Source organism: Rhodococcus sp. MEB064 (assembly GCF_000834565.1).
Taxonomy (GTDB): Bacteria; Actinomycetota; Actinomycetes; order Mycobacteriales; family Mycobacteriaceae; genus Rhodococcoides.
In genome coordinates, this window is the sequence record NZ_JXQS01000008.1 from 173,015 (window position 1) to 368,339 (window position 195,325).

The window sequence follows — 195,325 nt, forward strand, 5'->3', positions numbered from 1 at the left end:
GGATTCCCGGCACGGCCAGAACGGCTCCGATGCTGACCACAGGGTTGGACGGCGCGAGAATCACGACGTCGGCCGTCTCGATGGCCTCGAGCACGCCCTCTGCCGGAGTCGCCTTGTCGGCGCCGACGTACGCGAAACTGTGAGTGGTCACAGCGGCTCGGTGACGGACCCACCATTCCTGGAAATGGACTGCCTTGTCGGTGCCGTCCTCCGGATCGGTGATGACGACGTGTGTCTCACTGCGATCGTCGGTGACCGGGATGAGGCGGACACCCGGCGACCACCGGTCACAGAGTGCTTCGACCACGGCCGACAACGGATACCCGGTGCGGAGCATGCGAGTACGGATGAGGTGGGTCGCGATGTCGCGGTCGCCCAGTCCGAACCAGTCGGGCTGAGCTCCGTACGCGGCGAGTTCCTCCTTGACACTCCAGGTCTCGTTGCGACGACCCCACCCGCGGTCGGTATCGATGCCGTCGCCGAGGGTGTACATGCAGGTGTCGAGATCCGGTGTGATGCGAAGGCCGTGCATCCACACGTCGTCTCCGACGTTGACCACCGCCGTCACGTCGCCGTCGTCGCCGAGAAATGCCCGTACGCCCTGGAGGAATCGTGCGCCGCCGACGCCGCCCACCACCACAGTCACCTTCATGGTTCTCGAGCCTAGGCTGTGGCGACCGCCGGGGATTTCGCCGGGCGTGGCCTCGCCGGGCCCGGCACGGTGCATCCGACGCGAAACACCGTACGCACGTCGCCTTCCGGGAGAACGGGGAATCGGATGGTATTGCAGAAAGTCCCGTCCGCTTGACCGCGACACACCGCGGCGTGTCTAATCACAGTCATGTCATTACCGGTTCGGACGGCGGAATCGCTTGCAGCGAACCATCGTTCGAACACGTGTTCCCATGGCGACGGCGGGGTCCTCGATCCTCGTTCCGTCCGGGTGTCACGGCGACTCGCTCTTCGATCCGGCTTCACGGTCGATCATCGACACAAATGACCGACAACAACTGCGCTCGAACAGGTGAGGAGGCGGAAGTGATGCCTGAACAACACCAGGACTTCGGTCGTGGGGATTCCGTCGTCGACCGTCTCGAGGTCCAGGACCCCGAGAATGCCGACGCCGACTACGAGACCATCGAGCCGATCGAGGGTCCCGACCGCGAGGTCGACCCTCCGCTCACCAGCCTCGGGATGCCCGCTCCCGCACAGCATCTCAGCCTGGTGCTCGACGATGCGGACTCCCTCGAGGAGCAGTGGCAGGAACGCGCACTGTGCGCTCAGACGGATCCGGAGGCGTTCTTCCCCGAGAAGGGCGGCTCCACCCGCGAGGCCAAGCGGATCTGCCTCGGCTGCGAGGTCAAGGACGACTGCCTCGACTACGCACTGGCCCACGACGAGCGCTTCGGCATCTGGGGCGGCCTGTCCGAGCGTGAGCGTCGACGCCTCAAGCGCGGCATCGTCTGAGCCGCTCGCTCAGCTCTCCTCGGGGTCGGGATCCACGACCTCGGGGGTGACGCCGAGGTACGTCGCGACCTGCTCCACGAGAACGTCGTGAACCAAGTCCGTCAGCTCAAGCGACGTGTGTGCTCGTCGCTCCAACGGGCGTCGGAACAGCACGATTCTCGCCCGTGTCGTCGCCCCCCGCGTGTCCACTCCCGCGGGGACGAGTCGCGACAGCGGCACCGGTCCTTCGGCCACGACCTCCGGCGGCCAGTTCACCGATTCCGGGTCGACGGCTCGGATCTTCGGCACATCGTCGACAGCGATGTCGAGTTTGACCAGGCGGTCGTGCCACTTCCGATCGATCTCGGCGAACGCATCGAGTACAGCGGCGTCGAACTTCTCCGCACGCGACTTGCGGGCAGGGACAGACTCGGGGAGAAGGGTTCCGCGCATGCCGCGTCCGCGTCGTGCCGCGGACCGCGACGTCGACGGGCGGCTGGGCCTACCGTTGCGGGACGAGGCTGATCCGGTGGACGTCACGGCGATCATGGTACGGCCGGGCGCGACGGAAGCATCAGTGGCGTGTCGGCGCAACCGACCGATCACCGGGCGCTAAGGTTCGGTGTGTGAGAGCTGTGCGGGGATGCTGCCGACCGGGATGTAACAGACCGGCCGTTGCGACGTTGACGTACGTCTACTCCGATTCCACGGCCGTCGTCGGCCCCCTCGCCACAGTGGAGGAACCCCACTCGTGGGACCTGTGCGAGGTACACGGAGTGTCCACCACTGCCCCCAAGGGGTGGGAGATGGTGCGCTACGAAGGTGGATTCTCTCCCTCGAGTCCCGACGACGACGATCTGACGGCTCTCGCCGAAGCTGTTCGCGAAGCCGGTTCACGACGGCGTCCGGCCACGCTGCCGACGCGACGCGGAGCGGTTGCCGACTCCGCGCCCGGTTCCGACCTCCCCTCTGCACCGACTGCACGTACCGGTCGCCGAGGGCACCTGCGCGTTCTGCCCGATCCGCAGAACTGACTCTCGCGACGGGTACGGACGACACCTCGCGAGAGAGCCTGTGGCACTAGGCTCCAACGAGGCGACGACAGTTCTGCCGTCGTCGAATCCGTCCGGTACGTCCGAAGTTGCAGGAGTGTGTAGTGGCCAGACCAGCTGACCTGGTTCACAGCGTCATCAAGGCGTACGACGTCCGTGGTGTCGTCGGTGAACAGATCGACGAGGCGTTCGTCTCCGATGTCGGCGCTGCATTCGCGCGACTGATCCGTGAGGAAGGAGTGTCCGGACGCGTCGTCGTCGGACACGACATGCGTGACTCGTCGCCGACGCTGTCGGCCGCCTTCGCTCAGGGTGTCTGCGCACAGGGTCTCGACGTCGTCCTCATCGGTCTGGCCTCCACGGACCAGCTGTACTACGCATCGGGAATCATGGACTGCCCCGGCGCCATGTTCACGGCGAGCCACAACCCCGCGAAGTACAACGGGATCAAGCTCTGCCGCGCCGGCGCGAAGCCGGTCGGACAGGATTCCGGTCTGGCGACCATCTCCGAGGGCGTGGTGCACGGTGTGCCGTCCTACGACGGTGACATCGGATCGGTCACCGAGCAGGACGTCCTCGAGGATTACGCGACCTTCGTGCGCGAACTCGTCGACATCTCCGGAATCCGCTCACTGTCGGTGGCCGTCGATGCGGGCAACGGCATGGGCGGGCACACCGTTCCGGCGGTGTTGACACCGACGCCCGTCACGGTGCATCCCCTCTTCTTCGAGCTGGACGGCACGTTCCCCAACCACGAGGCCAATCCGCTCGAGCCGGCCAACCTCGTCGATCTACAGAAGTTCGTGCGGGAGACCGGCGCCGACATCGGACTCGCCTTCGACGGCGACGCCGACCGATGCTTCGTGGTGGACGAGCGCGGCGAGCCCGTGTCGCCGTCGGCGATCACGGCACTGGTGGCCGAGCGGGAACTCGCGAAGCACCCGGAATCGACGATCATCCACAACCTGATCACCTCACGCTCGGTCCCCGAGCTCGTCGAGCGACTCGGCGGCACCGCGGTGCGGACACGCGTCGGACATTCGTTCATCAAGGCGCTCATGGCCGAGACGGGTGCGGTCTTCGGTGGAGAGCACTCCGCTCACTACTACTTCCGCGACTTCTGGGGTGCCGACTCGGGCATGCTGGCCGCCCTCCACGTCCTCGCCGCGTTGGGTACGCAGGATCGGCCGCTGTCGGAACTGATGAGCAAGTACGAGGTGTATTCGGCGTCGGGAGAGATCAATTCGACCGTCGCGGACGCAGCGGGGCGGACTGCGGCCGTCGTCGAGGCGTTCGCCGATCGCACGGTCGCGGTGGACGAGCTCGACGGTGTGACGATCGATCTGGGAGACGCAGCGTGGTTCAGCCTGCGTTCGTCGAACACGGAACCCCTTCTGCGCCTCAATGTGGAAGCGCGCACGGACGAGGATGTCGACCGCCTGACCACGGAGATCCTGAGCATCGTCCGCGCGTGATGCGGATCGACTGTCATAGTGGTGGGACGGTTCTCGAGAGGCAGGTGAGGTGTCCATGACTGCACCGTCGGTACACGTCGATCTCGACGACGCTGATGCGGTACTGGCCGCCGATTCGCTCGGCGCGCTCCATTCGGCCGCGCTGGCCGGCGCTCAGATCCGCGCCACCGCGGCAGCGGTCGCCGAGGGCGCGCTCGTCCGTCTCGACGGATTGAGGCCACGCAGTGTGGTTCTCGTGGCGGCGTCCGGTCCGGCTCGCCGCGCGGCGGCATTGATCATGACGGTCGTCGCCCCCACGGCGGGAGTGCCGGTCGTGCGGGTTCCGGTGACGCCCCCGTGGGTCGGGCCTCTCGACGTGGTCGTCGTCGCGGGTGACGACGCCGGTGACCCGTCCCTGGCAGTCTCCATCGGCGCCGGTGTCCGTCGGCGCGCCGAGGTCGTCGTCGCGGCGCCCGACGAGGGACCGGTCGCCGATGCCGGCGCCGGCCGCGTGGTCTCCCTGCCGCCACGGGTGCGGGTTCTCGACCGGAACACGTTTCCCCGCTACGTCGCCGTCATGGCGGCGGTCCTGGCAGCGGTCGATCCGGCGTCGTCGATCGGTGACCTCGACGCCGTCGCCGACGCGGTCGACGCCGAGACGATGCGTCATCACGCATCGGTCGAGGTGTTCCAGAACCCGGCCAAGGGCCTGGCGTCGCGAATGGCGGGGCGACGTGTACTGCTGACCGGCGACGACGTCGTCGCAGCCGACGTCGCGCGGCACGGGGCAGCTGTTCTGCTCCGGGTGGCGGGTGTGGTGGCCGCAGCGTCCGAGCTCTCGGACGCCGTCGGGGTGGTTCACGATCTCGGGCGAGTGGGCGGTGACGCGCCGACGGAACGCTCCGCGGAGTACGACCCGCTCTTCCACGACGACCAGCTGGACGGGCCACGCCCGGCCGACCCGGTCCGAATCTTCGCCGTGTCCACCGACGCCGACGACAGCTCCGTCAGACGCCGCGTCGCGGTGCTCGGCGAAGTCGACGTGGTGCGGGCCGACGACGTGGGCGCGCGCGTCGACGACGAGATGTCCGGCGATCGGCGACCGGCGGCGACCGAACCGTCGACGCCGGTAGGAACCGTACTGCGGCGCGCACTGGTCCTCGCGGTACGTATCGAGGCGGCTGCGGCGTATCTGCAGCTCTCCGGCGGTAACTGATGGGTGGACGATCGAACGTCCCACGGATGACAGGCGGTGGTCGGTGAACCTTCTCGACGGAGCAGCACGGTCCTACGCATGGGGGTCGCGCACGGCACTCGCCGAACTCCGCGGGGTTCCGGCGCCCACACGTCATCCCGAAGCGGAGATGTGGTTCGGCGCGCACCCGGGCGATCCCGCCCAGCTGCGCACCCCGGGCGGAGCGGTGTCGCTGCTCGACGCCATCGATTCGGATCCCGGTTCGCTGCTCGGCCCGACAGTGGTGGACCGATTCGGTGACCGGCTGCCGTTCCTGGTGAAGTTTCTGGCAGCCGAGGAGCCGTTGTCCCTGCAGGCCCACCCGTCGCTCGATCAGGCACGCGAGGGTTTCCGCCGAGAGAACGCGGCCGGAGTGCCGGTGGACGCGCCGACGCGCAATTACCGCGACGCCAGCCACAAGCCCGAACTGGTGGTCGCGCTCACCGAATTCGATGCGCTCGCGGGCTTCAGGACTCCGTCGAAGACCGTGGAATTGTTCCGTCTGATCGGCGCGGACGAACTGCGGCCGTACACCGACATGCTGGACGGGCAGCCCGATGCGAGCGGGCTCCGAACGCTGTTCACCTCGTGGATCACGTTGCCGCAGCGCGCCTTGGACACGCTGTTGCCCGCTGTCATCGACGCCTGCGTGCGGGCGCTGGAGCGAGCGGACGACACCGGTGACCGGACGTTCGTTCCCGAATTGCGGACGGTGCTGGAACTCGGTGAGTACTACCCCGGGGACGCGGGTGTGTTGGCAGCCCTGCTCCTCAACCGGGTGACGCTGCAGCCGGGTGAGGCCCTGTACCTCGATGCCGGGAACCTGCACGCGTACCTCCGCGGAACGGCCGTCGAGATCATGGCCAACTCGGACAACGTCCTGCGCGGGGGATTGACCCCCAAGCACGTCGACGTGCCGGAACTGCTGCGGGTGCTCGACTTCGAACCGCTAACATCACCGATTCTCGAGTCCGAGACCGGGGACGACGGCACAGTTCTCTACCCCACTCCTGCACCGGAATTCGCGCTGATCGCCATCGGATTCACCGCGACGACGGACGGCGGACGACCGCGGGTACTGGGGCACGCGGGCGACCCGGCTCCGCGGATCGTGCTCTGCGTCGACGGCCGTGTCCAGATCTCCTCCGGCGACACCGTTCTGATCATGGAACGGGGGAGCGCCGTGTGGATCGCGGCCTCGGATCCCGATCCGTCGCTATGTGCGATCAGCGATTCCGCGCGAGTGTTCGTCGCCGGCGTCGGTCGCTGATACGGGCGAACCTCGCACGACACGCGTCGATAGCGCGCATCCGGGTAGTCCTCGCGTGTCACGATGGCGCGACGAGCGTCGTCGATCGACGCGGGCGTGACGTGAGGAGATCCGACGGTGAGTATCGACGGCAAGGATGCGCAGAGTGCGCGTCGCACGGGCCTTCGCAGGACCAAATCCATCGAGCAGTCGATGCGCGACACGGACGAGCCGGACACCAAACTCCGGAAGAGCCTGTCGTCGTGGGATCTGACGGTCTTCGGAGTCGCGGTCGCCGTCGGCGCCGGCATCTTCACGCTGACCGCGCGGACCGCCGGCAACGTCGCGGGACCGTCGGTCTCGCTCGCCTTCGTGTTCGCCGCGGTGGCCTGCGGTCTGGCCGCCCTCTGCTACGCGGAGTTCGCGTCGACGGTCCCCGTCGCCGGCAGCGCGTACACGTTCTCGTACGCGACCTTCGGGGAGTTCGTCGCCTGGATCATCGGGTGGGACCTCATCCTCGAGTTCGCCCTCGCATCGGCCGTCGTCGCCAAGGGATGGTCCCTCTACCTCGGTGAGGTACTGGGCACCTCGTCGCCCGTGGTCTCGGTCGGCGGGATCGACGTCGACTGGGGTGCACTGCTCATCGTCATCGTGCTCACCGTCCTGTTGGCGACGGGTGTGAAGCTGTCCTCGCGGGTGTCGCTGGTCATCACCGCCGTCAAGGTCGGGGTGGTGCTGCTGATCGTCGTGGTCGGTGCCTTCTACATCAAGGCTGCGAACTACTCGCCGTACATTCCCCCGGCCGTGCCCGCGGAGAAGGAGTCGGGCCTGACCCAGTCGCTCTTCTCCGCTCTGACCGGCGCCGGCGGCAGCAACTTCGGGTGGTACGGACTGCTGGCAGCGGCAAGTCTGGTGTTCTTCGCCTTCATCGGCTTCGACGTGGTGGCCACGACGGCCGAGGAGGCCGAGAACCCGCAGAAGGCGCTGCCCCGCGGAATCCTGGGTTCACTGCTGATCGTGACCGTCCTGTACGTCGCGGTCACCCTGGTGCTCACCGGAATGGTGAACTACACCGAGTTGGCAGGTGAGAGCGCCACATTGGCCACCGCCTTCGAACTCAACGGCATCACCTGGGCGCAGAAGATCATCTCGTTCGGCGCGTTGGCCGGCCTGACAACGGTCGTCATGGTGCTCATGCTCGGCCAGTCCCGAGTGCTGTTCGCCATGTCCCGCGACGGCCTGATGCCGCGCCGCCTGGCGAAGACGGGCAAGCGCGGAACGCCGGTACGCATCACCGTCGTCGTCGGTGTCGTCGTGGGAATCCTCGCGGCCTTCTTCCCCATCGGGACGTTGGAGGAGATGGTCAACATCGGAACGTTGTTCGCGTTCGTCCTGGTGTCGATCGGCGTGGTCGTGCTCCGTCGCACTCGCCCTGATCTCGAGCGCGGTTTCCGCGTCCCGCTGGTACCCCTGGTTCCCGTTCTGGCGGTTCTCGCGTGCCTGTGGCTGATGCTCAACCTCTCGGTCGAGACGTGGCTGCGGTTCGTCGTGTGGATGGTGCTCGGAATCGCGGTGTATTTCGCCTACAGCCGTCGTCACTCCGTGCTCGGAGCCCGGCAGCGCGCGGATGACAGTCGATGATCACCAAATAATTCGCCGATCACGAACCGATATCACGAACGGAGACTGCACTCCCGACCTCGAACTTGATCTACACTCGGATTCAGGTCGAGAGGTTTGTTTCGTCGGCACCGATGTTCGTGTCGGTGACTGCGCAGAGCCTCCGGCCCCGAAGCGTTCCGAATCCGGGTGTCGAGGAGTGTGAAGCATGTCGCGGCGGTGGCACGATCCCAAGAAGTTGCTCTGGCTACTGGGAATGCTTGCCCCTGCTTCCGCACTGCTTCCGTCCCAACTGGTGCTGCACACAGGTATCTCCGCGTTCTGGTGGAGCGGGGCGATGCTGTTCTTCGTCGCCATCCCGGTGATGGACATCATCGGCGGTGAGGACGGTGCGAACCCGCCGGAGTCGGACGTCCACGACATGCAGGGCGACCGCTTCTACCGTTGGTGCACGTTCATGTTCCTCCCGGTGCAGTACGCGGGGCTCGTCGTCGCCTGCTACCTCGTCGCCTTCGGGTCGTTGTCGGCTGTGGACAAGATCGGGTACGCCGTGAGCGTCGGGCTGGTGGCCGGCATCGGCATCAACGCAGCCCACGAACTGGGGCATCGGGTGGAGACGGGGGAGCGTCGCCTGGCCAAGATCGCGCTCGCGCAGAGTTTCTACGGACACTTCTACGTCGAGCACAACCGCGGCCACCACGCCCGTGTCGCCACCCCGGAGGATCCGGCCAGCGCGCGCCTCGGCGAGTCGCTGTACCGCTTTTTCCCTCGCAGCATCAGCGGCGCGGTGTCGTCCGCCTGGGAACTCGAACGCTCGCGACTCGCGCGTAAAGGCGTCGGGCCGTGGTCGATCCGCAACAACGTCCTCAACGCCTGGGCGTTGTCGGTCGTCCTCGTCGCCGCACTGGTCGCCGTCTTCGGCCCGACGGTGGTGCCGTTCCTCCTGTTGCAGGGACTCGTCGGCATCCTGACGCTGGAGTCGGTCAACTACGTCGAGCACTACGGTCTGCTGCGCGAGCGCACGGCGCGGGGCCGGTACGAGCGATGCGCTCCCCGGCACAGCTGGAACAGCGATCGCATCGTCACCAACATCTTCCTCTACCACCTGCAGCGACACAGCGACCATCACGCCAATCCGGGACGCCGTTTCCAGACGCTCCGGACGTTCGACGAGTCGCCTCAGCTCCCCGCCGGCTACGCGACGATGGTGGTGCTGGCGATGGTGCCCCCGCTGTGGAGGCGGGTCATGGATCCCCGTGTCCTCGCGCACTACGACGGTGACATCACCCGTGCGAACCTCCGTCCGCACGACCGAGCGGGTCTGGAGAGACTGCTGGCATCCATCCCCTCCAGGGCCGACGCGGCCTGATCGCCAACCCCCGACACACGCACCGGGGACGGTGAGCCGATAGCCTGGACGGTGATCACCAGCCGACAGGAGTGGCATTACATAATGACGACATCCACAACCACCGAGGCGCCGCAGGCAGATATCCGCGGCGGCATCGAGTTCAAGGTCGCAGATCTTTCACTGGCCGAGTACGGGCGCAAGGAGATCGGGCTCGCCGAGCACGAGATGCCCGGCCTGATGTCCCTGCGTCGTGAGTACGCCGACGTCCAACCGCTCAAGGGCGCCCGCGTCTCGGGTTCCTTGCACATGACGGTCCAGACCGCCGTGCTCATCGAGACGCTCGTCTCGCTCGGAGCGGAGGTCCGCTGGGCGTCGTGCAACATCTTCTCGACCCAGGATCACGCAGCCGCCGCGATCGTCGTCGGTCCGCACGGCACGCCCGAGGATCCGCAGGGAATCCCGGTCTTCGCCTGGAAGGGCGAGTCGCTGGCCGAGTACTGGTGGGCCGCGGAGAAGATGTTGACCTGGCCGGTGGCCGAGGACGGCACCCCCCGCCACGCCAACATGATCCTGGATGACGGTGGAGACGCCACGATGCTCGTGCTGCGCGGTGCGCAGTTCGAGAAGGCCGGCGTCGTGCCTCCCGTCGACGAGGACCACGACTCCGACGAGTACAAGGTGTTCCTCGGCCTGCTGCGTGAGTCGCTCGCGCAGGACGCCACCAAGTGGACGAGCATCGCCGACTCCGTCAAGGGTGTCACCGAGGAGACCACCACGGGCGTTCTGCGCCTGTACCAGTTCGCTGCCGCCGGAGAGCTCACGTTCCCCGCGATCAACGTCAACGACTCGGTCACCAAGAGCAAGTTCGACAACACCTACGGCACCCGCCACTCGCTGATCGACGGCATCAACCGCGGCACCGACGTCCTGATCGGTGGCAAGAAGGTTCTCATCTGCGGTTACGGCGACGTGGGCAAGGGCAGCGCCGAGTCGCTGGCCGGCCAGGGCGCCCGCGTCCAGGTCACCGAGGTCGATCCGATCAACGCGCTCCAGGCGCTGATGGACGGCTACGACGTCGTCACGGTCGACGAGGCCATCGGCAACGCCGACATCGTCATCACCGCGACGGGCAACAAGGACATCATCACGCTCGAGCACATGCGGTCGATGAAGGACAAGGCCATTCTCGGCAACATCGGCCACTTCGACAACGAGATCGACATGGCCGGCCTCGAGCGGTCCGGATCGACGCGCATCAACATCAAGCCGCAGGTCGACCAGTGGATCTTCTCCAGTGGCAAGTCGATCGTCGTGCTGTCGGAGGGTCGTCTGCTGAACCTGGGTAACGCCACCGGCCACCCGTCCTTCGTCATGAGCAACAGCTTCTCCAACCAGGTCATCGCTCAGATCGAGCTGTGGACCAAGCCGGACGAGTACGACAACGAGGTCTACCGCCTTCCCAAGCACCTCGACGAGAAGGTCGCCAAGATCCACGTCGAGGCGCTCGGTGGACAGCTGACCAAGCTGTCGAAGGAGCAGGCCGAGTACATCGGTGTGGACGTGGAAGGGCCGTACAAGCCCGAGCACTACCGCTACTGAGTCGTCTCACCGAGCAGGACAGGCGGTAACCGGGTCGATGGGTGTACTCATCGCGATCGAAGGTGTCGACGGCGCAGGCAAATTCACGCTGTCGTCGGCGCTGACGCGTGCCTGGGAGGCCGCCGGGATCGACGCCGTCCGTGTCGCGTTTCCGCGGTACGGCGAGTCCATCCACGCCGATCTGGCAGCGGAAGCCCTCGCCGGCGAGCACGGTGATCTCGCCGCCGGTGTGAACTCGATGGCTGTCCTCTTCGCGTTGGACCGTGCCGGTGCAGCATCCGACCTCCGTCGGATGCTGCACCGTCACGACGTCGTTCTGCTCGATCGCTACGTCGCCTCGAACGCCGCCTACTCGGCAGCTCGCGTACATCAGGACGCCGACGGGGACATGGTCGAGTGGGTACGCGCGCTGGAGTTCGATCGACTCCTCCTGCCGACGCCGACCGCCCAGATACTTCTCGACGTACCTGTCGACGTGGCGGAGGAACGCGCGAAGGGTAGGGAGCAGCAGGACCCGTCCCGCGCGCGAGACGTGTACGAGCGCGACAGCGGTCTGCAGTCGCGGACCGCGGCCGTATACGCCGGACTGGCGGCCGCGTCGTGGGTGTCACCGTGGTTCGTCGTGAACGGCGCGCAGGCCGACGGCGACACGCTCGACACCCCGAGACTCGCCGCCGACCTTCTCAATCAGACTGCCGAGTACGACGGGATGTCACGATAGTCGCCATGAAGCCACGAATTCTGGTTGTCGACGACGACACGGCTCTGGCCGAGATGCTCACCATCGTCCTTCGGGGCGAGGGATTCGAGCCGTTCGTGGTGGGAGACGGCACGCAAGCACTCGCCGCTGTCCGCGAGAACCGCCCCGATCTCGTCCTGCTCGACCTCATGCTTCCCGGCATGAACGGCATCGACGTGTGCCGGGTTCTGCGCGCGGACTCCGGCGTTCCCATCGTGATGCTGACGGCGAAGACCGACACGGTCGACGTGGTGCTCGGGCTCGAATCGGGTGCGGACGACTACATCATGAAGCCCTTCAAGCCGAAGGAGCTGGTGGCACGGGTGCGAGCCCGGCTCCGACGGACCGAGGAAGAACCGGCCGAGCTGCTGTCGATCGGCGACGTCGTGATCGACGTGCCGGCGCACAAGGTGACGCGCGACGGTGTCCTCATATCGCTGACCCCTCTCGAGTTCGACCTGCTGGTCGCCCTCGCACGCAAGCCCCGTCAGGTGTTCACCCGCGAGGTGCTGCTCGAACAGGTGTGGGGTTACCGCCATGCTGCCGATACCCGGCTGGTCAACGTCCACGTCCAGCGCCTGCGCGCCAAGGTGGAGACCGACCCCGAGAATCCCGAGGTCGTCCTGACGGTCCGCGGCGTCGGCTACAAGGCCGGCCCACCGTGATCACCGCACGTTCGGGGGCGTGAGCGTCGGTGATCTTCACCTCTCGCTCCCGCCGCCGCATCAACGGAACCTTCTCACCCCTGGTGAGATGGTCCCGGTCCATGTGGGCGGCTGCCGGGCACGCATGGCGTCGCTCGCTCCAGCTGCGCGTCGTCGTCTCGACGCTGACGCTGTCTCTGATCGTCATCACTGTCCTCGGTGTCGTCCTGACGAGTCAGATCACCGACCGACTGCTGGACACCAAGATCGAGGCCGCCACCAAGGAACTCGACCGTGCGCGTGGGTCCGTGGAGAGTCAGCTCGCGGGTGACGACTCCACGTCGCTGTCGAACCGGCTCGAACTGGCGCGATCCGGCCTGACCAGCCGCGACACGGAGAGCGGCGCGGACAGCAGTTCCGCCGGCACGTTCGATCCGGTTCTGATCGTGCCCGGTGACGGGGCCCGCGGGGAGTCGTCGACCGGACCCGCGGATCAGATCCCGCTGACCCTGCGCTCCTTCGTGCAGGCCGGGCAGGTGAGCTACCAGTACGCGACGGTGTCCGAGCCGGACGGCTACTCCGGACCCGCGCTGATCGTGGGCAGCCCGACCGCATCGGACCTGTCCACCCTGGAGCTGTATCTGGTGTTCCCGCTCGCCGGCGAGGACCGCAGTCTCGCGTTGGTCCGCGGCACACTGCTGCTCGGCGGCGCCGCGTTGATGGTGTTGCTCGCCGCGATCTCGATGCTGGTGGCACGCCAGGTGGTGGTGCCCATCAGATCGGCGTCCCGCATCGCCGTCCGGTTCGCGGACGGGCGGCTGAAGGAACGGATGCCCGTGCGCGGCGAGGACGACATCGCTCGCCTCGCCATGTCCTTCAACGAGATGGCCGAGAGCCTGTCCAAACAGATCACGCAGCTCGAGGAGTTCGGAAACCTACAGCGACAGTTCACCTCCGACGTCTCGCACGAACTCCGCACTCCGTTGACGACGGTCCGGATGGCGGCCGAGCTGATCCACGACGCGAGCGAGAGTCTGGACCCGTTGCTCAAGCGATCGTCCGAACTCTTGGTGGCCGAGCTCGACCGATTCGAGACGCTCCTCAACGACCTGCTCGAGATCTCCCGTCACGACGCCGGCGTCGCGGAACTCGCGTCGGAACTGTTGGACGTGCGCATGTGTGCGCGTGCCGCGGTGTCGACCGTCCGCCACCTGGCCAAGGACACCGGCACGGAAGTCATCATCGACATGCCGGACACCGCCGTCATGGCCGAGGTCGACCCACGCCGCGTCGAGCGCGTCCTCCGTAACCTGCTGGCCAACGCGCTGGACCACGGCGAGGGCAAGCCGGTGCTGCTGCGGCTGCGGGCCGACGACGACGCGGTGGCGTTCGTCGTCCGCGACCAGGGCGTCGGATTACGGCCGGGCGAGGAGAAGCTGGTCTTCAACCGTTTCTGGCGGTCCGACCCCTCCCGCGTGCGGCGGTCCGGCGGTACCGGTCTGGGACTGGCGATCAGCCTGGAGGACGCCCGATTGCACGACGGCAAGCTCGAAGCGTGGGGAGAACCGGGCCGGGGCGCGTACTTCCGCTTCACCATTCCGCGCGTCCGCGGACGCAAGGTGGTGTCCAGCCCACTTCCGCTGCGACCGACGACCAAGCGCTACGCCCAGGGCCAGCCCATTCCTGCCGCGCGTCCCACGGGTGTGGGAGCCTCCGCCGGGGAGCGGACGACATGAGGCCGTCTCGCGCGCCCGCCGCGGCGGTGGTCCTGGCAGCCGTGCTGGCACTCCTGGTGTCGGGTTGCGCCTCGCTCCCGGCGTCGTCGGCGCCGCAGGCCATCGGCACCGTGGCACGGGGTCCCGTCGCCGACGAGCTGCCGGTTCCCGCGACCGGTCGCGAACCCAATCTGCTGGTCCGGGACTTCGTCAAGGCCAGCACCGATCCGGCGGACGACCATGCGGGAGCGCGACAGTTCCTCACCACCGATGCTGCGTCGGAGTGGAACGACGGCGCGAGCGCGATCGTCGTCGACAAGGTCGACGTGCTGGAGGATTCCCGGTCGAGCGACGCGGCCCAGTACACGATCCGGGCCAACCGGGTGGGTCAGCTGGATCAGGGCGGTCAGTACCGCGCGGAACAGGGATCCTTCGAGACGCAGGTGACGCTGGCCCGTGTCGACGGGGAGTGGAGGATCGACGACCTGCCGTCCGGCGTGGTCATGGACCGCACCCAGTTCCTCAACTCCTATCAGCGCAAGTCCCTGTACTTCGTCGACCCCACGGGAACGTCGCTGGTGCCGGACCAGCGGTGGGTCAACACCACGCAGGACCGCATGACGGAGACTCTGACCGCACTGCTGCAGGCAGGACCGCGACTCTCGCTCGAACCGGCCGTGCGCAACGTGCTGAACGGCGTCACCACCGCCGGCGCGATCACCAAGGCGGACGGCCGTACCAGTGCCGTCGGTATCGGCCTCGGCGGTGTGCGGATCGACTTCCGCGGGGCCGGTGCGCTGGACCGCGCCACCCGCGAACTCCTGGCGGCGCAGATGATCTGGACCCTCGCCGAAGCCGAAGTGTCCGGGCCCTACGTCCTTCTCGTCGACGGGGCGCCACTCGACCCTGCCTACCCCGACGGGTGGACCACGGCGGAGGTGTCCGACTTCGATCCGCTCGCGGTGGCGGGAGCCGACGTGGGACTGCACGCCTTGCGCAACGGAGGGCTGGTCCGCATCGGAACCGACGGCGTGACACCGGTTCCCGGATACTTCGGCACCGTCAACAACATGCGGTCCATCGCTCTGTCCAGCGACGGGACCTTGGTTGCCGCGGTGTCCGACACGGGTCGCGCGGCACCCCAACCCCCCGACGCGCTGCTGATCGGCTCCTACGGCGGAAACGCGTTCCCGGTGGCCGAGGGCGGATCCATCACCCGACCCACCTGGGGTCCGGACAAGGACGCCGTATGGGCGGTCGTGGACGGAGCCGTCGTCAAGCGAGCGGTACGCGATCCGGCCACGGGACAGGTGTCGGTGGTGGACGTCGATTCCACCGAGATCGCCGAGTTGGGCGGTCAGATCACCGAACTGCGTCTCTCTCGGGACGGTGTCCGGGCGGCGATGATCGTCGACGGTGCGGTGTACGTCGCAGTGGTCGTCCGCCGTGCGGACGGCACGTTCTCGCTGCGCGAACCCGAGGCCGTGGCCAGCGGACTCGCCAGTGCCGCACTGTCGCTCGACTGGAGCACGGGTGACACCGTCGTGGTGGCGCGTGCCGCGACGGACATTCCCATCGTCCAGGTCGCGGTCGACGGGTCGCGCCTCGACGGGCTCCCCAGCCGCAATCTCACGGCACCGGTGGTCGCGGTCGACGCGTCGGCATCGAGCACGTTCGTGGCCGACTCCCGCGCGGTGTTCCAGATCGACGACAGCGACCCCGCGAGCGATCGGTACTGGCGTGAGGTCCCCGGTCTGACCGGGACGAAATCGGTGCCCGTCCTGCCCGGCTGAACGGTCGGCACGGCCGTGGTGTCGTACCCCCGGAGCACTGTGAGCCCGTGCTGACGTCGCTGCTCGATCTGGTCCTGCCCCGCGAATGCGGGGGATGCGGCCGCCCCGACACCTGGTGGTGCGCCGCCTGTCGTGCGGCGACGGCGCATCCGCCCGTGCGCGTGCACCCTCGCGTCGACCCGGGCGTGCCGTGCTGGGCTCTCGGTCCGTATTCCGGTGTCCGTCGGCACGCCGTCGTCGCGGTCAAGGAGAAGGGCGCTCGGGCGCTGGTGGAGCCGCTCGGTACTGCTCTCGCCGGGGCGACGCGGTGGCTCCGCTCGGAGGGTGAGATCGACCCGCACGAACTGAGCCCGCTGACGTTGGTGCCGGCGCCGTCACGACGCCGTGCCGCGCGTCTGCGCGGAGGTGACCCCGTGACACGGTTCTGCCGTGCCGCTGCCGCGGTGTTGGTTCCTGAGGTGGTGACGGTGGCACCGATCCTGCGTGTCGACGGGCGGGTCCGGGATTCCGTCGGTCTGTCCGCACGGGAGCGCGCCGAGAACCTGGGTGGCCGCATCGGCGCGTGGAGGTCACTGCCGGGCGACCCGGCGCGAACCGGGGTCGTTCTCGTCGACGACGTGCTGACTACCGGGACCACCGCCGCGGAATCGGTCGCCGCGCTGAGGCGGGTCGGCGCCCGGGTCGACGCGGTGCTCGTCGTCGCCGCCGTCGGGTGATCGACCGCCGCGGACGACGAGTCTGAAAAGGTGCCGTGAATATCGTATGAACGGTGGCAGAGCAATGGGGGAGCGACTACGGTCAGGGCCACGTTCGAAGCAGCGATCCGAGAGCGCGAGATGCGGGTTGGGAGGTGATGCCTCACCACTCGGCGCCGGGCGGTCCACGCTCCGGTGTCACCGTTCTTCCGCTGCGCGCGAAGACAATTCGGCGCAGCCTCTTATCGGGAGGTACGTATGACGACCACGTCACCAGCGACGACTGCACACACCAGCACGCATCGGGTGCACGCCCACCCACGAGAAGCGCACGGCAACGTCCCGGACCAGAATGCCGCCGACCGCACCGACACCACCGACACCTCTTCGGATTTCGTCTACTTCGACGATGCGCCGACGATCGACACGACCGACAGCAGCGCCGGCGACGAGCCCACGGCCGAAGTCGTCGTCAAGGGCCGCAACGTCGAGATCCCCGAACACTTCCGCCTCTACGTCTCCCAGAAGCTGGCTCGTCTCGAGCGCTTCGATCCCACCATCCACCTGTTCGACGTCGAGCTGTTCCACGAACGCAACCGTCGACAGTCCAAGAGTTGCCAGCGAGTCGAGATCACCGCGCGCGGTAAGGGTCCCGTCGTCCGCGCCGAGGCCTGCGCGGACAGCTTCTACGCGGCGCTCGAGTCCGCCACGACCAAGCTCGAGAGTCGCCTCCGACGTACCAAGGACCGCCGCAAGGTGCACTACGGCGAGAAGCGTCCGGTATCCGTCGCCGAGGCCACCGCAGCGTTGATCGAGGAAGCCGACACGGCGCCCGTCGACTCCGCACCCGTCGCCGACGAGCCCGCAGTGGAGGGTCCCGGCACGGTCGTGCGCATCAAGGAGCACTCGGCGGTACCGATGACCGTCGACGACGCGCTCTACGAGATGGAACTGGTCGGTCACGACTTCTTCCTCTTCCACGACAAGGAATCGGATCTGCCGTCGGTGGTCTACCGCCGCCATGCATTCGATTACGGGCTGCTCCGTCTGACCTGACGCCGCGCAGGTTCGTCCGCGCTCGCATCGGGCGCTCGCTTCGTGCGGGCGCCCGATGTGCTGCGCGCGAGGACTCGTACCCATACCTCACAGCACATTGTCAGGAGCGCCGCCTACGATGGTTGCGCTGGGGACTGCGAGGCCCCCCGCGTCGAGACGCATCGTCCGAGTTCGGGCGATGCGGATCCACTGCCCCACGTACCCGATATTGAGGACGAATAGCCCGTGCCGACGTTGTCGTTGTCCAAGTTGCTCCGTGTCGGTGAAGGTCGCATGGTCAAGCGGCTGAAGCACATCGCCGACCACGTCTCGTCCCTGTCGCCGGACGTGGAGAGCCTGTCCGATGCCGAGCTCCGCGCCAAGACCGACGAATTCAAGAAGCGCCACGCAGACGGGGAGACCCTCGACGAGTTGCTGCCCGAGGCATTCGCGGTAGCCCGCGAGGCGTCGAAGCGCGTGCTGTCGCAGCGTCACTTCGACGTCCAGGTCATGGGCGGCGCCGCCCTCCACTTCGGCAACGTGGCGGAGATGAAGACCGGTGAGGGCAAGACCCTGACCTGCGTCCTTCCCGCCTACCTCAATGCACTGTCCGGCGACGGCGTGCACGTGGTCACGGTCAACGACTACCTGGCCAAGCGTGACTCCGAATGGATGGGTCGTGTCCACCGCTTCCTCGGTCTGAGCGTCGACGTCATCCTGTCCGGCATGTCGCCCGCCGAGCGCCGGGCCGCCTACGCCGCCGACATCACCTACGGCACCAACAACGAGTTCGGGTTCGACTACCTGCGCGACAACATGACGCACTCGTTGGACGACCTGGTCCAGCGTGGACACAACTTCGCCGTCGTCGACGAGGTCGACTCGATCCTCATCGACGAGGCCAGGACGCCGCTGATCATCTCCGGCCCCTCCGACGCATCGTCGAAGTGGTACCCGGAATTCGCGCGCATCGCCCCGATGATGAAGAAGGACCTCCACTACGAGGTCGACATCAAGAAGCGCACCGTGGGTGTGCACGAGGCGGGCGTCGAGTTCGTCGAGGACCAGCTGGGCATCGACAACCTGTACGAGGCCGCCAACTCGCCGCTGGTGAGCTACCTGAACAACGCCATCAAGGCCAAGGAGCTCTACCAGCGCGACAAGGACTACATCGTCCGCGACGGCGACGTCATCATCGTCGACGAGTTCACCGGTCGCATCCTGGTGGGACGCCGCTACAACGAGGGCATGCACCAGGCGATCGAGGCCAAGGAGAAGGTGGAGATCAAGGCCGAGAACCAGACCCTCGCCACGATCACCCTGCAGAACTACTTCCGCCTCTACGACAAGCTCTCGGGTATGACCGGCACCGCCGAGACCGAGGCAGCGGAGCTCCACCAGACCTACTCGCTCGGCGTCATCCCCATCCCCACCAACCGTCCGATGGTGCGAGTGGACAACGGCGACCTCATCTACAAGAGCGAGGAAGCCAAGTTCAGCGCCGTCGTCGACGACGTCGTGGAGCGGCACGAGAAGGGCCAGCCGGTTCTGATCGGTACCACCAGCGTCGAGCGCTCGGAGTACCTCTCCAAGCAGTTCACCAAGCGCGGCGTCGCCCACAACGTGTTGAACGCCAAGTTCCACGAGCAGGAAGCGACGATCATCGCCGAGGCCGGCCGCTCCGGTGCCGTCACGGTGGCGACCAACATGGCAGGCCGTGGTACCGACGTCGTGCTCGGCGGTAACCCGGACATCATCGCCGACCTCGCTCTCCGCGGGCAGGGTCTGGATCCGGTCGAGACGGCCGAGCAGTACGAGGCCGCGTGGGAGCCGACGCTCGAGCAGGTCAAGTCGCAGGTCAAGGAAGACGCCGACAAGGTCCGCGACGCCGGCGGTCTCTACGTGCTCGGAACCGAGCGCCACGACTCCCGCCGCATCGACAATCAGCTTCGCGGCCGCTCGGGACGCCAGGGCGACCCCGGTGAGAGCCGGTTCTACCTCTCGCTCGGTGACGAGTTGATGCGCCGCTTCAACGGCGCTGCCCTCGAATCGATCATGACCCGTCTCAACCTTCCGGACGACGTGCCGATCGAGGCGAAGATGGTCTCGAAGGCCATCAAGAGCGCCCAGACCCAGGTCGAGCAGCAGAACTTCGAGATCCGCAAGAACGTCCTCAAGTACGACGAGGTGATGAACCAGCAGCGCACCGTCATCTACGAGGAGCGTCGTCGGATCCTGCGCGGTGAGGACATGGAGGGCCAGGTCGAACAGATGATCACCGACGTGGTCACCGCCTATGTCGACGGTGCGACATCCGAGGGCTACGTCGAGGACTGGGATCTGGACCAACTGTGGACCGCCTTGAAGACTCTCTACCCGGTCGGCATCGAGCACACCGACCTGACGACGGAGAACGAGTACGGCGAGAAGGGCGACCTCTCCCGCGACGATCTGCGCGAGGCCGTCCTCGAGGATGCTCGCGCGTCGTACGCCCGGCGTGAGACCGAGATCGAGAAGATCGCCGGTGAGGGCGGCATGCGTGAACTCGAGCGTCGGGTGCTGCTGTCCGTCCTCGACCGCAAGTGGCGCGAGCACCTATACGAGATGGACTACCTGAAAGAGGGCATCGGCCTGCGTGCCATGGCGCAGCGTGACCCGCTGGTGGAGTACCAGCGTGAGGGCTACGACATGTTCACCGGGATGCTCGAGGGCCTGAAAGAGGAATCCGTCGGGTTCCTGTTCAACCTCCAGGTCGAAGCCGCTGCGCCGAGTCCCGCCGCCGCTGCCGGTCTCCAGGTCGGTGCAGGGCTGCAGTCACCGGTCTCCGCAGGTGCTTCTCGTCCCGCCGCTGCTCCTGCGGCGCAGACGGCGGCGCCCGCGGCTCCCCGAGAGACCCCGGCGCCCGAACTGCGGAAGGCAGCACCCGCAGCGCTGCGCGCGAAGGGACTCGACGACGACGAGACCGGCAGGCTGACGTTCTCCGGTCCCGACGAGAGCGGCGGCACCTCGGTGCGCCGAGCAGGGTCGGCCTCCGGGTCCGATCGGTCGAACGATGCCGGGTCCGCCACGCGCCGCGAGCGTCGTGAGGCGGCACGGACCAGCGCCAAGCCGGTCAAGCGGGCAGCGAAGCCCAAGCGCCGCAAGTGATGTCAGGACAGCCGTAAGGCTGTCAACGTCCAGGCGGGTGTCGACGCGGACCGCCGAGCAGTGAGGCGTCCCGCGACGGCGAACACTCGGTTGCCGCGGGTGTAGGTGCCGAACATCTCGACGTCGTCGGTGTCGTCGCCCACCGGTCGTACATGCACTGTTCGCACCACGGCGGCACCCAGTGATCGCCCGGGTACGGCCGCGGTGGACAGGGCTCCCACCAGCCCGACGACCGAGGGAGCCAGGACGGCACGAAGCGATGTCGCCTGGCGCCGGCCGTCGATCACCTCGAGGGCCAGGCGCAACGTCCGGTCCGCGACGTGGCGTGCGGCAGCGCCCGTGCGCGTCGCACCGGGTGCTGTCGTGCGAGTCGCGTTCGAGCGCCCGGAGTGGGGGCCGGTCCGCGGCGCCGACACGGTGGACCCGGACCGTCGAACGGCTCCGTCTCCGCCTGTCGGTGCGGTGGCACGCGTCCCCGCGCACCTGTGGTCGTGCCCACCGACGGCGGGCGGTTCGGACCGGGGAAGTCGTCGAACGTGGACGGAATCGGTGGGCATGGGTGGTCCTTCCCGGTATGTGCGGAGTGAGCGTCCTGCCGGGGAGTTTCACACGCGGAGAACACGAGTCGGTCTTGCGCGGACAACGCGGTGACGGGTCACAGCGAGCGTTCCTGCACGGAGGGGAATGTCCGGCTGTCGGCCGGAACCGACACACCGGGACGAACGTCGGCGATCGTGGTCGGTGTCGACGGTCGACGCCGTGCGAGACTGATGACGTCGCAGTCGAACAGAGGGGATTCGTGCGTTGGCCACCAGACTCACCACTCAGGACGCGTCGTTCTACTTCCTCGAGGCCAGCACGACTCCGATGCACGTGGGGTCGCTCGCCATCTTCCGGCTCCCGCGAGGGGGATTCAGTTACGACGAGTTGCTGAGCCTGGTCGAGAGCCGGCTCGCCCTGGTCCCGCGGTACCGACAGAAGGTGCGCGAGGTGGCACTCGGCCTGGCGCGTCCCGTCTGGGTCGACGACCGCGACTTCGACATCACGTACCACATCCGCCGGTCCGCGCTTCCGAAGCCGGGATCGACGGAACAGCTGCACGATCTGGTCGCGCGACTGACGTCGCGACCGCTCGATCGCACACGCCCGCTGTGGGAGATGTACCTCGTCGAGGGCCTCGCCCGTAATCGATTCGCCATCTTCACCAAGTCGCACTCGTCGATCGTCGACGGGGACAAGGCCCTCGAGATCAGCCAGGTCATTCTCGACGCCACCAAGGCGCCGACACCGATGGCCGAGGAACTGTGGATGCCCGCGCGGGAGCCGTCCGAGAAGGCTCTGGTCGCGCAGGCTCTCGCCGAGATGGTGTCGCGGCCGGGAGAAGGCGTCGAGGCTGTACGAGGAGCGGTAGGCGACGTCACGCGAGCTGCGGGCGATGCCGTGCGCGCGGCGGGCAAGTTCGCCGCTGTCGTGCGAAGCGCGGCCCAGACCGCTCCCACCAGTCCGCTCAACACGACGATCTCTCGCAACCGTCGCTACTCCGTCGCCAAGACGGACCTCGACGACTATCGGCTGGTGCGCTCCAGGTTCGGCGGGACGGTCAACGACGTGGTGCTGACCGTGGTGTCCGGGGCGCTGCGCAACTGGTTGCTCTCCCGCGGTGAGCCGATCGGTCCGTACACGACGGTGCGCGCGATGGTTCCGCTGTCCGTGCACTCCGCGGCGTCGGAACAGGCGGGGGACGTTCCGCCGAACGAGGTGGAGTCGTTCCTGATCGACCTTCCCGTCGGGGAGCCCAACGCGGTGGTGCGCCTCTCGCACGTCTCGCACGCGACCGAGGCCCATCTTGGACCGAGCCGTGGGGTGACGGCGTCGACGTTGATCACTCTCTCGGGCTTCGCGCCCGCCACGCTGCATGCCATGGGTGCACGAGTGGGGTCGTCGCTCTCCCAGCGCATGTTCAACATCATCGTCACCAACGCGCCGGGTCCGCAGTTCCCGCTGTACGCGGGCGGAGCGCGGATGCTGGAGATGTATCCGGTGCCCCCGCTGGTACGCAACCAGGCCCTGAGTATCGGCTTGACCTCGTACGACGGCAACGTCTATTACGGTGTGAACGCGGACCGGGCGGCGATGCCCGACATCGACGTGGTCACCACGTTGCTGCACGAAGCGCTCGAGGAACTGCTCGACGCGGCGCGGGACGGCAAGAGCGTCAGGTAGGCACGGTCGACCGGCGACGACGAGGAAAGAGGCGCACGTGAGGGTGTTCGTTCCGGCGACGATGCGGATGTTGCAGACGTTGATCGACGAGGGGGAGTTCTCGCCCGTCAGTCGCACCGCGTTCGCGGTCACCCCGGCGCTGCGCGAGGCGTACTCGGCCGGTGACGACGACGAACTCGCCGACGTCGCGCTGCGGGAAGCGGCCCGCGCATCGCTCCGTCTGATCGGTAGTGAGCCCGGAAGCGACGACGTCGACGTCGAGGACAGTGAGGTGTCCGATGCCACTCCGATGTCCCGCCGAGTCGTCATCACCGCGGACATCGATCCGGTGACCCTGCGCCCCGACCTCGACGACGCGGTGGTGAGACTCCCGGAGCCGTTGTCGTTGACGCAGGTCGCCTCCGTGCACGTCGACCTCGCCGGGGCGGAGAGTGCCGTCGATGCGGCGGTGGCGGCAGTCGATGCTGCCGACCTCGGTGACCCCGACGCGGAATTCGTTCTCGGCGACATCGAGGACCACGAACTCGCCTGGTACGCGCCTCAGGAGATACCGTTCCTCCTGGAACTGCTCTGAAAATACCGCCCGTCTGCGCGTACACGTCTGTACGCCGGTGAAAGCGGTTGCTGTGCAGCGAGATCGGCTCGAGAATGGGATGTGGGTCATGGCTTTCGATGCGAAGAAGTTCAGTGCGAAGAACTTCAAGGGCAGAAGCGTCAAGGAATGGCTGGAGGCGCCGGCCGCCTCCGTGTCGTCGCCGCGGCGCCCGTCGCTCAACGTCGTGCGCGGTGCGGTCGCTCGCATCACGACGCCCCTCATTCCCGACGACTACCTGCATCTGGCGAACCCACTGTGGTCGGCGCGCGAGCTGCGCGGACGCATCGTGCGGATCGAGAAGGTCACGGGCGACTCCGCCACCATCGTCATCAAGCCCGGGTGGGGCTTCGACTTCGACTACAAGCCCGGCCAGTACATCGGCATCGGCCTGCACGTGGACGGTCGCTGGCACTGGAGGTCGTACTCGTTGACGTCCGCTCCGGACTGGAACGACAAGCAGATCTCCATCGCGGTGAAGGCGATGCCCGAGGGCTTCCTGTCCTCGCACCTCGTCGGCGGCGTGCCGTCGGGCACCATCGTCAGACTGGCGGCGCCGAAGGGCAACTTCGCGCTCCCGGAGCCCCCGCCTCGCAAGCTCCTGTTCGTCACCGCGGGTAGTGGGATCACGCCGATCATCGGCATGCTGCGAAGCCTCGACTCGCGCGGGACCATGCCGGACGTCGTTCACGTGCACTCTGCGCCGACTGCGGACGACGTCATGTTCGCATCGGAGCTGGCGGCTCTGGATGCGAAGTACGACTCGGTGACGTCCCACATCCAGCTGACCCGCTCGGACGGGAAGTTCGATCTCACCTCTCTCGACGAGCACTACCCGGACTGGCGTGAGCGCCAGACGTGGGCGTGCGGCCCGGCCGCGATGCTCGACGACGTCGAGAACGTGTGGAAGAACGCCGGCATCGCGGACAATCTGCATACCGAGCGGTTCGAGATCGTGCGTACCGGTGCGTCCACCGAGGGAGGAACCGTCACGTTCTCGGTGTCCGACCGTTCGGTAGCGGTCGACGGGGCGACCACATTGCTCGAAGCCGGTGAGAAGGCCGGGGTGCGAATGCCTTTCGGCTGCCGCATGGGCATCTGCCAGACGTGCGTCGTCTCGCTCACCGACGGACACGTCCGCGATCTGAGGTCGGGTAAGGAACATTCGCACGGCGAGCGGATCCAGACATGCATCTCCGCGGCGGCGGGGGATTGCACGCTGGAAATGTGATCGGGGCCGCTCGGCGTACTCACCGGCTTCACAGGCGGTTCCGCTATTGTCGAAATGCCTGCCCCGCCGGAACTGCTCGGCGTGCGGCACGGGCACACGCCTATTTGGGGAGTAGACCAGTATGGCCATCACGGACATCTTGGAATTCGCACACCTGACCGACGAGGACATCGAGTCCCTCGGCCGAGAGCTCGACTCCATCCGTCGGGACGTCGAGGAGAGCCGCGGCCGCAAGGACGCGGAGTACATCCGGCGGACCATCGCGCTGCAGCGTGCCCTCGAGGTCGGCGGACGTCTGGCGATCATGGGCTCGAAGTGGCGCTCCGCCTCCCTCGTCGGAGCCGGCCTGTTGGCTGCCAGCAAGATCATCGAGAACATGGAACTGGGCCACAACGTGTCCCACGGCCAGTGGGACTGGATGAACGACCCGGAGATCCATTCCACGTCGTGGGAGTGGGACCAGACAGGTCCGTCCGCGCACTGGAAGCGCGCCCACAACTACTCGCACCACACGTACACCAACATCGTCGGCATGGACCACGATGTGGGCTTCGGGATCCTGCGGATGACGCGCGACGAGAAGTGGAAGCCGCGCAATCTGTTCCAGCCGCTGGGCAACCTGGTGCTGGCACTCACGTTCGAGTGGGGGATCGCGCTGCACGATCTCGATGCCGCGAAGCTCGAGGCCGGCGTGCCCGCGACGCAGCTGCTCTCGGAGCCCAACAAGGAGTTCGCGCGCAAGGTCGCGTCGCAGGTCGGCAAGGATTTCGTGTTCTTCCCGCTGCTCGCCGGACCGGCGTGGCGACGCGCGCTCGGCGCGAATCTGACCGCCAACGTCGTCCGCAACCTCTGGGCCTACGCGGTGATCTTCTGCGGTCACTTCCCGGACGGCGCGGAGAAGTTCACGATGGGCCAGTTCGAGACGGAGACTCACGAGGAGTGGTACCTGCGCCAGATGCTGGGCAGCGCCAACTTCACGGCGGGCCCGACCATGGCGTTCATGAGCGGCAACCTCTGCTACCAGATCGAACATCACCTGTTCCCCGACCTGCCCAGCAACCGATATGCCGAGGTCTCGGTACGGGTACGGGCGTTGTGCGACAAGTACGACCTGCCGTACACCACGGGACATTTGGCCACCCAGTACTGGAAGGCGCTGCGCACCATCTTCAAGCTGTCGCTTCCGGACCAGCTGCTCCGACGCACGTCGGACGATGCGCCGGAGACCAGCTCGGAGCGCCGATTCCAGGGTGACGGCTCGTCGGTCGTCGACCGGGTCCGGTTCGATTCCGTGACCGGACGCAAGCGTGGATTGCGCTCCGCACTGCACGAAGCGCGGCTCGAAGCACGTCAGGCAGTGAAGCGGGTCACAGATACGAGTGCGTAACCTACGGATGCGTAACTTCCGGTAAGGTAACAACGGTCAGGCCCGCACGGGCATCGACCACCTGCCGAGGAGTCATCTGCATGGCCATTTCCGATGTCAAGGAATATGCCCACCTCACAGAGGCCGACGTCGAGGCGCTGGGTCATGAACTCGACGCGCTGCGGCGCGAGATCGAGGAGTCGCGCGGCGAGAAGGATGCGCGGTACATCCGCAACACAATCCGCTTCCAGCGCACCCTCGAAGCCGTCGGCCGCACGACCATGCTCGCGAGCAACAACCGCGTGGCCTGGTGGGCCGGCAGCGCGATGCTCGGAGTCTCCAAGATCGTCGAGAACATGGAGCTCGGCCACAACGTCATGCACGGTCAGTGGGACTGGATGAACGATCCGGAGATCCACTCGACCTCGTGGGAGTGGGACAACACCGGTCCGTCCGAGCACTGGAAGCAGACCCACAACTACATCCATCACAAGTACACCAACGTGCTGGGCATGGATGACGACGTGGGCTACGGCCTCATCCGCGTGACGCGTGACCGCAAGTGGGTCCCGTTCAACGCCGGCAACCTCGTCTACAACACGCTGCTGATGCTCCTGTTCGAGTACGGCGTCGCCGTGCAGCACCTCGAACTGGGCAAGGCCGTGAAAGGCCGTGTGCCCAAGGAAGAGACGCAGCGCAAGCTGCGTGAGGTCGGCGAGAAGGTCGGCCGGCAGATGCTCAAGGACTACGCGATCACACCGGCGATCACCTCGCTGTCACCGGCCGCGTCCTACCGGAAGACGTTGACCGCCAACATCATGGCGAACGTCATCCGCAACATCTGGACCAATGCCGTCATCTTCTGCGGACACTTCCCGGACGGTGCGGAGAAGTTCACCCGCCACGATCTGCAGGACGAGACGCAGGGGCAGTGGTACCTCCGTCAGATGTTGGGCAGCGCCAACTTCCACGCCGGACCGACCATGGCCTTCATGTCGGGCAACCTCTGCTACCAGATCGAGCACCACGTGTTCCCCGATCTGCCCAGCAACCGTCTCGCTGCCATCAGCGTGCGGGTGCGGGAACTCTGCGAGAAGTACGACTTGCCGTACACCACAGGGCCTTTCCTGGCGCAGTACGGCAAGTCCTGGCGCACCATCGCGAAGCTGTCGCTTCCGGACAAGTACCTCAAGGCGACGGCCGACGACGCGCCGGAGACGGCGTCGGAACGTAAGTTCGGCGGCAACGTCACCTCGACGGTCGACCCGGTGACCGGTCGCCGCTCGGGTCTGCTGAGCGCGATCAAGCAGGGTAAGGGCGGCAAGGGCCTCCGAAAGATGTTCGCCCGCTGATAGTTCGAGAGGGGCTCCGTCAGTAGGAGTCGTTCGACATCACGGCAACCAACAGCAGGCGGACCGCGGCGACGCGGTTCGCCTGCTGTCCTGTCAGGGCATCGAGTGCGCACTCCGGGTCTGCGGGCGGGCCGAGATGAGTGCAGCCGCGTGGGCAGTCCTCGATGGATTCGGCCAGGTCCGAGAAGGCCGCGACCACGTCCTCCGGGGAGATGTGGGCGAGCCCGAAGGACCGGATGCCGGGGGTGTCGATCACCCAGCCGCCGCCCGGAAGATGAAGCGAGACGGACTGAGTCGACGTGTGTCGACCTTTTCCGACTCCCGAGACGATGCCCACCGCACGATGTGCCTCCGGCACCAGTCGGTTGACCAACGTCGACTTGCCGACGCCGGAATGGCCGATCAGCGCGGACATGTTCCCGCCGATCATCGCGAGCAGGTCGTCCAGGGGACGATCACGACCGACCAGCACCACCGGCACGTCCAGATCCGCGAAGACCGCGGAGAACTCTTCCGACGGCGCGAGATCGTCCTTCGTCAGGCACAGGACGGGGCGTAGTCCGCCGACGAACGCCGCCACCATCGCCCGTTCGACGAAACCCGAGCGCGGCGGGGGGTCCGCGAGCGCGACGACGATGAGAAGCTGATCGGCGTTGGCGACGACCACTCTCTCGTACGGGTCCGTGTCGTCGGCGGTGCGCCGCAACACCGTCCGGCGTTCGTCGACACGGACGATGCGCGCCAGAGCGTCGACGCGGCCGGACACGTCGCCGACGACACCGACGGCGTCCCCGACCACGATCGGCGTCCTGCCCAGCTCGCGGGCTCGCATCGCGACGACGAGCCGGTCGGGATCGTTGTCGATGACGCAGCCCCATCGACCGCGGTCCACGGAGACCACCATGGCGTCGGACGCGTCGGCGTGCGTGGGGCGGGTCTTGGTGCGTGGACGAGTGCCCTTACCGGGCCGGACGCGGACGTCGGACTCGTCGTACACCCGGCGGATCAGCGGGCATCACCCGTCAGCATGGCGTCCCACAGACCGGCGAAGTCGGGGAGCGTCTTGGCGGTGGAGTCGATGTCGTCCACCGTGATTCCCTCCACGGCGAGACCCACCACCGCTCCGGCCGTCGCCATGCGGTGATCGGCGTATGCACGCCACGGGCCGCCTCGCATCGGCGCCGGTTCGATCCGGAGCCCGTCGTCGGTTTCGGAGATGCCGCATCCGAATGACCCCAGTTCCGCGGTGAGTGCGGCCAGACGGTCCGTCTCGTGACCACGCAGGTGCGCGATGCCGCGCAGACGCGACGGCGAGTCGGCGAGCGCAGCCATCGCGGCGACGGTCGGGGTGAGCTCGCCGATGTCGTGAAGGTCGACGTCGATGCCGCGCAGGGACGCCGGTCCCCGCGCGGTCAGAGCGGTGTCCGTCAAGGTCACCTCGGCTCCCATCTCGGACAGGATGTGGCGGAACGCGTCCCCGGGTTGCGTGGTGCGCGCCGGCCACCGCGGGATGCGGACCTCTCCACCGGTCACCGCGGCGGCGGCCAGGAACGGCGTCGCGTTCGACAGATCGGGCTCGATCGCGCGGTCGACCGGTGCGACGACTCCCGGATACACACGCCAGGTGTTCGCGACACCGCTGTCTGCCGGAGTGTCGACACGGATGCCGCTCTCGCGCAGCATCTCGACGGTCATGTCGATGTGCGGCATGGACGGCACCGGGGCGCCGATGTGCTCGATGGTGAGCCCCTCCTCGAACTGTGCGGCCGAGAGCAGGAGACCCGAGACGAACTGGGAGGAACCCGACGCGTCGAGCTGGACGGTTCCTCCGCGGACCGACCCGGTCCCGTCGACGACGAACGGCAGCCGATCGCCGTCGACGGCGACTCCGACAGCGCGCAGGGCATCGAGAATGGTCTGTTGCGGGCGGGTGCGCGCGTGCGCATCACCGTCGAAGCGCGAGCGGCCCGGGGACAGCGCCGCGAGCGGGGGGACGAACCGCATGACGGTGCCGGCCAGACCGCAGTCGACGTCGCCGCCGCGGCGTGGACCAGGGGAGACCAGCACGGTCGTGCCGTCGTCGCCGGTGGGTTCGACGGTGGTGCCGAGAGTGCGGAGTGCCTCGATCATGAGGTCGGTGTCCCGGCTGCGCAGTGCACCGGTGACGGTGGACGGACCGCTCGCCAGCGCCGCGAGGACGAACGCGCGGTTGGTGATCGACTTCGAGCCCGGCAGCGCCACGGTCGCTCGAACGGGGTGGGGCGAGGTCGGGGCAGTCCAGGGCGTCACGTGCTCAGTCTCTCATCACCCGTGTCGGCGGATGTCCGCGACAGTGGCCCCGGTCGCCCTGATCAGATCCTCGGGAGAGAGTTCGATCTCCAGGCCGCGTCGGCCACCACTGCAGAACACCCGCGGATGGGCCAGTGCGGAGGCGTCCACGACGGTCGGAAGAGTCGACTTCTGGCCCAGTGGTGACACACCGCCTATGACGTACCCGGTCGATCGCCGCACCGCGGCGGGATCGGCCATGGCCACCTTGCTCCATCCCAGCGCGGCGGCGACGGCCTTGGGCGCGAGCATGCTCGGCACCGGCACCACTGCGACGGCCAACGACGGTCCGGCAGCGACCACCAACGTCTTGAAGACCTGTTCGGCGGTGAGGTCGAACCGGGCCGACAGGGCGTCCACGGCCTCGTCGCCGTAGGCGGTGGACCCGCGGTCGTGGGTGTACGTGTGCACGACGAACTCGATCCCGAGTGTCGTGAGTGCTGTCGTTGCCGGTGTCGCCGTACCTGCCACGTCGCCGATTCCTTTCCTGCCCTGCCGCCCGGCCATCCCCCGCGAGTACGTCCGAAGTGTCGTCCGCACGCGGCGTGTCCACAGCATTCTGGACGTACTCGCGGGGGGAATGCGCGAGGGGAGAGCAGGGGGACGACGCGGGGCCGGGAACAGGACGGAGCGGACCGTGGTTGCAGCGGAGACGAGGACGGCAGGACGAGAACGCCGTCGGTCGAGCGAGGAGGACGTGTGAACGTCGTTGCACCCGTGCGCCCGGGGGTCGAGAGTCACTCGACGGTGCTGACGAATGTGGTGATCATCCCACCGGTAAAGTGGACGTCCGACGACGGTTCACCTGCCGCTGTCGCCACCGTCCGTGGACGGGACACGAGAGGGGCCAGCGTGACCGATCAGCCACACTCCGAACACCCCACGACCGGCACCACGACAGGCGCGGTGGATCCGGCCATCCTCGAGACCGAGGACGGGATCCGCTCGCGCGAGAACGCCGCGGACCTGACGGCACGGTTCGAGCGCGACGCGCTCCCGATGCTGGATCAGCTCTACGGCGCAGCGCTGCGTATGACACGCAACCCGTCCGACGCCGAGGACCTGGTGCAGGAGACGTACGTCAAGGCGTACACGGCGTTCAAGAGCTTCCGCGAGGGCACCAACCTCAAGGCGTGGCTCTACCGCATCCTCACCAACACCTACATCAACTCGTACCGCAAGAAGCAGCGGCAGCCGGCGCAGTACCCGACCGACGAGATCACCGACTGGCAGCTCGCCGCCACGGCGGAGCACACGTCGACCGGTCTGCGCTCGGCCGAGGTCGAGGCGTTGGACGCTCTGCCGGACGACGACATCAAGGCTGCTCTGCAAGCACTCCCGGAGGAATTCCGGATGGCCGTGTACTACGCGGACGTCGAGGGGTTCCCGTACAAGGAGATCGCCGAGATCATGGGCACTCCCATCGGCACTGTCATGTCGCGGTTGCACCGCGGACGCAAGCAACTGCGCGGTGAGCTGGCGGAGGTCGCGCGTGATCGCGGCTTCAACCGGTCGGCCGTCGCCACCGAGGAGGTCGTGCGATGAGTGGGGATCAGTTCGAGGATCTGGACTGCTCGGCGGTCATCGCCGACGTGTGGACTCTGCTGGACAACGAGTGCGACGAGGCCAGCCGTCTGCGTGTCCAGCACCACCTGGACAGCTGCGGATCATGCCTCGCCCAGTACGGCATCGAGGAGAAGATCAAGTCGATGATCAACCGGAAGTGCGGCGGGGAGCGCGCACCGGACGGTCTTCGAGAGCGTCTGACGCTCGAGATCCGACGATCCGTCACCATCTCCACGGAGGACTGACGCACCGTCCGACCACAGACACGACGAGGGCCGAATCGCACTGCGATTCGGCCCTCGTCGTGTTCGGTCACTCGCCGTCAGGCGTTGGGACGCTTGCCGTGGTTGGCCTTGTTTCCCTTGCGACTGCGCTTCTTACGTCCTCGCTTGCCCATGGTTGATCTCCTTCCTGTTCCACCCAGTTTCTCACGTGTGGTTGGCTGTATGTCCAGCGGCCGTGCACGAGCGCGGGTCGGCGTCGGTTGCGGCCGACGCGTGCGAGCGCAGAGGGGGATCGTGATGGCCGAGGACGTGCGGGCAGAGATGGTGTCGACGGTGTTCCAGGTCGTGGTGGCCGAGGGCGACCACGTGAACGAGGGCGATGCCGTCGTCGTGCTCGAGTCGATGAAGATGGAGATCCCCGTCCTGGCCGAATCGGCCGGGGTGATCACGTCGATCGACGTGTCCGTCGGCGACGTGATCCAGCAGGGCGATCTGATCGCCGTCATCTCCTGAGCCGTACCGGGCTACCGCCGTGTCCACCCTGTCGGAGATGCTCGCCGACCACACCGAACTTCCCGGCGAGGCCGTCGATCACCTGCAGCGGGTAGTGGGGGAATGGCAACTTCTCGCGGACACCTCGTTCGCCGACCTGTTGCTGTGGGTGCCGTCGGATCGATCCGACGGTCGCGCACCGGCGATCCTGTGTGTCGCCCAGTGCCGGCCCACCACCGCCCCGACGTACATTCCGGTGGACAAGGTCGGCGCGGTGGTCGGTGAGACGGAACATCCCGAGGTGGCCGAGTGCCTGCGCACCGACTCCATCGTGCGTGGGGGCGGCCGTCGGCAGGATCAGCACAGCCCTCCCCACGACGCGGTCCCGGTGCGGGTGGCCGGGTGTGTCGTCGCCGTCCTGACCCGCGATTCCGCCCCGGTGTCACGAAGGCCTCCCAGCCTGCTGGAGGCGGCGTACCGCGACTGCGCTCACCATCTGTGCGACATGATCGCCGAGGGGTCGTTCCCCACCCCGTCGGAGAAGACCGACGTCAACTCGAGTCCGCGTGTCGGCGACGGGTTCATCCGACTCGACACGGCCGGCATCGTCACCTACGCGAGCCCCAACGCGGTGTCGGCGTATCACCGGATGGGATTGACGGCCGACCTCCCGGGGCACGATCTCGCCGCGTCCACTCGCGCACTGGTGACGGACCCGTTCGACGCCGAGGAGATCGCGTCCACCATCGCGGACGCGGTCACGGCGTCCGGCGGTCGGCGCATGGAGGTCGATGCCCGCGGTGCGACCGTGCTGATGCGGACGTTGGCGTTGCAACCTGCCGGGAGGTCCGTCGGTGCCCTGGTGTTGGTGCGTGACGTGACGGAAGTGAAGCGACGGGACCGCGCGCTGCTGAGCAAGGATGCGACCATTCGCGAGATCCACCACCGGGTGAAGAACAATCTGCAGACTGTCGCCGCTCTGCTGCGGTTACAGGCTCGCCGAACGGAGAACGACGAGGCCAAGGTCGCGTTGACCGAATCGGTGCGCCGAGTCACCTCGATCGCGCTGGTGCACGACGTGCTGTCGAACGCGGTGGACGAGGTCGTCGATCTCGACGAGGTGGTGGATCGTCTGGTGCCGGTCATGGTCGATGTCGGGTCTCTGTCCGCCGATGTGACCGTGCGGAGAGAGGGAAGCCTGGGCGTCTTCCCTGCCGAGCGTGCGACTCCGTTGGTCATGGTGTTGACCGAGTTGGTCCAGAACTCACTGGAGCACGGATTCGATCCGGGATCGACAGGGCGCGTGACCATCCGCTCAACCAGGTCGTCGCGAACCCTCGATGTCGTTGTGCGGGACGACGGGAAGGGTGTGCCGGACGGTTTCGACCCGTCGTCGTCCGGTCGACTCGGCCTGCAGATCGTCTCGACCTTGGTGGCGGTCGAACTGAAGGGCACGATCACCGTGGTGCCGGCACCCGGTGGTGGCACCGATGCGATGTTGCAGGTGCCTCTCGGTCGACGCGAACGCCGTTCCTGACGTACCCCGGACACACAAAAGGCCCGGCACCTCGTAGGTGCCGGGCCTGCGTGCGTCTGTCGAACTATGAATCAGACAGCGGAGCGAGCGCGCGTCCGTGCGTTACGACGCTTCAGAGCACGACGCTCGTCCTCGCTCATCCCGCCCCAGACTCCTGCGTCCTGGCCTGATTCGAGAGCCCAGGTGAGGCAGTCCGCGGTGACGGGGCACCGGTTGCACACCACCTTGGCATCGGCGATCTGTGCAAGGGCCGGGCCGCTGTTTCCCACCGGGAAGAACAGTTCCGGATCCTCGTCGCGACAGATAGCCTTATGGCGCCAATCCATCCTCTTACTCCTTACTGAGCGCACGTGTGCGCTGTCGAATCGTTCACGCCGGATGTGGTCCCGGTCCGTGAGCTTGTTGTGTGCAGTTCGTGTGCGCGGCAATCATTGTTTCCGCACTGTTACTTGTGAATGCTTTCACGAACCAACGGAAAGTCAAGAGATAACACGGGCGGGGTGGTCAAGCTCACTGGAACCGATTTGGATCCCGTACCACTTTCTGGTACCCGCCGCCAGAGACGTGAAACACACTTTCGCGGACGGGTGTCACACGGATCGTGCGGGAGCCACCACGTCGAGTGCATCCGGTGCCGAGGCGAAGAGGACGTCGGTGCGTTCCCCCAGGTAGTCCCCGTCCACTTGCAGACCGGTGGGTTCGGAGCACCGTACGCGGACCCACGCCACGTCGTCCTCCCGGAGGAGGGCCGGTGATCGCGGGTCGGAGGACGCCGACAGCATCTTCGCGACCACTCGCAGCGATGTGACCACTTTTGTCGACCGCATCGCGAATACGCCGAGACCGCCGTCGAACGTGGTGTCCGGATTGGTATGAACGGGCCGATCCTCGAGGAATGTCCACGGGTCCGAGTTGGAGACGAAGGCGTAATGCACACCGTCCGAGACGACTCCTGTATCCGTTTCCACGGTCAAGACCGGGTCGCGTCTCTTGCGACGGAAGAATGTCCGAAGTGCGGTCCGCACGTAGCGCGCCGGCGTCACGACGTCGCCGCTCGTGCGCCCGTCGTCGATCGCCTCGCACACGTCGGCGTCGAGCCCGAGCCCCGCGTTGAAGGTGAACCAGCGCTTGTCGCAGTGGCCCAGTCCGATCCGGCGATGGGTGCCCGACTCGATCAGGTCGATCAGTTGATTCGTGGCCTCGACCGGGTCCTTGGAGATGCCCAGCGACCGGGCGAAGACGTTCGCCGACCCGCCGGGAACCACGGCGAGCAGCGGCACCGGACCCACGGTCACCGATTGCATGGAGGTGGGCGCCGGGGTACCGAGCAGGCCGTTGACGACTTCGTTGACCGTCCCGTCGCCGCCGTGGACGATCACCAGATCGATCCCGGAACGACGTGCCTCGGTGGCGACCTCGCTGGCGTGACCGCGATGGGTCGTGTGCAGCACGCTGAGCGAGACCCTGCTCGACAGGGCGTGCGCGACCAGGTCGCGGCCTGCTGCGGTGGTGGAGGTGGCGTTGGGGTTGACGATCAGGATGGCTCGCACGATCGTCCAGACTAGACGCGGGAACGGACGGCTCGACGCTGTCGACGTCGAACGGGTGTGCTCTAGGGTGGCCTGGTGCGTCTTTCGCTACCCGAATCCGGAGTACCGGCACCGATCCGCGTCGCCGGTCTGTTGGTGTCCGTCCAGGGCGCCATCGCCGTGGTCGTGGCCGTCGTGCTGCTCGTTCGTGGTGTCGCGGGCGCCGACGAGAGCGTCGTCAACGGCTTCGGTAGTGCCATCTGGTTCGCCGCGCTCGGAGCCGCGGTGACCACCGGGGGAGTCGCGCTGGTGCTCGGTCACCGGTGGGGCCGCGCGATCGCCATCGTCTCGCAGCTCCTGCTGCTGCCGGTCGTCTGGTCGCTGTTGACGGATTCGGACAGGCCCGTTCTGGGGACGCTCCTCGGAATCGTCGTGTTGACCGTTCTCGGGTGTCTGTTCAGCGGACCGGCCACGCGGTGGTTGGCCGACGAGTACGTCGACACCGACGACTGAGCGAGAACGAGTGCGCCGTGTCAGCTGCCGGCGTCGACGTTGTGCGTGTGTACCTGCCGGAACTCGTGTTCGTAGCCGAGGACGCTGAATCCCGCCGGCGCCATGGCGAAACGCTTCCCCTCGGTCACCGGCTGTTCTATCCACCGGGCGATCACCGCGCGGGAGAAATGGCCGTGTCCGACGAGGACGACGTCCCGGTCGGCGAGCGTGGGAACCACGACGGACAGCACCAGATCGGCTCGCGCCGACACCGCGTCGATCGTCTCGCCGCCGGGACACGGATGGGTCCACACCGTCCAGTGCGGCGTGGTCTCCCTGATCTGGGGTGTGGTCAGCCCCTCGTAGTCGCCGTAGTCCCATTCCACCAGCGCGTCCCATTCACGGTCGACCGAGAGCCCGGCGAGTTCCGCCGTCCGCTGCGCGCGCGAGCGAGGGCTGCTGACCACCAACGGTCGGTGCAGGCCGAGCGCGGCGATGCGTGATCCGGCCGATCGAGCCTGATCCTCGCCCAGAGCCGTGAGCGGGATGTCCGTCGACCCCGTGTGACGCCCGCTCGCTGCCCATTCCGTCTGTCCGTGGCGCAGGAGAACGAGTCGCGCCTGCGTCCGCTGCCGCGTGCCGGAGGCCTCCGGCACGGAACCTTCGGTGGGTGTGGTCCTGGGTGACGGTGAGTCCGGTCCCGCTGTGGCAGCCATGGACGAATCATGCTCTGCCCGGTGCGCCGGCCGGTGACCGAGGTCTCCCGGAAACGACTGGTGGTCGGGTTCGCCCGGGGTGTTTACTTCTCTGGTCCGTTTCGTCACGCGCGCGGCGAGTCCTGCGTGCACCGGACCGAGCGGACCGGCCGAACCGGCGCCGCGACCGCGTTCGACGAAGCACTACCGGGAGACATCGCATGAGTAGCCAGAGCACAGAACCGTCACCGACGCCGGACGGTCCCGCGGTAGCGGAGAACGGTCTGGACGCCGCCGTCCTGAAGATCGCCGCCGTCATCGTCATCGGCGCGATCATGTCCATCCTCGACGTCACCGTCGTGAGCGTCGCTCTGCCCACGTTCGCCTTCGAGTTCCAGACGTCCTACGCCAACGTTGCGTGGACGATGACCGGCTACACGCTGGCGCTGGCCACGGTCATTCCTCTGACCGGGTGGGCGGCCGATCGCTTCGGCACCAAGCGGCTCTACATCCTCGCGCTGGTGCTGTTCGTCGCCGGGTCGATGCTGTGCAGCATCGCGTGGGACATCACCTCGCTGATCGTGTTCCGCGTGCTCCAGGGCTTCGGTGGCGGCATGCTGATGCCCCTGGGTATGACGATCCTGACCCGCGCGGCAGGGCCCGAGCGGATCGGCCGCGTCATGGCCGTGCTCGGCGTTCCCATGCTTCTGGGTCCCATCGCCGGACCGATCCTCGGCGGATGGCTCATCGACGCCGCGAGCTGGCACTGGATCTTCCTGATCAACGTCCCGATCGGCGCGATCGCCCTGGTGGCAGCGTGGAAGATCCTGCCCAAGGATGCTCCCGAGCCGTCCCAGTCCTTCGACTTCACCGGAATGCTGCTGCTCTCGCCGGGTCTCGCGCTGTTCCTGTTCGGGGTGTCGTCAATTCCCGAGTCCGGAACCGTGATGTCGGCGCGCGTGTTGGTCTCGGCGGCCGTGGGCCTGCTCCTGGTGGCTCTCTTCGTGCGGCACGCCCTGCGCACCGAGCACCCGCTGATCGATCTGAGGCTCTTCGCCAACCGGCATCTGAGCGTCGCCGTCATCGCCATGAGCCTGTTCGCGATCGCATTCTTCGGCGCCGGACTGATCTTCCCCAGCTACTTCCTGCAGGTTCGCGGCGAGACCACGCTGATGGCCGGGCTTCTCCTCGCCCCGCAGGGCTTGGGCGCCATGGTCTCCATGCCGATCGCCGGTCAGCTCGCCGACAAGATCGGACCCGGCAAGATCGTCGTCGCCGGCATGGTGTTCGTGACCGCGGGCATGGCCGTCTTCACGCAGGTGGGCGCCTCGACGTCCTACGTGGTGCTGCTCGGCGCACTGTTCGTCATGGGCCTCGGTCTCGGCGCGACGATGATGCCGATCATGACCGCTGCGCTGCAGACGCTCGACGACGCGTCCGTCGCTCGTGGGTCGTCGCTGATGAACATCATCCAGCAGTCGGCCGGGTCGATCGGTACCGCTGTCATCTCCGTCGTCCTGACCAATCAGCTCCTCGATCGCGCAGCGGCCGGTCCGGCCATTGCCGCGCAGAGCGATCCGGCCATCGCGGCCCAGCTTCCGCCGGGCGCGGTCGACACCGGACTGGCGCAGGCAGCCGACGCGTTCGGTGGGACGTTCCTGGTGGCCACCATCATCGTGGCGTTCACGTTCATCCCGGCTCTGATGTTGCCGCGCAAGAAGTTCCAGGCCGTAGCCAGCGGAGACAAGGCCGCTCGCGGAGCGATGCTGCACTGATTCGGCACCCTCGTGCACGAGGTTCGGCCCGGTGCGGCATCACGCCACGCCGGGCCGAACGTCGCTCGAACCACCCGGTGATGCCAAGATCGTGGGGTGACGACGATCCTGGCAGTGGCCAATCAGAAGGGTGGCGTCGCCAAGACGACCACCGTGGCATCGCTGGGAGCGGCACTCGTCGCTCTGGGCCGACGAGTACTCGTGGTCGATCTCGACCCGCAGGGCAGCCTCACGTTCTCGTTGGGCCACAACCCGGACAAGCTCGAATCCTCGGTCCACGAGGTGCTGACCGCCGGTAGCTCGGTGACCGAGGCGATTCTGAGCACCGACGAGGGCGTCGACCTACTGCCGGCGACGATCGACCTGGCCGGCGCCGAGGCTCTGCTGCTGATGCGGCCCGGTCGGGAGTACACGCTGAAGCGGGCACTGGCTCCGGTGCTCGAGAACTACGACGTCGTCGTGCTCGACTGCCCGCCGTCGCTGGGAGTGTTGACTCTCAACGGGTTGACTGCCGCGTCGAGCGTACTGATCCCGTTGCAATGCGAGACGTTGGCACACCGCGGTGTGGGCCAGTTGCTGCGTACGGTCAGCGAGGTGCAGCAGATCACCAACCCCGATCTGACCCTGCTGGGAGCGCTCGCGACGCTCTACGACGCTCGGACGACACACAGCAGGGACGTCCTCGCCGATGTCTCCGGGCGGTACGACATCCCGGTCCTGGCCCCGCCCATCCCACGGACCGTGCGCTTCGCCGAGGCGTCCGCATCCGGCACGTCCGTCATCGCAGGACGCAAGAACAAAGGCGCACAGGCGTACCGGGAGCTCGCGGACAATCTTGCTGCCCACTGGTCCGACGGTGCGGCGCTGCGGACGTACGTCGCCGACGAGTGACAGGTCAGCCGAGCGCGACCGTCTCGGAGCCGCGATGCTCGAACACCCGCGTGCCGACGACGGAGATCGCCACCGGACCGGTGTAGTCGGCTCGGTCCACCGCGAGAGTGCGTGACGCTACGCCGGTGGCGGGATCGACCACGGCGAGCCCACCCGGCACCGGGACGAGAAGCTGCCCGGCCATGACGGCGCCCGCACCGAGGGTTCCCGCGATGCTCCATCGTTGCGTGAGATCCGTCTGGGTGAAACCGACGGTCGAATCGCCGGTCCACCACGAGATCACCGAGCCGGTGCGGACGACGTCGGACGAGACGGTGGCGTCCGACGGTGTGGTGACCGGGACGGAGACCGCCTGCGCGGACGTGAAGTTGGCCGATCCGTCGAACAGGGCGACGCGTGCGACCTCCGCACCGGACGCCGGCAGGTACACGGCCAGCCGGTCACCCACCACCGCGAGGACGCGGGCGGTCGAGGCGTCGTCGGGAACGTCGGCGAGAATCGTGGACCCGTACACGTCGGGGACGGTGCTGTCCTTCGGCGCAGGATTCATCGACGTCAGACGCAGCCCCTTCTCACCGGGGCACCGTTCGAGGACGGCCATCCGGGTGCTCGCGGACGCGCTGGAGACCAGCGTGCACCCGACGCGCGGCTGGTCGCGAGGATTGACGGGAGCGTCGACCCGGCCGTACTCGAGGGTGCGCACCAGATCCGACCGCCACACCTCGAGCCGAGTGGAGCCCAGCTCGGTCACGTAGGTGCCGTCGAAGGACAGCCGCACGGGATCGTCGGCGTCGTTGGTGCGCTGGTCCTCGCGGGCCCCGGTCGACCCGTCGAGTTCGGTCACCTGGCCGCACCCGCGGTCGTCCCGGAACACCGACACCGCGGCGTCCCAGGCGCTGACGACCGAGCACAGCTCGACGTCACGCGTGTACGCCCACGACTGCGTGCCCGTCGCAGGGTCCAGTCCGCGCACCGAGTGGTCGTCGGTGACGACGACGGCGCCACCCGCGGTGACGGGCGCACCCGAACCTGCGTCGGACGACCGCCAGAGTTCGGACAGCGAGTCCGGGACCGACAGCGCCGACGCCGGTGGGGCGAGCGGGCTGTCGGCCACATCGGACGTGGTTCCCCGTGCATCACTGCGAGCCCAGATCACCGTGGCGACGAGCACCACGACGACCAGGATGACCGCAGCGGCGATCACGTCGGCGCGGGAACGCCGTTCAGGAGCGAGCACGTGGGGCGGAGATTCAGTCGGTGGCCGACGCGGACGACGACGCCTGTGCCGACGAGCCTGCATCCGACGCGTGCGCAGCGGAACCGGCGGACGAGCGGCGACGGCGGCGACGACGAGGCCGGTCCGACGGGGCGGATCCGTCCGAGGCATCGGGACCGGTCTTGGGCGCTGCCGACGTGCTGTCCGACGTTGTCGACGCCGAGGTGGAGGCGTCCGCGGTGCCGCCGCGGGTGCGACGACGCGAACGGTCGCGGCGAGACGACGAGGTCGACTCGGCAGCGTCCGAGGTGCCACCGGACTCGACGCTCGTCGACGCACCGTTGTCGGACGACGTGGCGGGGGCCTTCTTCGGCTTCGCGATGCTGCCCGTGGTGCCGCGGGGGATGCTCAGCTCCGAGTACAGGTGATCCGAACTCGAGTACGTCTCGACCGGATCGGGCATGTCGAGGCCGAGGGCCTTGTCGATCAGCTGCCAACGAGGAATGTCGTCCCAGTCGACCAGCGTGACGGCGATACCCGTGCGACCGGCGCGGCCCGTACGACCGATGCGGTGGACGTAGGTCTTCTCGTCCTCCGGGCACTGGTAGTTGATGACGTGTGTGACGTCGTCGATGTCGATGCCGCGGGCCGCGACGTCGGTGGCGACGAGGACGTCGATCTTGCCGTTGCGGAACGAGTTCAGCGACTTCTCGCGCGCCACCTGTCCCAGGTCACCGTGAACGGCTCCCACCGCGAAACCACGCTCGGCGAGATCGTCGGCGACCTTCTGGGCCGTGCGCTTGGTCCGGGTGAAGATCATCGTCGCGCCGCGGCCGTCGGCCTGCAGGACACGGGCGACCATCTCGGCCTTGTCCAACGCATGCGCGCGGTAGACGTGCTGAGCGGTGCGCTCGTGGATCGCGGAGGACTCCGCTTCCTCGGCGCGGATGTGGGTGGGCTGCGTCAGGAAGGTGCGAGCGAGGGTGATGATCGGGCCCGGCATCGTCGCGGAGAACAACATCGTCTGACGCTTGTCCGGCACCATGCTCATCAGACGCTCGATGTCCGGCAGGAAGCCCAGGTCGAGCATCTCGTCGGCTTCGTCGAGGACGAGGACGCCGACCTTGCCGAGGACGAGGTGGCCCTGCTTGGCCAGGTCGAGCAGGCGGCCGGGCGTGCCGACGACGACGTCGACGCCGGACTGCAGCGTGGCGATCTGTGCTTCGTACGGACGTCCGCCGTAGATCGACATGACCTTCACGCGCCCGTTGGCGGAGTGCAGATGCTTGGAGGCGTTCTCGAGGTCGGAGGTGACCTGGACGCAGAGTTCGCGCGTGGGGACGATGACCAGCGCGCGCGGCGTGCCGTCGAGGGTCGTGGTGCCCGAACCGTCGGCCGGACCCGTCGCCAGGCGGTGCAGCAGCGGCACGCCGAAGCCGAAGGTCTTGCCCATGCCGGTGCGCGCCTGACCGATGAGGTCGTCGCCGGCCAGGGCCAGGGGAAGAGTCAGCTCCTGGATGGCGAAGGTGCGCTCGATGCCGATGTCGTTCAGACCCCGCACGATCTCGGGGTGGACGCCCAGCTCGGCGAAGGTCGGGGGAGTGTGGGTCGTGTCCAGGATCGCCGACACGGTGGTCTCTGCCACGGCGTCGTCTTCATGGTCGACAGTGATCTTGCTCAGTGTTTCGGCCTTTCTCGTATCCGTTGCCTCGCACGCACGACGAGGGCCAGGCCGATCGACGGCCGATGCCCTCGAATTCGCCGTCAGGCTGCCGCCTGCGTCGGCCGGCGATGCGGCGACACGATCGGCGGCAGACACGAATCAGGTGCGCGCACAATGTCATGAGCACGCTGCCGCGAATCGAAGGCGGCTGTGGCGACGAACGACCGTCGCCACGAGTCGGGCCGGAATCGGCCTCGACAAGCGAGCTCTCGGGCGATTCTACCTGGTCGGGCACCGAGCGCTCGGATCGTCTCCGCGCAGGCCCGTCGCGGACGCCCGTGGATGCGTCGACGACGGTAGTCTCGGCAGTCATGTCAGTGAACTCGGATCGTCCGTCCCCCACCCCCGAGGCGGCCCCGGCGCTGTCCGGCGATCCGTCGACCACGGTGCCCCCCGACCACCCCGGAATCGTGAGTCTTCTCGGCGTCCTCGCCTACGGTGAGATCTCCGCCTTCTACCGTCTCGTCGACGACGCCCGGATGGCGCCGACACTGGGTGACCGCATCGCGATGGCGAGCATGGCGGCCGCGGAGATGAACCACTTCGAGGTGCTCGAGGCCGCGCTGCGCGAGCGGGGACGCGACGTCCTGTCCGTCACCGAACCGTTCTCCGCCGCGCTCGACGCCTATCACGCGTCGACCCTGCCCTCGACGTGGATGGAGGTCCTGGTCAAGACCTACGTCGCCGACGGTCTGGCAGCGGACTTCTATCGCGAGATCGCGCACAGCCTGCCGTCCGACGTCGCCTCGACGGTCCGTGACGTGCTCGCCGAGACGGGCCACTCCGAATTCGTCGTCACCGAGGTGTTGGCGCGGGTGGCAGCCAGCTCGGCCGACAAGGATCGGTTGATGTTGTGGGGCAGAAGGCTTCTGGGGGAGGCCATCACGCAGGCGCAGTTCGTGCTGGCGCAGCGCGAGGAACTGACCGAGCTGGTCATGACGGCGTCCGGCGACTTCAACGGCATCGTCGCGCTCTTCGATCGGATGCAGATCCGTCACTCCGAGAGGATGGCCACGCTCGGACTCGTCTGACGCGTGCCTGTTCGCTGTGGGCGTGTGTGCCGCGGCCTCCCCGGCCGCCGGTGCTGCACTAGCCTGGAACGGACAGCAGGTTCGTGACAACGTTTTCGGAGGTCGACCGTGGAGGTCAAGATCGGAATTTCGGACAGCCCACGGGAACTGGTGGTCAACAGCGCGCAGACTCCCGAGGAAGTCGAGTCGCTCGTGTCCGCAGCGTTCGGCGGTGAGGGTGTTCTGTCCCTGGTGGACGAGAAGGGACGCAAGTTCCTGGTTCCCGCCGGGAAGCTGGCGTACGTCGAGATCGGCCCGTCCGACAGTCGACGCGTCGGATTCGCGTCGTCCGGTCGCGCCTGACGCCACTCGTTCACGCACGGACGGCCCCGCACTCGCGAGTGCGGGGCCGTCGGCGTATCCGGCTACGGGTTACTGGGACTGCAGGGGGACGTGCGACAAGCCGCCCCAGGCGAGGGTCACGGTGGTGTCCACCGCTTCCTCCTTGGTGATGGGGCGGTCGGCTTCGAGCCAGTAGCGCGCGGTGAACTGGCTGGTGCCCACCAGGCCGACGGCAAGGATGCGGGCCCGGTGCGGGTCCAGGCCCGAGTCGTGGCTGACCAGGTCGAAGACGGCGTCGACGCAGGCTTCCGTCGCCTGGTCGACGCGGCTCTGCACCTGCGGGTCACCCATCAGGTCGGACTCGAAGACGAGCCGGAATCCTTGGCTGTCGTTGTCGACGAAGTCGTAGAACGCCAGGACGGCCGCTCGCACACGCTTGTGGTTGTCCGTCGTCGATCGCAGGGCCTGGCGCAGGCCGGAGATGAGGCTGTCGACGTAGTTCTGGAGAACCGCGACGTACAGATCCAGCTTTCCGGGGAAGTGCTGGTACAGAACGGGTTTGCTCACCCCGGCGCACTCGGCGATCTCGTCCATACCGGCGGAGTGGTACCCGCGGGCGACGAAGATCTCGCTCGCCGCGGCGAGCAGCTGGGCGCGACGGGCATCACGGGGGAGCCGAGCACTGCGTCGACCACCGTTCGTCGGCGGCGTGCCGCTCGCGGATCTACTGCCCCCCGAAGTGCCACCTGTCGAGTTGCCCACGGAGGAGCTGCGGTCGGTGACGTCAGTCATGTGGTTCTTCTGTCCCATCCGCCGCTGTACCGGTGGACGAGGATCACTCAGGCATCGGAATTAACGCGGCATGTCGTACTGCAGATCGTGACGACGATACCCCGGCGCGCCGAGCCAGGGCCGCAGACGCGTGTGAGAACCTGGATCCGTGAACGACCGACGGCAGCCGCAGCGAGAGTCCGAGGCGCGTGACGACCGCGCCCGACGGTCGCATCAGCCGTTGCGGGCGCAGTGGGATCCCACCGCTGTGGACCCGTCCCGGCAGCGCCCCGCGCGGCCGGAGCGCAGTGCGCGCAAGCGCAGTCGCCTCGGCCGCTTCACCGCCACGTACGGATGGCGCGCGTACGCGATTCCCGTCCTGGCGGTGGTCACGATCCTGGTCGTCGTCGATGCGATCCGCGATCCCGGCACCGCGATCTCCACCGATTCCGCTCCCGGGTTCCCCGCTCTGAGCAACACCTCGGACGGCACCGGCGTCATCGGCGTACCGCCCGCCGCGGACGGCAACTTCGCCGAGACCGTGCCGTCCGGCCAGCTCCCGGACGGTGGTCAGTTCGCGGTGCAGGGAGCGGGAACGTGGCGTGTGGTGCCGGGAACCACCGATCAGGTGGGTCAGGGCACGGAGCGGACGTTCACGTACTCCGTGGAGATCGAGGACGGCGTAGACACGACAGGCTTCGGCGGGGACGAGTCGTTCGGCCGCCTGGTCGATCAGACCCTGGGTAACCCCAAGAGCTGGACCAACGACCAGCGGTTCGCGTTCCGACGCGTCGACACCGGTGATCCCGACTTCCGCGTGTCCCTGACCTCGCAGCTGACCATCCGCGACGCGTGCGGGTACGACATCCAGCTCGAGGTGTCCTGCTACAACCCCGGCATCGGACGCGTGGTGCTCAACGAGCCGCGCTGGGTGCGCGGCGCGGTGGCGTTCCAGGGCGACATCGGGTCCTACCGGCAGTACCAGATCAACCACGAGGTCGGCCACGCCATCGGCTACCAGGCCCACCAACCGTGCGAGACGGACGGCGGTCTGGCGCCGATCATGATGCAGCAGACGTTCGGAACGGCGAACGACGACATCGCCGTTCTCGACCCCGAAGGTGTGGTTCCGATGGACGGCAAGACCTGTCGCTTCAACCCGTGGCCCTATCCGAGGGCGTGACCGTGCCGTCACGTCCCCGCGAGCTCGCACCGCTGGTCCATCCGGGACCGGAGCTCTCCCGTGAGCAGGTGGCCCGCTACAGCCGTCACCTCCTGCTGCCCGACGTGGGTGTCCTCGGACAGCGCCGCCTGAGGAACGCTCGGATCCTCGTGGTCGGCGCCGGCGGGCTCGGCTCCCCGGTCCTGCTCTACCTCGCGTCCGCGGGTGTCGGCACGCTGGGGATCGTCGAATTCGACGAGGTGGATGCGTCCAACCTGCAGCGCCAGATCATCCACGGCGAAGCGGACATCGGGCGGTCCAAGGCCCAGAGCGCCCGCGAGTCCATCGCCGCGGTGGATTCGACGATCGAGGTGCGGATGCATCAGGTCAGACTCGAACCGCGCAACGCGGTCAACATCTTCCGGCAGTACGACCTCGTGGTCGACGGCACCGACAACTTCGCGACGCGGTACCTGGTGAACGATGCCGCCGCCGTGGCCGGCGTGCCGTACGTGTGGGGGTCGATCTACCGCTTCGACGGGCAGATCTCCGTCTTCTGGGACGCCGCTCCCGGCGGGAGGGGGGTGGACTACCGGGATCTGTATCCGGATCCCCCCGAGCCGGGGACGGTGCCGTCGTGTTCGGAAGCGGGTGTGCTGGGAGTCCTGTGCGGCGTGGTCGGATCGATCATGGCGACGGAGGCCGTCAAACTGGTCACGGGCATGGGGGACACGCTGCTCGGCCGTCTCCTGATCTACGACGCCCGCACGATGACCTTCCGCACCGTGACGCTGCGGCGTGATCCGTCCCGCGTGCCCGTCACCGCGGTGGAGTCCGACTACGAGGTCTCCTGCGGCGTGATCAGCCCCGCCCCGGCGGTGGTCTCCGTCGACGGCGATCTCGATCCTGTGCAGGTCCGTGCGCTGCTCGACGGCTCCGGCCCCGTCTCCTTGATCGATGTCCGCGACCCGGTCGAGTGGGACATCGTCCATCTCGACGGCGCGTCGCTGATCCCGCTCGCCGATATCCTGCGCGGCGATGCGATGACGTCGCTCCCACAGGATCGACCGGTCGTCCTCTACTGCAAGACCGGCATACGGTCCGCGGAGGCATTGGTCGCACTGCGCGCGGCGGGCATGACCGATGTGCACCATCTGCGCGGTGGCATCGAGGCATGGACACGCGACGTGGATCCGTCGCTCCCGACGTACTGAACGCTCGGACGCGCCGAACACCGGGCGGACACGCTCGGCGGGGAGAGAAACCGACCCGCCGACGGCGGTACGGTGGCCGTCATGACTTCGGCGGAACCTCCCCAGCACGTCATCGGAACGTTCGGCCTGCGCGATGTGTCGCCGGTGGCACTCGGTGCGGACTGGGACGGAGGATGGCGCCTCGGTGACGTGGTGCTCTCGCCGGTGGCCGACCACGCCCGCGGTGCGTGGTCGGCGAAGGTCCGCGAAACCCTTGCGGTGGAAGGTGTTCGGCTGGCGCACCCGGTCCGCTCGACCGACGGCAGGTACGTCGTGTCGGGGTGGCGCGCGGACACCTACATCGAGGGGGTCCCCGAACCACGCCACGACGAGGTGGTGTCCCTGGCGACCCGGTTGCACGTCGCGACGTCTCAGCTCGAGAAGCCTCGGTTCCTGACCCAGGCTCCGGTTGCGCCCTGGACGGACGTCGACGTGTTCGCCGCCGCCGACCGCGCGGCGTGGGAGACGGTCCCGTTCCGCTCGGCGCGTGCCGGGGGAGCGATCGAACCGACCTCGACCGACGGACTCCGCAGCATCGAGATCATCGGCCAATTGGCGACGCTGCGTCGCCCCGTCGAGTCCCCGGACCAGCTCGTGCACGGAGATCTGTTCGGCACGGTCCTGTTCGACGGCGTCCAGGCGCCGGGGATCACCGACATCACCCCGTACTGGCGTCCCGCGTCCTGGGCTGCCGCGGTCGTCGTCGTCGACGCGTTGTCGTGGGGCGGTGCGGACGACGGACTGATCGGCCGGTGGGACGATATGCCGGAATGGCCACAGATGTTGTTGCGCGCCGTCATGTTCCGGCTCGCCGTGCACGCTCTGCACCCACGATCCACCGCGGAGGCGTTCCCCGGCCTGGCGCGGACGGCGGACCTGATCCGACTCATCCTGTAGCGGCGGGGCGGCTCCGATCAGTCGGCGCCGTCGGCGGCCAGCACCGTGAAGAAGCATCGCGCGGCGGTGGCCGCTGCATCGGCGTCGCCGGCCACGACCGCGTGGACCAGTGCCGCGTGCTCGTCGTGGAAGGCGCGATCGGAGCCGGCGCTGTGGTCGACGATGGTCTCCTCGATGCTCGGCAACAGGAAGTCGTAGACCTCGAGGTAGATGCTGTTGTGGCTCGCGGCGACGATGGCGCGGTGAAGTGCGACGTCGAGATGCAGTGCCTGCGTACGGTCGACGTCCCACAACTGCGTGCGGCGGGCCAGCGTGTCCTGGAGAATTCGGACGTCGTCGTCCGTGCGCCGCTCGGCCGCCAGCGTCGCGGCGGTGGTGTCCAGAGCCCGGCGCAGTTCGAACACGTCGCGTCGCCGCGCCGAGGAGAAGTACTTCCCCATGGCGGACGGGACGTCGGAGGATGCGGTGACGTAGGTTCCGGAGCCCTGTCGCCTCTCCAGCATCCCGGCGTGAACCAAGGCCTGGACGGCCTCGCGGACAGTGTTGCGCCCGGTTCCGGTGAGTTCGGTGAGTTCGGGTTCGGTGGGAATCCTGGCGCCGACGGGCCAGTTCCCGGACTCGATCTCGCCGCGGAGCTGGTCGGTGACCTGGCCGATCAGGCTCTGTCGTCGAACAGGTTGCACGTCGGTTCTTCCTGTGGGGGACGGTCGTGACCGGTCCCATGGTAGAGCCTTTGCCACGGGTAGTCGGATCATCCTATGATTTCCCGCATGACAACTGCCGCGCCGACCACCGCCGTGTCCCGGACGCGGTCCACCCTGCAGGGGCGGCTCCTGGTGTTCGCCGCGATCATCCTGTCCGCGTTCACCCTCCGCGCCGCGGTCACGTCCGTCTCGCCGCTGTTCCCGCGCATCGGCGACGATCTCGGCTTCGGTGCCGGCGCGATCGGCGTCCTGGGCATGCTGCCGACCCTGATGTTCGCCGTCTTCGGCGTGGCGACCCCTGTCGTCACCTCGCGCCTGGGGCTCGAGCGGACTGCGCTCGCCGCGGCGGCCCTGACAGCGATCGGCATCTTCGCGCGCTCCTTCGCGCCGGGGTACGGGTCGCTCCTTCTGCTCTCCGCGGTCGCCCTCGCCGGCATGGGTGTCGGCAATGTGGTGATTCCTCCGCTGGTCAAGCGATACTTCTCGGATCGCCTGGCCATGATGAGCACGGTCTACATCTGCCTCCTGCAGTTGGGCACGATCGTTCCGACCCTCACCGCCGTTCCGGTGGCCGATGCTCTGGGGTGGCGCTGGTCGCTCGCGATGTGGGGTCTGGCGGCCGTGGCGGCGGTCGTGCCGTGGACGGCGGTCGTGCTGACGCGGCGGACGAGCACCGCGCGGGCGGCAGCGGCAGCTCCGACCGAGACGTCGGCCGGCCCGGAGCCGGCCACACCCGAACCTGCCCTGCCCGTGGCGGCATCGATCCCCGTCTGGAAGACATCGCTGGGCTGGGGGATGGCGGGAATGTTCGCCATGACCTCGATGGTCACGTACTCGATGCTGACCTGGCTGCCGTCGCTGCTCGTCGAGGCGGGAATCGGGGAGGGTGCCGCAGGTGCGTCGCTCGGCGTCTTCGCGGCCGTCGGGCTGACGGGGTCGCTGATCGCACCGTCGCTGACGAGCAGGATGATCGATCCGTACCCCATCGTCATCGGGTGCGCGGTGCTCTACATCGCCGGTTTCGCCGGCCTGCTGTGGTCGCCGTCGAGCGGAACGGTGCTGTGGGTCATCCTGCTCGGCGCAGGACCCATCACCTTCCCGATGTCGCTGACCCTCATCAATCTGAGGACACGTACGGCTGCCGGATCCGCGTCGTTGTCGGGCTTCACGCAGGGCGCCGGCTACATCATCGCGTGCGCCGGTCCCATTCTCTTCGGTGTGCTGCACGAGCTTTCGGGCGGTTGGGAGTGGTCCTTCGCCTTCCTCAGCGGTGGTGTCGTCGTGCTCCTCGTCGCGGCCAGGGCGGCGTGCCGACCGCGCATGCTCGAGGACGTCGTCGCCGCGTGACCCCGGCCGGGTAGCTCCCGCGGCCCTCACCACCGGCGAAACACTGCCGTGAGGTCAAGTTCACGCACGGGTCACGCCGTGCAGCGCCGCCGCAACATGGTTTTCCTATCTTTGGGCTTCCCCACAGATCAGGAGGCCACTCGTGACCAGCTTGTCGGACACCGGCGCTGCCGCGGCGCCCACCGGTACCGCCCCAGAGGTTCGTCGGCACCACATCTCGAACTGGGACGCCGAGGACGTCGAGGCCTGGGAGGCCGGCGGCAAGCAGATCGCCAAGCGCAATCTCCTCTGGTCCGTCGTCGCCGAGCATGTCGGCTTCTCGATCTGGTCCATCTGGTCGGTCATGGTCCTCTTCATGCCGATGGCCCAGTACGGGATCGACCCTGCGGGCAAGTTCTTCCTCGTGGCCGTCCCCACCCTGGTGGGCGCGATCCTGCGCATCCCGTACACCTTCGCCACGGCCAAGTTCGGCGGACGCAACTGGACCATCTTCAGCGCCCTGGTGCTGCTGATCCCGACGGTGCTGACCCTGTACTTCATGATGAACCCGGCCTCGTACACGACGTACCTGATCGTGGCGGCGTTCGCGGGACTGGGCGGAGGCAACTTCGCGTCGTCGATGACGAACATCAATGCGTTCTACCCGCAGCGTGAGAAGGGCTGGGCCCTCGGCCTGAACGCGGGCGGCGGCAACATCGGCGTCCCTGTCATCCAGTTGATCGGCCTGCTCGTCATCGCCACGGTCGGCAACACCGCACCCGAGATCGTCTGCGCCGTCTACCTCGTCTTCATCGCACTGGCAGCGGTGGGTGCCGCGCTGTACATGGACAACCTCGACAACCAGAAAACCAACGGGCGCTCCATGATCGACGTCCTCCGCTTCTCGGACTCGTGGTGGATCGCCTTCCTCTACATCGGTACGTTCGGGTCGTTCATCGGTTACAGCTTCGCGTTCGGACAGATCCTGCAGATCAACTTCCTGGCCGGCCTCGCCGACGGGGGAGCGGTAACCCCGGCGATGCAGGCGCAGGCGTCGCTGCACGCCGCGCAGATCGCCTTCATCGGACCGTTGCTCGGATCCCTCTCGCGGCCCATCGGCGGCAAGTTCGCCGACCGTGTCGGCGGTGGGCGGATCACGATGTACACCTTCGTCGCCATGATCTTCTCCGCCGGAATCCTGGTGGCCACGTCGATGTCCGACGACTCGACGGCGGGAGCCGCGACCGGCTCGATGATGATCTTCTACGTCATCGGCTTCATCCTGCTGTTCGTCCTGTCGGGCCTGGGCAACGGATCCGTCTACAAGATGATCCCGGCGATCTTCGCGGCGAAGTCCACCGAACTGGTCGGCATGTCGAGCGACGAGCAGGCTGCCTGGTCGCGCCGTATGTCCGGCGCGCTCATCGGCATCGCCGGCGCCATCGGCGCACTCGGCGGCGTAGCCATCAACCTGGTTCTCCGCGCGTCGTACTCCGGCACGGCCAAGTCCGCCACGTCCGCGTTCTGGGTCTTCCTGATCTTCTACGTCCTCTGCGCAGCGGCCACCTGGGCCGTCTACCTCCGCAAGAGCTCGACGTCCGAGGCAGCGAGCGTGATCACCGTATGACCGTCGCTGCATCCGTTCCGTCGTCCGTCACGGGCACGACCGCTCACGCAGGAACGGCGACCCACTGCCCGTACTGCGGACTGCAGTGCGCGATGACCGTCACCGGCTCGGATGCAGCGGAGGCGGGCATCGAAGCCCGACAGTTTCCCACCAACAAGGGCGGTCTGTGCCAGAAGGGGTGGACCGCCGCCGAGGTACTCCGTGTTCCCGGACGCCTCACCACACCGCTCGTGCGGCAGGACGGTGAGTTGGTCCCGACGACCTGGGACCGCGCGCTCGACCTGATCGCCGACACGGTGCGGCGCATCCGACGCGACCACGGCGCCGATGCCGTCGGCATCTTCGGCGCCGGGGGACTGACCAACGAGAAGTCCTACATGCTCGGCAAATTCGCCCGTGTCGCTCTCGGAACGTCGAACATCGACTACAACGGCCGGTTCTGCATGTCCTCGGCAGCGGCGGCCGGCAACAAGTCCTTCGGACTCGACCGAGGCCTTCCGTTCCCGCTCGCCGACATCGGATCCGCGCGTGCCGTCCTGGTACTGGGTGGCAACGTCGCCGAGACGATGCCGCCGTTCGTGCAACACCTGCGGACAGCCGCCGACGCCGGTGGGCTGATCGTCGCCGATCCCCGGCGCACCGCCACCGTGGACCGGGCACTGTCCGCAGGGGGCGTGCATCTTCAGCTCGCTCCCGGAACGGATCTCGCGCTGGCGCTGGGTCTGATCCATCTCGCAGTGGTCGAAGGGTATGCCGACCGGGACTACATCGACTCTCGCACCGAGGGTTTCGACGAGTTCTGGACCGCGGCGGCCGCATGGTGGCCGGAGCGTACCGAGCGCGTCACGGGCGTGCCGGTCGGCCGACTTCGCGAGACCGTCCGGCTGCTGGCCGCCTCGCGCGACAACGGCACCGGCGCGTACATCCTCACTGCGCGAGGCGCCGAGCAGCACGCATCGGGAACGGACACCGTCTCCGCGGTCATCGGTCTCGCACTCACGCTCGGCCTGTGCGGTCGGCGCGGCACCGGGTACGGATGCATCACCGGTCAGGGCAACGGGCAGGGCGGCCGCGAGCACGGACAGAAGGCCGACCAACTTCCCGGATACCGCAAGATCTCCGATCCCGCTGCACGGCACCACATCGCGTCGGTGTGGGGAATCGACGAGTCCGAGCTCCCCGGCGCCGGGCTGAGCGCCTACGAGCTGCTCGACGCGCTCGGACGACCGGGTGGACCACGGGCGCTGATGGTCCACGGCTCGAACATCGCCGTGTCCGCGCCGCGCGCCGGCCACATCGTGGACCGACTCGCATCGCTCGAGATGCTCGTCGTCACCGACTTCGTCCTGTCCGAGACCGCGAGGATGGCCGACGTCGTTCTTCCCACGCTGCAGTGGGCGGAGGAAGAAGGCACCATGACGTCGCTCGAGGGGCGGATCCTGCGGCGTCGCAAAGCCATGGACGCGCCCGAGGGAGCTCGCGGTGAACTCGACATCCTCGCCGATCTGGCGGAACGGCTGGGCCAGCCGCCGGAACGCTTCCCCCGCGACCCGCGCGTCGTGTTCGACGAGTTGCGGCTGGCGTCGGAGGGCGGTCTCGCCGACTACTCCGGAGTGACCTACGACCGCCTCGACGCAGGGGAGGCCTTGCACTGGCCCGTGACGTCGGTCTCGCACCGGGGCACCCCGAGGCTGTTCCTCGACCGCTTCGAGACACCCTCCGGCCGAGCACGATTCGTCACGGTCGACCACATCGGACCGGCAGAACCCACCGATGCCGAGTATCCCTTGCTGGCCACCACCGGACGGGTGCTGACTCACTACCAATCGGGGGCTCAGACGCGCCGGGTGCCGTCCTTGTCCGACGCGGCCGGACCGATGTTCGTCCAGGTCCATCCCGACACCGCGATGCGAGCGGGCCTCGGCGCGGGCGACGACGCCGACGTGGTCTCCCGACGCGGAACGGTGATCGCGCGCGTCGTCTGTGACGCGTCGATGCGTCTGGACACGGTGTTCCTGCCGTTCCACTTCGCCGACGAGGCCCGCGCCAACCTCGTCACCAACCCGGCTCTCGATCCGACCAGCCGGATGCCCGAGTTCAAGGTCTGCGCCGTACGACTCGCACCGGTCTCGACGCGGACGGGGACACCCGCATGAGCGAGATCCACCGCGTGGTCGTCGTCGGGAACGGACTGGCCGGTGCTCGGCTGCAGGAGGAGATCCACCGACGTGACCCGACGGCGGAGCGGGTACGCGTAGTGGTCTACGGCGACGAGAAACATGCTGCCTACAACCGGATCCTGCTCTCCAACGTCGTCGCCGGCCATCTGACCCCGGGGGATACCCGGATCAAACCGGAGAACTGGTGCGAGCGGAACGGTCTGGAGACGCACATCGGTGTCGCGGTCACGTCCGTGGACCCTGCGACGCGGACGCTCACCCGTTCCGACGGGGGCGCCGACACGTACGACACCTTGGTGCTCGCCACCGGCTCGCGGTCGTTTCTGCCTCCGGCACCGGGCATGACGGACGAGAACGGCGCCCCCTCCGACGGCATCGTCGCCTTCCGCACACTCGCCGACTGCGACACCATCACCGCCGGTACGGGGCCGGGGTCGCGCGTCGTCGTGATCGGCGCCGGATTGCTCGGCATCGAAGCGGCTCGCGGAGCGCTGATGCGCGGTTCCCACGTCACCATCGTCCATCCGCGCAGCTACCCGATGGAGAAGCAGATGGACGCCGGAGGCGGAGCCGTCCTGACTCGCGTGCTCCGCGAACTCGGCATGGACGTCGCACTGAATGCGCGCGCGGAGTCCGTTCGGACCGCACCCGACGGGACTCGTGAACTGGTGCTGTCGGACGGCAGCGCGCTCCCCGCCGATCTCGTGGTCGTCGCCGCCGGTATCCGTCCGAACGTCGAGTTGGCCCGGACCGCAGGACTTCTCGTCGACCGAGCCGTCGTCGTCGACGACGACCTGCGCACCTCGGACCCGCATATCCGCGCCATCGGAGAATGCGCCCAGCATCGCGGCGAGGTGTACGGACTCGTCCAGCCCGCATGGGAGATGGCCGGTGTCGTCGCCGACCAGCTGTGCGGCACGGGCGCGAACACCACGTACGACGGCACAGCTCAGATCACGCGGCTCAAAGCCCACGACGTCGACCTGGCGTCGATGGGCGAGATCGACATCGACCCGAACGACCTCGAGTCCGAGGTGCTCGTGATGAGCGACCCGACGCGAGGCCGATACGCCAAGGTCGTCGTCCGCAAGGACAGGCTGGTCGGAGCCGTGATGCTCGGCAACCCCGAGGTGGTCGGCACCCTCAGCCAGTACTTCGACGGTGGCTCGCTCGTGCCGGTCGACCGGATGACGCTCCTGCTGGGGCATCTCGTCGGCGGCCCGACCGAGAGCGCGAACCCGTCGACGATGCCGGACAGCGCGGTGATCTGTCGCTGCAACACCGTCACCAAGAAGCAGCTGGTCGGCGCCTGGCGGGGCGGCGCGCACACCCCCGAGGCGATGGCCGACAAGACCAGGGCCACCACGGGCTGCGGCAGCTGCGTCGGCGTCGTCGACGGGCTGTGCGAGTGGCTCCACCGTGCTGATCCGCCCGACACCCCAGCCCCGCAGGACATCCACCGCGACACCGTTACCGCTACCTCGAGGAGATCGTCATGACCGACCCCACCCGCACAGCAGTCGTCGTGGGACACGGCATGGTCGGCCACCGGTTCGTCGAAGCGCTGCGCGCCCGCGACAGCGCCGGCGAGTGGTCGATCACGGTGCTGTGCGAAGAAGCGCTTCCCGCGTACGACCGAGTCGGACTGTCGTCCTATGTCGGAGCCTGGGACCACAAGGAACTGGCGCTGGCGGGCAACGACTACGTCGGCGACCCTGCGGTCACCCTCCGCACGGGAGTGCGGGCCGCCGAGATCGACCGCGCGTCGAAGACCGTCACCACCGCCGACGGTGAGGCCGTCCCGTACGACGCCCTGATCATGGCCACCGGGTCCTACCCTTTCGTGCCGCCGATTCCCGGCCACGACCTGGACAGATGCTTCGTCTACCGGACCATCGAGGACCTCGATCGCATTCGCGCCTGCGCGGATGTCGCAGGTCCCGGCGCGGTCGGCGTGGTCGTCGGCGGTGGGCTCCTCGGTCTGGAAGCCGCCAACGCGCTGAAGCAGATGGGCATGACACCACACGTCGTCGAGTTCGCCCCCCGACTCATGCCGTTGCAGGTCGACGAGGGCGGCGGCGCGTTGCTGAAGCGTCTCGTGACCGAGCTCGGGGTCACGGTGCACGCCGGTGTCGGCACCTCTGCCATCGCCGACAACGGCCGCGGAATCGATGTGACGCTCGCCGACGGAACCGTCATCGACGCGTCGCTGCTGGTGTTCTCCGCCGGCGTCCGGCCGCAGGACGCGCTGGCCCGCACCAGCGGCCTGCCTGTCGGTGAACGCGGCGGCATCCTGACCGATATCGGCTGCCGCACCGAAGACCCGGACATCTACGCCATCGGCGAGTGCGCCGCCGTCGAAGGCCGGTGCTACGGACTGGTGGCCCCCGGCTACTCGACGGCCGAGGTGGTCGCCGACCGCCTCGTCGGCGGGACCGCCGAATTCCCCGGCGCCGACCTGTCGACCAAGCTCAAGCTGCTCGGTGTCGACGTCGCCAGCTTCGGCGACGCGCTCGGCGCCACCGAGGGCGCGCTCGAGGTCGTGCTGAACGATGCCGCGAAAGGCACCTACGCCAAGCTGGTGCTGTCCGACGACGCGAGGACCCTCCTCGGCGGCATCCTGATCGGAGACGCCTCCGCGTACGCCACCCTCCGCCCGCTCGTGGGCCGCGAACTGCCCGGCGATCCGGCTGCCCTGATCTCCCCGACAGGCGAGAAGCTCGGCGCCGGAGCACTTCCCGACGATGCCGAGGTGTGCTCGTGCAACGCGGTCGACAAGGGCACGATCTGCTCGGCCATCGCTGCCGGTGCCTGCGACATCGCGTCGGTGAAATCCTGCACCAATGCCGGAACCACCTGTGGCGGGTGCCTTCCCACCATCAAGCAGTTGCTGGCGGCGTCCGGCGTCGTCATGTCGAAAGCGCTGTGTGAGCACTTCTCCCAGTCGCGGAGCGAGCTGTTCGAGATCGTGGCCGCCACCGGGATCCGGACCTTCTCCGGTCTCGTCGCAGCCCACGGACGCGGGGCCGGCTGCGATATCTGCAAGCCCGTCGTCGCCTCGATCCTGGCATCCACGTCCTCCGACCACATCCTCGACGGCGAGCAGGTCGCGCTCCAGGACACCAACGATCACTTCCTCGCGAACATCCAGAAGAACGGCACCTACTCCGTCGTCCCCCGCATGCCGGGTGGTGAGTGCACACCGGAGCAACTCATCGTCATCGGTGAGGTGGCTCGCGACTTCGGGCTGTACACCAAGGTGACGGGCGGCCAGCGTATCGACATGTTCGGCGCCCGCGTCGAGCAGCTCCCCGCCATCTGGAAGCGACTCGTCGATGCCGGCATGGAGTCGGGCCAGGCATACGGGAAGTCGCTGCGCACGGTGAAGAGCTGCGTCGGCTCCACCTGGTGCCGTTACGGCGTCCAGGACTCGGTGGGCATGGCCGTCGATCTGGAGAAGCGGTACCGCGGTCTGCGGTCGCCGCACAAGATCAAGTTCGGGGTGTCGGGCTGTGCGCGCGAATGTGCGGAGGCGCGTGGCAAGGACGTCGGCATCATCGCCACCGAGAGTGGATGGAACCTCTACGTCGGAGGCAACGGCGGGCAGTCACCGAAGCACGCGCAGCTTCTCGCGTCCGGTCTCGACGACACGACGCTGGTGCAGTACATCGACCGCTATCTGATGTTCTACGTGCGCACTGCCGACCGTCTGCAGCGCACCGCGCCGTGGGTCGAGAGCCTCGACGGCGGTCTCGATCACCTGCGCGCCGTGGTGTGCGAGGACAGCCTGGGGATCGCGGCCGATCTCGAGGCGGCGATGGCTGCTCACGTCGAGGGTTACCAGGACGAATGGAAGGGCGTGCTCGAGGACGAGGCGAAGCTGGCGCGCTTCGTGTCCTTCGTCAACGCGCCCGACGAGGCGGATCCGACCGTGGCGTTCGACGAGTCCGGCCAGCGCAAGGTCCCCGTTCTGATGGGAATGCCGTCGATCCCGGTGGGGTGACAGCGCCGGACCGGCCGGAAATACGCACGTAACGGACGAGTAACACCAGACCCGTACAACTGTCCGCAGGGAGGACACCATGACTGTCATCGACTCGGCACCACGGCACACGCACGATGTACGACACGACCTCGCCGACGGCGAGTGGGTCACCGCCACCCGTCTGTCCGCGTTGACTCCGGGCCGCGGTGTGGCGGTCCTGTTGCCCGGCGGAGAGCAGGTGGCGTTGTTCCGTACGAGCGACGATGCACTGTTCGCAGTGAGCAACATCGACCCCTTCGCGCACGCTGCCGTCATCTCTCGCGGGCTCGTCGGGGACCGTGCGGGCGAGCCGACGGTGGCATCGCCGTTGCTCAAGCAGGTATTCTCGCTGGTGACCGGCACATGCCTGGACGACGAGACCACGTCGCTCGCGACGTACGACGTCATGGTGGCCGATGATCTGATCGCCGTGTCGGCGAATCCGCGTTCCACCTCGCGCGGACCCGGTGCACTGGACAGTGGAACGGAGACGACATCGCCGTGATCGAACAGCCGACCTCGTCGGATGTCCCACTGGCAGGTTTCACGGTGGGCATCACGGCTGCGCGCCGTGCCGACGAACTGGCCACGTTGCTGACCCGCCGCGGGGCCACCGTCGTGCACGCGCCCGCCATCAGGATCATCCCGCTGTCCGACGACGCGGAACTCGGTCGCAGGACGCGGGAGATCGTCGACTCTCCGCCGGACATCACGGTCGCCACGACGGGGATCGGCTTCCGGGGGTGGATGGAAGCCGCCGACGGCTGGGGCAACGCCGAGGCGTTGTCGTCGGCGCTCGAGCGCACGCGCATCCTTGCCCGCGGTCCCAAGGCGAAGGGTGCCATCCGCGCTGCCGGTCTCCGCGAAGAGTGGTCTCCGGAGTCGGAATCGTCGGCAGAGGTACTCGACCATCTTCTCGCCGAGGGTGTGGACGGGGTTCGTATCGCCGTCCAGCTGCACGGCGCGACGACCGAGTGGGAACCGGTTCCGGATTTCTGCGAGGTGCTCCGCGACGCGGGCGCCACGGTGATTCCCGTCCCCGTCTACCGGTGGGTCCAGCCGGACGATCCGGCGCCGATGGACCGCATGATCGAGGCCGTTCTGTGCGGTGATCTGGACGCGGTCACGTTCACCAGTGCACCCGCGGTGGCCTCGATGCTGATGCGCGCCAAGGAGAACGGTGTCCTCGAGCCGATGCTGCAGTCGTTCCGCGACCGCGTCCTGGCCGTGTGCGTCGGACCGGTGACCTCGGCTCCACTCGACGTCCTGAACGTCCCCACGACGGCTCCGGCGCGCTCGCGGGTCGGAGCGCTCGCACGGCATGTCGCCGACGAACTTCCTCGCCGCGCCGGCATCGTCCATGCCGGCGGGCACCAGTTGCGTGTCCTCGGTGCCTGCGTCGTGGTCGACGGTGTTCCGAAGGCCCTGTCGCCGGCGGGCATGGCGTTGCTGAAGACGCTCGCACGTCGTCCCGGCAATGTCGTCTCACGGGAAGACCTGCTGGCCGCGCTGCCCGGGGGCGGTGGGGACACTCATGCCGTCGAAACCGCGATGGCCAGGCTCCGATCGTCGCTCGGCGCGCCCAAGGCGATCCAGACGGTCGTCAAGCGGGGATACCGGTTGGCCGTCGAAGCCGGTGCCGACGAACTGGTGACTGCCGGGTCGGGAGCGATGTCGTGACCGATCCCCGCCTTCTGCTGGTGGCGCACGGCACGCGCAACCCCGCCGGTGTCGAGGTGATCGCTGCACTGGCCGACGCCGTCGCGCCGTTCGTCGGTCCGGTCCGCGTGGCCTTCGTCGACGTCCTCGGCCCGACACCCTCCGAGGTGTTGCGCGATCTCGACGATCCTGTCGTCGTGGTTCCCGCATTCCTGGCGTCGGGCTACCACGTGCACTCCGATGTCCCGCGTGAGATCAGCGAGAGCGGGCACGGCGACGTCCACGTGACGCGCGCGCTCGGCCCCGACACGGGTCTGGCACATGTGCTGCGCGCTCGACTCGTCGACGTCGGCTGGCAGCCCGGAGACCGCGTGGTCTTCGCGGCAGCGGGATCGTCCGACGTTCGCGCGTTGGACGATGTCCATACCGCCGCAGCTCAACTCGCCGATGTCACGTCGTCCGAGGTCACGGTCGCGTACGTGGCCACCGGGGAACCCCGAGCGGCCGATGTCGTTGCCTCGCTGCGGGAATCGGGTGAGGGCAAGGTCTTCGTCGCGTCGTACCTCCTGGCGCCGGGGCTCTTCCACACGCGATTGCTGGCTGTCGGTGCGGACGGCGTGACCGACCCCTTGGGAATTGCCGACGGCGTGGTCGATCTGATCGTGCAGCGGTACCGAGCAGGTGTCGACGCTATCTCTGCGGGAGCGACACGATCTCGACCCGGTCGCCCGGACTCCACTCCGGAGTGATCACGGCCAGACCGTCCCTGCCGATCAGCGCGGCCAGGTGCGCGGTGCGCACCGAGTCCTGGCACGCCCAGGTGCCGCGCCCGAGGTAGGTGGCCGGGAGGACGCGGGTCACGGTTGCCGGTGTCACGTCCGCAGCGAGCTCCGCCGTCACCGGCTGCGGTGCAGGCCGTCCGGTCAGCGCGCAGGCCAGCGCCGGTCCGAGAAGGCAGACGGTGCTCACAGCGGCGTAGGGATTGCCGGGCACGCCGACGACGATCCGATCGTCGGGCAGCACACTGACCGATGCCGACCCTCCCGGACGGCACGCCAATCCGTCGACGATTCTGCGCCCGCGTGCTCGAACGAGGGCGCCGGACAGGCGATCTGCGGCGCCCCCACCCGTCGCTCCGATGACGACCACTACGTCGGGCGGGGGTGATCCCGTTCCCGCGACCGCGTCGTCGAAGGCGGCCGCGGTGTCCTCGCAGTGCACGACCTCGGTCACCGAGAACCCGCACCAGCGGAGATAGATCGGCATGACGGGGCCGATGGTGTCGCGGATGCGCCCGACGACGGGATGCGGATCGTCGCCGATCTCGTCGCCGGTGAGCACCAGGCGCACCGTCGGCGCCGGCCGCACCGACACATGAGCTACTCCCGCGGACAGAGCTGCCGACAGTACGGCGGGAGACACCGTGGTGCCCACGGATGCCAGTGCGGTGCCGACATCCCAGTCCTCCGCGATCCGGCGGGCGTCGTCGCGCACCGGTGCGTCGTCACGGCGATGGAGAAAGCCGGCGGTGTCGGTCCGCGCGAACTCGTCCCGAAGGACCGACGCGCCGACGGGAACTGCTGCGCCGGTGGCTATCCGGACCGCATGTCCCGCTGCGAGGGCGACGGTCGCGGTGTCTCCCGCCACGACGACGGCGTCGTCGAGGCGCCACGGCCCGTCTCCGGTCACCGCGTAGCCGTCCATCGCCGATGTCACGAACGCGGGGAATGGTTCGGCCGCGATCATCGGTGCGGCGAGCGTTCCGCCGAGGCTGTCGGCCGGCGGGACCGTACGCGGAGGCAGCGGGCGAACCCGCCGATCCAGCAGGAAGCGAGCTCGTGCAACGGTGGGCCGCACCGACGCTCCGCGTGCGTCCGCCAACTCGTCCGGCGTATCCACGTCGTCGATGCCGGCGAGGTGCATCGTCGTCACCGCGTCGGGGAGTACGCGGCGAAGTGACGGACCGCGGCCGTCTCCGGGAGGGCTCGACCTCAGGGCGGTTGCGACGCCACGTTCGAGAGCGCCGCGTCGCCAGGCGCCGACCAGGTACTGCACGCGGTCCGACGAGTCCACACCGAACACGGCGTCGAGGGAGAAGTCCTGCTCGAGCGCGTGAACGAGTTCCCGGAGTTCTCTTCCGCTCACGTAGGGGAGATCCGCCGACAGAACCAGGACGATATCGGTGCTGTCGCTCGTATCGGCCTGTGCGGCAGTGAGTCCCGCACCGATCGCGGACACCGGCCCACCGAACGGCGGGTCCTCACGCGCATGCAGCACGGATGGTCGTCCACGGGGAGAGGCCGCGTCCGACGGGCCGACGACGACCACGGTGTCGCAGAACGAGGCTGCCTCGACGACACGATCGACCAACGACATGCCGTCCACCACTGCCGACGGTTTGTCCGTCCCCTGCATGCGAGAACTGCGTCCCCCGGCCAGGATCAGCGCCTCCATTCGCACAGCGCGCCCCGACATTCTTTCACTCTAGCGACTGCGAGGGGGACCGGACGACGCGCAGCGGCCACCGCCGACGACGGCTGCCGCGCCGAAGCCGAGGCTGAGAAGGGACACGGTCGCGAGCACTCCAATGATGATCATGGACGTAGTGTGGCCGCCGTTTCGGGCCGATGGAGCAGTCCACTCGATGCCAGTGGACTGTGCAATAGTGGATGGATGACGACTCCCTCCCGTCTCCGCGACAGCGTTTCCGCGCGAGCGCTCGCATCGGCCATCGACATGAGCGCCGTGGTCGCCGTCTCCACGTCGATGTACCTCGGCCTGGCGCAGGAACTGCACCGACTCGTCGAGGAGGGGATGGTGCCGTCCGATGCACGTCTGCCGTCGGAGCGGGTGCTCGCCTCCGTGCTCGGCATATCCCGTGTCACGGTCGCGTCGGCCTACCGCGAACTGCGCGAGCACGGGGTGGCCGTGTCGGTCCACGGCGCCGGAACCTTCGTCGTCCCCCGCAGTGACTCCCAGCCGTGGGGCGGAATCCTGCGAGGAACGCAGCCGGGAGTCCTCGAATTCGTCAACGCGGCGCCGCCGGCCTCGGATCTGCTGGCACCGGCCTACGAGGCTGCCGCCCGCGCGCTGGGAACGTTCGCGGTGCACGTGGGATACGTACCCGCAGGGGTGGGCCGTCTGCGAGAGGCCGTCGCGCGACGATATACCCGGCGCGGACTGCCGACGACCGCCGAGCAGATCCTGATCACCGCCGGCGCCAGCGACGCGCTGCACGTCGTGCTCGAGACGTTCGTCGAGCCGGGCAACCGGGTGCTGACGGAACATCCCACCTATCCGGGGGTGATCGAAATGGTGCGGTCACGGGGTGGCAAGTGTGTTCCCGTGCCGATCGACCCGGCCGATCCCGACAGTTTCGTCGAGGCGGCCGACAAGCTTGCCCGACAACATGATCCCGTTCTCGCGTATCTCATGCCGGATTACTCGAACCCGTCCGGATCGGTGATGCCGCAGGACGCTCGACGCCGACTCGCCGCGACGCTGCACCGCCACGGCGTCGTGACGCTGGTCGACGAGGTCTCGGTCGATCTGAACCTCGACGGCGACGACGACATCGAGCCGTTCGGAACACCGCTGCCGGACCGCGCGTGCATCACGGTCGGCTCCATGTCCAAGACCGTGTGGGGAGGGCTGCGGGTCGGATGGCTCCGAGCCGATCCCGCACACCTGTCCCGGTTGGCGGCCACCTACGCCAGACGTCAACTGTCGGTGTCGATGATGGACCAGTACACGGCGATCGAGCTGATGGGGGAGCACGATGCCGTCGTGGCGCATCGTCGCGAGCAACTACGACGCAGCCGGGACGCGGCGATGGCGGCCGTGACTCGATCGCTTCCCGGATGGACCTTCCATCGACCTCGCGGCGGGTTGTCGCTGTGGTGCACGTTGCCGGAGGGGCTGCGGTCGACAGATCTGGTCGAGTCCGCACGCGGACGAGGATTGTTGCTGGCACCCGGATCCCGCTTCGGGACCGGTTACGCCTTCGACGAGAACCAACGAATCCCGTTCTCCCGCAGTCCCGGTGAGATAGACGACGCTGTCGCCGTCCTCGCGGAACTGGTCGGCCACGGCCGCGATACCGGACCGCGTGAGAGCGTGCCGTCGCACGCCCTACCCGAGGCCGTCGTCTAGCAGGTCGGCCTGCGCCGGCGGGTCCGGTCTGTGACGCACGGATGCCAACGGCACACGTCCGTCCACAGCGGACACACCGTCGTCGGCCAATGCCGCGAGCTGTCGAGTAGCCAGGTGTGGCGCCGGTCGACCGTCGGCCCGGATGACCCGGTACCACGGGAGGTCCGACGAGTCGGTCCGCATGATCCACGCGACGATGCGAGGGCTCGGCAGGCCGACGGCCTGCGCGATGTCGCCGTAGGTGCTCACACGACCGACGGGGATGGCGGCGACGACACCGCGCACCGCTTCGACCTGTTCGTCCGTGATGCGGCTCATGGACGCGAGGAATCGGCGATCGTGCGGAGCATCTTCTCGACCAGCGCGGCCGATTCCGGCCCCTTCGCCTGCGGAACCATGTGGTCGCAGTCGAAGTCCAGGAGCTCGGCGGACGTCGACGACGCGGTGAGGGCGTCGCGGAACTCCTGCGACGCATACGGCGGATCGACCCTCGATGCCCGCACCACGACCACCGGGATGTCGGGAGGCGGCAGGACGAACGGCCTGGCCAACTCGCCCCAGGACGCCACGATCGCCGCCGTCGACGTCCGCCACCGCACCCGCCCGTTCCCGGCGTCGACGAGATGCACTGCCAGTTCCTCCTCCACCAGGGCCGGGTCCACGTCGGACCAGGCGCCGTGGATCTTCTCCGACCGGGCTTCGTCCTCGTCCGTGTAGTCGTCGTACATCACCGTCGACTCCGCCACCTCGAGCATCGTGCGGGCGGGCAGACCGATTGCCGGATCGAGCAGGACCAGTCCGGCGACCAGCGTCGGCTCCGCGCGCGCCAGGTGGATCGCCAAGGCCGCGCCGTAGGAATGGCCCACGACGACGGCGGGGCCGTCGGTGTTCCGTCGCACCACGGACGCGAGCCGCTCGACCTGTCGTTCGATCGACCACGGGGGAGTCCAGTCGGCGTGGCCGTGTCCGATCAGGTCGGGGGCGACGATGCGGGCATGCGGGAGGTGTTCGCTCCACGGTCTCCATCGCCGTCCGTGTCCGGTCATGCCGTGGACGGCCAGCACGACCGGACCGTCGGACGGCCCGAACACGTGGACGTCGGTGGTCGGATCGTCGGGCTCGGTGGTGGTCATCAGGCCTCCGGTCGGTGGTCGTGGCGGGGTCGGGCCGGGTGTCGTAGGTCCATGATGCAATGCGCTCATGGACAAGGTCGGGACGGACAGGGCGGTGACGTCCGCTACGGCCGGTGGCGGTATACGGCTGGTGCGGCGGTCGTCGCACCGTGAGGCGCCCCGCCGGTGGCCCGAGGACTGTGCGCCGTTGTTCGGGGCGGGAGACGGTAGGCCGTGGCAGGTTCTCGGTGGTCCCGGAACCGGCAAGACTTCTCTGATCGCCGATGTCGCGGTGGCGCGTATGACGGCGGCGGGTAGTGATCCCGAGTCCGTGCTGGTGCTGACGCATTCGCGGCAGGCCGCGGTGGACATGCGGGAGCAGATCACCGCAGGTCTCCTGGGGGCGGACTCCGCACCGCGCGCGACCCGCGAGCCGTTGGTCCGGACCGTGCATTCCTACGCGTTCGCGGTGCTCCGGTTGCAGGCGTCCGGATACGGCAATCCGCCGCCTCGGCTGCTCACCAACGCCGATCAGGACTCGGTCATCCGCGAGATGCTGCGCGGCGAGGTCGAGGACGGCGCGTCTCGGTGGCCCGAACGTGTGCGGCCGGCCCTGGGTCTGGTCGGGTTCGCGTCCGAGTTGCGCGACCTGATCCTGCGCGCCGCCGAGCGGGGGCTCGGCCCCGAGGACCTGGTGGCCTGGGGACGCAAGCATGCACGCCCGGAGTGGGTCGCGGCCGGCAAGTTCGCCGCCCAGTACGAGCAGGCGATGCTCCTGCGCGGCTCCGTCGGCGTGGAGACGCCGGAGGCCACGTCGCCGGGCCTCGACGCTGCGGAACTGGTCGGCGCGGCGCTCACCGCGTTCGCGACCGATCCGGATCTGTTGGTGCGTGAACGCACTCGCATCCGGCACGTGTTGGTCGACGATGCCCAGCACCTCGATCCCCAGGCGGCACAGCTGATCCGGCTGTTGGCCGCGGGCGCGTCGTCGACCGTCGTCGCGGGTGACCCCGATCAGGCGGTGTTCTCGTTCCGCGGTGCGGACGCGCGGTTTCTGGCAGACCTGGACGACCGGATGGGAGCTCGGCGGATCATTCTGTCGCACAACCATCGCGCGTCGGCTGCCGTCGGCTCGGTCGCCGGTGCTGTCGCCTCGATGCTTCCGGGACGCGTCGGTCATCGAGTCGCGGGGGCGTATCGGGACGAACCGCAGGGGGACGGCACGGACAGCGACGTCGTGACACGAGCGGTGCCACCTGTTCGAGTCGTGGTGGCGTCGTCGACGGCGAAGGAAGCCGTCGCTATCGCGGACACGTTCCGCCGCGCCCATCTCGCGGACGGCGTGGCCTGGTCGGACATGGCCGTGGTCGTCCGATCGGTTCCCCGCTCGCTGCCACCGCTCCGCCGAGCCCTGCACGCGGCGGGCGTCCCCGTCGTGTCGTCCGCGACGGCGCTGCCTCTTCATCGCCAGCGCGGCGCCGCAGCGTTGCTGCTGGTGATGCGCGCTGTCGCCGCGTCGCGCTGTGCTCCGGAGAGGTCACAGACCGTGTTCTCCGAGGATGCGGCGCTCGCATTGGTGGAAGGTCCCATCGGCGCTGCGGATCCGCTGGCGGTCCGTCGGCTGCGCCGCGGTCTCCGACGAGGCGACGTCGGCGAGGGTGGCGATCGGGATTCGTCGACACTGCTGCGCGCCGCCGTGATCGGTGACTCCGTCGACGAGATCGTCGGTCGGCTCTCCGATGTCGAGAGTGCCCCGCTCCGACGGGTGCGGGCGGTCGTCTCCGCCACCGCGGCGGCCGTCGGCGCGTCGGGTCGGCGCGTCGAGGAGGCTCTGTGGGCGGGATGGCGCGCAACGACATTGGAACGTCGGTGGGTTGCCTCGTCGGCGCGTGGTGGACCGCTGGGAGTCCAGGCGGACCGCGACCTGGACAGCGTCGTCGCGCTGTTCGACGCGGCGGCGTCGTACGTGGATTCGCTTCCGCGCGGAACCCTGGAGGGGTTCGTCGACCATGTGACGGACCAGGAGATACCTGTCGGAGACGGGCGTCGGGAGGCGGTGACCCCGGACGCCGTGCGGGTGATCAGCGCACACGCGGCCGTCGGTCGTCAATGGGATGTCGTGGCAGTGGCCGGTGTCCAGGAAGGGCTCTGGCCCGCCCTGCGGCCACGTGGATCGCTCCTCGGAGTCGAGGCTCTGGTCGATCTCGCGGCAGGGATCTCGGACGGTGGGCGTGACCTGGAGGACCGGGTCTCCCGAACCGCGCCGCTGCTCGCGGAGGAGCGGCGTCTGTTCCTCGTGGCGTGCAGTCGGGCCCGGTCGTCCCTCCTGGTCACCGCGGTGGATTCGGTGACGGGCGGTTCCGACGCCGTGCGCTCTCGCTTCGTGGACGACATGCTGGCATCGGGTCTCGCGCGTCACTCCGTGGGTGACCCGTCGTCGGACGAGGTGCCTGCGGAGACACCGCAAGGCCGTGTCCTCGCGCTGCCCGCACTGGTGGCCGAGCTGCGATCCGTGGTGTGTGATCGGGGTGTCGCCGAGGCGGATCCGGCCAGGCACGCCAGGGCGGCGAGCCACCTCGCGCGACTGGCACGGGAAGGAGTGCGGGGAGCACACCCGGACGAGTGGTACGGGGTGTCCGGTATCAGCACCGACGAGGCGTTGTGGGATCCGGAGGACGGGCCCGTGTCGCTGTCACCGTCGACGGTCGAAGTGCTGACGGCATGCCCCCTGCGGTGGGCGCTCGAACGCAGTGGCGGTACCGACGGTGACACCGTGCATGCCGTCACCGGAACCTTGGTGCACACGTTGGTGCAGGCCGTTGCCGGTCGCGTGCCTCCCGACGAGGTGCGACGCGAGCTCGAGAAGGCTTGGGTGGCAGTCGATCTGGGGTCGTCCTGGTTCTCCCGCAAGGAATTGGCGCGTACGGCCACGATGATCGACACGTTCCAGGAATGGATGAGTCGATCTCGCGGGGAGCTGACCGCCGTCGGAGTCGAGGTGCCGGTCGACGGCATCCTCCCGCCCCGGACGCCGGACGAGCCGCCAGTCCATCTGCGCGGCCGCATCGATCGGCTCGAACGCGATCCCGACGGCCGAGCTGTCGTGATCGACGTGAAGACGGGGAAGAATCCCGCCTCCGCCGCGGCGACCGCGGACCACGCGCAGCTGGCCACATATCAGATCGCGCTGGCCGCGGGTGCGGTCGAGGGCGAACCGGCGGGCGATCCCGGTGGTGGCCGTCTGGTGTACGTCGCGAAGGGGCATCGCAGCACCGGAGCCACGCAGCGGACGCAGCCGCCGTTGTCGGGCGAGACGCTCGAGCAGTGGCGTGACGTGGTGGTCGACGCTGCTCGCGCGACCCGTGGGCCGGTCTTCGAGGCTCGCGTGAACGACGGATGTCGGCACTGCCCGATAGCGTCGTCGTGTCCGGCTCAGGACAAGGGACGGCAGGTCACGGAGGGGTGAGTACGACGACGATCGACGATGCCGACGGGGCTCGTGTCAGCCCGGCGGAGCTGGCGTTCGCGCTGGGTCAGAATCGGCCGACGGACGAGCAGTCGAGCATCATCGCCGCTCCTCGCGGTCCACTGCTCGTGGTGGCCGGCGCGGGTGCCGGCAAGACGGAGACGATGGCTGCGCGGGTGGTCTGGATGGTCGCCAACGGCCTGGTCCGTCCGGAGGAGGTGCTGGGGCTGACCTTCACGCGCAAGGCTGCGCAGCAACTGACGTCCCGGATCAGGCAGCGGCTCGCGAGACTCGCGGGATCGGATCTGATCCGTCGGCTGGATCCCTCGGGAGAGCTTCGCCGCACCGTCGCCTCGGGCGAGCCCGAGGTGAGCACCTACCACTCGTACGCGGGCAGACTTCTCGACCGCCACGGGATGGTTCTGCCGCTGGAACCGTCCACCACTCTGGTCTCCGAGACGGAACTGTGGCAGTTGGCGCATCGCGTCGTCGCCGGCTGGGACGGTGACATCCCGCTCGACCGGACTCCGGCGTCGATCACCGAATCCGTCCTGGCTCTGTCCGGGCAACTGGCGGAGCATCTGGTCGAGCCGTCCGACCTCCTCGAAGCACACACCGAGTTCGAGAAGCTCGTCCACCATCTTCCGCCCGGTCCCGGGCAGAAACAGGGGGGACCGAAGAAGGAACTGCTCAACGTCCTGGCCGTCCAGGAGGACCGGATAGCCCTGCTGCCGTTGGTCGTTCGCCTCCACGAGGTCATGACGCGAGACGGTCTCCTCGACTTCGGCCGCCAGATGTCGCTCGCTGCGCGGGTGGCGGCGGACCATCCCGACGTCGGGCGCGACGAACGCTCTCGCTGCCGCCTCGTTCTGCTGGACGAGTACCAGGACACCGGCCACGCTCAGCGCGTCCTGCTGTCTTCGCTGTTCGGCGGCGCGAAGGATCCGTCGCTGACGGTGACGGCGGTGGGTGATCCGATGCAGTCCATCTACGGCTGGCGTGGTGCGTCCGCCGCCAATCTGCCGAGGTTCGCACACGACTTTCCTCGCACCGCACGGCGTCCGGCGGAGATCGCGCAGCTGTCCACGAGTTGGCGCAACCCGCCGGAGGCGCTGGCACTCGCCAACGCCGTCGCCGCCCCGCTGCGTATGCGAGGTGTCGCGGTGGACGAACTACGCGCGCGGCCGGGCGCCGGCGCGGGCGATGTCCGCCTGGCGCTCACGGAGACGATCGACGACGAGCGGCACTGGATCACCGAGACGATCGTCGAGCAGTATCGCCTCGCACGAGACTCCGGCGTCACACCGCCGACCACCGCGGTGTTGGTGCGGCGCAACGCAGACTCCGGACCGATGGCGGAGATGTTGCGGCGAGCGGGACTGCCCGTCGAGGTCGTCGGACTCGGGGGGTTGCTGCGCACTCCGGAGGTCTCCGACCTCGTCGCGATGTTGCGGCTGGTCAGTGACCCGCTGGCCGGCAGCGCGGCCATGCGCATCCTCACCGGTTCGAGGTGGCAGTTGGGTGCAGCGGATCTGCGCGCGTTGTGGCGACGGGCCCGTGAGATCGCCGCGCATACCGGACGCGGCCGCACCGGTGCCGTCACGGACGCCGACGAACTCGGGCGCGCTCTCGAGGACGGAATGCCCGGTGAGCGTTCCGAGCAGTCGGGCCTCGTGGACGCCATCGCGGATCCGGGCGACGCGTCGCGGTACTCGACGGCCGGCTTCTCTCGCATCTCGGCACTCGGAGGCGAGCTCCATGCGCTGAGAGCCCGCCTGGGCCAACCACTCCCGGACCTCGTGGCCGACGTCGAGCGCGTACTGGGCATCGGAGTCGAAGCGGGGGCGCGGCGGCGGTCCGGTGATGCGGGTGGTCGTGAACACCTCGATGCGTTCGCCGACGTGGTGGCCGAGTACAGCGATCAGCAGACGGCCACTCTCACCGGCCTCCTGACTTTCCTGTCGGCCGCGGACACCGTCGAGGACGGGCTCGCTCCCGGCGAGGTGGACGTCGACCCTCATCGCGTGCAGGTGCTCACGGTCCATGCCGCGAAGGGGCTCGAGTGGGAGATCGTCGCGGTCCCGCACGTCGCGGAGACCGTGTTCCCCTCGACCCGAGCATCCGCGTCGTGGTTGGGATCGGTCGCCGAGCTGCCGCCGTCGCTGCGCGGGGATCGGGCGATCCCGGGCGACGACACCGGGGGAGTCCCCGTGCTCGACCTCGGTGACGTGACCCATCGAGGCGACATCGACACCGCGATCACCGACCACAAGGCGGCTCTCGCACGCCGACGTCTCGAGGAGGACCGCAGGCTCTTCTACGTCGCTCTCACCCGGACCGAGCGCGTGCTCCTGGTGTCGGCGCATCACTGGACACCCGGCGCGTCCTCGCCCAAGGGGCCGTCGGACTTCTTCATGGAGTTGCACGCGACCGTTGCCGGGGACGCCGTCGGTCGGATCGACGAGTGGCAGCCCGCGCCGGAGGACAGCGCCGAGAACCCCTATGCAGCAGTGCGATCGGTGTCACTGTGGCCGGCCGATCCACTCGGCGCACGCCGAGCCGATGTGGATGCCGGGGTCCGCGCCGTCCGCGACGCGTTGGCGGACGATGCCGCCGGGCGGACGCGTGTCAAGGCGCAGGACGAGTCGGCGACTTCCGACGATCCGGACGGATGGGCGCACGATCTGGAATTGTTGCTCGCGGAGCGGTCGGCGGTGACCCGTCCGGGTACGGACGTGGTCGTTCCGAGCACGATGTCGGTCAGCCAGGTGGTGAACTTGGTGGCGGACCCCGATGCCCTCGCGTCCACGCTCCGTCGTCCCGTCCCGTACCCGCCCAATCCGTTGGCCCGGCGCGGTACGGCTTTCCACGCGTGGGTCGAGCGCCGTTTCGGCGCCACCCGCCTGCTGGACCTGGACGAGCTACCCGGTGCCGCAGACGGGGCATCGACCGCCGACGCCGATCTCGAGGAACTCCAGCGGGCGTTCGACGCGTCGCCCTGGGCGCTGCGGAGCCCGATCGAGGTGGAGGTGCCCTTCGAGACGTCCGTGGGTGGAGTGGTGCTTCGCGGGCGCATGGACGCCGTGTTCGCCGATTCCGACGGCGGATGGACGGTGGTGGACTGGAAGACGGGCGCTCAACCCACCCCGGCCGAGGAGGCTGCGGTGTCGATCCAGCTCGCGGCGTACCGCCTGGCCTGGGCGGAACTGATGTCCGCGACACGCGGGGATCCGGTTCCGCTCGAGCAGGTTCGCGCCGCGTTCCACTACGTCCGTTCCGGCGTCACGGTCGCACCGTCAGACCTCGCCGATGCGGAACAGCTCTCGCTGCTGATCTCGAGTGCCGGCCACGATGCCTCGGCGCCGTGACAGCAGCGCGTCACCGTGCGTCCCGGTACACCTTCCACGCCTGCATGATCAGCGGGATCTGTAGCGGAAGTCGTGCGACGACACCCGCTTTCATCGCAGTGGAGGTCTTGTCACTCGACAACCAGGACATGGCCATCTGCACGTTCGCCGGGAACACCGCGACGAAGAACGCGGCGGCGACGGCGCCCGAGACGCGGCGAGTACGCGGGACGGCGAGTCCCGCAGCCAAACCGAGCTCGGCGACACCGGAGACGTAGGTGTAGGTCCGGGGGGACCCGGGGAGAACGTGCGGCACCTGCGAATCGAAGGGCGCCGGTGTGACGAAGTGCAGAACCCCGGCACCACCGAGGAGCACGGCGAGGCGGGCCGCCGCAGCATCCGCTGCCTTCGTGCGAGGAGAACGCAGAACGGAATCGAGCAGCGGCAGGTTCGGGAGCGTCATGGACGCAGCCTGCACGACGACGGCGTCCGTGCCAAGCGGACCATGCCGTCCGCGCGTCCACGTCGTGCGCTCCGTTACAGTCACGTCAGTCGATGTGGACCGGGTCGACGGACGACGAACGACGAACGAGGACGACTCATGGCGGGACGGTTGCGCAGGCGGCTGCAGAACACCGACGCCGGACTCACCGACCGTCCGGACTTCGCGCTGGTGGGTGTCCTGCGCATACCGGAATTCGAGCAGAGTCCGTGGCGCGCGATCTACCGGCGCATCCTGATCGCGCTGGCCACTCTGTTCCTGGCCGCCATGGTCGTCTACGTCGACAGGGACGGTTACGCCGACAACCAGGACAATCAGCTCTCGTTCCTGGACGCGTTCTATTACACGACAGTGTCGTTGTCCACCACCGGGTACGGAGACATCGCACCCATCACGCCGTCGGCGCGCCTGGTCAACATTCTGGTCATCACACCGCTGCGCATCTTCTTCCTGATCCTGCTCGTCGGAACCACCCTGTCAGTCCTCACCGAACGTTCACGTCAGGCGTTCAAGATTCAGCGATGGAGGCGCAGCGTGCGCAATCACACCGTGGTCGTCGGGTACGGCACGAAGGGTCGCACCGCGATCGCCGCCATGTTGGGCGACGGGGTGTCCGCATCCGACATCGTCGTCGTCGACACCGATCAGTCGTCGCTCGAAGCGGCCGCCAATCTCGGACTCGTCACCGTGTTCGGTTCGGCAACCCGCTCGGACGTCCTGCGACTGACCGGCGCTCAGTACGCCGCGTCGATCATCGTCGCCACCAATCGTGACGACACCGCCGTGCTGGTGACACTCACAGCGCGCGAACTCGCGCCGAAGGCGAAGATCGTGGCGGCGGTACGCGAAGCGGAGAACGTGCATCTCCTGCGACAGTCCGGCGCCGACTCCGTCGTGGTCTCCTCGGAGACTGCGGGACGACTGCTCGGAATCGCCACGACGACGCCGAGCGTGGTCGAGATGATGGAGGACCTGCTCACCCCTGAGGCCGGTTTCGCCATCGCCGAGCGAGAGGTCGAGAGGGACGAGGTCGGCGGGTCGCCGCGTCACCTGTCCGACATCGTCCTGGGCGTGGTGCGCGACGGACGGCTCGTCCGTGTCGGCACGCCCGAGGTCGACGCCATCGAGGCAGAGGACAGACTGCTCTACATCCGCCGCGTCTCGAACTGAGCTCGTACCCGGTCCGGCGAGGCCGTCGCCGATCAGTAGGGTCGTGAGGTGTCCTTCAGACTTCGCTCCGAACCCATGCTGTCGCGCTCACCCATCGATCGTGCCGAGGAACTTCGCCGCGACGATGCAGCACTCGCCGCGGGGTGGCCGACTGCCTCTGTTCTGCGCGTCGACGCCCACGGCCGCGTTCCCGTCGAGAACGGCCGCGTAGCACTGGTGCCCGCAGCCGAGGTGGGAGAGTCGTCGCCGGCGGACGCGGTTTTCCTCGGAATCGTCGACGATCGCCACGTCTGGGCGGTGCCGGTGTCCGAACTGTCCGGCGAGGTCACCGATCTCCGGTCGTTCGGCGATGTGCTGACGGAATCGTCCGCGGGACTCGTCGTCACCGCGGTGGCGCTGCTGAATTGGCATCGTGCAGCCGCGTTCAGTGCGCGTGACGGCTCACCGACAGTTCCGGCCGCGGCGGGATGGTCACGCGTCAGCACATCGACGGGACACGAGGAGTGGCCCCGGTCGGATCCGGCGATCATCGTGCTCGTGCACGACGGTGCGGACCGCGTCCTGTTGGCTCGACAGCCCGTGTGGCCGGAGCGTCGCATGTCCGTGCTTGCCGGCTTCGTGGAGGCGGGCGAATCCTTGGAGACCTGCGTGGCGCGAGAGGTGCACGAAGAAGTCGGTCTCACCGTGTCCGACATCACGTACCTCGGTAGTCAGCCGTGGCCTTTTCCTCGATCGGTGATGATCGGATTCGCCGCTCGCGCCGACATCGACGAACCGCTGTCGTTCAACGACGGAGAGATCGCCGAGGCCCGATGGTTCAGCCGCGACGAAGTACGTACCGCGCTGGCTGCGGGGGACTGGAGCGCGTCCGAGGACGCGCCGCTCCTGCTGCCCGGATCCATCTCGATCGCTCGCGCGATGCTCGAATCCTGGGTCGCCGCGACGTGATCGCGGCGGTCCCGGGACCGAGCGACTGGCGGATCGTCAGAGGCCGATAGCCTTCTTGACCTGCGCCAAGCTCGGGTTGGTGGCGGTGGATCCGTCGGCGAACTTCAGGGTGGGAACCACGTGGTTGCCCCCGTTGACGCTTCCGACGAACTCGGCCGACGCCGGATCCTTCTCGATGTCGATCTCGGTGTAGGCGATGCCGTTCTCGTCCAGCTGCGTCTTGAGTCGACGGCAGTATCCGCACCAGGTAGTGGAGTACATGGTCACGGCGGGTGCGTGTGTGTCGTTCTGCTGTCCTGTAGTCACAGCGAGGTCAACGTGCAGTCGTGCCCGGTTTGTTCCGGGGTGCCGGTGTTCGGCGTGACTCGGCGGGTGCAGCGGGAGTGTCGGTGCGGGCTGACATGATGGACTCGTGAAGGACAGTGACGCGGTGGTGGGACTCGACCCGGAACAAGCGGCCGCTGTTCTCGCTCCCCGTGGTCCCGTCTGCGTGCTGGCCGGCGCGGGTACGGGCAAGACCCGGACGATCACTCGACGCATCGCTCATCTGATCGCCGACGGGCACGTCAAGCCCGGCCAGGTCCTCGCCGTGACGTTCACGGCCCGCGCTGCGGGCGAGATGCGTGAGCGTCTCCGGAGCCTGGGCATCCACGGTTCCGAGGGGCAGGTCCAGGCTCGAACGTTCCACGCTGCATCCATGCGCCAGCTCAAGTACTTCTGGCCGCAGGTCGTCGGCAACACCGACTGGCGATTGCTCGACCGTAAGTTCGGCATCGTCGGGCAGGCCGCGTCGGCGGCGGGTGCATCGACGTCGACGGACAGTGTGCGGGACCTCGCGGGAGAGATCGAGTGGGCGAAGGCGTCCCTCGTCGCGCCGGAGGACTACGCCGCCACGGCAGCGCGCCTGCACCGCGACACTCCGACCGACGCGGACCGGGTGGCCGCGGTGTACGAGGGGTACGAGCAACTCAAGAACCGTGATCCCGATGCGGTCCTCCTCGACTTCGACGACCTCCTGCTGCACACGGCCGCTGCGCTCGAGAACAGTCCGGCTGTGGCGCAGGAGTTCCGTGAGCGCTACCGCTGCTTCGTGGTGGACGAATACCAGGACGTGACGCCGCTCCAGCAACGAGTGCTCGATGCGTGGCTGGGGGACCGGGACGACCTCACGGTGGTCGGTGACGCCAACCAGACGATCTACTCCTTCACCGGTGCGTCGCCCCGCTTCCTGCTCGACTTCTCGCGCCGGTTCCCCGATGCCACCGTCGTCAGGCTCGAGCGTGACTATCGGTCGACGCCCCAGGTGGTCGGTTTGGCCAACAAGGTCATCGGTGCGGCGAAGGGTCGTATCGCGGGTACCCGGCTGCAGCTGATCGGCCAGCGACCGGCGGGTCCCGAGCCGACGTTCGTCGAGTACGACGACGAGGTGTCCGAGGCTGCCGGCGTCGCCAGGACGGTGCAGCGCCTGATCCGGACCGGGACGCGCCCGTCGGAGATCGCGGTGCTGTACCGCATCAATGCCCACTCCGAGGCGCACGAGAAAGCGCTGACGGATCTGGCTGTGCCGTACCAGGTTCGAGGTGGTGAGAGCTTCTTCCAGCGGCAGGACGTGCGGTCGGCCATCGCCGCCGTGCGCACCAGTGCGGCCAGGGACGACCTCCCCGACGACGCTCGATCGGGCGCCGGACTGCCGCGCTTGATGGAAGCGGTTCTGGCACCGCTGGGTCTCGGCGCGACCGAACCGAACGGTGCGCAGGCGCGGGAGAAGTGGGCCGCCTTGCGGGCGTTGGTCACGCTCACCGAAGACCTGGTCGTTCAGGTACCGGACCTGGATCTCGACGGCCTGCTGCGGGAATTCGCCGCGCGCGCCGAGGCGCGTCACCCTCCGGTGGTCGAAGGAGTCACTCTCGCGTCGCTGCACGCGGCGAAGGGTCTCGAGTGGGACGCCGTCTTCCTGGTGGGTCTCACCGACGGCACGTTGCCGATCAGTCATGCTCTCGGAGACAGCAATTCGGCTCCCGACGAGGCAGCGGTCGAGGAGGAGCGGCGCCTGCTGTACGTGGGCGTCACCCGTGCGCGCGAACATCTCGAGTTGTCGTGGGCCCTCGCGCGCAACGAGGGCGGACGTAAATCACGACGGCGGTCTCGCTTCCTCGTGGATCTGGTCCCGGATTCGTCCCCGGCATCGCGCATCGCGGCCCCCACCGTGAACAAGAAACGTCCTGTCTGCCGGGTGTGCGGCAAACAGGTCATCGGGACCGTCGCCACGATGCTCGGTCGATGCGAGAACTGCCCGTCGGACGTGGACATCCCGTTGCTCGAATCGCTGCGGACATGGAGATCGGAAACCTCGAAGGCCCTGAAGGTCCCGGCGTACGTGGTGTTCAGTGACAACACGCTGACCGCGATCGCGGAGCAGCGTCCGCGCGACGACAGAGGCCTGGTCGCCATCCCGGGTATCGGTGCGAAGAAGCTGGAACGGTTCGGAGCCGACGTCCTGGCTCTTGTCGATGCTCGACTCTCTGCGAGCGACTGACTGCATCACCGCAGGTAGAAAAAAGGTTGTGCCGAATTCGGTCGCCGCTTACTGTGTGTTTCGTACCCGATCGAATTCGACTGTCCGGCGAAGGAGGTGTCACCCGTGAAGATCTTCCAGAAATCAGCACTGGCCCCGAACGCTGCATTGTGCATGCCGCAGAATGCGTCGCCGTTCGCCGCCCGGACGTCGGAATACAGCCCCGTTCTGTCCGCTGTGGGTGGGGCACTGGTTGCCCGCCGTCATCGCGGACGCCGGACGCAGAGTGAATTCGTGAGTATCGGTGCTCGTCGGGAGAGATCTCGATAGGCACCACACAGCTTTCCTGACCGGAGGCCACGGATTCGCATACGCGATCCGTGGCCTTCGTCGTAGGAGAACCCTTCGACTTTCGTTCACGGACTTCGCAGTCACCGCACACATCATCACCGTGAAACGACGTAGAAGAGGAGAACGACGTGTCACCCGCAGCTACTCGGACGACATGCCGCACAGACAGTGTCGCGCTCGATCAGCCGACCATCGACCGTACCGACATCACCGAGCTCGCCACGCAATTGCCCTGCCGCCGTGCGGATCCCGACCTGTGGTTCGCCGAGTCACCGGACAGGCTCGAACGCGCCAAGCAGCTCTGCGCGCACTGCCCCATCCGATCGGGGTGTCTCGACTCGGCACTCGACCGGGCGGAGCCCTGGGGTGTGTGGGGCGGCGAGATCTTCGATCAGGGAGTTGTCATCGCTCGCAAGCGTTCTCGCGGACGCCCGCGCAAGAACGCGGTAGCTCCCACCCCGGCCGTCGTCTGCGCATGACGGCGGCAGGGGTGGGGCTCCACTACTCGACGAAACCGGGCATCCATTCGGTGAGGATGGCCATGTACGGAGCATTCGCGTCCAGTTGGGCGCAGATTCCGACGGACCCGAGCAGGACTCGGAAGATGACCGCGTACCGGGGAGGGAGGTTCAACGATCGCGCGGTGCGGAACTGGGGGCCGCTGAAGTCGGCAGCCTTACCGGCGGTGCCCTGCAACCACTTCCGCGTGAAGTGGAACGACTCGGTCTTGATGGGATCGGTGAACGGACGCAGGTAGTCGGCGATCTCCTGCTCGGTCACCTCGCGCCCGGGAATGACGAATCCGTTCTCCTTGAGCAGTTCGGTGAGCTCGTCGAACTTCTCGTCGCGTGACAGTCTGACCATCCGACCCAGCTCGGGCGGGAGTCCGTTGGGCAGAGTCAGGCACGCACCGTAATCGATGACACCGAGTCGACCGTCGTCGAGAAGCTTGAAGTTTCCGGGGTGCGGGTCCCCGTGGATACGTCCGACCCTGGCAGCGGATTCGAAGTGGAACCGGGCCAGATTCTCGCCCGCCGCATTGCGCTGGTCGACGGTTCCGCTCGCGATGATGGACGACATCGACGTCCCGTGCATCCACTCGGAGATGACGACCTTCGGGGAACTGGCGACCACGCGCGGCACCGCGAAGCGCTCGTCACCGTCGTAGACCTTCGCGAAGGCACGCTGATTCTCGCCCTCGATGCGGTAATCCAGCTCTTCCTCGGTCCGCGCCGACATCTCGTCCAGAACTGCCTTGACGTCGGTGCCCGGGACGATCGTGCCCAGGATGCCGACGAAGCGGGACAGTGTCTTCAGATCCGCGCGCAGGGCTTCGTCGGCCCCCGGGTACTGGATCTTCACGGCCACGTCGCGACCGTCCGACCATGTCGCTCGGTGCACCTGTCCGATGCTGGCCGATGCGGTGGCCGTGTCGTCGAACTCGGTGATACGCGAACGCCACCCGGTTCCCAGCTGCTGATCCATGACGCGGTGCACTGTCGAGACGGGCATCGGCGGAGCCTCGGCCTGCAGTTTGGTCAGAGCTTCGCGGTAGGGCTCGGCCATCTCGTCCGGAACGGCGGCCTCCATGACGCTGAGGGCCTGCCCCAACTTCATGGCCCCGCCCTTCAGCTCACCGAGAACCGCGAACATCTGCTGCGCAGCCTTCGCGCTGAGCTCGGCATCGATCTCGGCGCGATTTCCGCCTGCGAGCTTGCGCCCGAATCCCATGGCTGCGCGGCCGGCCATCCCGATGGGGATGCTTGCCATCTTGGCGGTCCGTGCGGAACTCCTGCGGGGGATGTCGGGCATGCCTCCATCATGTCTGACGTTTCGCCGATGCGCCGCGACCGGTCCTGCGGGCGACACGGTCGGTGACACCTCACATCGGATTCGGCCTCTCACCGTCGTCCGCAACTGCACAGTGGGTGCCTCGTCCACCGGCGTCGACGGGTCGTCGCCGCCCGGGTGTCCACCTCGATGCTGTGGCCGATCGTCGCGGGCGCGGGGGATTCCGCATGAGCTTCCGTGAATTGCATCACCTGTGCTGCGGCGAAGGCTGCCGTCGCCGTGACGGTCGGGCCCGATGCCGACCCGATGCTGCCGAGCAGTTGCGCTGCCAGGTGAGGCCACTCGCGGTCGTAGTCGCAGCGGGTCAACTCGACGCATTCCAGGCACGGCGTGTGGCCCGGAAGGACGAGCGGTCCGACGACGCCGGTTCCGTCGCGTGATCGGACAGGTAGGTGAGCGATCTCGTACGTCATCAATGCCCGGGCGACTTCCGGGGCGCACACCACCGAATCGGCGACGACGACGCAGTCGAACTCGGCATGGTCGCGGGGGAGTGTCACGTGCCGTCGAGCAACCCTGCAACCAGATGACAGGCCTATCGCGACGGCGTCGGCAAGTGGACCGCGGCCCAGGACCAGGACGGCCGCGATGCGGGTCGGCGACGGACGCCGACGTTCCACGATGCCGAACCTCTCGAGCTCCGCCAGGATCTCGGTCAACACGGACGCATCCACGCCGAGTTCGGACGCAGACCAGTAGATCTCCGGAATCGACCGGCGTCCGTCCATGGATCGCAGCACGGACGCCATGACCGACGCGCTCACTCCGGCGGGTGGCTCCAGCACGAAACGTGCATCGGGATGCCATCCGACCTGCAGCGTCCCGTCCCGTCTAGGGAGCAATGTCAGGGAGTCGTTCACGAACGGCACACCGTCCCGGCGCGCTCGTGCTGTCACCGTCTCGGGCGCGGGTGACGAGTCTGGTTCGGCCACAGCATCGGTCATGGACCTGATGATGACAGGCAGGCTCGGTCGGTGCGTCCCGGACGGACGACGTTATCCACAGGCTGCAACCCTGTGACCTGGCCTTCCCGGGTCCGTGAACTCGGAAAGGCCAGGTCGGGACATCAGGCCGGCGCGGGCCCGTTCTCGTCGCCGCCCTCGGCCTCCTCGGCAGCACGCTTGCGCTCGAACTCCTCGAGCTGGGCGATGGGATCGTCGAACGTTCCGGTGTCGCCGCCGACCATCCGGTCGACGAACGACGAGGGCTCGTCGAGGTCCGAGGCGTCGGGAAGCAGGTCGGGGTGTGCCCACACGCCGTCGCGGCCCTCGATGCCCGCGGTTTCGGTCAGCGTGCGCCACAAATTCGACGCCTCGCGTACCTTGCGGGGACGCAGCTCGAGTCCGACGAGGGTGGCGAACGTCTGCTCGGCGGGACCGCCGGATGCACGGCGGCGCCGCATCGTCTCCGACAGCGCGGATGCGCCGGGAAGACGCTCCCCGAGGGCAGAGGTGACGACTGTGTCGACCCATCCCTCGACGAGCGCCAGCAACGTCTCGAGACGTTCCAGTGCGGCTTTCTGTTCGGGCGTGGTCTGCGGCTCGAATGCACCTTGCTGAAGGATCTTCTCCAGCTGGCTGGGATCGGTGAGTGCCGACGGATCGATACCGCGGGCAGCGTCCTCGATGGCACCGAAGTCCATGCGGATGCCGCGCGCGTATTCCTCGACGGTGGCGAGGACGCGCTGGCGCAGCCACGGCACGTGGGAGTACAGACGGTGGTGAGCCACCTCGCGGGCGGCGAGGAAGACCACGACCTCGCGTTCGGGGAGCTCGGTGCCCTCGCTGAACGCGGCCACGGCCGACGGGAGAAGCGCGGCGGTGTCGGACGGTCCGAGCGGGAGCCCGATGTCGGTCGAGGTCAACACCTCTTTCGCCAGCTGGCCCAGCGCCTGCCCCAGCTGCGAACCGAAGGCCATCCCGCCCATCTGACCGAGCATGCCGATCATCGGGCCGACCATCTGCTGAGCTTCCGGCGGCAGCGCGGACGTCCACATGCCGGAGATCTGCTCGGCGACCGGGTCGCACAACCGCTTCCAAGTGTCCAGAGTGTTGGTCAGCCACTCCTCGGGCGTCCATGCCTCGGTGCGCTTCGCGCCGGCCGGGAGGATGGTCGCCTCGTTCAGCCACTGCTCGGCCAGGTGAGCAGCGTCGACGATGGCGGTCCGGGACCCCTCACGAACGGGCGTGCTGGATCCGATCTGCTGCAGTGCCAGCTTGCGGGCGACGTCGTAGTTCACGGGGCCGCTCGCGCCACCGGTCCCCATGCCGCTGAACATCTGCCCCATCTGCGTGAACATCTGGCCCAGCGCGGCCGGGTCGAAGCCTTCCGCGCCGAATCCGAACGCGCCCCCACCGCCCCCGGGCGTACCGGGACCGCCACCGGACCCCTTGTCCTTGTCGGGGTCGTCGTCGGAGTTGGAGAATCCGAAAGGGCTGTTACTCATGCCTCAACGGTACAAGCCCGGCAGTGGTTCTACAGGGTCGCGCGGTGCGCCGAGCGCGAACACCGTGACGGTGATGTCCGAGCCGTTCTCTAGTGTGGTGACGTGAATCGACGGATCGCGACGCTGCTGGTCGCACTGCTCCCGGTACTCGTGCTCGGTGTCCTCGGATCCGCTGTCACGGTGCCGTTCGCCGCCCTGGGCCCGGGCCCCACGTTCAACACCCTCGGCGAGGTGGACGGGAAGCCGGTCGTCGACATCGAGGGTGATGTCGGCGGGACGGGTGTCGACGAGCCCTCCGGCAACTTGAACATGACGACCGTCGCGGTCCGGGACGAACTGACCGTGTTCGACGCGCTGGGCCTGTGGCTCAGCGGCCGTCAGGGTCTCGTTCCGCGCGACCAGATCTACCCTCCCGATCAGAGCCGGGAGGACGTCGAGAGCGCGAATCAGGCCGATTTCGCACAGTCGGAGGACAGCGCCGAACTTGCCGCACTGAACCACCTGGGCCTCCCGACATCCCTGTCCGTCTCGCAGGTGGGTGACGACGGTCCGGCGACCGGCATCCTGCAGGAGGGTGACCGCATCACGGCGATCGACGGCACTCCTGTCTCCACCGTGGCCGACGTCCAGAAGGCAGTCGGGGCCGCCACACCGGGCGAGGCGGTGTCGATCGACGTGACCCGAGACGGGACTCCCGCCACGGAGTCCGTGACGGTCGCGGCCAGGCCGGACGATGCACAGCGCGGGTACCTGGGCATCACGCCGGAAGAGACCCCCGATGTGCCGTTCACGGTCCAGTTCAACCTGGCCGACGTGGGCGGCCCGTCGGCAGGCCTGATGTTCTCGCTGGCCGTCGTCGACAAGCTCGGTCCGGGTGACCTCAGCGGAGGACAGTTCGTCGCCGGCACCGGCACCATCGACGCTGACGGAGAAGTCGGACCCATCGGCGGTATCCCGTACAAGCTGGTCGCTGCACGGGAGGCCGGCGCGACAATCTTCCTGGTCCCCGCCGACAACTGCGCCGAAGCGCTGACTCGCGCCCCCGACGGTCTGCGACTGGTCCGCGTGACCAGCCTCGACGACGCCATCGACTCGCTCGACTCGCTGACGTCCGGCGGCGATGCGCCGAGTTGCTCCTGACCGTCAGAAGTCGTCGTCCTCGACGGCGTCGAGGGTGGCGTGCAGAGCCGCGATGACGTTGGGGGCGAGGTTCTCGTAGGTCAACAGTTCCGGAGGATCACCGAAGCCGTCGTCCTCCTCGTCGGGACGTAACTGCAGCAGAGCTATCGACGGCCCGTCCCGCAGGACAGCGACGATGAGGCGTCCGTCCCGGCGCTCGGGATGCTCCTCGGCAGCCAGTCGTGCTGCCTGATCCGCTGCGTCACGGTCCGCGAGCAACGGCGCGAGCGCGCTGTCGAGGTCGGACTCGGCGTCCGGGGGCAGCACGACGATCTCCTGGACGAGAGCGCACCCCGCCACGGAGGCAGGCCATGTCGTCGTCCCCAGGAACTCGTCGAGAGCGTGCGACCCGCCGGCCACATCCGCCGGGAGGCGCTCCTGCGCAACGGGGGTGAGTTCGGTGCCGTCCTCGAGCTGGTCGAGCAGGCTGGGCTCGGCGGCGGCCAGCTCGGCCGTCGGGACGAGCGCGAACAGCTGCGGTCGCTGGTCCCACCCGCCGGCATCGACGTAGTCGACGACTTCTCGCACACTGCGCACGAGGGCACGTTCGGCCTGTGCGTCACCCGATTCGGGGTCGAACCACTCGCTTTCGGTCACGATGCATACCTGTTTCCGCTCACGCGTCCATCCTTGCACCGACCGCTAGAGTCATGGTCGTCGCCACGGCTCGGACAGTCTTCGTCCGCGGCATACGTACAGTGGTCGAAAACGGACATGCGATGTCGTCACGGTGGTGTCACGGGGCGAACGCGCGGGAAACATGGAGTGTGGCACGTGGGTATGAGGCAACCGACCGGCTTACCGTCGTTGTCGAGGCGAAGTCGAACTCTGCTGGTCCTGGCGCTGGTACTCGCCGCGTTGTTGCTCATCGGCCCGCGGCTGGTGGACACCTACACGGACTGGCTCTGGTTCGGAGAGGTCGGCTTCCGGAACGTCTTCACGACGGTTCTGCTGACCAGGTCGATCACGTTCCTCGTGGTCGCGGTGATCGTCGGCGGCACGGTGTTCGCCGCCCTGACCGTGGCGTACCGGTCGCGTCCGGTGTTCGTCCCCACCGCAGGACCCAACGACCCGATCGCCCGTTACCGCACGACGGTGATGACGCGGCTGCGGATCTTCGGCATCGGCATCCCGGTCGTCGTCGGTTTGCTGTCCGGCCTTGTCGCACAGGGCAACTGGGTCACCGTGCAGATGTTCCTGCACGGTGGTTCGTTCGGGGTGCAGGACCCGCAGTTCGGGCTCGATGTGGGCTTCTACGCCTTCGACCTTCCGTTCTACCGCTCCATCCTGAACTGGTTGTTCGTGGCCGTAGTCCTGGCGTTCTTCGCCGCTCTGGTGACGCACTACATCTTCGGCGGCCTGCGTCTCAGCGGCCGCGAAGGTGCGCTGACGCGCTCGGCGCGCATCGAACTCGCCGTCCTCGCAGGCACGTTCGTCGTCCTGAAGGCCGTGGCGTACTGGTTCGACCGGTACGCGTTGCTGTCGAGTAGTCGTAAGGAACCCACGTTCACGGGTCCCGGCTTCACCGACATCAACGCCGTTCTGCCGGCGAAGCTGATCCTCCTCGCCATCGCCGTCATCTGTGCGGGTGCGTTCTTCGCGGCGATCTTCCTGCGCGACCTCCGCATTCCCGCTCTCGCGACCGCGTTGCTGGTCCTGTCCTCCATCCTGGTCGGCGCCGTCTGGCCGCTGGTCGTCGAGCAGTTCTCGGTGCGCCCCAACGCTGCCGACAAGGAGCGGACGTACATCGAGCGGAACATCGAGGCGACGCGAGCCGCCTACGGCATCACCGACGACACGGTGACGTACGAGGACTACTCGGGAGACGGGACCGCATCGCCCCGCGATGTCCCGGCGGACCAGACGACTATCGCCAACACTCGTCTGCTGGACCCGAACGTTCTCTCGCGCACCTTCACCCAGCAGCAGCAGCTGAAGAACTTCTACGGGTTCCCGGCGACGCTGGACGTCGACCGCTACGAGATCGACGGACAGTTGCAGGACTACATCGTCGCGGCTCGTGAGCTGTCGCCGAACAGCCTGACCGGCAACCAGACCGACTGGATCAACCGCCACACCGTGTACACGCACGGCAACGGGTTCGTCGCCGCACCGGCCAACCGCGTCAACGCGGCTGTGCAGGAGGGCACCGACACCGAGTCGAACAGCAACTCGGGGTACCCGATCTACACGGTCAGCGACCTCGCGTCGCAGGCAGCGGCCGACCAGGTCATCCCCGTCGAGCAGCCCCGCATCTACTACGGCGAGGTCATCGCGTCGTCCAATCCCGACTACGCCATCGTGGGCGGTGGGCAGGACCAGGGTGGTCGCGAGTACGACACCGACAGTTCGCGCTACACCTACACCGGCTCGGGTGGTGTCGGCATCGGCAACTGGTTCAATCGACTGGCATTCGCAGCGAAGTACACCGAGCGCAACATCCTGTTCTCGGGTGCCATCGGCGACGATTCGAAGATCATCTTCAACCGCGATCCGCGTGAGCGCGTCCAGAAGGTCGCTCCGTGGCTGACTGCGGACGGCAACTCCTACCCGGCGGTGGTCGGCGGAAAGATCGTCTGGATCGTGGACGCGTACACCACGCTCGACCAGTACCCCTACGCGCAGCGCAGTTCGCTCGAGGGCCTCGTGCAGGACAGTGTCGACGCCAACACCGGTCGGCTCCTCCCGCGTGACGAGGTGTCGTACATTCGCAACTCGGTCAAGGCGACGGTCGACGCGTACGACGGCTCGGTGAACCTCTACCAGGTCGACGACAACGATCCGGTCCTCGCCGCGTGGATGGGCGCTTTCCCGGGTGCCGTGCAGCCCGAGTCGGCCATCAGCGACGAATTGCGTCAGCACTTCCGTTACCCCGAGGACCTGTTCAAGGTCCAGCGCGAGATGTTGGCCAAGTACCACGTCAACGATCCCGGAGAGTTCTTCACCAACAACGCGTTCTGGTCCGTTCCCAGCGACCCGACCGTCGAGGGTGGAACCAACCTGAACCAGCCTCCGTACTACGTGCTGATCGGTGATCCGGACACCGGGCAACCGTCGTTCAGGCTGACCAGCGCCATGGTGGGCTTCAACCGAGAGCTGTTGTCCGCGTACATCTCCGTGCGGTCGGATCCGGAGAACTACGGCCAGTTCACGGTTCTGCAATTGCCCACGGCGACGCAGACCCAGGGCCCCCAGCAGGCGCAGAACTCGATGACGTCCGACACGCGCGTGGCGTCGGACAGAACCCTGCTGCAGCAGTCGAACCGCATCCAGTACGGCAACCTGCTGACGTTGCCCATCGCCAACGGCGGGATCCTGTACGTCGAGCCGCTCTACACCGAGCGCAACACGACGAACACCTCGACGTTCCCGCAGTTGTCCCGCGTCCTCGTGAGCTATCGCGAGCCGGGTGCGGGAGGCGGTGTGCGCGTCGGATATTCGGCCACGCTGGCTGGAGCGCTGACGCAGGTGTTCGACACCGGCACGGGTTCGGTGGCCACAGCACCCGGTGGTGAAGCTACGGAGCCTCAGCCCGACAACGGGTCGACGCAGACCACCCCGGCGCCCACCGAGGGTTCGACGACTCCGGCGCCGACCACCCCGGCCCAGCCTGCACCTGCCGACAGGAATGCAGCGGTGACCAATCTGAACAGTGCTCTCGCCGCCGTGCGTACGGCCCAGCAGTCGGGCGACTTCGCTCAGCTGGGCACGGCGTTCGACAACCTGCAGCGTGCGATCGACCAGTACAACAGCACCGGCGGATAACCGCCCCTGCTTTAGCAACGCCCCGCCCTCGACTCACGAGGGCGGGGCGTTGCTGTGTGGTGGCTCGGCTGTGTGTGCACCCGGTGTGGTGACCGCACACCCTCTGCAGTGGGCTGCTGGGGGTGTGCGGTTCGCGTTAAGGGTGTCCGCACCCCGTGCAGCGCGGGTGGGTAGTGGTTCGACGAGATGCACCGCTGCTGCCTGGGGAGCGCACACCCCTTCTGGTGGGCGCACACCCTTTTCAGTCGGCTGCTGGGGGTGTTCGGTTCATGCCGAGGGTGTGTACACCCCGTGCAGCACGCGGGTGCGGGGCGCGAGCAGCATGGGTCGCTGTGGCCGGGGGCCCAGCGCACACCCCGTGTGGTGACCGCACACCCTCTATAGCCGGCTGCTGGGGGTGTGCGGTTCGCATTGATGGTGTGCGCACCCCGTGCAGCACCGGTGCGAGCAACACGCGCGCCGTGGCCCGGCCCAGCGCACACCCGTTGTGGTGACTGCACACCCTCTCCAGTCGGCCGCAAAGCGTGTGCGGTTCGCAGATGGGGTGTGTGCACCCGTTTCAGCACGGGTGCGCAGGCGCGAACAGCACCGCCGCCTGGGCGCCAGCAGCCTGCGTCACTGTGGCCTGGCCGAGTGCACACCCGTTGTGGTGACTGCACACCCTTTCCAGTCGGCTGCTGGGGGTGTGCGGTTCGCGCTGAGGGTGTGCGCACCCCGTGCAGCACCGGTGCGCAGGCGCGAGCAGCACGCGGCGCCGTGACCCTGGCCCAGTGCACACCCCGTGTGGTGACCGCACCCCTCTTTAGTCGGCTGCTGGGGGTGTGCGGTTCATGCTGAGGGTGTGCGCACCCCGTGCAGCACCAGTGCGCAGGCGCGGGCAGCACGCGACGCCGTGGCCCTGGCCCAGTGCACACCCCGTGTGGTGACCGCACACCCTCTTCAGTCGGCCGCCAGGGGTGTGCGGTCACCACAAGAGGTGCGCACACCCCGTGCAGCACCACACCACCCACAGCACGACGAAAGCGGGCGCACCCGATGGGGTGCGCCCGCTTACGGCGATGCTGGGTGGTGCTACTGCGGGAGTGCCGCGAGCACGCCGGAGTTGGCGGCCACGAAGTCCTGGAACTGCTGGCCGACGCCGTACTGGTTTGCCAGGGCTGCGCCCTGCTCGACGACCGACTGGACCGGCGCCGGTGCGGCGGGTGCAGCAGGCGCGGGAGCGGGGGCCGGTGCAGGCGCCTCGGCGGCCGACGTGGTGCCGGACGAGAGGTACTGGCCGCAGACGGGCCACGCGCCGACACCCTGGGTCGCCAGGACGTTCTCGGCGACGCGGACCTGCTCGGCCTTGGAGGCGTTGGATGCGGTGCCGGAGCCACCGTTGGCTGCCCAGGTGCTCTGCGAGAACTGCAGGCCACCGTAGTAGCCGTTGCCGGTGTTGATTCCCCAGTTGCCGCCGCTCTCGCACTGTGCGACGCCGTCCCAGTTGTGGGCGGGCGCTGCGGAGGCGGTGCCTGCGCTGAGGACGAGTGGTGCTGCGACGACCGCGCCGGTGACGGCGGCCCATCCGAGTGCGCGGGTGGTGAAGTTACGTGCAGTGGTCATGCGGGGTAGATCCTCTCCGCGCTGGTCGACATGAGCGCGCAGGCATGTGCAGCCTGCGTGGTCCGCTCTGTCCCTGCCCCCGTCGATTCGGGTCTCCGATCCCGCGGGGCAGAAGAATCCAGCGGCGGGTCGGCCTGGCCCTTGTTGTGGGCCGAGCGCGACGGTAACGGAACGATCACGACGCGTCACCTGGCCGATATGTGAGGTGCGAACCCGTCATCTGGGCGGTTTTGTGAGATCTCCGCAGGTCACGGTTGATATGTACCCGTCTGTGTTCACTTCGTGACCGCTTCGTTATGTGAGGGGGAACACCGCGGAAATGAGACCCCGGTCACCTCGATACCCCTCGAAAGCGGTCGATGTCGTTGCTCAGCAGGCGATTTGCAATTGGCCGATGCCGTCCGGTAACTTCTTGTTCAGCAAGAACGCAGTACAGCTTGCCACGCAGACGGAGTCGAAAGCCTCCTGACGCCGACGCGGGGTGGAGCAGCTCGGTAGCTCGCTGGGCTCATAACCCAGAGGTCGCAGGTTCAAATCCTGTCCCCGCTACCACCATGAGAGGCCCGACAGTCACAGACTGTCGGGCCTCTTGCTTTGCGTCCAGGGCAGCCGATGAAGGGACTGCCCGCGCCGCCCCGACGGGACGGCGCGAGGCCCCAGCGATAGGCCTAGTGGGAGATGTCGGGATCCGCCGATGTCATGCCCGTGCTCGGTGCGTCGTTCTCGTCGACGTCGCCGCCGGCATCCGTACTGCCCTCTGATCCGTCCGTCTCGTCGAGATCGACGGCGTCTGCACCCTCGAGGTGGGTGAGACCCACCTCCGCCTCCGCGACGAGGCCCTTGGCCTTGTCTTCCATCTTCTTCGCCCAGTCCGACATCGTTGTCCTCCTCGTATGCATGCTCCGTCCCGCTCCACCTTGCCAGAGCGTGGTCGTCGGTGGCCGCGGACGACGACAGGCCCGGCACCACGGGTGCCGGGCCTGTCGATGGATCAGTGGATCACTTCAGCTGTGCGGACGTCTTTCCCAGAACGCGTCGGGCGACGATCAGCTGCTGGATCTGCTGCGTGCCTTCGAAGATGTCGAGGATCTTCGAGTCGCGCGACCACTTCTCGAGCAGCAGGTGCTCCGAGAAGCCCAGCGTGCCGGCCAGTTCGACGGCCTTCAGCGTGATGTCGGTCGCGCTGCGACCGGCCTTGGCCTTGGACATCGACGCCTGGAGCGAGTTGGGCTCCTTGTTGTCGGCCATCCATGCCGCACGCAGAGCCAGCAGGTACGCGGCTTCCCAGTCGGACTCGAGACGGATGTACTCCGCCGCGGCAGCGGACTGGTTGTAGGTCGCAGCGTCGTAGTCGATCTCGACGCCGGCGTCGGTCAGGATCGTGCGGAGCTCTTCGAGAGCAGCGCGCGCGACACCGATAGCCATGCCGGCGACCAGAGGGCGGGTGTTGTCGAACGTCTGCATGACGCCCGCGAATCCCTTGTCCGTGTCCACGTCGGGCGAACCGAGGAGGTTGTCCTTGGGAATGCGGCAGTTGTCCAGCAGCAGGGCTGCGGTGTCGGACGCCTTGATGCCGAGCTTGTGCTCGAGGCGAGCGACGGACAGGCCCGGTGCGTCACGCGGGACGACGAACGACTTGATCGCCGCACGGCCCTTGCTCTTGTCGACGGTGGCCCAGACGACGATGTGCGTCGAGCGCTCGCCGGCGGTGACGTAGATCTTCTCGCCGTTGAGAACCCACTCGTCTCCGTCCAGCACCGCGGTGGTGCTGACAGCAGCCGAGTCGGAGCCGAAGCTGGGCTCGGTGATGGCCATCGAGGCCCACACCTTACCGAAGCGCTCGAGCTGCTCGTCCGTGGCGACGGCCGCGATGGCCGAGTTGCCGAGACCCTGGTACGGGATGGACAGCGTCAGACCGACGTCGCCCCAGCAGGTCTCGATGACGTTGACCAGTGCGGACATGTTACCGCCGTTGGCATTTGCGGTCTTGCTCGGCTTGGGGCCGTCGGTGCCGGATGCGCGGCCGCCCTTGGCGCCGCCGATCTCGCCACCGGCGTCGCTCATGCCTTCGATCATGGCGGCCATCGTGTCCAGCTCGACCGGGTAGGCGTGCTCGGCCAGGTCGTACTTGCGCGACACGGGTCGCATGATCTCGGCGGCGACCTGGTGTGCCTGGTTGACCGACGCCCTGAGCTTGCGAGGAAGTTCGAGATTGATCATGAGATTTCCTATCGAAAGGGTGGGTGTCGGATCAGATCAGGACGATGCCCTCGGCGACGCCGACGGCTCGGAGGTCGCGGTACCAGCGCTCGACCGGGTGCTCCTTGGTGAATCCGTGCCCACCGAGCAACTGGACTCCGTCGAGACCGATCTGCATGCCCTTGTCGGTGGCCAGACGATGGGCCAACGATGCCTCACGGGCGAACGAGAGGCCCTGCTCGGCGCGCGATGCGCCTCGCTGGACGACCAGACGCAGTCCGTCGAGCTCGATCGCGATGTTGGCCACCATGAAGGCGACGGCCTGACGATGGCTGATCGGCTCACCGAATGCGGTGCGGTCGTTGACGTAGGGGACCACGTAGTCCAGGACTGCCTTCGAGGTGCCGGCTGCCATCGACGCCCATCCGAGACGTGCGAGGCGGATCGCGTCGGCGTAGTCGGATGCGTGCGAGTCGGCATCACCGTCGCCGAGGAGGTTGGCCTCGGGGACCGCGACTCCGTCGAGGTGCAGGCGTCCGATGCCGGCGGCGCGCAGTCCCATGCTGGGATCTGCCTCCACCGACAGGCCGTTGCTGTCCGACTCGACGATGAAGAGTGCCGGGCGTCCGTCGAGTTCCGCTGCGACGATGAACAACTCGCAGGCAGCGGCAGACGGCACGAGGCTCTTGACGCCGGTCAGCTTGTAGCCGCTGGGGGAGCGGACGGCCTTGGTCTGCAGCGCGAAGGGGTCGAACAGGGCACGCGGCTCGTTGACCACGAGTGCAGCGCTGGGAACCTTCTCGCCCGTGAACGACGGGAGGTACGTCTTCTGCTGCGCGTCGGTACCCCACTGAGTGAGAGCCACGGCGACACCACTGGGTGCGAGGATCGGCAGCGCGAGGCCCATGTCGCCGAAGGCCAGGGCCTCCGCGACGAGCGCGTTGGTGACGGCGCCGCGTTCGCTGGCCACACCTTCGAGCTGCTCGGGCACGTTGATCAGGGTCACGCCGAGCTCGGCGGCGCGTGTGACCAGATCACCGGGGGAGGCCGCGGCCTCGTCGGCGTCGTGTGCGGCCGGGCGCATGATCTCTTCGGCGAACTCCAGCACCGTCTCGACGATCATCTTCTGCTCGTCGTCCGGGGTGAGGTCGAAGTAGTCCAGGTTCTTGGTGGACGCCTCGGGGAGCCGCGCGGGCTTGCCCGTGCCGGAGACCTTCGAGAAGGTCCTCGTCGCCGCGCCGAGTGTCTTGAACCCGGTCTTCGTGCTCTCGTACGTCACCCGGTCGATCGTCTGGCGCAGGTTGTACTTCTCGGCCAGATCGGAGCCCGAGAGCTTGGTGAGAACCCGCATGGCGGTGCCGATGGCGTCGCGCTTGATCGGGTTGAGCCCGACCGCGGACGTATCGCGCACCGGGCGCCGAGACGTCTCTGTCTTGGTGGTGGGAGCGCTGTCGTTCTTCGTCATGATCACCAGCTGTTTCTCGGTGTTCGGTCGTGGACGGTTGCTATCTTACTCGGCGGTAAGTTGCGTGTCTACCGTCGAGTAGGTTCGGCGCGTCAGTCGATCCAGTACCGCGTCGTGCAGGCGTGAATTCGTCGCGACCGCGCTGCCGGCGTGGGGCCCGGGAGTTCCGTCGAGCGCGGTGAAACGTCCCCCTGCTTCGCGGACGAGGATGTCCAGAGGGGCCAGGTCCCACAGTGATACTTCGGGCTCGGCAGCGATATCGATCGACCCTTCCGCCACCAGGCAGTAGGAGAGGAAGTCGCCGTACCCGCGGATGCGCCACACCTCGTCGGTCAGATCGATGAACTGCTCCCGTAACCCGGCGTCCTTCCACCCCGAAAGACTGGAGAAGCCCAGGCTGGCCGAACCTGTCGTGCCCACGGAGGACACCGACAGAGCTCGTGCGTCCCCGTCGTCGAAACGCGCGTGTGCCCCCAGCCCGTCGGCGGCCCACCATCGCCTCTTCAACGCCGGGGCACTGACGACACCCACGACGGGTACACCGTCGACGAGCAACGCGATCAAGGTCGCCCAGATGGGAACGCCGCGAACGAAGCTCTTGGTGCCGTCGATGGGATCGACCACCCACTGCCGTCCCGACAGAACGGCGTCGCCGCCGAACTCCTCACCGAGAACCGCGTCCGCCGGGCGAGCATCGGACAGGAGGCGGCGGACCTCGGTCTCGACAGCGAGGTCGGCGTCGGAGACCGGGGTCAGATCCGGCTTGTCCTCGATGCGCAGATCCACTGCCAGGAACCTGGCGGTGGTGATGGCATCGGCGGCGTCGGCAAGGCGGAGGGCGAGGGCGAGATCGTCGGCGAGGTCGGTCACGGGGTGGGACGTTACTGCGGTACAGGCCGTCGGGCCGTTGCCGGTAACCTCGGGCGCGTGCATCCTGACGTATCCGCTGACATCGCCGAACTCGACACGACCCTCAAGACCGTGGAGTCGGTGCTCGACATCGAGGAACTCCGCCGTCGGATCGACGAGCTCGAGCACCAGGCTGCCGACCCCGAACTGTGGAACGACCAGGACCACGCACAGCAGGTGACCAGCGCGTTGTCGCACGCGCAGACCGAGCTCCGCCGCGTCGAAGCGCTGCGTCAGAGGCTCGACGACCTTCCGGTCCTCTACGAGCTGGCCGAGGCGGAAGAGGGCGACGCGGCGACCGAGGCTCACGCCGAGGCCGATGCCGAACGGATCTCGCTGCACACCGACATCGAGTTGCTGGAGGTGCGCACCTTGCTGTCCGGTGAGTACGACAAGCGCGACGCTCTGGTCAACATCCGCTCCGGTGCCGGCGGCATCGACGCCGCCGACTGGGCCGAGATGCTCATGCGCATGTACATCCGGTGGGCCGAGAAGCACGGTTACGGAGTCGAGGTCTACGACACGTCCTACGCGGAAGAGGCGGGGATCAAGAGCGCGACGTTCGCGGTCAAGGCCCCGTACAGCTACGGCACCCTCTCCATCGAGCAGGGAACGCACCGCCTGGTGCGCATCAGCCCGTTCGACAACCAGGGTCGCCGTCAGACCTCGTTCGCCGAGGTCGAGGTGCTTCCCGTCGTGGAGACAACCGATCACATCGAGATCCCCGAGGGCGACATCCGCGTCGACGTCTACCGGTCGTCCGGACCCGGCGGCCAGTCGGTCAACACCACGGACTCCGCTGTCCGGTTGACCCACATTCCGACCGGCATCGTCGTCACCTGCCAGAACGAGAAGTCGCAGCTGCAGAACAAGGTGTCGGCGATGCGCGTCCTGCAGGCCAAGCTCCTCGAGGTCAAGCGCAAGGAAGAGCGCGCGGAGATGGATGCACTCAAGGGCGACGGCGGCAGCTCGTGGGGAAACCAGATGCGCTCGTACGTGCTGCACCCCTACCAGATGGTGAAGGATCTGCGTACCGAGTACGAGGTCAACAACCCGTCCGCGGTGCTCGACGGCGACATCGACGGATTCATCGAATCGGGCATCCGCTGGCGCATGCGTACCGACGAGTCGTAGGAACAGGCGAGGCACACCACTGTGGGTTCACTGGCACCACCCGACTTCGTCTTCTGGCTGCAGAACAGTTTCCTCGAGATCATCCTGTGGATCCTCGGCGGCATGCTCGCCGCTCGGGCCGTGGGATGGGCCGGCGGAAAGATCACCGGCCGGATCGATCGCACCTACCAGCAGACCGACGCCCTGGTCCGCACCGAGGCGGCCAAGCATCGGCATTCGGTCGCGCAGGTCGTGACCTGGGTCGTCATCGCGATGATCTACGTGCTGGTGGCGATCAGAGTGCTGCAGCGACTCGGCTTTCCCATCACGAGCCTCGTCGCTCCGGCCACCGTGCTCGGTGCGGCGCTGGGCTTCGGTGCGCAACGCATCGTGCAGGACATCCTGTCCGGCTTCTTCATCATCACCGAGCGGCAGTACGGCTACGGAGACGTGGTGCAACTCGCGATCACCGGAACGGCCGGGGACGCCATCGGCACCGTCGAGGACGTCACACTCCGCGTGACGCGCGTCCGGTCGGCGGAGGGTGAGGTGATCACCGTCCCGAACGGGCAGATCGTCAAGGCGGTCAACCTGTCCAAGGACTGGGCGAGAGCCGTCATCGACGTGCCGGTCCCGCCGACGGCCGACCTGTCCCGCGTGACGGAGCTGCTCAAATCCGTCGGAGTCGACGCCTTCGAGGACAGGCGACTGTCCGAACTGCTGCTCGACGAGCCGACCGTCATGGGCGTCGAGAGCATCGAGGTCGACCAGGTCAACCTCCGCATCGTGGCGCGCACTCTTCCGGGTAAGCAGTTCGAGGTGGGGCGTGAGTTGCGCGCCCGCATCGCGATCACCCTGCGCAACGACGGCATCACCGTGTCGCCCGAACTGTCCGCCGATCGACCAGTGGGAGGGGAGCAGTGACCTCGAACGAACCCGGCACCGGTCAGGACGTCGGATGGCGGCGAAGCCTGCGCCCTGGATGGATGTCGCGGATTCCCGCGCGCATCCTCGGCGGCTTCCGGACGACGACGGTCGTGATGGTGGTCGTCTTCTTCCTGGTGCTCGTGCTGTGGAACAACGTGCGCTTCGATCCCACGAAGAACGAGAATTCGCCCGTGTACGTTCCGCCCACCCCGACGTCGATCACTCCGACGGAGGAGCCGGAGCAGACCTACGCGCCGACGACGACGGTGTTCCCGAGCACGACCACACCGTCACCCACCGTCACCACGACTGCTCCGGGTGACGATGCCGCGGTCCCGTCCGGGCAGCAGCAGACGACCGGCGTGGCGCCGACGACGACGCGCGCACCCGGCTTCCAGCTCCCGACGATTCCGGGCTTGCCGTTGCCGACCGGAACGAACTGACCCGCGCGTCGCGGTAGGGGCACTGTCGGGGCGCGCGGCTACACTGGCGACCCGTGATCAGCGTGGAGAACGTCTCGAAGTCCTACAAGTCGTCGACTCGTCCAGCGTTGGACAAAGTGACCGTATCCATCGACAAGGGCGAGTTCGTCTTCCTGATCGGTGCGTCCGGGTCGGGGAAGTCGACGTTCATGAGGCTTCTCCTGCGCGAGGAGATGCCGACCTCGGGCAACATCACGGTCGCGGATTTCCACGTGAACAAGCTCGCCGGTCGTCGTGTGCCGAAGCTCCGGCAGAGCATGGGCTGCGTGTTCCAGGACTTCCGACTGCTCCAGAACAAGACCGTGTCGGAGAACGTCGCCTTCGCCCTCGAGGTGATCGGCAAGCCCCGCAACGTCATCGAGCGCACCGTTCCCGAGGTCCTCGAACTGGTCGGACTGTCCGGCAAGGCGGATCGACTCCCCACGGAGCTGTCCGGTGGTGAGCAGCAGCGCGTCGCCGTGGCGAGGGCCTTCGTGAACCGTCCCCTGGTGCTGCTGGCGGACGAGCCGACCGGCAATCTCGACCCCGACACCAGCCAGGACATCATGCTGCTGCTCGAGCGCATCAACCGCACCGGCACCACGATCCTGATGGCGACCCACGACAACCACATCGTCGATTCGATGCGCCGTCGGGTCGTGGAATTGGACAACGGCCGTGTGGTGCGCGACGAGGCGCGGGGCGTGTACGGAGTCGGTCGCTGATCGATTCCCGCTCCCGGCCCCTTCGACCTTTCCGGGCCACTGTCCGATTCCGTCTCGACGAAAGTATGTGAACGTGCGCGCCAGTTTTCTTCTCGGTGAGGTCCTGACGGGTCTGCGCCGCAACATCACCATGACCATCGCGATGGTTCTCACGACGGCCATCTCGCTCGGCCTGTTCGGCGGCGGCTTGCTCGTGGTGCAGATGGCCGGCAAGACGCAGCAGATCTTCCTGGACCGCGTCGAGGTCCAGATCTTCCTGACCGACGACATCTCCACCAGCGACCCGGACTGCACCTCGGGCATCTGCTCCGGCCTGCGATCCGACCTCGAGTCCACGCCCTCCGTGGTGTCCGTCCAGTACCTCAACCGTGAGGACGCCGTCGCGGATGCGACCGACCGTGTGTTCAAGGATCAGCCGGAGCTCGCGTCGCTCGTCTCGCCCGAGAGCTTCCCGGCGTCGTTCAAGGTGAAGCTGAGCGATCCGGAACGATTCGGCGTGGTCAACGACCAGTTCGGTGCTCGACCCGGCGTTCAGAGCGTGCTGAACCAGCGCGAACTGGTGGACCGGCTGTTCAGTGTGCTGGCCGGCGTCCGCAACGCGGCCTTCGCCGTCGCCGTGGTCCAGGCGATCGCCGCGGTCCTCCTTATCGCGAACATGGTGCAGATCGCCGCCTTCACCCGTCGAACCGAGGTCGGCATCATGCGACTCGTCGGCGCGACACGGTGGTACACGCAGCTGCCGTTCCTGCTCGAGGCGATCGTGGCGTCGCTGGTCGGTGCCGTCCTCGCCATCGCCGGTCTGTTCACCGCGAAGTCCGCGTTCATCGACTCGGTCCTGGACGACCTGTACCAGGCCAACATCCTGGCCCGGATCACCACCAGTGACGTGCTCCTGGTCTCGCCCATCCTGCTGCTCGTCGGCGTCGGGATGGCGACGGTCACCTCGTACATCACGCTCCGGCTCTACGTACGCCAGTAACGCCCACCGGAACAAACGAGTGGACACCGTCCTTATGGTTGTCAGAAGTCATGTCCAGCCGCGCCCGAAGGAGTTCCAGCTGTGAAGGAGAAAGGTCGCAAGGCCATTGCGACCAACCGCAAGGCGCGCCACAACTACACGATCCTCGACGTGTACGAAGCCGGTGTCGCGTTGGTCGGTACCGAGGTCAAGAGTCTGCGCGACGGCAAGGCGTCTCTGGCCGACGCGTTCGCGACCGTCGATGACGGCGAGGTGTGGCTACGCGGACTGCACATTCCCGAGTACATGGCGGGGAGCTGGACGAATCACGCGCCGCGTCGTAACCGCAAACTGCTGCTACACAAGCGGGAGATCGAACTGCTGATCGGCAAGACCCGCGAGGGCAACATGACTCTGGTGCCACTGTCGATGTACTTCAACGAGGGCAAGGTCAAGGTCGAGCTGGCCCTGGCGAAGGGCAAGCAGGACTACGACAAGCGTCAGGATCTGGCCCGTCGCACGGCGGAACGCGAGGTCACTCGTGAGCTGGGTCGTCGGATAAAGGGAATGCGCTGACCGCGATCGTCCTCGCGCTGATCGCGGCGCTCGGCTACGGCGTCAGTGACTTCGTCGGAGGAGTCGCGTCCCGACGTGTCGCCGCGCTGCGCGTGGTCATCGTCTCGTACCCGGTCTCGGTTCTGATCGTGGCAGCCGTGATGCCGTTCGTCGGAGGCACACTGACCGCGTCGTCCGTGATGTGGGGTGCGCTGTCCGGACTGGCCGGCGGAGTTGCCGTGTGGTGGTTCTATCTGGCACTCGCCGCCGGACCGATGGCTGTCGTCTCCCCGATCACCGCAGTCGTGGTGGCAGGTGTGCCCGTCGGCGTCGGACTGGTCCTGGGCGAGCGTCCCGGTGTTCCGGCGTACATCGGCATCGCTCTGGCGCTGGTCGCCGTGATCATGGTCAGCAAGGAGTCTCCCGACGACGCGGCGGGTGATGTGGCCGGGGGTCGGACGCTGCGGTTCACGCCCCGCGTGGCATGGCTGACCGTCGGATCCGGTCTGGCGTTCGCGTTGACGTTCATCTTCCTCGACCTGGCCGGGGAGGACGACGCAGGTCTGTGGCCGTTGCTGGCCAATCGGGTCACGGCCACCGCCCTCGTGTGGGCAGTCGCCGTCGGCACGGGCATGTTCTCCTTCCCCCGCGGAGGAGTGCTGAAGCTGGCCGCGTGGATCGCGGTTCTGGACGTCGCAGCCAATGCAGCACTGCTCTACGCGTTCCAGGGTGGGCTCCTGTCCCTCGTCAGCGTGATCGCCTCGCTCTATCCCGCCGCGACCGTGTTGCTGGCCATGGTGATGCTGGGAGAGAAGGTCGCCAAGGTGCAGATCGTGGGCATGGTCATCGCACTGGGTGCGGTCGGGCTGATCACCGCGGGTGCCTGACCACCTGTCGGTGACTGCAACCGGCGTGCACCACACTCGACGTGCTCCTCTGCTACGAATGGAGGACATGAACACCGAAGCGGGCGCACGTGTCGTCGTCACCGGGGCAACCGGATACATCGGCGGTCGATTGGCGCCGCGATTGCAGGAAGCCGGTTACCGCGTTCGCGTTCTCGCGCGATCGCCGCAGAAGCTCCGCGACGTTCCGTGGGCCGCGAACGTCGAGGTCGTGCGCGGCGACCTGAACGACCGCGAGTCGCTCGACGAGGCGTTCCGCGACGTCGACGTCGTCTACTACCTGGTCCACTCGATGGGCGGTTCGGATCACTTCGCCGAGGCCGAGCGGATCAGCGCGCAGAACGTCGCCGACGCGGCGAAGGCTGCAGGAGTTCGCCGCATCGTCTACCTCGGAGGTCTGCACCCGGTCGACGGCGAGCTCTCCCCGCACCTCGAGTCCCGCGCCGAGGTCGGTCGGATCCTCATCGACTCCGGCGTCTTCACCGTCGTGCTCCAGGCCGGCGTCGTGATCGGGTCGGGATCCGCGTCGTTCGAGATGATCCGCCATCTCACCAACCGACTCCCCGTCATGACCACCCCGAAGTGGGTGCACAACCAGATCCAGCCGATCGCCGTCCGCGACGTGTTGCACTACCTGATCGAGTCTGCGACAGCCCCGTTCGAGACGTCCCGTACCTGGGACATCGGTGGTCCGGATGTTCTGCAGTACGGCGAGATGATGAACGAATACGCCAGCGTGGCGGGCCTGCGCAAGCGTCGGATGTTGGTGCTGCCGGTGCTGACGCCCAGGCTGGCCGGTCACTGGATCGGGCTGGTCACGCCGATCCCCAGGGGCCTGGCCATGCCGCTCATCGAATCACTGCAGTACGACGCCATCGCCCACGAGCAGGACATCGACACGGTCGTGCCTCCGCCCGAGGGCGGATTGACCACCTTCGCGGATTCCGTCCACCTCGCGTTGCGACGCATCGAGGACGGCGAGGTCGAGACGACGTGGTCGAACGCTACCGACAACGGCGCACCGTCGGATCCGCTGCCGTCGGACCCCGATTGGGCCGGTGAGGTGGTCTACGTCGACGAACGGGCCCAGGACTGCAACGCCCCGCCGGAGTTGCTGTGGGACGTCGTCGAGGGAATCGGCGGCGAGAACGGCTGGTACTCGTTCCCCGCCGCGTGGGTCATCCGGGGGTGGCTGGACAAGGTCGTCGGCGGAGTGGGCTTGAAGCGTGGTCGACGCGACCCGCGCCGCCTGGTCAACGGCGAGGCTCTCGACTGGTGGCGTGTCGAGGAGATCGAGCGTGGATCGCTGTTGCGGTTGCGCGCGGAGATGAAGGCACCGGGCGGAGCCTGGCTCGAGCTCAAGGTGCTGCCGCTCGACGGCGGCAAACGGTCGCGGTACGAGCAGCGCGCCATCTTCTTCCCGCGTGGCCTGGGCGGACGTGTCTACTGGTTCGCCATCATGCCGTTCCACGGCGTCATCTTCCGGGGGATGCTCGAGAACATCACGCACAAGGCGGAGCGTGCGGCCGACACCGGCAACAAACGGGATGAAACCCGCGTCGGATGACGTTAGACTGGTGAGTCGCCGGAGAAGTTCGGCGGACACATCGCCTTCGGGCGGGAAAGGGGCTGAACGGTTTCGACTGTGTGCGTCTAGTTAGGGGAAGCGTGCCGGTGCAGGCGAGAGACCACCGTAAGCGTCATCGCAAAAATATAAGCGCCGATTCCAATCAGCGCGACTACGCACTCGCTGCCTAAGTAGCGACTGCGTGTCTGTCAGTCCGGTTTCGCCCTCGGGCCGGGTACTGGCATCAGCTAGAGGGCTCACCTATTCACTCGGCTGCGGAGTGATGTGGAACATCAAACAGTGGCTGGGATCGTCATCCAGGCTTGTCTGCGAGATCTGGAGATCCAAGTAGAGGCATAGCGGACTGCGCACGGAGAAGCCCTAGCAAACCGACACAGGACCCGGGTTCGATTCCCGGCAGCTCCACAGAAACACCGACCACCGGCCGGACACCGCGAAGGTGTTCGGCCGGTGTCGTGTCAGCCACAGATCGACATCCACCACCGTCGGCGTAGCGAATGAGGAGTATGAGCAGCACTGACTCCAGCATCACCCCGCATCTGCACGGACTGCGCCGCGGCCCGGCGTCCGCGGCGGTTCTCGTCCTGCACGGCGGGAAGGTGGCGAGCACCGACAGGGCGCAGCCGTGGCAGTTGTCCGCTGTCCGGATGATGCCGTTCACCCGCGACCTGCGACGCGCGGCGGGTGACGACACCGTCGTCACCCAACTGCAGTACCGGTACCGCGGGTGGAACGGCAGCGATCGCAGTCCGGTGCGCGACGCGCAGTGGGCGTGCGACCGACTGGTCGAGGCGTACGGGCCGAACGTGAGCATCACGGTCGTCGGTCATTCGATGGGTGGGCGCGCCGCCGCGGCCATTGCCGGCCATCCCCGCGTCGTCGCGGTCGCCGCACTTGCTCCGTGGTGGCTGGACGGCACCGAGACCGACACGATGCGTGCCGGGCAGAAGCTTCTGGTCCTGCACGGCACGGTGGACCGCTGGACCGATCCTGTCGCGTCCCGCGCGGCGACGGAGCGGGCATCGGCCAGGGGAGTGGACGCCACATTCGTCGCGATGCGCGGAGCCGGACATTTCATGCTTCGATCACCGCGGGCATGGTCGAGCCGGGTACGCGAGTTCGTTCTCGACCAATCGCGGAAGGTCTCGTCTACGAAACCCGAGTGATACAGCGAACGGTTCTCCGCTTCCCGGAGACGTCGCTACACGTTAGGGAGAACACACATGACGGACGGCGACCTCACCGAGCGGCGCGTCGCCGTGGTCGGAGCAGGGGTCGCGGGCCTCACCGCCGCGTACGTCCTCTCCAAGAACGCTCGTGTGACCGTGTACGAGGCGGACGAGCGGCTGGGCGGACACGCCGACACGCATTCCGTGTCGACGACGTCGCACGGCGTGATTCCCGTCGACACCGGTTTCATCGTCCACAACGATCGCACCTACCCGACGTTGCAACGGCTCTTCCGCGAACTCGACGTTCCCACGCAGGAATCGGACATGAGCATGTCCATCCGCTGCGACGGTTGCGGTCTCGAATACTCCGGCGGCCAGGGATTCTCGGGTCTGTTCCCGAGCCCCTCGGTGCTCCTGCGCGGTCGTTACCTGCGAATGTTGCTCGACGTCACGCGCTTTCACCGTAGCGCTCGTGCGCTGCTGGCTGCCCCCGACGACGATTCGACAGTCGCCGACTTCCTCGCACACCACGAGTTCTCGGAGTACTTCGAGTCGCACTTCATGACGCCGCTGGTGTCCGCCGTGTGGTCCTGCGAGCCGTCACGGGCCTTGGATTACCCTGCGCGCTACCTCTTCTCGTTCCTCGAGCACCACGGAATGCTGGGCGTCGGCGGATCACCGACCTGGCGGACGGTGACGGGCGGATCCGTCACGTACGTCGATCGGGTCGCGGAGAGAATCGCCGACATTCGCACCGGTACGCCGGTGGCGTCGATCCGGCGGACCGACCGGGGCGTGGAGATCGAGGACGCTCGGGGGTCGACGGACACCTACGACGCCGTGGTCGTCGCGACCCATCCCCAGCAGGCCCTGAAGATGCTGGCAGATCCGACCTCCACCGAGCACCTGGTCCTCGGTGCCATGCCGTACTCGCCGAACGTCGCGCGGCTGCACACGGACGAGACAGTTCTCCCGCGGACGCCGAGAGCTCGCGCGTCGTGGAACTACCGGATGCCCCAGTGCAGCGCTGCGCCCGGCGGGGTCGTCGTCACCTATGACATGTCACGGTTGCAGCGGCTTCCGGACACGGGGTCTCGCTATCTCGTCACCCTGGGCGACGAGAACGATCCGACCGCCGAGGGCGCCGCGCTCGACTCGTCCGCGGTGATCGAGACCATGCGATACGAGCACCCGCTGTACACGTCGGAATCGGTGGCGGCGCAGGCGCGTCTTCCCGAGTTGGACACCGACCAGGTCGCGTATGCCGGTGCCTATCACGGGTGGGGATTCCACGAGGACGGCGCCGCATCGGGTCTGCGTGCAGCCGAACGCCTCGGCGGAGCCTGGACATGAGCGGGATGCGGACGCCTCACGACACTCGGCCGGCGATCTACGACACGTCCATCCGGCACATCCGGACGGCTCCCGTCGAGAACGAGTTCACCTACCGCAGCTACTCGTGGTTCGTCGACATCGACCACCTTCCTGCACTTCCCGGCCCGTTGGCAGCGTTCGCGGCGATCGACTCCGCGGATCACGTCGGTGATCCGGCGGCGTCACTGCGGTCCAATCTCGACGATTTCCTGCAGTCGCGGGGCATCCCTCCCGTCGTCGGCCACATCACGATGCTGACCAACGCACGCGTCCTGGGGTACGTGTTCAACCCGCTGACCGTGTACTGGCTGCACGACCGAGCCGGACGCGTCGAGCACGTCGTGGCCGAGGTGCACAACACCTACGGAGAGCGGCACCGGTACTTGCTCGACACCGACGAGCGTGGCGCCGCCCGTACGCCCAAGGAGTTCTACGTCTCGCCGTTCAACGACGTCAGTGGCGAGTACGCGATGCGACTTCCCGAACCCGACGGCACTCTGGCGCTGTCGATCACGTTGATCCGGGACGGCCACCCACCTTTCGTCGCGACGATGTCCGGTACCGGACGGACGGCGACACCGGGGGTCGTCGCGCGCGTTCTGGCGCGCGCCCCGTTCGCTCCCCACGTGGTGAGTGCGCGTATCCGGCGCCAGGGCATCGCGCTGTGGGCGCGCGGACTACGCACAGTTCCGCGGCCGCCCGCACCCGATGACACACGCCCCGCTCCTCCTGCCCCCGACACCCTGACAGAAAGCACCGAGATGACTCCTTACGCGCCGGCACGGACGATCGATGCGGACCGATGGCCGTCGATCGGCACGGCTCCTATGACGGTCAAGGCGCGTCTCGCCGCGCCCGTCGCGGACGCGTTGTTCCGGCGAGCGTCGGAGCATCTGAACATCCGCGTCGAAATGCCGGGCGGTGTGGTTCTCGGCGGCGGCGCGAACGATCCGTCGGCACCCGTCATGACGATCCACCGCCCGCGCGACTTCGCGGCGCGGGTGGGTGAGAGCGGCCTGATCGGATTCGGCGAGGCCTACATGGCCGGCGACTGGGACGCGCCGGATCTCACCGCCGCCCTGGGCGTGTTCGCCGAGCGCATGGCGACCCTGATCCCGAAGTGGTTGCAGCGCCTGCGCGGGCTCTACATCCCGAAACAACCGAAGACCGAGACGAACACGACGACCAACACGCGGTCGAACATCTCGCGGCACTACGACCTGTCGAACGAGATGTTCGAGCTCTTCCTCGACGAGACGATGACGTACTCGAGTGCGCTGTTCCCGTCGCTGACTCCGGCACCGACATGGGACGACTTCGCGGATGCCCAGCGCGCCAAGATCGACCGTCTCCTCGACCGAGCCGGGGTCACCGCCGGAACACGGGTTCTCGAGATCGGCACCGGCTGGGGTGAACTGGCCATCCGGGCGGCCGAGCGCGGGGCCACGGTCCGATCCGTCACGCTCTCGATCGAACAACAGGAACTCGCGTACAAGCGCATCGACGCAGCGGGTTTCGCCGACCGTGTCCAGGTGGACCTGCTGGACTACCGCCTGGTCGACGGCGAGTACGACGCTATCGTCTCGGTCGAGATGATCGAGGCTGTGGGACACCAGTATTGGGGCGAGTACTTCCGCACCATCGACTCCGTCCTCGCGCCCGGTGGCAAGGTGGCCATCCAGGCCATCACGATGCCGCACGAGCGCATGCTCGCCACGCGGAACACCTACACCTGGGTGCACAAGTACATCTTCCCGGGCGGGTTCCTGCCGTCGATCCGTGCGATCGAGAACATCACCGAGAAGGAGACGACGCTGCGGGTGCGCGAGCGTCTGTCCATCGGTGACCACTACGCACGGACACTCCGACTGTGGGACGAGCGCTTCCGTGATCACGTCGAGGAAGCTCGCATGCTCGGCTTCGACGACGTCTTCGCCCGGATGTGGCACTTCTACCTCTGCTACTCCGAGGCCGGATTCGGGTCGGGCTACATCGACGTCCAACAGATCCTGCTCGAACGAAGGAGTGACTCATGACCACCGACGCCACCGTGGCAGCCCGACTGGAGACGTTGCTGGCGCCTTTCGTGGGAGGTGCGTTGCCGGTACGGCTGACTGCCTGGGACGGATCGACCGCCGGGCCGATCGACGCACCCGCCGTGACCCTCTACAGCCCGAACGTTTTGCGGCGGTTGCTGTGGAGTCCCGGCGAGCTGGGTGCGGCGCAGGCCTACGTCACGGGTGAACTGGATGTCGAGGGCGATCTGAACGAGGCACTGACCCACGTGTGGGAGGTCGTGCGCTCCCGTCGCCTCACCGCGGTCCGGCCGAGCCCCAAGGCCGTCGTCGACCTGATCCGCACGGCGGCGTCCCTGGGTGTCGTCGGGCTCGGACGCGGTGGCCGACCGCTGCCCGCCCCCGCGTCGCAGGCCGTCATCAAGGGTCGCCTGCACTCCCTGGTCCGGGACCGCGCTGCCATCAGTCACCACTACGACCTGTCGAACGAGTTCTACGAGATGGTGCTCGATCCGCAGATGGCCTACTCCAGTGGCTACTGGACGTCGGACGACCCCGCGTACGGACTCGAGGATGCGCAGCGCGACAAGCTGGACCTGGTCTGCCGCAAGATCGGACTCGACACGCGCCCCGGTATGCGGTTCCTCGATGTCGGCTGCGGGTGGGGATCGCTCAGCCTGCACGCCGCCGAGCACTACGGCGCGCAGGTCGTGGGCGTCACCATTTCCCGCGAACAGAAAGCGTTCATCGACAAGCGGATCGCCGACCGCGGACTCCAGGACCGGGTCGAGATCCGGATCCAGGACTACCGCGAGGTGCCCGACGGCCCGTTCGACGCCGTCGCGTCCATCGAGATGGGCGAGCACGTCGGCGAGAAGAACTACCCGGTGTACGCGAAGGCGCTGTACGACAACGTCGTGGCCGGCGGTCGAGTGCTGGTGCAACAGATGTCCCGCAAGGCGGGAGACAACCCCGGCGGCGGCGCGTTCATCGAGTCGTTCATCGCGCCCGACATGTACATGCGACCGGTCGGTGCGACGGTGGCGATGATCGAGGAATCCGGCCTCGAGGTGCGCGATGTACATGCGCTGCGCGAGCACTACGTCCGAACCGTCGACGCCTGGTACGAGACCTTCGAGAGCCGTTGGGACGACCTCGTGGCGTTGGTCGGCGACGAGGTGGCGCGGGTGTGGCGCCTGTACCTCGTCGGCGGCGGGATGGCTTTCCGCGACGGCCGGATGGGCGTCGATCAGATCCTGTCGGTGCGACCCGACGAGCGCGGCGTGTCTTCCATGCCGCCCGTGCGGTCGCACGGGTGAGCATGGTCGGCACCGACGCCGGGACCTGGGGCGCCTTCGCCGTGGTCACGGTGTCGTCGCTCGTGGCGGTCGTCGTCGTGCTGACGGTGACAGCGCTGATCGGTTTCCGGATCGGTCGACACAACGTGGTCGACGTCAGCTGGGGTGCCGGCTTCGTGGCGGTGGCGCTGGTCGCTGCGCTGACGGGAGCCGGCGACGGCTGGCGTCGAGTGCTGCTGCTCGTCCTGGTGGGCGCGTGGGGCACCAGGCTCGCCGTGTCGATGTTCCGACGATCGCGGGGCAAGGGCGAGGATCCGCGCTACGAGAAGATGCTCTCGTCGGCTCCCGGAAGTCCTGCGCTGTACGCGATCCGCAAGATCTACCTGACGCAGGGGCTCGCGTTGTGGTTCGTCTCGCTGCCGGTGCAGGTCTCGGCGGTGACGCAGGGGTCCGCGGGCATCATCACCGCGCTCGGTGTGGTGGCGTGGATCGTCGGCATCTCGTTCGAGACCGTCGGCGACAAGCAGATGGACGACTTCAAGGCCGACCCGTCGTCCAAGGGCACCATCATGGACCGCGGCCTGTGGCGATTCACCCGTCACCCGAACTACTTCGGGGACGCGTGCGTGTGGTGGGGCATCTTCCTCGTCGCCGCCGCGCACTGGCCGGGCGTGCTGACGGTGCTCTCCCCGGTGGCGATGACGTACTTCCTCGTCTTCGCGACGGGCGCGCGCCTGCTCGAGCAGCACATGGCCGAGCGTCCCGGCTACCGCGAGTACCAACAGCGCACCAGCTATTTCGTCCCGCTCCCGCCGAAGAAGGCGTGAGCCTTCTCCGGCGGACCGTGTCACCGCGTGAGAAGCGCGACCGGAAGGTCGGCGAGAAGCTCGCCGACCGCGACGGATCCGGAGACGCTGCGACCGGTGAGCACGTCCGTCCACGTGCCGTCCGGTAGCTCCAGAGCGGTGTCACCCCACCCGGATTCCACCAGGCCGAGCGACAGGCGGGTAGCGATCGCCAGGACGTCGGAGTCCTCGGCGGCCGGACCGCGACCGAAGGCGACGACGTGATCGGCAGCGGTCCCGGTGGCGAACACGGGGGAGTAGCCGCCGCCGACGAAGCTCGACGGACGTTCTCGGCGTAGGCGGGCGGCGGCCCGGGTCACGTGGAACTTCGCCGCCCCGGTGGCGTCGAGTGCAGGTGTGCCCGAGGTGTCGAGCAACGCCCGACGGGTGGAGTAGTCCACGTCGCGGCGGTTGTCCGGATCGACCAGCGAGTCCTCCCAGAGTTCCGTGCCCTGATAGATGTCGGGAATTCCGGGGCCCGCGATGTGGAGGAGCTTCTGGCCCAGCGCATCGGTCCATGCGTGCGGTGCGATCTGCGAAACGAAGCTCGTCACCGACGATGCGACCGGACCGTCGAGGACGGTGTCGATCCACGAGTGCACGGCCGACTCGAAGTCCTCGTCGACGTCGTTCCATCCGGTGAACGACCCTGCTTCGCGGATCGCCTTCTCCGCGTAGGCATGCAGTCGCTCGCGGTACTCGTCCGTCACGACGCCGTCTGCAGGCCACGTCCCGATGATGTTCTGCCACAGGAAGAGTCCGGTGGGACCGTTGGGCGACGGCGCCTCCGCCTCCCAGTCCGCGAGGCAGCTCCGCCACAGATCGGGTGTCTGCGAGAGGATTCCGATGCGCGCGCGGACGTCCTCTCCGCGCTTGGTGTCGTGTGTCGACAACGTCGTCATGGCGCGGGGCCACAACCGTGCTCGCTCCGACAACCGGAGATGGAACTCGGCGACCGAGCGACCGAAGCGCGACGGGTCTCCGCCGACCTCCTGCAGCGAGACCAGGCGCGAGGTGCGGTAGAACATGCAGTCCTCGACGCTCTTCGCCATCACGGCGCCGGCCACCTGCTGGAGCCGACCCGACGCTTCTCCGCTGGTGGACACCGCCGCTGCGAGGATCTCCAGCGCCGGAACGAGGTCCGGTCGATCGACGGCGACGTCGCCGAGCAGACGCGGCAACATTCCGGCGAGCGGTGCGTAGTCCGACCGGTAGACCGGCATCCGTGCGACCACCGCGGTGACGGCGTCGATCGCGAGATCGTGGTCGAACTCCAGACCGGTGTCGCGAGCGATGGCCGCTACCAGGCGACGTACCTCGGGAGCCAGCTGCGTGCGTGCCGTCTCCTCCTTGATCGCCCGCTCCGCCCCGTGCACCCACGATGCGTCACCGGCTTCGCCCGTCGTGTCGAGGGAGAGCTGCGTCAGCGCGGACTCGCCTGTCGGATCGACGAAGACACCGCCCAGATCCGCCAGCGCGTCGTAGCCGGTGGTGCCGTCGACGGGAAGGGTGACGTCCAGTGGTTCGTCCGCCGTGAGGATCTTCTCGATGACGAGCCACGAGTCGGGTCCGACGACGCCGCGCAGCCGCGACAGATACTCGGCGGGCGCCGTCAAACCGTCGGGATGATCGACGCGGACCCCGTCCACCAGACCGTCGTCGAACCAGCTGCGGACTTCGGCGTGCGTCGCATCGAAGACTGCCGGATCCTCCTGTCGCAACCCGGCCAAGTCGCTGACGGAGAAGAATCGGCGGTATCCGATGCGGCCCGAGCGCCATCCCACCAGTTCGTAGGACTGCTTGTCGTGCAACGCCTTCGCGTCGTCGGAACCGTCGTCGGTCGACGGGTCCACGGGATACCGGTTGTCGTAGTACGCCAGCACGACCTCGTCGCCGGACCTGTCGACGCTGAGCTCGTTCACATCGGCGTCGTCACCGAGGACGGGCAGTGCGACGCGTTCGGCGCCTGCCCAGTCGATGTCGAAGTACGACGCGTACTGCGATGCGCGACCGAACTTCAGAACGTCCCACCAGAACGGGTTCTCGTGGGCCGTGGCGACGCCGAGATGGTTGGGAACGATGTCGACGACGACGCCGAGACCGTGCGAGCGGGCTTCGGAGACCAGTTCTTCGAGGGCAGCGCGACCACCCAGGGCTTCCGAGACCGTGCGGGGATCCGTGACGTCGTAGCCGTGCGTCGAGCCCTCCGAGGCCGTGAGGATCGGGGAGAGGTAGACGTGCGAGACACCCAGTTCGGCGAGGTAGGGAACCAGCGACGTGGCGTCGCGGAGGGTGAAGCGATCACCCCGCAGCTGGAAACGGTAGGTCGAGGTGATCGCGTCGCGGGTCATAGCGCTTCCTTACCCCGTTTTCCGCAGCACCAACAGTGATCGTGCTTGCACCTCGACGGCCGTCCCGGCAACGATGACGCGATCGTCGGCGCCGGTAGCGCTGGCGGTGTCCAGCGCGACGGTCCACTCGTCCGCGTACTTGCCGTCCAGAGTGGTGAAGTCGATCGGCTCGTGGTGCGCGTTGAAGCACAGGTAGAACGTGTCGTCCACGACACGGTTGCCGCGGTTGTCGGGCTCGGGAATGTTCTCGCCGTTGAGGAAGACGGCGAGGGATTTACCGAAACCGCTGTCCCAGTCCTCCTCGGTCATCTCCTCGCCGGTCGGGGTGAGCCACGCGATGTCGCGAGTCTGCTCCGCCTTGCGGATGGGACGGCCTTCGAAGAACCGGCGACGGCGGAAAACGGGATGGTCGTTGCGCAGGGCGATGACCCGCGAGGTGAACTCGACGAGATCGGAGTTCGTCTCCGCGAGTGACCAGTCCATCCACGCCAGTTCCGAGTCCTGGCAGTAGACGTTGTTGTTGCCCTGCTGAGTTCGGCCCATCTCGTCGCCGTGCGCGAGCATCGGTGTGCCCTGGCTCAGCATCAACGTGGCCAGCATGTTCCGGATCTGACGGGCACGCAGCGACAGCACCTCGGGATCGTCCGTGGGACCCTCGACGCCGCAGTTCCACGAGCGGTTGTGGCTCTCGCCGTCGTTGTTGTCCTCGCCGTTGGCCTCGTTGTGCTTGTCGTTGTACGACACCAGGTCGTTCATGGTGAAGCCGTCGTGGGCGATGACGAAGTTGATGCTCGCGCCGGGTCGCCGGCCGGTGGCCTCGTACAGATCGGACGACCCGGTCAGTCGAGATGCGAACTCGCCCAACGTCGCCGGCTCGCCGCGCCAGTAGTCGCGCACGGTGTCGCGGTACATACCGTTCCATTCGGTCCACAGACCGGGGAAGTTGCCCACCTGGTAGCCGCCCTCGCCGACGTCCCACGGCTCGGCGATCAGCTTGACCTGACTCACCACCGGGTCCTGCTGGACCAGGTCGAAGAACGCGCTCAGCTTGTCCACGTCGTGCAGTTCGCGGGCGAGTGTCGACGCCAGGTCGAAGCGGAAGCCGTCGACGTGCATCTCGGTGACCCAGTAGCGCAGGGAGTCCATGATCAGCTGCAGGGTGTGCGGGTGACGCACGTTCAGGCTGTTGCCCGTCCCCGTGTAGTCCATGTAGAAGTACGGATCGTCGTCGACCAACCGGTAGTACGCGGCGTTGTCGATGCCGCGGAACGCGATCGTCGGGCCCATGTGGTTGCCCTCGGCGGTGTGGTTGTAGACCACGTCGAGGATCACCTCGATGCCGGCTTCGTGGAACGAGCGCACCATCGTCTTGAACTCCGACACGGCCGAACCGGCCATGGGGGAGGACGCGTACTCGTTGTGCGGAGCCATGAACCCGAACGAGTTGTAACCCCAGTAGTTGCGAAGTCCCTTGTCCACCAGGGTCTGGTCCTGCATGAACTGATGCACCGGCATCAGTTCGATAGCGGTCACGCCGAGCTTTTCCAGGTGGCTGATCACGGCCGGATGACCCAGGCCGGCGTACGTGCCGCGCAGATCTTCCGGAATGTCGGGATGCGTCATCGTCATGCCCTTGACGTGGGCCTCGTAGATGACGGTCTCGTTGTAGGGCCGGCGCGGAGAGCGGTCGTTCTGCCAGTCGAAGAACGGGTTGACGACGACCGTGGTCATCGTGTGTCCCAACGAGTCGTGTTGCGGGAAATGGGAATCGCCGTCGTCGGTGTCGGCGTCGTCCTCGGGTTCCGGAGTCGTCGCGGCCGGCGCGACGGATCCGCCGGTGGGAACGTTCGCCCGAGTGGCGTCGACGGTGCGCGAGGCGGCCGCGGAACCGGCCGGGCCGCCGTCGTGGGCGTCGCCCGGATGGACCACGGCATCCGTGTCGTCGGCGGCTGGGACCGCCGGTGTCGGCTGCTCGGGGATGTCGATGTCGTAGCTGAAGAGCGACCTGTCGCCGTCGAAGGCGCCGACGAATGCTTTCCCGTACGGGTCGAGCAGGAGCTTGCTGGCGTCGCACCGTTGTCCGGCGCCGGGGTTCCACGGACCGTGGACGCGGTAGCCGTATCGCTGACCGGGCTGCACCTGCGGAACGTAGGCGTGCCAGACGTACCCGTCGACCTCCTCGAGCCGCACTCGTGTCTCGCTGCCGTCGGTGTCGATCAGACACAGATCGACCGCTTCGGCCACCTCGGAGAACAAGGCGAAGTTGGTTCCGGCGCCGTCGTAGGTTGCGCCCAGGGGGTACGCGCTGCCGGGCCACACCTGGATCGTCGGTTCGTGTGCATGGTCGACGGACATGTGCGAAACCCTATCCCGGCCGAACCCCGAGTCACGCGTCGGCGAGTGCGGCCGCAGATCAGAGCGGTGAGAGGACTTGCTCAGGACAGCCGGTCGACGAGGGCGCGTCCGAGATCCGTGCCCGATCTCCAGGCGCTCTCGACCCGCGGTGAACCTTCCGGACACCACTGGTCGCCCGCGAAACCGATCAGTCGGTCCTCCGACTCGACGATGCCGTGACTGCGGTCGTGCGCACCGGACGGTTTCGCGAACGTCCACCGGTGGGTGTGCGTCCACTCGGGAGCCCCGATGCCGGTGAGTGCCGCGACCGCGTCGACGACCGTCGGCACCGCGCCGGCCGGATCCTCGAGATGCCGCCGGGCGCGCGCGGACGTCGTGTGGGCGACGATCACCGGCGCCCCGTCACCGCGTCGTGCACCGTCGCGCGCCAGGAACTCGATGTCCGCGTCGTCGGAGACGAAGGCAGCGTCGTCGAACGGGAGTCGACGGGCGTCGTCGGCGGACAACCCGAGGGCCACCGCGATCACGGGGTCGTAGTCGACGGGGTCCGGAACCTCCACGAGTCGGGAGGCCTGGGGGTCGGGCATCGCCACGACGACGTGGCCGGCGGGCAGAGCGTCCGCCTCGGTGGCGTCGATATCGATGTCTGCGAGCAAGTCCTTGACCAGGGAGCGCAGCCCGCCGGGGGAGCCCCAGCGCATCGGGCCCGGCTTCTGCTCCGGGGCCTTGCCCTTCGCCAACACGGTGAAGGTGTCGGTCCACTCGTGCACGAGTCCGCGAGAGGCCCAGTCGGCCACGACATCACGGAAGCCGTCGTCGCGCACGGTGAAGTAGCCGGCGCCGAGATCGACTCTGCGACCGTGGACCTCGGGCGAGGACATCCGCCCGCCGACTGCGCGGCCTCGGTTGCGCACGACGAACGGAATGCCCGCGTCGCGGAGGACGCGAGCGCAGGCGGCGCCGGAGATTCCGGCGCCGAGCAGGGTGACGGGAGACGTCGAGGAGGTCACGCGTTCAGCGTACGGACGCGGCGCCTGATGCCGTCGACGAAGAGTTCGAGGCCGAACGCGAACCGAGCGGTGGCGTCCGTGTCGAGGTGCTGGTCCGTGCCCGCGGATTCCGGGACCGGCGCAGCTCCGGCCGACTCCATCTGCAGGCGCGACTGCTCGTCGGTCGTCGCTCCCAGGACGTAGTACAGGACGGCGTCCGCGGCATGGTCCGCGTCGCCCGTGGACAGGCCCGCGGCGATGAGATCGGCGGCGAAGGTCGACCGCACAGGATGGGTGACCGTGCGGGCCGACAAGCTCGACGCGACGACCTCGGCCCCGTCGCGGTGGGCGAGGAGTGCGTCGCGCAGGCGGTGCGCCCGCGCCCGTACGTCGTCCAGAGGGTGCTGCTCCGCGCCGACGGATCGATCGAGCCGGCCGAGAATGCGATCCGATACCGCACCGAGAAGTGCCTGTTTGTTGGCCACGTGCCAGTACAGAGCGCCCGGTGCCACGCCGAGTGACCCGGCGAGGCGGCGCATCGACAAGTCCGCGAGTCCGTAGTCGTCGAGGATCACGAGCGCGCCGTCGACGACGTCGTTCTTCCGCAACTGCATGCGCGCGTCCTCTCGGCTACTCGTCCGTCGACCCGGACGGTCGTTCCCGCACAGCCTAGGCTGGCCGGTGTGAACGAAGTCGACATGTCCGAGGTGGCGTCACGTCGTGGTGGCTCGATCGGACGCTCGCTGCGCGTCGTCGCATCGTTCGCGTCGGTCGGTCTCGTCCTCGGCGCGCTGTGGGCGCTGACGGCTCCGGTGGAGCACGTCGCCGCCGTCGGCGACGGTCGCGCGATCGTGTTGACCGGGGAGAGCGATCACCGATTCGACGCACTGGCTCTGTTCCTCTGCATCACGGCCGCGGCCGGAGTGGTTGCGACAGTGGGCGTCTGGTCCGTCGTCTCCGATCGTGGTCCGCGTCTCGCGGTCGACACCGTGGTCGGCGCGTTCGCCGGATCCGCAGTCGCCGCCGGGGTCGGTCTCGCCGTGGGTGCCCTTCGCTACGCCTCCGCCGAGGGTGCAGCACGAGGCGATGTCGTCGGGCTCGCTCCCGGTATGTCGACACCGCTGGCGCTGCTCGCGCAGCCGCTGGCCGCGGCGGTGACGATCGTCCTGATCGCGGCACTGTCCGCGTCGGACGATCTGCGACGCGGTGACACCGTGGAAGCGTCCGACGAGTCGATGTCGAGCTCGTGACATTCGGGCTCGGAGCACCGGTTCGTCTGCTTCACTGAGCAGTCACGGGGCGGCCTTCCGAAGGCCGCGTGGGGGGCCTCATCGTTCGCGTAGGAAGGCCGTCCCGGGTGGCGAATCCCGTCCTACGCTGGCTGAGCAGCCCCGTCGACTACAGGTGGACGGTGAAGTACTTCGAGACCCACACCGCCCTCGCCTCGACGCGAGTTCTGATCGGGTTGTCGTGTCTGTTGTTCGCGGCGCTGTACGTCGTGGCCGGAGTATCGCCGCCGACAGCTGCTTCAGGGGTGGGATCGGTGATCGTGTTCGCCAACGCGGTGGGAACGGCTGCGGTCGGGGCCGCGTGGATCCGGGGTCCCTGGCCCTCGCGCAGAATGTCCCTGGCCTTCGTGGCATATGCGGACATCGGGCTGTCCGCGGTGATCCTGTCGCTGTCCGACCCGCTGGCACTTCTGCCCTGCACCATCCTGTTCGGCGTGGCCAGCAGTTACGTCGCCACGTTCCACACGCCACGCGTGTTCGCTGCGCATCACACCGTGTCGGTGGCCGTCTGTATTGCGGTGTTCGCGTCGGCAGTGAGGTCGGACGCCGAATCCGGCACGGAGGTCACGCGATTGGCCGTGACCTACGCAATGCTCATCGTCATGGTGCTCTTTCTCGCACCGATTTCGATCTACCGCTTGCAGTTCATCCAGAAGAGCGACGTCGCGGCGGCCTATCTCGATCCGTTGACCGGTCTCCGCAATCGACGCGGACTCACCGCCTCGGCGGACGACCTGGTCGGACTTCGCGTCGACCTCGCGGCCGTCGTGGTCGACATCGACCGCTTCAAATCGATCAACGACCGGTTCGGTCACCACCACGGTGACGCGGTGATCCGACGGACGGCGGCGATCATCGACGAGGCGTTCCCGTCACCGTCGATCACCGCGCGCACGGGAGGCGAGGAGTTCGCCGTCATCACCGCGCTGCCGCTCGACGAGGTGATGTCGCGCGCCGCATCTCTCTGCGCCACCTACCTCGAACAGTCCGACCCGGACTCCAGTCTGAGCATCGGCGTCGCGTCGTCACCCGTGCGGGCCACGCCGCGCGACGCGGAGGTGCTCCTGATCCATGCCGACCGGGCCATGTACTCCGCGAAGGCCCGCGGCGGCGATACCGTCGTACTCGACCGACGTGATCCCGAACAGTCGACGACCGTCGGGCCCGGCAGAGTCCCGAGCTGACGAGCGGTCACCCCGGTGGGCGCAGAGCAGCGAACTCGTCGGTGACACGGAGGGCGGTGTCGCGGAACTTGTAGAGCGCCGCCGGTCGTCCGCCTGTGGGGCCGGGAGGGGCGGTCCGACCGGTCGATTCGATCACTCGTCGCCGATTCAGGACGCGTTGAAGATTCGTCGTGTCGACCTGGTAACCCAATGCGGCACAATAGATGTCGCGAAGCGTCGACATGCTGAACTCCGTGGGCGCCAACGCGAAGGCGATGTTGGTGTAGGACAGTTTCGCCGCCAGCCTGGTCCGTGCATGCGAGACCATCGTCCCGTGGTCGAAGGCCGTGTCGGGGAGATCCGCGACCGCATGCCACGCGGTGTCGACGGGAAGTCGGGGATCACCGTCGATCGGCACCAGGCCGAGGAACGTGGAGGCGATCCGGCGTTCCCCGGGAACCCGGCCGGGTTCGGAGAACACCGACAGTTGCTCGAGGTGCCGCACCTCCCGGACGTCGACCTTCTCGGCGAGCTGGCGTCGTGCGGAATCCATGAGGTTCTCGTCGTCGCCCAACCGACCACCGGGCAGGGACCATGTTCCGCGTGCCGGCGCCAGGGCTCGCTGCCACAGCAGGACGCACAGTTCGGCCGGCCGGTGGGCAACCTGTTCGCGCACCTGGAAGACGACGGACAGGACTTCGTGAACGGGTCCTGCGGCCGGATCGAGGCCGACCCGGGGGTGCTCGTCGGTGGCGGTGCTACGATGAATCACGTTTTCGATCATAAGTCGAAAACCCCGCCGGGTCCATTCCGGCGGATCGGCACCCGGCGAATTCCGTCGCCGAACGCACGCGAGGAGTACTTCATGTCGATCACGACCACGCGATTCGGTGGACACTCGGCCGTCGTCGACGGACCGGGCGGGTATTCCGGCGTCGAGGCCGGACCGGAGTGGGCAGAGGAGATCCTGCGCCTCGCGGAAGCGAAGAACGCCACGATCCTCGCGCACAACTATCAGCTGCCCGCGATCCAGGACATCGCACACCACGTCGGCGATTCCCTCGCCCTGTCCCGCATCGCGGCGCAGGCCGAAGAGGACACCATCGTCTTCTGCGGCGTCCACTTCATGGCCGAGACCGCCAAGATCCTCGCCCCGTCCAAGACGGTGCTCATTCCCGACGAGCGCGCCGGATGCTCCCTCGCCGATTCCATCGATGCGGCGCAGCTGCGCGAGTGGAAGGCCGAGCACCCCGACGCGGTCGTCGTCTCCTACGTCAACACGACGGCCGAGGTCAAAGGCCTCACCGACATCTGCTGCACGTCGTCCAACGCCGTCGAGGTAGTGAACTCCATCGACCGCGACCGCGAGGTGCTGTTCCTTCCCGACCAGTTCCTGGGCGCCCACGTCCGCCGACAGACCGGGCGCACCAACATGCACATCTGGGCGGGGGAGTGCCACGTGCACGCCGGCATCAACGGGGACGAGTTGACCGCTCGGTCTCGCGCCTACCCGGACGCGGAGCTCTACGTCCACCCGGAATGCGGTTGTGCGACGTCCGCTCTGTACCTGGCGGGAGAGGGCTTCGTCCCCGAGGAGAAGGTCAAGATCCTCTCCACCGGAGGAATGTTGGACGCCGCACGGACCACCCGCGCCACGCAGGTCCTGGTGGCCACGGAGATCGGCATGCTGCATCAGCTGCGTAAAGCCGCGCCGGGTGTGGACTTCCAGGCAGTCAACGACCGCGCGTCCTGCCCCTACATGAAGATGATCACTCCCGCGGCCCTGCTGCGGTGTCTCACCGAGGGCAAGGACGAGGTGCACGTCGACCTCGCCACCGCTGAGCGAGCGCGTGCGTCGGTGGAGCGCATGATCGCCATCGGGTCCCCCGGCGGCGGCGAGTGAGCACCCCTCTCACGCCTGCGTGGGAGGCCGACGCCGATCTCGTGGTCGTGGGCGGTGGCGTGGCCGGACTGGCCGCGGCCATCGAGGCCACACGCCTCGGCATGCGGGTACTCGTCGTCGGCAAGGACATCGAGGGCACGTCGACGCAGTACGCGCAGGGCGGCGTCGCCATCGCGACAGGTGACGACGTCGAGGCGCACGTCCGCGACACGCTGACCGCCGGTGCCGGGTTGTGCGACGAGGCCGCGGTGCGGTCCATCGTCGGCGCGGGGTCGGATGCCTTCGACACCTTGGTTGCGCTGGGCGCCACGTTCGACCACGGTCGGGACGGACAGGTGTCGCGCACCCGCGAGGGCGGACACAGCGTCAGCCGCATCGTGCATGCGGGCGGGGACGCGACCGGGCGTGAGATCCAGCGAGCACTGTCGTCGACGGCGCCCGCCACCGTCGGCGGTGCCACGGCGCTGCAGGTCGTCGTCGGCCCCGAGGGTGCGGCCGGTGTGGTCGTCTCCCTCGGCGGGACGACACCGGGTGTCGACGTGGGCATAGTCCGCGCGCCCGCCGTGCTGATCGCGACCGGTGGCAACGGCATGCTCTACGCGGCCAGTACCAATCCCTCCGGAGCGACGGCGGACGGTGTCGCACTCGCTCTGCGCGCCGGCGCGTCCATCGCCGACGTGGAATTCGTGCAGTTCCACCCGACCGTGTTGTTCAGCCCCGGCGGGCGAGGACGTCTGCCCCTCGTCAGCGAGGCAGTGCGCGGCGAAGGTGCGAGACTGACCGACCTCGACGGACGCTCGATCATGCAGGGTGTCCACCCGATGGGAGATCTGGCACCACGAGATGTCGTGTCCCGCACCATCGCTCGGCAACTGGCCGCGTCCGGCGCGGACCACGTTCTGCTCGACGCACGACCGGTACGCGACATGCATCGCCGCTTTCCGACGGTCACCGCCGCGTGCCTCGACATGGGTGTCGACCCGTCCGAGTCGCCGATCCCGGTGGCGCCGGCCGCGCACTACGCCTGCGGGGGAGTCGTGACCGACACCGACGGTCGCACATCCGTACCCGGTCTCTTCGCCGCCGGTGAGGTGGCACGGACGGGTCTGCACGGTGCGAACCGTCTGGCGTCGAACTCGCTGCTCGAGGGCGTCGTCCTCGGCACCCGTGTGGCGCGAGCGGCACGGGCACGGCTCGGAACTCCCGTCGTCGGGGAACCCACCGAGCTGGGCGACCTCCGCCGTCTGGATCGGGACGTGCTGCAGGCGACGATGACGCGCGACGTCGGCGTCGTCCGCGATGCGGACGGTCTCCACCGGGCATCGGCCGTCCTGGATTCCGCGCAGACGCGGCCGGTCACGTCGGTGCGCGACGTGGAAGACGCCGCGATGACGATGCTCGCGTCCGCCACCGTTCGTGCGGCGGCACTGCGTACCGAGACGCGCGGCGCACACACCCGACTCGATCATGTCGACTCGGATCCGGCCCAGCGCCGCAGCCGCGCCTTCCGTCTGTCGGAGGACGGCGACATCGTTCTCGTCCGTCACGACGACCCGTCCCTCGCCCGGACGACGACGTCGTTCGGGACCACCACCACCGTAGGAGTGTCGTGACCGCCTCGACCGATGATCTGGTCCCCGTCGACCGCGACGAGATTCTCGACGTGGTGCGCAGAGCCCTCGAGGAAGACCTGCGTTACGGACCCGACGTGACGACGCTCGCGACGGTGTCCGCCGACGCGCGCACGCGAGCATCCGTGGTCTCGCGCGGCTACGGCACCGTGGCCGGTGTCGACGTGGCGCTCGTGGTCCTCGACGAGGTCGCCGGGACCTACGAGACGGTGCACCGGGTCGCCGACGGCACGCGCGTCGAGCCCGGTGACGTCGTCCTCACCGTCGAGACGTCGACGCGTGAACTGCTGACGGCCGAGCGGACGATGCTGAACCTGCTGTGCCATCTGTCCGGCATCGCCACGGCGACCGCCGCCTGGGTCGACGCTGTAGCGGGAACGAAATGTGTCGTCCGGGACAGTCGCAAGACCCTCCCCGGACTGCGCGCACTGCAGAAATACGCCGTGCGGGCCGGTGGCGGAACCAACCACCGGATGGGCCTCGGAGATGCCGCGCTGATCAAGGACAACCACGTGGTCGCGGCGGGGTCCGTGGTCGCCGCACTGCATGCCGTGCGGCGTGCGGCACCCGACATCGCGTGCGAGGTCGAGGTGGACACGCTCGAACAACTCGACGAGGTGTTGGCCGAGAACGTCGACCTCGTCCTGCTCGACAACTTCCCCCTGTGGCAGACACAGATGGCCGTGCAGAGACGAGACAGATCGGCTCCGGGTACGCGGCTCGAATCGTCCGGAGGGCTAACGTTGGACTCGGCCGCCGAGTACGCCGGCACGGGCGTCGACTTCCTCGCCGTGGGCGCTCTCACGCACTCGGTGACGGTGCTCGACCTGGGTCTCGACTTCGGCTGACGTTTCGGTGTCGGGCTCCTCGGGCACAATCGGTCACATGACATCAGTGACGACAGTGGACCGTGGCGACCGTGTGATCGCCCGACGGGTGACCGTGAACGCATCGGCAGACGAACTCTTCGCACAGGTGGCCGACCCGCATCGTCACGGCGAGCTCGACGGCTCCGGCACCGTCAAGGACACCGTGAAGGGCCCGTCGCCTCTGTCGAACGGAGCCAAGTTCTCGGTGAAGATGAAGCAGTTCGGCCTGCCGTACCGGATCACCAGCACGGTGACGGAGTTCGTGGACACCGGTGACACCAAGGTCATCGAGTGGCAGCACCCGCTGGGACACAAGTGGCGCTGGGAGTTCGCGCAGACCTCGCCGACGACGACCGACGTCACGGAATCGTTCATCTACGGCACCGCCAAGGCTCCGGCGATGCTCGAACTGACCAAGCAGACGGACAAGAACGTCGTCGGAATCACCGCCACGCTCGAGCAACTGGCCAACCGGTACGCCTGACCTCGCTGTCGGTCCGCCGTCCCCGACGGGTGCGGCCAGTGGGCGTTGCGCGATAATTGCCATGCGCCGCACGGCCGCACCATGCCGTGACCCCCGAGAGGACCACTCATGACCGCCCGCACCGAGCTGAGACGCGTCGATCTACGCGGCAGCTCCCCGTCCACGGCCGAACTCAGGGCCGTTCTCCCGCGAGGCGGAGTGGACGTGAACTCGGTGCTGCATCTGGTCACTCCTGTGGTCGAGGCGGTCCGTGAGCGCGGTGCCGACGCGGCGCTCGACTACTGCGAGACGTTCGACCGGGTCCGTCCCGACGCGGTGCGCGTGCCCGCCGCCGCGCTGGATAAGGCCCTGGCCGACCTCGATCCCGCTGTCCGTGAGGCGTTGAACGTCTCCATCGAGCGCTCCCGCACGGTGCACGAGGATCAGCGGCGCTCGGAGACGGTGACCACGGTCGTCCCCGGGGGCACGGTCACCGAGAAGTGGGTGCCCGTCGATCGCGTCGGTCTGTACGTGCCCGGAGGCAATGCCGTCTACCCGTCGTCGGTCGTCATGAACGTCGTGCCGGCGCAGGTGGCCGGTGTGGGCAGTCTCGTCGTCGCGTCGCCGCCGCAGGTCGACTTCGGCGGACTGCCGCACCCCACGATTCTCGCCGCCGCGGCTCTGCTGGGCGTCGAGGAGGTCTGGGCTGTCGGCGGGGCGCAGGGCGTCGCGCTGCTCACCTACGGCGGTATCGACACCGACGGTGAGGCCCTCGAGCCGGTCGACATGATCACCGGACCCGGGAACATCTACGTCACCGCCGCCAAGCGGCTGTGCCGAGGCGTCGTCGGCATCGACTCCGAAGCGGGACCGACGGAGATCGCGATCCTCGCCGATCACACCGCGGACCCGGTTCACGTGGCGGCCGACCTCATCTCCCAGGCCGAGCACGATGTCCTGGCTGCCAGCGTGCTGGTGACCACCTCCCTGGAGCTGGCAGACGCCGTCACACGTGAGGTCGCCGAGCGCACTCTCACCACCAAGCACTCCGAGCGTGTGGCGACGGCGCTGTCAGGCGAGCAGTCCGGCATCGTGCTGGTCGATTCGCTCGACGCCGGCATCAGGACCGTCGACGCGTACGCCGCGGAGCACCTCGAGATCCAGACGGAGAACGCGTCCGAGGTCGCCGGCCGCGTCCGCAGCGCCGGGGCTATCTTCGTCGGCCCGTGGTCACCGGTGAGCCTCGGTGACTACTGCGCGGGTTCCAATCACGTCCTGCCGACAGCAGGGTGCGCCCGGTTCTCGTCGGGTCTGTCCGTGCAGACGTTCCTGCGTGGGATCCACATCGTCGACTACTCGCGTGACGCACTCGAAGGAGTTGCGGCGCATGTCGTCGCCTTGGCGAACGCGGAGGATCTGCCCGCTCACGGCGACGCTGTGAGCGTGCGTTTCGAGGCGCGCTCGTGACGGCCGTTCCCGGTTCGGGCGCCACCCTCGCCGACCTGCCGTTACGCGAATCTCTGGTGGGGAAGTCGCCGTACGGTGCCCCGCAGCTCGCGGTTTCGGTCCAACTGAACACCAACGAGAATCCGCACCCGCCGTCCGAGGCGCTCGTCGAGGACGTGGCGCGGTCGGTACGAGAGGCCGCGGCGTCGTTGCACCGGTACCCGGATCGGGACGCGGTCGCTCTGCGGACCGACCTGGCGTCGTACGTGGCGGGACGCACCGGGGTCGCGGTGACCGTCGACAACCTGTGGGCGGCCAACGGCTCGAACGAGATCCTGCAGCAGGTGCTCCAGGCGTTCGGCGGGCCGGGGCGACGCGCGCTGGGATTCGTCCCGTCGTACTCGATGCATCCGATCATCTCGGCGGGAACGCAGACGGAATTCCTCGACCTGCACCGCCGCGAGGACTTCTCGCTCGACATCGATGCGGCCGTGTCGGCCATCGAGTCGACCGACCCCGACGTCGTCTTCGTGACCACGCCGAACAACCCGACCGGACACACGCTGACGCTCGACGACATCCGCAGGATCATCTCGGCGACACGCGGAATCGTCATCGTCGACGAGGCCTACGCGGAGTTCTCCGATGCGCCGAGTGCGGTGGAGTTGATCGACGAGGTCCCGACCCGCGTGGTGGTCAGCCGGACCATGAGCAAAGCGTTCGCCTTCGCGGGCGGTCGGCTGGGCTATCTGGTCGCCGCGCCGGCGATCGTCGACGCACTCCTGCTGGTCCGGCTCCCGTACCACCTGTCGGTGCTGACTCAGGCCGCTGCGCGCGCCGCGCTGCGGCACGCCGACGACACCCTGGCCTCCGTCGCGGAACTGGCATCGGAACGCGACCGTGTGATGGGTCGATTGGCCGCACTCGGGTTCCACGTCATTCCGAGCAGCGCCAACTTCGTCCTGTTCGGTCGCTTCGCCGACGCGGCCGCGGTGTGGCAGCAGTACCTCGATCACGGCGTCCTGATACGGGACGTCGGCATCGACGGGCACCTGCGGGTGACCATCGGCGTGGAGGCGGAGAACGACCGCTTCCTCGAGGTCAGTGCTGCGCTCGTCGACACGGTGACCGGCCCCATCGCCCCCCTACAGAGGACGTCCCAGTGAGCAGCATCATGACCCCGAACCGCATCGCGCGTATCGAGCGGACGACGAAGGAGTCGTCCATCACGGTGGAGCTCAACCTCGACGGCACCGGGATCGTGGACGTCTCCACCGGTGTCCCGTTCTTCGACCACATGCTGACCGCGCTGGGAACGCACGCCAGTTTCGACCTGACCGTGCATGCGAAGGGCGACATCGAGATCGAGGCACATCACACGGTCGAGGACACGGCTATCGTCCTCGGCCAGGCGCTGGGCCAGGCACTCGGCGACAAGAAGGGAATTCGCCGTTTCGGTGACGCGTTCATTCCGATGGACGAGACGTTGGCTCACGCATCGGTCGACGTGTCCGGCCGCCCGTACTGCGTGCACACCGGGGAACCGGAGCACATGCTGCACGCCGTCATCGCGGGATATCCGGGCGCGCCGTACTCGACGGTGATCAACCGCCACGTCTTCGAATCCATCGCGTCCAACGCTCGCATCGCCCTGCACGTCCGGGTGCTGTACGGGCGCGACCAGCACCACGTCACCGAGGCCGAGTACAAGGCCGTCGCGCGCGCTCTCCGCGCTGCCGTCGAGCCGGACCCTCGCGTCACGGGTGTGCCGTCGACGAAGGGAAGTCTGTGAGCTCGGTAGCGCTGCTCGATTACGGTTCGGGGAATTTGCACTCTGCACAGCGGGCTCTCGAGCGTGTGGGTGCCGATGTGACCGTGACCTCCGACCACCGCGTCGCCCTCGCCGCCGACGGGCTGGTGGTTCCGGGCGTCGGCGCGTTCGGCGCCTGCATGGACGGTCTGCTGTCGGTCCGCGGGGACGAGCTCGTCGACAAGCGGTTGGCCGGTGGCCGTCCCGTGCTGGGCATCTGTGTCGGTATGCAGATCATGTTCGATCGTGGTGTCGAGTTCGACATCCCCGCGACGGGCTGTGGCCAGTGGCCCGGAACGGTCGACAAACTGCATGCCGAGGTCCTGCCGCACATGGGGTGGAACACGGTCCGTCCCGGCGAGGACTCGGTCCTGTTCGCCGGGATGAGCCCCGACACGCGCTTCTACTTCGTGCACTCCTACGGCGCCCAGACCTGGGAGATGGAACCGAGCGACTCCCTGGCAGCGCCCGTTCTCACGTGGGCGAACCACGGCGGTGATTTCATCGCGGCCGTCGAGAACGGTCCGCTGTCGGCGACGCAGTTCCATCCGGAGAAGTCGGGCGACGCGGGCGCGGTGCTGCTCGAGAACTGGCTTCGTACGCTCTCGTGAGCGAGCTACCCGACTTCTCCTTCGGGCGGCACGCCGCACTCGTGCTGGGTGCGGCCACGGTGATGCTCGGTCTGACGACGGTGGCGCTGTGGGCGCTGAGCCCCGACGGGCCGCTCGGGCTCGTCGTCGTCACGGTCGGTCTCGTCCTGACGTTCGCGGTCGCATCCGTCGTGTCCAAGCAATCCCTACGCAGGTCTTTCGACGAGGTGGGCACCGACGACGCCGAAGCCGACCGCAGCGACTGACCGCCCTGCCCTGCCGCGCAGTGCCGTCGATCGTGCCGGTAACCTCGTCGAACGTGAGCCTGGTACTTCTTCCCGCAGTCGATGTCGCCGACGGTCAAGCTGTTCGTCTCGTCCAAGGAGAGGCCGGCAGTGAGACCTCCTACGGCTCGCCCCGTGACGCCGCCCTCGCGTGGCAGAACGACGGAGCCGAGTGGGTGCACCTCGTCGATCTCGACGCCGCTTTCGGCCGCGGATCGAACCGTGAGTTGCTCGCCGGCGTCGTCGGCGAACTCGACGTGAAGGTCGAGCTGTCCGGTGGCATCCGCGACGACGAGAGTCTCCGCGCGGCACTGGCCACCGGATGCGCGCGCGTCAATCTCGGTACCGCGGCGCTCGAGGATCCGGAATGGTGCAAGCGGGCCATCGGCGAGTACGGAGACCGTGTCGCCGTGGGACTCGACGTGCGCATCGTCGACGGACAGCACCGCCTCCGCGGCCGTGGGTGGGTCAGCGACGGGGGAGACCTCTGGGAGGTGCTCGAGCGCCTCGATCGCGACGGTTGCACCCGCTACGTGGTCACCGACGTCACGCGCGACGGCACCTTGACCGGCCCCAATCTCGAACTCCTCGAACAGGTCTGCGCCGTCACCGACGCACCCGTCATCGCCTCCGGTGGCGTGTCCACCGTGGACGATCTGGTGGCCATCGCGTCCCTGACGCCGAAGGGTGTCGAGGGCTCGATCGTGGGCAAGGCGCTCTACGCCGGCAAGTTCACGCTCCCGCAGGCCCTCGCAGCGGTCGCGGACAGCGCGCCGTCGACGCCGTGAGCGATCTGGATCTCGACAGCCTCGCCGGCACCGCCCGCGGGCTGCTCGACGGGATCCACGACCGGTTCGTCGCCGGCGCCGGCGCTCCCAGCGCTGTCGCCAAGGGCCCGGACGACTTCGCGACGGCCGTCGACCTCGAACTGGAACGCCGACTGGTCGAGGAGTTGCAGGAGCAGACGCAGATCCCCGTCCACGGCGAGGAATTCGGCGGTCCGCCCGTCGACTCCGGAACCGTGTGGGTCCTCGACCCCATCGACGGCACCTTCAACTACTCGTACGGATTGCCCACGGCGGGAACGTTGCTCGCGCTGATGGTCGACGGCACTCCGGTCATCGGCCTGACGTGGCTGCCGTTGATCGGACAGCGTTTCTGGGCTGTCGACGGTGGTCCGGTGTACCGCGACGGCGATGCGTTGCCCCGTCTGTCGACCACGTCCCTTTCGTCGTCGGTCGTGGGCTTCGGTGCCTTCAACATCGACAGTCGGGGCAGGCTGCCGGGGGCGTACCGAGTCCAGCTGCTGTCCGACATCAGTCGGGTGTCCTCGCGCATCCGCATGCACGGCTCGACGGGTCTGGACCTCGCGTACACCGCGGCGGGAACACTCGGAGCGTCGATCGTGTTCGGACACCACGCCTGGGACAACGCGGCGGGAGCCATGCTGGTGCGCGCAGCGGGCGGCGTCGTCACGGATCTGGCCGGGGAGCAGTGGACCTCGGCGTCGACCTCGGTCCTGGCCGCGGCGCCCGGTGTGCACGAGGAAGTTCTGAACATCCTCGCGCATGTCGGTGACCCCGCGTCGTACACACCCGATACCCGGTCAGGAGCCCGTAGATGAGCGTCGCGGTCCGTGTCATCCCGTGCCTGGACGTAGATGCCGGCCGTGTGGTCAAGGGCGTCAATTTCGCCGACCTCCGCGACGCGGGGGATCCGGTGGAACTCGCCGCGAAGTACGACGCCGAAGGCGCCGACGAACTGACGTTCCTCGACGTCACCGCGTCGTCGGGCGGCCGGGCGACGATGCTCGACGTGGTCACCCGCACCGCCGAGCAGGTCTTCATTCCCCTCACGGTGGGCGGCGGAGTCCGCACGGTGCAGGACGTGGACACGTTGCTCCGCGCGGGCGCCGACAAGGTATCCATCAACACCGCTGCACTGGCGCGGCCGGAGTTGTTGCGGGAGCTCAGTTCTCGTTTCGGGTCACAGTGCATCGTGCTGTCGGTCGATGCGCGGACGGTGCCCGAGGGTGAGCAGCCCACCGAGTCAGGCTGGGAGGTGACGACCCACGGTGGTCGGCGCGGTACCGGTGTCGACGCCGTCGAGTGGGCACGCCGCGGCGCCGAACTGGGCGTCGGAGAGATCTTGCTGAACTCGATGGACGCGGACGGCACGAAGGCCGGGTTCGACATCGCGATGATCACGGCGGTGCGCGGCGCGGTGCACGTCCCGGTGATCGCCAGCGGGGGAGCGGGCGCGGTCGAGCACTTCGCCCCTGCCGTGGCAGCGGGTGCCGACGCCGTCCTCGCAGCCAGTGTCTTCCACTTCGGTGAGATGACGATCGGTGACGTCAAGACGGCCCTGCGCGCGGACGGAGTGGAGGTCCGGTGAGTACTCCCGTTCTCGATCCCGCCATCGCGTCGCGGCTCAAGCGCAACGACGACGGTCTGGTCTGTGCGGTCGCGCAGGAACGCGGGACCGGAGACGTTCTGATGGTCGCCTGGATGGACGACACCGCTCTCGCGATGACTCTCGAGACGCGGAAGGGGACCTACTGGTCCCGATCGCGTCGTGAGTACTGGGTCAAGGGCGAGTCGTCCGGGCATGCGCAGCGCGTGCACGAGGTGCGACTCGACTGCGACGGCGACACCGTGCTGCTGACGGTCGATCAGACCGGCGGCGCCTGCCACACCGGCGACCACACGTGCTTCGACGCGGATCTGCTGCTCGGGGACGACAGCTAGTCGGAACTCGTCTGGCGCGCGATTCCTGCGTCGAGGTTCGTCACCATCACGGTTCCCAGCGCCAGCAGTTCCGAGACCTGATCGTCGTCGAGGCCGTCGAAGACCAGCGACCGAACGGTCGATACGTGCCCCGGGGCGGTCTCGATCACCTTGGCGTACCCGTCGTCAGTCAGCACGGCGTGTGATCCGCGCCCACCGCTGATGCTTTCCCGACGCGCCCATCCGGCTTTCTCGAGTTTCGTCATCACGTGGGAGAGCCGCGACAGCGACGCGTTGGAGAAGTCGGCGAGGTCTCGCAGACGCAGGCGCCGGTCCGGGGCCTCCGACAGGGTGGCGAGGACGAAGTAGTCGAAGTGCGTCATGCCCGAGTCGCGCTGGAGTTGGGTGTCCAACGCCGCCGGCAGGCGTGTCACGAATGCCACCAGCGCCCGCCAGGCGTCCTGTTGTTCGGGAGTGAGCCATCGCGTGGCCTGTGGTTCCTGTGCATCAGCCATCGCTGTCGAAATCGTCCTGTTCTGCCGTCGTCGCTGTCGGTGATCGTTCGAGTCTCCCACCGCGACGCTGCGTTCCGCCGCGCGGAGGCCCGGTGAGTCGGCGCACCCGTGCGAGCCACACCTGAAGTACCCGGGAAGATGGGGCGCATGCAAGCTGAGAAGGACACGGCCGCGTCCGGTGCGTCGACGCGGTCCGGCGGCGACGGCACTACCACCCGGGAGCAGTTCCGCGAGCTCGCCGCGGTGCACCGAGTAGTGCCGGTGATCCGGAAGGTGTTGGCGGACTCCGAGACTCCGCTGTCGGCCTATCGCAAGCTGGGCGGTGACAAGCCGGGAACGTTCCTGCTCGAGTCGGCGGAGAACGGCCGCTCGTGGTCGCGCTGGTCGTTCATCGGCGCGGGCAGTCCCAGCGCGTTGACGGTCGTGGACGGTGAAGCAGCCTGGATGGGCGAGACTCCCGCGGGTGCACCGTCGGGTGGTCATCCACTCGACGCCCTGGGCGCGACGATCGAACTGCTGCGCTCGGAGCGTCTGCCGAACCTGCCGCCGTTGACCGGTGGGATGGTCGGCTATCTCGGGTACGACGCGGTCCGCCACATCGAGCGTCTCCCCGAGCTGACCGAGGATGACCTGCAGATCCCCGAGATGGTCATGCTGCTGGCCACCGACCTGGCAGCCGTCGATCATCACGAGGGCGCGATCACCCTGATCGCCAACGCGGTCAACTGGGACGGCACCGACAACCGGGTGGACGAGGCGTACGACGACGCGGTCGCCCGGCTCGATCGGATGACCGCGGCCCTGTCGTCACCGGCCGACTCCACCGTCGCGTCGTACTCGCGCCCGGCGCCGCAGTTCCGCCGTCAGCGCACCTCGGAAGGATTCGGGGCCGACGTGCGTCGTCTCGTGGAGGAGATCGAGGCCGGCGAGGCGTTCCAGGTGGTGCTGTCGCAACGCTTCGAGATGGACACCGACGCCACTCCGTTGGACGTCTACCGCATGCTGCGGGCGTCGAATCCCAGCCCGTACATGTACCTGATGCACGTACCGGGCCCCGACGGTGAGACCGCCTTCTCCATCGTCGGCTCCAGCCCGGAGTCGTTGGTCACCGTCGCCGACGGCGTCGCCACCACGCATCCCATCGCGGGTACCCGCTGGCGCGGCGCCACCGAGGAGGACGACATCCTGCTCGAGAAGGACCTGCTGGTGGACGAGAAGGAGAACTCGGAACACCTCATGCTCGTCGACCTGGGGCGCAACGATCTGGGCCGCGTGTGCGAGCCGGGCACGGTGAAGGTGACCGAGTACCGCCACGTCGAGCGGTACAGCCACGTCATGCACCTGGTGTCGACGGTGACGGGCAGGCTCGACGAGGGCAAACACGCGCTCGACGCCGTGCGCGCGTGCTTCCCCGCAGGCACGCTGTCCGGCGCGCCCAAGGTCCGAGCGATGGAACTGATCGAGGAACTCGAGCCCACCCGCCGGGGTGTGTACGGAGGGATCGTCGGATACCTCGACTTCGACGGCGACGCCGACACCGCCATCTGCATCCGCTCCGCCCTGATCAAGGACGGAACCGCCTACGTCCAGGCGGGCGCCGGGGTCGTGGCCGATTCGGTCGCCGAGTACGAGGACACCGAGGCGCGCAACAAGGCCATGGCCGTACTCGGTGCGGTGGCCGCCGCCGAGACGGTGACGACGTTCGGGGCAGGTCGGTGAGAGGCGGCCGTTCCACCGTCGGTATCTCCGCGGTTCTGCTCGCCCTCGCGGCTCTGGCGCTGTGGGCGTCGTCCCGCATGACGTGGGTGACGGTGGTCAGCTCCGACGGGCTGGGGGAGCAGCAGACCACCCGTCTGGTGGGTGGGACGTGGGCGGCGGCCACGACGCCGTTGGCCATCGCAGCCATCGCCGCCGTAGCGGCTCTGTTCGCCATCCGTGGTCGATGGACCGTCGTGCTGGCGGGGCTCATCGCCCTGGTGGCAGTGGCCGCGGCGATCCCGTCGGTACAGCTGCTTGTCTCGGGCGCCACCGCGGACCGTGCCGGGTCTCTCGCGGAACTGCCGGGCCGGGCCGAGGTGATCTCCGCCGAGGCGAACAGGGCACCCGCAGCGCTGGCGTTCGCCGGGGCGCTTCTCGCTCTGGCCGCCGCGGTGACCGTCGCCCGGTCCGCCCGCTCGACCCGCGGGTTGTCCGACCGCTACGACAGTCCTGCCGTCCGACGCGATCGCGCCGAGCAGACAGTGCTGGCCGATCCCGACGACCCCGCGGAGGAACCGAGTGAACGTGCCATCTGGGATGCGCTCGACTCGGGCCTGGACCCCACGCTCGATCGTGAACGACGCTCCGGCGAGGGGCGATCGGAGAACGGTGAGACCCGCTAGTCGGTCTTGTCCGTCCGGCCTCTACTCTGAGCGAACGGATGACAAGCGCCACACATCCACCGCGGTGTCTCCGACGACATCGACTGCACTTCGAAAGGACGCGGGGGCTCCGATGACCGTTCTCGATTCGATCCTCGACGGAGTACGTGCGGATGCACTCGCACGCGAATCCGTCGTCGATTTCGCCTCCGTCAAGAAGGCCGCTGCCGCTGCTCGGCCTGCCCTCGATGCCGCCGCAGCGCTCATCGAGCCCGGTATCGCCGTCATCGCCGAGGTCAAGCGCGCCAGCCCGTCGAAGGGCGCGCTCGCAGACATCCCGGACCCCGCTGTCCTCGCCGGCGCCTACGAAGCAGGCGGCGCTCGTGTGATCAGTGTGCTGACCGAGGAGCGTCGGTTCCGCGGTTCGCTCGACGACCTCGATGCGGTGCGCCGCGCGGTCAGCATCCCGGTGCTGCGCAAGGACTTCATCGTCGGGCCGTACCAGATCCACGAGGCGCGAGCGCACGGTGCGGACATGATCCTGCTCATCGTCGCGGCCCTCGAACAGGACGCGTTGGCGTCGTTGCTGGACCGCACCGAATCGCTCGGTATGACGCCCCTCGTCGAGGTGCACACCGAGGAAGAGGCGGACCGGGCCCTCGAAGCCGGCGCGAAGATCATCGGTGTCAACGCCCGCAACCTGAAGACGTTGGAAGTCGACCCCGACACATTCTCGCGGATCGCTCCCGGCCTGCCGTCGAACATCATCCGCGTCGCCGAGTCCGGTGTCCGCGGCACCGCCGACCTCCTGGCCTACGCCGGCGCGGGTGCGGACGCCGTGCTCGTCGGCGAGGGATTGGTCACCAGCGGCGACCCCCGCTCCGCGGTGCGTGATCTGGTGGCCGCCGGAACGCACCCGTCGTGCCCGAAACCGGCTCGCTGAGCAGTTCCACCCGGCTCGTCGGCGCAACGCGTCATCGGGCAGACTCTTGGTGTGACTACCAGCCATATTCCGAACTCGAGCGACGGCATCACCGATCGCACGTCTCACGACCCGGACCTCGGCGGGCATTTCGGTAAGTACGGTGGCCGATACGTTCCCGAGGCGCTCATGGGCGTCATCGAAGAAGTCACCACCGAGTACGCGAAGGCACGCGGCGACCGCACTTTCCTGGACGAGCTCGACCGTCTGCAGCGCGACTACACCGGGCGTCCGTCCCCGGTGTTCGAGGCCGCGAATCTGTCGACGCACGCCGGCGGCGCTCGCATCCTGCTCAAGCGCGAGGACCTCAACCACACCGGTTCGCACAAGATCAACAACGTGCTCGGACAGGTGCTCCTCGCGAAGCGGATGGGTAAGACCCGCGTCATCGCCGAGACCGGAGCCGGCCAGCACGGTGTCGCCACCGCCACTGCCTGCGCACTTCTCGGACTCGAGTGCCTCGTCTACATGGGTGAGGTCGACACCGAGCGCCAGGCGCTCAACGTCGCGCGGATGAAGCTCCTCGGCTCCGACGTCGTCCCGGTCACCTCGGGATCGCGGACTCTCAAGGACGCCATCAACGAAGCGCTCCGTGACTGGGTCACCAACGCGGACGCCACGTACTACTGCTTCGGTACCGTCGCCGGACCGCACCCCTTCCCGATGATGGTGCGCGACTTCCAGCGCATCATCGGCATGGAGGCTCGCGCTCAGCTGATGAACAGCATCGGTCGGCTTCCCGACGCCGTCGCGGCGTGTGTCGGCGGCGGATCGAACGCCATCGGCATCTTCCACGCGTTCATCGACGACCCGGCCGTGCGCCTCATCGGATACGAAGCTGCCGGCGACGGCATCGAGACGGGCCGTCACGCCGCCACCATCGGGGCAGGATCGCCCGGTGCCCTGCACGGTGCGTTCTCGTACCTGCTGCAGGACGCCGACGGACAGACCATCGACTCGCACTCGATCTCCGCGGGTCTGGACTACCCCGGCGTGGGACCGGAGCACTCGTACCTCAACGACATCGGGCGCGCCGAGTACCGGCCCATCACCGACACCGAGGCGATGGAAGCGTTCACGCTGCTGAGCAAGACCGAGGGCATCATCCCCGCGATCGAGTCGGCGCACGCGATCGCCGGCGCGGTGAAGCTGGGCCGGGAACTGGGCGAGGGCGCCGTGATCCTGGTCAATCTGTCCGGACGTGGAGACAAGGACGTCGACACCGCAGCGAAGTGGTTCGGGATCCTGGACGAGAAGGGCAAGATCAAGTGAGCGTCACACCCACCCCGATCCCCGTGAATTCGGGTCCGTCACGGCTCGCATCGGTCTTCGAGACCACGCGTGGTGAGAAGCGCGCCGCGCTGGTCGGCTACCTGCCCGCAGGCTTTCCCACCGTCCCGGAATCGATCGAGGCAGTCCGCGCGCTGGTCGAGAGTGGTTGCGACATCATCGAAGTCGGTGTCCCGTACTCCGATCCCGTCATGGACGGGCCCACCATCGCGGCAGCGGCAGGTCGAGCGCTCGAGAACGGTGCCCGTGTGCGCGACGTGTTCACGGTCGTCGAGGCCATCGCCGACGCCGGTGGCAAGGCCGTCGTCATGACCTACTGGAACCCCGTCATGAAGTACGGCGTGTCCGCGTTCGCGGCCGACCTGGCGTCGGCCGGTGGCCTCGGCATGATCACGCCCGATCTCATCCCCGACGAGGCAGGCGACTGGTTGCAGGCCTCCGACGACAATCACCTCGACCGCATCTTCCTGGTCGCGCCGTCCTCGACCGAGGAACGGCTCTCGCGCACCGTCCAGTCGAGCAGCGGATTCGTCTACGCCGCGTCGACGATGGGTGTCACCGGAGCCCGCGACGCCGTGTCGTCGGCCGCGCCCGAGCTGGTCTCGCGCATCCGCGTGCATTCCGACATCCCCATCGGCATCGGCCTCGGCGTGCGTTCCGGTGCGCAGGCGGCGGAGATCGCTGCCTACGCCGACGCTGTCATCGTCGGATCCGCTCTGGTCACGGCCGTCGACTCCGGTATCTCCGCGGTGTCCGCGTTGACGGCGGAACTCGCCGAGGGCGTGCGGTCCGCCGAGGCGGCCTCGTGACCCTCGCGTCGAGCACCGCGGTTCTGGCATACCTGCCCAGTCCGCCTCAGGGAGTCTGGTACGTCGGTCCACTCGCTCTCCGCGCCTACGCGTTCTTCATCATCGTCGGCATCGTCATCGCGATCGTCTGGGGAGACAAGCGATGGGTCGCTCGCGGTGGCGACAAGGGAACAGTCCTCGACGTCGCCGTGTGGGCCGTACCGTTCGGGCTCATCGGTGGCCGGCTCTATCACGTCATCACCGACGCACCCACGTACTTCGGCGAGGGCGGCAACCCCGTCGATGCGCTGAAGATCTGGCAGGGCGGGCTCGGCATCTGGGGAGCGGTGTTCCTCGGTGGTGTCGGTGCGTGGATCGCGTGCCGTCGCCGGGGAATCCCGCTGCCGGCGTTCGGCGATGCCGTGGCGCCGGGCATCCTGCTCGCGCAGGCGATCGGTCGTATCGGCAACTACTTCAACCAGGAGCTGTACGGCCGGGAGACCACCCTCCCGTGGGGTCTCGAGATCTACGAACGTGTCGATGCCAACGGTCGCGTCGACACACTCGGTGGTGTCTCGACCGGCGTCGTCGAACGCGTCGTCCATCCGACGTTCCTGTACGAACTGCTGTGGAACATCGTCATCGTGGTTCTGATCGTGCTGATCGACCGTCGGTTCCGACTCGGTCACGGTCGCATCTTCGCCCTGTACGTGGCGGGCTACTGTGCGGGACGATTCGTCGTGGAACTGATGCGCAGCGACTTCGCCACGCTGATCGGTGGCATCCGGGTCAACTCGTTCACGTCCGGAATTGTGTTCCTGTTGGCGCTGGCCTACGTGGTGCTGGCACCGAAGGGCCGCGAGGATCCCGCGTCGTTGTCGACGCGGACCGAGAACGAGACCGCCGACGACACGGTTGCCGACGACACGGTTGCCGACGACACGGTTGCCGACGACACGGTTGCCGACGACACGGTTGCCGACGACAAGGCCGGGGACGACGCGGTTGCCGACGAGAAGACCGTCGACGAGAAGGCCGCTGACGACAAGGTGCTGTCGACGAGTGAGGACGAGGGACGTGACCGATCCTGAGAAGCCCGACCTGACGAAGAAGCCCGCGGCGAATCCCGACACGTCTGGCACCGAGTCCAGCTCCGGACCCGGCTGGAACACCAACGCCAGTTTCGGCGAGGGTCCGGGCGCCGGCGCGTACCCGTCGTATCCGTCGCCCGGCACGTTCCCGGAACCGTCCGCCGGCGACACGGCCGCGTTCGGTTACCCGGTGGGCGAATACGGCTCGTGGAACCGGGAGCCCGAGGCGAGCACATGGGCGGCGCCGTCCGCCGAGACTCCCTACGGCCAGGTGCCCCAGTACGGTCAGCCCCAGTACGGGCAGCAGCCTCAGTACGGTCGACAACAACCCTACGGTCAGAATCTGTACGCGCAGAACAACTTCGGCGGTCCGGGCTACGGCGTGGATCCCTCCGCGCCGTTCGGGCGGGACATGGCGACGGGCGAGCCGTACGGCGACAAGTCCAAGGTGACGGCGGGCATCCTGCAGCTCGCGCCCCTACTGTTCGGTCTGCCCATCGCTGTCGGCCGGTTCTACATCGGGACCACGGCGATCGCTGTGGCCCAGGTGGTCCTCTTCGCGGTGAGCGTGCTTCTGACCATCACGCTGATCGGCGCGATCATCGGTCTCCCGCTGTACGCGGCGGTGTGGTTGTGGTGCCTGATCGACGGAATCATCATGCTCGCGAGCAAGGTCCGCGACGGTGAGGGCCGGTTGCTCAAACCCTGAACGACCGGCTGGTTAACTACTCGCCAGTAGCCCGATTGTCAGGACATAGCGCCGCCACTTCGATAGGAATCGGGTGTCGCGGGGACTAGGCTTGCCCGTGTGACCCGACGGACGAAGATCGTATGCACTCTGGGACCAGCGACAGCCACCGACGAGAAGATCAGGGAGCTCGTCGAGAGCGGAATGGATGTCGCTCGACTCAATTTCAGCCACGGTGACTACCCCGATCACGAAGCGAACTACACGCGAGTGCGGGCGGCGTCCAACGCCACCGGCAAAGCCGTCGGCATCCTCGCCGACCTCCAGGGTCCGAAGATCCGCCTCGGCCGCTTCAAGGAGGGTAAGACCACCTGGGCCAACGGCGAGCTGATCCGCATCACCGTCGAGGAGTGCGAAGGCACCCACGACAGGGTGTCCACCACCTACAAAGAGCTTGCGCAAGACGCGAAGCCGGGCGATCGCCTGCTCGTGGACGACGGCAAGGTCGGTCTCGTCGTCACCGATGTCGAGGGCAACGATGTTCTCTGTCGCGTGACCGAGGGTGGCCCCGTCAGCAACAACAAGGGTGTCTCGCTCCCCGGTATGGACGTCTCCGTTCCCGCCATGTCCGAGAAGGACACCGAGGATCTGGAGTTCGCCCTCGCGCTGGGCGTCGACTTCATCGCACTGTCCTTCGTGCGGTCTCCGGCGGACATCGAGCTCGTGCACGCGATCATGGATCGAGTCGGCCGCCGAGTGCCAGTCATCGCGAAGATCGAGAAGCCCGAAGCAGTCGACAACCTCGAAGCCATCGTTCTCGCATTCGACGCGGTGATGGTCGCTCGCGGTGACCTCGGCGTGGAGCTCCCGCTCGAGCAGGTGCCGCTGGTGCAGAAGCGCGCCATCCAGATCGCGCGCGCCAACGCCAAGCCGGTCATCGTCGCCACGCAGATGCTCGAGTCGATGATCGAGAACTCCCGCCCCACCCGCGCGGAGGCATCCGACGTCGCGAACGCGGTGCTCGACGGTACCGACGCGGTGATGCTGTCCGGTGAGACCTCCGTCGGCAAGTTCGTGATGGAGACGGTGCGCACCATGGCCCGCATCGTCGAGACCGTCGAGATGGAGGGTGATGCAGTTCCCGCCCTCACACACACCCCCCGTACCAAGCGCGGCGTCATCTCCTATGCGGCGCGCGACATCGGCGAGCGTCTGGACGCGCGCGCCCTGGTCGCGTTCACGCAGTCCGGTGACACCGTTCGGCGTATGGCTCGTCTACATTCGCGCCTGCCTCTGCTCGCTTTCACGTCCATCCCCGAGGTCCGCAGCCAGCTGGCGCTGACGTGGGGAACGGAGACGTTCCTCGTTCCCTTCGTCGACACCACGGACGGGATGGTGCGCGAGGTGGACAAGTCGTTGCTCGAGCTCGATCGGTACAACCGCGGTGACCAGGTCGTCATCGTCGCCGGTGCTCCTCCCGGCACTGTAGGCTCCACCAACTTGATCCACGTGCATCGAATCGGAGAAGAGGACCGGTAAGTGACCGAAGCGGGGGGGACGGTCGGAGACGACCTGTCGGAGCGTCGGGGGGACGCGCCGACTGTCACGACAGGGCGCTCACGCGACCTGAGCGTGTTGTTGGACATTCTGGATCTGACCGATACGGGCGAGGACACGTTCGTCGGGCGTCATCCGGCGGAGGTCGGTAGTAGGACGTTCGGCGGACAGTTGGTGGCACAGGGTTTGATCGCCGCGGGTCGGACGGTGTCCGGCGGCAGACCTGTTCACGCGATCAATGCTCATTTCGTGCGCGGAGGAGATGTCAAGCGCGACATCGAGTATCGGGTCGATCGGCACCGGGACGGCCGAGCCTTCGCGAACCGTCAGGTCACGGCGTACCAGGACGGCGAAGAGCTGTTCGTGATGCTGGCCGCGTTCCAGGACGCTCGCGGGGGACTCGAGCACAGCGTGGAGTTGCCGGAGGTCGATTACCCGGAACTGCTTCCACCGCTGGGCAATCACTTCGACGGATACGAAGACCGACTGAAGATGTTCGTCGACGCGTTGAAACCCATCGACATGCGCTACGCCAATGATCCGGCCTGGATCATGAAAGGCACGGGGGAACGCCTGAACCACAATCGCGTGTGGATGAAGGCCGACGGACCGTTGCCGGACGATCCGAACCTGCACGTCGCGACGATGGGGTACGCGTCGGACACGACTGTGCTCGACTCCATCATCACGACGCACGGATTGTCCTGGGGACTGGATCGCATCGTCGCGGCCACGGTCAACCACTCGATCTGGTTCCATCGACCCTTCCGGTTCGACGAGTGGATGCTCTACGCCACCGAATCCCCGGTAGCCGCCGGCTCACGGGGATTGGCGACGGGTCGATTCTTCTCTCGCAGTGGTGAATTGGTGGCGACGGTTGTTCAGGAAGGTCTGATCCGCCATTTTCCGACGCGGTGAGTCGTCGGCGACGATGACGAATATGTCGGCGAAGCAGTCACGTCCGAATTCCGCGAGTACGCCAGCGATGAATTTCGTTCCGGGCAAGCATTTTCCGCTGAGAATGCGGGAGACGGTGGCGGGATCGACCCCGATCCGTTCCGCCAATTGTCCGTCCGTCGTGATCTCCGCGTAGCGACGCAGTCGTTCCAAGCCGTCGCGATCCAGCGCGAGATTCGCCATCGATTACCCCCCAGTGATCGATCGTGTCGCGCTCGTTGCGCGCACGACACGAAAGGTACACACGCAATAGCGCCGCGGCAATCGACACACTCTGGCTCGAGTTGCGTCGATGTCAGTAGTGTTCGCGCCATGGGTGAGACGTCCGGGGTGGGGGAGACGTGGTGGGAGTACTTGAACCGCGTCACAGACAGAGCATCACAAGTGGAGATCGCGCGGGCAGCAGGGGTGGATCCCGCGTCGGTCTCGAGATGGAAGTTGGGGAAGAACACGCCGAGTGCCGACCGCGTCATCGCTGTCGCACGGCACTTCGGCCGTAATCCGGTCGAGGCGCTGGTGGTCGCACGGTATCTGGCGCCGCACGAGGTCGACGCCAGAATCGAACTCGCTGCCAGCGCCGCGGCGTTGACGGACGAGGAGCTTGTGACAGCCATCCGTCGACGTCTGGTCGATCGGCCGTCGCACGAGGACGTCGTCGCGGTCGACATGTCGCATCACACCGTGCACTGAGGGACCGTCGTCGGTCCTACTCCGCGCGCTCGTCGATCAGGAAGATGATCAGCGTGGCGGCCAGAACTGCTGCGGGAATCCATGCTGCCCGCACGCCGATCGTTTCCGTGGCCGCCGCGCCCGCGAGCGCACCGAGCGCGAAGACGGCGATGACGGCGCTGTAGACGCGAACCGCACGCCTGCCGGCGGGATCACGGTCGACGAGGGCGGCGAAGCCCGCGTCGGTGAATCGCATGAGGTTGCCGGTCATCGCCACGGCGATGAAGTTGAGGTCGCCGATCGTGCGGAACAGCGCGAACTGCAGGGATGCGATGAACGCAATGGGGACGGTGACCAGTGCGTTCGGAACGGTGTCGGGGACGAAACCGACGACCGCGAGGATCGCGGCCTGGGCTGCGACAGACCATCGGATCGGCCGATGCACGTGGCGTTCGGCTCGCCCGGACTTGATGACGTTCGCGATCACCACTCCGACGACGAACGCCAGAAGAGGCCAGAGGTGATCGGCGGCCGCGCTCCACTGTGTACGCGAGAGTTCGATGGCCAGGAAGATGACGTTGCCGGTCTGCGCGTTGGCGAACACGCCACCACGGGAGACGAAGGTGTACGCGTCGAGGAAGCCGCTCGCAGCCGTAACGATGAGAGCGAATCGCAGGCTGGTGGACGTGGTGGTCACGGGGACACCTCCATGACTACGCGCCACGCCTCGGTCTTCTCGGCCAGTGTCGACGACGCGTGCGCCGGGCTCGTCGAGGGGAGCCGCCGGCACGCCACGGCGCGGGGCAACCGGACATGTCGGAGGAAGAGCTTCTCGGCGGCGGCACCGTTGAGGAAGATTCGTCGGACGGTCGGATGATCGGTGACGAAGCCCGCGAGGTCGTTGGCCACGGCGGTGTCGGCGTCGATGGCGGAGTCCAGACTTCCCTCCCGCGTGCAGAGTTCGAGAACGTCCCACACGGCGATACCGGACGCGGTGAGTGCCGCGACGCGGTCGTCGTAAGGATCGTCGGCGCGGAAATCCACGAGCTGAGCCATGATCGGCCAGAACGCATTTCGCGGATGTGCGTAGTACTGCCCCGCGCGCAGCGAGGCCACGCCCGGCATGGATCCGAGAAGGAGGGTGTGCGGACTCGCGCCCACGAGGGGCGCGAAACTGTGGACGACGGTCACTGCGCCACCCCGGCGGCGAGCAGCAGGATCGACGACGCGACACCGGCGAGAACGCGGACGTGGTTCCACCGCGTCCACCGGAGCAGGAATTCGGGCCAGACATCGTCGCGCGCAGCGAGGCGATTGTTCAGAGGCACGTTGACGACGACGGTCACACCGACGCATCCACCGACATAGAGGACCGCTGCGAGCACGACGAGCGATGCGGGTATGCCAGGCTCGAGGACAGCCGTCACGGCGGCAGCGACGGTTGCTACCGCGGTGCCGAACAGGAGAACCATGAAGAGGGGAGCGACGATGACCACATTGATGCGGTTCATCAGCGCGGCGGCCGACGACGCGGGCTGTGATGCCAATGCCGGCATCACGGCGAGGGAGAACGCGAGAAGAATCCCCGACACGAGGGCGGATCCGAGTCCCGCGACGATCAGGAGAGCGGTCACGGCGGACCCTTTCTGTGCGGCAGTCCTGCCATCGAATCAGACGCATGTCGCTCGCAGGGAAAGGACCGGCCGTTGATCGTCACGAGTGCATTCTTCGCGGACTACGCGAGGCAGTCGGACCAGAAGCTCGACGTCCTTGGAGGAATCTGGGACTGGTGCGTCCTTCCGTCGTTGGAACAGCCCGTCGAGGCGTATCTGGTGGTGCTCCTGCAGCGCGGCCCGGACGACGCCGACGGCGGTCGCCTGCAGGTGCAGATCACGGACGGAGAGGACGAGCCGCTCCACGTGTTCGAGTTGCCCGTCAGCGGCCGCATCGACGGCGAGCAGCAGGCGGTCGCATTCCCGATCTCGTTCACCTGTCGACGCATCGGGAGGCATGTCGTGCGGCTGACGACAGGACGCGACGACGTGGGATTCGCTCTGTCGCTGGATGTTCGGTCGATGACCTGACGTGTGGAACGTGGTGCCCTCGGTGAGACTCGAACTCACACTGCACGGGTTTTGAATCCGTTTCCTCTGCCAATTGGGATACGAGGGCGGACCACTCGCTCGGCGAATGGTGCGGTCACCGAGTGTAGAAGATCGGTGCCGACGCCGGTGCACCGGTACCCTGACGGTGCCCTGCGGGGCGGCCGTGTTCGAGGGGTGGGAAGAACCGCCAGTGAGTAGAAGAGGACGAGTCCACGATGAACACACCGGTTGCTCCGGCGGCGAAGCGCGTGGTCGTGGCGGAGGACGAGTCGTTGATCCGCCTGGACCTGGTCGAGATGCTGCGCGAAGAGGGCTACGACGTCGTCGGTGAAGCGGCCGACGGACAGGAAGCCGTCGATCTGGTGCGCGCTCTGCTGCCCGATCTGGTGATCATGGACGTGAAGATGCCGCGTCGTGACGGCATCGACGCCGCGTCGGAAATCGCGGCCGCCCGGTTGGCGCCCGTGGTGATCCTGACGGCGTTCAGTCAGCGTGAGCTGGTCGAGAGAGCACGAGATGCCGGCGCGATGGCGTATCTGGTCAAACCCTTCACCAAGGCCGACCTGGTGCCGGCCGTGGAACTTGCCGCCAGTCGGTTCACGGAGATCTCCGCCCTCGAGACGGAGATCGCGGATCTCACCGATCGTCTGGACACCCGCAAGCTGATCGAGCGCGCGAAGGGCCTGTTGATGACGTCGCAGTCGTTGTCGGAGCCGGACGCGTTCACGTGGATCCAACGTGCCGCGATGGACCGCCGCACGACCATGAAAGCGGTTGCTGCCGTGGTCATCGAAACGCTGGGAAATACGCCCGCTTCGTGAGATTCCGGGGCACGAACCGGCCGTGACGACTGTGCCAGGCTACGGCCACGTTAAAACTCGCTGCCAACACGTCACAGTAAGGTCACAGGGCTTGTTCCAGAGGTCGCGAACGGTCCCGGAACGATAGGTTCTCCTTCACGAGCGTCGCGGTATCGGGTGCGTGACGCACATATTTCTAGGAGACGACAGATGGCAAGACGAACCATCGTTCGGACGGCTGCAGTGGTGAGCGTCGCCTCGCTCGCCCTGTTCGGCTGTTCCTCGAGCGACGATTCGAGTTCCGGCAGCGAGAGCAGTGCTGCCGGCGGATCTTCCGCATCCGCTTCGGCGGAAGCAACCGTGAGCACCGACTGCACGCCCGAACAGGCAACTGCCGGCGCGACACCGGTGACCACCCCCCTCAAGCTCGGCACACTTCTTCCGGAGACCGGCAGCCTGGCCTTCCTCGGACCGCCCGAGGTCGCCGGCGTCCAGCTGGCCGTCAACGACATCAACGGCGCCGGCGGCGTCCTGAGCCAGCCGATGGAACTCATCCCCGGCGACTCGGGCGACACCACCACCGACACCGCGAACAGCACCGTCGACCGCGAGCTCGCGGCCGGTGCCAGCGTCATCCTCGGTGCGGCATCGTCCTCGGTGTCCCTCAAGGTCATCGACAAGATCGCCAGCGCAGGCGTCGTCCAGATCTCGCCGGCCAACACCTCGGACCAATTCGTCTGCTACCCGGACAAGGGTCAGTACTTCCGTACCGCCCCGACCGATGTGCTTCAGGCGCAGGCCCTCTCGCAGCTCATCTCCGAGGACGGCGGACAGCGTGTGTCTATCCTCGCGCTGAACGACCCGTACGGCACCGGTCTGGCCAGCAACACGGTCACCAACCTCGAGGACGCCGGCGTCGCCTCCGATCAGATCCAGAAGATCATCTACGACCCCAACGCGCAGTCGTTCAACGCCGAGGTCGACCAGGTGAAGAACTTCAACCCTGACGCGGTCGCCATCATCGGCTTCGAGGAGTCGGCGAAGATCATCACCCGTATGCACGAGATCGGCATCGGACCGTCGGACGGCACTGCTGTCTACGGTGTCGACGGCAACATGGGCAACGCGCTCGGCGAGGCCGTCGGCGCAGGACTGCTCGACACCATGCGTGGAACCACCCCGCTCACCGACGTGGGTGCGGGCTTCCAGGATCGACTCAAGGCCGTCAACCCGGCACTGGTCGACTTCAACTACGCCGGTGAGTCCTACGACGCAGTCGTGATCTCCGCTCTCGCTGCCGAGCAGGCCAAGTCCACGGCCGGCGTCGACATCGCGGCGAACATCAACTCCGTCACCAAGGACGGAACGAAGTGCACGACGTTCCAGGAGTGCCTGCCGCTGGTCAAGGCCGGGACCGACATCGACTACGACGGTGTCACCGGTCAGCTCAGCTTCACCGACGGCGGCGAGCCTGCTGTCGGTTCTTACGGCAAGCTGGTCTTCGGACCTGACAACAAGCTCACCACCGAGGACTACATCGTCGTCGGCGGCTGATCTGCAGTAACCCCGAACGGGCCCGACTCCACTGGAGTCGGGCCCGTTCTGTTGTGCGTAGGGCTCGCCTCGCCCCCGGCGAGTACGTCGATAGTGCTGTGATGTCGGCTCGTGGCACGACACTATGGACGTACTCGCCGAGGGGGACGCAGACATCGGGATGAAGAACGACGGCTCGAGTTCAGCGGTCGCCGCTACAGATGATCCCTTCGTCGGGATCTGCCGATGGATCGGGCGTCAGGTCTGCACACTTCTGCATCAGGGGAGGGCCCTGATAGTCCGCCAGCTGCGGACACACATGTCGCACAGCCGAGTAGACGACTAATTCGTACTGGGCTTCCTCGTTGCCAGGCCCCGAGGCGGTCGACTGCAGTTGCTCCCACAGTTGCCCGACGCCGGAATCGGAGATCGTGTTGCACGCCGCTCGGCCGAGCTCGGCCACATGTCCTCGCAGAGCGCGGAACTTCACTCCTGAGTACAGCTGTCCGTCGTTGAGGGGAAGTCCGCAGATTGCACGGGAGAAGGCTGCGTCGGCACCGCTCGGAACCTCGTCGTTCGGTCCTTGCCGCCATTCTGCTCGCTTGTCCTCGGCGAGTTGGGCAGGTGACGGAAACGATTGATCCGGATAGGTCGAACGCTGGTCGTCGAACACGGTCTGCCAGTACCCGACGTAGTCCTCTTCGGTGAGGTTCGGCTGTTCCGAGTCCACGCATACCGCCGCGTCGTCGACGGGAGCATCGGTAGGGGCCGTGGCGAAGTACTGCTCGGGTGTCGACAGCACGGGATCAGGCGGGCCGTAGGTGGGCGTACTGCATGCAGTCGCAACAACTGCTGCTGCCGTAACCACAAGAATCGAGTACCTCATGTGGGCGAACCCTAGATTGCCGGAGTCGTTTCGGGAACCCGCTAGCACCGGTTCGGCGCCGTACGCAAAGTGCACCGGCGGCGAGTACGTCCATAACGCTGTGAATCGAGCTGTGTCGACGACACTATGGACGTACTCGCCGAGAGGTGACGGCTACTTCTTCTCTTTGCTCCCCGCGAGCGTGCCGAGGTAGAGCTCGATGACCTTGGGATCGTTCATCAGATTCGTACCCGTGTCGGTGTACGCGTTCTTGCCCTGATCGAGAACGTAACCGCGGTCGCAGATCTGCAGGCATCGACGGGCGTTCTGCTCGACCATGATGATCGAGACACCTGCCGCGTTGATCTTCTTGCAGCGGATGAACACCTCGTCCTGGAACATGGGGGACAGACCCGCCGACGGCTCGTCGAGAAGCAGTACGGACGGTTCCATCATCAGGGCGCGGCCCATGGCCACCATCTGGCGTTCACCGCCGGACAGTGCGCCCGCCTTGATCTTGCGACGCTCGGAGAGCAGCGGGAACAGTTCGCTGACGAAGTCGAACCGCTCCTGGAACTTCTTCGGCCGCAGGTAGATCCCCATCTCGAGGTTCTCCTCGATAGTGAGCGAGGGGAACACGTTCTGCGTCTGCGGAACGTAGCCGACGCCCTTGGTCACCAACACATGCGCTTCGGCGGACGTGATGTTGTCTCCGCGCAGGGTGACCGCGCCGCTGCGGATGGGGATGAGCCCGAACAGCGCTTTGAGCAGTGTCGACTTGCCGGCACCGTTCGGTCCGATGATGCCGACGATCTCGCCGTCGTTCAGGTAGAAGTTGCAGTCCTTCAGGATGTTGACGCCAGGGATGTACCCGGCCACCAGGTCGTCGGCGCGCACGAGCGCGTCGGTGGCCAGGCGGCGGTGTTCGTCCGGTGTCGCCGCGAATTCCGCTGCGGTGAGCCCGGTTTCCCCGGATGTGGTTGCTCCGGATTCGGTCATGTCGTGGTCCTCTTGTCCAGCGCGATCTCGGGCTCGGCCTCGGAGAGGTCGCCGCCCGCTTCCAGGGTCTGCACCTCGGCCTGCTCGAGTGCCTCCGCCAGCTCTGCGGTGGCCCCCACGGGGTTGCCGTCGGCGTCGAACTCGAGGGCCTGGTCGTGGTGGCTTCCGAGGTAGGCGTCGACGACGGCCTCGTTGTCCGCCAGCTGTGCCGGTGCGGACTCCGCGATGACACTGCCCTGAGCCATGACGACGACCCAGTCGCTGATGTCGCGGATGACGTCCATGTCGTGCTCGACGAAGACGACGGTCATGCCGTCGTCGCGCAGCGACTTGATGTGGCCCAGAAGGCTCTGCGTCAGAGCCGGATTCACACCCGCCATGGGCTCGTCGAGCATGACCACCGCCGGATCGGTCATCAGTGCGCGTGCCATCTCGAGCAGCTTGCGCTGACCGCCCGATAGCGACCCCGCGAGGTCGTCGGCCTTGGCGTCGAGCTTGAATCGCGCCAGCAGGTCGTTGGCTCGTTCGGTGACTTCGCGCTCCTGCGCCTTCCACGTCCACGGCATGAGCGTGTTGAAGATCCGCTCACCCTTCTGGCCCGTGGCGCCGAGGCGGACGTTGTCCAGCACAGTCAGTTTCGACAGTGCCTTCGTCAGCTGGAAGGTGCGCACCACTCCGTGGCGTGCCACCTGGTGGGGTGTCATCTTGCCGAGAGACTTGCCGTCCATGGACCAGGTGCCGGTGTCCGGCTGATCGAAGCCGGTGAGCAGGTTGAACAAAGTCGTCTTGCCGGCGCCGTTCGGGCCGATCAGACCGGTGATGCACCCACGCTGGATCTCGAGGTGCGCCACGTCGACAGCCTTGAGGCCGCCGAACGTACGGGACACACCGTCGACGACCATGGTCGGGTCGGGCTTGGCGACGCCGGGTGTGTTGGCGACGTCCGCGAAGAGCGCGGCGCGCACCTCCGCGGAGAGCGGCTTGCGTGCCGCGATGGTGTTACTTGGCATCGAGCTGTACCTCCCGCTTGTTGCCCAGCAGTCCTTGCGGGCGGAAGATCATCAGCACCGCGATGAGGATGCCGAGGAGAACGAATCGTGTTGCGCCGACCTGCTGTTCGGTCATGGGGATGAACGGGTCGGGGCCCGCGGCAGCCTGACGCAGCAGGACGTCGGGGATCGAGAGCAGGAACCAGAACAGCATCGCTCCGACGACCGGTCCGAACACCGTGGCGGCGCCGCCCAGGATCAGTGCTCCGAAAGCGAAGAAGGTCTGCGCGGTCGAGTAGAAGTCGGGGTTGATCGACTTGGTCTGGAGGGCGTTGAACACGCCGCCCATGCCGCCGATGACACCGCCGAGAACCAGCGCCTGCATCTTGTAGACGAAGACGTTCTTGCCGAGCGAGCGCGCAGCATCCTCGTCCTCACGCACGGCCTTGAGCACGCGTCCCCATGGGCTGTGGGTGAGCAGATAGACGAGGCCGCACAGGATGATCACGAGCGACCACCCGACGACCATCGCCCACAGGTCGTCGCCGTAGAACTTCACGCCGGCGAACGAGTACTGCTTGCCCGAGTCGAACGGGCTGAGATTGGTGAACGGATCGGCGAAGCCGAAGAGGCCGTTGGTCGATCCGGTGACACCGTTGGACGCGGTGGATCGGAAGACGAGCCTCAGGATCTCGGACGCCGCGATCGTGACGATGGCCAGATAGTCGGCTCGTAGTCGCAGCGTCGGGATGCCGAGAACCAGAGCCAACAACCCTGCGGCGGCCAGTCCGACGATGATGCCGAGCCACAACGGCTGCTCGTAGGTGATGGTCATGATGCCGACGCCGTACCCACCGAGGAGTGCGAAGCCGATCTGTCCGAAGTTGAGCAGTCCGGCGTAGCCGAAGTGCAGGTTGAGGCCGATGGCGAGAAGTGCGTAGAAGATCGCTGACGGCCCGACGAGCTGGGCGAGCGATACCTGAATTGCTCCGACGATATCCATGGTCAGCCGATCCTTTGCCGCGAGCCCAGGATGCCTTGCGGCCGGACGATGAGGATGACGATCAAGACGAGCAATCCTCCGATGTATTTGAGGTCGGGGTTGATCACGAGGGTCGACCACTGCACCAGCAGTCCGACGATGACACAGCCCAGGAGCGCGCCGTAGGCAGTTCCCAGTCCACCGAGGGTGATACCGGCGAACATGAGCAGGAGGAGCTTGAAGCCCATCTCCCACTGGACGCGACCGCCGAGCTCGGAGAGCCCGAACAGGACGCCGCCCAGGGCTGCGAGTCCGCCGCCCATGCACCAGACGAACGTGACGACACGCTCGACGTTGATGCCCGACGACGCTGCGAGGTCGCGGTTGTCCGCGACGGCACGCATGGCCTTGCCGATGCGGGTCTTCTGCAGCATGAGAGCGACGAGAACGAGCACCACGATGCTGATGACGATGCAGGCGAGGTTGACGTCCGTGATGGCGAACGGCCCCCATTCACGCTGCACCTGCGCCTGGTAGTCCTTGTACGGCTCGGCGCGGTCGGAGAAGAAGATGAGGATCAGGTATCGCAGGGCGATAGCGAGGCCGATCGACACGACGAGCTGGCCGATCAGACCCGTCTTACGTCTGCGCAGTGGTCTCCACAGTCCGGCGTTGTTCGCCCAGCCGACCGCCACACCGACGATCACCGCCAGGATCGTTGCCGGGATCAACTGGATCCCGAGCTTCTGGTTGAAGACCCATGCTGCGACCGCACCGAGCGTGACCAGTTCTCCGTGGGCGAAGTTGGTGAGGCCGGTCGTGCCGAAGATCAGGCTCAGACCGATCGCGGCGAGCGCGATGACCAGTCCGAACCGCAGTCCGTCGATGGTCGTGCGGAGGAACTTCTCGTAGAACGGCACCACGGTCGCGCTGCGCTCTTCACCGAAGCTGAAGATCACGGTGTTGGCGCGGCCCTGGACCACGGTGCGTTCGACGTCGCCTTGGACCGACACGCCGTCGGGCAGGGTTTCGGGGTCGACGCGGAAGGTGTAGTCACCGGGGGAGACGGGGAGCGTCCACCGGCCTCCCTCCGCGGACGTGGTGCGTGCGACTTCGGCGTCGGAGCCGTCGAGTGCGAGAACGTCGACACCGACGAGGCGTTCGCCCGCATTGTTCAGGCTGCCGCTGACGTCGACCGCATCTGCCGGGGGAGTCGAGGAGCTGCTCGCGGGTGGTGAGCTGGAGCTCGGGGTAGGAGCGGGAGTGGGTTCCTGGGCCAGGGCTGTTCCACCGACGGTGGCAGCAGCGATGAGGCCGAGGAGAACGACGACGAGCGCGCGGACGATCGTGGCGGTAGCCACGGATCGCACGGGCCGTCGAGGACTCGAGGGGGGCACGCGGGGTCCTCTCGGACGGTCGAATAACGCCGAGTTGTCTCGGCAGTGCTTGCAATTGTCGGACTCTATCGGGCTGGAGGTATCGAAAACGGCCGCTTCGATTTCTTCGATGTTGCGGTCTTGTTTCGAAGCGGGCGAGCGCCGACGGCGGAGATGTCGGTCGTCGTCCCTAGACTGACGGGGTGAGTCCAGTAACCGAGTCCTCGCCCCTGCTGATGCTGATCGACGGTCACTCGGTTGCGTATCGAGCCTTCTACGCGCTCCCCGCCGAGAACTTCAAGACCACGAGTGGGCAGACCACCAACGCTGTCTACGGATTCACCTCCATGCTGATCAACCTGCTGCGCGACGAGGCGCCCACACACGTGGGCGCTGCCTTCGACGTCTCACGCCAGACCTTCCGGGCGGAGAAGTTTCCCGAGTACAAGGCCAATCGCATCAAGACTCCCGACGAGTTCGCGGGTCAGATCGACATCACCAAGGATGTCCTCGGGGCCCTGGGTATTCCGGTCATGGCGGAGCCCGGCTTCGAGGCCGACGACATCATCGCGACCTTGACGACGCAGGCAGTGGCGGCCGGATATCGCGTCCTCGTGGTCACGGGTGATCGCGATTCGCTGCAGCTGGTCAACGATCAGGTGACCGTGCTGTACCCACGCAAGGGTGTCTCCGACCTGACGCGGTTCACCCCGTCCGAAGTCGAGAGCAAGTACGGGCTCACCCCTGCGCAGTACCCGGATTTCGCTGCGCTGCGCGGGGATCCGAGCGACAACCTGCCGGGTATCCCGGGGGTGGGGGAGAAGACGGCGACGAAGTGGATCAAGGAGTTCGGCAGCCTCGACGAACTGGTCGACAAGGTCGATACCGTGCGCGGCAAGGTGGGGGACGCCCTGCGGGCCAACCTTTCCAGCGTGGTCCTCAACCGCCAGCTCACCGAGATGGTGCGCGATGTCCCGCTGCCGTACACTCCGGATCAGCTGCAACTGGCGCCGTGGGACCGAGATCGGGTCCACGCGCTATTCGACGATCTCGAGTTCCGTGTTCTCCGCGATCGACTGTTCGCGACGTTGTCGTCCACCGAACCCGAAGCGGAAGAGGGCTTCGAGGTCAGCGGTCGCGCGCTCGAGCCGGGCGAGCTGGGCGAGTGGTTGGACACGCACACCAGCGACGGAGTACGGACCGGACTGTCCGTGGTGGGGACTCGCTCACCGTTCGACGGGGACGCCACATCCGTCGCATTCGCCGCCGCCGACGGTGAGGGTGCCTACATCGAGACGATCGGACTCACCGAGGAGGACGAGCAGGCGCTCGCACGGTGGTTCGCGGACGAATCGCGGCCGAAAGCGTTGCACGAGGCCAAATGGGCCCTGCATGCGCTTCGTGGCCGCGGATGGCCGGTCGCCGGGCTCACCAGTGACACTGCCCTGTCCGCGTATCTGGTCCGGCCGGGGCAACGCAGCTTCGCCCTGGACGACCTGTCGCTGCGCTACCTCAAACGCGAACTGCGCGTAGAGGATGCAGGGGATGCGCAGCTGTCGTTGCTCGACAGTGAGGACGAGACGCAGGCTGCCGTGGCGGAGGGTGAGATCCTGCGCGCGCAGGCAGTTCTGGATCTCGCGGACGCCCTCGATCGTGAACTGGCCGAGATCGAGTCGGCGCCGTTGCTCTCGGACATGGAACTTCCGCTCCTGGACGTTCTGGCGACGGTGGAGAACACCGGTATCGCCATCGATCTCGACCATCTCCACGATCTGCAGAGTCAATTCGCCGGCGAGGTCAGCGTTGCCGCCGAGGCCGCGTACGTGGTGATCGGCAAGCAGATCAACCTCGGTTCGCCGAAGCAGTTGCAGGTCGTGCTCTTCGACGAATTGGACATGCCCAAGACCAAGCGCACCAAGACCGGCTACACCACCGATGCCGAAGCGCTGCAGAGCATGTTCGAGAAGACCGAGCATCCGTTCCTGCGTCACCTGCTCGATCACCGCGACGCGACGCGACTCAAGGTCACCGTCGACGGTCTGCTGAAGTCGGTCAGCGACGACGGTCGCATCCACACGACGTTCAATCAGACCATCGCCGCCACCGGCAGGTTGTCCTCGACCGAACCCAATCTGCAGAACATCCCGGTCAAGACGTCCGCGGGTCGACGGATCCGCGAGGGGTTCGTCGTCGGCGAGGGCTACGACACGCTGATGACGGCCGACTACAGCCAGATCGAGATGCGCATCATGGCGCACGTATCCGGTGACGAGGGATTGATCGAAGCGTTCAATACCGGCGAGGACCTGCACAGCTTCGTCGGATCGCGGGCCTTCGGTGTTCCGATCGACGAGGTCACCCCGGAGTTGCGCCGACGCGTGAAGGCGATGTCCTACGGGCTCGCGTACGGCCTCAGCGCTTACGGGCTGTCGCAGCAGCTCAAGATTTCGACGGACGAGGCCAAAGAGCAGATGGAGGCGTACTTCTCCCGGTTCGGTGGAGTCCGCGACTATCTCCACGAAGTGGTCGAGGCTGCGCGCAAGGTGGGGTACACCTCGACCCTCTACGGTCGTCGGCGCTATCTCCCGGATCTCACCAGCGACAACCGTCAGCGTCGTGAAGTGGCCGAGCGCGCCGCACTCAACGCGCCCATCCAGGGGACGGCAGCCGACATCATCAAGGTCGCGATGATCGACGTGCAGCGGGCGTTGGCACAGTCGTCGCTCACGTCTCGGATGCTTCTGCAGGTTCACGACGAACTGGTGCTCGAGGTCGTCGAGTCCGAACGCGTCGAGGTGGAGGCGTTGGTGCGGGACAAGATGGCCCATGCCATCGAGTTGTCCGTGCCTCTCGACGTCTCCGTGGGCACGGGTCGCACCTGGGACGACGCCGCACACTGACGCGACGGCGCAGGACGACGAAAGGCGGGCACCGGGATCATCCGGTGCCCGCCTTTCGTCGGTGTGTGCGCTACTTCGCGTCGGCCGCCTGCTGCTCGGCGATCTGCTTGCGCACGTCGTCCATGTCGAGTCCCTTGATCTGTCCGACCAGGTCTTCGAGGGCAGCCTGGGGCAGTGCGCCGGGCTGGGCGAACACGAGAACGCCCTCACGGAATGCCATCAACGTAGGGATGGACCGGATGTTCGCGGCTGCGGCGAGCCCCTGCTCGGCCTCGGTGTCGACCTTGCCGAAGACCACGTCGGGGTGCTGCTCCGACGACTTCTCGAAGGTCGGGGCGAACTGCTTGCACGGTCCGCACCAGTCGGCCCAGAAGTCGACAAGAACGACATCGTTGCCGGTCACGGTCTCGTCGAAGTTCTGCTGCGTCAGCGTCTGCGTTGCCACAAGGATCCTTTCGTCGCGGGTGCCGATAGCCGGCACGTTCCTTCTGCCCCGCACAACGCACGCACACCGGTCGGCATTCCCCGCGTGTTTGTACGGGCCCGGTCACACAGGGACGGGCGCCGCGCGGAAGGTCCGACGATAAGCCTGTGGCGTCGTGCGCCGAAGCCTCACGAAATGTTGGCGCAGGACAGCGGCCGACCCGAACCCCACCGACTCGGCGACCGCGTCGATGGAGAGATCGGTCGATTCCAGGAGGCGTTGCGCGGCCAGGACCCGCTGGTCGCTGATCCACCGGGCCGGCGTGGTTCCGGTCTCGGCGTGGAAGCGTCGGGCGAACGTACGGGGCGACATCGAGACCTCGGCGGCCAGGACCTCCACGGTGAGGTCGAGCCGGATGTTCTCGGTGATCCAGTCGATGAGCGGCGCCAACGTCTCCGAGTCGCACACCGGGACCGGGACGGCGACGTACTGAGCCTGTCCGCCGTCGCGGTGCGGAGGGACGACCATGCGCCGCGCGATGCCGTTGGCGACGGCGCTGCCCTGCGCCGACCGGACGATGTGCAGGCAGAGATCGATGCCCGCCGCGGTTCCGGCACTGGTCAGCACCCGATCGTCGTCGACGTAGAGGACGTTCGGGTCGACGGCAGCATCCGGATAGCGAGCGGCGAGCGCGTCGGCGTGGCGCCAGTGTGTGGTGCAGCGGCGTCCGTCGAGGAGTCCGGCCTCGCCCAGGACGAATGCTCCGGTACACAAACTGGCGACTCGTGCTCCTCGCGCGACCGCCGCGCGGAGCTTGCCCAGGAGTGGCTCCAGGTCGTACGTGTGCTCGGTGCCGCATGCGAAGGATCCGTCGAACGTGACGGAGGTGCCGCCGGCGGGAACGATGATCAGGTCGGCGTCGTCGAGTCGGTCGAGGTCGTGCGGAACGTCGATGGTGTAGCCGAAGCGCGTCCGTATCGGATCCGGGACCGCCGCCACGAGAGAGAAGTCGTAGACCGGCAGTCCCTCGTCGGACCGGTCGAATCCGAACACCTCGCACGCCACGCCCAGTTCGAACGCCTCCGTCAGAGGGAGGAGGGGAACGACGACCTTCGACAACATGCAGTCAGTATGGCAGAAAATCGATGAAATATGTCATTCCTGCCACTGTTCCCGGAAAGCGCTGCGGCGGACTATTTCTCGCATGACATTCTTCGTTCTTCTCTCGGGGTTCCTGGTGGTTCTGGTGCTGCTGGCATCGCTCGCGACGGCCGGTCGGCTACCGGACACTCACGACGAGGTGACCCAGCACGGCGACTATCGTTTCTGACGTGCTGGGTCTCCAATTCGTCGCTGCTGCACTCGTCTGGGGAGCCAGCTTCCTGTTCATGAAGATCGGGCTCGAGGGCCTGAGCTTCCCCCAGGTGGTTCTCGCGCGACTCGTTCTCGGAGCACTCACGCTCGGACTGTTGTTGCGCGTCATGCACGTTCGGTTGCCGCGCCGCGGTGTCGTGTGGGCGCATTCGTGCTTCCTCGCGGTCTTCCAGTGCATCGTCCCGTGGTTGCTCTTCGCGTGGGCGGAGCAGGACATCGACTCGGCGACGGCGGCGATCTTCAATGCGACGACGCCGCTCATGACCACCGTGCTGGCATTCGTGGTCCTGCCGGCCGAGCGTCCGACGGCGATGCGGTCGGTCGGACTCCTGCTCGGATTCGTCGGCATCCTGACCGTGTTCTCGCCGTGGCAGGACGGGCTCGCGGGCAGCGTCGGCGCGCAGATGGCGTGTCTGGGAGCAACTGCGTCGTACGGCATCGCTCTCGTCTACCTGCGCAAATTCGTCGTCCCGTTGCGGGTACCGGCGTTGGCCGTGGCGACGATGCAGATCGGTATCGCGGCGGTCGCGATGGTGGTGGCGACGCCTGTCGTGGCCCGACAGGCCCTGCACCTCGACGTCCCGGTGGTCGCGTCGATGCTGGCACTGGGTTGCGCCGGGACCGGCCTGGCCTTCCTGTGGATGACCAACGTCGTGACGGGGTGGGGTCCGGCTGCAGCGTCGACGGTGACCTACCTCAGTCCGGTGGTCGGCATCGCCCTCGGTGCCGCCGTGCTGGGCGAGGCGGTGACATGGAACGCGGTGATCGGAACGACGCTGATCATCGTCGGCGTTCTGGTGACGACGCGTCGTCGCACCGCCCCCTCGGCTGTGACCGTCAGCCGATGAGCCAGTCCTCCCGCGCGTCTCCGTCCCAGCGCCGGACAGCAGAGACCTCCGCCTCGATGTCGCGGAGGTCGGTGATCAGATAGGAACTCGCGGAACCGATGTCGTCCGGCCGCATACGCATCGCGAGGGTCACGTGCGGCGTGTAACGGCCCGGTTCGAGATGCGGGGGGATGCCGGGGGAGTCGGCCAGGATCCTGTGGACCCGGGCGTGCAGGTCGAGTAGTTCGGGCGACGGGACGACCGTACGGGCGAGTACCGCGCGTGACCCGCCGAACATCACCAGCCCGCCCAGCCGCACGGCCTCGGGGAATCGCCACGCACCGTTCTCTCGCCCGTCCACGATCAGCGCGGTCAGCCGCCGCTCGGCATCGTCGTCGATACTCGCGGCCACCGCGATCGTGATGTGTGGACGGTTCGACGACCCCGTGTGTCGAGCCTGGCTGGGAAGTCCCAGTTCCGCGAGGTAATTCCATTCACGACGGATCGATTCGTCACTACCGGAGTCCAGGAGGAGCTCCACCGACTGCACCATGATGAGCAATGATGGCGGCCATGACGAACGAACGACGTTCCGGGTCCGTGTCGGGTACCTCGCGCGGTGGCCATCCCATCGGAGTTCTCGACGGAGACGGCATCGGCAAGGAGATCGTTCCCGGTGCCGTCAGGATCGTCGACGCGGCCGTCGAATCGATGTCGGCGCCTCGGATCGACTGGCAGCGACTGCCGTTCGGCCGCGATGCCCTGGACGACTACGGCGATGCCGTGCCCGCGCACACCATGGCGGCGTTGGCCGAACTCGACGCGTGGGTGCTGGGACCGCACGACAGCGCCTCGTACCCGGAGGAGCTGCGAGGCCGACTCACTCCCGGCGGGCGCATCCGGAAGGAGTTCGACCTCTACGCCAACATCCGGCCGGCGAAGGCGTTGCAGGGAGTCAAGGCAGTGTCGCCCACCATGGATCTGGTCGTCGTGCGGGAGAACACCGAAGGCTTCTACGCGGACCGCAACATGTTCGTCGGATCGGGCGAGTTCATGCCGACGCCCGACGTCGCTCTCGCGGTCGGCGTCTTCACGCGCAGGGCATGCGAACGTATCGCCGAGCAGGCCTTCCGGATCGCCGAGAGTCGACGTCGCCACGTGACCGTCGTCCACAAGACCAACGTCCTACGGCTCACCACGGGTCTCTTCAAGGACGTCTGCACCGAGGTCGGTGAACGCCACCCGAGCGTGAGCGTCGCCTACGAACACATCGACGCGGTGACTGCCAAGCTCGTCCGGTCGGGTGAAGACTTCGACGTTCTGGTGGCGGAGAACATGTTCGGCGACATCCTCTCGGACCTCACCGGTGAGCTGTCCGGATCACTGGGTATGGCGCCGTCGATCAATGCGTCCGACTCGAAGGTCATGGCCCAGGCCGCACACGGCGCGGCGCCGGACATCGCCGGACACAACCGTGCGAACCCGACGGCGGTGCTGCTCTCGGTCGCGGCGATGCTCGAGCACCTGGCGGCCGGCGACGGACCGTCCGAGTTCGCGCATGTCGGTGGACGCATCCGCAGCGCCGTCGACACGACGATCGCGTCGGGAGTGGGTACGGCCGACATCGGTGGGCTCGCGTCCACCAGCGAGTTCCTCGAGACGGTGACGGCGCACGTCGTCCGCGGAGCCTGATCTCGCTACTTCACGCAGCAGAAGATCGCGGTGCCGGGGAACAGTTCACCGCGGAGCGGTGACCACTGACCCCACTCACGGTCCAGCCACTCGGGCCAGTCGGGTTCGACGATGTCGACCAGCGTGAGTCCTGCAGCGACGATCTCCCGGACGCGGTCGCCGACGGTGCGGTGATGCTCGACGTAGGTCGCCGTGCCGTCCGGGTCGAACTCGGCGTACGGGGTGCGATCGAAGTACGGGATCGTCGCGGTGAGGCCGACCGGTCCCGGGTCGTCCGGAAAGATCCACCGCATCGGGTGGTTCACCGAGAACACCCACCGTCCGCCGGGCCGCAGTACCCGATGCACCTCTCGCATCACACGTGCGGAGTCGGCGACGAAGGGGACGGCGCCGAAGGCGGAACACGCGATGTCGAACGACGCGTCGGCGAACGGCAGGTTTTCGGCCGAGGCCTGCAGGAGCGCGGGTGCCGGACTGCCCGGCGACACGGCCTCGCGCGCCGCGATCGCCTCGGCTCCGTACGCCAACATTCCCGCGGAGATGTCGAGCGCCGTCGCGCGGGCGCCGTGTCCCGCCAGCCATCGGGCGCAGGGGGCGGATCCGCACCCGATCTCCAGGACGTCGCGGTTCTCGACGTCACCCAGCAGATGGACGTCGCCCTCGTGCAGACCCTCCGGGCACCAGACGAATTCGCCCCCCGCGCTGGCGGTGCCGAGGAACTCCCCGTGGGTACGGTGGTATTCGGCGGAATCATGGTCCCACCAGGAGCGCGACGCGCGCTCCGACGTCACCGAGTCGACTCCTCGACGGCGAGGCGAGGAGGCCGGCGGATCGACGTGGTCACCGGTGTTCGCGGTGGTCTGGTCACCGAGATCGGCGGGGGTTTCTGCGGACACGCGCAACACCGTAACCGGGTTTGCTCGCCGCACACGGCACCGAGTAGTCTTCGATACGCGAATGTCCGCCTTCGCGCGTGCGTACTCACCGGTCCCGCTGTCAGCGATCCGCAGGTGCGTGTCCGGAGGCGTTCGTCGTTGGCTCTCGAACCAGCGCCCAAGATACGGCAGTACGCGTGTCCTGTCCGCGAGAACGTGAGTCTGTCCGACCGAACATCCATCCACCGACCCCAACCCGTCCGGAGCAACTCACCACATGGCCTCATCCACCGTCACCTCGCCGCAGGTAGCCGTCAACGACATCGGCTCCGCCGAGGATTTTCTCGCCGCGATCGACGCAACGATCAAGTACTTCAACGATGGCGACATCGTCGAGGGCACGATCGTCAAGGTCGACCGTGACGAGGTTCTTCTCGACATCGGTTACAAGACCGAGGGCGTCATCCCCTCTCGCGAGCTCTCCATCAAGCACGACGTCGACCCCAACGAGGTCGTCTCCGTGGGAGATGCGGTCGAAGCTCTCGTCCTCACCAAGGAGGACAAAGAGGGTCGTCTGATCCTGTCGAAGAAGCGCGCACAGTACGAACGCGCCTGGGGCACCATCGAGGAGCTCAAGGAGAAGGACGAGGCCGTCAAGGGCACCGTCATCGAGGTCGTCAAGGGTGGTCTCATCCTCGACATCGGCCTCCGCGGCTTCCTTCCCGCCTCGCTCGTCGAGATGCGTCGTGTCCGCGACCTCCAGCCGTACGTCGGCAAGGAGATCGAGGCCAAGATCATCGAGCTCGACAAGAACCGCAACAACGTCGTCCTCTCGCGCCGCGCATGGCTCGAACAGACGCAGTCCGAGGTTCGCAGCGAGTTCCTGCACCAGCTCCAGAAGGGACAGGTCCGCAAGGGCGTCGTCTCCTCCATCGTCAACTTCGGCGCGTTCGTCGATCTCGGCGGCGTCGACGGCCTGGTGCACGTGTCCGAGCTGTCCTGGAAGCACATCGACCACCCGTCCGAGGTCGTCGAGGTCGGTACCGAGGTCACCGTCGAGGTCCTGGACGTCGACCTGGACCGCGAGCGTGTCTCCCTGTCGCTCAAGGCAACGCAGGAAGACCCGTGGCGTCAGTTCGCCCGCACCCACGCGATCGGTCAGATCGTCCCGGGCAAGGTCACCAAGCTGGTTCCCTTCGGAGCATTCGTGCGGGTCGAAGAGGGCATCGAGGGCTTGGTCCACATCTCGGAGCTGGCCGAGCGCCACGTCGAGGTCCCGGACCAGGTCGTCACCGTCGGAGACGACGCGTTGGTCAAGGTCATCGACATCGACCTCGAGCGTCGCCGTATCTCGCTGTCGCTGAAGCAGGCCAACGAGGACTACGCCGCCGAGTTCGATCCGTCCAAGTACGGCATGGCCGACTCGTACGACGACCAGGGCAACTACGTCTTCCCCGAGGGCTTCGATCCCGAGACCAACGAATGGCTCGAGGGCTTCGACAAGCAGCGTGAAGAGTGGGAAGGCCGCTACGCCGAGGCGGAGCGTCGTCACAAGATGCACACCGCTCAGATGGAGAAGACCGCCGCGGACGAGGCGCAGGAAGCTGCCAACGCAGCGGCCGGCTACTCCTCCGAGACCGGTACCCCGTCTGCACAGGGTGCACCGGCTGCAGCAGCTCCCGAGTCCACCGGCGGATCGCTCGCCAGTGACGCTCAGCTCGCCGCACTGCGCGAGAAGCTGTCCGGCGGAGCATGATCCGCTGATCTACCGCTCCACGAGAAGGCCCCGAACCGCATGCGGTTCGGGGCCTTTCCCGTGATGCGAGCATCTCGCTGCGGGGCACTGCACATACCGACGACGAAGGCCCGATCCATGACGGATCGGGCCTTCGGCCGTGTCTGGTACGCCGCGAATCAGCTCGCTACAGCGGTACCCCAACCTGTGCTCATCTGAGCACTGCGCTTACGCATGGAGGCAAAGCTGTGACGTGCCGGGCTGATGAGTGAGGTGAACCAGTTGCGGCGGTGCTCCGCCAACGCGTCGGCGACCTGAGGAATCAGAATGCAGTGCACGCCGTCGGACATTCCCAGGCGGTGCCGCCCGGGCTGCATCCGCCCGACTCCCACTCCCGCAATGGTGTTCATGCCCGTCCTTTACCTGTCGAGTACTTGCTCGGCCGATTCCGGCGAGGGAGTCGGCGAAGAAAGTACGAAAGCCTGTTGTGCGCCTCGAAGATAACCGACGGGTTGGGAAACATGGTGCATTTGAGACTGGTGATTCGCGGCGTGTTCGATGCGGAGGGTCACTGACTCGGTCACACTGTGGGTGTGTTGAGAATCGGATTGACCGGTGGAATGGGTGCGGGCAAGTCGACGGTGTCCCGCACCTTGGCGAGTCTCGGTGCCGTCGTGGTGGATGCGGACAAGATTGCACGGGAGGTCGTCGAGCCCGGAACACCCGGACTCGCAGCGCTCGTCGAGCGTTTCGGCGACGACATCCTCGCCGAGGACGGAACACTCCTTCGGCCCGCGTTGGCCGCCAAGGCATTCGGTGACGAGGAATCACGTCTCGCTCTCAACGGCATCATGCATCCGTTGATCGGTCGGCGGACGACCGAACTCATCGAGAGTGCACCGGACGATTGTGTGCTGGTGCACGATATTCCGTTGCTCGTCGAATCCCGTTCGGCCGCAGCCTTTCACCTCGTCGTGGTCGTGTACCTGGAGGCGGAGGAGCGCGTGCGCCGGCTGGTGGCCTCCCGTGGGCTCGACGAGAAGGACGCCCGCTCGAGGATCGCTGCCCAGGCGACCGACGAGCAGCGCCGGGACGCGGCCGATGTGTGGCTCGACAATTCGGGAACTCAGGAAGCCCTCGAATCCGCGGTACACGAGCTGTGGTCGAACCGGCTCGAACCGTTCGCCCGGAACGTGCGGTCCGCCGCGGTTGCTCGGTCTGCGCCCGCTGTCGTTCTCGCCGATCCGACGTGGCCCGCGCAGGCGCGGCGGGTGGCCGACCGGATCCGTCTGGCGTGCGGTGACAAAGCGCTGCGTGTCGACCACATCGGCTCCACCGCGGTTCCGGACTTCCCGGCGAAGGACGTGCTGGACATTCAGGTCACGGTCGCCGACCTGACCACGGCGGACGCACTTCGCGAATCACTGACCGCTGCCACGTTCCCGCGGATCGAGCACATCGTGACCGACGACCCGATGCCGTCCGCGGTACCCGGTGAAGCCGACCCTGCGCTGTGGGAGAAGCGCTTGCACGGTGCCGCCGACCCCGGACGGCCGGTGAACATCCACGTGCGTGTCGACGGGTGGCCCGGACAGGTGTTCGCGCTCATGTTCCGTGACTGGCTCCGCGCCGACGCGTCGGCACGCGAGGAGTACCTGACGGTGAAGGAGCGCGCGTCGACGCTCGCTGCGCAGCACGACGACTACAGCGCGGCTATCGATGCGTACGTCCGAGCGAAGGCCCCCTACTTCGAGGGTGTGTATCCGACAGTTCTGTCGTGGGCGACACGGACAGGGTGGTCGGCGGACTGACTCCGGTCAGCGCCAGCGGGTCGGCATCCCGAGTGACGCCAGCCACCGGTCCAGGTCGTGCCCGGCGGAGGCGATCCCGTCGATCGCCGCCGTGGCGGTACGAATCGCGGTCTCCACGGTCCCGGCGTCGAGCAGCCCGGTGGTGTGTGCGGCCAGCAGTTCGTCGACGTCCAGCAGTTCCGAATCACGCCCGGTGCGGACGACGATGTCCAGATAATGGTCGACCGACCGCCACGTCTCCGCGTCCCGCGTGAAGTCACCGATGTCCACGTAGTAGTTCTGATCGCGTCGGTGACGCGGTACGTAGTGGAAGACCGATGCGCGGATACCCAGGGACGGGATGATCCACGATTCGAGGTAGTCGAACGACGGGTGGTCGGAGGGCCGCGCCATGTACAGGCCCCAGTCCGTCGCCTCGTAGACGTCGACGGGCCGCACGAAACCCTTCGGATCGGTGTTGGTCCGTCCGAGCGTGTCGAACACCTCGACCTTGGGCGGATGGACGTGGACCGAACCGGCTGAAGCCATGCCGGAGACGCTACCGTCGGCGCTGGTGCCGCGTCGGTCACCGCTCGTCGGAATCGTCCCCCGGGGTGGTCTCGGTGGCGAACATGGACCGCACGGCGTCGAGGGTGTCGGCCTCCGCGGGTGACTTGTCGTCGCGGTACCGCACGACTCTCGCGAAGCGTAGGGCGACGCCGCCCGGGTACCGCGTCGATCGCTGAAGACCGTCGATGGCGATCTCCACCACCTGCTCCGGTCTGACATGCACCACGTGGGCCGTCCGGGAGGTCTCGAGTGCGAGGAAATGCTCGGTCTGCCACGCCAGCATCTCGTCGGTCATGCCCTTGAAGGTCTTGCCGAGCATGACGAAACCGCCCGCCGGATCCACGGCACCGAGGTGGATGTTGGACAGCAGACCGGATCTACGGCCCGATCCCCACTCGACTGCCAGGACGACCAGATCGAGCGTGTGGACGGGTTTGACCTTCACCCACGCCGATCCACGTCGACCCGCGTCGTACGCCGCGGTCAGGTTCTTGACCACGACGCCTTCATGGCCCGCCGCGACGGCCGACCGCGCGAAGTCGTCCGCGGCGCCGGCGTCGTCGGTCACCAGACGCGGCACTCGGTGCGCCGGCGGCACCAGCGCGTCGAGGACGGCGACGCGCTCCTCGAGCGGCCGATCCAGCAGATCGTCGCCGTCCAGATGAAGAATGTCGAAGAAGTACGGCGTGACCACGACTCCGGTGGACTGCGCCGTGCGCGACGCGGTGTCCTGGAAGGCCCGAGGCCGCCCGTTCCCGTCGAGGGCCAAGGCCTCTCCGTCGAGGACGACCGACGACACGGGCAGCGCACGAACAATGTCGACGACCTCGGGCAGCCGAGCCGTGATGTCGTCGAGGCTGCGAGTGGTGATCAGGACCTCGTCCTCCCGGCGGTGGACCTGGATGCGGATTCCGTCGAGCTTGGTGTCCAGAGCGACCGGGCCACCAGCTGCGCCCGCAGCCTTGACCACACCGTCCGCCACCGTGGGTGCACTCGAGGCCAACATGGGCAGCACGGCCCGCCCGACGGTGAGTCCTACCGCGCCGAGGGCCTCCTCCCCGCCGGAGAAGGCCGCAGTGGCCGCGTCGACGGTCGACCCGGACAACATGGCCGCACGACGGACCGCCGGAAGTGGAACACCCGCAGCGGACGCCACGGCCTCCTGGACGAGGGCGTCGAGTGCGCCCTGGCGGACCTCGCCGGTGACCACGCCGCGCAGCCACGTCTGCTCCGTGTCGGTCGCGGCCGCGAACAGTGCGGTGACGGCCGCCGCGCGGGTGGCCTGCGATCCAGGACCGGACATCGACGAGATGGCCTCGAAGGCTGTGTCCACCGCATCCACCGTCAGCGCGGGCACGGTCGACGCGGGCGGGAGCGTGGCGACGCTCCGCCACCCGAGGCCGGTCCGACGCTGGCGCAACGACCCCGATGCATAGCGGGTGACCAGCGGTACCTCGTCGACGTCGCACTCGGACAGCAAGGCCGACAGGGCGAGCACCTTGGCCTTGCGGGAGCGGGTGGCGGAGACGGCGGCCGAGGTGTCGACGACGCGTGCGAGCAGCATGAGGCCATTGTTGCGCTCGGGTCCGACAGCGCAGACGGGGGAGTGACGACGCCCGCAGAGTTTGTCGGTGGTCGGGCCTACTCTGGACACATGGCTTTTGCAGCTGAACAACCCGTCCTCGCGCATTCCGAGTTCCGCCCCGTGGGCGACATCGAGCGCAGTGACCGGCCCTTCGAGGTAGTCAGTGAATACTCGCCGGCCGGAGACCAGCCGACCGCCATCGCAGAGCTCACCAAGCGCGTCAAGGCGGGGGAGAAGGACATCGTCCTTCTCGGCGCGACGGGTACCGGTAAATCGGCCACCACGGCATGGCTGATCGAGCAGGTGCAGCGCCCGACGCTGCTGATGGCCCCCAACAAGACGTTGGCGGCGCAGCTGGCCAACGAGCTGCGGGAAATGTTGCCGAACAACTCCGTCGAGTACTTCGTCTCGTACTACGACTACTACCAACCCGAGGCGTACATCGCCCAGACCGACACGTACATCGAGAAGGACTCGTCGGTCAACGACGACGTCGAGCGGCTCCGGCACTCCGCGACGGCAAATCTGCTCTCACGTCGTGACGTGGTGGTCGTCGCCTCCGTGTCGTGCATCTACGGTCTGGGCACGCCTCAGTCGTACGTGGATCGCTCCGTCCACCTCGAGGTCGGCCAGGAAGTTCCTCGCGACAAGTTCCTCCGGCTGCTGGTCGACGTGCAGTACACCCGCAACGACATGGCGTTCACCCGCGGATCGTTCCGAGTGCGCGGCGACACCGTCGAGATCATTCCGTCCTACGAGGAACTTGCCGTCCGGATCGAATTCTTCGGCGACGAGATCGAGGCGCTGTACTTCCTCCATCCGCTCACCGGTGACGTGGTGCGCCAGGTCGACACCGTGCGCATCTTCCCGGCGACGCACTACGTGGCCGGGCCCGAGCGCATGGAGCGGGCGGTACGCGACATCGAAGCCGAACTCGAGGAGCGTCTCGCCGATCTCGAGGGCAAGGGCAAGCTGCTCGAAGCGCAGCGGCTGCGTATGCGGACCCAGTACGACCTGGAGATGATCAAGCAGGTCGGGTTCTGCTCCGGCATCGAGAACTACTCCCGGCACATCGACGGTCGTCCCGCGGGGACGGCGCCGGCAACGCTGATCGACTATTTCCCGGACGACTTCCTGCTGGTCATCGACGAGTCCCACGTGACGGTGCCGCAGATCGGCGCCATGTACGAGGGCGACATGTCGCGCAAGCGCAACCTCGTCGAGTTCGGATTCCGGCTGCCGTCGGCGACGGACAACCGGCCGCTGACGTGGGAGGAGTTCACGCAGCGCATCGGACAGACCGTGTACCTCTCGGCCACCCCCGGCAAGTACGAGCTGGGGCAGAGCGGCGGCGAGGTGGTCGAGCAGGTCATCCGCCCGACCGGGCTGGTCGATCCGGAGATCGTGGTCAAGCCGACCAAGGGCCAGATCGACGATCTGGTCCACGAGATCAGGCAGCGCACCGAGAAGGACGAGCGCATCCTGGTCACGACGTTGACCAAGAAGATGGCCGAGGACCTGACCGACTACCTCCTCGAGCTCGGCATCCGTGTGCGGTACCTGCACTCGGACATCGACACCCTGCGTCGTGTAGAGCTGCTTCGTCAGCTGCGACTCGGCGAGTACGACGTGTTGATCGGCATCAACCTGCTGCGTGAAGGTCTCGACCTTCCGGAGGTTTCGTTGGTGGCAATCCTCGACGCGGACAAGGAAGGGTTCCTGCGCAGCGGGACCAGCTTGGTGCAGACCATCGGCCGTGCGGCTCGAAACGTGTCCGGCCAGGTGCACATGTACGCGGACAAGATCACCGACTCGATGAAGTACGCGATCGAGGAGACGGATCGGCGCCGTGCGAAGCAGGTGGCCTACAACCTGGAGATGGGGGTCGACCCTCAGCCGCTGCGGAAGAAGATCGCCGACATCCTCGACCAGGTCTACGAGGAGGCCGAGGACACCGAGGCGAATGTCGACATCGGCGGGTCGGGCCGCAATGCCAGCCGTGGACGTCGTGCGCCCGGCGAGGCGGGCCGCACCGGAAGCAGCGGTGTCGTGGAGGGACGCGACGTCTCGACCATGCCCCGCGCCGAGTTGGCGGACCTGGTCAAGCAGCTCACCGACCAGATGATGAACGCGGCGCGCGAACTGCAATTCGAGCTCGCCGGGCGCCTGCGCGACGAGATCCAGGACTTGAAGAAGGAACTTCGCGGAATGGACGCCGCGGGCCTGTCCTGAACCGTCGAAGCCCGGTACCGACACATCGGTACCGGGCTTCGTCGTGTCAGCTCGTGATGTCCTTCGTGGCGAAGCGTCGCCACGCGATGATCCCGAACACCGTCGCGTAGGCCAGGGACGAGAATGCGCCGTCCAGCAAGTCGTTCCACGCCAACGTCGGAGACAGAACCCCCGTCCACGATGTCGAGTAGTGACCGGGCAGGAAGTTGCGCAGCGAACCGAGCGCGGTGATCTGATCGAGGATCTGCGCGAGGATCGACACCATCACCGTGCCACCGACCGCCCCGAGCGGTGCATCCGTCGTGACGGACAGGGCCAACGCCAGCCCGGCCACCCAGCTCAGATTGATGGCGATGAAGACGACGCCGATGGCCAGCCGTCCGATCGACAATCCGAAGGAAAGTGCATCGCCGAACGGCGACACCAGGGACCCCACGCCGTACAGGACACTGCCCAGAATCAGTGAGACCAGGACGAGCGTCATCAAGGCGGCCAGCGACAGGATCGTCGACACGACGGCCTTCTGACGGAGCAGCCGTCCACGCGGCACCGGGACCGCGAGCAGGTACCGCAGACTCGACCACGATGCCTCGCTGGCTATCGAGTCTCCGAAGAACAGCGCGACCACGACGATGAGCAGGAATCCCACCGATACGAACAGCGCGAACACGAGGAAGTTCACACCGCTCTGCGTCCCCAGATCGATCAGACTGCCGCTCGCCGTGGCGGAGTCCGATCCGCCGACGGTGAACGCGATCGCCATGATGACCGGGAGCAGCGCCAGGAACCCGAGCGCCAGTTGCGTCCGGCGGCGAGTGAACTGGCGGGTGATCTCGGTGCGGACCGACAACGTCGACGACGCGTCGTAGCCGACAACACGGCCGTCGAGGTGCGCCGGCGTCACGGCCGACCCGGACGTCGCGAGAGACTCGTCGCGGCTCATACCCCCACCCCTTCGTGTGCAGCGGCGTTCAGCGGATCCGTGTCGTCGTGCACGAGGTCGAGGAACACGTCCTCGAGACGCGTCGATCGGGCCGCGGACGACACACCGATGCCGGCGTCGACGAGGGCCCTGATCACGACTGCGGGATCGAGTGTTCCCAGTTGCGCCTTGACGGTGCCCGCGGGTTCGACCTCGGTGACCTCGCCCATGCCGTCGATGTCTCGCAGCAGGGCCACCGTGTCCGTGACCCGGTCGACGCGGAACTCCACGGGACCGCTGGCGCCGATGAGGTCGTCCACTGTTCCGGAACTGATCACGACTCCCTTGTTCATGACGACGACGTGCGTACACGTCTGCTCGACCTCGGCCAGCAGGTGACTGCTGACCAGAACCGTCCTGCCCGTCTGTGCGTACCGGATCAGGACGTCACGCATGGTGCGGATCTGGGGCGGATCGAGCCCGTTGGTCGGCTCGTCCAGGACCATCAGGTCGGGAAGTCCGAGCATCGCCTGTGCGATGGCGAGGCGTTGCCGCATGCCCTGGCTGTACGACCGGACCTTGCGGTGGATGGCCGAGCCCAGGTCGGCGATCTCGAGCGCTTCCTCGAGATGAGCGTCCTCCGCGGGTCGGCCGGTGGCTCGCCAGTACAGATCGAGGTTCTCCATGCCGGACAGGTGGGGGAGGAACCCCGATCCCTCGACGAACGACCCGAGCCGGGACAGCACCGGTGCACCGGGGGTGACCAGATGGCCGAACACGCGGATCTCGCCGGCAGACGGGGTGATGAGACCCATCAACATGCGCAGTGTGGTCGTCTTACCCGCACCGTTCGGACCGAGAAGACCAAGAACCTGACCCGCGCCGACTCGGAACGACACGTCGTCCACAGCGCGGAACCCGTTGGCGTAGCTCTTGGCCAGATCGGTGATGACCAGCGGAACGTCACGCAGAGATTCGTCCACCTCGGCGACGGTGCGCTTGCGCGCCGTGATCGACGTGGCGGTCACGAGCGCTGCGACGAGCAGTGCGAGTGCGGCGATACCCACGACGGGAACGATCGGGAACGTCGACTCGGTGTTCTCGGCCGGCACCGACGGCAGGGACAGCGTCGCGTCCGCAAGGGTGACCGACACCGCTGCCGGATCGAGCGGAACCGCGTAGGCCTGATCGGTGGTGGAGAACGCCACCTCGACGCGATGGCCCGCCGCTACCTGATATGCCATGCCCGGCAACGTGACTCGTACCGTCGTCGGTGTGTCCGACGGCGGTACCCGGAACGCGGAGACCAGGCCCTCGGGAAGGGTGCGTCGACCGTCGTCGGCCACGTCGTACAACTTGGCGAACAGTACGGTGCCGGACGCAGCTGCGGTCGGACCCACGGTGACGCCGACCGACGATGTACCCGTGATCGTGTACGAGGACGTCAACGGTTCGGTCGCGAACGACGCGGTCTGTCCGGGGATGTCCCCGGTGAGCAGGGCGCTCGCTGCGCCACCCGCCAGGGCGGCCGCCCCGCCCAGTGCGGACGCGGATCCGACACCCGGCAGGGATGTCAACGCCGACGGCGATGCGCCGGGAGGCCGGATGATCGTCTGCGTGTCGGTGCCCGTCGTGGAGGTGAGCGCGAAATCTTCGCGAGTGGTGGGCGACTCGGCGGTGTCGGAGGACAGACCCGGGTAGTCGGTAGCCGTCAGATCGCGGGCGCGATCTCCCTGGTCGGTGGGGTCACCGGCCAAGGCGTAGGTGAACGGAGCCGGTGAGGACGGAGCCTCATCGCGATCACCGGTGAGGTGTTGCATCAGGAAGTCGGCGACTGCACCGTCCGCGACGGCGTCGGTGCCGCCCGCGTCGTGGCCACCGTCGAACCAACGGACCTGTACCGACCCCCCGGCAGCGGCGATCTGACGAGCCGTCGCATCGGCCTGGTCGAGCCCGAACAGCGTGTCGCGCTGGCCCTGGACCAACAGCGTCGGTGCGGTGATCGACGATGCGAACGAGATGGGGGACCGAGCGCGGAGGAGTTCGCTGGTGGCAGCCGACGGTTGGCCGCTCACCGCGGAGTCCGCGTACGCCAGGCATACCTGGAGCGCGAAGCGTCCGCATGCTCCGGCTGGGGACGACGTCGGTTCGGGGGCTCCCTCGGCTGCGGGGGCCGGAGCGGCGCCCGCTCCGAAGAAGATGCCTGCCCATCCCCGCTTCAGGACGCCCGCGTCACTGCCCGCGGAGACAGCGGGAGTCGACCCGTCCACGGCCGTGTCGCCCGGCACGGCGTAGTTCGGGAAGAGACTCTGATTCAGGTCGTTCCACGTGATCGACGCGGCATCGGCGTCGATTCTGGGGTCGGTTCCGGCGGCCATCAAAGCCAGTGCGCCACCGTAGGATCCGCCGGCGACGCCGACTCGGGGATCGCCGGGAGCGTCGAGCTGGACCTCCGGCCGCGTGGCCAGATAGTCGATGAGGCCCCGTGCGTCCGCCACTTCGCGATCGGGGTCGTTCAGTCCGATGGTTCCCGTGCTGGCTCCGAATCCGCGAGCGCTGTACGCGAGTACGACGAGACCACGTGACGCCAGATCGCGAGCCTGGTCGGCGACGGAGTTCTTGTCACCACCGAATCCGTGTGCGAGCAGAACCGCCGGGGCCGGTGCCGACGTCTGGGGAAGGTAGAGCGTGGTGTCGATGTCCACGGTGGCGCTGCTTCCCGGACTTTCGGGCAGGGAACGAACGGACTCCTCGGTCCGCACTGCACTGCGAGCGCTGTCCGTGTCACGGAGGAGAACGAACGAGGCCACCGCGACGACGACGACCAGCAGAACGGCGACAGCGATCACCGCCGGTCGGCCGAGCGTCGAGGCACGTCCGGGCAACCGGATTCGCAGGCGTGGCATTCGTTCAATGTAGGCGAGGGTGACGACACGTGCTTTCGGCCGGAAGCTGCGTCGGTCGGTACCCGCTGCGACTAATGTCTCGAATCGACCCCCGATCACAGTCGGGACATGACTACTGGAGGAATGTATGAGCGCTTACCGCAACGTCGTCGTCGGAACCGATGGATCCGATTCGTCACTGCGGGCCGTCGAGAAAGCAGCAGCGCTGGCGGGGGATTCCGACGCGACGCTCTACATCGCTTGTGCCTACTACCCTGCGGACTCGAAGTCGTCCTCGCAGGATGCGGATGCGTTGAAGGAGGATGCCTACCAGATCACGGGATCCGCTCCGACGCAGGAGATTCTGCGTACCGCGAAGGAACGTGCTGTCGCTGCCGGAGCGTCCTCCATCGAAGAGCGCCCGGTGGTCGGCAATCCTGTCGACTCGCTGCTCGAACTGGTCGGAGAGGTGAAGGCCGACCTGCTCGTGGTGGGCAACCGGGGACTCAATTCGCTGACAGGTCGACTGCTCGGCTCGGTGCCCTCGGACGCCGCGCGTAAGGCGCGCTGCGACGTCCTTATCGTCCACACCACGCACTGATCACGGTCGAAGCCCCTTGGAGCCGTTCACTGTGCGAGTAGGTCGCACAGTGAACGGCTCACTGGTCGAACGGGGTGATGGGCCCGAGCACGGTGGGTAGCGGCGAACTGTGGACGATGTCCAGGCGCTGAGTCGCGCGGGTGAGCGCGACGTACAGGTCGTTGAGTCCGCGAGACGACTCCGAGACGATGCGCGCCGGTTCGACCAGCAGCACCGAGTCGAACTCGAGGCCTTTCGCATCTCGGACCGTCGACACGCGCACCGACTCCGATTCCAGGTGTGAGAGAGACGGCACCAGCTCCGCCGGCGCGAGCACTGCGGACATGCCCGGTCGCGGATGCGCGTCGACCCGTCGTCGCACAGCCGCGGAAACGTCTGCTTGCGGGACGTGATCAGCGCGGGGGATCTCACCGTTGTCGCGTACCGATCTGGGGATGGACGCAGTCGGATCCAGCTCTGCGAGCACACGGTGAGCGATCTCCATGATCGCGGCGGGGGTGCGGTAGTTCACGGTCAGCTCGGAGAGTTTCCATCGCTGCGCGACGTACGGACCCAGGACGTCCTGCCAGGACGACGCTCCCGCGGGATCGCCCGTCTGCGCGACGTCGCCCACCAAGGTCATCCATCGATTGGGTATGCGGCGCATCACCATTCGCCACGCCATCTCGGAGAGCTCCTGCGCCTCGTCGACGATCACGTGTCCGTAGGTCCACGTCCGGTCGCCCGCGGCACGTTCCGCCGCGGTGAGGCGCCGACCGTGACCTTGTCGCTGCGCCAGTCGATCCGCATCGATGAGGTCGTACGCCATCAGGATCTCCGGGTCGAGCTCGTCCTCGAGATCCTGCGGGGCAGAGCCCGTCAAGATGTCCAGTGCGCCCTGCGCATCCTCGATCTGGGCGCGCCACTTCTTCTGCTCCCGTTCACGCTCCGCCGCGTCGTCGATACCGAGCAATTCCGCCAGCTCGTCCAGCAGTGGTGCGTCAGCAGCGCTGAACCGACCGTCGTCCGATCGCTCGAGCGCGGCTCGATCGTCGGGCGAGAGTCGAGGCGCTGCCGTCCTCAATCGTCCGGGTGATGCGAGAAGACCGGCCAGGACGTCCTGGGCGGTCAGCTCCGGCCACAGCCCTCCCACCGCGGCCATCAAATCCGTGTTCTCACGCATCTCGTCACGGATGTCGGCGATGTCGTCGCGGCTGAGCAGATTGGACCCGTCGAGCACGTCGCCGCCGACGATCGCGGCGAACTGGTCGGCCAGCAGGTCGACCATGGTCGAGACGAAGATGGGGCGAGCCAGGTTGTGAGGTCGCCGGGACGACCGTGCGCGACCTCGGGCCCGTGTCGCCATCTTCTTGTCGATGCGCAGCGTGTACGTGTCGAAGTCGACGTGGAGCGGCTCCGCGGGGAGCTCCTGACGATCGCGCACAGCGGCGGTCAGGACATCGACGATCGTCAGCGAGCCCTTGAGCTCGGCTGCACGAGCCGTGTCCTCCCGGCTCGAGTCGATCCCGGGGTACAGATCACCGATGGTGGAGAGCAGGACGCCGGTCTCACCCAGCGAGGGAAGTACCTGCCCGATGTAGTCCAGGAACGTGCTGTTGGGGCCGATGATCAGCACGCCGCTCTTGTCCAGCTGCTGGCGGTACGTGTACAGCAGGTAGGCCGCTCGATGCAGCGCCACCGCGGTCTTCCCCGTACCGGGTCCGCCCTGCACCACCAGCACGCTCCGGTGCGTGGACCGGATGATGTCGTCCTGCTCGCGCTGGATCGTCTCGACGATGTCGTTCATCTGACCGGTCCGGGCAGCGTTCAACGCTGCCAGCAACGCGCTCTCACCGGCGACTCCGTCGGACCCGGTGTCGACGCCGGCCTGCTGCGCGGTGGTGAGGTCGAGGTACTCGTCCGCAACGCCCGTCACGCGGCGGCTCCGAGTCCTGATGTGGCGTCGGCGGACGACCCCCTCGGGAGCGGCGGGTGTCGCGAGATAGAACGGGCGGGCCATCGGCGCACGCCAGTCGTAGAGCAAGGACTCGTAGTCGTTGTCCTCGTCGAGGATGCCGACGCGACCGATGTACCGCGGTGCGTCGTCCTCGACGTCGATACGGCCGAAGCAGAGGCCGTTCTCGGAGGCGTCGTACTTCGCGATGTCGTCGTTGTAGAGGGCGGAGAACGATTCACGTTCGCTGCGGGCCTGCGGTGTCCCACCGGTCTGCAGCAGTACCGCACTCAACCGGTTCTTCGCGTAGTCGCGGAGAGCGTCGAGGCGGTCGTAGAGCAGTGTGACGCGCTGCTGTTCCACGTCGAGGTCGGTGTCCTGCGCGTGTGTCGAGGTGCCCTGATCCGGCACATGTTCTCCTGAGCGAGAGTGGGGCGGGTGAAGCGGACTGTCACGCATCGAGAAGGTGCATCGAAGCGCCAGAAAAGTCTACGGGCATCCGACGACAACGGCCGGTGCACCCGAATCCTCGGGTACACCGGCCGTTGCGCCGAACTGTGGATCAGATGTACTGATGCACCGTGCCCTCGATCTGTGAGCGCGCAGCCTTCGCGCGCTTCTCGGCATCCTTCAGGGACTGCTGCAACTGCTTCTGAGCGTCCTTGCTGGTGGCCTTGTACTGCTTCTTGTAATCCTTACGAGCGGCATCGAACTGCTTCCGCGCGTCCTTGCCCGACTTCTTGGCCTGCTTACGAGCCTTCTTGCCGTACTTGTCGACGAGGTCGCTTCCGTCGCTCTTGGCCTTCTCGGCCAGTTCCGCACCGCGTGCCGCAGCGATCTCGGCATACTTGCTTCCGCGATCCTGGGCGACGTCGGCGAACTCCGACGCGCGTGCGGCCGCCAGATCGGCCCACTTGGAGCTGCGTTCCTTGGCCAGTTCGGCCAGCTTGCCGCCGCGATCCTGCGCGACCTCCGCCAGCTCGGATCCACGCTGCGACGCGATCTCCACGAGGGGCTGTGCCCGCTCGGCGGCAACGCCGGCCAGTTCCTTCGCGCGCTCGCCGGCGTGGGCGAGTGTCTCGGTGCTGTCCGAGGAGGAGACCAGGGGCAGGGCGCCGGCAACGGCGATCTTGGCCTGCTTGGCCGCCTTGCGGCCGCGCCATGCGACGGAGGGCTTGCCCTCGGTGTCGACGGCTGCGATGAGCAGGCCGCCGAGGAGGCTGACGTTCTTGATGAACTGCGTGCGCTGCAGCGCCTTGGCCGCCGGGTCCGTCTCGTTCCAGAACGAGTGGCCCGCGAGGGTCGTGGGAACGAGGCTGCCGGCGAGCACGGTCGACGCGAGGCGCGGTGCGCGACCGGTCGCGAGCAGCAGCCCTCCGCCGATCTGCACCCCGGCGTTGATCTTCACCAGGGTCTCGGGGTCGGTGGGAACGTTCTGCGTCACCTCGTCGGGAAGAGCGTCCTGGCTCTTCTCGATGAGTGGCTTCGCGGCCTGGGCCCTTCCGGCGGGGTTGCGCAGTGCATCCACGCCTCCTGCGATGAATATCGATGCGAGCATCGGTCGGGCGATCCGGCGGACAATCACTGAGCCTCCTGCGTTGCGGCTGTGGTCTGAACAAGTACTCGGGCGCACCGCACCCGAGGTCGAACTGTATCCATACCCCTGCGGCCATGGCTTGAATCCGGTCGACGTGCCGACCGGCATCCGTTGTGACGGGTCACCAGCCGCGCTCTCGCCATTCGTGCAGGTGCGGGCGTTCGACCCCGAGCGTGGTGTCCTTGCCGTGACCGGGATAGACGACCGTGTTGTCGTCGTACCGGCCGAAGATCCGGGACTCGACGTCGTCGAGAAGCGAGGCGAAGTTCGCGTCCCCGTCGGTCTTTCCGACACCGCCCGGGAACAGTGAGTCCCCGGTGAACAGATGGACCCGGCCGTCCGCGGGGTCGGTCAACGCCAGGGCGATGGACCCCGGCGTGTGCCCGCGGAGGTGGATGATGTCGAGTGAGACGTCGCCGACCTCGACGGTGTCGCCGTCCTCGAGCAGGCGGGTGGGCGGAACGGGGAGAGGGTCGGCGTCGAGGGGATGAGCCGCGGACGGCGCGTCCGTAGCCGAGGCGACCTCCGCCAGGGCCTGCCAGTGGTCGAAGTGCTGGTGGGTGGTGACGATCATCGACACGTCGGGAGCGACGGCCGTCACGACCGACCGCAGTGTGCCGGCCTCGTTGGCGGCGTCGATGAGCAACGACTTGCCGGTCGAGGAACAAACGACGAGATAGGCGTTGTTGTCCATCGGGCCCACCGAGGTCTTGACGATGCTCGCGTGTGACAGCGTGCGACGTTGCGACCCCGTTCCGGCGGTCACCTCACCGGTGTAGTCGTCGGAGATGGTCGGTGCGGCAGAGTCCATGAGGTGAGATTACCCACGTCTCACCGGTCGAGCGCGGACGCCGCGACGGTCCGAACCTGTCGGTGGTGCGGCATATGGTCGTGTAGCCCGTCTTGTACGAACTCCGTGTACGCACGCACTGTGTGTGGGCACGAGTTCTCGGCGGCGCCGGAACACGTCCGACAAGAGTGAACAGACGAGTTCACGACCCGATCGGGTCGTGACACCAGGAAAGGACAACCGTGGCGGATCGCCTGGTAGTGCAGGGCGCGCGTGAACACAATCTCAAGGGCGTCGACATCGACCTCCCTCGGGACAGTCTCATCGTGTTCACCGGTCTGTCCGGATCGGGCAAGTCGAGTCTCGCGTTCGACACCATCTTCGCGGAGGGGCAGCGGCGCTACGTCGAGTCGCTGTCGGCGTACGCGCGGCAGTTCCTCGGCCAGATGGACAAGCCGGACGTGGACTTCATCGAGGGTCTGTCCCCGGCGGTGTCCATCGACCAGAAGTCGACCAACCGCAACCCGCGCTCGACCGTGGGAACCATCACCGAGGTGTACGACTATCTGCGACTGTTGTACGCGCGTGCCGGCACCGCCCATTGCCCGCAGTGCGGCGAGCGCATCGCCAAGCAGTCGCCCCAGCAGATCGTCGACCAGGTGCTGGCGATGGAGGAGGGCATCCGCTTCCAGGTCCTCGCGCCCGTCGTGCGTACCCGCAAGGGTGAGTTCGTCGACCTGTTCGAGCAGCTGAACACACAGGGCTACTCGAGGATCCGCGTGGACGGCACGGTCCACCAGCTCACCGATCCGCCCAAGCTCAAGAAGCAGGACAAGCACGACATCGAGGTCGTGGTGGATCGCCTCACGGTCAAGGCGTCGTCCAAGCAGCGCCTCACCGACTCGGTGGAGACGGCTCTACGGCTCGCCGACGGCATCCTGGTCCTGGACTTCGTCGACCGCGAGGAGAACGCGCCCGACCGTGAGCGCCGCTTCTCGGAGCGTCTCGCCTGCCCCAACGGACATCCGCTCTCGGTGGACGAGCTCGAACCCCGTGCGTTCTCGTTCAACTCTCCGTACGGCGCCTGCCCCGAGTGCGTCGGTCTCGGAATCCGCAAGGAAGTCGACCCGGAGCTGGTCGTCCCGGACCCGGATCTGAGCCTCGCCGACGGTGCGATCGCACCGTGGTCGATGGGTCAGACGTCCGAGTACTTCGGCCGGCTGCTGTCCGGGCTCGCCGACGCGATGGGCTTCGACATCGACATGCCGTGGCGCAAGCTGCCCGCCAAGGTCAAGCGAGCTGTCCTCGAAGGCAGTGAGCATCAGGTACACGTCCGCTACAAGAATCGGTACGGCCGCACTCGCTCGTACTACGCCGAGTTCGAGGGCGTGATGCCGTTCCTGCATCGCCGGATGGACCAGACCGAGTCCGAGCAGATGAAGGAACGCTACGACGGGTACATGCGCGAGGTCGACTGCCCGGTCTGCCAGGGTGCTCGCCTCCGTCCGGAGATCCTGTCGGTCACCATCGCCGCCGGGAACTTCGGCGACAAGTCGATCGCCGACGTCTGCGCGCTCTCGATCTCGGAGTGCTCGAACTTCCTCAACACGCTCACGCTCGGTCCGCGTGAGGAGGCCATTGCCGGCCAGGTGCTCAAGGAGATCCAGGCCCGGCTGGGGTTCCTGCTCGACGTCGGACTCGAGTACCTCACGCTGTCGAGAGCCGCAGGAACGCTGTCCGGTGGAGAAGCTCAGCGCATCCGCCTGGCCACGCAGATCGGCAGCGGTCTGGTCGGCGTTCTGTACGTGCTCGACGAGCCGTCCATCGGTCTGCATCAACGCGACAACCGCCGTCTCATCGACACCCTGACCAGGCTTCGCAATCTGGGCAACACGCTCATCGTCGTCGAGCACGACGAGGACACCATCAGGACGTCCGACTGGGTGGTCGACATCGGCCCGCTCGCCGGTGAGCGCGGTGGTCGCGTCGTGCACAGCGGTACGTACGAGGCGCTTCTCACCAACCCGGAGAGCCTCACCGGCGCGTATCTGTCCGGTCGTTCGGCCATCGAGGTCCCGGAGGTCCGTCGTCGGATCGATCCCAAGCGCAAGGTCTCCGTGATCGGTGCCCGCGAGCACAACCTGCAGGACATCGACGTCAGTTTCCCGTTGGGAGTGCTCACCTCGGTGACCGGCGTCTCGGGCTCGGGCAAGTCGACGCTGGTCAACGACATCCTGGCAACCGTCATGGCCAACAAGCTCAACGGTGCCCGTCAGGTCCCCGGCCGTCACACCCGTGTTAACGGGCTGGACCAGCTGGACAAGTTGGTGCGCGTCGATCAGTCGCCCATCGGTCGTACACCGCGATCGAACGCGGCGACGTACACCGGTGTCTTCGACAAGATCCGAACCTTGTTCGCCGCGACGACCGAGGCGAAGATCCGCGGTTACCAGCCAGGACGGTTCTCCTTCAACGTCAAGGGCGGCCGCTGCGAGGCGTGCTCCGGCGACGGCACCCTGAAGATCGAGATGAACTTCCTGCCGGACGTGTACGTGCCGTGCGAGGTCTGCAACGGTGCGCGATACAACCGGGAAACTCTCGAGGTGCACTACAAGGGCAAGACCATCGCCGAGGTTCTCGACATGCCCATCGAGGAAGCCGCCGACTTCTTCGAACCGATCACGTCCATTCACCGCTACCTGAAGACTCTGAACGAGGTGGGGCTGGGGTACGTGCGATTGGGGCAACCGGCGACCACGCTGTCCGGCGGTGAAGCGCAGCGGGTGAAGTTGGCTGCGGAGCTGCAGAAGCGGTCGATGGGCCGGACTGTCTACATCCTCGACGAACCGACCACCGGACTGCACTTCGAGGACATCCGCAAACTGCTGCTGGTGATCAACGGTCTGGTGGACAAGGGCAACACCGTCATCGTCATCGAGCACAACCTCGACGTGATCAAGACGTCGGACTGGGTCATCGACATGGGCCCCGAGGGTGGATCGGGCGGCGGCACGATGGTCGCCGAGGGAACACCGGAACAGATCGCCGCCGTGGCGGAGAGCTACACCGGCAAGTTCCTGCAGGAGTCCTTGCAGGCGGCCACCGCCCCGCCGGTCCCCGCGAAGCGGGCCCGACGGCGCAAGCCGGTGGCGGTGTCCTGACGTTCCGTCAGTAGACGGGCCCGGTGTACTTCTCGCCGGGCCCGGCGCCGGGCGCATCGGGGTGTGCGGACTGCTCGCGGAACGCCTTCTGCAGTGCTTGCAGACCCTCGCGGATCGGTCCCGCGTGCGGGCCCAGGTATTCGACGGATGCCGTCACGAGTCCGGCCAGTGCCGTGATCACGCGGCGCGCTTCGTCGAGGTCGAGGTGGGGGCTGCTGGACGGATCGGCGTCGGACAGGCCCAGCTTCTCGGCCGCCGAGCTCATCAACATCACTGCCGCCCTGCTGATCACCTCCACCGCGGGAACCTCGGCCAATTCTCGAACGTCGGGCTCGCGGCCGGACTCTGCTGCATCGTCGTGCGTGGTCATGTCCGAAACGATGCCACGGCGCTTCGACAGAGATCGACCCGCGTCGCACCGATTCGGTGTGTGGGAGGTCGTGGTGTTATTCTTGTTCCACGACCGCCTTCAGGTGTGTCCATGTGCGTGTGCTCGACAGCGTACGGCGGACACGGTGCCCGGAGGCAGCAAGTGGAGTCCGACTCCCACCGCCACACGGTTCGACGTGTAGCGGTCCGGTCCTTCCCGCCCAGCGCGGGAAGTGGTGTCGCCTCGCCCGACGGCGTGGTGGCCCGCGAATGGCGACATTCGTGCACCGGTCGGTACCGGACCCCGCTGTTCACGACTCGTTCGTGGCGCGGGGTTCTCGTCGTTCGGCGGCTGTGCAGCCGTCCTGCGAACCGGTGCCGAGGGACGTCGGAGATCACAAGCGCCAGCATCGCGTGCGTAGAGGACGGCACGCGGCGCCGGGTCAAGCACCACCATCCGTCACCGCACTACCGAGGAGGCCCCATCAGCACTGAGACCCGCATCAACGATCGCATCCGAGTTCCCGAGGTCCGGCTCGTCGGACCTGGCGGTGAACAGGTTGGCATCGTGCGTGTTGAAGATGCACTCCGCCTGGCTGTCGAAGCCGATCTCGACCTCGTCGAGGTCGCACCCGACGCCCGTCCGCCGGTCTGCAAGATCATGGACTACGGCAAGTTCAAGTACGAAGCTGCCCAGAAGGCTCGTGAGTCGCGCAAGAACCAGACGCTCACGGTCATCAAGGAGCAGAAGCTTCGCCCGAAGATCGACGACCACGACTACGAGACGAAGAAGGGCCACGTCGTCCGCTTCCTCGAGGCCGGGTCGAAGGTCAAGGTCACCATCATGTTCCGTGGCCGCGAGCAGTCGCGTCCCGAACTGGGTTACCGACTGCTGCAGCGTTTGGGTGCGGACGTCGCCGAGCACGGCTTCGTCGAGACCTCCGCCAAGCAGGACGGTCGCAACATGACGATGGTCCTGGCGCCGCACAAGGGTGCCAAGACCAGGGCGAAGGCAGCAGAGGCGTCCAACGCCCCTCGCGCCACCGTGCCGCCGCCGGCCTCCGCGCCGTCGACGGTCGACGCTGCACAAGCTGCCGAGGCAGCACCGCAGGCACCGTCTGCACCAGCCACGCCGGGCGCCTGAGCGTTCCGGTTCCGCAAGCTCCACCGACCGAAGTAACACAGAACTGAGGATTCATGCCCAAGTCGAAGACTCACAGCGGCACCAGCAAGCGTTTCAAGGTGTCCGGTAGCGGAAAGATCCTGCGCCAGAAGGCCGGCCGCCGCCACCTGCTCGAGCACAAGTCCTCACGCGTCACGCGTCGCCTCGACGGTGTCGCCGTCGTGAGCCCCAACGATGTGCCGCGCATCAAGCGACTTCTCGGCATCTGACTTCTTTCCCACCCGGGCTCGGTGAGCCCCAGATCGACAGGATTTACCAGTGGCACGCGTAAAGAGGGCGGTCAACGCCCAGAAGAAGCGCCGTTCGATTCTCGAGGCGTCCAGCGGATATCGCGGACAGCGCTCACGTCTGTACACCAAGGCGAAGGAGCAGCAGCTCCACTCGCTGACCTACGCCTACCGCGACCGTCGTGCGCGCAAGGGTGACTTCCGCAAGCTGTGGATCACGCGTATCAACGCTGCAGCTCGTGCGAACGACATCACGTACAACCGTTTCGTCCAGGGCTTGAAGATCGCCGAGGTCGAGGTGGACCGCAAGATCCTCGCCGAGCTCGCCGTGTCCGATGCTGCTGCGTTCACCGCGCTGGTCGCCATCGCCAAGGCAGCACTGCCCGCCGATGTCAACGCACCGGCCGGAGAAGCAGCCTGATCAGGCACTTCGACGACTCTCCGTCACGACCCGCGGTACCGCTCACCGAGCGGACTCCGCGGGTCGTTTCGGCTGTCAAGCTCCAGCGGGGTGCCGAGCGGAAGAAGACCGGCCTCTTCCTCGCCGAGGGTGAGAACGCCGTGTCCGAGGCCGTCTCCACGGGTGTCGTCCGTGAGCTGTACGCCACCGAGAGGTGGTTCGACGAGCGTCGAGGACTGCTCGAGCAGGCGGCAGCGTCGGGAATCATGCCGCAGCTGATCACCGAACGCGCTGCGAAGTCGCTGTCGGACACGGTGACTCCACCGGGCCTGATCGCCGTGTGCACGTCGATCGTCGTTTCCCTCGAGGAGGCTCTGGCGTCCCGACCGTCGTTGATCACCGTCGCCGTCGACGTCGCCGAACCCGGCAACGCCGGCACCGTGCTCCGTGTCTCGGACGCCGCGGGAGCGGGGGCTGTCGTCTTCGCCGGCGACAGCGTCGATCCGCTGAACGGCAAATGTGTGCGCGCCTCGGCAGGAAGCGTGTTCCATCTCCCCGTCGCGAGGGAGCGGTCAGTGTCGGCAGTTCTGGACGCGGTTCGCGCGACGGGCGCGTCGGTCGTCGCGACGACGGTGGACGGCGAACTGGACCTGGACGATGCGGACGAGGTGCTGGCCGGGCCGACAGCATGGCTCTTCGGCAACGAGGCCCACGGGCTGGACCGCGAGGTGTCCGCTGCCGCGGACCACCGCATCCGGATTCCTATCCACGGCCGAGCGGAGAGCCTGAACCTGGCAACGGCCGCAGCCGTGTGTCTGTACACCAGTGCCCGCGTCCATCGACGGCGTCCGGGCGCGCACGAGGCGTGATGAACCGTCGGGCCGATCACCTAGGATCGGCCCTGTCGAGTCGACCTTGTCGACCGACGCGTCGTCCCCCGGAACGGGACGGGCGACATCGAGACGAAACGGAGTGTGTGGACGTGGAGCGCAACGACGGCGAGTCCGTGACCGGCGGATCAGCGCCGACGGATCAGGCGGCAGCGGATGCGGTCCTGCTGACGGACGACGCTCTGGATTCGGCCGTCGGCCGTGCTCGCACCGCGTTCGACGAGGCGACCGATGTGGACGCTCTGAACGAGGCGAAGATCCACCACATCGGGAACAAGGCGCCCCTGGCCTTGGCGCAGCGCGCCCTGGGATCACTGCCGAAGACCGAGAGGTCGGACGCCGGTAAGCGGGTCAAGACCGCCCGTGACCAGGTCAAGGTTGCGTTCGACGCCCGGCGCGAGATTCTCCTGGCCGAGCGCGACGCGGCGGTCCTGGTGGCGGAGGCGATCGATGTCACCCTGCCGTCCGTCCGGCGGCCGGTGGGCGCGCGTCATCCCATCACCGTGATCGCGGACCAGGTCGCGGACGTGTTCGTCGCCATGGGGTGGGAGGTCGCCGAGGGGCCGGAAGTGGAGACCGAGCACTTCAACTTCGACGCGCTGAACTTCCTCCCCGATCATCCTGCCCGCACCATGCAGGACACGTTCCACGTCGCGCCCGAAGGCTCACGGCAGGTTCTGCGCACCCACACCTCGCCGGTTCAGGTGCGGTCGATGCTCGAACGCGAGCTCCCCATCTACGTGGTGTGCCCCGGCCGCACGTTCCGCACGGACGAACTGGATTCCACGCACACTCCTGTCTTCCACCAGGTCGAGGGACTTGCCGTGGACAAGGGGCTGACGTTGGCCAATCTTCGCGGCACGCTGGATGCCTTCGCGCGCGCACTGTTCGGTCCGGATACGCGTACCCGCATGCGCCCCAACTACTTCCCGTTCACCGAACCGTCCGCGGAGGTCGACGTCTGGTTCCCCCGCAAGAAGGGTGGCGCCGGGTGGGTCGAGTGGGGCGGATGCGGCATGGTCAATCCGAACGTCCTGCGGGCGTGCGGTGTCGACCCCGAGGTGTACAGCGGTTTCGCATTCGGGATGGGTCTCGAACGAACGCTGCAGTTCCGCAACGACATACCGGATATGCGCGACATCGTCGAGGGCGATGTGCGGTTCAGCCTGCCGTTCGGTGTGCAGGGCTGATCCAGCCTTTCCGGTCGGTCACAAGACGTTCTAGCAGCGAAGAAGAGTGGAGAAGTCGTGCGAGTGCCCCAGTCCTGGCTGACCGAGGTCGTGCAGAAGGCAGCGCCCGGGTGGAATGTCACCTCGGAGGAACTCGACGCGGGGTTCGTGTCGGTGGGCTTCGAGATCGAGGACGTCATCCCTCTGCCCCCGATCACGGGCCCTCTCGTCGTCGGTCGTGTGCGTTCCATCGAGGAACTGACCGAGTTCAAGAAGCCGATCCGCTTCTGCCTCGTCGAGGTGGGGGAAGCCGAGCCGCGCGGAATCGTCTGCGGCGCGCGGAACTTCGCGGAGGGTGACCTCATCGTCGCCGCACTTCCCGGCAGTGTTCTGCCGGGCCCGTTCGCCATCGCTGCACGGGAGACCTACGGACGGACGTCCGACGGGATGATCTGCTCGGTCTCCGAGTTGGGCATCGGCTCCGACCACTCCGGCATCCTCGTGCTGCCGGAGGGAACTGCTCGGCCGGGCGACGATGCCCGCACGGTTCTCGGTACCGACGACACCGTGTTCGACGTCAACGTGACACCCGACCGCGGCTACGCGCTGAGTGTGCGCGGACTCGGTCGGGAACTCGCATCCGGTTTCGATCTCGACTTCACCGACCCCGCCGACGCGTCCTGGCCCGTCGTCTCCGCCGATGCGTCCGAGGGTGACGCGTGGAGCGTCGAGGTGAACTCCGACTCGGGCGCGACGCGATTCGCGGCTCGACGCGTCGTCGGCATCGATCCGGCGGCAGTGACGCCGTGGTCCATCCAGAGGCGGCTGCTGCTGTCGGGAGTGCGGCCCATCTCTCCGGCTGTCGACGTGACCAACTACGTGATGCTCGAACTCGGCCAACCGCTGCACGCGTTCGACGCGGCTGCTCTCTCGGGTGGACTGGTCGTTCGCCGCGCCGCGGCGGGGGAGACCCTGCGCACCTTGGACGACGTGGAGCGCACGCTCGATCCCGAGGACGTCGTGATCGCCGACGACTCCGGAGTCGTCTCGCTCGCCGGCGTCATGGGAGGCGCGTCGACCGAGGTCGGTGCCGAGACCACGGACATTCTGCTCGAAGCGGCGATCTGGAGTCCGCTCTCGGTCTTCCGTACTGCCCGTCGCCACAAACTCCCCAGCGAGGCCAGTCGACGATACGAACGCGTCGTCGACTCGGCCCTGCCTGTCCGCGCACTCGACCGCGCGGCGTCGCTGCTGGCGTCGATCGCCGGGGGACGCGTCGAACCGCTCCTCACGGACGTGGGCGGCGCCTCGACGCCGGACCCCGTCCGTATGGAACTGGATCTTCCGGATCGCGTCGCCGGCGTCACGTACGCGAACGGCACGGCAGTTCGTCGCCTGTCCCAGGTGGGCTGTGCCGTGGAGGTCGACGTCTCGGAATCCGGCCGCGGGGTTCTGGTGGTCACGCCGCCGACATGGCGTCCGGATCTGCGCCAACCGGCCGATCTGGTCGAGGAGGTGCTTCGCCTCGAGGGCCTGGAGTCGATCCCGTCCGTTCTCCCGCAGGCGCCCGCAGGCCGCGGACTGACCGCGTCGCAGCGTCGACGTCGCGCCGTGGGCCGAGCACTGGCCTACACGGGACACGTCGAGGTTCTCGCTCCCGTCTTCCTCCCCGCCGGCGTGTTCGACGTGTGGGGACTCGATGCCGACGATCCACGTCGTGTCACCACCCGTGTTCTCAATCCGCTCGAGGCGGATCGCCCCGAACTCGCCACGACACTGCTGCCCGGACTTCTGGAAACGGCGCAACGCAATGTCTCCCGTGGTCAGCGCGATCTCGCACTGTTCGCAGTCGCGCAGGTCGTGCAGCCCGGCGAGGGCACACGGCCCATCGACGCCCTGGCCGTCGACCGGCGACCGACCGACGACGAGATCACCGCGTTGAAACAGTCTCTGCCCGTGCAGCCCCTGCATGTCGCGGTCGTTCTGTCAGGTGCGGTCACTGCACCCGGGCCGTGGGGCGCAGGTCGTCCGGCCGAGGCGGGGGACGCCTTCGCTGCCGCGCGCACCATCGCGGGTGCATCGGGTGTGGAGGTCGAACTCCGTGCGGCACAGCACCTTCCGTGGCACCCGGGTCGGTGCGCCGAGATCGTTCTCGACGACGTCGTCGTGGGGTGGGCCGGTGAACTGCATCCGAGTGTCCTCGAGCGCGCGGGTCTTCCGCCGCGCACCTGCGCGGTCGAGATCGATCTGGATCTGGTCCCCACGATCGAGCCGTTGCCGTCGCCGTCGATCTCGCCGTTCCCCGCTGTCCTGCAGGACGTGGCCGTGGTGGTCGACGCCTCGGTACCGGCCGCCTCGGTGGAGACGGCGTTGATCGCCGGTGCCGGTCCGCTGCTCGAGGACATCCGCATCTTCGACGTGTTCGCGGGTGAGCAGGTCGGTGAGGGCAGGAAGTCGCTCGCGTTCGCTCTGCGTTTCCGGGCGCCCGACCGTACTCTCACGGAGGCCGAAGCGAGTGCTGCGCGCGACGCTGCAGTCGCCGCTGCGACCGACGCGGTGGGAGCTGAACTGCGTCACTGAACCCGCCTGACGAATGAGCTTGCACCGTCGTGCATAATCATCGTATGGATAGTGCATCGACATCGGCAGGCTGGAAGGTCGCCGTCGCAGGCGCCAGTGGGTACGCAGGGGGAGAGATCCTGCGCCTGCTGCTCGCGCATCCGGCTGTCGTCGACGGTCGGATGACCATCGGCGCTCTGACCGCGGGGGGCAATGCCGGGTCGACGCTCGGCCGCCATCATCCGCATCTGGTGCCGTTGGCCGATCGGGTTCTGGTCGACACCACGGGCGAGGAATTGGCCGGCCACGACGTCGTGTTCCTCGGGCTCCCGCACGGTAAGAGCGCGGAGATCGCGGAGCAGCTCCCCGAGTCGACGCTGATCATCGACTGCGGTGCCGACTTCCGCTTGACCGACGCGTCGGCGTGGGACCGCTGGTACGGCGGCGAGTACGCGGGCCACTGGCCGTACGGCATGCCCGAACTCCCCGGCGCGCGGGACGCGCTCATCGGTGCCACGCGTATCGCCGTGCCCGGCTGTTACCCCACCGCAGCCTCGCTCGCGATGGCTCCCGCGGTCGCGGCAGGAATCGTCGAACCGAGGGTCACCGTCGTCGCGGTCAGTGGTACGTCCGGTGCGGGAAAGGCCCCGAAGCCCGACCTGCTGGGTTCCGAGGTCATGGGGTCGGTGCGGGCCTACGGGATAGCCGGCGCACATCGGCACACGCCGGAGATCCGCCAGAACCTGTCGGCGATCGCCGGAACGGACGTCGTCGTCTCCTTCACCCCGGTGCTGGCTCCGATGCCGCGGGGAATCCTGGCGACGTGCACGGCGCCCACGACGGTCACGGCCGGCGACGCGCGCGCTGTCTACGAGAAGTTCTGCGCGGACGAGCCGTTCCTCCATCTCCTGCCGGAAGGCCTTCTGCCGCAGACCGGTTCGGTGGTGGGGTCCAACGCCGTCCACCTCCAGGTGTCGGTCGACGAGGACGCCGGCGTGCTGGTGGTGCTCGCCGCGATCGACAACCTGACCAAGGGCACCGCCGGTGCCGCTGTGCAATCGATGAACCTGGCCCTCGGTCTCGCCGAGACCGACGGCCTCTCGACCGTAGGGACAGCGCCATGACGCAGGAAGAACCCACCCGGAGTCACGGCGTCCTCGTCCGGACGCAGGGTGTCACCTCGGCTGCCGGGTTCCGGGCTGCAGGTGTTCCGGCGGGACTCAAGGCCAAGGGCGGGCCGGATGTCGCACTGGTGTTCAACGAGGGGCCCGACCTCGCAGCGGCCGGAGTCTTCACTACCAACAAGGTGAAAGCCGCCCCCGTGCTGTGGTCCCAGCGGGTCCTGACGTCCGGCGCCCTGCGCGCGGTCGTCCTGAATTCCGGCGGAGCCAACGCCTGTACCGGCGCTCCGGGCTTCCAGGACACCCACCGGACCGCGGAGCACCTCGCCGCCACACTCAGCGACTGGGGAACCGAGACCGGGGCCGGCGAGATCGCCGTGTGCTCCACCGGACTGATCGGTGACCGGCTCCCGATGGACAAATTGCTGCTCGGCGTGACGTCCGTCGTGCACGAGCTGGCGGGCGGGATCTCGGGCGGTACCGACGCGGCGTACGCGATCATGACGACCGACACCAAGCCCAAACAAGCCGCGATCCATCACGAGAACGGCTGGAACGTCGGCGGAATGGCCAAGGGCGCAGGCATGTTGGCGCCCTCGCTGGCGACGATGCTCTGCGTCGTCACCACCGACGCCGTCGCCACATCGGACCGACTGGATCGTGCACTTCGCGCGGCCACGGCGATGTCCTTCGACCGGCTGGACGTGGACGGTGCGACGTCGACGAACGACACGGTGCTGTTGCTGGCGTCCGGTGCCAGCGGTGTCGAGGCGACGCAGGAGGAGTTGGACGCTGCCGTACTGGCCGTGTGCGACGACCTGGCCGACCAGTTGATGGCCGATGCCGAGGGCGTCACCAAACGTATCCGCATCACGGTGGGGGGAGCGGAGTCCGAGCACGACGCTCTGGTCGCTGCCCGGACCATCGCGCGAGATTCTCTGGTCAAGACGGCTCTCTTCGGCTCCGACCCCAACTGGGGACGCGTACTCGCCGCGGTGGGTATCGCACCGGTCGCTCTCGACCCGGACCGGATCGTTGTCTCGTTCAACGGCAGTCCCGTGTGCGTCGACGGTATGGGCGCGCCAGGTGCTCGCGACGTCGATCTGTCGGCCGTCGACATCACGGTCGACGTCGATCTCGGTGTGGGGTCCGCATCCGCATCCATTCGGACGACCGATCTCTCGCACGCCTACGTCGAAGAGAACTCGGCGTACTCGTCATGACACGCTCCGACGACACGGTCGGCGACCCGCACGAGACCGCCCGCATTCTCGCGGGTGCCTTGCCCTGGTTGCAGCAGTGGACCGGCAAGGTGGTCGTGGTCAAGTACGGCGGCAACGCGATGGTCGACGACCGGCTCAAGGCCGCGTTCGCCGCCGACATGGCGTTTCTGCGCACAGTAGGCATCCACCCCGTCGTCGTACACGGAGGCGGGCCGCAGATCACTGCCATGCTGTCCCGGCTGGGACTCGTGGGGGAGTTCCGCGGCGGCTTCCGTGTGACGACACCCGAGGTCATGGACATCGTCCGCATGGTGCTGTTCGGGCAGGTGGGCCGCGAGCTCGTCGGGTTGATCAACGCGCACGGCCCGTTGGCGGTCGGTATCTCGGGCGAGGACGCGCACCTGTTCACCGCCACCCGGCGCTCGGTGATGGTCGACGGTGTCGCCACCGACATCGGACTGGTGGGTGACGTGACCAGTGTGAACCCCGGTGCGGTGCTCGACCTGATCGCCGCCGGACGCATTCCGGTGGTCTCGACCATCGCGCCCGACGCCGACGGTGTCGTGCACAACATCAATGCCGACACCGCGGCCGCGGCGTTGGCCGAGGCACTCGGCGCGCAGAAGTTGGTCATGCTCACCGATGTCGAAGGCCTGTACACGAATTGGCCGGACCGCGGCTCCCTCGTGTCGGAGATCGAAGCCGACCTGCTCGACGAGTTGCTGCCCTCGCTCGACGCCGGAATGGTGCCGAAGATGGAAGCGTGCCTGCGCGCCGTACGTGGTGGCGTTCCGAGCGCTCACGTGATCGACGGCCGACTCGAACATTCCGTGCTCCTCGAACTCTTCACCGGCGAGGGCATCGGAACCATGGTCCACGAGGGCGAACACGAACTGGCGACGAGAGGACGAGCATGACGAGCACGGAGATGCTGCAGCAACGCTTCTCGAATGCGTTGATGAACAACTACGGCGTGCCCCGTGTCGCCCTTGTCGGCGGCGCGGGCGCGGTGGTGACCGACGCGGACGGCAAGGAGTACATCGACTTCCTGGCCGGTATCGCCGTCAACATCCTGGGTCACGCGCATCCGGCGATCATCGACGCGGTGAGCGCCCAGTTGTCGACCCTGGGGCACACGTCGAATCTGTACGCGGCTCCGCCGTCGATCGAACTGGCCGAGCACCTGCTCGAGCACCTCGGTCATGCGGCCGGTGGTGACGCGCGAGTGTTCTTGTGCAACTCCGGAACCGAGGCCAACGAGGCTGCGTTCAAGATCGCGAGGCTCACCGGACGCCCGAACATCATCGCCGCGGAGAACGCGTTCCACGGTAGGACGATGGGCGCCCTGGCGCTGACGGGTCAACCCGACAAGCGTGCACCGTTCGAACCGATGCCCGGCGGCGTGTCCCATGTCCCCTATGGCGATGTCGCTGCGCTGGAGGCTGCCGTCGACGAGAACACCGCCGCGGTGTTCCTCGAGCCGATCATGGGCGAGGGCGGTGTCGTCGTTCCTCCGGAGGGATATCTGACGGCGGCGCGGGAGATCACGGCGCGACACGGCGCCTTGCTGATCCTGGACGAGGTCCAGACCGGCATCGGTCGCACCGGATGGTTCTACGCCCATCAGCGTTTCGGCATCGTGCCCGACGTGATCACGTTGGCGAAGGGTCTCGGTGGTGGCCTGCCGATCGGTGCCTGCATCGGAATCGGCCGCGCCGCAAGCATGCTGACCCCCGGCAAGCACGGCACCACGTTCGGCGGCAATCCGGTCTGCTCCGCCGCGGCGTTGGCCGTGCTGCGCACCATCGCCTCGGACGATCTGCTCAGTCGCGCCGACCGACTGGGCAAGAACCTGCGCAACGACATCGAGGCCCTCGGGCATCCCCTCGTCGACCATGTCCGGGGAGCCGGACTGTTGCTCGGCATCGTGCTGACCGAACCGGTGGCGGCGGACGTGGAGACCGAGGCCCGGTACGCGGGCTTTCTGGTCAATGCCGCGCAAGCGAACGTCATCCGGTTGGCCCCGCCCCTGATCATCACCGACGAGCAGGCATCGGCCCTCGTCCAGGCACTACCTGCCGTCCTCGACCGCGTATCGCGCGCCGCCGCGGAACAGGCCACCAGCACGGAGGCAACGTCATGACACTGCGCCACTTCCTGCGAGACGACGATCTGACACCGGACGAGCAGTCGGAGATCCTCGCTCTCGCAGCAGAACTCAAGAAAGCCCCGTTCTCGATGCGACCACTCGAAGGTCCCCGAGGCGTCGGAGTCATCTTCGAGAAGAACTCGACGCGAACGCGTTTCTCGTTCGAGATGGGTATCGCCCAGCTCGGTGGACACGCCGTCGTCGTCGACGGCCGCAGTACACAACTCGGCCGTGAGGAGACTCTGCAGGACACCGGCCGGGTGCTCTCGCGGTACGTCGACGCCGTCGTGTGGCGCACGTTCGGACAGAAGCGGCTCGAGCAGATGGCGTCCGGTGCCAGTGTGCCGATCGTCAATGCGCTCTCGGACGACTTCCATCCGTGTCAGATCCTCGCGGATCTGCAGACGCTCGCCGAGCGGAAGGGGTCGCTGAAGGGTCTTCGCCTGTCCTACTTCGGCGACGGCGCCAACAACATGGCGCATTCGTTGATGCTCGGCGGCGTGACGGCCGGCATCGACGTCACGATCGCGGCGCCGGAAGGGTTCGTTCCCGATGCCGCGGTTCTCGCGGCGACCCGCGCTCGCGGTGAACAGACCGGTGCGAACGTCACCGTCACCACCGATCCCGTCGCCGCCGCAACCGGAGCCGACGTTCTGGTGACCGACACCTGGACGTCGATGGGCCAGGAGAACGACGGCCTCGATCGCGTCGGCCCGCTACGGCCGTTCCAGGTGAACGAGGCGCTGGTGGACCACGCCGACTCGGAGGCGCTGGTGTTGCACTGCCTTCCCGCGCACCGCGGCGAGGAGATCAGCGACACGGTCATCGACGGACCACGCAGTGTCGTCTGGGACGAAGCCGAGAACCGACTCCATGCCCAGAAAGCGGTCCTGGTCTGGCTTCTCGAGCGTGCGGGTCGTCGGACGCCGTGATCGTCGACGACGCCGGATCGGTGCGATCCGAGCCTGCGGGCCCGGTGACCTCCTCCACACGCGCGGGGCGTCAGGCCCGCATCGTCGTGCTGTTGTCGACGCACCAGGTCCGGTCCCAGCCCGAGTTGCAGACCCTGCTCGCAGCGGAGGGCATCGACGCCACCCAGGCGACGCTGTCCCGCGACCTCGACGAGCTCGGAGCCGTGAAGCTCCGTGCCGCGGACGGGGGAGCGGGGGTCTACGTGGTCCCCGAGGACGGGAGCCCGGTCCGAGGCGTGTCGGGGGGCACCGACCGACTGTCCCGACTTCTCGGGGAGTTGCTCGTCTCCACGGATGCGAGCACCAACATGGCCGTTCTCCGCACGCCGCCCGGCGCGGCGCACTATCTGGCGAGCGCACTCGACCGTGCGTCCCTGCCCGAGATTGTGGGAACGGTCGCGGGAGATGACACCATCTTCGTGATCGCACGCGAACCGATGTCGGGACGCGATATCGCGGACCGCATCGAACACCTTGCACGCTGACCACATCCAGCACGCTCATATATCGAACACAACGAAGGAGCACATACCTCATGGCCGAACGCGTCATCCTCGCCTACTCCGGTGGTCTCGACACCTCTGTCGCCATCAGCTGGATCGGCCGCGAGACCGGCAAGGAGGTTGTCGCCGTCGCGATCGATCTCGGTCAGGGTGGTGAGGACATGGAGGTCATCCGTCAGCGCGCCCTCGACTGCGGCGCCGTCGAGGCCGTCGTCGTCGACGCGCGCGACGAGTTCGCCGACGAGTACTGCCTCCCGACCATCCAGTCCAACGCGCTCTACATGGACCGTTACCCGCTGGTCTCCGCGATCTCCCGTCCGTTGATCGTCAAGCACCTGGTCGAGAACGCACGCTCGCACGGCGGCACGGTCGTCGCTCACGGCTGCACCGGCAAGGGCAACGACCAGGTCCGGTTCGAGGTCGGCTTCAACACCCTCGCGCCCGAGCTCGAGGTGCTGGCGCCCGTGCGCGACTACGCCTGGACGCGCGAGAAGGCCATTGCCTTCGCCGAGGAGAACGCGATCCCGATCAACGTCACCAAGAAGTCGCCGTTCTCCATCGACCAGAATGTGTGGGGACGCGCCGTCGAGACCGGCTTCCTCGAGGACCTGTGGAACGCGCCGACCAAGGACGTCTACGACTACACCGAGGACCCCACGGCCAACTTCAACGCACCCGACGAACTGGTGCTCACCTTCGACAAGGGACGTCCCGTCGCGATCGACGGACGTCCGGTGTCGGTGCTCGAGGCCATCCAGGAGCTGAACACGCGCGCCGGCAAGCAGGGCGTCGGACGACTCGACGTGGTCGAGGACCGCCTGGTGGGAATCAAGAGCCGTGAGGTGTACGAAGCTCCGGGCGCCATGGTCCTCATCCGTGCGCACGAGGAACTCGAGCACGTCACCATCGAGCGTGAGCTGGGTAGGTACAAGCGCCACACCGACCAGAAGTGGGCCGAGCAGGTGTACGACGGCCTGTGGTTCTCACCGCTGAAGGGTGCGCTCGACACGTTCGTCCAGCACACGCAGGAGCACGTCACCGGTGAGATCCGCTTGGTGCTGCACGCAGGAACGATCGTCGTCAACGGTCGCCGCAGTGGCGAGTCGCTGTACGACTTCAACCTGGCCACCTACGACGCCGGTGACACGTTCGACCAGTCGTCGGCGAAGGGCTTCGTGCAGCTGCACGGTCTGTCCGCGAAGATCGCAGCGAGTCGTGATCGCGGGGCCGTCGCTGCGCAGGGTCAGTCGGACCTGTGACCTCACCCGCTCACGGCACCAATTCCGGCGCTCTCTGGGGTGGCCGTTTCGCGTCGGGTCCGGCCGAGGCGATGGCGGCACTGAGCAAGTCGACACACTTCGACTGGGTACTGGCGCCGTACGACATCAGGGCGTCGAAAGCTCATGCTCGCGTGCTGAACTCGGCCGGACTGCTCACTGCCCCGGATCTCGAGGCCATGCTCGCCGGACTCGATCGGCTCGCCGCCGACACCGAGTCCGGCGCGTTCGGGCCGGCCGAGTCCGACGAGGACGTGCACGGTGCCCTCGAGCGTGGACTGATCGAGCAGGTGGGACCCGAGCTGGGTGGCCGGTTGCGTGCGGGGCGATCCCGCAACGACCAGGTGGCGACCCTCTTCCGCATGTGGCTCCGCGATGCCGTCCGTCGTGTGTCGGCCGGTGTTCTCGATGTCGTGGGCGCACTCACCGAGCAGGCCGTCGCACATCCGGATGCTGCGATGCCGGGGAAGACCCACTCCCAGGCGGCGCAGCCGGTCCTGCTCGCGCATCACCTGCTGGCACACACCCACCCGCTGCTGCGCGACGTCGAGCGGTTCCGCGACTTCGACGGTCGTGCGGCCGTGTCGCCGTACGGGTCCGGCGCTCTGGCCGGGTCGTCTCTGGGCCTGGATCCGGAGAAGATCGCGGCCGAGCTCGGCTTCAGCGGGTCGGCGGAGAACTCGATCGATGCGACCAGTTCCCGCGACTTCGCCGCCGAAGCCGCGTTCGTCCTGGCGATGACGGCGGTCGATCTCTCCCGACTGGCGGAAGAGATCGTGTCGTGGAGTACGCCCGAATACGCTTACGTGACGCTTGCCGACGCGTGGTCGACCGGCAGTTCGATCATGCCGCAGAAGAAGAACCCGGACGTCGCCGAACTCACGCGCGGCAAGACGGGTCGTCTGATCGGCAATCTCACCGGGTTGTTGGCGACGCTGAAGGCGCAGCCGCTGGCGTACAACCGGGATCTGCAGGAGGACAAGGAGCCGGTGTTCGACTCGGTCCTCCAGCTCGAGATGCTTCTTCCGGCCCTCACCGGCCTGGTCTCGACACTGACGTTCGATACCGTTCGGCTCCGTCAGCTCGCCCCGGCCGGTTTCACGTTGGCCACGGACATCGCGGAGTGGCTGGTGCGCCAGGGGGTTCCGTTCCGCCACGCGCACGAGGTTGCGGGGGACTGCGTTCGCCGCGCCGAGGCTCGCGGCGTCGGACTCGACGAGCTGACGGACGACGAGTTCGCGGAGATCGATTCCGCGCTGACCCCGGATGTGCGCGCCGTCCTGACCGTCGACGGATCCATCGGATCTCGCGACAGCCGTGGCGGCACCGCACCGGTTCGAGTGGCCGAACAGATCTCGGTCGTCGTCGGGCTTACGGCGGATCTGAGGACCTGGACATCCGCCTGACGCGCGGTACCCGGACGAGCCGTTCTCGGCGTCGGACGGGTATGAGACGCTAAGCCCGTATCGACCTAGTTCGTCGGGGGACACGAGGGTCGAGCAGGAACGCGTCGAGGAGTTCAGTTGCTGGGTATCGATACCGGGTCGGTCGCGACATCGTTGCGACGTGTCGTCGCGACGGCGCAGAACGGTCTCGAGGTCATCCGACTCGGGGGGCTCGAGACCGACGCCGTGCCGTCGGAATTCACCGTGGTGGCGCGGGACCGCATGTACCGGCTGCGGCGCTACTTCCCGGAGTCGGACCAGACGGGACCACCCGTCGTTCTGGTACCGCCGATGATGATGTCCGCCGACGTGTACGACGTGACCCGCGATCAGGGCGGCGTCGGCATCATGCACGAGGCCGGCCTCGATCCGTGGGTCGTCGACTTCGGTTCTCCGGCCACCGAAGAGGGTGGGTGGAACCGCACGCTCGCGGACCACATCGTCGCCATCAGCGAGATCATCGACATCGTCGCCGACCGCACGGGGCGCGACGTGCACCTCGGTGGCTACTCGCAGGGCGGGATGTTCTGCTACCAGGCGGCTGCCTACCGATCGAGCCGCAACATCGCCAGCATCATCACGTTCGGAAGTCCCGTCGACACACTGGCGGCTCTGCCACTCGGCATCCCGGCCAACGTCGCGACGAAGGGAGCGGAGTTCCTGGCGGAGCACGTCTTCACCCGTCTGGACGTGACGGACTGGATGGCGCGCACGGGCTTCCAACTCCTGGACCCGGCGAAGACGGTCAAGTCGCGTATCGACTTCCTTCTGCAACTGCACGACCGGGATGCGCTGCTGCCGCGTGAATCCCAGCGTCGGTTCCTGGCGATGGACGGCTGGGTGGCGTGGTCGGGACCCGCGGTCGCCGAGCTTCTGACCCAGTTCGTCGTGCACAACCGCATGATGACCGGTGGATTCTCCATCCGCGGCAAGGTCGTGTCCCTGGCCGAGCTGACGATGCCGATTCTCGCCTTCGTGGGCGAGGTCGACGACATCGGTCAGCCGCTCGCCGTCCGCGGTATCCGCAAGGCCGCACCGCGTGCAGAGGTGTACGAGGCCGGTCTTCGTGCGGGCCACTTCGGTCTGGTGGTCGGAAGCACTGCGGCAACGCAGACGTGGCCGACGACATCGGCCTGGATCCGCTGGCGCGAGGGACTGGGGCCGCGTCCGATCGAAGCGCAGGAGATGGCGTACGACGAGCATCCGGCGTCGGAAAGCGGTGTGTCGGTGGCCAACCGACTGGTCCACACGGCCGCCACCATCGCGGAGGTCGGTCTGGGGCTCGGACGAGGGTTCGCCTCGGCGGCCGCCGGTGCTGTCCGTGGATCTCGGGAGATCTCGTCCGAGGCGGCGCGCACGTTGCCGCGACTCGCGAGACTCGGTCAGCTGCAACCACATTCACAGGTGTCGCTCGGTCGTCTGCTCGCTGAACAAGCACGTCGGGCGAGTCAGGGCGAATGCTTCGTCTTCGACGATCGCGTGTACTCCTACTCCGCCGTGGACCAGCGCATCGACAATGTCGTCCGCGGCCTGATCATCAACGGGGTGCGCCCCGCGATGCACGTCGGTGTGTTGATGGAGACCCGCCCCAGCGCTCTCGCGGCGGTGGCGGCGTTGTCACGCATCGGCGCGGTCGCCGTCATGTTGCAACCCTCCGGGGATCTGTCCGCGGCGATCAAGCTGGGCCGCGTCAGCCTGCTGATCGTCGATCCGGACAACCTGGCCGGCTCGGCTGCCTACGGACTCGATGTCCTCGTGCTCGGCGGCGGGGAATCCCGTTCTCTCGACATCGACGACGAGGACGCTGTGGTCGACCTCGAGCAGATCGACCCGTCGACCGTGGAACTGCCAGGGTGGTACGTACCCAACCCCGGTCGCGCACGTGAGCTGGCGTTCGTCCTGTTCAGCGGCACCGAGGATGCACTCGACGCCAAGTTCATCACCAACTACCGATGGGCATTGTCGGCTTTCGGAACCGCGGGTTCCGCGGGTCTGTCGCGTAGCGACACCGTGTACTGCCTCGCGCCTCTGCACCATTCGGCCGGGCTCCTGGTCGCCGTCGGTGGTGCGCTGGTGGGAGGCTCGCGCATCGCGTTGTCCCGCGGACTCGAACCCGAGCGGTTCGCCGACGAGATCCAGCGCTACGGCGTCACCGTCGTCTCCTACACCTGGACGATGATGCGAGAACTGCTCGACTATCCGGGATTGCCCCACCGGGGACAGCACGCGATCCGCCTGCTGATCGGTTCGGGCATGCCCACCAACCTGTGGCGACGGAGCCTGGAGCGGCTCGCGCCCGCCCGCGTGCTCGAGTTCTATGCCTCGACCGAGGGTGACGTCGTGCTGGCGAACGTCGCGGGGACCAAGATCGGCGCCAAGGGTCGACCCCTTCCGGGAAGTGCTCGCGTCGCGCTCGCTGCCTACGACCCGGTCTCCGGCCGGTACCTGGTGGACGATCGTGGCTTCGTGCGACAGAGCGAACCAGGGGAGCCGGGGCTTCTTCTCGGGCGCCCCGGCCTGGACGACGCCAGTGGCGCATTCATGCGAGGTGTCTTCAGCGCCGGCGACGTGTGGACCCCTACCGACCTGCTGTTCCGACGCGACGAGGGCGGCGACTACTGGCTGCTGGGACACAAGCGGTCCATCGTCGCGACCGCGCGCGGTCCGATCTACCCGCAACCGATCGTCGACGCCATGGGTGAGGCGTCCGCGGTCGATCTCGCTGTCGCCTACGGAATCGGCGACCACGGGTCGCAGTGGTCGATCTGTGCTGTGACCGTGCGCTCCGGCGAGAACCTCACGGCGGCAACCGTTTCGGAGGCGCTGTTGGCCCTCGATCCGGCAGAACGGCCCGACCTGGTGCACGTGGTCAAGGACATCGCGCTCAGTCGGGCGTTCCGTCCTCTCGACGTTGCGCTGCGCAGTGCAGGTCTTCCGGCGCCGGGTGTGAAGACGTGGTATCTCGCGTCGTCGTCGGGGGAGTACAAGCGGCTCACCAAGGCAGTGGCGGCGGAGCGGTTCTCGGTTCCGCAGTAAGGTCGCAGGCATCCGTCAGGTCGATTCGACCGACCCCGATTCGAGGAGTCCCGTTGAGCGTCGATGCTCGCCTTCACAGCATCCTTGCCTGCCCGCAGGACAAGGGCCCGCTGTTGCTCATCCAGGACGAACTGCTCTACAACCCGCGTCTGCGGCGCGTCTACCCGATCGAGAACGGAATTCCCGTGTTGCTGATCGACGACGCGCGGGACGCCGACGAGGCAGAACACGCCGATATCGTCGCCAGGGCCGTCGAACCGGCAGCCGTCGCCGACTGACCGTCGGTCGGAGACGGGCGATGGAGAGCTCACTCGAGAGTGCACTCGCATCGGCCGACCCGGTGTCGGCTGCGCGTCTGCTTCTGGGTGGGGTGATGACGTCACGCGGCGTCATGATCCGAGTCGTCGAGGTCGAGGCGTACGGCGGTGACCCCGACGGCCCCTGGCCGGACCCGGCCGCACACTCTTTCCGCGGGCCGACGCCCCGGAACGCTGTGATGTTCGGGCCGGCCGGGCGGTTGTACGTCTATCTCAGCTACGGCATGCATCTCTGCGCCAACATCGTCTGCGGGCCCGAGGGAACAGCAGGAGCTGTCCTCATCCGTGCAGGTGAGGTCATCGCCGGTCTCCCTGTTGCGCGTGGTCGGCGTCCCGCTGCGCCGATCCCCGGTATGGCTCGCGGTCCCGGCAACGTCGGCAGTACTCTCGCGCTCTCCCTCGGTGACAATGCGTGCCGTGTCGCCCGTGCAGGGTCCGACGTCACCTTCACCGCACCCGACGTCGTGACGACCGACGTCCGGTCCGGCCCACGAGTCGGGGTGTCGACAGCGGCCGACAGACCGTGGCGCTTCTGGCTCCCGGATTCGCCCTCCGTGTCGGCGTATCGGCGGAGTCCACGCGCACAGTCTCCGGGGGCCGAGACACCGAGGCCGCCGTCCACCTGACAGCGCGGATACGGGAAGATCGTCCGGTGAGCATCATCGAGGACCTGACCTGGCGTGGGCTGATCGCCCAGTCGACCGACATCGACGCGTTGTCGACCGCGACGACCGATGACGGCCCGATCACGCTGTACGCGGGATTCGATCCGACCGGCCCGAGTCTGCATGCAGGCCACCTGGTGCCGTTGCTGGTCTTGTCCCGCTTCCAACGTGCAGGCCACCGACCCGTCGTTCTCGCAGGTGGAGCGACCGGATTGATCGGTGATCCTCGGGATGTAGGGGAACGTGTCATGAACTCGACCGACACGGTCGCCGAGTGGGCTGACCGCATCAAGGGTCAGTTGTCCCGGTTCGTCGACTTCGAAGGGCCTGCGGGCGCCGTCATCGTCAACAACCTGGACTGGACGGCTCCGCTGTCGGCCATCGACTTCCTTCGCGACATCGGGAAGCACTTCTCGGTCAACGTGATGCTGGCGCGGGACACCGTGAAGAAGCGACTCGAGTCGGACGGCATGTCCTACACGGAGTTCAGCTACATGCTGCTCCAGGCGCAGGACTACCTGCATCTGCACCGGGAGCACGGATGCTCACTGCAGGTGGGTGGGTCGGACCAGTGGGGAAACATCGTCGCCGGCATCGATCTGACCCGTCGGATGGACGGTGATGCGGTGCATGGATTGACCGTTCCGCTGGTGACCGCCGCCGACGGGACCAAGTTCGGGAAGTCCACGGGTGGCGGAAGCCTGTGGCTGGATCCGGAGATGACATCGCCGTACGCCTGGTACCAGTACTTCGTGAATACCGCGGACGCCGACGTCGTCAAGTACCTGCGGTGGTTCACGTTCCTCGACCGTGACGAATTCGCCGAACTGGAGACCGCCACTGCCGAGAAGCCGCAGGCACGACTCGCCCAGCGGCGCCTTGCTGCGGAGATGACGACCCTCGTTCACGGCGAGGCCAACACGATCGCGGTCGAGCTCGCCAGTTCCGCGCTGTTCGGCCGAGGCGAGCTTCGTGATCTCGACGCTGCGACTCTCGGTGCCGCGTTGTCGGAGACCGATGTCGCGGAGATCGGCGCGGGGGAGACCCCGACGATTGTCGACCTCCTCGTCGAGACCAAGTTGTGCGACAGCAAGGGGGCTGCGCGACGCGTGGTCAAGGAAGGCGGGGTGTCGGTCAACAACCAGAAGATCGGTGCAGAGGACTGGGTTGCCGGCGCAGACGACTTCCTCCACGGCGAGTGGCTGGTGGTGAGACGCGGCAAGAAGAACATGGCAGGAGTGCGGCGTCTGTCCTGAACGGATGGGTCCCGGTGTTCGGCGTCACATGGCCGATCAGGTTCTGACTGACCGGGCGCCGGCGCCCGTCATGCGTCCGACCTGCTCGTTCGTGACCCCGACGCAAGGATGACCTGCGGATTTGACGCACTGTTATCCGTCGCGTAACTTTCTTCAAGTCAGAGCGACACGGACACCAGCCAGGCCCGCAAGGCCTGAAGTTATGGTAAGCCCGAGGCGCGAATGACTGTCTACTTCGTACTCCGATCGCGGTCCTTGACCGAGGCGATCGGACGCGGTTAGGCTGGAACGGTTGCCCCGGATCCTCCCGCTTGTGTGTGGGTGGTGGTGGTGTGTGCGTGTTCTTTGAGAACTCAACAGTGTGTCGATGAATGTCAGTGCC

Annotated in this window: 172 protein-coding genes, 2 tRNA genes, 1 other RNA gene and 1 pseudogene (1 of these 176 only partly in view); 120 read left to right on the plus strand and 56 right to left on the minus strand. The window is 67.3% G+C overall.

Annotated elements, in window-relative coordinates; all coding sequences use genetic code 11:
* Positions 1 to 652: the 5' portion of a 2-phospho-L-lactate transferase gene (cofD, locus tag RU01_RS23310; protein WP_042573220.1), read on the minus strand. Its footprint begins 305 nt before the window's first position; 652 of the gene's 957 nt are visible here — the first part of the coding sequence; it begins with the start codon at positions 650 to 652; its stop codon lies beyond the left edge, outside the window.
* 542 nt (positions 653 to 1,194) lie between these two features.
* Here cofD and RU01_RS04095 point away from each other — a divergent pair.
* Entirely contained in the window at positions 1,195 to 1,467 is a 273-nt protein-coding gene (locus tag RU01_RS04095) for a WhiB family transcriptional regulator (protein ID WP_042573376.1), read from the plus strand.
* Positions 1,468 to 1,476: 9 nt separating this feature from the next.
* On the opposite strand, the gene RU01_RS04100 is transcribed toward RU01_RS04095, so the two are convergent.
* Positions 1,477 to 1,899: a metallopeptidase family protein gene (locus RU01_RS04100; protein WP_231568599.1), complete on the minus strand. Its 423-nt coding sequence runs from the start codon at positions 1,897 to 1,899 to the stop codon at positions 1,477 to 1,479.
* A 173-nt stretch (positions 1,900 to 2,072) separates the two neighbouring features.
* On the opposite strand from RU01_RS04100, the gene RU01_RS04105 reads away from it, so the two are divergent.
* The 14 genes from RU01_RS04105 to secA all read left to right on the plus strand — a co-directional run bounded on the left by RU01_RS04105 (position 2,073) and on the right by secA (position 20,773).
* Positions 2,073 to 2,480: a DUF3499 domain-containing protein gene (locus RU01_RS04105; protein WP_197074681.1), complete on the plus strand. Its 408-nt coding sequence runs from the start codon at positions 2,073 to 2,075 to the stop codon at positions 2,478 to 2,480.
* A 122-nt stretch (positions 2,481 to 2,602) separates the two neighbouring features.
* Positions 2,603 to 3,973 (plus strand): phosphomannomutase/phosphoglucomutase, encoded by a 1,371-nt coding sequence (locus RU01_RS04110; RefSeq protein ID WP_042573223.1) that lies wholly within the window; start codon positions 2,603 to 2,605, stop codon positions 3,971 to 3,973.
* Between the two features lie 55 nt (positions 3,974 to 4,028).
* Positions 4,029 to 5,168 (plus strand): hypothetical protein, encoded by a 1,140-nt coding sequence (locus RU01_RS04115; protein ID WP_042573377.1) that lies wholly within the window; start codon positions 4,029 to 4,031, stop codon positions 5,166 to 5,168.
* Positions 5,169 to 5,211: 43 nt separating this feature from the next.
* Positions 5,212 to 6,456: a mannose-6-phosphate isomerase, class I gene (gene manA / locus RU01_RS04120; RefSeq protein WP_042573224.1), complete on the plus strand. Its 1,245-nt coding sequence runs from the start codon at positions 5,212 to 5,214 to the stop codon at positions 6,454 to 6,456.
* A gap of 192 nt (positions 6,457 to 6,648) precedes the next feature.
* The gene (locus RU01_RS04125; RefSeq protein WP_082042895.1) at positions 6,649 to 8,076 is read left to right on the plus strand and encodes an amino acid permease; all 1,428 of its coding nucleotides are present in this window, start codon (positions 6,649 to 6,651) and stop codon (positions 8,074 to 8,076) included.
* Between the two features lie 187 nt (positions 8,077 to 8,263).
* A complete protein-coding gene (locus RU01_RS04130) occupies positions 8,264 to 9,424 on the plus strand; it encodes an alkane 1-monooxygenase (protein ID WP_042573226.1) in 1,161 nt (386 codons plus the stop codon).
* An 84-nt stretch (positions 9,425 to 9,508) separates the two neighbouring features.
* Positions 9,509 to 11,005 (plus strand): adenosylhomocysteinase, encoded by a 1,497-nt coding sequence (gene ahcY / locus RU01_RS04135; RefSeq protein WP_042573227.1) that lies wholly within the window; start codon positions 9,509 to 9,511, stop codon positions 11,003 to 11,005.
* A gap of 37 nt (positions 11,006 to 11,042) precedes the next feature.
* Entirely contained in the window at positions 11,043 to 11,726 is a 684-nt protein-coding gene (locus RU01_RS04140; RefSeq protein WP_042573228.1) for a dTMP kinase, read from the plus strand.
* Positions 11,727 to 11,731: 5 nt separating this feature from the next.
* Positions 11,732 to 12,409, plus strand: coding sequence for an MtrAB system response regulator MtrA (gene mtrA / locus RU01_RS04145; RefSeq protein WP_042573229.1), 678 nt, complete (start codon positions 11,732 to 11,734; stop codon positions 12,407 to 12,409).
* Between the two features lie 101 nt (positions 12,410 to 12,510).
* On the plus strand, positions 12,511 to 14,124 hold the full coding sequence (gene mtrB, locus RU01_RS04150; RefSeq protein ID WP_442970448.1) for an MtrAB system histidine kinase MtrB: 1,614 nt from the start codon (positions 12,511 to 12,513) through the stop codon (positions 14,122 to 14,124).
* Positions 14,121 to 15,896 carry an MtrAB system accessory lipoprotein LpqB gene (lpqB, locus tag RU01_RS04155; RefSeq protein WP_042573231.1) on the plus strand — a complete coding sequence of 592 codons (1,776 nt, stop codon included), beginning with the start codon at positions 14,121 to 14,123 and terminating at the stop codon, positions 15,894 to 15,896. The genes mtrB and lpqB overlap by 4 nt, the downstream gene beginning before the upstream one ends.
* Positions 15,897 to 15,943: 47 nt before the next feature.
* Positions 15,944 to 16,612, plus strand: a complete 669-nt coding sequence (locus RU01_RS04160) for a ComF family protein (RefSeq protein WP_042573232.1) — start codon at positions 15,944 to 15,946, stop codon at positions 16,610 to 16,612.
* 237 nt (positions 16,613 to 16,849) lie between these two features.
* Positions 16,850 to 17,647: a ribosome hibernation-promoting factor, HPF/YfiA family gene (gene hpf / locus RU01_RS04165; protein WP_082042869.1), complete on the plus strand. Its 798-nt coding sequence runs from the start codon at positions 16,850 to 16,852 to the stop codon at positions 17,645 to 17,647.
* Between the two features lie 225 nt (positions 17,648 to 17,872).
* Complete coding sequence (gene secA / locus RU01_RS04170; RefSeq protein WP_042573233.1) at positions 17,873 to 20,773, plus strand: preprotein translocase subunit SecA; 2,901 nt, start codon at positions 17,873 to 17,875, stop codon at positions 20,771 to 20,773.
* A gap of 2 nt (positions 20,774 to 20,775) precedes the next feature.
* On the opposite strand, the gene RU01_RS22025 is transcribed toward secA, so the two are convergent.
* Positions 20,776 to 21,330, minus strand: a complete 555-nt coding sequence (locus RU01_RS22025) for an Rv3235 family protein (RefSeq protein ID WP_052493114.1) — start codon at positions 21,328 to 21,330, stop codon at positions 20,776 to 20,778.
* A 247-nt stretch (positions 21,331 to 21,577) separates the two neighbouring features.
* On the opposite strand from RU01_RS22025, the gene RU01_RS04180 reads away from it, so the two are divergent.
* From RU01_RS04180 to RU01_RS04200, 5 genes are all read left to right on the plus strand, one after another.
* On the plus strand, positions 21,578 to 22,996 hold the full coding sequence (locus tag RU01_RS04180; RefSeq protein ID WP_042573234.1) for a WS/DGAT/MGAT family O-acyltransferase: 1,419 nt from the start codon (positions 21,578 to 21,580) through the stop codon (positions 22,994 to 22,996).
* A gap of 37 nt (positions 22,997 to 23,033) precedes the next feature.
* Complete coding sequence (locus tag RU01_RS04185) at positions 23,034 to 23,570, plus strand: DUF6912 family protein (RefSeq protein ID WP_042573235.1); 537 nt, start codon at positions 23,034 to 23,036, stop codon at positions 23,568 to 23,570.
* Between the two features lie 88 nt (positions 23,571 to 23,658).
* On the plus strand, positions 23,659 to 24,819 hold the full coding sequence (locus RU01_RS04190) for a ferredoxin reductase (protein WP_042573380.1): 1,161 nt from the start codon (positions 23,659 to 23,661) through the stop codon (positions 24,817 to 24,819).
* Between the two features lie 121 nt (positions 24,820 to 24,940).
* Positions 24,941 to 26,206 (plus strand): fatty acid desaturase family protein, encoded by a 1,266-nt coding sequence (locus tag RU01_RS04195; RefSeq protein WP_042573236.1) that lies wholly within the window; start codon positions 24,941 to 24,943, stop codon positions 26,204 to 26,206.
* An 80-nt stretch (positions 26,207 to 26,286) separates the two neighbouring features.
* On the plus strand, positions 26,287 to 27,537 hold the full coding sequence (locus tag RU01_RS04200) for a fatty acid desaturase family protein (protein ID WP_042573237.1): 1,251 nt from the start codon (positions 26,287 to 26,289) through the stop codon (positions 27,535 to 27,537).
* 19 nt (positions 27,538 to 27,556) lie between these two features.
* On the opposite strand, the gene rsgA is transcribed toward RU01_RS04200, so the two are convergent.
* Genes rsgA through RU01_RS04215 form a run of 3 tightly spaced genes read right to left on the minus strand, consistent with a single transcriptional unit; the run spans position 27,557 to position 30,336 of the window.
* Positions 27,557 to 28,534 (minus strand): ribosome small subunit-dependent GTPase A, encoded by a 978-nt coding sequence (gene rsgA / locus RU01_RS04205; protein ID WP_042573238.1) that lies wholly within the window; start codon positions 28,532 to 28,534, stop codon positions 27,557 to 27,559.
* Positions 28,535 to 28,542: 8 nt separating this feature from the next.
* Positions 28,543 to 29,826 carry a 3-phosphoshikimate 1-carboxyvinyltransferase gene (gene aroA / locus RU01_RS04210; RefSeq protein ID WP_042573239.1) on the minus strand — a complete coding sequence of 428 codons (1,284 nt, stop codon included), beginning with the start codon at positions 29,824 to 29,826 and terminating at the stop codon, positions 28,543 to 28,545.
* Between the two features lie 15 nt (positions 29,827 to 29,841).
* Positions 29,842 to 30,336 (minus strand): aminoacyl-tRNA deacylase, encoded by a 495-nt coding sequence (locus RU01_RS04215; protein WP_042573381.1) that lies wholly within the window; start codon positions 30,334 to 30,336, stop codon positions 29,842 to 29,844.
* Positions 30,337 to 30,771: 435 nt separating this feature from the next.
* Between RU01_RS04215 and RU01_RS04220 the strand changes: the two genes are divergently transcribed.
* The gene (locus tag RU01_RS04220; RefSeq protein ID WP_042573382.1) at positions 30,772 to 31,410 is read left to right on the plus strand and encodes a sigma-70 family RNA polymerase sigma factor; all 639 of its coding nucleotides are present in this window, start codon (positions 30,772 to 30,774) and stop codon (positions 31,408 to 31,410) included.
* The gene (rsrA, locus tag RU01_RS04225) at positions 31,407 to 31,676 is read left to right on the plus strand and encodes a mycothiol system anti-sigma-R factor (RefSeq protein WP_042573240.1); all 270 of its coding nucleotides are present in this window, start codon (positions 31,407 to 31,409) and stop codon (positions 31,674 to 31,676) included. The genes RU01_RS04220 and rsrA overlap by 4 nt, the downstream gene beginning before the upstream one ends.
* 77 nt (positions 31,677 to 31,753) lie before the next feature.
* Here rsrA and RU01_RS23520 read toward each other — a convergent pair whose 3' ends face one another.
* Positions 31,754 to 31,828: a 50S ribosomal protein bL37 gene (locus tag RU01_RS23520; RefSeq protein WP_095413260.1), complete on the minus strand. Its 75-nt coding sequence runs from the start codon at positions 31,826 to 31,828 to the stop codon at positions 31,754 to 31,756.
* Between the two features lie 124 nt (positions 31,829 to 31,952).
* Between RU01_RS23520 and RU01_RS04230 the strand changes: the two genes are divergently transcribed.
* Positions 31,953 to 32,168 (plus strand): biotin/lipoyl-binding carrier protein, encoded by a 216-nt coding sequence (locus RU01_RS04230; RefSeq protein ID WP_042573241.1) that lies wholly within the window; start codon positions 31,953 to 31,955, stop codon positions 32,166 to 32,168.
* A 19-nt stretch (positions 32,169 to 32,187) separates the two neighbouring features.
* Positions 32,188 to 33,684 (plus strand): sensor histidine kinase, encoded by a 1,497-nt coding sequence (locus RU01_RS04235; protein ID WP_042573242.1) that lies wholly within the window; start codon positions 32,188 to 32,190, stop codon positions 33,682 to 33,684.
* A 71-nt stretch (positions 33,685 to 33,755) separates the two neighbouring features.
* Here the strand turns inward: RU01_RS04235 and RU01_RS04240 are convergent, their stop codons facing one another.
* Complete coding sequence (locus RU01_RS04240; RefSeq protein WP_042573243.1) at positions 33,756 to 34,010, minus strand: WhiB family transcriptional regulator; 255 nt, start codon at positions 34,008 to 34,010, stop codon at positions 33,756 to 33,758.
* Positions 34,011 to 34,274: 264 nt separating this feature from the next.
* Positions 34,275 to 35,234: a diacylglycerol/lipid kinase family protein gene (locus tag RU01_RS04245; RefSeq protein WP_042573244.1), complete on the minus strand. Its 960-nt coding sequence runs from the start codon at positions 35,232 to 35,234 to the stop codon at positions 34,275 to 34,277.
* Positions 35,235 to 35,306: 72 nt separating this feature from the next.
* Here RU01_RS04245 and RU01_RS04250 point away from each other — a divergent pair, with 72 nt between their 5' ends.
* Complete coding sequence (locus RU01_RS04250) at positions 35,307 to 35,726, plus strand: hypothetical protein (RefSeq protein WP_042573245.1); 420 nt, start codon at positions 35,307 to 35,309, stop codon at positions 35,724 to 35,726.
* Positions 35,727 to 35,746: 20 nt separating this feature from the next.
* On the opposite strand, the gene RU01_RS04255 is transcribed toward RU01_RS04250, so the two are convergent.
* Positions 35,747 to 36,421 carry an acid phosphatase gene (locus tag RU01_RS04255; RefSeq protein ID WP_082042870.1) on the minus strand — a complete coding sequence of 225 codons (675 nt, stop codon included), beginning with the start codon at positions 36,419 to 36,421 and terminating at the stop codon, positions 35,747 to 35,749.
* A 200-nt stretch (positions 36,422 to 36,621) separates the two neighbouring features.
* Here RU01_RS04255 and RU01_RS04260 point away from each other — a divergent pair, with 200 nt between their 5' ends.
* Positions 36,622 to 38,175, plus strand: coding sequence for a DHA2 family efflux MFS transporter permease subunit (locus RU01_RS04260; protein WP_042573246.1), 1,554 nt, complete (start codon positions 36,622 to 36,624; stop codon positions 38,173 to 38,175).
* Positions 38,176 to 38,271: 96 nt separating this feature from the next.
* Positions 38,272 to 39,066, plus strand: a complete 795-nt coding sequence (locus RU01_RS04265; protein ID WP_042573247.1) for a ParA family protein — start codon at positions 38,272 to 38,274, stop codon at positions 39,064 to 39,066.
* Between the two features lie 4 nt (positions 39,067 to 39,070).
* On the opposite strand, the gene RU01_RS04270 is transcribed toward RU01_RS04265, so the two are convergent.
* A complete protein-coding gene (locus RU01_RS04270) occupies positions 39,071 to 40,303 on the minus strand; it encodes an Rv3212 family protein (RefSeq protein ID WP_042573248.1) in 1,233 nt (410 codons plus the stop codon).
* 13 nt (positions 40,304 to 40,316) lie between these two features.
* Positions 40,317 to 41,927 carry a DEAD/DEAH box helicase gene (locus RU01_RS04275; RefSeq protein WP_231568592.1) on the minus strand — a complete coding sequence of 537 codons (1,611 nt, stop codon included), beginning with the start codon at positions 41,925 to 41,927 and terminating at the stop codon, positions 40,317 to 40,319.
* A 389-nt stretch (positions 41,928 to 42,316) separates the two neighbouring features.
* On the opposite strand from RU01_RS04275, the gene RU01_RS04280 reads away from it, so the two are divergent.
* Positions 42,317 to 43,036 (plus strand): ferritin-like fold-containing protein, encoded by a 720-nt coding sequence (locus RU01_RS04280; protein WP_082042897.1) that lies wholly within the window; start codon positions 42,317 to 42,319, stop codon positions 43,034 to 43,036.
* Positions 43,037 to 43,144: 108 nt separating this feature from the next.
* Positions 43,145 to 43,378, plus strand: coding sequence for a DUF3107 domain-containing protein (locus tag RU01_RS04285; protein ID WP_042573249.1), 234 nt, complete (start codon positions 43,145 to 43,147; stop codon positions 43,376 to 43,378).
* Between the two features lie 69 nt (positions 43,379 to 43,447).
* Here the strand turns inward: RU01_RS04285 and RU01_RS04290 are convergent, their stop codons facing one another.
* On the minus strand, positions 43,448 to 44,149 hold the full coding sequence (locus tag RU01_RS04290) for a TetR/AcrR family transcriptional regulator (protein WP_042573386.1): 702 nt from the start codon (positions 44,147 to 44,149) through the stop codon (positions 43,448 to 43,450).
* 148 nt (positions 44,150 to 44,297) lie between these two features.
* Here RU01_RS04290 and RU01_RS04295 point away from each other — a divergent pair, with 148 nt between their 5' ends.
* From RU01_RS04295 to RU01_RS04305, 3 genes are all read left to right on the plus strand, one after another.
* A complete protein-coding gene (locus tag RU01_RS04295; protein WP_042573250.1) occupies positions 44,298 to 45,311 on the plus strand; it encodes a DUF3152 domain-containing protein in 1,014 nt (337 codons plus the stop codon).
* Between the two features lie 2 nt (positions 45,312 to 45,313).
* The gene (gene moeB, locus RU01_RS04300; RefSeq protein ID WP_042573387.1) at positions 45,314 to 46,504 is read left to right on the plus strand and encodes a molybdopterin-synthase adenylyltransferase MoeB; all 1,191 of its coding nucleotides are present in this window, start codon (positions 45,314 to 45,316) and stop codon (positions 46,502 to 46,504) included.
* A gap of 81 nt (positions 46,505 to 46,585) precedes the next feature.
* Positions 46,586 to 47,440: a TIGR02569 family protein gene (locus RU01_RS04305; protein ID WP_042573388.1), complete on the plus strand. Its 855-nt coding sequence runs from the start codon at positions 46,586 to 46,588 to the stop codon at positions 47,438 to 47,440.
* Positions 47,441 to 47,457: 17 nt separating this feature from the next.
* On the opposite strand, the gene RU01_RS04310 is transcribed toward RU01_RS04305, so the two are convergent.
* The gene (locus tag RU01_RS04310) at positions 47,458 to 48,123 is read right to left on the minus strand and encodes a FadR/GntR family transcriptional regulator (RefSeq protein WP_042573251.1); all 666 of its coding nucleotides are present in this window, start codon (positions 48,121 to 48,123) and stop codon (positions 47,458 to 47,460) included.
* An 87-nt stretch (positions 48,124 to 48,210) separates the two neighbouring features.
* Here RU01_RS04310 and RU01_RS04315 point away from each other — a divergent pair, with 87 nt between their 5' ends.
* From RU01_RS04315 to RU01_RS04350, 8 genes are all read left to right on the plus strand, one after another.
* The gene (locus RU01_RS04315) at positions 48,211 to 49,491 is read left to right on the plus strand and encodes an MFS transporter (protein WP_042573252.1); all 1,281 of its coding nucleotides are present in this window, start codon (positions 48,211 to 48,213) and stop codon (positions 49,489 to 49,491) included.
* A 151-nt stretch (positions 49,492 to 49,642) separates the two neighbouring features.
* On the plus strand, positions 49,643 to 51,097 hold the full coding sequence (locus RU01_RS04320) for a nitrate/nitrite transporter (protein ID WP_042573389.1): 1,455 nt from the start codon (positions 49,643 to 49,645) through the stop codon (positions 51,095 to 51,097).
* Positions 51,094 to 53,253, plus strand: coding sequence for a molybdopterin oxidoreductase family protein (locus RU01_RS04325; RefSeq protein WP_042573253.1), 2,160 nt, complete (start codon positions 51,094 to 51,096; stop codon positions 53,251 to 53,253). Before RU01_RS04320 ends, RU01_RS04325 begins: the two co-directional genes overlap by 4 nt.
* Entirely contained in the window at positions 53,250 to 54,776 is a 1,527-nt protein-coding gene (locus RU01_RS04330; RefSeq protein ID WP_042573254.1) for an FAD-dependent oxidoreductase, read from the plus strand. Before RU01_RS04325 ends, RU01_RS04330 begins: the two co-directional genes overlap by 4 nt.
* Positions 54,773 to 57,280 (plus strand): nitrite reductase large subunit NirB, encoded by a 2,508-nt coding sequence (gene nirB, locus RU01_RS04335; protein ID WP_042573255.1) that lies wholly within the window; start codon positions 54,773 to 54,775, stop codon positions 57,278 to 57,280. The genes RU01_RS04330 and nirB overlap by 4 nt, the downstream gene beginning before the upstream one ends.
* Before the next feature lie 79 nt (positions 57,281 to 57,359).
* Entirely contained in the window at positions 57,360 to 57,806 is a 447-nt protein-coding gene (gene nirD, locus RU01_RS04340) for a nitrite reductase small subunit NirD (protein WP_082042872.1), read from the plus strand.
* The gene (locus RU01_RS04345; protein WP_442970441.1) at positions 57,803 to 58,981 is read left to right on the plus strand and encodes a uroporphyrinogen-III synthase; all 1,179 of its coding nucleotides are present in this window, start codon (positions 57,803 to 57,805) and stop codon (positions 58,979 to 58,981) included. Before nirD ends, RU01_RS04345 begins: the two co-directional genes overlap by 4 nt.
* Complete coding sequence (locus tag RU01_RS04350) at positions 58,978 to 59,709, plus strand: sirohydrochlorin chelatase (RefSeq protein WP_042573256.1); 732 nt, start codon at positions 58,978 to 58,980, stop codon at positions 59,707 to 59,709. The genes RU01_RS04345 and RU01_RS04350 overlap by 4 nt, the downstream gene beginning before the upstream one ends.
* On the opposite strand, the gene RU01_RS04355 is transcribed toward RU01_RS04350, so the two are convergent.
* Entirely contained in the window at positions 59,651 to 61,435 is a 1,785-nt protein-coding gene (locus tag RU01_RS04355; RefSeq protein WP_082042873.1) for an NTP transferase domain-containing protein, read from the minus strand. The two genes, RU01_RS04350 and RU01_RS04355, sit on opposite strands and share 59 nt — an antisense overlap.
* A 198-nt stretch (positions 61,436 to 61,633) precedes the next feature.
* On the opposite strand from RU01_RS04355, the gene yczR reads away from it, so the two are divergent.
* A complete protein-coding gene (gene yczR / locus RU01_RS04360) occupies positions 61,634 to 63,112 on the plus strand; it encodes an aminotransferase-like domain-containing protein (RefSeq protein WP_082042874.1) in 1,479 nt (492 codons plus the stop codon).
* Here the strand turns inward: yczR and RU01_RS04365 are convergent.
* A complete protein-coding gene (locus RU01_RS04365; RefSeq protein ID WP_042573258.1) occupies positions 63,092 to 63,430 on the minus strand; it encodes an MGMT family protein in 339 nt (112 codons plus the stop codon). The two genes, yczR and RU01_RS04365, sit on opposite strands and share 21 nt — an antisense overlap.
* Complete coding sequence (locus tag RU01_RS04370; RefSeq protein ID WP_042573259.1) at positions 63,427 to 64,245, minus strand: alpha/beta fold hydrolase; 819 nt, start codon at positions 64,243 to 64,245, stop codon at positions 63,427 to 63,429. The genes RU01_RS04365 and RU01_RS04370 overlap by 4 nt, the downstream gene beginning before the upstream one ends.
* A 67-nt stretch (positions 64,246 to 64,312) precedes the next feature.
* Here RU01_RS04370 and RU01_RS04375 point away from each other — a divergent pair, with 67 nt between their 5' ends.
* Positions 64,313 to 67,690, plus strand: coding sequence for an ATP-dependent helicase (locus RU01_RS04375; protein WP_042573260.1), 3,378 nt, complete (start codon positions 64,313 to 64,315; stop codon positions 67,688 to 67,690).
* The gene (locus RU01_RS04380; protein ID WP_082042875.1) at positions 67,621 to 71,058 is read left to right on the plus strand and encodes an ATP-dependent helicase; all 3,438 of its coding nucleotides are present in this window, start codon (positions 67,621 to 67,623) and stop codon (positions 71,056 to 71,058) included. Before RU01_RS04375 ends, RU01_RS04380 begins: the two co-directional genes overlap by 70 nt.
* A gap of 10 nt (positions 71,059 to 71,068) precedes the next feature.
* Here RU01_RS04380 and RU01_RS04385 read toward each other — a convergent pair whose 3' ends face one another.
* Positions 71,069 to 71,500, minus strand: coding sequence for a DoxX family protein (locus tag RU01_RS04385; protein WP_042573394.1), 432 nt, complete (start codon positions 71,498 to 71,500; stop codon positions 71,069 to 71,071).
* A gap of 138 nt (positions 71,501 to 71,638) precedes the next feature.
* On the opposite strand from RU01_RS04385, the gene RU01_RS04390 reads away from it, so the two are divergent.
* Both RU01_RS04390 and nudC read left to right on the plus strand, forming a co-directional pair.
* Positions 71,639 to 72,709 (plus strand): potassium channel family protein, encoded by a 1,071-nt coding sequence (locus tag RU01_RS04390; RefSeq protein ID WP_042573261.1) that lies wholly within the window; start codon positions 71,639 to 71,641, stop codon positions 72,707 to 72,709.
* A 75-nt stretch (positions 72,710 to 72,784) separates the two neighbouring features.
* The gene (gene nudC / locus RU01_RS04395; protein ID WP_042573395.1) at positions 72,785 to 73,657 is read left to right on the plus strand and encodes an NAD(+) diphosphatase; all 873 of its coding nucleotides are present in this window, start codon (positions 72,785 to 72,787) and stop codon (positions 73,655 to 73,657) included.
* A 36-nt stretch (positions 73,658 to 73,693) separates the two neighbouring features.
* Here nudC and RU01_RS04400 read toward each other — a convergent pair whose 3' ends face one another.
* Complete coding sequence (locus tag RU01_RS04400) at positions 73,694 to 73,918, minus strand: mycoredoxin (protein ID WP_042573396.1); 225 nt, start codon at positions 73,916 to 73,918, stop codon at positions 73,694 to 73,696.
* 151 nt (positions 73,919 to 74,069) lie between these two features.
* Here RU01_RS04400 and RU01_RS04405 point away from each other — a divergent pair, with 151 nt between their 5' ends.
* Both RU01_RS04405 and RU01_RS04410 read left to right on the plus strand, forming a co-directional pair.
* Positions 74,070 to 76,193, plus strand: coding sequence for an ATP-dependent DNA helicase UvrD2 (locus tag RU01_RS04405; protein ID WP_042573262.1), 2,124 nt, complete (start codon positions 74,070 to 74,072; stop codon positions 76,191 to 76,193).
* A gap of 458 nt (positions 76,194 to 76,651) precedes the next feature.
* Positions 76,652 to 77,002 carry a WhiB family transcriptional regulator gene (locus RU01_RS04410; RefSeq protein WP_042573263.1) on the plus strand — a complete coding sequence of 117 codons (351 nt, stop codon included), beginning with the start codon at positions 76,652 to 76,654 and terminating at the stop codon, positions 77,000 to 77,002.
* A 22-nt stretch (positions 77,003 to 77,024) separates the two neighbouring features.
* On the opposite strand, the gene RU01_RS04415 is transcribed toward RU01_RS04410, so the two are convergent.
* The 3 genes from RU01_RS04415 to RU01_RS04425 all read right to left on the minus strand — a co-directional run bounded on the left by RU01_RS04415 (position 77,025) and on the right by RU01_RS04425 (position 80,820).
* Positions 77,025 to 78,335: an ABC1 kinase family protein gene (locus RU01_RS04415; RefSeq protein WP_042573264.1), complete on the minus strand. Its 1,311-nt coding sequence runs from the start codon at positions 78,333 to 78,335 to the stop codon at positions 77,025 to 77,027.
* 89 nt (positions 78,336 to 78,424) lie between these two features.
* Complete coding sequence (locus RU01_RS04420; protein ID WP_052493115.1) at positions 78,425 to 79,318, minus strand: TOMM precursor leader peptide-binding protein; 894 nt, start codon at positions 79,316 to 79,318, stop codon at positions 78,425 to 78,427.
* 122 nt (positions 79,319 to 79,440) lie between these two features.
* On the minus strand, positions 79,441 to 80,820 hold the full coding sequence (locus tag RU01_RS04425; protein ID WP_042573265.1) for a zinc-dependent metalloprotease: 1,380 nt from the start codon (positions 80,818 to 80,820) through the stop codon (positions 79,441 to 79,443).
* A gap of 102 nt (positions 80,821 to 80,922) precedes the next feature.
* Between RU01_RS04425 and RU01_RS04430 the strand changes: the two genes are divergently transcribed.
* A complete protein-coding gene (locus RU01_RS04430) occupies positions 80,923 to 81,960 on the plus strand; it encodes a YlbL family protein (protein ID WP_042573266.1) in 1,038 nt (345 codons plus the stop codon).
* A 3-nt stretch (positions 81,961 to 81,963) separates the two neighbouring features.
* Here RU01_RS04430 and RU01_RS04435 read toward each other — a convergent pair whose 3' ends face one another.
* Positions 81,964 to 82,596, minus strand: coding sequence for a PPA1309 family protein (locus RU01_RS04435; RefSeq protein ID WP_231568593.1), 633 nt, complete (start codon positions 82,594 to 82,596; stop codon positions 81,964 to 81,966).
* A 177-nt stretch (positions 82,597 to 82,773) separates the two neighbouring features.
* Here RU01_RS04435 and RU01_RS04440 point away from each other — a divergent pair, with 177 nt between their 5' ends.
* On the plus strand, positions 82,774 to 85,764 hold the full coding sequence (locus RU01_RS04440; protein ID WP_197074682.1) for a UPF0182 family protein: 2,991 nt from the start codon (positions 82,774 to 82,776) through the stop codon (positions 85,762 to 85,764).
* Between the two features lie 1,071 nt (positions 85,765 to 86,835).
* Here the strand turns inward: RU01_RS04440 and RU01_RS04445 are convergent.
* On the minus strand, positions 86,836 to 87,366 hold the full coding sequence (locus RU01_RS04445; protein ID WP_042573267.1) for a transglycosylase family protein: 531 nt from the start codon (positions 87,364 to 87,366) through the stop codon (positions 86,836 to 86,838).
* Between the two features lie 475 nt (positions 87,367 to 87,841).
* On the opposite strand from RU01_RS04445, the gene RU01_RS04450 reads away from it, so the two are divergent.
* Positions 87,842 to 87,918: transfer RNA gene (locus RU01_RS04450), tRNA-Met, on the plus strand.
* A gap of 116 nt (positions 87,919 to 88,034) precedes the next feature.
* On the opposite strand, the gene RU01_RS04455 is transcribed toward RU01_RS04450, so the two are convergent.
* From RU01_RS04455 to RU01_RS04470, 4 genes are all read right to left on the minus strand, one after another.
* The gene (locus RU01_RS04455; protein ID WP_042573268.1) at positions 88,035 to 88,244 is read right to left on the minus strand and encodes a hypothetical protein; all 210 of its coding nucleotides are present in this window, start codon (positions 88,242 to 88,244) and stop codon (positions 88,035 to 88,037) included.
* Between the two features lie 121 nt (positions 88,245 to 88,365).
* Positions 88,366 to 89,586 (minus strand): acyl-CoA dehydrogenase family protein, encoded by a 1,221-nt coding sequence (locus RU01_RS04460; protein WP_042573269.1) that lies wholly within the window; start codon positions 89,584 to 89,586, stop codon positions 88,366 to 88,368.
* A 31-nt stretch (positions 89,587 to 89,617) separates the two neighbouring features.
* Positions 89,618 to 91,030 carry an acyl-CoA dehydrogenase family protein gene (locus RU01_RS04465; RefSeq protein WP_442970443.1) on the minus strand — a complete coding sequence of 471 codons (1,413 nt, stop codon included), beginning with the start codon at positions 91,028 to 91,030 and terminating at the stop codon, positions 89,618 to 89,620.
* A gap of 45 nt (positions 91,031 to 91,075) precedes the next feature.
* Positions 91,076 to 91,900 carry an inositol monophosphatase family protein gene (locus RU01_RS04470; protein ID WP_042573271.1) on the minus strand — a complete coding sequence of 275 codons (825 nt, stop codon included), beginning with the start codon at positions 91,898 to 91,900 and terminating at the stop codon, positions 91,076 to 91,078.
* Positions 91,901 to 91,957: 57 nt separating this feature from the next.
* Here RU01_RS04470 and prfB point away from each other — a divergent pair, with 57 nt between their 5' ends.
* From prfB to RU01_RS04535, 15 genes and pseudogenes are all read left to right on the plus strand, one after another.
* Entirely contained in the window at positions 91,958 to 93,073 is a 1,116-nt protein-coding gene (gene prfB / locus RU01_RS04475) for a peptide chain release factor 2 (RefSeq protein ID WP_042573272.1), read from the plus strand.
* 102 nt (positions 93,074 to 93,175) lie between these two features.
* Entirely contained in the window at positions 93,176 to 93,976 is an 801-nt protein-coding gene (locus RU01_RS04480) for a mechanosensitive ion channel family protein (protein ID WP_082042899.1), read from the plus strand.
* Positions 93,973 to 94,422, plus strand: a complete 450-nt coding sequence (locus RU01_RS04485; RefSeq protein ID WP_042573274.1) for a hypothetical protein — start codon at positions 93,973 to 93,975, stop codon at positions 94,420 to 94,422. The genes RU01_RS04480 and RU01_RS04485 overlap by 4 nt, the downstream gene beginning before the upstream one ends.
* Positions 94,423 to 94,475: 53 nt before the next feature.
* A complete protein-coding gene (gene ftsE / locus RU01_RS04490) occupies positions 94,476 to 95,165 on the plus strand; it encodes a cell division ATP-binding protein FtsE (RefSeq protein WP_042573275.1) in 690 nt (229 codons plus the stop codon).
* Between the two features lie 73 nt (positions 95,166 to 95,238).
* On the plus strand, positions 95,239 to 96,144 hold the full coding sequence (gene ftsX, locus RU01_RS04495) for a permease-like cell division protein FtsX (RefSeq protein WP_042573400.1): 906 nt from the start codon (positions 95,239 to 95,241) through the stop codon (positions 96,142 to 96,144).
* Between the two features lie 81 nt (positions 96,145 to 96,225).
* Entirely contained in the window at positions 96,226 to 96,699 is a 474-nt protein-coding gene (smpB, locus tag RU01_RS04500; protein ID WP_042573276.1) for an SsrA-binding protein SmpB, read from the plus strand.
* Positions 96,696 to 97,565, plus strand: a complete 870-nt coding sequence (locus tag RU01_RS04505) for a DMT family transporter (protein ID WP_082042877.1) — start codon at positions 96,696 to 96,698, stop codon at positions 97,563 to 97,565. Before smpB ends, RU01_RS04505 begins: the two co-directional genes overlap by 4 nt.
* 67 nt (positions 97,566 to 97,632) lie before the next feature.
* Positions 97,633 to 99,150, plus strand: coding sequence for an SDR family oxidoreductase (locus RU01_RS04510; RefSeq protein WP_042573401.1), 1,518 nt, complete (start codon positions 97,633 to 97,635; stop codon positions 99,148 to 99,150).
* Positions 99,151 to 99,208: 58 nt separating this feature from the next.
* Positions 99,209 to 99,579, plus strand: a transfer-messenger RNA (tmRNA) gene (gene ssrA / locus RU01_RS22375).
* 98 nt (positions 99,580 to 99,677) lie between these two features.
* The gene (locus RU01_RS04515) at positions 99,678 to 100,337 is read left to right on the plus strand and encodes an alpha/beta fold hydrolase (protein WP_052493116.1); all 660 of its coding nucleotides are present in this window, start codon (positions 99,678 to 99,680) and stop codon (positions 100,335 to 100,337) included.
* A gap of 57 nt (positions 100,338 to 100,394) precedes the next feature.
* Positions 100,395 to 101,696, plus strand: a complete 1,302-nt coding sequence (locus tag RU01_RS04520; RefSeq protein ID WP_042573278.1) for an NAD(P)/FAD-dependent oxidoreductase — start codon at positions 100,395 to 100,397, stop codon at positions 101,694 to 101,696.
* A 5-nt stretch (positions 101,697 to 101,701) separates the two neighbouring features.
* Positions 101,702 to 102,406: pseudogene (locus RU01_RS23065) on the plus strand (DUF1365 domain-containing protein); the annotation flags it as partial.
* 72 nt (positions 102,407 to 102,478) lie between these two features.
* Positions 102,479 to 103,753: an SAM-dependent methyltransferase gene (locus RU01_RS23070; RefSeq protein WP_042573403.1), complete on the plus strand. Its 1,275-nt coding sequence runs from the start codon at positions 102,479 to 102,481 to the stop codon at positions 103,751 to 103,753.
* The gene (locus tag RU01_RS04530; RefSeq protein ID WP_042573279.1) at positions 103,750 to 105,051 is read left to right on the plus strand and encodes an SAM-dependent methyltransferase; all 1,302 of its coding nucleotides are present in this window, start codon (positions 103,750 to 103,752) and stop codon (positions 105,049 to 105,051) included. The genes RU01_RS23070 and RU01_RS04530 overlap by 4 nt, the downstream gene beginning before the upstream one ends.
* Positions 105,052 to 105,053: 2 nt before the next feature.
* Entirely contained in the window at positions 105,054 to 105,857 is an 804-nt protein-coding gene (locus RU01_RS04535; protein WP_042573280.1) for a DUF1295 domain-containing protein, read from the plus strand.
* 20 nt (positions 105,858 to 105,877) lie between these two features.
* On the opposite strand, the gene treY is transcribed toward RU01_RS04535, so the two are convergent.
* The 4 genes from treY to RU01_RS04555 form a co-directional block, all read right to left on the minus strand.
* On the minus strand, positions 105,878 to 108,226 hold the full coding sequence (gene treY / locus RU01_RS04540) for a malto-oligosyltrehalose synthase (protein WP_042573281.1): 2,349 nt from the start codon (positions 108,224 to 108,226) through the stop codon (positions 105,878 to 105,880).
* A gap of 9 nt (positions 108,227 to 108,235) precedes the next feature.
* Complete coding sequence (glgX, locus tag RU01_RS04545) at positions 108,236 to 110,581, minus strand: glycogen debranching protein GlgX (RefSeq protein ID WP_042573282.1); 2,346 nt, start codon at positions 110,579 to 110,581, stop codon at positions 108,236 to 108,238.
* Between the two features lie 80 nt (positions 110,582 to 110,661).
* Entirely contained in the window at positions 110,662 to 111,591 is a 930-nt protein-coding gene (locus RU01_RS04550) for an NAD(P)/FAD-dependent oxidoreductase (RefSeq protein WP_042573283.1), read from the minus strand.
* Positions 111,588 to 112,184, minus strand: coding sequence for a TetR/AcrR family transcriptional regulator C-terminal domain-containing protein (locus tag RU01_RS04555; protein WP_042573284.1), 597 nt, complete (start codon positions 112,182 to 112,184; stop codon positions 111,588 to 111,590). Before RU01_RS04555 ends, RU01_RS04550 begins: the two co-directional genes overlap by 4 nt.
* Before the next feature lie 69 nt (positions 112,185 to 112,253).
* Between RU01_RS04555 and RU01_RS04560 the strand changes: the two genes are divergently transcribed.
* Both RU01_RS04560 and RU01_RS04565 read left to right on the plus strand, forming a co-directional pair.
* Positions 112,254 to 112,820, plus strand: a complete 567-nt coding sequence (locus RU01_RS04560) for a DUF2567 domain-containing protein (protein ID WP_052493117.1) — start codon at positions 112,254 to 112,256, stop codon at positions 112,818 to 112,820.
* 107 nt (positions 112,821 to 112,927) lie between these two features.
* Positions 112,928 to 114,043, plus strand: coding sequence for a GGDEF domain-containing protein (locus tag RU01_RS04565; protein WP_052493118.1), 1,116 nt, complete (start codon positions 112,928 to 112,930; stop codon positions 114,041 to 114,043).
* Positions 114,044 to 114,050: 7 nt separating this feature from the next.
* Here RU01_RS04565 and RU01_RS04570 read toward each other — a convergent pair whose 3' ends face one another.
* Complete coding sequence (locus tag RU01_RS04570; RefSeq protein ID WP_082042879.1) at positions 114,051 to 114,806, minus strand: NrtR DNA-binding winged helix domain-containing protein; 756 nt, start codon at positions 114,804 to 114,806, stop codon at positions 114,051 to 114,053.
* An 81-nt stretch (positions 114,807 to 114,887) separates the two neighbouring features.
* Here RU01_RS04570 and nadA point away from each other — a divergent pair, with 81 nt between their 5' ends.
* The 13 genes from nadA to hisI all read left to right on the plus strand — a co-directional run bounded on the left by nadA (position 114,888) and on the right by hisI (position 125,765).
* Positions 114,888 to 115,925: a quinolinate synthase NadA gene (gene nadA, locus RU01_RS04575; protein WP_042573285.1), complete on the plus strand. Its 1,038-nt coding sequence runs from the start codon at positions 114,888 to 114,890 to the stop codon at positions 115,923 to 115,925.
* The gene (locus RU01_RS04580; protein ID WP_082042880.1) at positions 115,922 to 117,538 is read left to right on the plus strand and encodes an L-aspartate oxidase; all 1,617 of its coding nucleotides are present in this window, start codon (positions 115,922 to 115,924) and stop codon (positions 117,536 to 117,538) included. Before nadA ends, RU01_RS04580 begins: the two co-directional genes overlap by 4 nt.
* On the plus strand, positions 117,535 to 118,404 hold the full coding sequence (gene nadC / locus RU01_RS04585; RefSeq protein WP_042573286.1) for a carboxylating nicotinate-nucleotide diphosphorylase: 870 nt from the start codon (positions 117,535 to 117,537) through the stop codon (positions 118,402 to 118,404). Before RU01_RS04580 ends, nadC begins: the two co-directional genes overlap by 4 nt.
* A gap of 37 nt (positions 118,405 to 118,441) precedes the next feature.
* Positions 118,442 to 118,909, plus strand: a complete 468-nt coding sequence (locus RU01_RS04590; RefSeq protein ID WP_042573408.1) for an SRPBCC family protein — start codon at positions 118,442 to 118,444, stop codon at positions 118,907 to 118,909.
* Between the two features lie 108 nt (positions 118,910 to 119,017).
* Positions 119,018 to 120,355 carry a histidinol dehydrogenase gene (gene hisD, locus RU01_RS04595; protein ID WP_042573287.1) on the plus strand — a complete coding sequence of 446 codons (1,338 nt, stop codon included), beginning with the start codon at positions 119,018 to 119,020 and terminating at the stop codon, positions 120,353 to 120,355.
* Positions 120,352 to 121,500, plus strand: a complete 1,149-nt coding sequence (locus RU01_RS04600; RefSeq protein WP_042573288.1) for a histidinol-phosphate transaminase — start codon at positions 120,352 to 120,354, stop codon at positions 121,498 to 121,500. The genes hisD and RU01_RS04600 overlap by 4 nt, the downstream gene beginning before the upstream one ends.
* Positions 121,501 to 121,508: 8 nt before the next feature.
* Positions 121,509 to 122,126: an imidazoleglycerol-phosphate dehydratase HisB gene (gene hisB / locus RU01_RS04605; protein WP_042573409.1), complete on the plus strand. Its 618-nt coding sequence runs from the start codon at positions 121,509 to 121,511 to the stop codon at positions 122,124 to 122,126.
* On the plus strand, positions 122,123 to 122,755 hold the full coding sequence (gene hisH, locus RU01_RS04610) for an imidazole glycerol phosphate synthase subunit HisH (protein WP_042573289.1): 633 nt from the start codon (positions 122,123 to 122,125) through the stop codon (positions 122,753 to 122,755). The genes hisB and hisH overlap by 4 nt, the downstream gene beginning before the upstream one ends.
* Positions 122,752 to 123,000: a hypothetical protein gene (locus tag RU01_RS04615; protein ID WP_052493119.1), complete on the plus strand. Its 249-nt coding sequence runs from the start codon at positions 122,752 to 122,754 to the stop codon at positions 122,998 to 123,000. The genes hisH and RU01_RS04615 overlap by 4 nt, the downstream gene beginning before the upstream one ends.
* A gap of 53 nt (positions 123,001 to 123,053) precedes the next feature.
* Entirely contained in the window at positions 123,054 to 123,806 is a 753-nt protein-coding gene (gene priA / locus RU01_RS04620; protein WP_042573410.1) for a bifunctional 1-(5-phosphoribosyl)-5-((5-phosphoribosylamino)methylideneamino)imidazole-4-carboxamide isomerase/phosphoribosylanthranilate isomerase PriA, read from the plus strand.
* Complete coding sequence (locus tag RU01_RS04625) at positions 123,803 to 124,642, plus strand: inositol monophosphatase family protein (RefSeq protein WP_042573291.1); 840 nt, start codon at positions 123,803 to 123,805, stop codon at positions 124,640 to 124,642. Before priA ends, RU01_RS04625 begins: the two co-directional genes overlap by 4 nt.
* Positions 124,639 to 125,412: an imidazole glycerol phosphate synthase subunit HisF gene (hisF, locus tag RU01_RS04630; protein ID WP_042573292.1), complete on the plus strand. Its 774-nt coding sequence runs from the start codon at positions 124,639 to 124,641 to the stop codon at positions 125,410 to 125,412. Before RU01_RS04625 ends, hisF begins: the two co-directional genes overlap by 4 nt.
* Positions 125,409 to 125,765: a phosphoribosyl-AMP cyclohydrolase gene (gene hisI, locus RU01_RS04635; protein ID WP_042573293.1), complete on the plus strand. Its 357-nt coding sequence runs from the start codon at positions 125,409 to 125,411 to the stop codon at positions 125,763 to 125,765. The genes hisF and hisI overlap by 4 nt, the downstream gene beginning before the upstream one ends.
* On the opposite strand, the gene RU01_RS04640 is transcribed toward hisI, so the two are convergent.
* Positions 125,762 to 126,259, minus strand: a complete 498-nt coding sequence (locus RU01_RS04640; RefSeq protein ID WP_042573294.1) for a MarR family winged helix-turn-helix transcriptional regulator — start codon at positions 126,257 to 126,259, stop codon at positions 125,762 to 125,764. The genes hisI and RU01_RS04640 overlap by 4 nt on opposite strands.
* Positions 126,260 to 126,406: 147 nt before the next feature.
* On the opposite strand from RU01_RS04640, the gene RU01_RS04645 reads away from it, so the two are divergent.
* The 10 genes from RU01_RS04645 to RU01_RS04690 all read left to right on the plus strand — a co-directional run bounded on the left by RU01_RS04645 (position 126,407) and on the right by RU01_RS04690 (position 136,662).
* Positions 126,407 to 127,978, plus strand: a complete 1,572-nt coding sequence (locus RU01_RS04645; RefSeq protein WP_042573295.1) for an anthranilate synthase component I — start codon at positions 126,407 to 126,409, stop codon at positions 127,976 to 127,978.
* Positions 127,975 to 128,640: a TIGR02234 family membrane protein gene (locus RU01_RS04650; protein ID WP_042573296.1), complete on the plus strand. Its 666-nt coding sequence runs from the start codon at positions 127,975 to 127,977 to the stop codon at positions 128,638 to 128,640. Before RU01_RS04645 ends, RU01_RS04650 begins: the two co-directional genes overlap by 4 nt.
* A gap of 112 nt (positions 128,641 to 128,752) precedes the next feature.
* On the plus strand, positions 128,753 to 129,562 hold the full coding sequence (gene trpC, locus RU01_RS04655) for an indole-3-glycerol phosphate synthase TrpC (protein WP_042573297.1): 810 nt from the start codon (positions 128,753 to 128,755) through the stop codon (positions 129,560 to 129,562).
* A 51-nt stretch (positions 129,563 to 129,613) separates the two neighbouring features.
* On the plus strand, positions 129,614 to 130,873 hold the full coding sequence (gene trpB, locus RU01_RS04660) for a tryptophan synthase subunit beta (protein ID WP_231568594.1): 1,260 nt from the start codon (positions 129,614 to 129,616) through the stop codon (positions 130,871 to 130,873).
* Between the two features lie 23 nt (positions 130,874 to 130,896).
* Positions 130,897 to 131,700: a tryptophan synthase subunit alpha gene (gene trpA, locus RU01_RS04665; RefSeq protein WP_042573411.1), complete on the plus strand. Its 804-nt coding sequence runs from the start codon at positions 130,897 to 130,899 to the stop codon at positions 131,698 to 131,700.
* Positions 131,697 to 132,770 carry a prolipoprotein diacylglyceryl transferase gene (gene lgt / locus RU01_RS04670; protein ID WP_042573299.1) on the plus strand — a complete coding sequence of 358 codons (1,074 nt, stop codon included), beginning with the start codon at positions 131,697 to 131,699 and terminating at the stop codon, positions 132,768 to 132,770. The genes trpA and lgt overlap by 4 nt, the downstream gene beginning before the upstream one ends.
* A complete protein-coding gene (locus RU01_RS04675) occupies positions 132,757 to 133,479 on the plus strand; it encodes a TM2 domain-containing protein (protein ID WP_052493120.1) in 723 nt (240 codons plus the stop codon). The genes lgt and RU01_RS04675 overlap by 14 nt, the downstream gene beginning before the upstream one ends.
* 99 nt (positions 133,480 to 133,578) lie before the next feature.
* Positions 133,579 to 134,997, plus strand: coding sequence for a pyruvate kinase (gene pyk / locus RU01_RS04680; protein WP_042573300.1), 1,419 nt, complete (start codon positions 133,579 to 133,581; stop codon positions 134,995 to 134,997).
* Between the two features lie 33 nt (positions 134,998 to 135,030).
* Entirely contained in the window at positions 135,031 to 135,933 is a 903-nt protein-coding gene (locus tag RU01_RS04685; RefSeq protein ID WP_042573413.1) for an acyl-CoA thioesterase, read from the plus strand.
* A gap of 351 nt (positions 135,934 to 136,284) precedes the next feature.
* On the plus strand, positions 136,285 to 136,662 hold the full coding sequence (locus tag RU01_RS04690) for a helix-turn-helix domain-containing protein (RefSeq protein ID WP_052493121.1): 378 nt from the start codon (positions 136,285 to 136,287) through the stop codon (positions 136,660 to 136,662).
* Between the two features lie 16 nt (positions 136,663 to 136,678).
* Here the strand turns inward: RU01_RS04690 and RU01_RS22750 are convergent, their stop codons facing one another.
* Genes RU01_RS22750 through RU01_RS04705 form a run of 3 tightly spaced genes read right to left on the minus strand, consistent with a single transcriptional unit; the run spans position 136,679 to position 138,275 of the window.
* Positions 136,679 to 137,338, minus strand: a complete 660-nt coding sequence (locus tag RU01_RS22750) for a YoaK family protein (protein ID WP_082518267.1) — start codon at positions 137,336 to 137,338, stop codon at positions 136,679 to 136,681.
* Positions 137,335 to 137,832, minus strand: coding sequence for a DNA-deoxyinosine glycosylase (locus RU01_RS22755; RefSeq protein ID WP_042573302.1), 498 nt, complete (start codon positions 137,830 to 137,832; stop codon positions 137,335 to 137,337). Before RU01_RS22755 ends, RU01_RS22750 begins: the two co-directional genes overlap by 4 nt.
* Positions 137,829 to 138,275, minus strand: coding sequence for an anthrone oxygenase family protein (locus RU01_RS04705; protein WP_042573303.1), 447 nt, complete (start codon positions 138,273 to 138,275; stop codon positions 137,829 to 137,831). The genes RU01_RS22755 and RU01_RS04705 overlap by 4 nt, the downstream gene beginning before the upstream one ends.
* A gap of 72 nt (positions 138,276 to 138,347) precedes the next feature.
* Here RU01_RS04705 and RU01_RS04710 point away from each other — a divergent pair, with 72 nt between their 5' ends.
* The gene (locus RU01_RS04710; RefSeq protein WP_042573304.1) at positions 138,348 to 138,725 is read left to right on the plus strand and encodes a hypothetical protein; all 378 of its coding nucleotides are present in this window, start codon (positions 138,348 to 138,350) and stop codon (positions 138,723 to 138,725) included.
* A gap of 11 nt (positions 138,726 to 138,736) precedes the next feature.
* Here RU01_RS04710 and RU01_RS04715 read toward each other — a convergent pair.
* Positions 138,737 to 138,813, minus strand: a tRNA-Leu gene (locus RU01_RS04715).
* Positions 138,814 to 138,961: 148 nt separating this feature from the next.
* Here RU01_RS04715 and RU01_RS04720 point away from each other — a divergent pair.
* Positions 138,962 to 139,567: an ANTAR domain-containing response regulator gene (locus RU01_RS04720; protein WP_042573305.1), complete on the plus strand. Its 606-nt coding sequence runs from the start codon at positions 138,962 to 138,964 to the stop codon at positions 139,565 to 139,567.
* Positions 139,568 to 139,756: 189 nt separating this feature from the next.
* Positions 139,757 to 141,100, plus strand: a complete 1,344-nt coding sequence (locus RU01_RS04725; RefSeq protein ID WP_042573306.1) for an ABC transporter substrate-binding protein — start codon at positions 139,757 to 139,759, stop codon at positions 141,098 to 141,100.
* A 181-nt stretch (positions 141,101 to 141,281) separates the two neighbouring features.
* Here RU01_RS04725 and RU01_RS04730 read toward each other — a convergent pair whose 3' ends face one another.
* From RU01_RS04730 to RU01_RS04750, 5 genes are all read right to left on the minus strand, one after another.
* Positions 141,282 to 141,965, minus strand: coding sequence for a hypothetical protein (locus RU01_RS04730; RefSeq protein WP_197074683.1), 684 nt, complete (start codon positions 141,963 to 141,965; stop codon positions 141,282 to 141,284).
* Positions 141,966 to 142,118: 153 nt separating this feature from the next.
* Positions 142,119 to 142,943, minus strand: a complete 825-nt coding sequence (locus RU01_RS04735) for an ABC transporter ATP-binding protein (RefSeq protein ID WP_042573308.1) — start codon at positions 142,941 to 142,943, stop codon at positions 142,119 to 142,121.
* Positions 142,940 to 143,953 carry an ABC transporter ATP-binding protein gene (locus RU01_RS04740; protein WP_042573309.1) on the minus strand — a complete coding sequence of 338 codons (1,014 nt, stop codon included), beginning with the start codon at positions 143,951 to 143,953 and terminating at the stop codon, positions 142,940 to 142,942. Before RU01_RS04740 ends, RU01_RS04735 begins: the two co-directional genes overlap by 4 nt.
* The gene (locus RU01_RS04745; protein WP_042573310.1) at positions 143,943 to 144,935 is read right to left on the minus strand and encodes a branched-chain amino acid ABC transporter permease; all 993 of its coding nucleotides are present in this window, start codon (positions 144,933 to 144,935) and stop codon (positions 143,943 to 143,945) included. Before RU01_RS04745 ends, RU01_RS04740 begins: the two co-directional genes overlap by 11 nt.
* 2 nt (positions 144,936 to 144,937) lie before the next feature.
* A complete protein-coding gene (locus RU01_RS04750; protein ID WP_197074689.1) occupies positions 144,938 to 146,284 on the minus strand; it encodes a branched-chain amino acid ABC transporter permease in 1,347 nt (448 codons plus the stop codon).
* A gap of 242 nt (positions 146,285 to 146,526) precedes the next feature.
* Between RU01_RS04750 and polA the strand changes: the two genes are divergently transcribed.
* Positions 146,527 to 149,190, plus strand: a complete 2,664-nt coding sequence (gene polA, locus RU01_RS04755; protein ID WP_042573312.1) for a DNA polymerase I — start codon at positions 146,527 to 146,529, stop codon at positions 149,188 to 149,190.
* Positions 149,191 to 149,260: 70 nt separating this feature from the next.
* Here the strand turns inward: polA and trxA are convergent, their stop codons facing one another.
* Positions 149,261 to 149,635: a thioredoxin gene (gene trxA, locus RU01_RS04760; protein ID WP_042573313.1), complete on the minus strand. Its 375-nt coding sequence runs from the start codon at positions 149,633 to 149,635 to the stop codon at positions 149,261 to 149,263.
* A 102-nt stretch (positions 149,636 to 149,737) separates the two neighbouring features.
* Complete coding sequence (locus tag RU01_RS04765; RefSeq protein ID WP_042573314.1) at positions 149,738 to 150,736, minus strand: GlxA family transcriptional regulator; 999 nt, start codon at positions 150,734 to 150,736, stop codon at positions 149,738 to 149,740.
* 82 nt (positions 150,737 to 150,818) lie between these two features.
* Here RU01_RS04765 and RU01_RS23460 point away from each other — a divergent pair, with 82 nt between their 5' ends.
* Entirely contained in the window at positions 150,819 to 150,944 is a 126-nt protein-coding gene (locus tag RU01_RS23460) for a hypothetical protein (protein ID WP_269430094.1), read from the plus strand.
* 1 nt (position 150,945) lies between these two features.
* Entirely contained in the window at positions 150,946 to 151,836 is an 891-nt protein-coding gene (locus RU01_RS04770) for a DMT family transporter (protein ID WP_042573315.1), read from the plus strand.
* Here RU01_RS04770 and RU01_RS04775 read toward each other — a convergent pair.
* Complete coding sequence (locus RU01_RS04775) at positions 151,826 to 152,368, minus strand: 2'-5' RNA ligase family protein (RefSeq protein WP_042573316.1); 543 nt, start codon at positions 152,366 to 152,368, stop codon at positions 151,826 to 151,828. The genes RU01_RS04770 and RU01_RS04775 overlap by 11 nt on opposite strands.
* 20 nt (positions 152,369 to 152,388) lie before the next feature.
* On the opposite strand from RU01_RS04775, the gene RU01_RS04780 reads away from it, so the two are divergent.
* Positions 152,389 to 153,507: an isocitrate/isopropylmalate dehydrogenase family protein gene (locus RU01_RS04780; protein ID WP_042573415.1), complete on the plus strand. Its 1,119-nt coding sequence runs from the start codon at positions 152,389 to 152,391 to the stop codon at positions 153,505 to 153,507.
* Between the two features lie 5 nt (positions 153,508 to 153,512).
* Here the strand turns inward: RU01_RS04780 and RU01_RS04785 are convergent, their stop codons facing one another.
* Complete coding sequence (locus RU01_RS04785; RefSeq protein ID WP_042573416.1) at positions 153,513 to 154,298, minus strand: class I SAM-dependent methyltransferase; 786 nt, start codon at positions 154,296 to 154,298, stop codon at positions 153,513 to 153,515.
* 361 nt (positions 154,299 to 154,659) lie between these two features.
* On the opposite strand from RU01_RS04785, the gene rpsA reads away from it, so the two are divergent.
* The gene (gene rpsA / locus RU01_RS04790) at positions 154,660 to 156,138 is read left to right on the plus strand and encodes a 30S ribosomal protein S1 (RefSeq protein WP_042573317.1); all 1,479 of its coding nucleotides are present in this window, start codon (positions 154,660 to 154,662) and stop codon (positions 156,136 to 156,138) included.
* A gap of 158 nt (positions 156,139 to 156,296) precedes the next feature.
* Here the strand turns inward: rpsA and RU01_RS04795 are convergent, their stop codons facing one another.
* Positions 156,297 to 156,527 (minus strand): hypothetical protein, encoded by a 231-nt coding sequence (locus RU01_RS04795; protein ID WP_042573318.1) that lies wholly within the window; start codon positions 156,525 to 156,527, stop codon positions 156,297 to 156,299.
* Positions 156,528 to 156,710: 183 nt separating this feature from the next.
* Between RU01_RS04795 and coaE the strand changes: the two genes are divergently transcribed.
* On the plus strand, positions 156,711 to 157,928 hold the full coding sequence (gene coaE / locus RU01_RS04800) for a dephospho-CoA kinase (protein WP_042573417.1): 1,218 nt from the start codon (positions 156,711 to 156,713) through the stop codon (positions 157,926 to 157,928).
* A 6-nt stretch (positions 157,929 to 157,934) separates the two neighbouring features.
* Here coaE and RU01_RS04805 read toward each other — a convergent pair whose 3' ends face one another.
* Together RU01_RS04805 and RU01_RS04810 are read right to left on the minus strand one after the other, a co-directional pair.
* A complete protein-coding gene (locus RU01_RS04805) occupies positions 157,935 to 158,456 on the minus strand; it encodes a DUF402 domain-containing protein (RefSeq protein WP_042573319.1) in 522 nt (173 codons plus the stop codon).
* 37 nt (positions 158,457 to 158,493) lie between these two features.
* Positions 158,494 to 160,041, minus strand: coding sequence for an ATP-dependent DNA ligase (locus RU01_RS04810; RefSeq protein WP_042573320.1), 1,548 nt, complete (start codon positions 160,039 to 160,041; stop codon positions 158,494 to 158,496).
* Between the two features lie 90 nt (positions 160,042 to 160,131).
* Here RU01_RS04810 and uvrB point away from each other — a divergent pair, with 90 nt between their 5' ends.
* Positions 160,132 to 162,294, plus strand: coding sequence for an excinuclease ABC subunit UvrB (gene uvrB / locus RU01_RS04815; RefSeq protein WP_042573321.1), 2,163 nt, complete (start codon positions 160,132 to 160,134; stop codon positions 162,292 to 162,294).
* Between the two features lie 46 nt (positions 162,295 to 162,340).
* Here uvrB and RU01_RS04820 read toward each other — a convergent pair whose 3' ends face one another.
* Together RU01_RS04820 and RU01_RS04825 are read right to left on the minus strand one after the other, a co-directional pair.
* Entirely contained in the window at positions 162,341 to 163,237 is an 897-nt protein-coding gene (locus RU01_RS04820; RefSeq protein WP_042573322.1) for an ABC transporter permease, read from the minus strand.
* Positions 163,234 to 166,122 carry an alpha/beta fold hydrolase gene (locus RU01_RS04825; RefSeq protein ID WP_042573323.1) on the minus strand — a complete coding sequence of 963 codons (2,889 nt, stop codon included), beginning with the start codon at positions 166,120 to 166,122 and terminating at the stop codon, positions 163,234 to 163,236. Before RU01_RS04825 ends, RU01_RS04820 begins: the two co-directional genes overlap by 4 nt.
* A gap of 127 nt (positions 166,123 to 166,249) precedes the next feature.
* Between RU01_RS04825 and RU01_RS04830 the strand changes: the two genes are divergently transcribed.
* Positions 166,250 to 166,702, plus strand: a complete 453-nt coding sequence (locus tag RU01_RS04830) for a universal stress protein (protein WP_042573324.1) — start codon at positions 166,250 to 166,252, stop codon at positions 166,700 to 166,702.
* Between the two features lie 58 nt (positions 166,703 to 166,760).
* Here the strand turns inward: RU01_RS04830 and RU01_RS04835 are convergent, their stop codons facing one another.
* From RU01_RS04835 to RU01_RS04845, 3 genes are all read right to left on the minus strand, one after another.
* Positions 166,761 to 169,046, minus strand: coding sequence for a HelD family protein (locus RU01_RS04835; RefSeq protein WP_042573325.1), 2,286 nt, complete (start codon positions 169,044 to 169,046; stop codon positions 166,761 to 166,763).
* A 151-nt stretch (positions 169,047 to 169,197) separates the two neighbouring features.
* Positions 169,198 to 170,220, minus strand: a complete 1,023-nt coding sequence (locus RU01_RS04840; RefSeq protein WP_042573326.1) for a DoxX family protein — start codon at positions 170,218 to 170,220, stop codon at positions 169,198 to 169,200.
* Between the two features lie 133 nt (positions 170,221 to 170,353).
* Positions 170,354 to 171,043, minus strand: a complete 690-nt coding sequence (locus RU01_RS04845) for an MBL fold metallo-hydrolase (RefSeq protein ID WP_042573327.1) — start codon at positions 171,041 to 171,043, stop codon at positions 170,354 to 170,356.
* A gap of 221 nt (positions 171,044 to 171,264) precedes the next feature.
* Here RU01_RS04845 and uvrA point away from each other — a divergent pair, with 221 nt between their 5' ends.
* Entirely contained in the window at positions 171,265 to 174,183 is a 2,919-nt protein-coding gene (gene uvrA / locus RU01_RS04850) for an excinuclease ABC subunit UvrA (RefSeq protein WP_042573328.1), read from the plus strand.
* Between the two features lie 7 nt (positions 174,184 to 174,190).
* Here the strand turns inward: uvrA and RU01_RS04855 are convergent, their stop codons facing one another.
* Positions 174,191 to 174,553: a DUF1844 domain-containing protein gene (locus tag RU01_RS04855; protein ID WP_042573329.1), complete on the minus strand. Its 363-nt coding sequence runs from the start codon at positions 174,551 to 174,553 to the stop codon at positions 174,191 to 174,193.
* A gap of 483 nt (positions 174,554 to 175,036) precedes the next feature.
* Here RU01_RS04855 and infC point away from each other — a divergent pair, with 483 nt between their 5' ends.
* The 18 genes from infC to tyrS all read left to right on the plus strand — a co-directional run bounded on the left by infC (position 175,037) and on the right by tyrS (position 194,943).
* Positions 175,037 to 175,696, plus strand: coding sequence for a translation initiation factor IF-3 (infC, locus tag RU01_RS04860; RefSeq protein ID WP_156148794.1), 660 nt, complete (start codon positions 175,037 to 175,039; stop codon positions 175,694 to 175,696).
* A 53-nt stretch (positions 175,697 to 175,749) separates the two neighbouring features.
* A complete protein-coding gene (gene rpmI, locus RU01_RS04865; RefSeq protein ID WP_042573330.1) occupies positions 175,750 to 175,944 on the plus strand; it encodes a 50S ribosomal protein L35 in 195 nt (64 codons plus the stop codon).
* A 49-nt stretch (positions 175,945 to 175,993) separates the two neighbouring features.
* Entirely contained in the window at positions 175,994 to 176,383 is a 390-nt protein-coding gene (gene rplT / locus RU01_RS04870; protein ID WP_042573331.1) for a 50S ribosomal protein L20, read from the plus strand.
* Complete coding sequence (locus RU01_RS04875) at positions 176,383 to 177,231, plus strand: TrmH family RNA methyltransferase (protein ID WP_042573419.1); 849 nt, start codon at positions 176,383 to 176,385, stop codon at positions 177,229 to 177,231. Before rplT ends, RU01_RS04875 begins: the two co-directional genes overlap by 1 nt.
* Positions 177,232 to 177,368: 137 nt before the next feature.
* Positions 177,369 to 178,442 (plus strand): phenylalanine--tRNA ligase subunit alpha, encoded by a 1,074-nt coding sequence (gene pheS / locus RU01_RS04880; protein ID WP_442970449.1) that lies wholly within the window; start codon positions 177,369 to 177,371, stop codon positions 178,440 to 178,442.
* A gap of 57 nt (positions 178,443 to 178,499) precedes the next feature.
* Positions 178,500 to 181,001: a phenylalanine--tRNA ligase subunit beta gene (gene pheT / locus RU01_RS04885; RefSeq protein ID WP_042573332.1), complete on the plus strand. Its 2,502-nt coding sequence runs from the start codon at positions 178,500 to 178,502 to the stop codon at positions 180,999 to 181,001.
* Between the two features lie 44 nt (positions 181,002 to 181,045).
* Positions 181,046 to 182,104, plus strand: a complete 1,059-nt coding sequence (gene argC, locus RU01_RS04890) for an N-acetyl-gamma-glutamyl-phosphate reductase (RefSeq protein ID WP_042573333.1) — start codon at positions 181,046 to 181,048, stop codon at positions 182,102 to 182,104.
* Positions 182,101 to 183,324, plus strand: coding sequence for a bifunctional glutamate N-acetyltransferase/amino-acid acetyltransferase ArgJ (argJ, locus tag RU01_RS04895; RefSeq protein WP_042573334.1), 1,224 nt, complete (start codon positions 182,101 to 182,103; stop codon positions 183,322 to 183,324). The genes argC and argJ overlap by 4 nt, the downstream gene beginning before the upstream one ends.
* A complete protein-coding gene (argB, locus tag RU01_RS04900; RefSeq protein ID WP_042573335.1) occupies positions 183,321 to 184,241 on the plus strand; it encodes an acetylglutamate kinase in 921 nt (306 codons plus the stop codon). The genes argJ and argB overlap by 4 nt, the downstream gene beginning before the upstream one ends.
* Entirely contained in the window at positions 184,238 to 185,467 is a 1,230-nt protein-coding gene (locus RU01_RS04905) for an acetylornithine transaminase (protein ID WP_042573336.1), read from the plus strand. Before argB ends, RU01_RS04905 begins: the two co-directional genes overlap by 4 nt.
* A complete protein-coding gene (argF, locus tag RU01_RS04910; RefSeq protein ID WP_042573337.1) occupies positions 185,464 to 186,405 on the plus strand; it encodes an ornithine carbamoyltransferase in 942 nt (313 codons plus the stop codon). Before RU01_RS04905 ends, argF begins: the two co-directional genes overlap by 4 nt.
* Positions 186,402 to 186,929 (plus strand): arginine repressor, encoded by a 528-nt coding sequence (locus RU01_RS04915; protein WP_231568595.1) that lies wholly within the window; start codon positions 186,402 to 186,404, stop codon positions 186,927 to 186,929. Before argF ends, RU01_RS04915 begins: the two co-directional genes overlap by 4 nt.
* A gap of 50 nt (positions 186,930 to 186,979) precedes the next feature.
* Positions 186,980 to 188,206, plus strand: coding sequence for an argininosuccinate synthase (locus RU01_RS04920; protein ID WP_042573338.1), 1,227 nt, complete (start codon positions 186,980 to 186,982; stop codon positions 188,204 to 188,206).
* On the plus strand, positions 188,203 to 189,630 hold the full coding sequence (gene argH, locus RU01_RS04925) for an argininosuccinate lyase (protein ID WP_042573339.1): 1,428 nt from the start codon (positions 188,203 to 188,205) through the stop codon (positions 189,628 to 189,630). The genes RU01_RS04920 and argH overlap by 4 nt, the downstream gene beginning before the upstream one ends.
* 117 nt (positions 189,631 to 189,747) lie before the next feature.
* Positions 189,748 to 192,705: an AMP-binding protein gene (locus RU01_RS04930; RefSeq protein ID WP_042573340.1), complete on the plus strand. Its 2,958-nt coding sequence runs from the start codon at positions 189,748 to 189,750 to the stop codon at positions 192,703 to 192,705.
* A 53-nt stretch (positions 192,706 to 192,758) separates the two neighbouring features.
* Positions 192,759 to 192,983, plus strand: coding sequence for a Trm112 family protein (locus RU01_RS04935; protein ID WP_042573341.1), 225 nt, complete (start codon positions 192,759 to 192,761; stop codon positions 192,981 to 192,983).
* Positions 192,984 to 193,003: 20 nt separating this feature from the next.
* Positions 193,004 to 193,648 carry a DNA-3-methyladenine glycosylase gene (locus RU01_RS04940; protein WP_042573342.1) on the plus strand — a complete coding sequence of 215 codons (645 nt, stop codon included), beginning with the start codon at positions 193,004 to 193,006 and terminating at the stop codon, positions 193,646 to 193,648.
* A 26-nt stretch (positions 193,649 to 193,674) separates the two neighbouring features.
* The gene (gene tyrS / locus RU01_RS04945) at positions 193,675 to 194,943 is read left to right on the plus strand and encodes a tyrosine--tRNA ligase (protein WP_042573343.1); all 1,269 of its coding nucleotides are present in this window, start codon (positions 193,675 to 193,677) and stop codon (positions 194,941 to 194,943) included.
* Positions 194,944 to 195,325 lie beyond the last annotated feature (382 nt).

Coding starts and splice junctions, on each gene's coding strand:
- RU01_RS04095 (WP_042573376.1), top strand. CDS start 1,195: ATGCCCGCTCCCGCACAGCATCTCAGCCTGGTGCTCGACGATGCGGAC.
- RU01_RS04100 (WP_231568599.1), bottom strand. CDS start 1,899: ATGCGCGGAACCCTTCTCCCCGAGTCTGTCCCTGCCCGCAAGTCGCGT.
- RU01_RS04115 (WP_042573377.1), top strand. CDS start 4,029: ATGACTGCACCGTCGGTACACGTCGATCTCGACGACGCTGATGCGGTA.
- RU01_RS04125 (WP_082042895.1), top strand. CDS start 6,649: ATGCGCGACACGGACGAGCCGGACACCAAACTCCGGAAGAGCCTGTCG.
- RU01_RS04130 (WP_042573226.1), top strand. CDS start 8,264: ATGTCGCGGCGGTGGCACGATCCCAAGAAGTTGCTCTGGCTACTGGGA.
- ahcY (WP_042573227.1), top strand. CDS start 9,509: ATGACGACATCCACAACCACCGAGGCGCCGCAGGCAGATATCCGCGGC.
- RU01_RS04140 (WP_042573228.1), top strand. CDS start 11,043: ATGGGTGTACTCATCGCGATCGAAGGTGTCGACGGCGCAGGCAAATTC.
- mtrA (WP_042573229.1), top strand. CDS start 11,732: ATGAAGCCACGAATTCTGGTTGTCGACGACGACACGGCTCTGGCCGAG.
- mtrB (WP_442970448.1), top strand. CDS start 12,511: ATGTGGGCGGCTGCCGGGCACGCATGGCGTCGCTCGCTCCAGCTGCGC.
- lpqB (WP_042573231.1), top strand. CDS start 14,121: ATGAGGCCGTCTCGCGCGCCCGCCGCGGCGGTGGTCCTGGCAGCCGTG.
- hpf (WP_082042869.1), top strand. CDS start 16,850: ATGACGACCACGTCACCAGCGACGACTGCACACACCAGCACGCATCGG.
- RU01_RS22025 (WP_052493114.1), bottom strand. CDS start 21,330: ATGCCCACCGATTCCGTCCACGTTCGACGACTTCCCCGGTCCGAACCG.
- RU01_RS04190 (WP_042573380.1), top strand. CDS start 23,659: ATGGCTTTCGATGCGAAGAAGTTCAGTGCGAAGAACTTCAAGGGCAGA.
- RU01_RS04195 (WP_042573236.1), top strand. CDS start 24,941: ATGGCCATCACGGACATCTTGGAATTCGCACACCTGACCGACGAGGAC.
- RU01_RS04200 (WP_042573237.1), top strand. CDS start 26,287: ATGGCCATTTCCGATGTCAAGGAATATGCCCACCTCACAGAGGCCGAC.
- rsrA (WP_042573240.1), top strand. CDS start 31,407: ATGAGTGGGGATCAGTTCGAGGATCTGGACTGCTCGGCGGTCATCGCC.
- RU01_RS04230 (WP_042573241.1), top strand. CDS start 31,953: ATGGCCGAGGACGTGCGGGCAGAGATGGTGTCGACGGTGTTCCAGGTC.
- RU01_RS04240 (WP_042573243.1), bottom strand. CDS start 34,010: ATGGATTGGCGCCATAAGGCTATCTGTCGCGACGAGGATCCGGAACTG.
- RU01_RS04255 (WP_082042870.1), bottom strand. CDS start 36,421: ATGGCTGCCACAGCGGGACCGGACTCACCGTCACCCAGGACCACACCC.
- RU01_RS04260 (WP_042573246.1), top strand. CDS start 36,622: ATGAGTAGCCAGAGCACAGAACCGTCACCGACGCCGGACGGTCCCGCG.
- RU01_RS04280 (WP_082042897.1), top strand. CDS start 42,317: ATGTCAGTGAACTCGGATCGTCCGTCCCCCACCCCCGAGGCGGCCCCG.
- RU01_RS04290 (WP_042573386.1), bottom strand. CDS start 44,149: ATGACTGACGTCACCGACCGCAGCTCCTCCGTGGGCAACTCGACAGGT.
- RU01_RS04305 (WP_042573388.1), top strand. CDS start 46,586: ATGACTTCGGCGGAACCTCCCCAGCACGTCATCGGAACGTTCGGCCTG.
- RU01_RS04315 (WP_042573252.1), top strand. CDS start 48,211: ATGACAACTGCCGCGCCGACCACCGCCGTGTCCCGGACGCGGTCCACC.
- RU01_RS04325 (WP_042573253.1), top strand. CDS start 51,094: ATGACCGTCGCTGCATCCGTTCCGTCGTCCGTCACGGGCACGACCGCT.
- RU01_RS04330 (WP_042573254.1), top strand. CDS start 53,250: ATGAGCGAGATCCACCGCGTGGTCGTCGTCGGGAACGGACTGGCCGGT.
- nirB (WP_042573255.1), top strand. CDS start 54,773: ATGACCGACCCCACCCGCACAGCAGTCGTCGTGGGACACGGCATGGTC.
- nirD (WP_082042872.1), top strand. CDS start 57,360: ATGACTGTCATCGACTCGGCACCACGGCACACGCACGATGTACGACAC.
- RU01_RS04355 (WP_082042873.1), bottom strand. CDS start 61,435: ATGTCGGGGCGCGCTGTGCGAATGGAGGCGCTGATCCTGGCCGGGGGA.
- yczR (WP_082042874.1), top strand. CDS start 61,634: ATGACGACTCCCTCCCGTCTCCGCGACAGCGTTTCCGCGCGAGCGCTC.
- RU01_RS04365 (WP_042573258.1), bottom strand. CDS start 63,430: ATGAGCCGCATCACGGACGAACAGGTCGAAGCGGTGCGCGGTGTCGTC.
- RU01_RS04370 (WP_042573259.1), bottom strand. CDS start 64,245: ATGACCACCACCGAGCCCGACGATCCGACCACCGACGTCCACGTGTTC.
- RU01_RS04375 (WP_042573260.1), top strand. CDS start 64,313: ATGGACAAGGTCGGGACGGACAGGGCGGTGACGTCCGCTACGGCCGGT.
- RU01_RS04380 (WP_082042875.1), top strand. CDS start 67,621: ATGTCGGCACTGCCCGATAGCGTCGTCGTGTCCGGCTCAGGACAAGGG.
- RU01_RS04385 (WP_042573394.1), bottom strand. CDS start 71,500: ATGACGCTCCCGAACCTGCCGCTGCTCGATTCCGTTCTGCGTTCTCCT.
- RU01_RS04390 (WP_042573261.1), top strand. CDS start 71,639: ATGGCGGGACGGTTGCGCAGGCGGCTGCAGAACACCGACGCCGGACTC.
- nudC (WP_042573395.1), top strand. CDS start 72,785: ATGCTGTCGCGCTCACCCATCGATCGTGCCGAGGAACTTCGCCGCGAC.
- RU01_RS04400 (WP_042573396.1), bottom strand. CDS start 73,918: ATGTACTCCACTACCTGGTGCGGATACTGCCGTCGACTCAAGACGCAG.
- RU01_RS04415 (WP_042573264.1), bottom strand. CDS start 78,335: ATGCCCGACATCCCCCGCAGGAGTTCCGCACGGACCGCCAAGATGGCA.
- RU01_RS04420 (WP_052493115.1), bottom strand. CDS start 79,318: ATGACCGATGCTGTGGCCGAACCAGACTCGTCACCCGCGCCCGAGACG.
- RU01_RS04425 (WP_042573265.1), bottom strand. CDS start 80,820: ATGAGTAACAGCCCTTTCGGATTCTCCAACTCCGACGACGACCCCGAC.
- RU01_RS04445 (WP_042573267.1), bottom strand. CDS start 87,366: ATGACCACTGCACGTAACTTCACCACCCGCGCACTCGGATGGGCCGCC.
- RU01_RS04455 (WP_042573268.1), bottom strand. CDS start 88,244: ATGTCGGACTGGGCGAAGAAGATGGAAGACAAGGCCAAGGGCCTCGTC.
- RU01_RS04460 (WP_042573269.1), bottom strand. CDS start 89,586: ATGATCAATCTCGAACTTCCTCGCAAGCTCAGGGCGTCGGTCAACCAG.
- RU01_RS04465 (WP_442970443.1), bottom strand. CDS start 91,030: ATGACGAAGAACGACAGCGCTCCCACCACCAAGACAGAGACGTCTCGG.
- RU01_RS04480 (WP_082042899.1), top strand. CDS start 93,176: ATGCTCGCCGCTCGGGCCGTGGGATGGGCCGGCGGAAAGATCACCGGC.
- RU01_RS04510 (WP_042573401.1), top strand. CDS start 97,633: ATGAACACCGAAGCGGGCGCACGTGTCGTCGTCACCGGGGCAACCGGA.
- RU01_RS04515 (WP_052493116.1), top strand. CDS start 99,678: ATGAGCAGCACTGACTCCAGCATCACCCCGCATCTGCACGGACTGCGC.
- RU01_RS04520 (WP_042573278.1), top strand. CDS start 100,395: ATGACGGACGGCGACCTCACCGAGCGGCGCGTCGCCGTGGTCGGAGCA.
- RU01_RS23070 (WP_042573403.1), top strand. CDS start 102,479: ATGACTCCTTACGCGCCGGCACGGACGATCGATGCGGACCGATGGCCG.
- RU01_RS04530 (WP_042573279.1), top strand. CDS start 103,750: ATGACCACCGACGCCACCGTGGCAGCCCGACTGGAGACGTTGCTGGCG.
- RU01_RS04535 (WP_042573280.1), top strand. CDS start 105,054: ATGGTCGGCACCGACGCCGGGACCTGGGGCGCCTTCGCCGTGGTCACG.
- treY (WP_042573281.1), bottom strand. CDS start 108,226: ATGACCCGCGACGCGATCACCTCGACCTACCGTTTCCAGCTGCGGGGT.
- glgX (WP_042573282.1), bottom strand. CDS start 110,581: ATGTCCGTCGACCATGCACACGAACCGACGATCCAGGTGTGGCCCGGC.
- RU01_RS04555 (WP_042573284.1), bottom strand. CDS start 112,184: ATGCAGTTGCGGAAGAACGACGTCGTCGACGGCGCGCTCGTGATCCTC.
- RU01_RS04570 (WP_082042879.1), bottom strand. CDS start 114,806: ATGATCGAAAACGTGATTCATCGTAGCACCGCCACCGACGAGCACCCC.
- nadA (WP_042573285.1), top strand. CDS start 114,888: ATGTCGATCACGACCACGCGATTCGGTGGACACTCGGCCGTCGTCGAC.
- RU01_RS04590 (WP_042573408.1), top strand. CDS start 118,442: ATGACATCAGTGACGACAGTGGACCGTGGCGACCGTGTGATCGCCCGA.
- hisD (WP_042573287.1), top strand. CDS start 119,018: ATGACCGCCCGCACCGAGCTGAGACGCGTCGATCTACGCGGCAGCTCC.
- hisB (WP_042573409.1), top strand. CDS start 121,509: ATGACCCCGAACCGCATCGCGCGTATCGAGCGGACGACGAAGGAGTCG.
- hisF (WP_042573292.1), top strand. CDS start 124,639: ATGAGCGTCGCGGTCCGTGTCATCCCGTGCCTGGACGTAGATGCCGGC.
- RU01_RS04640 (WP_042573294.1), bottom strand. CDS start 126,259: ATGGCTGATGCACAGGAACCACAGGCCACGCGATGGCTCACTCCCGAA.
- RU01_RS04645 (WP_042573295.1), top strand. CDS start 126,407: ATGCAAGCTGAGAAGGACACGGCCGCGTCCGGTGCGTCGACGCGGTCC.
- trpC (WP_042573297.1), top strand. CDS start 128,753: ATGACCGTTCTCGATTCGATCCTCGACGGAGTACGTGCGGATGCACTC.
- RU01_RS04690 (WP_052493121.1), top strand. CDS start 136,285: ATGGGTGAGACGTCCGGGGTGGGGGAGACGTGGTGGGAGTACTTGAAC.
- RU01_RS04720 (WP_042573305.1), top strand. CDS start 138,962: ATGAACACACCGGTTGCTCCGGCGGCGAAGCGCGTGGTCGTGGCGGAG.
- RU01_RS04725 (WP_042573306.1), top strand. CDS start 139,757: ATGGCAAGACGAACCATCGTTCGGACGGCTGCAGTGGTGAGCGTCGCC.
- RU01_RS04730 (WP_197074683.1), bottom strand. CDS start 141,965: ATGAGGTACTCGATTCTTGTGGTTACGGCAGCAGCAGTTGTTGCGACT.
- RU01_RS04735 (WP_042573308.1), bottom strand. CDS start 142,943: ATGACCGAATCCGGAGCAACCACATCCGGGGAAACCGGGCTCACCGCA.
- RU01_RS04740 (WP_042573309.1), bottom strand. CDS start 143,953: ATGCCAAGTAACACCATCGCGGCACGCAAGCCGCTCTCCGCGGAGGTG.
- RU01_RS04745 (WP_042573310.1), bottom strand. CDS start 144,935: ATGGATATCGTCGGAGCAATTCAGGTATCGCTCGCCCAGCTCGTCGGG.
- polA (WP_042573312.1), top strand. CDS start 146,527: ATGCTGATCGACGGTCACTCGGTTGCGTATCGAGCCTTCTACGCGCTC.
- RU01_RS04765 (WP_042573314.1), bottom strand. CDS start 150,736: ATGTTGTCGAAGGTCGTCGTTCCCCTCCTCCCTCTGACGGAGGCGTTC.
- RU01_RS23460 (WP_269430094.1), top strand. CDS start 150,819: ATGACATTCTTCGTTCTTCTCTCGGGGTTCCTGGTGGTTCTGGTGCTG.
- RU01_RS04775 (WP_042573316.1), bottom strand. CDS start 152,368: ATGGTGCAGTCGGTGGAGCTCCTCCTGGACTCCGGTAGTGACGAATCG.
- RU01_RS04780 (WP_042573415.1), top strand. CDS start 152,389: ATGACGAACGAACGACGTTCCGGGTCCGTGTCGGGTACCTCGCGCGGT.
- rpsA (WP_042573317.1), top strand. CDS start 154,660: ATGGCCTCATCCACCGTCACCTCGCCGCAGGTAGCCGTCAACGACATC.
- RU01_RS04795 (WP_042573318.1), bottom strand. CDS start 156,527: ATGAACACCATTGCGGGAGTGGGAGTCGGGCGGATGCAGCCCGGGCGG.
- RU01_RS04805 (WP_042573319.1), bottom strand. CDS start 158,456: ATGGCTTCAGCCGGTTCGGTCCACGTCCATCCGCCCAAGGTCGAGGTG.
- RU01_RS04810 (WP_042573320.1), bottom strand. CDS start 160,041: ATGCTGCTCGCACGCGTCGTCGACACCTCGGCCGCCGTCTCCGCCACC.
- uvrB (WP_042573321.1), top strand. CDS start 160,132: ATGGCTTTTGCAGCTGAACAACCCGTCCTCGCGCATTCCGAGTTCCGC.
- RU01_RS04820 (WP_042573322.1), bottom strand. CDS start 163,237: ATGAGCCGCGACGAGTCTCTCGCGACGTCCGGGTCGGCCGTGACGCCG.
- RU01_RS04825 (WP_042573323.1), bottom strand. CDS start 166,122: ATGCCACGCCTGCGAATCCGGTTGCCCGGACGTGCCTCGACGCTCGGC.
- RU01_RS04830 (WP_042573324.1), top strand. CDS start 166,250: ATGAGCGCTTACCGCAACGTCGTCGTCGGAACCGATGGATCCGATTCG.
- RU01_RS04845 (WP_042573327.1), bottom strand. CDS start 171,043: ATGGACTCTGCCGCACCGACCATCTCCGACGACTACACCGGTGAGGTG.
- RU01_RS04855 (WP_042573329.1), bottom strand. CDS start 174,553: ATGACCACGCACGACGATGCAGCAGAGTCCGGCCGCGAGCCCGACGTT.
- rpmI (WP_042573330.1), top strand. CDS start 175,750: ATGCCCAAGTCGAAGACTCACAGCGGCACCAGCAAGCGTTTCAAGGTG.
- argC (WP_042573333.1), top strand. CDS start 181,046: ATGGATAGTGCATCGACATCGGCAGGCTGGAAGGTCGCCGTCGCAGGC.
- argJ (WP_042573334.1), top strand. CDS start 182,101: ATGACGCAGGAAGAACCCACCCGGAGTCACGGCGTCCTCGTCCGGACG.
- argB (WP_042573335.1), top strand. CDS start 183,321: ATGACACGCTCCGACGACACGGTCGGCGACCCGCACGAGACCGCCCGC.
- RU01_RS04905 (WP_042573336.1), top strand. CDS start 184,238: ATGACGAGCACGGAGATGCTGCAGCAACGCTTCTCGAATGCGTTGATG.
- argF (WP_042573337.1), top strand. CDS start 185,464: ATGACACTGCGCCACTTCCTGCGAGACGACGATCTGACACCGGACGAG.
- RU01_RS04920 (WP_042573338.1), top strand. CDS start 186,980: ATGGCCGAACGCGTCATCCTCGCCTACTCCGGTGGTCTCGACACCTCT.
- RU01_RS04940 (WP_042573342.1), top strand. CDS start 193,004: ATGGAGAGCTCACTCGAGAGTGCACTCGCATCGGCCGACCCGGTGTCG.